Consider the following 217,820-nt stretch of genomic DNA (forward strand, 5'->3'; position numbering starts at 1 on the left):
CGTACGAACTCGCGTACAGCACGGCGACGCTGATCGAGTTCTTCGACGACGACGACCGACTCCAGCCGGTCGTCGAGAGCCTGGACGATCAGGTGTCACGGACGTAGCCGAAGGCCCGGGCTGCGTTCCGGCCGGCCTCGGTCGTCCGCACGCGCCGAGCGGTTCCGGCGGGTTCGACGGCCACGAACCCCCGTTCCTGGAGCGGATCGACGACGTGTCTCCTGAGCCGTGCGTAGGACTGCTTGGTCGGCTTCCCCGACCCGTCGAACGGCCGGTCGCAGTCCCGGATGAAGGGCAGTTCCCGGTCGGCGCCGAAGCGGATCAACGCCTTCTTCGAGTGCGGTCCCTCGTCGGCGAGCCGGCACAGCACGGCGACCTGCTGGTCGTCGGGGCGGTCCATCGGGTAGGTCGGCAGGTCGACGGCGGGTTCCATCCCGTAGCCCACCGGCTCCGTCCCCGAGGCGTACCGCTCCGCGCGGACGTAGTAGGGGTGGGCGGCCTCGGTCACCATACACGCGATCATGCCGCCGATGGCGGTGATCTTGCTCCCCGTCGCGAGGTTCACGTACACCTCGTTGGCGACGTCGTCCTCGCCGTCGGGGGTGGCCTCGGCGGTTGCGATCTCGGCGACCGTCGCGATGGAGTCGTAGAGGTCGAACAGCTCGCAGTCGCGGCGCTCGGTCTCGATGCCGGCCGCCGCCAGCGCCGCGAGCACGTCGTCGTGGTACGACGGGCGTTCGACGTCCGGAGCGAGCCAGTCCAGCAGGATCACGCGGTCGGCGCGGTACTCCCGTGCGGGTTCGACGATCCGGTCGTGTTCGAACCCGAACGGCATCACGTGGACGCGCTCGGCGACGTTCATTCGCCGATGCCGACGCGGCGGCGCCGCTTCTAAGTAACGGTCGTAACGCGAGTAACGGCAAAATATCCAACATCCCCCGACGTGGAGTCGTGAGCGTACACCGGACGACGGTGTACGGGGGGCCCGCCGCGGGACGGCCGGTGAGTGCGTCGGGATCGGCGACGGGGTGCCTCGACCGCTCGCGCGGTACCCACAGGGGGGACGCCGGTCCCGGCGCACACGGTAGCCGTCCCGCGGCGGCCGGATGGGACCGGCTACGGCGCGAGCGCCGCCGCGCCGGCGAAGCCGCCGTCGGACGATCGGTCGATCCCGAGCAGTCGGTTGTACTTCGCGAGGCGTTCCGACCGGGCGAGCGATCCGATCTTGATCTGTCCCGCGTCGCAGGCGACGGCGAGGTCGGCGATGGTCGAATCACAGGTCTCGCCGGATCGGGCGGAGACGACGGGCGCCCACCCGGCCGCCTGCGCGCGTTCGAGGACCCGCCGCGCCCGGGTGATGGTCCCCGCCTGGTTCGGCTTGACGAGGACCGCGTTGGCGACGCCGCCGTCGACCGCCCGCTCCAGACGGTCGGGGTTCGTCGCCAGCAGGTCGTCGCCGAGCAACTGGACGCGGTCGCCGACGCGGTCGGCCAGCCGCGCCCACCCTTCCCAGTCGTCCTCGGCCAGCGGGTCCTCGACCGAGACGAGGGGGTAGTCGCCGACCCACGAAGCCACGCGGTCGATCATCGCCCCGCGATCGACCGCTGTGTCGCCGAGCGCATACCGGTCGCGGTCGGGGTCGTGGAAATGCGTCGCCGCGACGTCCACCGCGAACGCCACGTCGTCGCGGGCGGGCTCGAACCCGGCGTCGCGGACGGCGCCGGCGAGGGTCTCGAAGGCGGCGTCGGCGTCGGCCACGTCGGGGACGAAGCCGCCCTCGTCGGCGACCGACGGCGGGTGCTCGCCGTCGCCGAGCCGTTTCGCGGCCGCCCGGCGGACCGCCCACGCCGTCTCCAGGGCCTCGGGGTACGTCTCGGCGCCCGTTGGCACGATCAGGAAGTCCTGGATCGGCAGGTCGGCCGCGGCGTGGAGGCCGCCGCTGAGCACGTTGATCATGGGAAGCGGGATGGATCCCGGCCCCGGCGACGGGGCCAGCGATTCGTAGAGCGGGCGGTCGGTCGCGGCGGCCGCGGCGCGGGCGACGGCGCCCGAGACGCCGAGGACGGCGTTGGCGCCGAGGCGGGACAGGTCCGCGGTGCCGTCGCGGTCGGCGAGCGCCTCGTCGACGCCCCGCTGGTCGGTCACTGGTCGCCCGACCGCAACCGGTTCGAGTTCGTCGCGGACCGCCGCGACGGCCTCGCGGACGCCCCGCCCGCCGTAGCGGTCGCCGCCGTCGCGTCGCTCGACGGCCTCGTGGGCGCCCGTGCTGGCCCCGGCGGGGACGGTGAACGTCCCCGACCCGTCGGCGGTGTCGACCCGGACGCGGACCGTGGGGTCGCCCCGCGAGTCGAGCACCTCCCACGCGTCGACGCCGACGATGTCGGTCATAGCGCCGCCGCCTCCTCGCGGGCCAACGCCGCGAACTCGTCGAGCGTCGCCGCCTCGCCGCGGAGCGTCGCCTTCGCCACCCGGCGGAGCGCGTCGGCGACCGCCTCGCGTTCGACGTACTCGACGGGCGACTTGCCGTCGACGCGGGCGAGCATCAACACCGCGAGTTCCCGCACCGTCTCGTGTTCGATGTCCCACGCGACGGCGGCGTCGTAGGCGTCCCAGAACCGGGCGGCCGCGTCCGCGTACGCCTCGTGCGCGCCGTGGTTGTAGATCGACTTGATGTAGAGGTGGTTGCACATGAACGCGGTGTCGAAGGCGGGGTCGCCCCAGTGGGCCACCTCGAAGTCGAGAACCCAGGGAACGGCCCCCGAACGGCGGTCGACGAGGACGTTCTTGGGGCTGTAGTCGCCGTGGACGAGGGTGCGGGAGACGTCCATGATGCGGTCGATCTCCGTCCGGATGGCGTCGGCCACGTCGGGATGACGCCGGGCCGTCGCGCGGTGGTAAGGGTCGACGCGCAACTGATCGAAGGGGCGCTTGTCGGCGAACGTCTCGCGGACCGCCGGGTCGTCGGCCACGGCGTCGTGGACGGTGCCGAGGACCTCGCCGACGGCGGCGGCGACGGCGGCGTCGACCCGGCCGTCGAGCAGTTCCGCCTTCCACATCGTCGCGTCCGCGGGCGCACACTCGATGGCGACGACGTGGTCGTCCGTCTCGCTCACGACGCCGGGGACGCGGGCCGCGAGGTCGGCGTCCGCGAGGACCGACGCGTAGGTGCGGATCGCCGCCGCCTCGTTGTGGACGCGGTCGACGTCGGCCGGCCAGTCCTCCTCGACGGCGAGGTTCGGGAGCGGACGCTTCACGACGACACAGCCGTCCTCCCACGTCACCTCGTAGACGTGATTGGAGACGCCGCCGCCGAGCGAGCGCGCCGTGGCCGCCGCCCCCTCGGGGACGACACCGTGGCGTCGACAGTGGTCGACGGCCGCCTCGGGCGTGAACGCGGTGTCCTGATCTGTCATTCGTCCGCGTCGAAACCCCCCGATCACTTCACGTTTGCTCCGCGAGGGTCCGACGCCCGTCCGACGACGCGGGAAACCGTTATATCGGTCAGGGGGCGAGGATCCGACATGCAGCCCGTCAGGCGGTGTCACTGCTGTGGGACGCATTTCCGCCCGTCGACGGCGCGTCGCCACGGGCGGCTTCGGCGGCTCCACCGGGTCGATCCGGACGCGGCGGTGCCCGCGACGGCCTTCGTCTGTGCGGACTGCCGGCCCGAGGTGGTCGAACTCACGCGCCACTGGTCGGTGACCGAACCCCTCGGCGGCGCCTGCGGGTTCTGTGATCGCGCGGCCGCCGAGACGGGGCTGGTCGACCTGGCGAGTCTCGTCGGCGACCGAGTCGTCTCGCGAGGGGCGTACCTCCTCTGCCGGGGGTGCGAAGACGTCTTCGGGACGTTCCTGGCCGACCTCCACGAGGGGGTCGACCTGCCCCCGGCGTGGCGCCACCGGCCCGCGCCGTCGAAGACGGTGTTCGAACGCGGGGACGGCCTCCGCGTCGAGGCGACCGGTCCCGCCGATCCATCGCCGCGGGTCCGCCTGTTCGTCGACTCGGAACCCCTGCTTTCGGCCCGCGCCGACGCGGTGCCGCGGGAGCGCGCCCGCGAGTTCGTCGCCGCCTTCGAGGCGTTCTACCCCGAGACGGAGGACCTCAGACGCCTCGGCGAGGCAGTCGTCGCGGGCAACCCGCGGCTCGGTGATCCCGACTGATTACAGGTCCGCGAGGAAGGTCCGGAGGTCGGCCTCGAACCGGTCGGGGGCCTCGAGGAAGGGGGAGTGCCCGACGCCGTCGTAGGTGATCAGCCGCGCGTTCGGGAACAGGCCGACGTGTTTCCGCGCGGCCGCCGGCCGAACCACGGGGTCCACCTCGCCGTGGAGCAACAGGACCGGCGTCTCCACCGACGGCAGCGTCGCCTCGTGGTCGACGGTGCGCCCTTGGAGGGCGGCCCTGACGTGTGGCGGCACCGCAGCGTTGTACCCGAGCATCCGATACCGGGTCGCGTCGTCGAGGTCACCCTCGACACAGAGGCGGACGAAGGAATCGAGCGCCGCGACGCTCCGCTCGGCGTCGGTCGATTCCAGACCCGGGCCCAGAGCGACGAACTCCTCGCCGGCGAACCGGTCGGCGTCGGGTGTTCCCTTCTCCGTGATGGCGCCGACGAGGACGACGCCGGCGAGGGCGTCGTCCCCGTGGATGGCGAGGTAATCGGAGACGACGAGGCCGCCGTAGGACCACCCGACGAGCACTGGATCGACGAGTTCGAGTCCCTCGATCACCGCGCGGACGTCGTCGGCCCAGAGCCGCGAGTCGGCGTACTCCGCCGGCGTCCCGGACTCGCCGTGTCCACGGAGGTCCATCGCGACGAGGCGGTACTCCTCGGCGAGCGGCGACTCGAACTGGGGGGTCCACGCCAGCCGACACTGGGAGAACCCGTGGATCAGGAGGAGCGGCCGCCCGTCCTCCGGGCCGCGTTCCTCGACGTGGATGTCGACGCCGTCGCCGCCGGTGACCGTCCGTGAGCGCATACCGGGGGCTCGCCGTCCGGACACAAAAGCTCCGACGGTCGTCGCGCCCTACCCCTGCCACGACGTGTAGAGGTCCCGGCCGACGACGCCGAGGCCGAAAAAGCCGAGCAGGGTCGTCGCGAGGTTGCCGACGAGGGGGATCACCGCGACGACGGCGAACACCAGGGCGCCGGCGCCGACGGCCGCGCCGTCGACGTCGCCGCCGGTCAGGAGTCCCCCGATCCAGCAGACTGCGACCGCGTTGCCGACGACGCCGAGGATGGCCACCCCGATCAGTCCCGGGATGGTGATCAGCAGGCCGATGATCGTGAGCGCCAGCAACACGAGGCCGATGGGGAGGGCGATGCCGACGAGCAGTCCCCACAGGAAGGCGCTCCCGGGGTCGTCCCGGATGGCGCCGACGGTCCGTCGGGCGTACGACGGCGCGAGGAGGACGAGCAGTCCGGCGAGCACGAGGTTGACGAGGAAGCCGCCGACGAACCGGGCGGCGAGCCTGGCGCCGATGTCGGCGTCGGCGACGGGAGACTGTGCGGCGGCGAGACCCGCGAGCGAGAGCGCGGCGACGACGGGAACGGCGGCGCTCCCGACGCGGGCGAGCGAACGGGTGGAGGGCATCGTCCCGTGGGTCGGACGGGGGTGACTAACCCTTTGCGCTCCGGCGACCGGAGCGGTGCGAACGACGGCGGCGACGGACCGGGGCGTCCATCTCCCAAACGGTTATTTGCCGTCCGGGATTTCGCTCGCCTATGGATCCCGTCAAACTGATCGGCGACATTATAAGCATACTGACGTTTCTGGCCGTCGTGGGCGTCCTGATCTGGTTCGTGATCAGTCGTGTGCTCCCCTTTTTCGGGTAGTCGTCGGGGTGTCGCTATCGTGGAGGGGTCGACGGCGGATGGGTGGGTGGAACCGCCGACCACGAGCTAATTGGGTTTCCCAACCACACGGCACCAGCCGATGGACGGTTCTCGCGGATCACGGCCTACTCCGTCCCCTCGGGAAGCCGGTGCGACACACCGCGACGAAGTGGCCGAGCAGAAAGTGGGGGTGGGACCGTCGCGGACTCCCGTTGGTCGTCCGCGAGGTCCCCTTCGCTCCACTCCCTGCTTCGAATCCTGCCGTGCGGTTTTTCCCCACGTTTTTGCGAGGGAACGGAGTGACCGAGCAAAAAGTGGGAGTGGGACCGCCCGGGTTGGAACCGAAGCCGTGGCTGTACTCCTCACTCGTCGGTGTCGGTGTCGTCATGGTCGAAATCGAGGTTCTCGAGAAACGGTCGACGTCGCTCCTCGAGCCGCTCCCGAGGCGTCGCGACGTCGTAGTGCTGCTTGATAGTCGATACTGCGGAGTCCACACGCTCGGCGACGACCGCCGGCGGGAGCCCCTGGTCGAGTTGCCAAGTGATGCTACCCGACCGGATTTGGTGGACCGACCGCGAGGACGGGCACTTACTCGCGTGCGAGTAGCGCGTCCACTCGCACGTTTCTCGGTCCTTCCCGTGAGGACAGGGACCGTGGAGACACGGCTCCGTCGCGAGGTACGCCCAGTCCCGCATCGTCGACTCCGCGGGGCGCCCGCGAGTACTCGCGAGCAGCGGCGCGCGTCCGTGATCGTCGAGGACGTCGTATCGGTTCTCGTCGATGAACGTCTCGACGACGTCGACGACACCCTCCGGGATCCCGATCGGCCGCTCGCCGTCGGACTTGTTCTTGAGCGGGGATCCCGTCGACGGTCGGTGACGGACGTCGACGTACTGATGCTCGGGGTAGAAGTCGCGGACGTCGAGCGCCCGTAGGGCACCCTGCCGCGCCCCGGTCCACCACGCCAATTTGAGCAGAGCGTGGTTTCGTGACCCGTACGAGTCCGAGCCGCGGTAGTACCGTAGCAACTCCCGCGCGTCGGCGGCCTCGAGGGAGACGTCGTCCGATATCTCGTCCTTGTCGACGTCGGGAATCCGCACCGAGTCGGCGAGGTCGTCGACGGCGTCGATCTGCTCCAGGTACTCGGTGAACTGCCGAAGCGTCTGCATCTCGTTCTGCAGGGTCGCCGGCGCGACGCGGCCGCTCCGAAGGCCGTAGTAGTCGTCGAAGTCGTACCCGCGCAGCTCGTCGACGCGGTCGATGCCGATTCCCTCGACCCACTCGACCCACAGCTTGAGTCGGTACTTCCACGACTGCACCGACGCGTCGGTCGCGTCCGCGCGCCGGCGTCGGAGGTACCGCTGCACCGCGCCGCGGGGGGAGAGGGCACCGGGATCACGGTCGCGCTCGCCCATCCTCGTACTCCGCGCTCGCGTCGACTTCGACGGCGGACAGACCGGCACCCGTCGCCCACCCCATCGCCCGGGAGATAGCGCGCGTCTCCGCGAGCTCGTTGAGGTTCCCGACTGCACCGGCGAGGTCCTCGGCCTCGATGTGTGCGGTCCCAGTCGCCTCCGCGACGATGTCGTCGCCGTCGAGAACCTGGGCTTCGCACTCGGCGAGCGTCGAGTCCGTTTCGGACTGGAGCGTCACCATGTCCCGGCGGATACGGTACCCCTCCGAGCGCGCAAGACGCTGCCAGCCCTCGCGACGGATGTACGGGTCACCTCCGAGGGTCATCACGAACCGCTCATCGACGCCTTCGATGGCGCTCGCGAACGGATCGTCAAGTTGCGGCGCGGGGCGCTCGGCACGATCGTCCCGATCGGGGACGTCGGCGCTCGCCTCCTGGACGTCGTCGATCACGTCGGCCGTCGTGTTCGCCTCGGCGTCGACCGACTCGGCGTCTACCACGTCGGTCTGTTCGACGTCGGGATGATCCCGGGCGTCGTCGACCTCGAGGACGTCGTCGACGGTCTTGATGAGGCCCTCGTTCAGCGTCGCCTCCATGGCGAGCGCGACCAGGTGGGCACACACGCCGCCGGCGAGGTCGTCCTGATGCATGACGAACCCGTCGCAGTCGCAGTAGCCAATCTCGCCCTCGTCGTCCTCGACGAGGACCACGTCGTGGGGATCCCCGTCGCCCACGATCATGGTGGCGCGGCCCGGGGCGTCGCCGACGTCGACGGTGACGTCCTCGTCCCGGGCGCGCTCGAAGGCGGTCGCGTCCTGGTACCGCGCTTCCATCGGGTCGACCCTGCGCGCTTGGTGGGGGAGCGAGAGGTTCATCCGTCGCCCTCCGCGACACGGTCGACGGCGTCCAGGTCGACGCGCTCCTCGACGTCAAGAGCGGCGTCTTCGACCGCCCCGGCGACGTTTCTACCGCTCCGTCCGTCCCCGGGGTGGTCAGTCATCTCGACCGCGACGAGTTTGTCGAGCGTCCGCGTCAGTTCGACGAGCGCCGCGTTCTGAATCCGCATCTGTTCGGCGACGTCTTCGATGGCCTCGGCCTGCCGTTCCATCGCATTCAGGCGCTCGAAGCCGCCGTCCGTCTCGACGCTGTCTCCTTCGTCGACGTCGTCCTCCTGGTCGTCGCGACGCTCGCGCTCCTGGTCGACGCGCGTCTGGATCGCTTCGGACTCCGACCGGTGGAGGTACATCGAGACGTCGCCCGCGCCGGCCGCTTTGACCCTCTCGGCTCGCTCGACGAGGTCGTAGAGTCGGAGGACGCCGTCGTCCTCGTCCTCTTCGACGTCGACGACGCGGTAGGGGCTCCCGGCGACTTCGACCACGTCGCCGGGGTCGACCGTCGCGAGCACCGTCTCGGCGTCGAGGCCGCCGTCGGTAAGGGGCGATTTACTAAATGATTCCGAACCGTCAGAAATTCCGGGAGTGCCCCCCTTAGAGCCACTCCCGTTCATTCGTTGTCCTCCCGTGTTTTCACACCGTCGGACTTTTCGGCGAGTCGGCCGTCTGCCGAGTCGGGGGCGCTTGGGTCACCAGGCATGGTTCAGGCCGCCCCCTTCGACTCTTCCGGACCGTTGTCGTTCGTGTAGTCGATACCGAGCTTCTCCCGCGCGGCTTCACGGAACCACTCGCTTCGACTCTGTACGTCACCTGTTTCGGCCGCGTCCCGGGCTCGCTGCTGATCTATCTTCGTCAGCAACTCGTCCGGGACCGTGATCGATGGGCTTGCCATCGCGGTTGCTAACTTAGCGCGTTAGCAGAAAAAAGTTGCTACTGAACCAGCTTGCTAATCAACCAAACTCTTCTATCAGCAAGTGCTAAGATGGCATAATGGCACAACCGTCTATCAGTATCGAGGACGAGATGTTGGATATGGTCGACGCCAACCTCTCGTACGGCGATTCCCGGAGTGAGTGGATCCGCCATGCAATCGCGTTGCGACTCGACGTCGATCCGATTCTCGACGAGTTGTATGAGTCCTACCAGCGGGAGGAGCGGCGTGATCTTGTCGTCGCGGCGGTCCGGAAAGAGGTCGACCGGCGGAAGCAGGAAATCGAGAACGGGAATTAATTGTGGAGTGCGACGCTCAACTCCTGTCACGTTCCCAGGATTTTCTTGATGCGTTTAGCAACTTGGATCGGTTAACTGATGCGCAACGTTGGGGCCACGTTGATAGCGTTCGTTATTCGAGTAAGGGGATAATCTTGGATACCCCACTGCCTGGTTTTAATGCCAAAATAAATTATGTGAGCAGCCAACTGGAAAATATACAACATACGATATCGGTTCTTTCAGAGGGTGTGATTGGATATCTCAAAGATGGAGGAGTAGTCGTTGTACTCTGTTCGCATCGAGGGGCGGAGTACGGTGATAAATTCAAAGGTAATCTGGAATGGCTGGCAGAAACGTTTGATTTTGATTATTCAATATTGGAATCGCCAGCACCGGTAATACAACCAACGGAGATTGGTCCGGTGAGGTCATACTTAGAGTACGTTGACACAACACGTGTCTGTCTTGGTGGGTTTGCCCCACCAGTCCAGCCCCTTGCACAGACTGATTCAGAGGAATGTAATCCAGCTGTATTGCTCGAAGCGTACCTTGACCCAAGTTTGACCAAGAGAGATTTTGATGGTAAGATAGTTTTTCTCCCCCGCCCTCGCTCCTTCGCTCCAATCAGTGTGCCAGTCGCGCGTCGGCTGTTAGAGATAATCGACTACTTCTCGCCGAAATCGGTAGGACCGGATCAAGCCTCACTTTTGGAATTCGACACACCGAGTATTGAGCAACAGGTATACGATGAGCAGTTGGACGAGGACTTAGAAGCAAGCTGCGTTTCGAAAGTCCGCAGAGGAGAGCATTCCGACGCCATCGCCGCAGCTGGGAAGATCCTCGGTGAACGAGTCAGAAATGCGGATTCAGAGAAACTTGGCGGTCTCACATCGACAGAACTGATGGAGCAGGCATTTCGCAGAGGTGGGGGGGCGTTCAGGTGGGCCGAGGAGGACAACGAGCAGAAGGGTTTGATGTTTCTTTACGCTGGGGCAATAGCGGCGATGCGAAATCCAATGAGCCATCGGAATCCCGATCCCGAACGAGGAAGATTCCTTGACGATGTCGATGCAACAGTAGCGATGCGTTACATAGTGTTCGTAGATCTGTTGCTGAAAATGCTCGACAGGTACGAGACGCCTGAGGAAGGGGGGGAGGAGTAGCCGATGGTGTCGGCCGTCGCCGTGATCGGGGCGAGCCCGGTAGCGAGGAAATGGATCGACAGCGAGGACGAATAGGATGCAATTCTACCATGTCGACCGCGACTGTTCACTTGAGGAGGGGCAAGAGATCACGCTCAAACCAATATCTGAGGCGTCTATCCTCCGAAAAGACGTTGCTCATGAATTGTATCCTGAAGGGGTGACATCGCACGGGGAAAAGTATCTCTCGCCGCCAGAGAATGACGAGGACCAGCAATCATACTGGATCGAGGCGTGGTGTGAGGTGATTCGGTTACTCGAATTCCCTGAGAAGACGTCTCGGTTTCAATCCGTTTTCGGGTGTGAAACCCCGGACGCGGCTGAAGCGTTCGCTCGGGAGTTTTCTTCTGACCAAGATGAAGCAATCATCTGGAAGGTGGAGGCCGACAACACACGAACTGTCGAGATGGGATACAATCAGCTGGGTGCAGGTGTTGAATTACTGTCGAATATCCACTACCAGCGGAAATATTGGGAAGGTGAGCAGCCCCCCGAAATGACGCAGGGCCTCACAGAGATACTCGCGGAACCGCCTATACGTGTTCTCGGCGAGGAAAGACGGATTTCCTTAGTCTGAGTCGTCGACGCGGCTCCATTCGCTTTCCCGTTCCCATGATGCACCACAGTCGATACACTCCCAGTCCTCACTCGGGAAGTAGGGGGCGGCCATTTCTCCATTACAGTCGGGGCACCGCACTCACAGCCACCCCACCTTTTCGCGCTCGCGGCGCTGCGCCTTCGGCGAGGCCTCGCCCCGGTAGTGGTCGAGGAACGTCTCAAGGTCGGCCCACCCGCCCCACAGGAGCGCCACCTGTTCGTCGACGTCGCTGTTCGCGAGCGATCCGGCCCAGGTGCGACGGAGATCGTGGAACGACAGATACGACCACCGGTCGTCGCCCGTCTCGTCGACGAGGACGTTGGCGGTTGTGGTGACCCATCGACGGAGCGTCCTCGTCGAGCGGTCGATGATCGGGACGTCCGGGTCGGCGTCGCGATGCTCGCCGATCGCACGGATCGTGGCGGCGAGGGTCGGGGGGATGGGCGTCTCGCGCGGCTTGTCACCCTTCCCGGCGACGATGCGGAGCATCGTTCCGACCTGGTCGTCGTCGACGACGTGCGCGGGCGCGACGTCAAGGACCTCGTGGCTTCGGAGCCCACCCCGGGCACCGAGCGCGAAGGCGATGCGCCTGCGCTGCTCGTCGGCGTGCTCGAGGAGGAGGTCGACCTCCTGGTCGGAGAGCCACACGCGCCGGCCATCCTTCTCGTCGAACGGTTCCGTTAGCATGGCCGGGAAGCGCGCTTTGCGGTCACTTCCCCCGGGATCGGCGCCGTGATTACGCCGGTCCGGGTGGGGTTTCCGGCGTGATCGTGGCCGATTCCCCCCCGATTCTCGGTCACAGTTTGTCCTCCGGCCACCCGGGACCACCGGGTCCGATAGTTGGATCGAAGTCGTCGCGACGATCGTCCTCGATCAGATCCGCGAGCGCGCGGAGGACGTCGGGGTTCGTGACCGCGTCCAGGTAGGCGTCGCCGACGTCTTCCAGGAGGACCGGGTCGACGTCGGCGTCGACGATGAGGTCCCCGTCGTCGTCGACGGCTTCGATGGTGACGTAACCGGCCGATGCGTCGCCTTCCGCTTCGTCTTCGATTGTGAGCTTCATGAGTCGTAGTCCTCGAAGATCGCCTCGATTGGTAGCTTGTGCTGCTCGCCCTGGGAGTCGTGGCCCGAGGGTCCCCACCCACCGCGCGCGCCGATGATCCGCCCGACCTTCGCCGGGGGCTTCTGCACCAGGTGGGCGACCGGCTCGCGACCGTCGATGTCGAAGAGGACGAACGCGTAGCGCGCGCTCCCGTCGCGGTCGTGCTCGAGGAGTTGCTCGTGCTGCTCGCGCCACAGTCGGAACCGTCCGTCGGCGCCGTTCGCGAGCGTCGACAGGGCGGACTTGACCTCGAGGACGGCGCCGGAGTCCCGCTTTGCGTCGTACCACTCCGCGTCGACGAAGGGGTTGTATCCGGCGTAGACGTCGGTGGCGATCGTCTCGGCGAGGTCGCCGGTGTCCTCCTGGAGGCGACGGCGCTCGGTCCGGCTGAGTCGATGACGTTGGGTCATGCAAACCGCGCCTCCGCTTTCACGTCCTCGTCGAGAACAGTCCCCGAGTCGTCGTGAAGGACGCCGGTGTAGCGGTCGGGCGTCGCGTCGACGGCGTCCCAGTCGAAGCCCATCTTCCGGAGGACCGACGACTTCCGGTTCTCGTTCGCCATGTCGAAGATGAGCCGGTACTCCGACTGTCGAAGCGCCTGCTTGTCGTAGGCGGTCGGGTCCTGGGTGATCGCGACGAACTTGATGTTCCGCTTCACCCCGCGCTTGCAGAACCGGCGGACCGTCTTCACCGCCTCCATATCCTCGCTCGTTGCGTCCTGGGGCGCGACGTCTTGGACCTCGTCGACGATCACCTGCATCATGAGCTCTCGATCGGCCCGATCGGCGACACCGAACAGGAACTTCTGCAGCTCGAGGATGTCGCGCTGGCGGTCGTGACTCACCCACTCGATCGCAAACTCGTTGTTCGCGAAGGCTTCGCGAAGGCCGTCGATCGACTGGACGGTGTATCCGGGGACGTCGTCGACCCGGTCGATCCCCGCCTCGTTGAGCCACACCGAGACACGCGGACTCGTCGCTTGGAGTTCGCGGCAGATCGACGTCTTTCCGGTTTGCGTTTTCCCGAGGACGGCCATGTTGTATCCGTCGGTCCACGGGATCCCGGTGTCGTAGATGGGTGTCTCAGTCATGCTTCCAAGCCGGGCGGGAGCCCGTCGTCGTCCTGGTCGTCCTGGTCGTCGGGCTCGTCGAGGGAGACGGTTTTGAGCGTCTCGCCGAAGCCGATCACGAGGTCGAGCGCGGCGGGCATCCCGTCGAAGTTGCCCATCTTCATGAACGCGCGGTAGATCCTCGAGGGGCCTCCGAGGTCGGGGTTCCACGGCGAATCGACCTCTGCGAGCGATGGCGACGGGTCTGTTGAGAGCAGCATCTCCCGGAGTTGGGACGTCGATCCCATGCCCGACGTCTCGCTCGCGTCCGCGCCTTCGGCGGCGGCGTGCTGCTCGGTTGCCTCGGCGGCCGCTTCGCTCGCGTCGGTTGGACCGCTCGGATCGACGTCGACGGCGTCGGACGGGAGGATTCCGTCGCCGCTCATCGGACGATTCGCCCCCCGTCAGCCTCGACCACGGCCTGACAGTTCGTGCAGAACTTGTCCCCGGCTTCGGTGGTGATCGTGACTCCGTTGTCGAGGTCGACGTCGGTGCCTTCGGGGATCTCCTCGAGGTCGGGACTGTCGCAACAGTTCATATTCTCACCTCCGTTGTCGTCGGTGGTCGTCTCGGGCGGTCCCTCGAGGCCGAGCCCGGCCCCGTCGGTTCGGGCCGGGTCGTCGTTTGGGGTCGACCCTTCGGGTGTGGGGGTATCCCCGACGCCGTCTTGTGGGGTGGGACCCTTCTCGTCGCCAGGGTCCCCATCCTCGTTTTCGAGGGGGATGATGCGACGGTCGTATTGTTCGAAGTCGCAGTTTCGTTCATGCGATTTGTGGCCTCTCACGTCGAACCACAGTCCGCAGTGTTGACACTGTCTATCGGTCGATTTCTGCTGTTCCCTGTTTCCTTTCATAGCGGGAAAAGCCCCCATACGTCGGCCCCGAAACTTGCCAGCCCCCCCATGCTAATCCCGAAGGCTCGCGCGGCCACCACCCCGAATCCGAATCGGGTGAACCCTCGCGTTCGTTGGTTCCCCAAAATATCGCAGGCGGCGGCGACTATGAACCCAACCAGGAGCGCCCCGAGAGGACCGACAAAGGGCATACCCCCACTTCAACCGCGAGATACATCAACCCGACTAAGGGTGCCCCCCCAAATCGGTCGCTACCCCACCCTAAGAGTCGATTATACGTGTCTGAGCCCTCGGTGAGAGCGTAGCATGGCAGAAATTCCAGTCCCGCTCACGGACCAGGAGGTCGACACCTCCGATCCGACTTCGGCGGGCATGATGATCGGACTGCTCATCGTGGGGTTCGCGATCTTCGCGATGGCACAGGGTATCGGGGGCTATCTCGCTTCCCGTGCGAACAGCGCGCTCGGTGACCTCATCGGCTTCAACCCGGCGACGGGCGAAGACTCCGATAGTGGCCTGGGGGTGATGTAAGATGCCCAAGCAGCTCGTCGTCGACGGCCGCGCGGCCGGACTCGGCAACAAGAAGACGATCCGGGCCGGCGACCTCGACCAGGACGACCTCAAGGCCGGCACCGAGGTAACCGTCTGGCAGAAGCAGGTCAACGACGACCAGCTTCTGTATCACGGCTACGGGCCGGATCGGCGCTCCGCCGCGAGCGGGTTCGTCTACATGGACCTCGTCGCTTCTGGCAACGGTACCGCGACCGCTGGTGACGACATCCGCGGCGACGTCGTCCTGGCGGTCACCGACTCCGAAGGCGACCGCGTGCTCGCGAGCGTCACGTTCGAGTCCCTCGAGGAACTCCGCGACTCGGCGAACGACGAGCGCACCGAGCGCGTGATCGAAGCGGCCATGTCGGCCGAGGGTGACCTCGCCGGCCCTGGCCGCAACCTCGAGGTCCGGATCGAAGCCGACGACACGAGCGACGGCTACGAGATCGACCCCGATGCATCGACCGGCAAGCTGTACTACGGCAAGGTCCAGCGATAGGAGGGGTCTCTCGTGACCCAAGCAGACGAGCGGCGCGATACCATCCATTTTTCGGAGAGTGTCGATCCGGGAGAGACGATCACACTCACGAAAGAGATGGATCGCGACGCGACGATCGAGACGATCGAAGTGCGGATTTACCGCGGTGCCGAGTTCGCTCTCCAGGCGACGCCGTTCAAAGACGTCGAACCGTCGTCCGACACCGAGCGACGCGTCCCGCTACTGACGTACCGCGGTCGCGAGTACATCGCCGGCGACGCAGATCGGTTCAGCTTCCCGGTCGCTCGCGAAGTGCGTGAAGGCCGGACTGTCGGCGTCGAGGTCGAGAACACCGCAGATCAGTATGCGTACAACTTCAACGTGAGCATCGTCGTCGAGTACGCTGGTGGCGCGAGCCGGATCCTGGCGCCGCTTCGGAGGTGGCTCTAATGCCGAGCGAGGAGTTCTCCCAGGCGGTCCGCGGAAGCTCCGCCGAGCCAATCTCGACGAACGCCACCGGGACGATGGAGACGGACAACTACGAGTTCGGCGGCGCGTACTCCTACGACGGTGGCGGGTACCCGTACGAACTCAATCCCGAGGAGGTGATCCAGGAGCTATGGGTGACGCGAACCGCCGACATCGTCGCCCGGATCACCACGACCGGCGGCGACACCTTCGACCTCGAACTTGCCGGGGCGACCATCGTCGCGGACAAGTGGGAGATCGACAAGGTCGAGTTCCGTGACCCGAAGGGCGTGGGCGCGGCTATCGCCGGGGGGTGGGCCGGTGAGTGACGTAAATCAGCTTCTCCCGGAGAAGTTCTATAACTACGTCCAAGCTGGTACTCCTCCCAACGGCGTCGAAGAGGGCGAAACGTGGTACGAGACCGACGAAAACACCAGTTGGGTCTACGATGGCACCGACTGGGTCGAACTCAGCGTTACCGACCACGCTCAACTCACTGGTGTCGGGGCATCGGATCATCACAGTCCCGTCTCGGTCAGCCAACCCCTCGTCAACGGCGGGAGCCAGTCGCTCGATTTATCGCTCGGCGCCGCACTCCATGTCGACGGGAACGGCGACCTCGACATACCGGTGGACGGGATCACCTCGGCGCTGATCGACTCGAACGCGGTAGGCGACGGTCAACTCGACGGGACCTACCCGGATGGGTCGGTTAGTGGTGCGGATTTGTCGTTTGATCCGGCCACCCAAACGGAGTTAAACAATCACGTCGGAAATTCGACGGCACACCACGCCAAGCCCACGTCCACCCAATCGGAGAGCAAAAGCGGCGATTGGTCCATCCCCGAGCTTGGCGACTACAATCTTGAGTACGGGGGAGCGGGTAACGCAATCGACGCGGACATCGGCACGAACACCTCCCTCTCGCCGGACAGTAGTTACTACATCGAATTTAGGGGTGCCGTGGCCTTCAATTCGATCCGATACCGCGAGAGTGCCGGGGCGAACGAAACGATCAACGTCTGGGAAACTACGTCCCGGAACAACAAGATCACGCAATTCACCTCGGCGGCGGGGAGCTACAAGTCCGTTCCCCTCTCGGGGTTCTACGGCTCGGTAACGATCACGGCCCCCAACGGGAGCGACCTATCGGAGTTTCGCGTTATGACTCCGGCCCTTGCGGCACACAGCCATCAAATCTAACCAACCATGTCACGACTTGAGAGAGACAACCACGAGCGAGTCCAAGCACTCATTACGCTCCTCGAACGCGAGGGCGTGATTACATCGGAGTGGGCGGACGCGCTCAAATACGGCGAAGACCCCGACGAATTGAGGCACCGAAAGCGAAACGCAAGGGAAGGCCGGGACCCCCACGACGGGACCCCGCCCGGCCGAAGCGGCGACCGTGGGAACGGGAACGGGGGTGAGGCATAAATGGCGACTCTCGGCCGATGGGAAGGAGGCCTCCGAACCACCTTCTCGGTCGGCGAGCCCGCCCGCGGAACGCTCAAGATCGAAGCGCCGAACGGGGAAACGACACGAATCGGGAGCCACGGCGGCGGTCCCGCAAGTACCCGGATGCGTCCCCCGGACGTCCCAGGGACGTATTACCTGCTTGGCGACGGGGAGCGATTGGCCTCCGTGACGGTGACCCCAGAAATGGCCGCGTCCGATTCCACGGTCGGAACGGGCTGGAACGGGCGGATCGTGGACCTTTCTGGGTTCGCGTCCGGTGGCGGGGCCACGACCGAGCAAGAGGACTATAATCCGAACCCGGACCCCATCGACCCGTCGAACTACGCCGGCATCGTCAACGCCGACAACGAGCAGGGAGTTGCCTTGGCACCCGCACTCCGGCGAGAGGGCGTGGTGCTCGGCGCGGACACGTCAACGGTGACCCTCCCCGACGGCGAGACGGTCGACGTCGGCGCCATCAAGGAGAGTGACGAAGTCGCGCGGTACATCGAAGGCGACAACGCCGGCGACGTCGTCGAGTCTGATCAGCCGGCGACCGACTCCGGCCCGTCGAGCAGCGGCGGCTCCGGCTCGGGGTCCGGCATGATCGGCGCGGTCGGCGCCGGGGTCGTCCTGATCCTCGCGGCGATCGCAGCGCTCCTATTCGGAGGTGACTAACATGGCAACCAACCAGTCCAACGACAACGGTATGATCGCCGTGATCGCATCGCTCGCCGCCGTCGGCGCCGTGATCTACGCGGTCGTCGGCGGTGGCGATACCGTCCAACCCATCGTCGACATCCCGGAGGGCTTCGGGTCCTCCGAGTCGTCCGACAACGACGAACTGACCGACGTGCCCGGGATCTCCGAGCCCGACGCAAGCGATCCGACGTCGGGAGACTGGCAGTACGAGGACCCGGCGGACAACCCCAACAATCCCGGAGGTTGGGACCCCGACGACTACGATTTCGGTGGTCCCAACGGCGGGTCCGGCGGCTCGGACTCCTCGTCCGGCTCGACGGACGACGGGATCAACTGGGGCGGCGATTCCGGCGATACCACGTTTAGTGGGTCCGGCGGGTCGGACTCGGGTGGATCGGGGTCGTCCGATCCGCTCGACTCCGGGTCGTCCGGAATCGTCGACTCGATCGGCCAAACGATCCCTGGCGTCTCGGTCGGGCGTGAGGTCCTTGGGAGGCTCTGACCATGCCCGCGGGAGTCCCCTACTCGACGCACTTCGGGCTCTCGGCGGGTCGTGCCATCGCCGAGGCTATCGGCGACGGGCGGTCGCCCCTGGAGGCGGACATCCCGAGCGAGGTCGGCGGCGTCGGCAACGTCATCTGGGACACGGTCTACGACCAACCCGAGTACGCCGACGACGTCGTCGACGTGCCAGGCCCGACCGTCGGCGACGGCGTCGACGATGTGACGTCCGGAGAGTCCCAGAACCCACTCCGGAACATCTCGGTGAATCTCAGGAACATCGGCCCTGACTGGCTCGACGAGGCGGCGATCGTCGTCGTCGTGCTCGCCGTCGTCGCCGTCGGACTGTGGCTCGTCCGGCCGCTCCTGTCGATCGGCGCGGGGGTGGCCGAGTAGACGATGATCGACGTCGGATGGCTCGGCTCTCCGGTGGACGTCGGGACCTTCGTCATGGTCACCGTCCTGTTCGTCTACCGGATGAAACCGCGCGTGCAGCTCATCGCCGCGGCCGTGGTCGCGCTCGCGGAGGGTCGCGACGACGTCGACGACGATCGTCTCCGTGACGAACTCGACGTCGACGAGCGCGCGGTCGAAGCGCTAGAGCCGCGCATCGTCTATCGGGACGGTGACGAGTCGTGATCCCGTCGGAACCTCCCGCGTGGCTGTTTCACCGTATCCCGCTCTGGGCGTTCCTTCTAGCGCTCATGACGGCGCCGTGGAAATGGAACCAGTACGCGAAGCGGGTCATGAAGCGACTCGATCCCTGGAGTGAAGCCGATGACGAGTGAGCTTCCCGACGAGTGGGAGCGCGTCGCCGAACACGTCCGATGGCCCCAGCCGGACCTTCGACGGCACTACCCTGGCGACGGGAGCGTCGTCCTCGAGGATCCGGAGGGCCGGCCGATCATGCGCTCGGACACGATCGCCGACGACGTCGTCGGCGATCTCGAGAAAGGTGCCCCGGAGTGACTTCGCTCGCGTAGATCACGCCGACCACCTCGAAAAGCGGCGGTTCCTGCCGGCACGTACTGAGAGACTTCACAGCCGATCCGAGAGTACTGAGGGACGCTGAAACATCGAAAACGCACCGCTACGCACCGCTACAGCCGATTTACCTCACTCTAACGAACACATACTTACGAAACTACACTTGGAGTAGGCTACAGCCTACTTTCGTGGTGGGGGCTTGGAGTGGTAGGTCGCGGGCACCGTTCTACGTCCTCCCTCTGTGAAGCTCCTCAGCGAGTTGCGTATCGCTGAGGTCGTCGTCGACGAGACGCACGAGTTCGTCCTCGAGGTCGTCACGGTCCACGACGAGACGGTTCGCGGCGTCGTCGCGCTCCTGGACGCGGATCGAACCCCACCGGCTGACGAGCTTGTCCCAGGCGTCGTGAACGGTCCGATGATGGAGGTTCGTCTCCGGTCGGGCCATGTCGACGACGTCGCCGGCCGTCACGGCGCCGCCCTTCCCCGCGGTCTTGATCGCTTGCCTGACGAGTTCGTTGCGGGAAAGGAGCTCCGCGCGCTTGACCTTCGTCGGACCGCCGTCGGCGCGGGCCCGGTCGCTCGTCTCGCCGGCCACAGCGACCGCGAGTTCCGCGTCGTTCTTCGCCTCCTGGAGCTCTTCGCGAAGGCGTTCGTTCTCGTCCTCGAGCTCGTCGACGCGGTCGGCGAGGTCGCTGACCTTCGCGAAGAGTCCGTTCACGTTGTCGTCGATCCGCTCGACGTCGTCAGCGAGGGACTTCCCGGTACTCATGGTGGAGAGCACCCCCGCCGGAACCGGCCCGCCTCACCGGCGAGCGGGTCACGGATATGCTGGCGGACCGCCTCGCGGACGGCCTGCTCGCCGACGACGACGTGGTCGCTCCACCGATCGTCGTGGCGATTGTTCACGCGGTAGTAGAGGGTGACCTCGTCGATCTCCTCGCGGACGTAGCCGGTCCATCCGAGGTCGTCCTCCCACAGCCGGAGTTCGCCGTCGACGAACAGGTCGTCGATCTCGAGTTCGCGACGCTTCGTCACGACCGCACGGACCGAGTTGTCGTCTGCGTCCAGGTCGACGCGGACGTCGACCGGGTCCTCGACGCTCATGCGGACCACCTCGCGGAGCGGCCGCTACCTATCAGGGATCCCGGGAAAACGTACTTGTACGTAGTGGGACCGCCCGGATTCGAACCGGGGTCACGGGCACCCAAGGCCCGAAGTATACCAAGCTAACCCACGGTCCCGCACGTCCAACTGCTCCGCGCGGGCGCTAAAGGATTTCGTTCGGCTCATCCGGGCGACGGGACGGCCGGAATCAGTCCGCGCCGGCGCCGATGCCACAGCCGTCGACGTACTCCACGTCCTCGATGGAGTCGATGGGGTCCTCGCCACAGACCGGACAGTCCGGATCCTCGGCGTAGGGGACGGTGTCGAAGGTCATGTCCATGGCGTCGTAGAAGAGCATCCGGCCGACCAGCGGGTCCCCGGCGTCGAGCAGGAGCTTCACGGCCTCGGTGGCCTGGATACAGCCGATGGTGCCGGGGAGGACGCCGAGGACGCCCGTGGTCGCACAGTCGGGGACCGTCCCCGGTTCGGGCGCCTCGCGGAAGAGACACCGATAGCAGGGGCCGTCGGGATGCAGGGTCGTGACCTGTCCCTCGAACTTGTAGATGGCGCCGTGGGAGACGGGAACCCCGGCGAGTCGGGCGCGGTCGTTGACGAGATAGCGCGTCGGGAAGTTGTCGGAGGCGTCGACGACCACGTCGTGACCTTCGATCAGGTCGGCGTTCGAGCGGTCGAGGCGAGTCTCGTGGGTGTCGACGTCGACGTCGGGGTTGAGCGTCGCGACGAAGTCCCGCGCGCTCTCGACTTTCGGCCGGCCGACGTCGGCGTCGCCGTGGATCACCTGACGCTGGAGGTTCGAGCGCTCGACCACGTCGTCGTCGACGACGCCGATGTGGCCGACGCCCGCGGCCGCGAGGTACTGGATGACCGGCGCGCCGAGCCCGCCGGCGCCGACGACGAGCGCGCTCGAATCCAGCAGTCGCTTCTGTCCCTCGGGGCCGACCTCGTCCATAATGATGTGTCTGGAGTACCGGTCGAGCTGCGTGGCGTCGAGCGAGAGCCCACTCATACTGCCCCCTCGGTGGTCGAGGTGGATAAATCCGTGCCGTCCGTGTGCGACGGGCGAAGTGCGACCGACACGTCGCGATAGCGACCGTATCGGCGCGTTCACGCGGCGTCGGGCGCGGCCGAGTCCGACGGCTCGTCGGCGCGGTTCACGACGTAGACGCCGGCGGCGAGGAGGGTCCCGCCGACGAAGAAGCCGGGACCGATCGACTCGCCGAGGAGGACGACCCCGAGGAGGATGCCGACGACGGGTTGGGCGAAAAAGAAGACGCCGACGCTGCTTGCGTCCGCGTACTCCATGCCTTTGTACCAGCAGTACCACGCGGCCGCGGTGCTGAGGAGCCCGAGGTAGAGGACGGCCCCGACGACGGGGAGGGTGATCGGCACGGACGCGAGGGGGGCCGGCCGCCACACGACGTCGAGGGGGACCAGCAGCCCGAACAGGGGAACGGAGAGGACGGTCGCGTAGGTCACGGTTTCGAGCGCCGAGTACCGCCGGACGAGCGGCTTGCCGAAGGCGGTGAAGGCGGCGAAACAGAACGACGAGACGAGCAACAGCGCAACCCCGAAGACGACCCCGTCGGTGAACGAGGGGACGACGCCCCCGCCCTCACCCCCGCCGGAGAGGACGACGAGGGTCCCGGCGACCGCGAGGAGGGTGCCGCCGGCCTTGTGCCGTGTGAGCCGTTCGTCGAGGGCGGTCACGCCGAGCGCGAGGATGAACACGGGCGTCGAGACGGTCAACAGCGACCCGTAACTCGCGTTCGTCAACTCGGTGCCGACGAACTGCGTGGACAGGGCGGCCGTCAGCCAGACGGCGAGGCCGGCCAGCCGCCACCACTCCCGGCGGGAAAAGGAGCGCGTGGGCGTCGTCAGCCGAACGATCGGATACAGCGCCGCCGCGCCGAGGGCGACCCGCAGGAAGACGAGCGTCAACGGCGGGATGGCGTCGAACCCCCACTTGCTGACGACGTACATTCCGCCCCACAACGTCGCCGCGAGGAGAGGGGTGGCCGCGAGGAGTCGATCCCGGTTCATCGGAGGGCTCCGGTCGGGCCAACGACCCGGGTTGGCAAGAAAACCGTGTCCGGCGGCGAGATCCGCCGGTGGCCTCTTTGCCTCCGCGGGCGAGTCGGGCCCATGGCCCTCCGCGACCGACTCCGTCCCTGGCACGCCCTGATGGTCGTCGTCCTCCTCGCCGGCATCGGCGTCTCGCTGTCGCGCGCCGACGAGGTCACCGGCGTGGCGGCGGTGCGCGCCCTCGTCTCGGGGCTGTTCGGGCTCGTCATCTTCCAGTTCACCGTCGGCAACGTCTGGGGATACGCCGTCGAGTACCGCAACGCCGGCGGCTCCTGGACCGACTTTCCCTTCCTGGCGCCGTTCGTGCTCGCCGGCCTAGCCGGGGTCGCCGCCGGGGTGTGGACCGGCAGTCCCGGCGCGGGGGCCTGGGTCGCCTTCTGGGTCTTCGTGCTCGTCGCGGCCGCCGTCGCCGTCGGGACGTGGGTGCTGGTCGGCTACCGCGGCGCGAACGGATGAGCGGAGCGCCTCAGTCCGCGTACTCGCCGATACCGAGGCTGTCGAGTCGCGCGGCCGTGGGGACGCCGTCGTCGTCCCAGCCGCGGAAGTCGTAATACTCGTCCAACATCCGGTCGAGTTCCTCGGGCGGGCAGTACATCCCCTCGCTCGGCCCCTCGGGGATGGGTTCGTGCATCACCCGGTGGGAGAGGGTGTCCGTCTCGCGGCGAGCGACGCCGCGTTCGACGTTGACGAGGCGTTCGAGGTTGTAGATGCGCTCGCCGATCCCCTCGACGTCGTCGGTCGAGAGGTCCCACCCGGTCGCGGCGTTGATCGCGTCCCGGTAGCGGTCGGTGACGCGTTTCCCCCAGCCGCCCTCGCTCACGAACCGGCACTGGGTGAGCGAGTCGCCGAGGGCGGTGAAATGCTGGATGCGGGCGGCGAACTCGGGGGTCCCCTCGGTGGTCTCGGCGTGTTCGCCGTCGTACTGGAGCGTGGGGCGGGTGTCGTGGTGCGAGCCGCCGCGGGTGGCCGTGGCGTAGCCGATGCTCATCCCCTTCAGGCCGCGGGGCGAGTGCGCGGCGAACTCCAAGCCCTTGACGCCGTGGAGGTAGTGTTCCGCCTCGTCGTCCAGTTCGGCCGCGAGGCGGAACGACCCCTCGGCGAGGCGGTCGCCGAACCCCTCGCGGTGGGCCGTCCGCCGCGCGAGCTCGACCAGCCCGTCCGCGTCGCCGAAGTCGAGATACGGGGAGTCGTCGTCGGTCAGGAGTCCCTCGTCGTAACACTCGCGGGCGAAGGCGACCGAGACTCCCCAGGAGATGGTGTCCATCCCCAGGCGGTCACAGAGGTCGTTTGCCTTCATGACGCGCTCGACGTCGAAGACGTCGGTCATCGTCGCCGTGCCGAAGAGGCTCTCGAACTCGGGGATCTTCCCGTCGGTGACGCCCTCGCTCTCGACGGTGACGTGTTTGCCGCAGGCGACCGCGCAGTTCGCACACGTAGTGTCCTCGGTGACGTACTCCTCGCGGATGCGCTCGCCGCTGATCGCCTCGGCCTCCTCACGGGAAGCCTGTTCGACCCGGTTGTTCCGCCGGCCGAGCTTCCCCATCTCGTTGATCGGGTTGACGAGGCCGCTGGTGCCGTAGTTCTGGAGCATCTCCGTCTCGGCCATCAGGGGCCCCATCCGACCGCCCACGAGGTCGCGGAGCTCGCCGTCGGCGGCGGGGTCGGGGCGGAAGTCGCCCTCCTCGATGGCGACGGCCTTGACGTTCTTCGAGCCGAGGACGGCGCCGGCGCCGCCGCGGCCGGCGACGCCTTCACGCATCTCGGAGTCGTGGAGCAGACAGGCGAAACGCACGAGGTTCTCGCCGGCCGGCCCGGCGGCGATGACGTGGACGTCCTCGGCGTCGACGCCGTCGTCGGCGGCGATCCGGTCGCCCACTTCGGCACACGTCTCGTAGGTGTCCAGCCCCGCGAGGTCCGGCGCCGGCACCACCTCGGCGCCGTCCTCGCCGATCCGGACATAGGAGAGGTCCGCGGCGGCGTCGTGGAGGACGACGGACTCGAAGCCGGTCGTCTTCTGGGCGCGGGGGAACGTACCGCCGAAGGTGCTGTCGAAGAAGCCGTCGGTCTGTGGGCTGACGAAGCCGACGACGCCCCGACTCGTCGACTGGAACGGCGTCCCGTTCATCGGACCGACGGTGAACGCGAGGATGTTCTCGGGGTCGAGGGGGTCGGCGTCGCTCGGCACGTGGTCGTGGACAGCCTTCACCGCGAAGCCGTTCCCCCCGAGGAAACGGCGGGCGTCCCCGGGGTCGATCGGTTCGGTCTCGGACTCGCCCGTATCGAGGTGGACGTGGAGGGTCTCGCCACCGTAGACGGACGGGAGGTCGGTCTCGGACACGTTACACTCCGACCGACGTGTCGGCCCGCCGGACGGCCGTGGCAGTGGTCTGTGACATGGATTCACCGTCGGCGCTCCGCATACTAATCGTTTGTCGCTCACGGGGGGCTACTGCCGGGGCGACGCCGCCCGGGACCGACACCCCGAAGGGACCTATCGTAGCGTTCGAGAGTCCCGCACACCCGACCGCACCCACTCCGTCGGGTTGTGCGAACGGTATCGAAGGCTGCGATACATAGCCGTATAGTCGTCTATTAGCAACCGCTTAACTCCGCCAGTTCTTGGTGTCGGCCACGACCGGGTGGGGTGTGAGCGGACACCCACCCCTAGAGACTCCGCCAATGCACGCGATACCCCAGTTCGACGACGCGGTCGAACCGCACCACGAACGGATCGACGCGGACCGCTATCACGATATCTACGTCGTCGGCGACGTCCACGGGAGCCGGCTGGCGCTGGAGTCGCTCCTCGCGACACTGGAACTGGGCGACGACGACCTCGTCGTCTTCGTCGGCGACCTCGTCCGGAAGGGCCCGGACAGCCCCGGCGTCGTCGACCTCGTCCGCGCCGACGACCGGTTGCTCAGTGTCCGCGGGAACAACGAGGGGAAGATCGTCCGCGGCGAGAAGTCCCCCGACTGGCTCCGCGAGGGGGACCGGGCGTACTTCGCGTCGCTGCCCGTCGCCGCCTCCTTCGCCGACGCGCTGGTCGTCCACGGGGGCGTCGACCCCGAGCGACCGCTCGCCGCGCACACCGCCGAGGAGCTGTTGACGATGCGCTCCCCGCACGGTGACGGCTACGAGGGGCCGTTCTGGTACGAGAGCTACGACGGCCCGTTCCGCGTGTTCTTCGGCCACACCGTGCACGACCGACCGGTCGACCGGCCACACGCCGTCGGCCTCGATACCGGGTGTGTCTACGGCGGGCCGCTGACCGCGTACGACTACCGCCGCGACGCCTTCGTGACCGTCGACGGGACGACGACCCACCGGGAGCGGGACGACGCGAAGATCGTCACCCCGGTCTGAGAGCGTCGGATCCGGCCGTCGGGCGGGCGACAGGCGGGGGACGGACTACGGCCGACGGTGACTCGCTCGTACTCCGACCGGAGCCGCTCCCGTGCCCCGTCGCGCGTCTCGAAGTATCGACGTGATCCCTCCGCCGTTCGAACCGCCCAGTCGTACGTCTCGCTGTCGGGGCGGTACCAGCGGTCGGCGTGGGCCTCGAACACGGAGCCGTTCCCGCCACCCGACTGGCCCTCGCCGGCGTCGTCAGCTTCCGACTGGAACTCCTCGGCGTCGGTGGGGTCGTCGCCCGTGTCCGTGGCTCCGGACGCGGCGTCGTTCGAATCGACGTCCGTGACGAGGAGGTCGCCCGCGATCGGTTCGGTGTCGGTCTCCAGGCCCGCTCCGTGGCCGCGTTCGAGGGCGGCCTCCGTGACTGCCATCAGGAGCTCCTGAACGTCCCGCACCGGCTCGTCGCCCGGCGTAACCTGCTCGTAGCTGCCGTCGCTTCGCATCACCCACCGGCGGCGGTTGTCCGCCAGCGACGCCTCCAAGACGAACCGAAGCTGTTCCCGCAGCGAGACGGCCTCGACGGGCGTGACGGCCTCGACCCGATGGTCGAGGTTCCGCGTCATCCAGTCGGCCGATCCGATATACCACTCGGGGGAGCCCGCGTTCTCGAAGTAGAAGACGCGGGCGTGTTCCAGGAACCGCCCGACGATGGAGTGGACGGTGACGTTCTCGCTCACCCCCTCGATACCGGGGCGAAGCCGACAGATGTCCCGTACGATCAGGTCGATTTCGACCCCGGCCATCGAGGCGCGATAGAGCTCTTCGACCATCGCCGGATCCTCGAGCCCGTTTACCTTCACGACCATCCGGGCCCGGCGCCCCTGGCGAGCGTGCTCGGCCTCCCGCCTGACCATCTCCGTGAACCGCTCGCGCATCGTCACCGGGGCGATGAGGAGCTTCCGGAACCGGTCGTCGAGGGTGGGGCCAGTGAAGAAGTTGAACACCTTCGTGAGGTCGTGGCCGACGTCCCGATCGGCGGTCAACAGCCCCAGATCCGAGTAGCCCTTGGCCGTCTCCGAGTGGTAGTTCCCCGTGCCGACGTGGGAGTAGAGTCGGACGCCATCGGCCTCCTGTCGAACCACGAGCGCCGTCTTGGTGTGTGTCTTCAGTCCGACGGTGCCGTAGGCGACGTGGATGCCCTCCTCTTCGAGCTGCCGAACCCATTCGAGGTTGTTCTTCTCGTCGAACCGGGCCTTGAGCTCGACCATCACCGCCACCTGCTTGCCGTTGTCTGCGGCGTCGATGAGGCTCTGGATCACCTTCGAATCGCTCGCGGTCCGGTAGATGGCCGCCTTCACCGCGAGCACGTCGGGGTCGGTCGCCGCCGCGTCGAGGAACCGCTGTACCGTCCCCTCGAAGGAGTGATAGGGGTGATGGACCAGAACGTCCCCCGCCCGTACCTCGTCGAAGATGTCCGTCGGCTCGTCCCGGACGTCCCCGGTCACCGGCCCCAGGCGTGGATGTGCCTGCGGCGTCCACGGGGGAAGCTTGAGCTCGGGACGGTCCAGTTCGACGAGTTCGAAGAAGTCCTCGAAGTCGATCGGCCCCTCGCGGTGGAACACTTCCCGGTCGTCCACGTCGAGGTGTTCCTTGAGGATCGAGACCGACTCCTCGGGCATGTCGGCGTCGACCTCCAGCCGGACGACCGTCGCGAAGCGGCGCTGTTCGAGGACCTCCTCGACCATGTCGATGAGGTCCTCGGCGACCTCCTCGTTGCGCCGTACCTCGGCGTTGCGGGTCACCTTGAACTTGGACACGTCGCGGATGTCGAGGTCGGGAAGCAGGAGGTCGAGGTTGCTCTCGATGAGGTCCTCGATGAGGACGTACCGATCGCTCCCGTCGGGGACTTCGATCAGTCGGGGCTGGTTCGACGGGATCTTGATACGGGTGAACGTCGGCTCGTCGGAATCGTCCGACGAAAGCACGGCGAGGGAAAGGGAGAGGTTCGAGATGAAGGGGAAGGGATGCGCCGGATCGAACGCGAGCGGCGTCAGGGTCGGCAGGATGGACTCCTCGAAATACGTCCGTAGGTGATCGCGCTCGTCCGCCGGGAGGGTGTCGGGGTCGCGGATCTCGATCCCCGCGTCCGCGAGCGCCGGTTCGAGGGTCGTCCGCCAGTATTCGGACTGCTGCCGAAAGAGCGGTCGTGCGGTGTCGAGCACCTCGCGCCACTGCTCTTCCGGCGTTCGGCCGTCGGGCGTCGTCTCGGTCACGCCCGCGTCGATCTGCTGTTTGAGTCCGCCGACGCGTTTCATGAAGAACTCGTCGGTGTTCTTCGTGAAGAAGGCGAGAAACCGGAGCCGTTCGAGCGGCGGATTGCGCTCGTCGGTTCCCTCGTGGAGGACGCGTGCCTGAAAGGCGAGTTCCGAGAGCTCCCGGTTCAGGTAGTAGTCGGGCGCCGAGAGGTGGGGGTCGCTCATCGGCCCACCTCACGAGGATCGTCCGCCGCGGGTCCGGGAGCGTTCGAGCGTCCGAACGGGTTGGTCGGCGATATCGGGGACGATCCTGGCACGATCGGTGGACGCCGGTGGACTCACAAGTAATCCGCTAAGAGCCCTATTGTGTGCTATGTAGGACGGGGTCCCGGCGTCCCGGGACGGTACGAACCCTCCCGACGGGCGAACGGGTCGGCCGGCGGAACGCGCGCCGCTCCGTCTATCGGGACGCTCCGCTCACCCATTCGAGGACGTCGCTCGCGTGTTCGTCCGGCGGGAAGATCGGATAGAAGACGCGTTCGACGCGTCCGTCGGTGACGACCAGCGTCAGCCGCTTCAGGTACTCGTCCCCCTCGATGGTGAACGTCGGGAGTTCGAGTGCGCTCGCCAGCGCCCGGTCGGCATCGCTGAGCATCTCGAAGGGGAGGTCCAAACGGTCGCGGGCCTCACGCTGGTACGCAGTCGACTGCGTCGACAGCCCGAAGACTTCTCCGATGCCCTCGTCCCGGAGTTCGTCGTACCGAGCGCGAAACCCGCGTGATTCGGGCGTACAGCCGCGGGCCCCCGGAACGTCGTCCCACCCTTCCGGGATCACGTCCCGATCCGGCCGTCCCGTCAGCGGATAGACGTAGACGACGGTGCGGGGCGGGAGCGCTCTGAGATCGACCACCGTTCCGTCGGTCGATTCCAACGAGACGACGGGCATCTCCATCCCCTGGAGGTGGTCGGCCGCCCCGTCGTCTTCCGGTACTGGGAGGTCGTCCGGCAGGGGGAAGTCCTTGGACATCGTTCCATGCGACTTGCGTCACGTAAGTAAACGTTTGCGAGGACGCGGGTTTCCGAACCTCGTTCGGTTTCCGTTCCGAGATCCGTATTTCATTCAACGGCGTATCGGCGTCGACGGTTTCCGGGCGAAACGGGACGCCCACGATAGCGCCGACGGTTGGGGTCGGCGTCCGCGACGGTTATTGAATATCGCGACATGTGATTTATCGGCTGTGGACGGCCCCTGGGGTGGGCGGCGCGATAAACGGAGAACGGAGAACGGCGTTACTTGCCGCGGCGTCGGTCGCCGCCGATGCTCGGCCGGGTGTGTTCGGTCCCCTTGCCGCGCTTGCGCTGGCCGCGGCCCTTGCTGCCGGCGCTGGTCTTGCCGCGGAACGCACGGCCCTTGTGGGAGTCGTCGCAGATCCAGTTAAGATCGTCGTCGGCCTGGATCGCGGGATGCTCCGGGTCCACGAGGATCACTTCGTGCCACTTCTGGGAGCCGTCCTCCCCGACCCAGTAGGAGTTGAGCACGCGGAGGTTGGGGTACTTCCGCGAGGTGCGCTCCTCGGCGATGCGCTGGATGCTCTTGCGGCGGCCGATCCGGTTGACGCCCTGGCGCTTCGAGCGTCGGCCGGCCTTGAACCGCCGCTTGCGGGCCCCGCCCTTGCGGACCGAGGTCCGAACCACGACGATGCCCTGTTTGGCCTTGTAGCCCAGGTTCCGCGCCTTGTCGAGGCGGGTCGGGCGCTCGATGCGCTCGATGGCGCCCTGGTCGCGCCACTCCTGCTTTCGTTGCCACTGCAGTTCGGCGAGGGCCCCTTCGTCGGGGTCCTGCCACGCGTCCCGGATGTGGGAGTAGAAGCTTCGTGCCATGATTTCACCACGGGCGCTTGCGATTCAGCGTCGCCGGCTGGCGAGCCACATGTCGTCCCGACGAGTCGGGTGCCCGCTGGAGGCCCGTCTACCAGCGAGTTGCCGGTGCTACCGCTCGGTCGCGCTTAAGAACTTCGACTCGTCGCGAACTCGCGAACCGACTCGAACGCGTCGGCGGCGACGGCCTCGGCGACGGCCGCGGCGTCGACGTCGGGGACGACGGCGGGATACTTCCGCGCGAAGAAGCCGATCAGGTTGGAGACGTCGCGTTCGAGGAGTTCGGCGGCGTTGGCGTGGTCGGTCGACACCGACTGCGGCCAGTCGAAGATCGTGATCCCCGAGGACGCGACGGCGACGTTGTGCTCGGAGAGGTCCCCGTGGATCAGCCCCGCCCCGTGGGCGGTCGTCACCTCCCCCAGGATCAGATCGAGGACCCCCACGACCTGCTCGTCGTCGAGTTTCGCCCGCGAGAGTTCGATGCCGTCGAACTTCGCCATCACGATGGCGTGACGGTTGTGGTCGATCGGACGCGGAACCGACACGTCCGGATAGAGCGTCTCCAGGGCCTCGTACTCCCGTTCGGCCGCCTTGCGGGCGGTGTAGAGCCACGAGACGTGGTCCCGGTCGGCGGTGTACTCGCGTTCGCGATTCACCTCCCGGAAGTTGGTGTATCCCTCGCGGTGGAACTTCAGGGCCAACGGCCGATAGGACTGCACCTCGTACACGTCGCTTTCCTTGCCCACGCCGAGCGGCGCTCCCACCCCCTCGACGGTGTCGCGCTCCGCGAAGGTGTGCAAGGCGAGCACGTCGTACCCCTCGAAGGTGAGCTGGTACCCCTCGTACTGGATGGTCCGGCGCTCGATCAGGTCGCGTTTCATGCACCGATCCAGCCGGTAGTCCACCTCCTCGGCCGTCAGATCCGCGTAGTCGGGGAGCTTCCCGCGGTTGACCCACTCGCTGAACCGCATCCCCTGCTCGACGCCCGAGAGGAGATAGATGTCCTCGGGGTCGAGTTCGGCCACGACGCGGGCCACGTTTTCGACCATACCCCGACTGCGCGCGCGAGGGACAAAAGCCCCCCGCGTCGGCGTTCTAAATCGTATATCGCGATAGGAAACGGAGGGGTTCTGATCCTCCGAATATGGCTCTATGATGCACAGTTTTCAGGTTAATTGGAATGTAATTATCTCCGCAGAGTATCCAAGAGTATGTTTCTGAGAAAATTATCGAGTATCCATCACAAAGTACCGTCAGAAGTCGGGCTCAGGACAGCGCTGCCGCTCACGAATTAACAAGCCTGTGAGGAACGGTAGGGTTAGTCGGGTGGGTCGAGTCCGTAGCTTTTCTTCGCCAGCGTTAAGAACGAGTTCGCCGTGATCGCAGGTTCATCGGAAATCTCACCGTCCATCTCCAACTGGACCAGGATGTCCACAAGCCGCCAACAGTTGTACAGTACGCAGGCGAACGCGAAGTTGAAGTACCGATAGCGGTGGTCTGGTGACTTCGTCTCCGCGAGGAACGTCTTCAGTTTCTTGAAGCCGTTCTCGATCCCCCACCGACGCTTGTACTTCGCCATCAGACGGCCGATCTGATGTTTCATCTCTGCGTCGTCTTGTGGGTCGGTCTCCACGAACTCCAGATTCGTCTCAAACGGCACTGTCGGTGCATCAACCCGCTCCGGTTCGTCGATAGCCTCTTCTTCCCGTATGTCATCAAGTAGGTTGCTCAGTGGTGAGCCACCGTCGCTAGTTTCCGAGAAGGGTTCAGTGTCGCCAATGTAGTCGTGTCAAGTTAAGCGTGAAGAGTGAGGCGTGCTGATTTCTGAGTGTCTATGCCCGAAATCACACGCCTCAGCGACGGTAGCGACTGGATCGAATTAGATTTTGTGGAGCGTCAGCGGACACCCGAGTTCGCGATGCGGCTCGGTATTCAGATGCACGTGGCTAGACTATCACTTTCGAATACCATCTCGATTCTTGAAAGGTTGGGTGTCGAACGCTCTCGAACGGCCGTCCACAACTGGGTGCAGAAGGCCGATCTACAGCCCGAAGGCGGTGCGAGCCCGAATCACGTTGCGCTCGACGAAACCGTGATTCGAATCAACGATCAGCAATACTGGCTGTACGCCGCCATCGATCCTGAAACAAACATATTCCTTCACATACGGCTTTTTAGCACGTATACGACTGGTTTAACCGAAATCCTCCTGAGCGAATTACGCGAGAAACACGACGTCGAAACCGCCGTGTTTCTCGTCGACGATGCTCAATGGCTCCAAACTGCCCTCGATCGACACGACCTCGATTGCAGATACGAACGCCATGGCAATCGGAATGTCGTCGAACGTCTCTTTCGTGAGATAAAACGACGAACCTCTTCGTTTTCAAATACGTTCAACCACGTGGAGCCGACGACAGCAGAATCGTGGCTCCAAGCCCTCGCTGTCTGGTGGAATCGATGCCAAAGTTAACGCGACCTCACATACCATGCGAGCGTTGACATCTATGAAACCCATCAGGAGACCGGTGAAACATGCAGAGGATCAAAAGCACTTTTGCCGGAACAGCCCACTCAGAATCCATTCAGAGAGGCCACAACGCAATGATTCCGTGGTCTTCGGAACTGCCGTAGTAGCCGGTTAATAAGAATTACTCATCGGGCACTCCAGTAGTATCGAACTCGAATCGAGCACCGCCGTATCGTCCGTCGGTAATCGCTACCTCCCAGCCGTGGGCCTCTGCAATGCGCTTGACAATCGTGAGACCGAAGCCCATTCCATCAGTTGCAGACGTGTGACCTGGTTCAAAGACCGCGTCGTGGTCATCCGCTGGTATTCCCGGTCCATCATCTTCGACGTAGATACAGTCCTCAGCAGCGCGTCCAACCCAGACTGTCACATCTTCACCACCGTGTTCTACTGCATTACGGAACAGGTTCTCGAACACGTGTCGGAGCCGGTCACGGTCACCACGTATCGCAAACTCCTCCTCAATTTCGAGCGTCGCCTCGGCTGTCTCTACCCCTGCCCAACATTTGCCGACCAAGTCGACGAGCGATATCGTGTCGATGTCACCGACGGTCTCACCCTGCCGAGCAAGCGTCAGCGTATCTTCGATGATACTCTCCATTCGGTCCAGCGAATTTACGAGCGGAGTGAGGTGCTCCTGTAACTCGTCGTCAGCTCGTTGTTGCAGAATAGTCGCCCGCGCTTGGGCGACGTTGAGTGGGTTGCGGAGGTCATGCGAGACCACGCTTGCAAACTCGTTGAGTCGGCTGTTCTGTCGCCGGAGTTCTTGTTCACGTTCTTTTCGCTCGGTGATGTCTTGGAACGTCCCGTGAACGGCGACGATTTCGTCATTCTCGTAGCGTGGCTCTCCGCGCGTGCGGACCCAGCGGACCTCGTCGTCTGCGGTGACAATCCGCAGCTCCAGGTCGTACGGTTCGCCTTCAGTAGTGAGTCTGTCGAAGGCTTCTCTGATAGTGTCTCTATCCTCCGGATGATAGAACTCGATCCCCTCTTCAGGTGTCGGGTTCGCATCCAGTGGCAGTCCGTGGATGCGATACAATTCGTCGGACCATCGCATCCGCTCGGATTGCAAGCTAACCTCCCATCCACCAACCTTTGCGACTGCCTGTGTCTCTTGCAGGAACTTGCTGGTCCGTTCAAGTTCCTCTTCACGTTGCTGGCGATTGAGTTCCGTCCCCATCCACTGTGCCATAATCCGGACGAAGGACTCCTCAGCGTCTGTGATTGCTTCCTCACGAGACTCAGGTCGGGAGAAATTCAGGGTACCATACCGTTGGTCCTCGACGAAGACTGGAACCCCGATGTAGGACTCGATCCCTTGTTTTTCATACGCCGGATGGTCTTTGACACCACGATCAGTTGCGCTGTGAAATGAGACGGGGCTGTCAGCATCATAGACCAACGAACAATACGTATCGGTGAGGTCGAACGAATCTCCGGGGCTGATGCCTTTCGAAGGGTCAACGACGTTCCGGACCGTGTACTCAGAACCGTCGATCTCCGAGAGGATTCCGACATCGAGATCAAGATACGTCGTTCCCAGATCGAGCAGGTCAGTTATCTGCTGGTCGACTGTTCGCTCTGTATCGGTTATAATCTGAGCCAACGATTCCAGTGCGGTATTCTGTTCTGTGACCCGTTCTTTGCTCTCTTCGAGTTGCTGTTTGGCCTGTTTGCGTTCGGTGATGTCAGTCGAGACGCCACAGAGAGCCACAATCTCACCATCTTCGTCGTACACAGGTGATTTCCGCGTCAACCGAACAGTGTTCCCGGCAGTTGTTGGGACTGTCTCCTCTACCTCGATCACCTCGCCGTTCTCGAAGACCCGTTGGTCGTCGGTTCTGGCTTGCTCAGCGGTATCTGGCGGAACGAGGTCGTCGTCGGTCAAGCCGACGATGTCTTGGTCTCCTGCGTTGAACAGTTCACGGCACGCCTGATTCATCATGAGATACTGGCCGTCGGCATCTTTCAGGAAGACCGCAGCGGACATGGTTTCCATGACAGTCTCAAACCGCCGATGGATGCGCTTTAGCTGCCGTTCTTGCTCTTTTTTTCCTGTTATGTCCCGAGCGACGCCGACGATTTGGGTGACTTGGCCGGAGTCGGTGATCGGGGTGAGTTTTGTCTGCCAGTCACTCGTCCCACCAGGTAACTCTAATTTCTCTTCGTACTCGATGGTTTCTCCCTTTTCAACGCACTCTTGATAGTTCTCTGCGACAACAGTGCCCTGTTCGTCGGCAAGAAGTTCCTGTGGGGTCTGTCCGCGTAGTTCGTCTTCAGAAAGGCCAGATTGCTCCCGATGTGAGGCGTTATTTCGCCGGTAAGTAAACGTGTAGTCTTCATCTGATTGCTCAACGTCGATCAAAAAGACTGCGTCACTCATCTCACGGAAGATCGCTTCGTAAACGTTTCTCGACTCGCCAGCAATTGCTCTATCTCTCTCGATGTCCGAATCATCTGGCATGTGGCTCAGTTATCACACGGAGGAATGTTAAACACCGAACCTACCGACTCTCTCTCAGTTCAGACAGTATAGCCCGTCAGCTACACAAGAAGTGGTGAATACGCGTCTTATATTTTATACCAGTGCGGATATCACTCTAACCTGGAAGTTTATTCGTCGGTCATTCCGCAAGTTTACTGAGCAGATATTTCATCGGATGCGTTTTGCACAAATAGCCTGGTGACTGTTTTCAGATACCTCCTTGGCGAGATCGACTCTTCTGTATCCCAGTAACTTATCCAGACTTCCGGCACATCTCAGGAACTCGTCTGGCATGGCTGACGAGCATATAGTGTATTTAAACTATTAAATACATTTAATTCAGTCGTGAATCGGAGTGCCAGACCTATTTCAGATTGATGAACAGTCGGCGCTCAACCTGTGCATTGTTCCTTACCTTCGGAACTCCTCGAGGGGTTAGATGCCGAGCCACTCGTCGGCGCTGACCGAGTAGTCGTTCGCCCGGGCGTACTTCGCCGCCCGCCTGCGGACGGCCCGGGACCCGGGAAGGTCGTCCGTCGCCTCGATCCGGTCGACGATCCAGTCGGTGATCGCCACGACCCCCTCGTCGTCGTCGAGGGTGTCGACCGCCTGGAGCGCCCGGAACGTCTTCTCGTAGGCGGCGCGCTGCGAGGCGCCGAACTCCAGTCCGGAGACGTCCCGGCTCGCCTCGATGATCCGCGTCATCGCCGCGGCGACCGTCGGTCGCTCGACCCGGACGCTGACGGCGGCGGGCGAGTCGAACGTCTCCGCTTCCGTGTCGGGAATCAGATCCGCGAGGGCGTAGGTCCCGTCGCTCGTCGGCACCTCGTACTCACCGACCGCCGCCACGAGGTCGGTCCCCGTCGCCGGGTACTCGAGGTCGTCGAGGCCGGCTTCGAGGTCCGCGAGTGTCCCCGGATCGACCGGTTCGGGTTCGTTTCCGCGGTCCAGTGCCTCGGCGAGTTCGCGCTCCCGTTGGCGCTGCTCCTCGTCGTCTGCCTGTTCGTCTCGGCCACTCTTGGTGTCCCCCATACGATATTTCAGTTCTCTAAGGCGATAACCCTGTGGTCGAAAAGCGTGGCCCGTGGGCGACGGTCAGACGTCGTCGCGGTCGACGAGGACGGCTTCCTCGGTGTTGCTCGTGTCCAGTTGCTCGACGGTCGACTCGAGTCGCTCGATGGCGACCGTGATGTCGGAGACGAACGCCGCCTGTTCCGCGTTCGCGTCGGAGATGGTGACGATCTCCTCGGAGACGCGCTGGGACCGATCGGCCGCGGTGTCGACCATGCTCGCGACCTCCTCGGTGCGAACCGCCTGGTCGTCGGTCGCCTCGGCGATGTCCTCCATCCCCGTCGAGGTGGCGTCGACCACCTCGACGATGGCCTCCTGGTTGTCCACCAGATCGCGGATGGTGTCGGTCCCCTCGTGAATCTCCTCGGTGACGGCGTCGATGCTGTCGATGGTCCCCTCGGCCTCCTCGCGCGTCCGGTGGATGATGTCCTCGATGCGCTCGGCCTCGGACTGCACCTCGGTCGCGAGGGACTTCACCTCGTTCGCGACCACGGAGAAGCCGTCGCCCGCCTCGCCGGCGCGGGCGGCCTCGATGTTCGCGTTGAGCGCGAGGATGTTGGTCTGTTCGGCGATGTCGTTGATCACGTCGATGATCTCCTCGATGGCCGCGACCTGTTCGGCGAGGTTGTGGGTGCGATCGGCGACCTCGTCGCTCCGCTCGGCCACGCCCTCCATGCGCTCGATGGCCGCGGTACCGGCTTCGGTGCTCTCCACCGCGAGTTGCTCCGCCTCCTTGGCGCGCTCGTTGATGTCCTCGGCGGACGCGGCGACCTCCTCGACGGTCGCCGACAGGGCGCCGACCTCCTCGGCCACCTCCGACATGTTGTCGGCCTGCTCTTCGGCCAGCGACCGGGCGTTCTCGATGGCCTCGTCGACGCGTTCGGTCGTCTCGGTGGCCTGCTCGGCCTTCGTGGCCACCTCCTCGGAGACCTGCGACTGTATCTCGGTGATCGTCCGCTGTTGCTCGACGAGTTCGGTGACGTCCGTCGTCGTCTCCAGCGCGCCGACGAGTTCGCCCGCGGGGTCCCGGAGCGGCACCCCGCTGGACCGGACCCACCGCTCCCCGTCGGCGGTCGGGATGCGGCGGTACCCCGTTTCGGTCCGCGCCTCACCCTCACGGGCGACCGTCTGGGCGAACGTCTCGTCGTCCTCGGAGATCGGATAGGCGTCGTAGACGCGCTCGCCGAGGACGTCGGCCTGGTCGAACCCGGTCATCGCCTCGGCCTCCGGGTTGTGATACGCCAGTCTGTCCTCGGTGTCGAGGACGAACCCCATCTTCGGGTACTCCCCGATCACCTGTTCGAAGAGACCGCGCCAGTAGTCGCGTTCGTAGCGGAGCCGCTCCACCTCGTCGTCCACGGCTGGCTCGGGTTCGAGCCCCGTCGCGGGTCGCTCCCCCGACGTGGTTTTGTTGACCGACATCGGCGAACACCAACCGCCGGAGGATCATAAACCACCGCTCGGCAGAATCACGATTGATACCGACCGACGGTTCGGGTTACCGGCCGTCGCCGCTCCCGACTCCAGCGCGGGGAACCAAGCCACGAATCCCCCCGACGAGGCCGTGGCGCTCCGCCCGGGCGAGCACCCACCGATAGAGGATCAGTCCGAAGACGACGAGGGTGTTCGTGACGAGGAAAAACGCCATCTCCTCGACCGGGAGGCCGGCGACGTGGACGCCGGTGGAGTAGGTCGACGAGATGGTCCAGAGGCCGGCTCCGATGGCGACCCGGTCGACGACCCAGAGGTAGGCCGTGGGGACGAGTATCGCCGCCGCGACCGTCCGGCGACACCGCCAGAGGACGGGGCCGCCGAGCACCCAGAGGAACCCGAGGATCGGACAGGCCCACAGGAGGATGTATCCGAGATAGTAGCCCTGCGTGGTGTAAAACAGCGCCAGGCCGACCGCCTCGGCGACGGCGAGGACGAGGAGGCCGACCGGCCGCGACCGGACGGCCGCCGGTCGCGAGGGATCGGGCGAGGGATCGAGCGCGTAGAGCCAGAGCCCGGTGAGCGCCGTCTGCAGGAGGAAAAAGGAGAGTTCGCCCAGCGGCACGCCGCGAACCCGGTCGGTGACGACCCCGTCACCGTACCACCAGACGCCGCGTTCGATGAGGTAGGCGTCCCACGCGAACGTGTAGGCGAAGGCGATGCCCATGAGGATCACGACCCCGAGCGCGTCGGTCGGGGTCCGAAGCCCGCCGCGGACGCGCGCGAGCACCGCGACGACGAGGAGGGGGACGCCGACGGTGACGGCCAGGTAGGCGAGATACGAGGAGGTGACGGGCGGTAGCACGGCGATCACCCCCTGTGGGGCCGGTCCGAGCGCGACGGCCCGGGGACGGCGTTCCTGCCGACCGCGCCGGCGTCGACGTCCGCCGGCGGGTCGAGGTCGGTCACGCGGTAGAACACCCGGAGGGGGTCGCTCTCGAACTGCCAGCGGACCCACGCCCGCGCGACGAGCGAGAGCCGCCGCCGCAGCGTCAACGTCGGCCGGGCCGAGAGCACGTCGCACCCCCGCTCGCGGACGAGGCGGTGTTGGTCCGCGTACATCACCGCGGCCGCCAGCACCGGGAACTGACAGTCCGGGGGGAGATACCGAATGCCGTCGACGCCGCGGTGGTAGCGCCGTTCGGTCCGGCGAAGCTCCGCACGGATCGCCGCGCGGACGCCGTCGGTCGGGTCGAGCGCCTCGACGTCCGCGTGGGACGCCCCGTGGGCGCGGAGCGTCGCCTCGGGGAGGTAGATCCGGTCGTACTCGCGGACGTCCTCGCGGACGTCACGGAGGAAGTTCGTGAGCTGGAAGGCCTCGCCGAGGGCGGCGGCGTGTGGGCGCGCCCGCTCGGCCTCGGCGGGATCCATCACGTCGAGCATCATGTGCCCGACCGCGACCGACGACCCACGGAGATACGTCTCGAGTTCCGCGAAGGTCCCGTAGCGGGCCTTCTCGACGTCCATCAGCATCGAGTCGACGAACGTGTCGATCTCTTCGCGAGCGATACCGTGACGCGCCCGGAGGTCCGCGACGGCCGCCAACACCGGGTCGTCCGTCTCGCGCTCGCCGAGGGCGGCCGCCCGCATGCGTTCGAGTTCGTGGCGCTGTTCGGCCGGCGGGCCCGGATCGGGCGCGTCGACCACCTCGTCGGCGGTCCGGAAGAACGCGTACAGGACGTACGTCGGGTGACGGACGCGCTCCGGCAACAGCCGCGTCGCGAGGTGGAAGGTCAGCCCCGTGTGGCGCTGGACGGCCTTGCTCCGGCGGATGGATTCCAGGTCGGTCATCTGTATCGGGCCGGGTGGGCCCCTTGGTTCGGACTACACACTCCCCCTGCCTCAAAAGTGTACCAACACAGTTTGGTTGCCGCCCGCACCGACCGCGGGTCCGCCCGGGGCCGGCGAGTCCCGGGAGTGGCGTCAGTACTCGTGGAACGACTTCCCGCACCGCCGACACTCGATGGTCGTCGGCCCGAACCAGCGACGGACCTTCTCGACCGGGCCGTGACACTCGGGGCAGACGCCCATCCCCCGGTCGTCGGCGGCACGCACCGACAGATCGAGCAGGAGGTCCTCCAGTTCCTCGATGCGTTCCTGCTGGTCCTCGACGGTCTCCTGTAACTGGTCGACGCGTTCCTCGTGGGCGGTCGCGGAGTCGAGGTCGACCACGACCTCCTCGTCCGTCCGGTCGACGACCTGTTCGGTCCCCTCGGCGTCGGCCTCCGTCTCGACCTCGGTCTCGGTGTCGTCGGTCATACCTCGTCGTACGTGCCACGCGGCTTCAATTACGAGCCAAGCTAGTTCGCCCCGTCACCGCCGATCAGGCCGGATCCAGCCGGTCCCGACCCTCCCTCGGGACGGCGGCCGGGCCGCAGGTATCCGCGGGTTCGGGCGCGTCCGCGCGCTCACACACCCATGAGTTTGGGGTGGCCACTAACCCGTCCGACGGCAACTAGGTGAACGGATGTTCGACACGCCGGTGTCGCCCGTCGCGGGCGCGGGCTGGTTCGCCGTCGGCACGGCCGTGATGGGGCTCGCGGCGCTGTACGTCGCGGTCCGTGGACGCGGGGTCGAGGACCCGCGCGCAAGAGGCGTCCACGTCGTCGCGGCGCTCGTGCCGGCCGTCGCCTGTGGGGCGTACCTGGCCATGGCGCTCGGCGTCGGCGTGGCCGAGGTGGCGGTCCGGGGCGGCACCCTGCGCCTCCACTGGGCGCGGTACGCCGACTGGCTGTTCACCACGCCCTTGCTGTTGATCGGCCTCGGTCTGTTCGTCGGGGCGGACGGCGAGACGCTGTTCGGCGCCGTCGCGGCCGACGTGTTCATGATCGTGACGGGGGTGGCGGCCACGCTGTCCGGCGTCCCGACCTACCGGTACGTCTGGTGGGGAGTCAGCACCGTCGCCTTCCTCTGTGTGCTTTACTTCGTCGTCGTCGCCCTCGGGCGGGAGGCCCGCGACCGGGACGAGGCGACCCGGTCGACGTTCGCCGCGCTCCGGGTCCTGATCGGGGCGTCGTGGACGGTCTACCCCGTCTGGTGGCTCGTCGGCACCGGCCTCGGCCTGGTGTCGCCGACGGCCGAGGCGGCCGGGTTCCTCCTCCTCGACACCGTCGCGAAGGTCGGGTTCGGACTGCTCGTGCTCCGCAGTCCGGCGCTCGCGGGCGCAGACGCTGACGCGCCGGAGGGCGAGGCCGCGCCCGGCACGCCGGCGGAGTGACCGGCGTCAGGCGAGGTCGGCGACGTACTGACCCACGGCCACCACGACGGCCGCCATGACCACGTTGAGCACGCCGGGGACGACCGCCCCGCGCGAGACGCGGTACGCCCCGAAGGCAACCAGTCCGAGCGCGATGACGCCGTGGACGCCGACGACGAGGGTCCGTTGCTCCATACAGGGGGGTTGGACCGCCGCCCCTTGAACGCCGTCCCAAACCGGTCAGTCGGGGTCGACCGAGGGCTCCGTGGCCGCGAGCGCCCGTTCGAGGTGTGTCCCCTCGACGACGACGTCGTCGACGGCGTCGTCGGGCCGGTCGTCCGCCCGGAGGTGGTCCTCCATGGCGAGCAGGGCCGCCTCGCGGACGAGGGCCGCCAGGTCGCTCCCCGTGTATCCGGTCGCGCGCCGGGCGACGGCCGCGACGTCGACGTCACGGGTGGGCACGTCGGTGAGGTGGATGGCGAGGATGTCGGCGCGGGCATCGGCGTCCGGCCGGGGGACCGCGACCCGCTTCTCGATGCGACCGGGTCGGAGGAGGGCCGGATCGACCGCGTCCGGGCGGTTCGTCGCCGCGAGCACCGCAACCGACCCCCGCGGCGAGAGGCCGTCGAGTTCCGTCAGCAACTGCGACACGACCCGTTCGGCCGCCCCGGTGTCGGCGTCGGCGCGGGCCGGCGCGAGGGAGTCGACCTCGTCGAGGAAGACGACCGTGGGCGCGACCCGGCGGGCCCGCTCGAACACCTCCCGGACGCCGCGTTCGCTCTCGCCGACGTAGCGGTCCATCAGCTCAGGCCCGTCGACCGCGAGGAAGTTCGCGTCCGTCGAGTTCGCGACGGCCTTGGCCAGCATCGTCTTCCCGGTGCCCGGCGGCCCGTAGAGCAGGACGCCAGTGGGGGCGTCGACGGCGAGGCGCTCGAACAGGTCCGGGTAGCGAAGCGGCCATTCGACGGTGCGGATCACCTCCCGTTTCGCCGCCGCTAGCCCCCCGACGTCGCGGTAGGTGAGCGACGGGCGCTCGACGGTCACCTCGCGGAGCGTCGTCGGATCGACGGCGTCGAGGGCGGCGGCGACGTGGGCGGCCGTCACCGTCGGGCGCGGGTCCGCGGTCCCGTCGTCGGCCCCGGCGGCGGCCCGGGTCGCGGCGTCGACGAGGACCGCCTCCAAGTCGGCCCCCGTGTAGCCGTGCGTGCGGGCCGCGACCGCCGCCAGGTCGACGTCGGGGGCGAGGTCGAGGGTCGCGGCGTGGATCGCTAGGATCTCCCGGCGCGCGTCCGGATCGGGCACCGGCACCCGGAGTTCGGCGTCGAATCGCCCCCCGCGCCTGAGCGCGGGGTCGACCGCGTCGGCGTGGGTGGCCTCCCCGACCACCACCAGATCGTCCTGCAGTTCGCGGACGCGGTCGAGGAGCCACCCGAGACGCGAGCGGCGGCGGTCGCGGCCCGCCCGGTCCGGGTTCGGCGCGGCGGCCGCGAGGTCGGGGACGTGGAGGATCGCCGGCGCATCGTCGGCGGCGGCACGCAGCGCCGCCGCGAGCGGATCGCGGCGCTCGCAGTCCGCAGGGTCGATCCCGTGGATCGACAGGTCGGCCGCGGCGGCGACCCGCCGGATCAGCCGCGTCTTCCCCACGCCCGAGGGGCCGTGGACGAGGACGCCCGCGGGCGAGCGGATCCCCGTCGACGCCGAACGCGGCGCGGCGACGAGACGCCGGAGGGTCGCCTGTTCGTCGTCGAGGCCGCCGACGGCCGCGGGGTCGGGATCGACCGCGTCGCCCGGGAACTGCCGGTCGTCGGGGTCGCGCACGGCGACGGTCGTCCCGTCGGTCACCACGGCCGGCCCCGCGGGATCGAGGTCGACGACGGTCAGCGAGACGGTGACGCTCCCGCCGAACAGGTCGGCCTCGATCCGGTCCCCGGTCGTCAGGACGCGGCCGGCGAGTGCCCGCGACAGCGCGTCGGCGTCGCCTTCGAGCGAGAACGCGTTCGGAGCGACGGCGACGCGGCGTGCCCGGACGGGATCGACGGGCGCGACGGTGACCGGCGTCCCGGCGTCGGCGTCGGCGTTCCGGCGGACCGCCGCGCCGGCGAGGACCGACCCGGTCGACAGGTCGGGGGCGTCCTCGCCGACGGTCGCCGCCGTCGCCGCGGCGCCCTCGACGCGAACCGTCTCGCCGACGTCGACGCCGACGCGCCGGCGCGTGGCCGGCGCGAACCGGACGGCGCCGGCCGCGGGGCCGTCCGCCGCGCCCTCCGGATCGACGAGCGTGAGGCGGGTCGTCATGGCGCGAACACAGGGGGTCGAGCCCCAAAGGACCGATCCCAACTCGTGTGGGTATCCGCGGGGACGCCCAACTGTTTGGGGGACATGGTTACGCCGTGGGAAGCCGTTGGGGTAATCGAACGGACTGGACCATGTTCACGGTGGAGAAACGGATCAGGATCGACGCCCCGCCCGCAGCGGTGTTCTCGTTTCTCGATGACCCGCGGAACCACGTGAAGGTCACGCCCAGCCTCGTCGACATCGAGGACATCGAGGCACTCCCCGGTGGCGGCAAGCGGGCGGGGTACCGCTACACGCTCGCCGGCATCGAACTCGTGGGGCAGGTCGAGGACGTGGAGCGGTCGCCGAACGGACGACTCGTCCAGCGCCTCTCGGGGGCCATCGACGGGACGATCAGGTACGAACTCGACGACGAGGACGGGACGACCGACCTCAGGTACGAGGCCGAGTACGAACTCCCCGACACGGTCGTCGATTCGCTGCTCGCGCCCATCGCCAAGGCGTACAACGAGCGGGAGGCGAAGGCGACGCTGGAGAACCTGAAGACGTTCCTCGAAGCCTGACCGCGGGAACGGGGCGGCTCACTCCTCGAAGAACGTCTCGACCAGCTTCCGTTTCGCCGCCTGGAGGTGCTGGTGGTACGTCGAGGGGACGATGTCCATCGACTCGGCGAGCTGGGTGCCCTCGACGCGGCGGGGCCACTCGAAGTAGCCGCTGACGTAGGCTTTCTTCAGCGCCGTCAGCTGGCGGTCGGTGAGTTCGCTCCGGAGCTTCTCCCGGAAGCGGTGGGGGGTCGCGTCGGGTTCGTCCTCGTGGTAGGCGGTGAGTTCGACGTGGTCGTACCGCTCCCGGAGCGTATCGAGGACGCGACTCGCGGCCCGCTCGGTGCCCACGCGGAACTCCAGTTCCAGCCCCGTCGAGTCGGCGCTCATCGCGGTCACGCGGCTCCCCACCTCCGAGAGGACGTCGACGAGCGGCGAGTTCGAGAGGCGGAACTGCACCACGCTGCGCTCGTCGCTCGTCGCGAGCGTCTCCATGTCGAGGACGTCGGGGTGGTCGGCGGCCGTCTCGAACAACTCGTCGAGGTCGTCGTGCTCGGTGCTGACGATGGTGAGGACGCCCTGATCGTCGTCGATGACGGTCGCCTCGTGTTCGAACCGCGCGTCGAGCGTACGGGCGAGGTCGACGAGGAAGATGTCGTAGTCGGCGAGATCCACCCCGATCTTGAGGACGGTGTCGGTGGTGATCGTCCGCTTGGTCAACACGTCGTTGATCGAGGTGCCGACGCTCCGCCCGAGCGATTCGAGGACGACCCGCTCGCGCCCGTCGCCCAACTCCCCGTCGTGGAGGACACCCAGAACGCCGTAGGTCGTCCCGCGGTAGGTCAAGGGGACGAGCACGCACGTCCCCTCGATCCCTTCTAGGGAGCCGGTCGGCTCCTCGACGGTCCGGGACTCCTGTTCCTCGACGACCGCCCGGAGGGTGCGGGCGTCGGGCGTGTCGGCGGTCACGTCGAGCGACTCCGCGAGGACGCCCTCGTCGATCCCCGCCCGCTGGACGACGGTCACCCGGTCGTCGGTCGCGTCGTAGCGGCCGAGCCACGCGCCCGCGTACTCGTCGTCCGTCCCCATCCGCTCGGTGACGAGGCGTTCGATCTCCTCCCGGCAGTCGGCGCGCACGAGCGCCTCCGTCACGTCGTTGATGAGGCCGTTCACCCGTTCGAGCAGTCGGTCGAGCGCCTCGCGTTCGGTCTCCAGTTGCTGTTGGGCGGCCTTCCGCTCGGTGACGTCCATCTGGAAGCCGACGTAGTGGGTCACCTCGCCGTCCTCGTCGAAGATGGGGCTGACGTCGACCTGGTTCCAGAACAGCGCCCCCTCGCGGGTGTAGTTCCGGAGGACGACCCGCGTGTCCTGGTCGTTGGCGATGCCCTCCGCGAGTTCCGCCACCCGATCGGGGTCGGTCTCCGGTCCCTGGAGGAACCGGTGGTTGGCGCCGAGGATCTCCTCGGGCGGGTAGCCGGTCATCCCCTCGAAGGAGTCGTTCACGTAGATCAGCGGATCGTCGGGGTGGGTCGCGTCGGAGATGGTGATCCCGATGGGTGCCTCGTCGAGCGCACGTTCCTTCAACCGGTGCTGTGCCTCGACGGTGAGATCGGAGATTGGCATCCGGACGGGGTTGTCCGCCGAGACGTTGGCGTTCGTCTCGACGGCCTCGGCGACCGCATCGAGCGTGTCCGCCTCCGCCGCGGGCACGAGTTCGGTCACGTTCGCCGCGACCGCCCGGCGCGCCGTCTCGGCGTCGACGGCGACGGGCACGAGCACCACGGGGAGTTCGGCGTGTTCCCGGCGCACGGCCTCGAGGAAGGCGAGGCCGTCGAAGCCGTCGGGGTGGTGGGTCACGACGACGCAGTCGACGTCCGTCCCGTCGACCCGCTCGCGCGCGTCGACGAAATCCGCGATGTGAGTCACCTCGAAGCGCTCGGCGGCCGCGTCGAGGGCGTCGGCCGACGGCGCTTCGGACGGTTCGTCGCCGACGAACAGGACATCGATCGTCGGCAAGTCCGGTTCCATGGCGGTGTTCTGGGCCGTGTCACTCATGAGAGGTTCGGTAATATGTCCCGCGACCGGCTGGCGTCGCGGGCGGCGGCGTCGGCGGCGTGTTCGCCGCTGACGACGGCCATCGGGAGGCCGACGCCCGGCGACGTGAACGCGCCGGCGTAGTAGAGGCCGTCGACCCCCGGCGCGTGATGCGAGGGTCGGAGCGGCCCGGTCTGGTCGAGCGTGTGGGCGAGGCCGAGGGCGGTGCCACCCGGCGTGTGGTAGCGGCCGGCGAACTCGGAGACACAGGCCGAGCGCTCGACCACGATACGGTCCCGGAGGTCGACGCCCGTCACGGCCGCGAGGTCGGCGAGAACGGCGTCGCGGAAGGCCGACACGCGGTCGGGGTCGTCGTCGAGGCCGGGCGCGAGGGGAACGAGGACGACGACGGCGTGGTGGCCCTCGGGCGCCACGTCCGGGTCGGTCCGCGACGCCACCGACAGGTAGTAGGCGGGGTCCTCGGGCCAGGCGGGGTCGTCGAAGATGCGCTCGAAGTGGTCGTCCCAGTCGGTCGGGAGGACGAGCGTGTGGTGTTCGAGCGGGTCGACGTCGCCCTCGACGCCGAGATAGAGCATGAGCGCCGACGGGCCGTAGGTCCGCGAGTCCCAGTAGTCGGGGTCCCGTCCCCGGTCGGCCGGCGAGAGCAGGTCGCGCTCGACGTGGGCCGGGTTGGCGTTCGCGACCACGCGGTCCGCGCGGTGGGTCGTCGGGCCGGCGACGCGGATCCCGTCGTCGGTCGGGGCGAGGGCGGTCACCTCGGCGTCGGTCCGGTAGTCGACGCCGAGGTCCCGCCCGAGCGAGACGAGCGCCTCGACGAGGGCGTACATCCCACCCTCGGGGTAGTAGACGCCGCCCTCGAAGTCGACGTAGGCCATCAGGTTGTACAGCGACGGCGCGTCGTGGGGCGAACTGCCGAGGAAGACGAGCGTATACTCGAGGAGGCGCTGGAGCTTCGGCTCGTCGAAGTGGGCCGCGACGTGGTCGTGCATCGACCCGAGGTGGGAAAGCGCCGGCGCCGCCCGGACGATGCCGGGGTCGACCAGATCGCGGAGGCGCGAGCGGTCGGTGTAGACGAACTCGTCCATCCCGATCTCGTAGGTCCGCCGGGCGCCCGCGAGATACTCGTCGAGGACGTCGCCCGCGCCGGCCTCGTAGGACTCGAAGACGCGCCGGATTCGGTCCCGACCGGCTGGCACGTCGATCCGGTCGCCGTCCTTGAAGAACACCCGGTACTGGGGGTCGAGCCGTTCGAGGTCGTAGTAGTCGGCGGCCTCGCGGCCGAAGTGGCCGAAAAAGCGGTCGAACGTCTCGGGCATCAGATACCAGGACGGCCCGGTGTCGAAGGTGAAGCCGTCGACGGCGAGGCGGTTGGTGACGCCGCCGAGGCGGTCGTTCTTCTCCAGGACCGTCACGTCGGCCCCGGCGTCGGCGAGATAGCAGGCGGCGGAGAGGCCAGCGACGCCGCCGCCGACGACGGTGACCGTCTCGTCGGCGAGGGGGGTGTCGTCGATCATGGCACGTACCAGATGCCGCGCTCTCGGTCCAGCCACGCGCCGACGACGACGTGTGGCAGGGCGACGATGCTGATGAAGATACTCCAGAACGCGACGAGGCCGACGAGGAGGCCGGCGCCGCCGAGCGGTTGTGGCGACGCCGTCCACAGCGCGGCCGCGAGGCCAAAGGTCGCGAGGCTGCCGGCGACGAGGACGCCCCAAGAGGCCAGCGCGACGCGCTCGGGGTCGTCGGCGTCGAGGGCGCCGAGGGGACCGGTCGTCGGAGCCGGCTCGAGCGCGTCGTCGACGGCGGCGCTCCGGGCGACCTGCCGGGCGGAGTACCAGAGGGGGAAGTAGAGGCCGACGGCGACGACGACCGGGACGACCGCGAAGTACGCCACGAGCAGGAGCGTCTCGGCCGCGTCGGCGAGGAAGGCCCCGTCGCCGGTCGACCGGCGGTAGCCGAGCGCGAGGTGGGCCAGGAGCGCCGCGCCGTAGCCGCCACCGAGGAGGAGCCGGCGGGTCCCGAAGTCGCCGGCCATGGCCGACAGGGCGCCGGGATCGAAGATGTTCACCATGACCGTGCTGAACGCGTAGAACGTCCCCGGCCAGAACACCATGGGGACGGCCATCACCGCGCCGCCGCGGACGGCGGCGGCGAGCCAGCGCTGTGGTCGCGAGCGGACGTGCGAAGTGCCGTACAGCGCCCGCATCGCCTGCACGTCGCCGAACCCGCCTTTCGCCACGGCGACGCTCACCGCGACGGCCAGCCCCGCGACCGGTGCGAGGAAAAACAGGCCGGCGAAGAGGCCGATCAGCGCCAGGTAGACGGCGACGTATCGGCCCTGGAACGAGAGCGCCCGCCGACGGAGGTTCGAGACGTGTTCGTACCCGCCGTGTGGGAGGTTCATCGCCACCATCCCCAGCAGGTAGACGCCAGCCTGCACCCGCAGGGGAATCCGGACGTCGACCACCCGCAGGGCGGCGAAGGCGACGGTCAACACGGCCAGCGCCGCCCACGAGACGGTCAGCGGCGTCCCTCCCGTCGAGGCCGGGGCCGTCCACCCGAACCGGGATTCGGTGTTCATGGATCGAGGTACGGTCGACCGATCAATCAAAAGTGAACCAAACTGTGTGGGTATCGTATCGTCGGAACCGGAGGAATCCTTAACCCGCACCCCGTTGTGTCTCCGACCGGTGCCAATCACCGAGTTCCAGTGCCCGCGTTGCGGGTCGGCGGTGAAGATGGGGCTTCCGCGAGGGTCGACCGTGAAGTCCGTCACCGCGGCGGAGCGGCCGGCAGCCGAGGACGAGCGCTGGAAGGCGCGGTCGCTCGTCTGTCGGAACGACCACGAGTTCTACGTCCTGTTCGAGTGGTGACGGGCGGGGACCGCCCTCGACACGCATCAGTTGGGCACGGTCCCGCGTTCGGGCCCGACCGACGTGTCGGGGCGCGAGACGCCGGCGCGGGATACCGTACTGTTTGGGACCCAGAGTTACCCTCGAAGGGTCACACCATCAACGTGTATGTCGGGAGCAATACCAACGATGTCGAACGTGGCACTACAGATGGGACAGATCACGTCCCGGCCGGAGTGGATCTGGCTCGCGCTCGGGACCGCACTGATGGGCCTCGGTACCCTGTACTTCATGATGCGGGGGATGGGCGTGGAGGATCCGGGTGCCAAGAAGTTCTACGCGATCACGACGCTGATCCCCGCCATCGCGTTCACGATGTACCTCTCGATGCTGCTGGGGTACGGACTCACGATGGTGCCGTTCGGCGGTGAGGAACACCCGATCTACTGGGCGCGGTACGCCGACTGGCTGTTCACTACGCCGTTGCTGTTGCTCGACCTCGCCCTGCTAGTCGACGCCGACCAGGGCACCATCCTCGCGTTGGTCGGGGCCGACGGCATCATGATCGGCACCGGTCTCATCGGCGCGCTGACCCAGGTCTACCAGTACCGGTTCATCTGGTGGGCGATCAGCACGGCCGCGATGCTGTACATCCTGTACGTGCTGTTCTTCGGGTTCACCGCGAAGGCAAACGAGATGCGCGAGGACGTCGCCTCGACGTTCATGATACTCCGGAACCTGACCATCATCCTCTGGTCGGCCTATCCGGTGGTGTGGCTCGTCGGGAGCGAGGGCGTCGGCGTCGTCCCCCTGAGCGTCGAGACGCTGCTGTTCATGATCCTCGACGTGAGCGCGAAGGTCGGGTTCGGCCTCCTGCTGCTCCGGAGTCGCGCCATCTTCGGCGACGTCGAGGCCCCCGAACCGTCCGCCGGCGAGGGGACGGCAGCCACGGGCGACTGAGTCAGCCGTGACCGGTTCGAGATACCCGTCCCGACGTGGCGGTATCTCGGACGACGTACAGTCGGCAGAATGACCGCACGCGAACCACAGCGGTTTTTTCCGACGGTACCGCACCGCCGAGAAGCCGGACTGTCGAACGGATGCTAGCCAACACCACCGGGAACGACTACCCCGCCTCGTTGAACCGTCTGGCCGTCGTCGGCCTCGTCGTCGGCGTGGCGGTAGCCGTGATCGGACTGTTCGCGTTGCCGACGCTCGAATCCATGGGACTCACCTTCCGCGAGGCGTTCCTCGTCGTCGGCGTCACCGAGTTCTCCGCCGCGGTGGTCGTCGGCACGGCGGCCTACCACCTCTACTCCATCCCGGAGGAGTGAGACCGCCGGCTGTCCGCCGAGCACGGGAATCGACACCCCGGGCGACGCGCCCGAAACCGATCCCGTCGGCGACCGGGCCCCGGCCCGCCCGCTGGCCACGGCACCCTTATCGTACGTCACCGCGTACCACGACTGATGGAAGACGTGTTCGTCGGAAGCCTCATGTCGGCGCCGGTTCACACCGTCGACGGTGGCACCGCACTACGGGCCGCGGCGGGACTGTTGATCGAACACGACGTCGGCTCGGTCGTCGTCGTCGAGCAGGGCCGTCTCGACGGGATCCTGACCGTGACCGACGTCGTGCGGATCGTCGCGGGTGAGGCGTCGTACGGGCCCGAGACGCCCGTTTCGGACGTCATGAGCACGGACGTCGTCACGGTCGCTGCGGCCGACAGCGTCGAGGCGGCCGCCGATCGGATGGTCGAGACGGGCCACTACCACCTGCCGGTCGTCGACGGCGGGGCGCCCATCGGTATCGTCACGGCGACCGACCTCGCGGCGTACGTCTCGACGGTCCGGGCGCCGAACCCACCCCGCCGGGGGTAGGGTCGCACACCCGACCGCCGGGCGTCGCTCAGCCGTGCGACGAGCGACGTCGGCGACCGTCGGGCCGGACGCTCGTCCGGAGCGCCACGCGAGCGACGTTGCCTCCACAGGCCGCGGTGCGGACGAGGGCGGCGAGGATCCGCGAGACGGCGTAGGCACCGGGCGGCGACCGCTCGAAGAGCGCCCGGTCGAGGGCACGGACGTCGTCGACGAGGGCGTCCTTGCGGTCGAGCACCGCGTACGCGCGCTCGCTCGACGATTCGACGACTGCGGTCGTGGCCGCCTCGACCACGTCCCGGGACCGCGCGGCGAGGTCCGCGAGGTCGTCGCGGACCGCCGCGGGCGGGAGTTCGTCGGCGCGGTCCACGACGGCGGCGACGTCGACCGCGTGGTCCGCCACCCGCTCCAGTTGGCGGGCGACGAGGTAGTAATCGAACAGCGCCGCGCGGCCGACGCCGAGGTGGTCGACCTCCGCGAAGTCGACGAGCGAGCGGTTGAGGTGACGGGTGAGCATGCGAAACAGGCGGTCGACCCCGTCGTCGCGGTCGGCGAGTCGCTCCACCTCGTCGGGAGCCGTGAGTGACTCCGCGGCGGTCCGGTGCATCGAGAGGGCGGTGAACTGGAGCTGGATCACCGACTGCTGGATGGACACCTCGCCGGTGTCGAGGAGAGTCTCGACGACGAGCCGCTCCCCGGTCGCCTCGGCGACCGACAACCCCACCAGTCGGTCGGCGATCCCGCGGAGGGCACGGTGCTCGTCGGCGCCGAAGGACGCCCCGTCGGGCGCGTGGATGGTGACGGCGTCGTAGCCGACGGCGTAGGCCGCCGCCAGCGTCCGCCGCAGGGTCGCGGCGTCGGCGTCCGGGGGCGTCAGTTCCACGGCGGCGAGCGGACCGCCGTCCCGCGCCGCGCTCCGGACGACGAGCGAGCCGTCGGTGTGGGGGTAGAGGTGGATCGGCATCCCCGCCTCCAGGTGGTGTTCGGTCGCCCACTCCTTGGGGAGCGACACCGAGTACGTCGAGCCGCCGATCTTCTGGAGTTTGCGCGTCTCCATCGTCGCCTCCGCCGCCGTCTCAGACGAGTTCCGGGTCACTCTCGATCATGTAGAGGGTGCGTGCGGCGACGTTGACCGCGTGGTCGCCGACCCGTTCCAGGTCGCGGACGATCAACAGGAGCCGCGAGACGTCGTCGAGCAGCCGTTCGACCGCCCAGCCGTCGCCGTCCGACACCTCGCGTTCGATGAGGTCCCGGACCACCCGCTCGCTCGCGCGTTGGCACAGCGAGTCGAGTTCGTCGTCCCGGGCGGCCACCTCGCGACACAGGGCCGCGTCGTCGGTCCGGTAGGCGGTCATGGCGTCGTCGAGCATCCCGCTGGCGAGGTCGCCGATGGCCGAGAGGTCGACCTCCGCGAACCGCTTCCGGTCCGCTTCGAGGGTGTACTGTGCGAGGTTGACCGCGAGGTCGGCGACGCGTTCGAGGTCGGTGAGGATCTTGAACGAGGCGGCGACGAAGCGGAGATCACCCGCGACCGGCTGTTGCCGGGCGAACAGCTGGATGCACGTCGACTCCAGTTCCAGATACCGTCGGTCGACGGCGTCGTCGCCCTCGATTACCTCCCGGGCGGTCGCCTCGTCGACGGTCTCCAGGGCGGCCAGCGCGCGGTCGAGTCGGTCGCCGACGAGGTCGCTCATCGACAGCACCTCGGCGCGCAGGTCCGCGAGCGACTGCTGGAACTCGTCTCGGGGCACGGTTCACCCGAACTTGCCGGAGATGTAGTCCTCGACGCGCTGACTCTGCGGGTCCTCGAAGATCCGGTCGGTGTCGTCGTACTCGACGAGCTTGCCGCCGGTGAGGAAGACGGCGGTCTGATCCGAGATGCGGGCCGCCTGCTGCATGTTGTGGGTGACGATGATGACGGTGTACTCCTCCGCGAGGTCGTGGATGAGATCCTCGATCTTCGCGGTCGCGATCGGATCGAGCGCCGACGCCGGCTCGTCCATCAGGATGACCTCGGGGTCGACGGAGAGACACCGGGCGATACAGAGCCGCTGTTGCTGGCCACCCGAGAGGCCGAGGGCGTTGTCGTCCAGCCGGTCGTGCACCTCGTCCCAGAGGGCGGCCTGTTTGAGCGCCCGCTCGACGAGTTCGCGCTCCTCCTCGCCGTCGTCGCGGCCGAGCACGCGGGCCAGCAGTCCGGTGTTGATGTCGCCGTGTTTCCGCGGACCGTAGGCGATGTTGTCCCGGATCGACTTCGGGAACGGGTTCGGCGACTGGAACACCATGCCGACCCGTTTGCGGAGTTCGACCAGGTTGACGCCGTCCTGGTAGATCTCCTTCCCGTCGAGCCGGACCGACCCGTCGACGTTGGCGGCGTTGATCCGGTCGTTCATCCGGTTGAGACAGCGGAGATACGTCGATTTCCCACACCCCGAGGGGCCGATGAGCGCGGTGACGCTCTCCGCGGGGATCTCCATCGAGACGCCCTTGAGGGCGTGGTCGTCGCCGTAGTAGACGTCGAGGTCCTCGGCGACCATCTTCGCCTCCCCTTGGAAGTCGTACTCCACCCACTCCGCTCTGGTCTCCTCGACCGTCTCGCCGCTGGTGGTTTCGAGGGGTTGATCGCTGCCCGTCGTCCTGGTTCGCGTCTTGCTCTGTTGGGTCTGTTGTGAATCGCTCATCGTTATTCGTGGCTGAGTCGCTGTCGGAAGTAGTAGCGCGCGCCGATGCCGATCGCGTAGAAGGAGAGGACGACGACGAGCAGGACGAGCGCCGTCGCCCAGCGGAAGCCGCCGGGATCGGAGACGTTACTCCCCAGGCCGACGCCCGCGGTGATGAGGGCGTACAGCTGGTAGGGGAGCGCCGAGGTCGCCTGCAGGAGTTCGGGATTGGCGACGAAGGGCGGCGAGCCGGTGAACTCGAAGCCGCCGATGACGTCGACCGTCTGTCCCCCGGGGACGAACGTCCCGCCTGCCATCGTCAGCAGGATCGGCGCCGTCTCGCCCGCGATCCGGCCGACGCCGAGGATGACCCCCGTGACGACGCCCGGTAACGCGGCCGGGAGGACGACGCTACGGATCGTCTGCCACTTCGGGACGCCGAGCGCCGCGCTCGCGTCGCGGTACTCGTCGGGGACCGAGAGCATCGCCTCCCGGCTCGTGATGAGCACCAGCGGGAGGAGCATGAACCCGAGCGTGAGCATCCCGGCCAGCAGCGACTTCCGGTTGCCGAAGCGCGGCACGAGAAAGGCGAACCCGAACAGCCCGAAGACGATGCTCGGCGTGCTCCAGAGGCCGTTGGTCGACACCTCGACGGCCTGAGTGAACCGGCCGCGTTCGGCGTACTCGGTGAGAAAGACCGCCGCGCCGACGCCCAGCGGCACCGCAAACAGCACCGCGCCGACGACCAGCCAGACCGTCCCCACGATCGCCGGGAGGACGCCCTGGAAGTCGTTCAGGAGCGCGACGCCGTTCATCACGAACGGGACGTACACCGGCAGCTCGAACGACCCGAACACCTGCGGGCCGACGCCGGCACCGACCCGGACGCCGGTGAGCAGGCCGGGGAGTCCCTGGACGACGACGAAGGCGATGAGGATAAAGAGGAAGGCGACGATGGACAGCGCGTTGAGGTAGACGAGGACGTACGCGCCCATGTGTCGGCCGCGTGCACCGAACCGGCCGTAGGCCTTGGCCGCGGCCCAGCCGCCGTAGAGGGCGCAAAACAGCGTCGCAACCGGGACGAGGAACTCGGCCGTGATCGAGGCCTGCTGCTCCCAGCCGAGGTCCCACAGCCACGCCGGCCCGATCGTCCCGGTGAGGAAGACGGCGCCGACGAACGCGAGCAGGGCGCCGAGGGGCACCGTCGAGCCCACGTCCTCACGGGGGACGGCGGTTCCGACGAAGCCCAGGCCGCCGGCGATGACGGCTCCGACGACGCCGCCGACGGTACCGAACCCGAGGGTCTGGGAGACGACGCCGCCCCCGACGACGAACCACGGCACCGCCGCGCCGACGCTCGCGATCAGGCCGGCGCTCGCGTCCGGTTCGGTCTCGACGTAGCCGAACCACGAGCCGAGGCCGAAGGTGGACACGGCGACGCCGAGACCGACCAACAGCCCGCCGAGTAGCGTCACCGTCGACACGCCGGCGACCGTCCCGGTGAGACTCACCCACTCGAACATCGCCGCCACCGCGAGCGCGAACAGGACCGCCGAGAGGCCGACCGTCGCGCCGGCGACCGCGTCGGTCGCCGACGTGTCGCCCTCGACCAGCCGCGACCGGGTCGCACCCGCCATCAGGCTTCACCTCCCAGCTTGCTGCGCATCCGCCACTCGATGTACTGTGCGCCGATGGAGATGACGAGCACCGTGACGAAGAGGATCACGCCGGCGACGAACAGGGCGTCCATCTGGAGCCCGTCCGCCTCGCCGTAGTTGCGGGCGATGAGCGACGTGAGCGTCTCCTGGCCGTAGAAGACGTTCACGAGCGGTTCGGTGAGCCGCGGGACGCCACGGAGCATGACCGTCGCGGCCATCGTCTCGCCGATGGCACGTCCGACGCCGAGGAGGACCGCGGCGGAGACGCCCGAGAACGCCGCGGGGAGGGTGATCGAGGTCATGGTCTGCCAGTCGGTCGTTCCGACGGCGAGCGATCCGCTCTTCATCGACTCGGGGACGCTACTGAGGGCGTCCTCGGCGACGGAGACGACCGTCGGGAGCGCCATCAGCCCGACGACGATGCCGACGAAGAGGTAACTCCCCTGTCCGGTGGTTCGGAACTGATCCGACGCCCACGGGCTGAGGATCGTGAAGCCGATGAAGCCGTAGACGATGGAGGGGATGCCAGCGAGGATTTCGACGCCCGGCTTGACGAACTCCCGGACGACGTCGGGTGCGATCTCCGAGAGAAAGAGCGCGGCGGCGACGCCCAGCGGCCCGGCGACCGCCGTCGCGACGACGGTCACCATCACCGTCCCGTGGATCATCGGCACCATCGAGTACCGGATCGGCGGCGACACCGCGTCCCAGTTGGGCTGGATGAACATCCGAAGTCCCGGCACGCTCACGCCGAACACGGTCGCGCTCTCGTACTGGAGGACCGGAAGCGACTCCCGGAAGATGAACACGATGATCAGCCCGAGGATCAACAGCGTCGAGACGGTCATCGTCAGCGTCAACACCAGCGCCGTCTCCTCTTGGTGTCGCATCCAGCCGTACCCCGCCGCCACGACGAACACGACGAACGGCAGGATCGTCAGGTCCGAAACCGCGAGGAACCCGACGAACGCCGTCAGCAGGGAGAGGGCGATGATCGTGACGACGACCAGCGCCGCGGGTTCGGTGTCGTCGGCGAAATCACGAACCCGCTGGACCTGCCGTCCGGCGGCCGCGTTCAGTCGCTCGCTACGTGTTGCCGATGCCATGGTTCGTGCGTGGGAGTGTTTCCGAAGGTGTCATAGAAACGGACGTTCGGTGGTCGCCGACGGCGAGCCGCTCCGGACGGTCCGCCGGATTAGGGCATGATGAGGTCTTCGGTGGCGAGGGGCGAAACCTGCTCTTTCATGGCTCGCAGGTCGCTCGTCGGCAGCGGGATGTAGTTGTTCCCCTCGACGAAGACGGTCTGCCCGAACTCGTTGAGGAACATGTTGATGAAGGCGGCCTCGCGGGCGTCGTACCCGCCACCGTCCGGGTTGGAGTCCTCGATCAGCGTGTACATGTGCAGGTCGCGGTTGAGCGGGTACTCGCTGTCGAAGATGGTGTTCTCGGCGTCGCGGTCCGGCTCGTAGAGCGTGCCGTCGAAATTGATGGCGATGGGGGTAACCGTCTCGCTGGTGAACGCCAGCGCCATGTACGCGATGGCGCCCTCGTTCTGGGAGACGGCCTGCGCGACCTGCTGGTTCTGCCCGAAGCGCGTGTCGACGCCCGACATCGAGGCGTCGGCGCTGCCGAGCATGTTCAGGCGGAACGAGGTGTCCGTCCCGGAGCCCTCGGCGCGGCCGATGGCGTAGATCTCCTGGTCGTAGTCGATCCCTTCGATCTCGCTCCAGTTGGTGATCTCGTCCTGGTAGATGCCGCGGACCTGCTCGCCGGTCAGTTGGGTGACGCCGGCGTCGACGACGTCCGAACTGACGACGACCGGCTGGCCGTCGCGACCGACGACGTTGTCGACGACCGTGTTCTGGGCCTGCTCCTCGCTCCAGTCGAGTTCCGCCGTGATCGGCCCCGAGGAGTTGCCGATGTCGACCAGACCCTCCGTGACGGCCTCACAGCCGGTCCCCGAGTGGCTCAGACCGATCGTCGTCTGGAACGGCGGGCTGGAGCGCTGCTCAGTCGGCTCGAAGCCGAACTTCGAGGCGAAGTAGTCCGCGAGGAGCATGTCCGGCTCGCCGAGCTGGCTCCAGCCGGGCACGGTACTCTCCGAGTTCGACCCCCAGTACTCGCCGTCGCTCGGCGGCGCGTTGGAGTTCCAGTAGGAACTACCCGTGTTCGAAATCGGGTAGACGGTCGACGATCCCTCGGCGTTGAGCAACGAGGTGTTCGGGCCCTCGCCGCTCGACTCCGTCCCCGCACTCTCGCCGGACATGCCCGACTCGGTTTCGGTAGCGGTGGGAGCGGGGTCGGACTCGCCGCCGTCGTCGCCGTCGCCGCCCTCGCCGCCACCGGACTGCCCGCCACAGCCGGCCAGCCCAGCCATGCCGACGACGCCAGTCGTCGCGATGAACGTCCGTCGCGAAAAGCGATCACGCTGATCTCCGCTGTTGTCAGACATCACCTGAATTTCCCGGAGTTCCGGTAAAGATCGTTTATATGAGGGGTAGATGCCACCCCCATGATACAGTATACCAATCACTCGGCTATATATGCAAAAATAGTCCTCTGAGGTGCTAATACTGAAGATTATAACGACGCCTCGGCGAAAACGTGACCTGTGACCGATCACGACGACTCGCTCGACGGGCTGTCGCTGGACGCGGCCGTGGACGACGTCGTCGCCAGGACCGGCGACGACCCCGACGCGGTTCGGACGGCGCTGAAACGGGTGACCGAGGAGGGAACGGTTCGTCGCGAAGCGGTCGACGACGCGCTCGCTCACGTCTCGAAGGTGGTATCCACCCCCGAAACCCGCGTGGAGAACGCCGGAATGCTGATCGACGACGCCCGCGAGGCCGCCGCCGCGGTCGATCACCTCGACAGCGTGGCCGAGCGTCTCGACGACTTCGAGCGGCGGCACGCGGCGGTCACGTCCCGCGTCGACGACCTCGGCGACCGACTGCAGTCGGTCGTCGACCTCGCGAACGAATCCGGCGCCATCTACGAGACGGCCGTCGAGACCCGTCGGCTCCACGCAGCGGCCAATTCCGCCCAGCACACCGCCGACGAACTCGGCGTCGACGCCGAGGAGTTCGAGGCGTGGGTCCGGAACCCCGACCGTCGGCTGGACGCCCTCGACGACGACGTCGACGCGGTGGCGGACGTCGTCGACGCCGTGGCGAGGACCCTCGACGCGCTCACGGCCGGGGACGTGGATGCGGACGTCGAACCCGCGACCGTCCGGTTCGACGCCGCCCTCAGACACCGGGTGTCCCGACTCCTGCTCGACGACCTCCGTGCGGAAGTCGACGACCTCCGGGACTGGCCCGACCCCGGTCCGGACGACGCCCACGGCGCCGTCGACGCCGAGGGCCTCGCCGCCCTCGACGGTCGTCTCACGAACCTCGAGGACCGATGGCGGTCGATCGACGACCGCTCCGACGAGGGATCGGCCGGGTGGCGGGACCGCTACGGCGACCGGATGACCGACTTCGAGGCCGCGCTCGACGACCACGCTCCGCCGGTCGACTGGCGGGCGGTCGAGTCGCTCCTCGGCGAGTACCGCCCGGAGACGGCGGACGCGGCGTCGGCCTGATCCGGTTCGACGACGACACCGACCACGGAACCTTTGGGCCCCGCCACGAACGGCGGGGTATGGACGCGAGCGACGCCCTCGCCGACCGCGAGTGGCGCCTGATCCGCGAGGAGGCGTGGTCGGGCCCGATGAACATGGCACTCGACGAGGTGGCAGCCGAGACGGCCGCAGCGGGCGGTCCCCGGACTCTCCGGGTCTACCGGTGGGAGCCGGGGACGCTCTCGCTCGGCTACCACCAGGACCCCGACACCGTCGACTGGGCCCACTGCGAGCGCGAGGGGATCGGCGTCACCCGCCGTCCCACGGGCGGCGGCGGCATCTACCACGACGCCCACGGCGACATCTCCTACACCATCGTCGCGCCCGACGGGGAACTCCCCGGGGACCTGGTCGAATCCTACCGTCGCCTCTGTACGCCGATCCTCGACGCCTTCGACCGCCTCGGCGTCCCCGCGCGGTTCGCGGAGACCGGACGGCCGGCGGTCCACGAGCCCGCCTGCTACCTGCGGGAACTCCACCCCGCTCACGACGTGGTCGTGCCGGGGGCGGACGGCCCCCGGAAGGTGAGCGGCAACGCCCAGCACCGCCGGGCCGATGCCGTCGTCCAGCACGGATCGCTCACCTACGCGGTGTCCCCGGAGCGACACCTCTCGGTCTTCGCGGACCCGGGCGCCGACGCCGAGACGTTCCGCGAGCGCGTGACCGGCATCGCGGACCACGCCGACGTCGACCGGGCGACGGCGGTGGCGGCCGTCGAGTCGTCGCTCCGGGAGTGGGCGGACGCCGAGACGGGCGCATGGACGGACGCGGAACTGTCGCGGGGCCGCGAACTGGCGGCGGAGAAATACGGCGCCGAGACGTGGACGAGGCGGCGGCCGGGTCAGCGGTAGGGACCCGCAGAACCCGAACGTCTCGGGGCCGGAGGCGCCGAGACGTGGACGAGGCGGCGGCCGGGTCAGCGGTAGGGACCCGCAGAACCCGAACGTCTCGGGGCCGGAGGCGCCGAGACGTGGACGAGGCGGCGGCCGGGTCAGCGGTAGGGACCCGCAGAACCCGAACGTCTCGGGGCCGGAGGCGCCGAGACGTGGACGAGGCGGCGGCCGGGTCAGCGGTAGGGACCCGCAGAACCCGAACGTCTCGGGGCCGGAGGCGCCGAGACGTGGACGAGGCGGCGGCCGGGTCAGCGGTAGGGATCCTCAGAACCCGAACGTCTCGGGGCCGGAGACGTCGAGTTCCTCGGTGACGGCGTCGTGGATCGCGTCGACGGGCGGTTTGTCGCGGGTCGGATCGAGCCAGTGATCGCTCAGCCACCGATACCGCACCCGCAGGTCGGAATCGAGGAGGAAACAGGAGCGTCGCGACCGACGGGTGATCCCGAGGGCGCGGTAGGTGACCCCGAAGGCGTCGGACAGTTCGAGGTCGGTGTCGGCAAAGAGCGGGAAGTTCAGCCCGAGGTAGTCGATGAAGCGCCGGTGGAGGCCGGCGCTCGACTTGCTGGCGCCGACCACCTGGACGTGTTCGCCGCTGGAGAACCAGTCGAAATCGCGGAACGAACACCACTCGTCGATGCAGTCGGGGCTGAAGTCGACGGTGTAGAAGCTGAGCAACACCGGACGGTCGTCGGTGAGCGCCCCCAGCGTCGTCTCCTCGACGGTCCCGTCCGGACGGACGAGCATCGCGCCGACGTCCGGGGCCGTCTCCCCCACTGCGACCGGCTCTTCCCGTGCCATAGGGCCGCGTTCGGGCGGGGGTGACAAAACCGTTCGCCTACCGATTCGAAGCGCCTTTGCGCGCCGGTGTCCTCGCTCCGGTATGCGAGTCGGAGCACACGTATCCATCGCCGGCGGTGTCGACAACGCGGTCGACAACCAGCGCGAAGTCGACGGCAACTGCGGACAGATCTTCACCCACTCGCCGCAGGTCTGGCAGGACCCGAACGTCGGCGACGACGAGGCGGCGGCCTTCCGCGAGGGGACCGCCCAGCACCTCGACGGCCCCTGGGTGATCCACTCCTCGTACCTCGTCAACCTCTGTACCCCCAAAGCGGACCTGCGCGAGAAGTCCATCGACAGTATGCAGGCCGAGGTCGACGCCGCGTCGAAACTGGGCATCGAGTACGTGAACGTCCACCTGGGCGCTCACACGGGTGCGGGCGTCGACGGCGGCCTCGACAACGCCGTGAGCGCCCTCGACGAACTCGACGTGCCCGGGGACGTGACCGTCCTCGTGGAGAGCGACGCGGGCAGCGGGACGAAACTCGGCGGCGAGTTCGAACACCTCGCGACGGTGCTGGCGGAGAGCCGCCACGACCTAGGGGTCTGTCTGGACACGGCTCACGCCTTCGCCGCGGGGTACGACCTCTCGACGCCCGCGGGCGTCGACGACGTCGTCGACGAGTTCGACGACGTGGTCGGCCTCGAACACCTCCACTGTCTCCACCTCAACGACTCCAAACACGCCTGCGGGACGAACAAGGACGAACACGCCCACGTCGGCGAGGGGCTGATCGGCGTCGACGGCATGCGCCGGATCGTCACCCACCCCGATCTGACCGACCTGCCGTTCGTGCTGGAGACGCCCACCGAGGACGGCAAAGGCTTCGCGTGGAACATCGAGCGGGTGCGCGACCTCCGGAACGGGGCGTAGGCCGGACCGCTTTTGGGCGGACCGTCCCTACGACGCGACGAATGGACGACGTTTCTCGACGGACGGCGCTCCGGGCCGGCGTCGGCGCCGCCGGCGTCGCGGTCGGACTCGGAACGGGCGCCGGAACGGGGCGGGCCGCCACCACGGACGGCGTGACCGTCGCCACGCGCAACTGCTATCTGGGCGCCGACCTCTTTCGACTCCTCGGGGCCGCCGCGGAAGGGCCGGACGCGGTCCGCGAGACGGCGGGCGAACTCCTCGCGGCGGTCGACCGCAGCCAGGTCGCGGCGCGACTGGACGCGGTCGCCGCGGAACTCGCCCGGGCCGAACCGGCGCTGGTCGGGATACAGGAGGCGGCGCTGGTCCGGACGGGACCGCCGGGCGGCGACGCGACCGACGTACGCTACGACTTCCGGGAGACGCTCCTCTCGCGGCTCGCGGCCCGCGGGCAACCCTACCGGGTCGTCGCGGCGACGGCCGGGGCCGACCTCACGGTGCCGGCGACGGTGGACGGCGAAGAGCGGACGGTGCGGCTGACCGACCGCGACCTGTTGCTCGCGCGGGAGTCGGTCGAGACGAACGGCGCGACGGCGGACACCTTCGACGCCGCGCTCTCGCTGTCGCGCTCGGACCGGGAGGTGACGATCGAACGCGGCTACGCCGTCGCCGACGCGACGGTCGACGGCCACCGGCTGACGGTCTGTACCACGCACCTCGAATCGGCGTCGGCCGAGACGCGGGCGGCACAGGCGACGGAGACGCTCGACACCCTCGCCGACCGATCGGATCCCGCGGTCCTCGTCGGCGACATCAACAGCGGCCCCGGGGCGTCGACGACGGCGTACGACCGCCTCGTGGAATCGTTCGACGACGTCGGCGACGCGGGCGCGACCTGCTGTCACGCGGCCGACCTCCGGAACGCCGAGCCGTCGCTCGACTCGCGGATCGATCACGTGCTCGTCCGGGGCGGACTGCGGGCGAGCGACGTGCGCCGCGTGGGCGCCGATCCGACCGCCCGCGTCTCCGCCGACGGCGACCGGCTCTGGCCGTCCGACCACGCTGGGGTGGTGGCGACGCTGGTCCCGGGTAGCGAGGCGACCACGACGACCACCGGAACGGCGACGGCCACACCCACCCCAACCGAAACGCCGACGGCGACGGCCACGCCGACGGCGGGCACCGCGCCGGGGTTCGGCGTGCCGGCGGCGCTCGCCGCCCTCCTCGGCGGGGCGCTCGCCGCCCGCGATGACGACTGACTTTTGGGGACCGAGGAGGTAGGGCCGGCGTGCGCAGATTCTCGGCCGACTACCTCCGGCGGACGCGGGCGGGGCTGTGGTCCTCGCGGGAGGCGCTGGACGCACTCGCCCTGTCCGACCGGGAACGGATCCTCGATGTCGGCTGCGGGACGGGCGAACTCACGCGGGTGCTCGCCGAGGAGTCCGGCGGCGAGGTGGTTGGCCTCGACGCCGACCCCGAACTCCTGGCCGTCGCCCGCGCGGAGACCGAGTGCCCGGTCGTCGCCGGCGACGCCGAACGCCTGCCGGTCGCCGACGGGGCGTTCGACCTCGTGACGTGTCAGGCGCTGCTCGTGAACCTACCCGATCCGGCCGCGACGCTCCGGGAGTTCCGCCGCGTCGCGACCGACCACGTGGCCGCCGTCGAACCCGACAACGCCGACGTGGCGGTCGAGTCGACGGTGGACCGCGAGGTCGAACTCGAACGCCGGGTCCGGGAGGCGTACCTCGCGGGGGTCGGCACGGACGTCGCGCTCGGCGAGCGGGCGGTCGACGCCTTCGAGGCCGCGGGCCTCGTCGACGTGACCACCCGGAGACATTACCACCGGAAGGTGATCGAACCGCCGTACGACGAGGGCGACCTGCGGGACGCGACGCGGAAGGCGACGGGGGCGGGGCTGGCCGACCACGAGACGGAACTCCGGCGGGCGGTCGGCGACGAGTACGACGACCTCCGGTCGGCGTGGCGGACGATGGGACGGGAGGTAGTCGAGGCGATGCAGGCGGGTACCTACCGTCGAGCCGAGGTGGTACCCTTCGACGTGACCGTCGGACGGGCGCCGGCGGCGCGAGAGTTCAAATAGGAGGGGGTGGCCAGCACCCCCGTGCCCTGACCGTCGCCGCGGGGCGGGTCGCGGTCGCGTGACGCCGCCGTCCCGCGTGGAGCCGCCGGCGTCACCCGTTCGCTCACACCACGTCGCCGCGGACGGTCCGTCCCGTCCGCTCGGCGCGGCGGGCGCGCATCGCGTCGGCGGCCTCGGTGGCGGTGGACTCGTCCAGCCCGAGCATCTCCAGGGCCCCCGGGAGCGTCGGGAAGGCGAGTTCCCCGCCGCGGAGTTTCGCCATCGCGTCGTCGTCGCGGCGGCCGTCGGCCCACAGACAGACCCCCCGCGGATCGAGGATCTCGCCGTAGGCCTCCCGGGCCATCGCCCCCTTCAGCCGCTGGGTGACGTTGTCGGTGAAGGAGGCGTTGCACACCTCCAGGTGGATGGGTTCGTCGTCGTCGACGAGCTGGGCGGCGAGACAGCGCTCGGGTGCCGCGTGCCCGCCGTCGTTCGCCCGGAGGTGCTCCGGATACGCCGCGGCCCAATCGGCGTCGACGGTCTTGCCGACGCCGGCGACGCCGAACCGTTCCTCGAAGTCGGCCGCGCGGTCGGCGTCGCCGCGCATGAGGAGGTCCTTGGTGACGTACACGTCGAGGCGGTCGAGGGGGTCGAGGCCGAGGGCGACGTCGCCGTACACCCACACCTCGCGGACGGGCACCGGGAGGAGCGCGGGATCGTCGCCGTCGGTCGGTCCGTCGGCCGCAGCCTGGTCCACGCAGTCGACGATTTCGGCCACCCGATCGAGCGCCGCGTCTCGGTCCATCGTCCCCGTTTGCGGCCGCCCGGCCAAAACCGTTCTGGCGGAGACGAAACCGTGATACGGGCCGGCCGGCAACGTGGCGGCGATGGACTGTGACAGGTGCGGCCGCGAGGCGGTGATGCACGCGGCCTACTCGGGGGCCCACCTCTGTGACGACCACTTTCGCGCCTCGGTCGAGAAGCGGGTGCGCCGTCGGGTCCGTGAGGACGGCCTCCTCCCGGCGGACGCCTCGCCCGAGGATCCGGAGACGTGGGTGATCGGCCTCTCCGGCGGCAAGGACAGCGTCGTCCTGACGCACCTCCTGGCCGAGACGTTCGGCCGCGACCCTCGCGTCGAACTCGTCGCCCTCTCGATCCACGAGGGGATCGAGGGGTATCGCGACGAGAGCCTCGACGCCTCCCGGGCGCTGACGGCGGAGCTCGACCTCAGTCACGAGGTGGTGTCGTACGCCGACGAACTCGGCGTCCGCATGGACGACGTGGTCGAGAAGGACCCCGAGGACATGGCCGCCTGCGCGTACTGCGGCGTGTTCCGCCGCGACCTCCTGGAGTCGTACGCCGACGAACTCGATGCCGACAAACTGCTGACGGGCCACAATCTCGACGACGAGGCCCAGACGGCGCTGATGAACTTCTTCGAGGGGGATCTGAAACAGATGGCCAAACATTTCGACGCGAGCCTCGGGCCGTTCGACCGGCGGGCCGAGACGGCACACTTCGTCCCCCGGGCCAAGCCCCTGCGCGACGTGCCCGAGAAGGAGGTGGCGCTGTACGCCCACCTGGCGGACCTCCCCGCCCACATCACGGAGTGTCCGCACGCGAGCGAGGCCTATCGGGGCGAGATCCAGGAGCTGTTGCTCGGTATGGAGGAGGACCACCCCGGGACGCGACACTCGATCATGGCGGGCTACGAGGAACTCGCCGAGTTGGCCGCCGAACGGTACCGCGAGGACGACGGGGCCGACCTCGGCGAGTGCGACCGCTGTGGATCGAGTACGGGCGGCAGAATCTGTCGGAAGTGCCGGCTGGTCGAATCGATCGAAGCGGTTTGACCTCCTCCCACGGCTGAAGCCGTGGGATTCCCCGAAGGGGAGTTCAAGGTTGCGCGTTTCCTCGGCCCTCAAGTACGCTTTCGCGTGGGGCGTTCGACGGTGGCCGTTCGGTTACGACCCCGAACGTGCTTTCCAGCGCGTACAGCCCGGCCAAACGGGCCTTCCCACCCGGACGCGCCGGGCGCTTCGACGGCCCGAATACCGGTTCGGGCCTCCACGGTCGGGTATTCAGCCAACTGGGTACCACGGGTCGCGTCACCTCGCGTGTTACGCCGTGGACTGGGTTCGGCTTTCTTACCCGGCGGGCTGTGGACGCGAAGCGTCCGTTGGGGTCGAAGACCCCGTGCCACAACCGGGGAACGCCGTCACAACACAGTACGGGAGGGCCAAACTTAACGATTCGGGACACAACTCCCGGCTGGCTGGTGGGCCGTGGATTGTCCCCCCACCGTGTCGGCTTCATCCCACGGCTAAAGCCGTGGGCTTTCGCCTCGAACAACTGTAAGACGCGGTCGCTGGTCGCGTCGAAGACGAACGGAGCTTCGCGGTCGCTACCGGATCACGTCGACGCCGTTACGCTGGTCGACCTGATCGCGACCGCCGTCCGACCAGGATCCTTGCTCCTGGCCGACGTTCTCGCTCGCGTCGAATTCCGAAACGTCCTCGCCGTTGAGACTCCGGCGGGACTTCTCCGCCTGCCGCTGGGTCGACGGACCGAGCACCTGGGCGCTCTGGACGCCGGTCATGATGGCCATGACCCGTACCTTGCCCTTGTACTCCTCCTGGATGCGCGCGCCCCAGATGACGTTGGCGCTCGCCTCCAGTCGCTCGGTGATATTGTTCGCGATACCTTCGGCCTCCTTCAGCGTGAGGTCCGGTCCACCGGTGATGTGGACGAGCCCGCCGGACGCGCCGCGGTAGTCCACGTCCAACAGCGGGTGGTTCATCGCGTCGCTGACGACCTCCTGGGTCTTGTTCTTGTCCTGGGTCTCGCCGACGAGCATCACCGCGACGCCGCCCTGGTTCATGATCGTGGACATGTCCGCGTAGTCCAGGTTGATGAGCGAGGGCTGGGTGATGGTCTCGCTGATACCCTTGACCGTCTCGGCGATGATCTGGTCCATCACCGAGAACGCTTTGCCGATGGGCAGGTTCGGGACGTAATCGAGCAGGCGGTTGTTGTCGAGGACGATGATCGAGTCGGCCTCGCCGCGGAGTTTCTCGAGTCCCTCCTCGGCTTTGACCGTGCGGGCGCGCTCGACGTTGAACGGCGTCGACACCATGCCGACGACGATGGCACCCTGTTCCTTGGCGATCTTGGAGACGACGGGCGCGGCACCGGTCCCGGTCCCGCCGCCCATCCCGGCGGTGACGAACACGAGGTCCGCCTCGTCGAGGACCTCCTTGATCGTCCCTTGGGCCATCTCGGTCGCACGCTCGCCCATCGAGGGGTCGCCACCGGCACCCAGCCCCTGCGTGAGCGACTTGCCGACGAGGATCTTCGTGTCGGCCTCGATCATCTTCAGGTGCTGTTTGTCGGTGTTGATCGCGACCGTCTCGGCGCCGTCGACGCCGATGTTGTACAGTCGGTTGACCGTGTTGTTACCGGCACCGCCGGCGCCGACGATGACGATCCGCGGGTTGCCGAACTCGTCGTCGTCGTCGGCGCCGCGGTCCTCGGCTTCCTCGTGTTCGATGGCGTCTTGGACGAAGCTCTGCATCGTCACACCTTCGCCCAGCTGCGGTTGCGGTTGCGTTTGTCGTCGCGGGACTCGCTCTGTTCGTTGAGCATCTCGCGGACCGCCGAGCGGATGGCCTCGCTTCGGTTCGGGAACTCTCCCGTCTCGACCATCTGTTCGACCTCCTCGATCTGCTGCTTCGGAATTCGTAGTGTCACACGCTCCATGTTTGCATTCCCCCGGTAAGACGGAAGGGGCATCACCCCGCGCACTGTCTTACAGGCTCGAACCGCCCGACGGAGGCCCGCTACCTCCGGAGCGGCCGGCCTGTAAGACGACCGTCTTACGCGAACGTACCAACAGACCAATACCTTATAAAACTAACGGCCGTTGTAAGACAGAGTGGTCCGACGGTCGTAAACGGGAGGGAGAATCGGATTACGCACGGTCCAACACGTCCGCTGCCGGCGTTCGGCGGCCACAGCTCGGACAGAACGCCCAGTCCGAACGGATCTCGTCACCGCAGTCACAGAAGACGCGGTGCGCACCCTTCTCGCCGCAGTTCGGGCAGTAGACGTGCCCAGCGGACATATCCTCGCCACACTGGGAACACGTTTTACGCGATCCCGTCGACGGCGCCGACGGGTCGGGGTCGTCGGCCGCGCGCTCCCGTTGCGTCTTACGCGCCGTCGTCTCGGACTCGCGTTCGACCGACACGTCCGACGGATCGGCGGACACGCCGTCGACGGTGACGTTTACGTTGATCGACGGCGGGTCACGCGGTGCGAACGCACCGTCGGCGAGCAGCGTCTCCAGCAACGCCATCGTGGGATCGCTCGCAGCGTCGTCGTCCCCACCCGCTCCGTGGCCACGCTCCGCCTCGTCGAGGTAGGTGCGCAGGGCGTCGCGCATCACCTCGCTCTTGGAGGCGTCGAACTCCTCCAGACGCTCGACGAGGTCGTCGTCGGCGCGGAACGTGATCTTGCTCATCGTTCCCAGACACGGCGGCGGGTTATTTGAAACCTTGGACGTGTCTGACGTCTGTCTGTCAGTCGTCGGTCGCGACGGCGAGCCGGTCCCGTTCGGCGTCCAGCCACCGCGCCCAGCGGCCGAACACCCAACTGTCGAGCCCGTAGGCGTCGTCGACCGCCCGCACCCAGTCCCCGTCGGTGAACAGGAGCCGCTGGAAGCGCCGAACCCGGGGCGAGAGCGGTCCGCGCGACCCGGCGTAGTGGTCGAGCGTCTCCCGCCGCGCCCGGGCGAGGAAGTCCCGCGGCACCGCGACCCCGTCGGCGGCCGCGGCGTGGGCGAACCACTCGAGGTGGGTCACCGCGGCCGCGAGGGCGAACCGCTCCCGGAGGCCCGTGACGCCCGCGAGCGGCGACCGGCCCGCGACGAGGGCGTCCCGCGGCCGCGGAAACCGGGGCAGGGCGACGGTCAGCCCCGCGGTCGCGGCGACCTCGCGGGCGACCCCTCGAAGCCGACGTTCGAGGAGTCTGGCGGCCGGCCACAGGCCGAGTTCGTACCACGTCGGCATCCACTCGCAGAACGGCTCGGCGAAGACGGCGTCGCCGACCAGGACGCCGACGACGGACTCGGCCTCGCGGTTCGACAGCGTCGCCGGGTCGGTACGGAGCGCCGCGGTCACCCCGTCGCCGTCGACGGCGTCGGCGTCGTCGAAATCCATCCCCGCCGCGACCCGGTGGGTGTAGGCGCGACCGGCCGCGTACCAGTCGGCGGCGTCGGCGGGCGTCTCGATGCCGAGCAGTCGGGCGACGGTCACGGTCCCACTCGTAGCGCCGGCGACCTAACCCTTCCGTGCGACCGCGGGGGTCAAGTGCCTCCGCGCCGACCGTTCGGGAGACCACGCCGTGACAGTCTCCTTCGACCTCTTCGGGACGCTCGTGACGGCGTCGACGCCGGCCGATCCGGCCGCCGCCGTCGCCGCCGAACTCCGGGACCGCGGCGTCATCGTGCCCGAGGACTGGGGCGACGCCTACCGCACGCCCCACCTGGACGCGCCCGACGCCGCGGAGGTTCCCCTCCCCGCCCACGTCGCCGCCGCGCTCCGGAGTCGGGGCGTCGCCCCGTCGGACGGCGTCGTCAGACGCGCCGTCGTCGCCGCCTTCGACCCCGCAGTGACCCGACGCGACGGGGTCGCGGCCGCCCTCGCGGCCGCCGAGACGCGCGGCCCCGTGGGCCTCTGTTCGAACTGTAGCGTCCCGGAACTCGTCCCCCGGACGCTCGTGCGCGCCGACCTCCGGGGGCGGTTCGACGCAGTCGTCACCAGCGCCGCCTGTGGTTTCCGCAAGCCCCACCCGACCCCCTTCGAGACGCTCGCGGGCGAACTCGGCGGCGTCGACCCCGCCTCGCTCGTCCACGTCGGCGACGACCCGGCGACCGACGGCGGAGTCGAGACCCTCGGTGGCACCTTCGTCGACGTCGGCGAGACGCCGCTCGCGGCCCTCGGCGACCGACTGGAGGCCGGACCGTGACCCTCGTCGCCGCGGGGAGCGTCGCCCTCGCCGCGGGGCTCGACCGCCTGATCGCGGAGCCGCCGGCCGCCGTCCACCCCGTCGCCTGGCTGGGACGGGGCCTCGCTCCCCTCGACCGGAACTGGACCCATCCCCGACTCGTCGGCCTCGGCGTCGCGCTCGCCGTCCCCCTCGCCGCCGCCGCGGCCGTCGCCGCCGGCGTCGCCCTCGCCGCCCGCGTCGACCCGCTCGCCGGCGGGGTCGCCGCCGGCCTCGTCTGTTTCGTCTGCACCAGCCGTCGGATGTTGCTCGACGAAGCGCGGGCCGTCGTCGCCGCGAGCGGGGGCGACCTCCCCGCCGCCAGGGAGCGCCTGGGGGCGCTCGCGGGACGGGACGCGACCCACCTCTCGGCCGGCGAGGTGCGCAGCGCCGCCGTCGAGAGCGCGGCCGAGAACCTCGCGGACGGCCTCGTCGCGCCGCTCGCCGGGTTCGCCCTCCTCGCCCCCCTCTCGCTGCCGCTCGCGGCCGCGGCCGCCGCGTGGGTCAAGGCCGTCAACACGCTCGACTCGACGTTCGGCTACCGATCTCACCCCATGGGCTGGGCGCCGGCCCGCCTCGACGACCTGGTGATGTGGGCGCCCGCACGCGCGAGCGCCGCCCTCCTCGCCGTCGCCGGGGGTCGTCCCGGGGCGCTCCGGGCGGCCCGGCCGCTGGCACGGCGACCCGCGTCGCCGAACGCCGGGTGGCCGATGGCGACGCTCGCGGTCCTGCTGGGGGTGCGCCTGGAGAAACCCGGGACGTACCGACTCGACGGCGGCGGATCCGGGGGCGACGACCCGCTCCCGACGCGGGCCGACGCCGACCGGGGCGTCGCCGTCGTCGCCCGCGCGGGGTGGCTGGCCTTCGGGGTCGGGGTAGCGGTATCGGCGGCGTGGGCGACGACGGGACCGGGAGCGTGGCCGGTTCCGGGGGTGCTCCCGCCGTGCTGACGGCGATCCGGGGGGCGCTCGCCTTCCTGACGCGCCTGCCCGTCGGCGGCGACGAGGCCGCCTGGGACGCCTTCCGCGCCACCCCCGCGGCCTTCGTCGTCGCCGGCTACGTGGTCGGCGGCCTCGCCGCCCTCCCCTTCCTCGCGCCGATACCGATCCCCACCGCCGTCGCCGGGTACCTCGTCGCGCTCTACTTGCTCACCGGGGTGACCCACGCCGATGGGCTCGCCGACTGCGGCGACGCCGCCGCGGCTCACGGCCCGGCGACCGACCGCGGGGCGGCCCTGAAGGACGCCGAAACCGGCGTCGGCGGCGCGCTCGCGCTGGGGGTGACGCTCGTCGCCCTCGGACTCGGCGGCCTCGGCGTCGCGGGCGCCGGCCCACGGGCCGCCCTTCGTCTCGCCCTCGCCGCGGAGGTGAGCGCCAAGGCGGGCATGGCGACGCTCGCGGCGCTGGGAGAGCCCGGCCACGAAGGCCTCGGGTCGGCGGTCGTCGGCGACGTCTCGGCGGCCGCACTCCTGCCGACGGTCGCCGTCGCCGTCCCCGCGGCCCTCGCTGCGCCGCCCGGGAGCACGCCGGCGCTCGTCGCGGCACTGCTCGCCGGGCCGGCCGCCGCGCTCCTCGTCGGCCGGTGGGCGACGGCGACCCTCGGCGGCGTCACCGGCGACGCCCTCGGCGCGGCGAACGAACTCGGGCGGGTCGCGGCGCTCCACGCGGGGGTGGTGGCGTGGACGCTCTGGTGATGTGCGGCGGCGAGGGGACCCGTCTCGGCGGCGACGCGGAGAAGCCACTCGTCGCGGTGGCCGGGACGCCCATGGTCGACCGCGTGCGCGGGGCGCTCGCGACCAGCCGGGTCGAGCGGGTCCATCTGGCCGTCTCGCCGCTGGCGTCCGCGACCCGCGACCACCTGCGGGCGGCCGACGCCCGCGTCGTCGAGACGCCGGGCGAGGGCTACGTCGCGGACCTCGACACCGCGCTCGACCGGGTGGGGCGGCCGGTGCTGACCGTCGCCGCCGACCTCCCGCTTCTGACCGGATCGGCGGTGAACCGCGTCCTCGCCGTCGCGGAGGGCGGTGACAGGGTCCGCTCGCTGACGGTCGCCGTGCCGGTCGCCCTGAAACGGCGGCTGGGGGTGAGCGTCGACACGGCCTTCGACCACGGCGACCGGCGGCTGGCACCCGCCGGCGTCAACGTCGTCGCGGGAACCGACGACGACATATACGCCGCTGCCGATCCACGACTCGCCGTGAACGTGAACCGCCGCGCCGACCTGCAGGTCGCGGAGGCGCTGTCGTGACCCGCCTCGTCCTCGTCGCGGGCACGACCGGAACCGCCCGGATCGATGGGATCAGCGCCGCCGGCGCCGACGCCGACCTGCGGGCCCACACGCCGAGCGCCGACGCGGAACTGATCGAGTACGGCCACTTGGTCCGCGCGCCGGTCGTCCCCGTGAGTCCGACGGGGTGTCCGACGCCGGCGGCCGTCACCCGCGCGGTCCGCGAGCGCGTGGGCTTCGAGACGCTCGTCGTCGACGCGGGCCTCGCGAAACCGACCGGGGCGCCGACGGTCGGCGTCGGCGCGAAACCCGGTCGCGACGTGCGGGAGGCCGATCCCGTCCCGACCGCGCCGGGGGCGTGGGTGGCCGCCCGAAAGCTGGGTCGGAACCTCCCCGACGACGAACTCGTCGTCGGCGAGACCATCCCCGGCGGGACCACGACCGCACTCGGCGTCCTTCGGGCGCTCGGCGTCGACGCCGCGTCGGAGGGCGGCGCCGTCGTCTCCTCGTCGCTGCCCGAGAACCCGCTGGCGCTGAAAAGGGAGGTGATCGAGGCGGCGTTCGAGGCGAGCGACCTGGAACCCGGCGAGGCGGCCTACCGGCCGGAACTCGCCGTCCGCTTCGTGGGCGATCCGGTGCTCGCCGTCGTCGCCGGGCTGACCGCCGGCGCCCTGGAGTCGGGGACGGACGTGATCCTCGGGGGCGGGACGCAGCTGCTCGCGGCGGCGGCGCTGGTGCGACACGCGGGCGTCGCCGACCCGCTGACGCTCGCGTCGACGAGCTACGTCGCCGCCGACGCCGACCTTTCCCTGGCCGCCGACCTGGACTGCGAGACGGTCGTCACCGATCCCGGGTTCGGGGGGCGGGACGACGCGCTCGCCCGGTACGCCGACGGCGAGGCCAAGGAGGGTGCGGGGATGGGCGGGGCGCTCCTCCTGGCCGAGCGGACGGGCGCGCTCGATACCGTCGCGGACGGAACGCTTGAGGTAGTGGAGCGTATTAGCCCTCGCCATGGACCCTGACGCCGTCGCCGACGTGGAGCGTGTCCCCCACGGCGGAGCGTCGGATCCGACGCTGCTGGATTTCAGCGCCAACACCAACCCCGAGCGGCCACGCGGCGTCGCCGGCGTCTACGAGTCGGCCTACGGGGCGGCGACCCGCTATCCGAGCGACGACTACTGTGCCTTCCGGACCGCCGCCGGCGAGTATCTGGGATGCGAGCCGCTGTCGGTCGTGCCCACGGCCGGGGGGAGCGAAGCCCTGCGACTCGCCGTCGAAGTGACGCTCGACCCGGACGACGCCGCCCTCCTCCCGAAGCCGAGTTTCGGCGAGTACGAACGCGAGGTCCGCCTGCAGGGTGCGGAGCCGGCGTTCGTCGACCACGACCGCCTCCTCCGGACCGACCCCGAACCCTACCGGATGGTCGTCGTCTGCAACCCGAACAACCCGACCGGCGACGCCTACCCCCGGGCCGACCTCCGGGCGTACGCCCAGGAGTGTCGCGCCGCCGACACCGTCCTGCTCGTCGACGAGGCGTTCCTGGATTTCACCGACCACCGGACGCTCGCGGGCGAACCCGGCGTCGTCGTCGCACGGTCGCTGACCAAGATGTTCGGCCTGCCCGGCCTCCGGGCCGGCATGGCCGTCGCGACCGGCGACCTGCGGGAGCGCCTCGACGCCGCCCGCCCCGCCTGGGGACTCTCCACCCCCGCGGCCGACGTCGGGACCTACTGCCTCCACCGGACGAAGTTCGTCGCCGAGACGCGCGACCGGGTACGCAACGAACGGGCGCGCATGATCGACGCCCTCGAACCCGCATACGAGGTGTGGCCCTCCGACTCCCCCTTCCTCCTCTTGGACGTCGGCGACCGATCCGTGGAGAGCGTGATGGCGGCCGCTCGCGAGGACGGCATCGTCCTTCGCGACGCCACCACCTTCCGCGGCCTCGACTCCCACGTCCGCGTCGCAGTCCGGCGCCCGGACGAGAACGACCGCCTCCTCGACGCCCTGTGAGCCGACCCGCGAAACCGCGAGAATCCGGTTCGTAGCGGCCGCCCCGGTGAACCGGCGGATCCGCCGACGGCACCGATCGGCATGCATAAACCATATATGGCGATATCAAATCGCGGTTCGGGGAGCAAGCGGTCCCGCCGGAGCGCTTTTCCGGGTCACGGAGGTAGCCGAACCGTGTTCGAGACTACCGTCCGCGACGGCGTCGCTCGCCTCGCCCGGCCGGGAACCCGGTGGCTCTCGACCGGCCACGACGGCGGCGAGCGGACCGCGCCCGCGGCGTACAACGTGACCGTCCCAGAGGGCTGGGAGCGGACAGACCTCGCTACCTACGTCGCGGAGCGCCTCGACGCCGCGGGGTTCGACGGTGCGGGCGGGCCGGCGTTGCTGACGGGCGTCGCCCAGCGGCACGCCCGCCGGGCGCGACTGGGATCCGTGGAGGCCGTCGCCACGGCCGGCGTGTCGAACCCCGCGGCGCTCCCGGTCGGGGGCGACACGGGGTCGACGATCCCCGAGGGCGGCGACGACACCGCCGGCCCGGACGGCCCCGGAACGGTGAACGTCGTCGTCGGGACGGCCCGCTCGCTCGCACCGGGGGCGCTCGCGAACCTGCTGACCGTCGCCGCGGAGGCGAAGGCGGCGACGCTGCTCGAACGGGTGGGCGTCCCGGGGACGACGACCGACGCCGTCGTCGCCGCCTGCGACCCGACGGGCGAGGCCGCCGCCTTCTCCGGGAGCGCGACGCCGGTTGGTTCGGCGGCCCGCGCCTGCGTCCGGGACGCGGTGGACGCCAGCCTCGCGTCCCGGTATCCCGACGGGGAGTACGGGCCGCCCGAGTCCGGCGTCCGCACCGACGAGCGGGCGGCGGTGTCGACCCTCACCATTGAAGGCCGACGGCCGCCGAGGGGCGAGGAATGACCGACGACAGCCACCGCGGGGTCGAACCCCGTGCGCCGGCGGAGTTCGGCCTCGTCCAAGCGTGGTGGGGCGACGGCAAGGGCAAGACGACGGCCGCCATCGGCATGGGCGCGCGCGCTGCGGGCCACGGCTACCGCGTCCACCTGCTCCAGTTCATGAAAGGCGGCGCGGCGAGCGTCGAGGACGTCCGCGGCGAGTACGGGGCCATCGAGCAGATCGACGGCTTCTCGTACGAGCACACGGGCCACTACGGCTGGCACGGCTTCGCCGACGGGAGCGACGACGACGACCACGCCGCGAAGGCCCGGGGCGGCCTCGAGCGCGCTCGCGACCTGCTGGCGTCGGCCGCCGACGCCGACCTCACCGAACCCCTGGCGCTCGACGGCGACCCCGAAGCCGGGATCCACATGCTGATCCTGGACGAAGTGCTGTACGCGGCCAACCGGGGGCTGATCGACCCCGCGGAGGTGGTCGGCCTGCTCGACTCGAAGCCGGCGAACCTGGAACTGGTCTGTACCGGCGGCCACGAGCGCCCCGCATATCTCGACGACCACGTCGACCTGGTGAGCGAGGTCCGCAAGGAGCGCCACCCCATCGACGCCGGCCAGCGCGCGCGAAAGGGGACGGAGTTCTAGCCGAACGGTTTTGGGGATCTGTACCTAGCGAACGGTATGATCCCGCTCGCGGCCTTCCGTGACCTGCTCGACGGTCTCGACACCGCGGAGCGCGCCGCCTTCGTCGCGGCGGTGTACGAGGCCCGCGGATGGACCGCCAAGCGCGAGGGCGACGAGCACGTCCTAGTGACGCCACCGAACGCGTCCGAGCGGCGGCGGGTTCCGACGACCCTCGACGCCGACCGCCTCCACGAGCAGGTGAGGTACGCCCTCGACGAGGACGCGCGGACCCGGCTGTGCCGGCGCTTCTTCGGCCGGACGCCGACGGAGATAGCCGCGTCCGCGGGCGATCCCGGTGACGACGACACCGCCGACCCGGAGCCCGATCGATCCCCGACAGCCGACCGACCGGAGACCGAGACGGGGTCGTCGTCCCCACGGGAAGGCGGGCGAAGCGGGGTCACCGCACGGGAACCGGGCACGGGAAGCGAGGGGTCGCCCGCCGACGGAAACCCGACGGGGAACGCGAGGGCGGACGACGACGGCGAGCGATCGGCCGTCCCGCGGTGGGTCGTCGTGGGGCTGGCCGTCGTCGTCGTCGGCGGGATCGTGGCCGTCGCGGGCGTGGGGGTCACCGACCCCGGCGGCGGGAACCCGACGGCGCCGACGACCCCGGCCGCGGAAGCGACCCTGGGCGCCGACGACCGGAACGACTCCTCGAGCCCGACCGTCGGCCGGCAGCCGGAGACGAGTGGCTCGACGCCGCCGGGCGTCGACGACGACGACGGCATCCAGAACGCGTCGGCGCTGGCGGACGCCCACGCCGCCGCGCTGACCGATCGGTCGTACCGACTCCGGATCGTCCACCGGGAGTACGTGGACGGCGAGTTGCGGGGCGTCGCGGTCGAGCGGGTCGCCGTCGCCGAACCGGACCACTACCGGTCGCGGGTGCGGACGCTCGGGACGCTCGAACACGCGACGATCCACGTCGCGGACGTGTCGGCGTACGCCAACGGGACGGCGCGGCACGTGCGCCCGATCGACGGTCGTGACACACCCGAGAGCGCCGAGTTCCGGTTGCTGATGGTGTCCGACACGGGGACGCCGAACCGGTACGTCGACCGGACGCGACGGTACGTGCAGTGGTTCCTCGACGTCGGCAGCTCCCGCGTCGTCGCCACCGGCGAGCGCGGCGGGACCGACGTCGTCACCGTCGTCATCGCGGGCGAGCCGTGGCGGGGTGCGACCGAGATGACGGGGCGAGCCGTCGTCGACGAGGAGGGGCTGGTTCGCGTGATCCACCGGGAGTACACACCGACGAACGACCCGTCGGTCCGGGTGGAGTCGACGATACGCATCACGCCCGGCCCGGTGACGGTGACGCGGCCGGCGTGGGCGGAGTCGACCAACGCCACCACGGTGACGCCCAGGGGTGCCGAGGCGCTGGACGACCACGGTTCGAGCGACCGCCGGGAGCGGGGGTCGGCGTGAGCGACCGCGCCCGGACGCTCCTCGTGGCGGGCACGGCGAGTCACGTCGGCAAGTCGACGGTGGCGGCGGGCCTCTGTCGGCGCCTGGCCGACGCCGGCTACGACGTGGCGCCGTTCAAGGCCCAGAACATGTCCAACAACGCCCGCGCGGTGCCACGGGCCGACGGCGAGGGGTTCGGCGAGGTGGGTGTCTCGCAGTACGTCCAGGCCCGCGCCGCGCGGGTACGGCCGACGACCGACCACAACCCGGTCCTGTTGAAGCCCCGCGGCGACGGCGAGTCACAGCTGGTGATCGACGGCGAGGCCGTCGCCGACGTGCCGGCGACCGACTACTACGACGAGTGGTGGGACCGGGCCCGCGAGGCGGTCGTCGCGGCCCACGACCGGCTGGCGACCGACGCCGACGTGGTGATCGCGGAGGGTGCGGGATCGATCGCCGAGATCAACCTCCACCACCGCGACCTGGCGAACGTCGAGACGGCGCGGATCGCCGACGCCGACGTGATACTCGTCGCGGACGTCGAGCGCGGCGGCGTCTTCGCCGCCATCGTCGGCACCCTCGACCTCCTGCCCGAGGACCTCCGGGAACGGGTGGCGGGGGTCGTGATCACGAAGTTCCGGGGCGACCGCTCGCTGCTCGCCGACGGAGTCGAGACGGTCGAGGAACGGACCGGCGTGCCCGTCCTCGCGGTCCTCCCGTACGACGACCCCGGACTTCCCGAAGAGGACAGCCTCGCCCTGCCGGCGCGGGACGAACGGGGGGTCGTCGGCGACGACGACGGCGTCGAGACCGGCCGGACGGCGACCGTCGCCGTGCCGCGCCTCCCGCATCTCTCGAACGCGACGGACCTCGAACCGCTCGCCGCGGTGCCGGGCGTCCGGGTCGTCTACACGCCGCTCGACGCCGACCTCTCGGCGGTCGGGGCCGGGGGACGCCCGGCCGACGCCGCGGTGTTGCCGGGGACGAAGAACACGGTCGACGACCTGCTGGCGGCCCGGGAGGCGAACCTGGCCGAGCGCTTGCGGGCGGTCACGGGGCCGGTGGTCGGCCTCTGTGGCGGCTACCAGTTCCTCGGCGAGCGGATGGAGGGGGCCGCGATCGAGGGGACGGGCGAGCGCGAGACGGTGCCGGGACTCGGGCTCCTGCCCGTCGTCACGCGGTTCTCCGCGGACAAGCGGGTGGAGCCGGCGACGTGGCAAATCGACGGGACGGGGCCGCTCGCCGGCGCCGCGGGGCGGATCGAGGGGTACGAGATCCACGCGGGCGAGACGCGAGCGACGGGGGCGGTCGGGACCCCCTTCGACGCGCCCGACGGCCGGACGGGCGCCGAGCTCGGCGCGACGGCGGGGCGGGTCCTCGGCACCTACCTCCACGGCCTGTTCGCGAACCGGGCGGTCCGGGAGGCGTTCGTCGACGGCCTCTACGCCGGGCGGGACCGGGAGCGCCCCGAGCGGATCGACGCCGGCGACGCACCGTCGCCGTACGACCGGGCGGCGGCGCTGGTCGACCCCGTCGACCTCGGGGTCGTCGGCCTCGACGACCGCTGACGGCGACCGAACGTTTAACCGGGGAGGTGCGCAACTCGTCGCCGATGGTCGAGGCGTTCGCCGTGGCGAGCGGCAAGGGCGGGACGGGGAAGACGACGAGCACGCTCGCGCTCGGCATGGCGCTCGCCGCGGACCACGACGTGACCGTCGTCGACGCGGACACGGGGATGGCGAACCTGCTCTTTCACGCCGGCCTCGACGACGCGCCGACGACCCTGCACGACCTGTTGATCGAGGGAAAGGAGGTCTCCGTCGACGACGCGGTGTACGAGCGATTCGGGATGAAGGTCGTCCCCTGCGGGACGGAGCTGGCGGCGTTCCGAGCGGCCGACCCCGAACGCCTCCGGGACGTGGTGGCGGAGCTGGCCGCGGACACCGACGTCCTTCTGCTGGACTCGCCTGCGGCGCTCGGCTCGAAGAGCGCCGTCCTCCCCGTGGTGCTCGCGGATCGGACGGTGATCGTCCTCCAGCCGACGATCCCCGCGCTCTCGGACGGCCTGAAGGTCCAGGAGTACGCCCGGTCCTACGGCACGGAGACGGCGGGGACGCTGTTCAACCGCGTCCGCGACGAGGCGGGGATCGAACGGGTGGCCGAGCGGGCCGAGCGCTACTTCGGCGGCGAGACGCTCGGGGTGATCCCGGAGAGCGACGCCGCCCGCGCGGCCCGAACGGCGGGGGAGCCGCTGTTGGCCCACGCGCCGGACACGCCCGCGTCGCGGGCCTTCCGCGAGGCGGCGAAGCGACTCGACGTGCGCGACGGGGCGAGCGGGAGCGGCGACGTGGCGGATCGTTTCAGGAGCGCGGTCGTCCCGGAGGAAGTGTGACCGTCGGCCGATGAGGATCCCACGCGGCGACCTGCTCCGGTCACGCGTCGTCGACGACCCCGGGACGACGCTTTCGACCGCCCTCGACCGACGCCTCACGGGCTACGCCGTCTTCGAGCCACAGGACGCGGTCCTGCTCGACGACGAGACCCGCGGCGTGCTCACCTTCGAGGCGGGGATTCCCACCCTCGCGTACTGCACCGACACCGACCGCGGCGGGGCGGACGCCCTGAACGACCTCGCGGGGCCGGGACCCTACAGCGTCGACCTCTACGAACTCGACCGGACGGACCTGGCCGAGGCCCACGGGGCCGACGACCTCCGGGTCCCGCCGGGACTCCCCGCCGAGCGACTGACCGCCGACCGCGACCTCGTGACCCGCACGCGGGAGGCGGCGCCGGACGAACGCCTCGGCGACGACGCCGACGCCGTCGCGACGTTCCTCGAGGACGAGGCCGGGATCGAGGCCATCCGCGAGCAGGCCCGGGCGGAGGCCCGCGCCCGCGCCGAGGAGTGGGGACTGACCGACGCCCTCGACGACTGAGTGCCGTACCGCCGGTCCGCGGAACGGAATGCCGGGATCACCCACAGCTATACCGTCGGGCGACATAGGGAACGGCAGCGACGGACGGACCACCATGCAAGGCAACTCTCCCCCCGACACGACCGGAACGTACGATCCCGAGACGGGAGCCTACGTCGTCGACTACCACGAGACGAGCGACGTCGAACTGAGCGTCACCGTCGTCCACGCGGTGCTCGAAGTGACCGAGAAGGATCCGACGGAGGTCGACCTCAACGCGGTCGTCCAGCCGGACGCGCTGAACCGCATCTTCGGCCGCCTCCCCGACGGGACGTCCCGTGTGGGCGGGACGCTCACGTTCGAACTCGCCGGCTGCCGGGTGACGGTGACCGGCGACGGCGAGGTGTGCGTCGACCCGACCGCGTAGTCAACCGTCGAACGACCCGTTCAGGTGTTCTTCGAGTCGCTCGGTGCCGCGCGCGACGTCGGAGAGCGTCACCCGTTTCTCGGAGCGGTCGAACACCACCAGCCCGGCTTCGGCCAGCCGCGGCACGTGGACCGAGGCCAGCGCCGTGAACGCCCGGGTTCGCTCCGCGTCGGTGGGGTCGTCGGTTCCGTTCTCCCAGGTCGCCAGCCGCGAGGCCAGCCGGTCGAGGGTCGCCTCGTCGTCCTCGAACAGCGAGCGGAGCACGAACCGCCGCCGGGGGTTGCGGAGCAGTTCGTGGAGCGTGTGGGTATCGAGGGCCGGTGGCGCCACGTCGTCGTCGAGCACCCTGTCGAACAGCGGCCGGAGCGTGTCGACCGTCCGCTCGTCGGTCGTCGACGCGTCGGCGCGGACGACCAGCGTGGCGTCGATGCCCGTGACCGTCTGGCTCAGCAGGTGGAGGAACTGAAACGTCGGTTCGAGGTCGCCCGCCTCGACGAACGGGCCGAGGTCGTCGACGTAGACGACCGTCTCGCGGTCGGTGTCGGCCCAGTCGTCGAGATAGAGCGTGACCGCCGTCCCGAGTCGCTGGAGGTTCCCGGGATCGGACATCGTGGTCACCGTGACGTCGTGTCCGGGGAGCGACCGGCGCGACGGCGCGTCGTCGTCCTCCGCCGTGGCGGCCGAGCGGGCGAACTCCCCGAAAGAGATCAGCCCGAACGCCGCCGGGAGCGTTCGGTGAGCCGTCCGCCACTCGTCGACGACGGCCGTCGCCGAGCGCTCGGCGGACACCACCAGTACCTCCGCCGCGTCGGGTGTCACGTCCAGCCGATCGAGCGCGCCGCTCCCGCCCGAACCGGACAACAGTAACGTCGTGGCCGACCGATCGACGGATCGTTCGTCGCTCGGCTGGCCGCTGTGCGTACCCCCCATGACCCTGTCATCACCCCATTGAACCGAGAGGTGCATAAAGATGCGGTCGCCCCGTCGATCAGCCGTCGTCCGCCCGGGGTTCGAGGCGCGTCCCGTCCCGGGGACAGTAGTCGACGGCCGGGTCGCGGGTGACGAACCCACAGGCCGGGCACTCGTCGGCGGGCGGGTCGTCCGAGCCGCGAAGGAGCACGGGAACGAACGGCAGGAGGAGGAACACGAGGAGCGTCTCGAAGTAGTACCACGCGGCGACGCTCAGGGCGAGGCTGGCGACCAGGCCGACGGCGGCCGTCGCGGTTCGCGAGCCGACCATGTCGACCTCATAGGGGTTATCGTAACTGTCCATGAATTCTCGCCGGACCGCCCCGGCGAGAATCCATGATGACTGCCGATACTCCCTATCAGCCGTCGGCCGGCACGCGGTCCCGGGCGGTGTCGGCCTCGCCCGGCGGGTCGGTCAACACGTCGATCCGGGTGACCCACTTCACCCGCTCCCAGCAGTCGGCGTCGGGCACCAGGAGGCGGACGGGGCCGCCCCGCTCCGCCGGGATCGGCTCGCCGTCCAGCCGGACCGCGAGCAGCGCCGACCGGAGGCGGTCGAGGGCGAAGCCACAGGCGTACTCGGGATCCACGGAGTGCACCAGCGCGTGGGCCGCCGCCGCGTCGGGGGCCGCCCGGTCGACGAGCGTCCCGACCCTGACCCCCTGCCACGCCCGCTCCGTCGCCGTCTCCCCCGCGCAGGCCGTCGACGACCGCATCGCGTCGTCGGCCGCGAGGGCCGCCGCGGACACCGACAGCGGGTCGGCGACGGCGCCGTCGACGGTCAGCGTCCAGCGATCCGGATCGGCGTCGGCCGGTGGCTCCGAGTGCGACATCGGACCGAAGCAGGCGGCCCACGACCTTAGCCCTTCGGCCCACGACCGACCGCCACGAACCGGTTCGGGGCCCGAGCGCCGCCGATCCGAAAGATACACACACGTCTAATTAGATGTAATTACCAAGATGAGCGATCGAATCGTGCGGTCGGCCCTGGCGACGCCCCGGGACGTCGACTACCTGCTCGCGGCGATGGGCCTCGCGCTCTTCGGGGGCATCGCAGTCGGTATCGTCTCCGCGTTCCCGCTACGGGTGGCCGCTGGCGGTGGCTCGCTGCTTGCGGCCTGTCTCTTCGTGGTCTGTCTGCTCCGGTTCCCCCGCTGATCACCGGCGTCGGGCGACGGCGCCGACGCCGGCGAGCAGGGCCAGGACGCCGACCGGCGCGAGGGGGAGGTCGAACGGGCCGAGGAACGGCACCGGGACGCTGACGCTGGCGCCGAGCGGTCCTAGGGGAACGACGACGCCCAAGAGCGGGATGCGGAACCCGTCGGCTCCGTCGTCGTCGGCCGCGGCGGGCGTTCCCGTCCGGGCGGCCTCGCTGTCGCCGTCATCGCCGTCGTTCGTGTCGGGTGGCGGCGCCGGCTCGTCGGCCGGGGCGGTCACCGTCGTCGAGTTGAGGTACTCCACGCCGCTGGCGTCGCGGACGCGAACCCGGACGCGCGTCTCCTCCTCGAGGCCGTCCAGTCGGGTGGCGAACCGCCCGTCGGGACCGATCTCGACCGGCCGAACGTCGACCAGCCGCTCGGTGTCGGGGTCGAGCGTCTCGACGCTCGCGTCGGCGGGCTGGCCGCCCGTGATCCGGCCGCCGACCGAGACGGTCCGTCCCTCCACGTATCCAGTCCGGCGGTCGCTGATGGTGACGTTCGGGGCGAGATACGTCGACAGCGCGTCGCTCCGGAGTCGCTCGTTGAGCGCGGTGTCGTTCGCGCCGATCGTGACGTTGTCGGCGCCGGGCGGGTGATACACCGTCGTATCGAAGTCGATACGCTTCCGGTCGGCGTCCGGAACCGTCGGCCGCCGGAACACCATCCGGTGACGGACGACGAGTGAGTCGTCGTCTTTCACGTGGACGGTCCCGCCGGGATAGACCGTACAGAGTTCGTCGTCGCCCTCGAAATCCAGCACGTCCGCGGCCGCACAGACGTCCATCCCGTCGAGTTCGTCGGCGTCGACGTCCGCTTCGATCTCGTCGAGCGTCAGGATGGTGTCCTCGATCCAGACGTCGTGGACCTGCACGGCGTCGCTGACCGTCCCCTCGACGTGGAGACGCGTGGGCGACCGGTAGCGGACGCGGGTCACGTTCACCGTCGGCGCCGTCCCGTCGTCGACGGCGACGACGACGTGGTAGACGGCCACGTTGCCGAGGACGTCCTCGACGGTGATCCGGAGGTAGTTCTCACCGAGCGCGAGCGTCAGCGTCTCGTTGAACGAATCGCCCGGCGAGGGGAGGAAGTGCCTGTCGAGTCGGTCCGGGAACCCGTCGCCGTCGACGTCGCCGGTCGGCACCTCGACGCTGGGGTGGATCGGCGCGTGGTCGACCGGGTCGAATGTGAAGTCCTCGCCGCCGTCCTCCCGCCCGCCGACGGGGGCGTACTCGTAGGCGTGGTCGATCCGAACCGCCCGGATATCGGAGTGGTCGTCGATGGTCCCCGCCACCGTCAGCGTGGAGTTGGAGACGGTCCGGTCCGGTACCTCCGTGAGCGTGCTGACTGCGTCGCCGTCGACGACGAACACCGGTGTCGTCGTGCCGAGACGATCCAGGGTCTTGGTCTCGTAGCCGGTCGGCGCGCCCTGAAGGGGCGACGCGAACGTCACCGAGGGGGCGCGGTCGTCGCGGACCACCGTCGCCGAGTGGGTCGTGACGCCCCCGCCCCTGACGACGACCGAGATCCGGTGGTCGCCGTTTCGCAGGTCGAGGACCACGTTCTCCTCGACCTCCCGGGTCGACGGCTCGAAGGCGTGCCTCGTCTCGCCGTCGACCCTGATCTCCATTAGGCTGACCGTCTCCCCGGCCGGGGCCGTCGCGCTCACCGTCAGCCACGGGTCGCTCGACGTGTGGTGGACCTCGCCGAGGTCGAGCGGCGATCCGTCGGCGGTGACGTGCACCGCCGGGGATCCGTCGGTCTGGGCCGCGACGGGCCCCCCGAGGGCCGCGACGCCGGCGCTCGTGAGGAGCGCGAGGGCGACGGCGACGACGACTGTGCGTTGCATCGGGGACCGTCCTCGTTCGGAGCCGTGGGCGGGGCGACTTATGAGTGGTACGGCCCAATTATCAACCGATGGAGCCGGGGCGGAGTCCGGACGTCGATCACGAGTGGCGCTCCCCGCGAACCGGGAACGGTCGCCCGTCTCAGGAGGGGCTGTTGGGACGGGTGCCGAGTTCCACCTCGACGGTCCGCTCGCTCCCGTCCCGCAGGATCGTCAGCGAGACGGCGTCGCCGGGGTCGGTCTCCAGGGCGAGGTAGCTTCCCAACGCCTCCGGCGTGTCCGTGGTCGTCCCCTCGATGGACAGCAACACGTCGCCGCCGACGGGGACGCGCTCGCCGTCGACCACCTCGGGGTCGCTCGGCCGGAGGATCCCCTCGGCGGGCCCGTCGGGCATCACCTGCACCACGAGCAGTCCGCGCGGCTCCGCGAGGTCGTTGGCCTCGGCGAGCGTCGGCGTGACCGGCGCCAGCGCCGCCCCGAGGAAGGAGTGTTCGAACGAGCCGGTCTCGATCAGTTCCGGAAGCACCCGCCGGGCGAGGGCCGCCGAGATGCCGAACGCGATGTTGTCGCCGCCGCCGGAGTTGATGACGGCGACCACCGAGCCGTCCAGCGCGACCAGCGGCCCGCCGCTGTTGCCCGGGTTGACCGCCGCGTCGGTCTGGATGGCGTCGGGGATGTTGAAGCCCGTCGGCGCGGGGATCGAGCGGTCGGTGCCGCTGACGACGCCGGTCGTGACCGAGCCGTCGAGGTCGAACGGGTTGCCGATGGCGACTACCTCCTGACCGATGACCGCCGGCTCCGACGCGAACGCGAGCGGTACCGTCGACTCGGGCAGGCCCTCGACGGCGACGGCCGCCAGGTCGCTGTTCGGGTCGGTACCGACGACCTCGCCCTCGTACCAGTCGCCCCCGCTCGTCCGGAGGTCGACCGCCGTCGCGTCGCCGACGACGTGGGCGTTCGTGACGACGTGGGTGCCGTCGTAGACGAAGCCCGTCCCGCTCCCCGATCCGGTCTCGACCAGGAGGACCGAGTCGATAGTGTCGCGGTAGACCCGGGTGTAGGGACTGGTGTCCGTCGATGCCGCACCGTCGTCACCCGTCGGCGCCGACGCGCCACAGCCGGCGAGCCCCGCGGCCAGCGCGAGACCGCCCGCACGGAGGAAGCGGCGTCGGCTCGTCTCTCCCTCGACCATCGTCGACACTCGGGGATGCGGCGGGGAATAGGTTGGGGGTCAGTTACCCTCGACCAGCCGCCGGAGCTGTTCGGGCGGGACCGCACCGCGCGCCGCGTGCCCGTCGTACGCGAACGTCGGCACGCCGGTGATCCCGCGTTTCTGGGCGGCCTCGAACTGTTCGTCGACCCGGGCGAAGAGGTCGTCGTCGGCCAGCGCCGACCGGACGACGGCCGGATCGAGGTCGGCGGCCTCGGCGCAGTCGACCAGGACGTCCGCCTCCCCGATGTCCCGACCGTCGGTCCACAGCGCCTCGAAGACCGCCCGGTCGAAGGCCAGCCACGTCTCGTAGTCCTCCGTCTCCTTCACGCGGTAGGAGACGGCTTGGGCGGGGCGGGAGTCGACGTCGGTCGCGATCTCCTGTGCCAGGTCGACGTCGTACTCCTCGCCGAGGCGCCGGACGTTCTCCCGCGCCTGGGCGTAGTAGTCGTCGCCTTTCCCGTCGTCGACGGAGTGATCGATCGTGCCGTCGGCGTCGCGTTTCCCCGCGCGGAGGTCGAAGGGGTGCCAGTCGACGGCCAGCGGCTCCGCCCGCTCGGTCTGATACCGATCGAGGGACTGTCGACCCAGATAACAGAAGGGACAGACGTAATCCGAGTAGACCGTGATGCGCTCGCGGGCCTGGGTGTCGCTCATGTGTCCCCTCGGAGGGCCGTCGGGTAAAAGAGTGCGATTCGGCTGTGAGCCACGCGCACACGACCCCCGGCGTGACCCGCTCACTCGACGACGACGGCGCCTTTCATCCCCAGCGACCGGTGGGGCGTACAGGCGTAGCGGTAGGTTCCGGCCTCCTCGAAGGTGTGTTCGAAGGTGAACCCCTCCTCGGCGGTGAGGTCGCTCTCGAAGGCGCCGCCCTCGTCGGCGACGTTGTGCTGGGCGCCCTGCCCGGTCCACTCCCAGAGGACCGTCGTCCCGGCCGAGACCCGGATCGCCGTCGGATCGAACGCGAAGGCGCCACCGTTGCCCTGCGCGCCGACGCTCACGGTGACCTGATCGCTCCCCGTCTCGTCGACGACCGACTCGTAGTTGTCGACGTTGGAGAACCACTCCTGGAGTTCGGCGCCCGCGCCGCCGTCGCCGGCGTCGCCACCGCCGCCGGAATCGGTCGCGGTGTCCTCGCCACCGCCGCCGGAATCGGTCGCGGTGTCCTCGCCACCGCCGCCGTCGCCACCACCGCCGCCGCTACACCCCGCCAGCGCGGTGAGACCACCGAGGGCGAGTGCGCTCGTCGACAGTACGACCGACCGTCGCGTAGGCGAATCGGAATCGAACATCGTCCACGTGGACGATGGCACCGGGTCGCCCCGAGCGTTCCCCCGAACCTGTTCGGGGACGTGGCCGGCGTCCCGATCGGGTTCGGCCGACGACCGTTCACTCGGTGTCGTCGAGCAGGCCCATGTCCTCGGCGACGAGGTCGGCGAGGCGGTCGACGACCGCGGGGTCGACCGCCGCCACCTCCTCGCCGTCGTGGACGTTCTCGTTGTGACTCGCGACCGCGTCGGCAACCGCCGTGAGCGGCACCCGCGTCGTCGTCTCGCAGTCCGGGCAGACGATGGGTACCGTCGGGTCGTCGTCGCTGGTCATCGGTGCCGAACGCTCGCGCGCCAGGACAAAAAGGGCGGGGGAGGACGACGGGTCGGCGTCGCGGCGGCGACCGTCAGTCCTCGTGTTCGCCGCGGGCCCGCTCGAACATCGCGAGCGCTCGCTCCCGGCGTTCGCTGTGGTCGACGACGGGGGCCGGATACTCCGGTGCCGTCCGGCGGCGCTGTGTCGGCGACAGTTCGTGCCAGTCGTGGATCAGGTCGGGGTCGACCCCGCGGAGTTCGGGGACGTACTTCCGGATGTATTCGGCGTCGGGGTCGTGGCGCTCGCCCTGGGTCATGGGGTTGAAGATGCGGAAGTAGGGCTGGGCGTCGGTGCCGGTCGAGGCCGCCCACTGCCAGCCGCCGTTGTCGTTCGCGGGGTTGTGATCGACGAGTTTCCGCCGGAACCAGTCGTACCCCTCGCGCCAGTCGATCAGGAGGTCCTTCGTGAGGAAGGAGGCGACGATCATGCGGACGCGGTTGTGCATGTACGCCTCCTCGCGGAGCTGGCGCATCCCCGCGTCGACGATGGGGTACCCCGTCTCGCCGTCCTTCCAGGCCCGGAGCTCCGCGGGGTCGGTCCGCCACTCGATGTCGTTCTCGTAGTCGCGGTAGTTCTCGGTCACTACCTGGGGATCGAAATAGAGGACGTGATGGTAGAACTCCCGCCAGGCGAGTTCGCCGCGGAACGTCTCGACGGCCTCGCGGGCGTCCTCGTCCGGGGCCTCCTCGCGAGCGCGGACGACCCGGTCGTGGACCGTCCGGACGCCGACGGTGCCGTGGGTCAGATGCGGCGAGAGGCGGGAGGTGGCGTCGGCCGCCGGGCGGTCCCGCGCCGACCCGTAGTCGTAGATCGGTCCCGAGCAGAACTCGTTGAGGCGGTGCCGCGCCGTCTCGTAGCCGCCGGGGGGGATCGTCGCCTCCGGGTCGTCGAAACCGAGGTCGTCGAGGGTCGGGATCGGCGTCTCGACACCCGGGTCGACGAGCCGATCCGCGCCCGGGGCCGCCACCGACGACGCCTTCTCGCGGTCGCGCCACTTCTTCCAGAAGTAACTGTAGACGGCGTAGGGATCCCCGTCGTTGGTGGTGATCGACCCCGGTTCGTGGAGGAGGTGATCGTCGACGATCCGGTGGTCGACGCCGTCGGCGGCGAGGCGGTCGGCGACCCGGTCGTCGCGCCGGCGGCCCAGCCCGGAGTAGGCCTGCGCCCACGACACCGTCCCGGCGTCGTACTCGTCGGCGAGACGGGGGAGTTCGGCGGGCGCCTCGCCGCGGACGATCAGAAGGTCGCTCTCGCGGGCGCGATACCACTCGCGAAGGGTTGCGAGACTCTCACGAACGAACGCCACCCGAGGCGGCGCGGCGTGGGTCAGCACTCGCGGATCGAAGACGTAAATCGGCAGTATCGGGTCGTCTCCCGTCACCAAGGCCAGGTTGTCGGACGGCCGGAGGTCCGTCCGGTGCCAGTGGAGCCGCATGGGGACACGTAGGAACGGGCCCGCATAAACGCTCGATTCGTTGCCGCCGGAAAAAATCGGGGCTTTGATACGGGTCGAATGTCAATTCCTGACAACGGAGCCCCGCTAGTGAGTCCACAGTCGCAGAATTCTATCGATCGACGGGAGGTCGCGGAGTACGAACGCGACGACGACGAGCCCCTCGAGATGGCGATCGCCAGGGCCTTCGATCGTGTCGGGATCGACGTGATGGAGCGGGACACCCCCTTTCACGAGATCGTAAACGTCGACGCCCTCCGCAACCTCCACCACGAATCGCAGGCGACCCCCATCCGGACGACGTTCGTCCTCTACGACCACCCGATGATGATCACCACCGACCGCGTCTGTATCTACGAGCCGTCGGACGACGACTGACCGTGCCGCCGCGGAACGGGGCCGACGGTCCACCGCCCGGAGGGACGAGTCCGCTCCACGTACGGTCGGCAGTCTTACGCGTCGCGAGTCCCGTGTGACCGTATGACAGGAGAGACCGTGACCGCCCGCGGTGTCGAGGTGCCGACGGTCGGTCTCGGCACGTGGCGCCTGCGCGGCGACGACTGTCGGCGGGCCGTCGAGACGGCGCTCGAACTGGGGTATCGACACGTCGACACGGCACAGGCCTACGGCAACGAACGACGGGTAGGGGCTGCGATCCGGGGGAGTGCGGTCGACCGCGAGGACGTCTTCCTGACGACGAAACTCGACGGCGGGAACCGGGATCGGGAGTCGGTCCGTCGGTCGGTCACCGAGAGCTGTCGGCGTCTCGATACCGACTACCTCGACTGTCTCCTGATCCACTGGCCGAACGCCAAGCCGCCGTTCTCGCCCGTTCGACTCCCGGGGGCGACGCCGCTCGGGGAGACGCTCGACGCGATGGCCGACCTGGTGGCCGAGGGGCGCGTCCGCCACGTCGGCGTCTCGAACTTCGACGTCCGCCTGCTCGACCGGGCGCGGTCGCGTTCCGAGGTGCCCATCTTCGCGAACCAGGTCCAGTTCAACCCCTACTGGGACCAGCGCAGCCTGCTGTCGTACTGCCGCCGGCACGACGTGTTGGTGACGGCGTACAGCCCGCTCTGTCACGGCGGGGTCCTCCACGACGACGTCCTCGCGGCCGTGGGCCGACGGTACGACAAGACCGCGGCCCAGGTGGCGATCCGGTGGGTCATCCAACACGAGGGCGTCCGCACGGTCCCCAAGGCGACGACGCGCGAGCACCTCCGGGCGAACCGCGAGGTGTTCGACTTCGAGTTGACCGAGGCGGAGATGGAGCGGATCCGGCGCCCCTCGAAGCTCCGGGCGTTCGCGGGGTTCGCCCGGTCGCGGCTGTCGGGGTGAGGACGAGCGGAAACCGCGTGACTGAAGTCGGCGCCGCGTCGAGCGCCCGGGGATGGAATCCCGTTCGGCTCGCTCCGACCGCGACCCCGGACCGCCGGCCCTCGATCGGTACGCCGGATACGAGGACGGCGACGAGTTCGTCGTCTGTGACCGCCGGGACGCCCGGGCGTGGCTCCGCTCCGATACGGTCGTGTCGCTCGATCCCGATAGTCGCGATTGAAACCGGTTACACGGCCGATCGCGGAACGACGTGCGATCGGCTGTGCGATGACTTTCAATCGCGACTACGGTCGTCGGCCGCACCCGCCCGGATCGTGACGTGGCGGGCCTCCACGGCCGTGACCGTGCCGTCGAGGGTGGCGTGGTGAGCGTTGCTGATGGCCTCGCCCGGCGTGGCGATCATCTCGCCGCGCTCGACCCGGTCGCCCGGCGCGACGATGGGGTCGGCCGCGGCGACGGGACCGAGCGACGGGTTGGCGACCAGCGGTACCCGGACTGCGTCGGGGTCGAGCGCCGAGGGCGTCGCCTCGTGGTCGCCGTCCCAGTCGCGGGCGTCGAGGAGGTCGATGCGTCCCTCGCCCAGCGTGTGTGCGGCGACCGTCTCCCGGTCCACGAGCAGGACGCCGTTCGTCCGCTTCGAGACGGCGAACGTCTCGGGCGGGCCGTCGGTCCGGAAACACCACCCGGGGCCGCCCTCCAACAACACCCGGTCGTCCGGGACGGCGTCGATGGGGATGCCCGCGGCGTCGAGCAGGTGGGCCGCCGGCGTCCCCACGGGGACGTCGAGAAAGCGGTGACGGGGGACGTCGCCGGCGACGTGGACGTACTTCCGGGTGACCGGCGTGCCCGAATCGAGGGCGCGCCGGAGGTTCGCCAGCGTCTCGACGTTCTGGACGATCCAGCCGTGGTCCATCGGCAGGTCGTCACCCACGAGGACCGTCCCGTCGACGGTCCGGAGGAGGACCTGCTCCATGCCGTACTGGTACCGGTCCTCGGTGTACGCGAACACGACGCCGGACGCCGCCTCGGGGTCGAGGGGCAGGTCGTCGGGCAGGTAAACGGTGGCGTCCGTGGCGGTTTCGAGCGGGCGGAGTCGGTCGCGGTCGGTCAGCTTCGGGGCGACGACGACCGTCTCCAGGGCCGTCCCCAGCAGCGCGTCGAACAGGGCCGCGAGCCCGGACGCACGCTCGCGGCCCAACCAGGTGTCCATGTGGTAGACGGGTTCGCTCTCCTGGGCGTTGACCAAGAGGTGATCGACGTCGTCCAGCCGCCGCCACTTCGCGTACGTGGGGAACCCGCTCCCGCCCGCCCCCGCGACGCCGGCGTTGCGAATGGTGGTGGCAATCTCCGGAACCGTCACCCCGTCGAGGCGCGAGAGGCTCATGAGTGCCGAATCGTGTATACTGTTAACAAATAACTATATTAAACCATCGTCTTATTCTAGTTCGACAGTCGTGGAAATATAGGTGAGCCGTCAGCAGACCGGCTTCGGGTCGACACCCATCTCGGTCAGTCGGTCCTCGTACTCGGCGTAGGCGACGGCGACGGTGCGGTCGGCGGCCTCGCGGGCCCGGTCCCAGTCGTCGTCGTCCGCACAGCAGGTATCGAGGAGCGCGGCCCCGTCGTCGACCAGGTCCCGCGTCTCGGAGCGCAGGTCCCGGACGGTGTCGGCGGCCCGCTCGTCGGCCTCGTTGACGAAGAAGTTCACCACCTGCAGCAGCGATCGCTCGCTCACCAGCGGACGGGCGACGAGCCCCGCGGCGACCCGTTCGGCGGTCGAATCGAGGTCACGGAGGTGGGCGTGGAGCGGGTCGGGTTCCGGGTCCGCGTCGGAGATCTGACCGGCGTCGTCCGACAGGTCGCGGACGCGCTCGGCGTGGTCACGCTCCCGGCTCGCGACCCGTTCGAACGCCGCGCGAGCCGCGTCGTCCCCCTCGTCTGCCGCCCACGCCTCGAAGGTCGCGGCGGCGCGACGCTCGGCGTCCAGCGTCGCCGCGAGCACCGACGCCCGGTCGAGTCGGGCCGCCGTCGACGCCACCAGCGCCTTCTCTGAGCCGAGTCGATCCAGTTCGGTCGCGCGGTTCTCCCGCACCGTCTCGACCAGCGTGTTCCCGTCCATGGTGGCCCGTAGGGCGGCGACGCTCATGAACCCCGACCCCACGTTTAACGCCGTCGGGGACGTAACGACGCCGATGACGACCGACACCGCGGAGTCGCTCTCGGCGGCGGCGCTCCGGGAACGCCTCGCCGCCGGCGACCCCGTGACGCTGCTCGACGTGCGGGACCGCGCGGAGGTCGAACGCTGGCGTATCGAGGCGCCGTCGCTCACCCGTGTCCACGTTCCGTACGTGAAGTTCGTCGCCGCGGGCGTCGCCGGCGACGCGACCGACCTCCTGCCCGCCGACGTGCGGGAGCCGGTGGTCGTCGTCTGTCCGCACGGCGCGGCGAGCGCCGAGGTGGCCGACGGGCTCGCGGCCGCCGGCGTCGACGCCCGGAACCTCGCCGACGGTATGGAGGGGTGGGCGCGGTTGTACGACCGCACGGTCGTCGCCGAGGGCGCGGCGACCCTCCACCAGTACAGCCGGCCCGCGAGCGGCTGCCTCGGATACGCCGTCGTCGCGGACGGCGAGATGGCTGTCGTCGACCCGTTGCGCGCGTTCGTCGACCGCTACCGGGCCGACGCGGCCGACCTGGGGGTCGACCTGACCTACGCCGTCGACACGCACGTCCACGCCGACCACGTGAGCGGGGTGCGGGCCCTCGCGGCGGCGACGGGCGCGACGCCCGTGGTGCCCCGAGGAGCGGTCGACCGCGGCGTCGCCGACGCCGCCGACGTCGAGACGGTGCGGGACGGCGACCGCCTCCCCGTCGGCGAGACGGGGATGACGGCGGTGGCCCTGCCGGGACACACGACGGGGATGACCGGCTTCGCCGTCGGTTCGGCGGGCGACACGGACGCGCTCCTGACCGGTGACAGCCTCTTTCTCGACGGCGTCGCCCGCCCCGACCTGCAGGAGGGCGCCGACCCCCAGACGCAGGCCCGGACGCTGTACGCGACGCTCACCGATCGTCTCGCGCGCTTCCCCGACGACGTTCTCGTCGCGCCCGGGCACGCCGACGCCGGCGTGGCGTCGGACCCGGCCGTCGCTCGCCTCGGCGACCTGCGGACCCGGCTGGACGCCTTCGCGGAGGACGAGGCGACGTTCGTCGAGCGGACGACGCGGGGCGGGGCCGAACCCGCGAACGCCGCGCGGATCGTCGGGATCAACCTGGGGACCGAAACCGTCGACGACGGGACCGCCTTCGAACTCGAACTCGGGCCGAACAACTGCGCCGCCGGCGGGTAGCGGGCGATTTATGCCCGTGCCCGGTGACGCACGCCCATGTCCTACGACATCGCGGTCATTCCCGGTGACGGCATCGGGAACGAGGTAGTGGAGGCGGTCGAGCCGTTGCTGGTCGACGTCGCCGCGGCCCACGGGGTCGACGTGTCGACGACGTGGTTCGACTGGGGGAGTCAGCGCTACCTCGACGAGGGGGCGCTCATGCCCGACGACGGCCTGGACCGGCTGGAGTCCTTCGACGCCATCCTCCTCGGGGCCGTCGGCCACCCCGACGTCCCGGATCACGTCACGCTCCGGGGGCTCCGCCTCCCGATCACCAAGGGGTTCAACCAGCACGTCTGTAAGCGCCCCTCGTACCTGTTCGAGGGCGTCGACAGTCCCCTGAAGGGCTACACGGACGGCGACATCGACCTCGTGGTCTACCGGCAGAACACCGAGGGGGAGTACGCGGACGTGGGCGGGCGCGAACACCGGGGCTTCGAGAACGAGGTGGCGGTGCAGGCGTCGGTGTTCACCCGCGAGGCGACCGAGGCGGTCGTCCGGCCGGCGTTCGAGGCCGCGAGCGAACGGGACGGCAAGCTGACGAACGTCACGAAGTCGAACGCCCAGGCCCACAGCATGGTGTTCTGGGACGACATCGTCGAGGAGGTGAGCGAGGAGTACCCCGACGTCGAAGTCGAGCGTCTGCTGGTCGACGCCGCGAGCATGGACTTCGTGCGCCGCCCCGACGAGTTCGACGTGGTGGTGGCCTCGAACCTCTTCGGCGACATCCTCACCGACATCGGCGGGATCATCAGCGGAAGCCTCGGGCTGGCGCCGTCGACGAACATCAACCCCGACCGCACCTACCCGTCGATGTTCGAACCCGTCCACGGCAGCGCCTTCGACATCATGGGTGAGGGGGTCGCCAACCCGCTGGCGACGGTGCTCTCGGGAGCGCTCATGTTCGACCACCTCGGCGAGGACGCCGTCGCCGACGCGCTCCACGACGCCGTCGCCGCCCAGCTGGCCGACAACGACGCCCCGCGCACCGCCGACATCGGCGGGAGCGCGGCGACCGTCGACGTCACGGACGAGCTGACAGAGCGACTGATCTAGCGTCGGACGGGTCGTCGTCCCCGGGTGCCGGCGGTCGTCGCCACGGGAGTTGGCGACCACCGGCGCCGATTCGATCCGTGTTAGTCGCCGGCCGCGTCGACGTGCTGTCCCCAGAATCCCTCGTGTTTGGTCACGTCGAGGTCACCCCGAACGCGGGTCTGACAGGCGAGTCGCAGCCCGTCGTCGGGCTCGTGGGGCGGGAAGGCGAGCCGGCGGCGCTCCCGGGTGGTCGGCTCGTTCGTCGGCCCCTCGACGGCGACGGCACAGGTGCCACAGGTGCCGATCCCGCCGCAGTTCAGCCGGTCGGCGAGCCCGTTGTGTGGGGTGAGTCCGGCATCCCGGAGGACGGTCCTGAGAAGCGTGCCCGTCTCGCAGTCGATCGGACGGCCGCGGAATCGGACGGTCGGCATGTCGACGCCTACGGTCCGGAGCGGCGTATGCGTTGCCACGGCTCGCGTCGCCGCTCCCCGGGTCGAGGGTGCCGGCCCGGGGACCGGACGTGAATTTGACACATGGAAATAAATCGTGATGTATTCCTCCCGAAACGACCGCGATCCGCGTTATCAATCTATATAATTGAAGGAACGAATTGAAACCTCCACCGAAACTGAACCCGATTCATGAGCCGAACGGCCGGGACGGAACACGGGGAAGAGCAGCATCGTGCGGACGACCTGTGGGAGGCGTACGTCGACGCGTCGGGAGCCACCGCGACCGACGAGACGGAGCGTCTCCGGCGGGAGCGGAACTTCTGGCGATCGCTGTTCTGCCAACTCGTCGGCAGGTTCCCCGAGGGGGTGCTGGTCACGACGCCGGATGGAACGCTCACCCACTGGAACGAGACGCTCGAACGCGAACTCGACATCCCGCGGTCGGAGGCGGTCGGGGAGAACGCGTACGACGTCATCGGGACCGAGAACGCGGAGGAGACGCTCGCGGAGACGGTCGCCCGGACCGGTGAGACGATCCAGGAGGACGGGATCAGGGAGGTCCCGACGACCGACGCCATCTTCCAGACGTACGGCGTGCCGCTGTGTGGGCCGGACGGCGCGGTCGCCGGTGCGTTCGAAGTCGCCGCGGACGTGTCCGAACACGTCGAACAGCAACGCGAACTCGAACGGCTACAGCGGCAGGTCAGCGGGGACGTACAGGCGGCACTGGCCGACGTGGCCGACGGAATCGACGACACGGTCGAGATCACGGACGACGTGGAGGCGTTCGCCGAGGAACAGACCGAGCGCATGGAACAGGTCGCCGACGAGGTGTCCGAACAGTCGGCGACGGTCGAGGAGATCGCGGCCAGCACCGAGCAGGTCAGCCAGGCAGCCCAACGTGCCCGCTCCCGCGCCGAGGAGGGCGCCGACACGGCCGAACGGGCCATCGACAGCATGGACGCGGTCAGGGAGTCGGCCGACGGCGCCAGGGCGACGATCGACGATCTCACCGCGCAGGCCGACGAGATGCGGGAGATCATCGACGTGATCAACGACATCGCCGACCAGACGAACCTACTGGCGCTGAACGCCAGTATCGAGGCGGCGCGGGCGGGTGAAGCCGGCGAGGGCTTCGCCGTCGTCGCCGACGAGGTCAAGACCCTCGCCGGGGAGTCCCAGACCCGGGCGAGCGAGATCGAGGAGATGATAACCGAGGTCGTCGGTGCGACCGAGCGCACCGCCCGGGAACTCGACGAAACGACCGAGGAAATCGCCGGCGCCATCGACGCGGTCGGGGCGACCGTCGACGCACTCTCCGAGATCCGACGAGCGATCGACGAGACCGCGACCGGGGCGGCGGAAGTCGCCGACGCGACGGACGACCACGCATCGAGCACCGAGGAGGTCGCGGCGACCGTCGACCAAGCCGTCGACGAACTGGCGACACTCGAAGAGCGACTCGTCGAAGTGAGCGATATCACGGCCCAGCAGTACCGGCAAGTCGAGACGACGGAGGAGACGGTGACGCGGTTAGTCGGGGACGGCGAGGGATCGGCATAACCGGATCCCGGCTCCGACGCCGCGTATCGACCGCCGGACGGGAGCCGACCGTCCGGATCCCGTGGACGGTAGATTAAACACCGGACGCGTCATTCTCGAGGTATGTCGGATCCGGGGCACGTGCTGTACGTCGAGGGGGAGACACGGGCGGGAATGGCCGACGTCCTCTCGAACGCAACCGATCGCGTCGAAGTGCGCGCGGCGTCGAGGGTCGAGGAGGCGCTCGATCTGCTCTCGGCGTGGCCGGCCGACTGTGTCGTCTCGGCCGCCCGTCTCCCGGACGCCCGCTGGCTCGACCTCCTCGAGCGGGTTCGGACGGCCGACGGCGACCGGGCGTTCGTCCTCCATCCAGCCGAGGGGTCTGAGACGCTCGCGAGCGAGGCGATCGGTGCCGGCGTCACCGACTACGTCGCGGATGGCACGTCGATCGACGCCCTCGCGGAGCGCGTACACGCCGCGATAGACGGGACGAACGCGACGTCGCGGGACCGAGGACCGGAGCGTGTCGTCGACCTGGTCCGGTCGATCCAGTCGAAACTCGTTCGGGCACGGACGACCGAGGCGGTCGATCGGGGGGTCTGTGAGGCCCTCGTCGACGCGGACCCGTACGTGTTCGCCTGGATCGGCGACCACGACGGGACGGCCGACGAGGTGGTGCCCCGGGCCTCGGCGGGCGTCGAGATGGGGTATCTCGACGCGATAGAGATCACGGCCGACGGCAGCGAACTCGCCGAGGGGCCAACGGGACGAGCGGTCCGGACGCGGGAACTCCAGGTCGCCCAGAACATCCCGGAAGAGCCGGGATACGAACCGTGGCGGGCGGACGCGACGGAGCGGCGGTACCGCTCCAGCGCCGCGATCCCCCTGGTCCACGAGGGAACGCTGTACGGCGTGTTGAACGTCTACGCCGACCGGACCCGCGCGTTCGACGACGCGGAGACTGCGCTGTTGGGTGATCTGGGCGAAACCATCGCCCAGGCCTTCCACCGCATCCGGCTCCGTGAGCGGTACGAGGCCCAGTACCGGGACCTGTTCGAGGACGCACCGGTGATGATCGCCCTGACGGAGGACACCGCGACCGGACCGGTCGTCGAGGACTGCAACCGGCGGTTCGCCGACAAGGTCGAACGGTCGCGCGACGAACTCCGTGGCCGGCCGCTGGCCGACGTGTACACCGACGAGGCGACGAAACGCCTCGAACAGGGCGGCTACGAGCGTGCGCTCGCCGGCGAGTTCGTCACCGCCGAGCGGACGCTTTGCACGCGGTCCGGCGAGCGACTGGAGACGCTGTTGCAGGCGACGCCGCGGCGGAACACCGAGGGCGACATCGTCGGCACGCACGCGCTCTACGTCGACATGACGGAGCGAAAGCGGGCGCGGGAGGTGATCGACCAGGCCGAGGCGATGGAGGCGTCGATGGACGGCATGGCGATCCTCGACGGCGACGAGTACGTCTACGCCAACCGGGCCCACGCGGATGTCTACGGGTACGACGACCCCGCGGCGATCGTCGGAAATTCTTGGCGAACCCACTACGACGAGGCGGAGATCGACCGGTTCGAGTCGACGATCCTCCCGTCGCTGGCGGAGGGCGAGGAGTGGCGCGGCGAGGCCACGGGCGTGCGCGCCGACGGCAGTCGCTTTCCGCAGGAACTCTCCCTGAGTCCGCTGTCGGACGGGCGGTATATCTGCGTGGTCCGCGACGTCACCGAGCGCCGCCGGTACGAGGAACGACTGGAGCGACAGCGGGACAACCTCGAGATCCTGAACCAGGTGGTTCGACACGACATCCGCAACGACCTGCAGGTGGTGCTCGGCTACGCGGAGTCGCTGCGGCGGTTCGTCGACGGTGACCGCTCGGATCACGTCGAGCGGGTCGTCAGGAGCGCACGCGACGCCGTCGAGATTACGGAGACGGCCGGCGACGTGGCCGAGGTGATGCTCACGGCCGACACGGAGACGGCGTCGATGGGCGTCAGGCGTCCGCTCATCGATCAGATCGAGGAGGTCAGGTCCGCCTACACGGACGCCGTGGTCACGACCGAGGGGTCGATTCCCGACGCGACCGTCAGCGGCGACGAAATGCTCGGCTCGGTGTTCCGGAACCTGCTCACGAACGCCATCGAACACAACGACGCCGCGGTCCGCGAGGTGACGGTCGACGCGCGTCGATCCGACGGCCGGATCGTCGTTCGGATCGCCGACAACGGCCCGGGCATCCCGGACGACCGGAAAGAGGCCATCTTCGAGGAGGGCGAGACGGGGCTCGACAGCGAGGGTACCGGTCTCGGCCTGTACCTAGTCGAGACGCTCGTCGAGCGCTACGGCGGCGCCATCCGGGTCGCGGACAACGAGCCGACGGGCGCCGTCTTCGCCGTCGAGTTACCGATCGTCGAGTGATACCGGCTGCAGGGGTTTTTTCGGCGTCCGGACCGCAGCGACGCGGGTGCGACGCCGTCGACTGCTCGTCGGACTGCTCGGAGCCCTCGCGGGAGCGGGCTGTACCGGCGGGCGGGGCGACCGGATCACCGCGCTGGCGGTCAACCGCGACGACGTCGCCCACCGAGTGACCGTCCGCGTCGTCCGCGGGGACCGGACGGTCGTGGAGAACGCGGTGACGGTGGCGGCCGGCGCGGCGTCCGAGGTGGGCGAAACGCCGTGGCGGCGCGGCCGCTATCGGGTGACCGCCGACGTCGACGGCGAGGCCCGGATCGACCGGTCGTTTCGGGCCACCGAGCCGTTCAACCAACTGGATGTCGTGATCGACGCCGACGGGTCGGCGACGCTGAACCGCGGGCTGGCCGCCTAGCGGTCCGGCGCCCGCTCGCCGGCCGGAATCGTCGTCTCCAGCCAGTTCTCCTCGGGCGGGAGCGGACAGGAGAACGCGTCGCTGAACGCACAGAACGGGGTGTACGCCAGGTTGAAATCGAGGGGAACCCGGTCGCCGTCGCTCACCGTCCCCTCGGGGCTGAGCTCCATGTACCGGCCGCCGTGGTAGGTCTGCTGACCGGTCGTCTTGTCGCGGAAGGGGACGAACAGATCGTCGCGGTCGGCTCCCTCCTGTCGGTAGGCGTGCAGCGATCGGGTGTCGCCGGCGAGGTCGAAGGTCAGGGTGGCGACCCGGAGGTAGCGCACGGTACGGTCGTCGCTCGTCTCCATCTCGACCGGTTCGGGGTCGTCGTGGACGGTCACGGTCGCCTCCACGCGGTAGTCGGGGTCGGGGTCGAAGTAGTCGAGACCGTCGAAATCGTCGCGGCGCTCCGGGGGGAGCGGCGACGCGCGGGCCTCGGCGAAGGCGCGGTCCTTCTCGGCGCGGTTCTCGCGCAGGCGCTCGGCGTAGTCGTCGTCGGTCATACCGTCCGTTCCGGGCCGACGGGTTTCATCCTGTTTATCGTAAGTCGTTACCGGTGGTTCGCCGGAGTCTTGGCGAACCACCGGTACACAGTTACAATAGCCCGGCGGCCCACGTCCGGTGACGCCGACACAACCCGGTATCACGCGGGTCAGGGAACGCATATATCCGTGGCGGGCCTACCCTCGGGCCATGCGAAGCCACCGACGCGACCGAGCGGACGGGCGGGGGGACGCGACGTGAGCGAACCGCACGGAAGCCAGCCGCTCGTGACGGGGGGGACGCCGCTCTCGGAGGCGTCCGCGGCGGCCGTCCTCGTCCACGGCCGAGGGGCGACCGCCAGGAGCATCCTCCGGATGGGCGAGGAGTTCGGCGTCGAGGGCGTGGCCTACCTCGCCCCGCAGGCCGCCGGCAACACCTGGTATCCGAACCCCTTCACCGCCCCCGTCGAGTCGAACGAACCCGGGCGGTCGTCCGGGCTGGACGCCGTCGGCGACGCCGTGAGCGAGGCGAACGACGCCGGCATCCCGACCGAGCGCGTCCTCCTTCTGGGCTTCTCGCAGGGGGCCTGTCTCGCCAGCGAGTTCGTCGCCCGAAACCCGCGACGGTACGGCGGGGTGGCGGCGCTCAGCGGCGGCCTCATCGGCGAGCGGATCGACCCCGCGGACTACGAGGGCGACCTGGCCGGCACGCCGGTCTTTGTCGGCTGTAGCGACGTCGACCCGCACATCCCCGCTGAGCGGGTCCGCGAGTCGGCGACGACCTTCGAGCGCCTGAACGGCGACGTGACCACGCGGCTCTACGAGGGGATGGGTCACACGGTCAACGCCGACGAGCGCGACCACGTGGTGTCGATGCTCTCGGCGCTCGTGGCCTGATCGGCGGTCAGGTCGCCGACTCGTTCGTCCGCAGGTTCTCGTCGAGGAACGTCAGGGTCTTCGCCCAGGCGTCGCGGGTGTCGTTCGGGCGGAAGCTCTCGCCGCTCGGGTTGGCGAAGGCGTGGCCCGCACCCTCGTAGACGTAGATTTCGCGCTCGACGCCGACTTCGCCGAGCGTCCGGTCGAACTCGCGGACGTTCTCGATGCCGACCACCTGGTCCTCGGAGCCGAAGACCCCGAGGACGGGGCCGTCGACGCGTTGGAGGGTGGACTCGTTCGTCGCCAGCGTCCCGTAGTAGATCACCGTCGCGTTCAGGTCGGCGTCGCTCAGGCTCAACTGGAGGCTCTGGCCGCCGCCGAAACACCAGCCGAGGCTGGCGACCCGGTCGGTGGTGTCGGACCGCTCGCGCAGCCCCGACACCGCACGGCTCATCTTCGAGACGGCGACGTCGGGGTTCTCGCGCACCTGGCCGGACAGCCGCGCCGCCTCGGAGGAGTTGGCCGCCACCTCGCCGTCGTAGAGGTCGACCGCGAAGACGACGTAGCCGTGGCCGGCGAGGATGTCGGCCATGTGTTCGATGTTCTCGTTGAGTCCCCACCACTCGTGGATCATGACGACGGCGGGGTACTCGCCGTCGTCGGCCGGCCGGGCGAGGTAGCCGGGCGTGCCGTCGACCGTCGTCCGCTCGGAGGTGATCGCCGAGAGGTTCTCGGCGTCGAAGATGTCGGCGTTGCCGCCGGACGTGACGGCCTGACAGGTGCCGTTCTTCTCGATGGCTCCGGGCTGACAGCCCGTATGCGGGGTCTGGGTGTAGGCCGCTTCGGCCTCGGTTTCGGTCGGCGCCGCCGTCGGCGTCGACGACGGGCGGTCGGTCGGGGTCGACGTTTCGGTCGGTGTCCCGTCGCCGGGGAGCACTCCCGAACAGCCGCTCAGGAGCACCAGCGCGGCGACGAGGATCGGGGCGGTCCGGGGAGTTGACATTTCGTCCGGGGAACGGAACGGATCGGCAAAACCGTGTCGCCGACGTGGAGTCACTGCCAGGTCGTGTAGAACAGGACGGCGATGCCGACGGATTCCAACACCTGAAGGACCATCATGACCTCGACCGCCAGGGGCGGCATCGCCGGGGCATTGAAGTAGAAGTACAGCGCCACGACGTTCTCGGCGAGGAGGAGGGATCCGAACAGGATGAGCCCCCGGAGGATCGACCCCGGAACCTCGCGGTAGTTGCGGATCCAGACGGTCAGCAGGCCGAGCAACAGGACGATATTGACCCCGGCGGCGACCCGCGCCACGTCGACCATCAGGCTCATCGCTCTCCCCCGTCGGTCGACGCTCCCGCTCGTGTGGTGGCTCGGTCACGGATCATTCTCGGAGTTTGGTGAGTATTTCCTCGACGGTGTCCCAGTGGGTTCGGGTGCGGTCGCTCGGCAGATAGACCGTCCCGTAGCTCTCGTCGCCGCTGGTGACGATGTCGTGTTCCTCCAGGACGTCGAGGTGGTGTCTGACGGTGTTGTACGCGAGGTCGAGGTCCTCGGCGAGGCGGTTGGCGTTCCGGGGACGCTCGTCGAGGGCACGGAGGATGCGCGCGCGGTTGGGACCGCCCCGCGTCGCGGCGAGAACCTGCCAGAGCACCACCTCCATACACACGGGCGTTCAAAGGGGAGTCACAAATAACACGCCGGTCCGGGACGGCACCGCGGGGCGGATCGAACGTCGCGAGTGCGGGACCGAGGCCGAGACCGGAACGGGAAGATCCGACGCGGGCCCGCCCGCGGCCGGGGCTCGCGACGGGAAACGTGGTCGGTTCGGCCTGGGGGCGTGGCATACGACGACTAACTCTGACGACCGGGCTTAGTGATTGTGCAAACTCGGACGCAAATCCGACCGGATTCGGGATCGATCCGATTTCGCCGACCGGCGACGACATCCGGCGATTGGAGCCGGATTTTGGCGAGATTCTAGTCCCAGTCACGAAAGTAGTTATTCATCTGTCAGACCACCCCACGACCGGACGATGACGAACCCTTCGGACACGACACGACGACACGTACTCCTCGGACTCGGGACCGTCGCGACGACCGCCCTCGCCGGCTGTGGCGGGAACGGCGGGGACGCGACCGCGACACCGACCGAAACCGAGACCGAAACCGAAACCGCGACACCGACCGAAACCGCGACGCCGACGGAGACCGAGACCGAAACCGAGACCGAAACCGAGACGGCGAACCTCCGGGTCGCTCACCTCTCGCCCGACGCGCCCGACGTGGACGTCTACGCCGACGGGAGCGCCGTCCTCGAGGGTGTGAGCTTCGGCACGGTCAGCGACTACCTCGAAGTTCCGGCCGGCGACAGGCAGTTGCGGATCACCCCCGCCGGCGACGGGGGAACGACCGTCTTCGAGGGCGCCGTCCTGGTCGAGGCTGACGCCGACTACACGGTCGCGGCGGCCGGCGAGGTCGGCGACATGGCCGACCAGCCCTTCGAGCCGCTCGTCCTGGAGGACGACAACAGCACGCCCGCCGACGACACGGCGCGGGTGCGGCTGGTCCACGCCTCGCCCGACGCCCCCGCCGTCGACGTGACCCTGGCGTCGAACGGCGACGCGCTCTTCGACGGCGTCGCCTACGGCGAATCCGGCTACGTCGAGGTCCCCGCCGGCGAGTACACCCTCCAGATCCGGGGCGATACGGAGGCCAACGACGGCGACGTCGTCGCCGAGTTCACGATCGAAGTCGACGGCGGCGAGGTGTACACCGGCTTCGCGGCCGGCTACCTCTCGCCCGACGACGAGTCCGCCGACACGCCCTTCGACCTGTTGGTCGCCCGCGACACGCAGGGCGGGATGCTGGAAGTGACCCAGCCGTCGGACGGGACCGCGAACCTCCGGGTCGCTCACCTCTCGCCCAACGCCCCCAGGGTCGACGTCTACGCCGACGGGAGCGCCGTCCTCGAGGGCGTGAGCTTCGGCACGGTCAGCGACTACCTCGAAGTTCCGGCCGGCGACAGGCAGTTGCGGATCACCCCCGCCGGTGCCGACGGAACGACCGTCTTCGAGGGCGCGGTCACCGTCGAGGCCGACACCGACTACACGGTCGCGGCGGCCGGCGAGGTCGGTGGGACGGTCGATCGCCCCTTCGAACCGCTCGTCCTGACGGACGACAACGCCACACCGGCGGACGACATGGCTCGGATACGACTGGTCCACGCCTCGCCCGACGCCCCCGCCGTCGACGTGACCCTGGCGTCGAACGGCGACGCGCTCTTCGACGGCGTCGCCTACGGCGAGTCCGGCTACGTCGAGGTCCCCGCCGGCGAGTACACCCTCCAGGTGCGGGGCGACACCGAGAGCAACGACGGCGACGTCGTCGCCGAGTTCGACGTGAACCTCGGCGGCGGGACGGTCTCGACCGGCTTCGCGGCCGGCTACCTCTCGCCGGAGGACGACCCCGCCGAAACGCCGTTCGATCCGATCCTCGCCACCGACGCCGGCGGCTCGATGGGCGGGAGCATGCGACGCGAGGCGCCGGCGGGGGCGGCCATCCGGCGCTAGCGGGGCCGTGCGGTCACTCGCCGGCGAGTGCCGCGACGACCGCGTAGGTTCCGAAGGTGGCGACGAGAAGGCCCGATAGCTGCGTGCCGGCGGTGGACAGGAAGCCGACGTCGTACAGCAGCGGCGCGAGCATGAACCAGCCGCCGAACAGGGTCGTGAGCACCGCGGGCGGGAGGCTCACGCGGCCCCGTGCCCGCAGGAGTTGGACGTTCCGAGCGGCGAAGACGACGCCGAGGACGCCGCTCGTGACCACGCTACCGGTGAAGGCCGGCGACGCGCCCGCGACGAGGGGCGTCGCCGCCGCCGCGACACAGCCGAGGACGCCGATCACCGTCGCCGCCGAGAGGAACCGCGAATCCACACCAGGCACGGGCGGACGTTCGACTCGACGGATATGAATGGTCGGTCTACCGCGTCGCCCGGAATTCGCCGTGTTTGACGCCGATTCCGAACGCGAGCAGTCCGAACACGAGCATCGAGGGGGCTACCATCATCAGCGTCGTCCGCAGGGCCATCATCCCGCCGGCGACGAGGCCGGCGACGCCGAGGACGACGATGGCGATGACGGTACCGAGCGCGACCGGGAGGCTGAACTCCATACGTCGAGGGAGTGGCCGGAGTCACATAATAGAGTCGGCGCGCCGGTCGTCCGGGGGGCGTTCCCGGCCGCCGTCCGACTCGATGGACAGCGGGTCGTCCCGCCACTCGATGGAGAGGTGATGGCGCGGCAGATAGGGCGACAGATCGGTGACCGACAGCACGCCCCGGTACCCCTCGTCGTCGACGACGGGCAGGTGTTTGACCCCGGCGGTCCGCATCCGTTCGGCGGCCTCACTCACGGTCGTCTCCGGGGGGACCGTCGTCACCGGCGACGACATGATCGTCCGAACGGACGGGCGACCGTCCGTCTCGGCGACCATCGCCACCAGGTCGGAGGCGGTGACGACGCCGACGACGGATCCGTCGTCCAGGACGGGCAACACCGACACCTCGGGACGGCGGAGGTACTCGGCCGCCTCGGTGACTGGCATCGCGGGCGGGACGGTGGGCGGCGATCGAAGGTCGGCGGCGGAGAGTGTCGTCTCTATCATATCTATTATTGACAATATACCACAGAAACAAAAATATTTCGCACGTTCGTTTTTCTAATGAGATTCAAAATATTCGTATGTAGACTATTATCGCGAATATATTCAATTTTTCTTTCATCGACTGCTCGCGCGGACGTCCCGTCACGGCTCGGTCCGGCCGACGGACACGGCACCACGGACCCCACGGACCACGAACGTCGCGCGAGCGGTTCCGTCCGGGCCGCGGACGGACACGTCGACGGCGACGGCGACGAGGGCGGTGGTGTCCGCTCTGGTCTGTGTGATCACGCCGCCGTTGGCGACGCAGGCGCCGAAGGCGCGGTCCGGGCCGCGGGGACAGCGCACCCTCGCCCACCGTCGTGCCGCGCTCGCGTTGCGGGCTACGTCGACGGTTACCCCCTGGGCCGTCCCCGTGGACTCGACGGCCGCAGCCGTCGCGTCGACCCAGGTGACTGCGAGGTCGGCCGCCTTCCGGTGCTGGTCCGCCGCGGTGCCGTTCGACACCGCACCGGTGGCCTCGGCGACCGTCCGTTCGAGGGCACGCTTGCCGTCGACCAGCGTCGTCCCGACGCGGTCGTCGGACGGGGCGGCCGCGTCGCCGACGTAGCCCAGCTGGGCGTACGCGAGCAGCATCGGCACGAGGGCGGTGACGACGACGGCGGCTGCGAGCAAGACGAGTTGACCGCGGCGGCGACTCATCCGTACCACACCCTGACGGTGACCGGGCCGTGACGCGTCGGCACCGTCGTCGACCCGACAGTCGTTCGCGGCGGGCGCGGGTAGCCGACCGTCCCGTGTGGCGTGCTGATCCGGAAGGCCACGTCCGCGGGGAGCGCGCGGGCGGCCCGCTCCCGGGCGTCGGGACGGAGGCGGTCGAACGACGCCGAGGAGCGGGCGAGCGCGACGAGCCACGCGTCGCCGGTCCCGGGGGCAGGTTCCGAGCCCAAGAGGGTCGCCGTGTCGCGGGCCAGGGCGTCGAGTTGCGGTTCCGCCGAGGGCGCGGGAGCGACGCCGGCGGTGAACCCCGCGGCGACGCCGACGACGAGGACGACGCCGACGGCGGCCTCGACCACCGACAGCGAGAGCTGTCCCCTACGCATCGACGGTCACCGTGAGGACGCGGTCGTCGACGATTCGCGGGCGGTAGGTCACCGCGACCCGGCCGGTCGCGTTCGCCCCGGCGTCGACCCGGAGTGTCGTCGGTTCGTACCGGTCGAGGTGGACCGTCGCCGTGGTGTTCAGCCCGCCGCCGTCGTGGAGGACGACGCGGTCGTTCGCCCGGACGGACCGGAGAGTGGTGTTCGGCCCGGGGTCGAGGGTGACGGTGGCCCGGCCGACGCCGCCGGGGACGGTGACCGTCGACCGCCGGGAGAGATTGGCCCGGATCAGCCGCGGTTCTGCCCGCGAACGGACGACGACCGACCGGCGGACCGTCCACCCGCCGCCCGGCGCACCCCACTCGACGACGGTGCGGTCGTCTAGCGCGACCCGAACGTCACCCGCCCCGGCGGTGGGCGCCAGTTCGCGGAGCCGGCTCGCGTTCAGGGCTGCGACCCGCGAGGCGTTGAGCACGTTCGCCCGGGTCGTGACCGGCGAGTCGGCGGCGGTCAGTCGGTCGGCGGTGGCGGCCGCCGCGTGTCGCTCGATGGGTTCGCGGTCGGCGCCCGCGAGCGCGGCGTCGGCGAGGCTCACGCCGACGACGGTCGCCCCCGTCAGCAGGACGAGGGCGACGACGAGCGCGAAGAGGTTGGTCTGTCCCCTCACGCGAGGATCACCCGGAGGCGACTGCCGTCGCCGCGAATCCTGAGCGTCGCCCGCTCGTCGCTCGACCACGACCCCTCGACCGTGGCGACCCGCCGCGGCAGCGACAGCCGGAGACGCCCCGAGAGGGTCGGATCGGGATGGTCGAGGACGAGCGTGCGGTTCTCGACCCGCAGCCGGTAGACGGCGCCGTCGATGGCGGCCGGGAGGTCGACACGCCGGGACACCGCGGCGCCGCTACTCGGCGGTGGGACCGACGCCTCGATGCGCGCGGCGGTCGTCGCGAGGGTGCGGTCGCTCACCTCCGCGGCGGCCGCGGTCCGGTAGTCGGGGACGACCCCGCCGTGGAGGGTAGCCACCAGCGAGGCGACGTAGAGCAGGACCAACAGCGCCTCCAGCGTCTTGCCGACGACGGGGACGAGCCCGCGGTCGGTCACCGGCCCACCTCCAGGTTCAGGTCGTGGACGAACACGTACGCGTCACGGACGTCGGGGAAGCGCGCGACGACGCTTGGCACGCCGTCGTCGTCGAAGGATCGGCGCGTCGTGGTCGCCCCCAGTTCGGCGAAGTGACGCTCCCAGACCGCCGGAGTCCGGGTTTCGACGGCGATACCGATACCGCCGCCCGACAGCCGTCGTCGGTCGTGAGTGACGTTCGTCCGCAGCGTCACCGTCGTCGGGCCGTCGACCGCCACGGCGTCGGCGCCGAGACGGGAGAGGCCGACGAAGAGCGTCCGATCGCGGATCGACACCGGCGGCGCCGTCCGGGCGCGGGCCCCGGTGCCGGTGTCGGAGACGGTCGTGCCGGCGACGTGACGGACCCGCCGCTCCCCGGCGGCGTAGACGAGGCCGCCGACGGCGTACTCGGCCGCGGGGTCCGTGCCGTCGAGGAGTCGGACCGACCGCTCGACGGTCCGGAGGCGACCCTCGTGCAGCGTGAGTCGGCGCTCGTGGGGACCGCTCCGCTCGGCGTCGAGGGCCTCCCCCATCGCCGTCGAGACGCTGCGGGCCTCCGCGGCGGAGGCACTCTCCTCGACGACCGAGCCGGCCGCGACCGTCAGCGCCGCGACGCTGACGACGGTGACCGCCAGCAGGACGGCCACCCCGACGGGCGTCGACTGGGCGCGCCGGCTCATATCATCCCCACCCCCGCGAACACGGCGTGACAGACGGCGACGAGGGCGCCGGAGTGGAGCAGCGCCTCGTAGCGCCCGCGGCTGGCGGTGCCGGCGAACCACCCCGACGCCAGCATCGTCGCCTGGGTGACGACGTAGAGCCGGTAGCGCTCCCGTGCCAGGTCGATGGCCGAGCCCTCGATGACGTGGCCGCCGGGGCCACGCACCGAGGCGAGTTGTTCGAAGCCGTCGAAGACGTGGATGCCGACGGCGACGGCGATGCCGACGACGAGCAGCGCGGTCGTCCAGCCGACGGCGACGTAGGCGAGCAGGTTCGCCCGGAGGGCGCGTTTCTCGTGGTAGAGCCGGCCGATCTCGGTCTGGAGCGTATCGAAGACGGTACCGGCGTCGCTACCGGCGTCGAGGGCCCCGGTGACGAGGCCGACGGTCTGCTCGGCGAGCGGCGTCCCCACGCGGTCGACGAACCGCTCCAGCGCCGCGGTACGGACGTTCTCGTCGAGGCCCGTCTCGGGGGAGGTGAAGCTCAGGTTGAGCGCGAGGTCGGCCACGTCGGGGTCGAGCGGCCCGAAGTCGACGTCGCGGGCGACGAGTTCCACCGCGCGGGGGAAGGGTCGGCCGAGGTTGACGTGCCCGGAGACGGCGTGGACGAAGTCCTTGATCTCCCGATCCTTGGCGTCGTCGAGGCGGGCACGGCGGACCCCGACGGCGCCGACCGGCAGGGCGTAGGCGGCGTAGCCGAGAAGGGCGACGTCGGCGGGCGGATACGCGGCGGCGACGAGGGCGCCGACGGCGACGAAGGCCGGCAGGATGGCGACGACGGCGGCACTCGCCGGGTTCCGGGTCGCGGAGGCGAGCGTCGGGAGGAGCCCCGGCGGTCGGCGGTAATGGACGGTCTGTCCGGGGGGGCGGAGGCCCCCCACGACGATGCTCGCGCCGACGCCGAGGACGAGCACGAACGCGGCGCTGGCGTAGACGACGACGGCGCGGGGCGTGGTCGTGCCGAGCGGCGTCGCGAACGGTCGCGAGAGACCGGGTGAGATGATGGCGAGGACCGTCAGGACGATCACTAGAAGCGTCGGGAGGACGAGCAACACCATGAACACCTCCGAGAGGAGCTCCAGCAGGCCGGCAGCCCGGTCCCTGGCGCGGTCCTGCCGGTGGGCCAGCATCCGACTCTCCATCCGGAGGTAGTTCGCGAGTTCGGTCTCGCCCTGCTGGGCGTGTTCACTGAACTTCAGGAGGAAGGGTGCGAGCAGCTCCCGGGAGGGCGTATCGCGGGCGATCCGTCGCAGTCCCTCGTGGAGGCTCCCCGTGAGGGCGGCGGTGTTCAGCACCTTCCGGATCGAGACCGCCGTCTCGCCGTACGGGTCGGTGGCGGCCACCTTCCGAAGCATCGTCCGGTGGCCGTCGCTCCCCGAGGAGAGGACGTGCAGGTACCGGACCGCACCGGGCAGGGTCCGCTCGATGTCGTTCCGGCGCGCGTTGGCCAGCCACCGGAGGTAGCCGCCGCCGAGGCGGACGGTCGCGGTCTTGGCGAGGCCCCCGAGTGCGAGGCCGGCGGCGGCCACGAGCGCGGTCGTCGACGGGACGGGGAGGTCGAATCGCGAGACAGGGAGGGCGTCGACGACGCCCGACGCCACCGCCGGCGAGGCGTCGGCGACGACGACGCCGAGGACGACGGTCGGAACCGTCACCGCGAACGCGACCGCCCAGGAGAGGCCGTACACCCGGGCGAGATAGACGTCGAAGCTGAGTCGGAGGTCGGTCCCCCGGTAGCGCTTGCGGTCCCGGACGTGGCGAGCGTCGTCGGCGTGGCGGGCGAAGAGGGCATACAGGACGCGGTCGAGGGTGGCGTCGTGACCGGTCGGTCGCGCGGACGTCCGGGACGTGGCCGCGACCGAACCGCCGTCGGGTTCCGGATCGTCCCCGGCCGGCCGCTCCCCGGTCACGGCCACCCTCCGCGGTGGGGGCGACCCCCCGACCGAGCGTGTCTCGGCCCTCTCGACATGGGGCGAACTGCCCCGTGATCATATATAAACGTTGGACGGCCGTTCTCAGATTTGATTCGCGTCGCGTGCGAGCGGTCAGCCGGCGAACGCGATGGGCATGGGGGCGAAACAGAGGACGCCGAGGAGGAGCGTCACGGCCCCGACCACCTGCCGGGGGCGCCCGACTGGAGACTCGTCGATGGGCGTCGCGGTCCCGGCACGGAGGAAAAGCAGGGAGAGCAGCCCCCAGAAGAGCCAGAGCTGTGCGCCGCGGCCACCCTCGGCGACGAGGAGGTAGGCGCCGAGGCCGAACAGGCCGACGGGGACGAGCCGCTGGACCGACCGGATCCGGTCGCCGATCAGGGAGCGGGTCACGTGGGCGCCGTCGAGTTGGCCGACCGGGAGCAGGTTGAGGAAGGTGACGAAGGCGCCGATCCAGCCGCCGACGACGACCGGGTTGACGGTCCGGCCGGCGCCGTAGCGCAGGGGCTCGCCGAGGAGCGCGGCGATCCCCCTGACGAGGAGGGGGTAGCCCAGTTCGATCCGGGCGACGAGCGTCGACTCCGGCATCGCGACCGGCGGGAGCGTGACGCCGACGGCGGTGACGACGACGGTGGCGACGAGGCCGGCCAGCGGGCCGGCGACGCCGATGTCGAACAGCGCCCGTCGGCTGGGGATGGTGTCTTTCATGCGGATCACCGCGCCGAGCGTGCCGAGGACGTTCGGCATCGGGATGAAGTAGGGGAGCGTCGCCTCCACCTCGTGATACCGGCTGAGGGCGTAGTGCCCGAGTTCGTGGACCGCGAGGACCCCGAGGACGGACAGCGCGAAGGGCCAGGCACGGACGAGGGCGCGGGGATCCGCGAGCGCGTCGATGCCGTACCACTGCGAGCCGGCGAACAGCGTCGTCAGCACCGTGATCACGAACAGCGCGACGTTGGTCCACGGCACGCCGTCGATCCCCGTCGACCGCTCCGTCGCGACGAGGACGTGTTCGCCCATCTCGTAACGGATGTCGACGCGGTAGCCCCGTCGACGGAACAGGGGGGCGATCCGCCGGATCACCGACTCCCGCTCGTCCATCGGCTCGCCGTAGTACCGGACCTGCTCGTCGGCGACGTCGACATCGTAGACGAGAAACGCCTCGGTGAACGACCCCGGATCGGGGAGGTCGCCCGGAACCGTGGGTTCGGCCATCGCACGCGGTAAGGACCCCAGCCACTAGTATTCCTCGCCCGGACCGGCAGCGATGGGGCGTGAGGGGCCACTCACCACCGGTTCCGGTGGGATCGGTCCCGTGCCGAATTCCTCGGTTGGCGGACATATAAGACCGAGGGGGTCGAAGCGCCGGTATGACGCTACTGGTTCCGTTCGACGACTCGGCGCTCGCGGCGGCGGCGCTGAAGCGAGCGTGCGAGTTCAGCGCGTGCCGGGACGAGGCGGTCGTGGCACTGACTGTCGTCCCCGACGACCGGTCGTTCGCGGAGGAACGCGGCTGGATCGGCGCCGACGAGGCCTACCGGCCGGACGACCTCTGTCGGCAGTTCGAGCGCCGTGTGAAGGCTGTCGACGACGCGGTGACGTTTCGGTGTGAACGGCCCGGCGAGAGCGAGGACGCGACGGCGACGACGACCGACGACGTGACCCGGACGGTCCGGGAGGTGGCGGCGGAACTCGACGTCTCCGTCCTCTTCGTGGGCAGCGAGAACGCGGGCCGGGTGTCGTCGCCGCTGACCAGCGTCGGCGACCCCCTCTCGTCGGACGCGCGGTACGACGTCCACATCGTCAGGCACGCCGAGTGATACCGTTTATCCTAAGTCATTACCGGTGGTCCGCCGGACCGTCTCGGCGAACCACCGGTAACCAGTTACAATAATCCGTATGAGTCAGGCGGTTTCCCGGACGCCCAGATACCGCCGTACCTCCTCGGCGTTCGCGTCGACCTCGTCGTCGCTGCCCTCGAAGACGATGCGTCCGCCGTCCCCGATGTCGGTGTACGCAGCGACGGCGTTCCGAATGGATCCGCCATAGACGCCCGACACAGGATGTAGATTTCTTCTCTTATAGTCGTTTTCGATCCGCTATATTTTGTTCTTATCCGCATCTATATGCAATTCGTCGTATTATTTGGACTATTATGAGACAATCTTGGTCGCGGAGTCACGACGGAGCACACAGGGACGTCCGGCGAGTGCCGACACGACGCCGGTACCGACCACACGGTCGTGTCGACCGGTCTCGGCGGACCGACGGATGACGTCCGACCCCGACTACGACGTCGTGGTCCGTCACGACGCGACGGTGGAGACACGCGACGGAACGGAGCTCGCGACCGACATCTACCGGCCGGCCGAACCGGAAAGCGGGGAGCCGATAGCCGAGCCGAAGCCGGCGCTGCTCGTCCGAACCCCGTACGACAAACGCGAGCGTGAGCGCGTCGAACGGCAGGGGAACTGGTACGCCGAGCGGGGGTACGTGGTCGCCATCCAGGACGTCCGCGGTCGGTTCGCGAGCGAGGGCGAGTTCTACCTCCTGAAAAACGAGGCCGAGGACGGCGCCGACACGGTGGAGTGGCTGGCCGAGCGGCCGTACTGTGACGGACGGGTCGGGACGATGGGCACGTCCTACATGGCGTGGGTGCAGAACGCGCTGGCGACGCGGGACCCGGCGCCGCTTTCGGCGATGTTCGTCAACCAGGGCGCCGCGAACGCCTGGACGGCGACGCTTCGTCACCACGGCGCGTTCGAACTTCGGTGGCTCACGTGGGCGCTCACCATCGGCGGCGGCTTCGCGAAGCGGGCGCTCGACGACCCCGACGTGCAGCGTCGACTCGCTGCGACCGACACGCGGGACGTCCTCGCGAGCGAGCCGGTGGTGCGTGGCCAGTCGCCGCTCCGGTGGATTCCGAACTACGAGTCGTACGTCTTCGACTACATGACGACGCCCGGCTCCGACGACTTCTGGACGGACCCGAGCATCAACTTCGAGGCCCACTACGACGAGAGCGCCGACGTCCCCACGGTGTATGCCGGTTCGTGGTACGACTCCTACGCGAAGGCGACCTGCGACAACTTCACCGCGCTCGCCGACCGCAAGGAGAGCGATCACTTCCTGCTCATGGGGGCCTGGACCCACGGGGGGCAGTCGACGTGGACGAAGCCGTACGCCGGCGAGACGGCGTTCGGCGCGGCGATGACGCGGGACTACCTGGAGACGAAACTCCGATTTTTCGATCACTACCTCAAAGGGCGTGAAACGTGGGACGAACCGCGGGTGCAGTACTTCCGGATGGGGACCGGCGACGGCACGTCGACGACGGCGGGACGGCTCCGCCACGGTGGCGAGTGGGCGACCGGGACGGACTGGCCGCTCCCGGACACCGAGTTCGTCAGTTACTACGCACACGGCGACGGCCGCCTCGCCCCCGAACGGCCGGCCGAGACGGACTCGGCCACGACCTACGAGTTCGATCCCCGAGACCCCGTCCCGACCATCGGCGGAAACTGCTCCTCGTACTACACGTTCGAACCGCGGCCGGAGTCGATCGAGGAGTTGCCGGTCGCGGATCGACCCACGAAGAGCCTCACCGGTCGCGGCGGCTACGACCAGCGGACCCGACCGGAGACGTTCGGGGCGGAGCCACCGTACGGCCCCCTAGAGGAACGTAACGACGTCGTCGTGTTCCGGACGCCGCCACTGACCGACCCCGTGGAGGTCGCGGGGCCGATCCGCGTCCGTATCTACGCCTCGACCGACGCGCCCGACACGGATTTCACCGCGAAACTCGTCGACGAGTACCCCTCGAGCGCCGACTTCCCGTCCGGGTTCGCGCTCAACCTCACCGACTCGATCTGCCGGGCGCGCTACCGGGGGTACCGGCGCGAGCCCGACTTCGTCGAACCCGGCGAGATCTACGCGTTCGAACTGGAGCTCTATCCGACGGCGAACGTCTTCGAACCGGGCCACCGCATCCGGCTCGACGTCTCGTCGTCGAACTACCCCCGATACGACGTCAACCACAACACCGGCGACGAACTCTACGGGGGGCGCGAGTACCATCGCGCGACCAACACCGTCTACCACGAGGCGGACCACCCGACTCACGTCGAGTTGCCGATCCAACCGTCGTAGCCGTCGACGGAGGCGGCGATCCGTATTGGAGATACGGACGAATTATCCCGATATCCGTGAGTCATCGCAGATTTGACGCCCACAGTCGTAACGTACTGTCCGATACACAACGTATTTCCGTACGTGCGAACAGTCGGATACGATGGGTGTCGCGATCCGACGGTTGTCGCGGCGGCCGGCACCCGTGTGTCATGACCGCAAACGTCCGGATACCCGAAACGACGGTGGGAGCGCTTCACGAGGCGATGCGAACCGGCGAGCTGACGAGCCGGGAACTGGTCGAGCGGTACACCGCACGGATCGACCGCTACGACCGGAACGGGCCGGAACTGAACGGCGTCGTCACGGTGAATCCGGCGGCGACAGCCCGGGCCGAAGAGTTGGACAAGCGGCTGGCACGGGAGGGCCGGGTCGGACCGTTACACGGGATTCCCGTCCTGGTCAAGGACCAGGCACTGACCGCCGGTCTCAGGACGACCTTCGGTTCGGAGGCGTTCGAGGACTACGTTCCCGGGACCGACGCGACGGTCGTCTCGAAACTCAGGGACGCCGGCGCGGTCATCCTCGGGAAGACCAACCTCCCGGACTGGGCGGCTGGCGACGCCGGCGTCTCGTCGGTGCTGGGGCGGACGAAGAACCCGTACGCGCTCGACCGCGATCCGGGCGGATCGAGCGCGGGGACGGGCGCTGCCGTGGCGGCGAACCTCTGTGCGGTCGGGATCGGCGAGGACACGGGCGGGTCGATCCGCGTCCCCGCGTCGTGTTGTAACCTCTTCGGAATCCGGGTGACGACGGGGCTGATCAGCCGGGCCGGATTCTCGCCGCTCGTTCCCAGACAGGACACGCCGGGGCCGATGGCTCGGACGGTCGAAGACCTCGCTCGGGTCCTCGACGTCCTCGTCGGCTACGACCCCCGGGATCGGGCGACGGGCGTGACCCGGATCTCCAGCGGAGATTCGTACCTCGACGCGGTGGGGGCAGCGGACCTCGAGGATATCCGGATCGGCGTGTTACGGCAGGCCTTCGGGAGCGACGACGAGCGGGCCGAGCCGGTCACCGCGGTCGCCGAGGACGCGATGGCGTCGCTGTCGGCGGCGGGGGCCGAGCTGGTCGACCCGGTGTCGATCCCCGATCTGGACGCCAAACTCGACGAGACGTGGCTCTACGGCGTCCGATCACGGGCCGCACTCGACGACTTCCTCGACGGACTGGCGGGTGCGCCGGTCGACAGCTACGGCGACCTGTACGAGCGGGGATCGTACAACCACGGGCAGGAGTTGCTGGACGTGATCGCGGAGGGACCGGCGACGCCGACGACGCGACTCGACTACTGGCGAAAAGTCGCCGCACAGACCGACCTCCGGCGGGACGTGCTGGCGGTCCACGCCGAACACGACCTCGACGCACTGGCGTTCCCCGACGTGAAGGTCGTCCCGCGGCCCGCGGAACGGATCGGCACGGGGGACCGGGCGTCGTCGGCCGAGACGTACATGACGAACACCTACATCGCCGCGCAGTCGTCCTGTCCGGCCGTGTCGATGCCCGGCGGGTTCACCGACGACGGGCTTCCGGTCGGCGTCGAACTCGTGGGACCCCCACACCGGGAGCGGCGCCTCCTCTCCATCGCGGCGGCGTACGAATCGGTCACCGAGACACGAGTGCCGCCGTCGGCGGCGCCGGAACTGTGATACGGATATTGTAAGTCGTTACCGGTGCTTCGCCGGACTGTCTTGGCGAACCACCGGTAAACAGTATGAGTCAGTCGTCGCTCGGCGCCGCGCCGGACGAGACGACGGCGGTGTCCTGCCAGGCGTACCGTCCGACGACCAGGCCGAGGACGGCCATGCCGACGCCCACGAACGCCGCTGGCGCACCGAACGGTTCGCCGAGCGCGTTCCAACCGGGACCACAGACCGCCCCGAGGACGATGGAGGCCAGCACCGCCTTGCCGGAGGTGTTCCGGTAGTAGAGTGCCACGTACACGGGGATGAGGAGCGCACTCGTCAGCAGGATCGCCCGCCAGTTGTAGAGGCTGATGATCGTCCCCGGCGGGTTGACCGCGGCGGCGGTGGCGACGACCCCGAAGCCGACAGTCGAGACGCGGGAGACCAACAGGAGACGGTCGTCGTCGGCCTCGCCGTCGACGAAGTAGTCGTAGAGGTCGTGGGCGGCGGTGACGCCGCAGGCGTGGAGCCGCGTGTCGGTCGTCGAGAGGATGCCGCTCATGATGGCGACGATGATGATCGTCCCGATAGTCGTCGGGACGTAGTCCATGATGAGCACCGGGAACGCGCGGTCGACGTTCTCGACGGCCAGCCCGGCGCCGTTGAGCGCGACGGTCGTCCCGGCGCCGAGCATGACTAGCATGACGTAGAACACCGAGAGGATGAACCCGGCCGCCGCGAGGTGGAACTTCGCCGTCCTGATGCTGTCGGTCGCGTTGATCCGGACGACGGTTGACTGGGAGGTGAAGATGGTGCCGAAGAAGGCCACGATGGAGGCGGCGACGCCGAGAAGGGTGTAGGCCCCGTCGCCGAGCGGCGCGACGTTGGCGGGATCGAGCGCCATGAACTGCTGGTTCAGGCTCGTGAGGCCGCCGAGATCGAACACCATGTACGCGAGGGCGACCGCGACGGTCGCCACCATCAGCGTTCCCTGGGCGAGGTCGGTCCACGCCACGCTGACGAGCCCACCCATCACGGTGTAGAGGATGAACACGCCGCCGATCACCCAGATCATGTACTGATACGGGACGCCGGTGATGGTCGTCACGAGCAGTCCCGCACCGACGAGTTGCATGATGAGATAGATCCACGCGTTGGCGAGGAGGACACAGCCCGTGATCGGCCGTGCGACCTCCCGACCGGTGAGTTCGGCGATGATGTCCGGGAACGTGATGTGGTTGAGTTCCCGGACCTTGTGAACGACGAAGTAGAGGCCGCTGATACCGAGCATCAGTCCGAAGACGATACCAGTGACGATGGAGTATCCACCGCCGTAGACCGAACCGACGAACCCGATCACGCTCACCGCGCTCACGAAGTTGGCGACGTACGACCACGTCGCCAGCGTCGGGCCGAGTTCCTTGCCGTACACCCAGTAGTCGCTCACGTCGTCGGTTCGGAGGTACGCCCACGCGCCGATGGCGAGGACGCCAAGCAGGTAGACGACGAAGACCCCGAGATACGCCGGGTTGACGTCGCCGGCGCCCGTCTGGAGCGTGACGCCGAGGCTAGACATTCTCGTCCACCTCGGAGGGCGGTTCTTCGCGGATGTATTCGTCGACTGGCTGTCCCATGATGACGTGAACGATCACGTAGTGGGCCGTTCCGAGGCTCCCGGCGACGAGCGTCGCCACGAACACGAGGAACATCCCGGTCGGCATACCGAGCACTGGCATGGTACACCGGGAGCGTATCTACCCCCGATAATAAATTCTTTGTACATATGTCCTAATATTCGTTCAAAGAAGCCAAGAATACCGTATTTATACTGAGATAGCACGAAATACAATACCGAATTTGGGTAGTTAGTTATCGTATCTGAATACGGGAGTTCGGCGATCCGGGATCAGTCGGCCCGGGAGGCCGGGAGGCCGCCCTCGATCAGCAGGTCGGCAGTCGAAGCCGCCATCACCTTCGTGGCGGTCACCAGCGCGTCGATCGGAACGTATTCGTCGTCGACGTGGGCCTGTTCCAAGAGACCCGGACCGTAGACGATACACTCCTCGATGCCCGCGTCGTTGATCACGAACCGCTGGTCGTCGGACCCGGGGGAGACGACGAACTCGGGGTCGTCGTAGAACGCACCGATCTCCCGCGCGTACGTTCGGGCGACCGTACAGTCCCGTGACGCGCTGGTCGGCTCGGCGACCATGATCTCGTCGTACCCGAACGTGACGCCGGTCGCTGCCCCGGCGTCCGCGAGTAGCCCCTCGATCTCCGCCCGCGCCTCCTCGACGGTCTCGTCCGGCACGAGCACGCGGTAGAACGTCGCCCGACACCGGTCGGGGACGACGTTCTCGGAGTAGCCGGCGTCGATCATCGTCGCCGAGACGTCCGCACACCTCGACTGCGGCGGCGTGACCGGGAGCTCCGTCGTCCGGTCGTGGAGTTCGCTCTCGTACTCGTCGACACGGGCGAGAAGCGCCTGCATCGCCGTGATCGCGTTGGTCCCGTCGTGTGACATACAGCCGTGGGCCTTCTCGCCGTGTGCCGTGACGTGAAACTTCAGGACGCCACGGTGACCGAGACAGACACGTGAGGCGTCGAAACACTCCGTGTAGACACAGTAGTCGGTGTTCGTCTCGTGGACGTAGCCCTCGTCGACGAGGTACGCGAGGCCGGTGAACCCGCCCGTTTCCTCGTCGACGGTCATGCTCTGGGTGATCGACCCGCGGGGGACGACGCCGGCCGCTTCGAGGGCGTCGACGGCGAAGAGGCTGGCCACGATACCCGACTTCATGTCGCTCGCCCCCCGGCCGTAGACGCGGCCGTCCTCGACGATCGGATCGTAGGGGTCGTAACCCCAGTCCTCGCCCGCGGGCACCACGTCGAAGTGGCCGGTGAAGTGGACGTCCGGCCCCGGCCGCTCGGCCGTCTTCCGTCCGAGGACGTTGACCCGGTCGTGGTCGGTTCGCTCCGGGTAGTGGTCGGCGACGACCGCCTCCGGGACCGTCACCGTCTCGACGTCGTATCCGCGTTCGTCCATCGCCTCGACGAGAAAGGCGGCACCCGCCCGATACCCCCGACCCGGCGGGTTCTCGGTCTCGATGGCGAGGAAGTCACACAGGAACTCGACCATCTCGTCGACGCGCTCGTCGACCGCGTCGTAGATCTCCCGCCTGTCGACCGTCCCGGTCACCTCGGGTCCCCGTGTCGGATCGGCCGTCTCCGCCGGGCGAGGAGCAGTGACGTGAGCGGTGTCACTCCAGAAGCTCCCGGACCGACGCCTTCAGCGTTCGGAGGCCGACCGCGGCCTCGGCCGGATCGACGCTCTCGTCGTAGGTGTGGGCCTGACCGAGCTCCCCCGGCCCCCACGTGATCGCCTCGATGTCGGCGTCGTTGACGAAGTTCCGGACGTCAGTCGAGCCCTTCACACCCCAGGGATCGGGGGAGATGTCGGCGTGTTCGGCCGACTGCTCCCGGAACACGTCCGCGAGATCGCTGTCGACGTCGATCGCCGCCGACTCGTAGGTCCGGGTGCGTTCCCACGACGTCTCGATCCCGTGGTCGGCCTCGACGTCCGCGAGCAGCGCGTCGACCTCGTCGTCGATAGCGTCGGCCGACTCCGAGGGGAGGAACCGACGGTCGATGGTGATAACGGCGTCCTCCGGCACGACGTTCTCTTTCGTCCCGGCTTCGATCTTCGTGACCGTCGCGTGGGCCTGCCCGACGAGTTCGTCCTCGCGGTCGGCAATCTCGGCGTCGTAGGACTCCAGCGCGTCGAGCACCGGCCGAGCGTTCGTGATCGCGTTGTCGCCCTGCTCGGGTCGACTGGCGTGTGAGGGGTCGCCCGCGACCGTGATCTCGTACCACGCGAGTCCCTTCTCGCTGGTCGCGGTCCGCATCCCCGTCGGTTCGAGCACGACGCCGTAGTCGCCACCGTACCCCCGTTCGAGGAGCGTCTTCGTGCCGGGTTCACCCGTCTCCTCCCCGATCGCCGCGTGGAAGACGATCGATCCGGAGAGGTCATCGGTGCCGATCTCCGCCCCGAGATCGGCGAGGGCCATCATGCCGACCGCGACGCCGGTTTTCATGTCGGCGCTACCGCGCCCGTAGAGCCGTCCGTCGTCGATCTCGGCGGCGTAGGGCGGGTGGGTCCACTCGTCACGATCACCGGCCGGAACGACGTCGATGTGGCCATTGAGGACGACGGTCGGCTCACCGTCGCCGACCCGGGCGGCGACCTGCGGGCGGTCCGCGTACGGTTCGTGAACGAACGTGGCGTCGATACCACGATCGGTCAGCCACTCGTGAACGAACTCAGCGACTCGCTTCTCGTGTCCGGGTGGGTTCTCCGTCTCCAGCGAGACCAGTTCGCCGATGAGGGCGGTCAGTTCGTCGTCGGTCCGCGAGTGTTGGTGTGACATCGTTGGTCGTCGAGGACGGCCGGGCGGTCGTCCGGCGAAGCGGTCCGCGGCTATCCGCGAGCGGGAGCGACCCCAGCCACGGGCCGAACCGATGACCGGAACGCCACACCGTGGGCCGGCCGCCAACTCACCCCCTGTTTTACAATATTGCGTGATATAATTACTGGTGTATGAAATTTTGTGCCAATCTATTTCGATTGTTTGGCGAATATAGGGATCTAGTTACACGAGACGACGGATCCCCCGAAGCGTGGTATCGGGAGCCGGCCAAACGGTCACGGACGAACGGTCAGGTTTTTGTCGTGGGACGGCGTGGCGACTGGTATGGCAACACGTGGTTCCCGTGGATCGGGGGGTGCGGGCGCACAGCTCCCCGAGGTCGTCCCCTTCGACCTCGCTCATCTGACGCGGCTGAGCTGGGAACTCGGTTCCCGAGTGATCGACGACGACGGCGTCTCGTGTCACGGCGAGTGGGAGCACCGCGACGCGCTCTGGGCGGTGTCGGTCTTCGACGTGACGGGCGAGACGGTGGTCGTACGGGTCCGGACGCCGACGGGCCGAGAGCACTTCTACGGCGCCGCCCGCATGGACTTCGAGGCGGCCCGACCGGCGCTCGACGCCGCACCTGCCTGGCGATCACGGGGCTGACGCGTTCCCACCGCCGTCGTTCTCGGAGCTGATTCTCCCAGGCCGTAGTTATTTCAAGGGACGGGAGGCACTACGAACGATGGAGAGGCTGTCGACACGGCAGGGTGGGTCGCTCCTCGTGAGTGGCGGCCTCCTGCTGGTGGTCGTACACCTGACGGCGGTGGTGCGAGCGTGGCCCCGACCGGAGGCGATGGCGGTGCGAGGCCTCCTACCGCTGCTCGTCGCGCTGAGTGTGGTTTGGGTCGGGGTGTCGATGTTCCGGGGTGGCTACGTCCCCGAGGGATCGGGGGGACGGATACTGGCGTGGGTCGGCGGTGGGGCGGCGGTGTTCGCCGTGGCCACCGCGTGGCTGTTTCTCACCGTCACGGCTCGCGGGCCGACTGCTACGCCCGTCGAGTACGTCCTCTTCGGCGGGGTGACACTCGGCGCCGCCGTGGGACTCGCCGTCGGCGTCTACGACGCGCGGGTGCGGCGGCAGCGACGACGGACGGAACAGTTGACCCGGATCAACGACACGCTCCGCATCGCGACCCGGGAGGTCGTGAACGCGACCGATCGCGAAGAACTCGAGACCACGGTCTGTAAGCAACTCACCCGGTCGAACGTCTACGACAGCGCGTGGATCGGACGGTACGTACCGGAGACGGAGAGCGTCAGGCCGGTGGCGTGGGCGGGTCACGAGGAGGAGTACATCGAATCGCTGGATGTGAGCGTCGACCCGTCCGATCCGGTCGGCCGAGGACCGGGCGGGAAGGCGATCAGGACGAAGGAGATACAGCCGGTTCAGGACGTGTTCGCGGAGCCGAGTCTGGAGCCCTGGTGGGATATGCTGGCCGAGAAGGGCGTCGAGTCGATGGCGGTCGTCCCGCTGGTGGGCGAGGACGCCGTCTACGGGTTCCTCAGTATCTACGCCAACCGCGGGAACGTGTTCGACGCGACGGAGCAGGAGGCGCTCTCCGATCTGGGCGAGAGCATCGGACACGCCCTCGATTCGATGACTGCGAGGGACCGACTCGCGCGACGTGAAGGGGAACTCGCCCGGCAGAACGAGCGCCTCGACGAGTTCGCGAGCGTCGTGAGTCACGACCTCCGAAACCCGCTGAACGTCGCACAGGGTAACCTCGAACTCGCCGTCGAAGCGGCGGAGGGGGACGACGCGTACTTGGAGCAGGTGTCGTCGGCCTTGGACCGCATGGACGAGTTGATCGACGACGTGCTCACGCTTGCGCGGAACGGCCGGACGGTGAGCGAGTTCCACCGCGTCGACCTCGAGTCGGTCGTCGAGAGGGCGTGGAACACGACCGACACCGAGGGCGCGACGCTCGTCGTCGAGAGCGACCTCGGGACGGTGCAGGGCGACGAGCAACGCCTCGCACAGGTGTTCGAGAACCTGTTTCGGAACTGCGTGGAACATGGTTCCACCGATAACCGGCCGGAGACCGAGAGCTTCACGCGCGGAACGGCCGACGGAGCGGACCGGGGCGGCGACGCCACAGAGGGGGTGACGACGGTCACCGTCGGGCGCACGGACGGCGGCTTCTACGTCGCCGACGACGGGCCGGGGATCCCCGAAGACGAACGCGAACGGGTGTTCGAGACGGGCTACTCGACCGATCCGGACGGGACGGGGTTCGGACTCAACATCGTGCGGAACATCACGGAGGCTCACGGCTGGTCGGTCGGCGTGACCGAGAGCGCGGATGGGGGCGCCCGATTCGAGTTCGACGACGTCGTCGCCGGCGGGGACGAGCGGGTGGAACCCCCGCGGTTCGAGAACGAGTGATCACGGGACGAGGACCGCCCGCCCCTCGATCTCGCCGTGTTCGAGGCGCTCGGCGACGGTGTTGATCTCGTCGAGGTCGTAGCGGGAGGTCCGCAGGGCCACGTCGCCGCGTTCGACCAGCGCGACCAGTTCCTGCAGTTCGGCGTAGCGGCCGACGAGCGTGCCCCTGTACGCGAACTCGCCGTTGACGAGCGCCTGCGACGGCTCGTGGATGTGACCGCCGTAGCCGACGACGTGGTGGTCGCCACCCGCGGCGACGATGTCGGGCGCGTAGCCCGTCGTCACGTCCGCGCCGACGAAGTCGATGACCTGCTGAGCGCCGACGCCGTCGGTGATGGCGTCGATCTCCGCGGCGACGTCGACCGTCGACGGGTCGAGGGTGTGGTGCGCCCCGAGGTCGGCCGCGAGTTCGCGGGCCTCGGCCTTGAGATCGAGGGCGGTGATCTCGGCGGCGCTCATCGCGTCGAGACATTGGAGACCGATGTGTCCGAGGCCGCCGACGCCGACGACGACCGCGTGGTCGCCGGGAGCGAGTTCGGCGACCGCCTTCTTGACGGCGTGGTAGGCGGTGATCCCGGCGTCGGCGTGGGGCGCGATGTCGGCCGGATCGACGCCGTCCGGGAGGGGAATCACCGCCCGCTCGTTCGTGTGGAGGAACTCGGCGAAGCCGCCGTCGGTCGTCAACCCGGGGAACCGGGCGTTCTCGCAGTACATGTCCTCGCCACGCCGGCAGGGTCGACAGGTGCCACAGGTCATGTGGGGGTGACAGATCACCCGGTCCCCAGCGTCGACGATGTCGACGTTCTCGCCCACCTCGACGACGGTCCCTGCGTTCTCGTGGCCGAGCGTCATCGGGAGCTCCTGGGGGGCGTACTCCGTCCACATCCCCTCGATGATGTGATTGTCCGTCTGACACCAGCCGGCACCCTCCACCTCGACGATCACGTCGTCGGGACCCTCGGCGTTCGGCCGGCCGACCTCGTCGATGGAGAGGGCGTCGCTCATCTCCTCCGTGTACTCGTGGAGTCGTGCGGCGAGCATGTTCGAGGCGTCCGCACCCGACGGCAAAAATGTTGCTCCGTCGATAATCATGGACGACCATAATAGTTATTGGCTGTCATTACTCAGGGACGGTCGTACCATGTACGAGTACGAGGGCGAGGACGTGTTCGTCATCGACTCGCACCTGCACCTGTGGGACGCGAGCGAGGAGAACATCATCCACGAGGGCGGCGAGCAGTTCATCCAGTGTTTCTACGACTACCACACGGCGTTCACCCCGGAGGAACACCAGTGGTCGCTGGAGGAGTACCGCGAGTACGGCGCCGACCGGATGGCGAAGGACCTGTTCGGGTCGGCCGCAGTCGATATGGGCATCTTCCAGCCCACCTACCTCACCGACTTCTACCAGGACGGGTTCAACACGGCGGAGGACAACGCCGAACTCGCGGAGGAGTACCCCGAGCGGTTCGTCGTCAACGGGACCTTCGACCCGCGGGACGGCGAGGAGGGCCTCGAATACTTGGAGGAACTGAACGAGAAGTACGACCTCCAGGGCGTGAAACTCTACACGGCGGAGTGGCGCGGCGAGTCGAAGGGGTGGCGACTCGACAGCGAGGAGTCGTTTCGCTTCCTGGAGAAGTGCGCGGAACTCGGCATCCGGAACATCCACCCGCACAAGGGGCCGACGATCCGGCCGCTCAACCGCGACGCCTTCGACGTGGCCGACGTCGACGACGCCGCCACCTCCTTCCCCGAACTCAACTTCGTCGTCGAACACGTCGGCCTCCCGCGGCTGGACGACTTCTGCTGGATCGCCGCTCAGGAGCCGAACGTCTACGGCGGCCTCGCCGTCGCGGCGCCGATGGCCGTCCATCGCCCCCGGAAGTTCGGCGAGATCATGGGCGAACTCCTCTTCTGGCTGGGCGAGGACCGCCTCCTCTTCGGGTCGGACTACGCGCTCTGGAACCCCGACTGGCTGGTCGACGTGGTGATGAACGCCGAGTTGACCGAGGAACAGCGCGACGAGTACGGCGTCGAACTCGACCTGGAGACCAAACGGAAGATCATGGGCGAGAACGCCGCCCAGCTGTACGACATCGACATCGAGGAGAAGAAACGGGAGTTCCGGTCCGACGAGGCGACCGAGGAGTTCGGCCTCGGCGATCACTACGCCGGGACGGACGCGACGCCGGCCGACGACTGATCCATGTCCACGGACTCACGCGACGACGACGTCACGACCGCCCGCGTCCGCGAGCGCCTCGACCGGGTGACCGATCCCGAACTCGACACCTCCATCGTCGAACTCGACTACGTCGACGAGATCAGGATCGACGGGGGGGAGGTGCGCGTCGCCGTGACGCTCCCGACGGCGTGGTGTTCGCCGGCGTTCGCCTGGATGATGGCGACCGACGCCCGCGACGCGGTGGAGACCCTCCCGGGGGTCACCCGGGCGGCGGTCGAACTGCAGGAACACATGCACGAGACGGAGATCAACCGCGGCGTCAACGAGGGGCTGTCCTTCGCCGAGGCCTTCCCCGACGCCGACGGGGGCGTCGAACCCGTCCGGGCCGAACTCGACGAGAAGGCGCGGCTCGCCCGCCAGCACGACGCCACGGGGGCGCTCCTCGCGGCCGGGGTCTCGGAGGAACAGATCGCCGAACTGACGCGGTCCGACGTCGAACTCGACGACGGCGCGGACCGCGCCCACGTGTGGCTCCGCGACGGGGCGTTCGCGGTCGGGGTCGACGCCGACCCCCTGGCCCGCTACCTGGAGAAGGCGGCGGCGACGGGGCTACTCGACGACGACCACGCGGAGCTGTTCCGGACGCCGGACGGCGAGCCGATCGATCCCGACGCCTTCGAGACGGTCCACCACCGGACGCGGGCCGCCGGCGTCAACATGAGCGGTCAGGGGTCGGTGTGCGACGCGCTCCACGAGTCACGCACCGCGGCCGACCGGCCGCCACTGTCGTCCCGCTAGAGCAGTCCCCCGGGTCCCGGCGGCGGGCCGCGCGCTCCGCCGTCGCCGTCGTCGTCGGGTTCCCCGTGTCCGGGTTTCGCCAGCCCGTAGCGACCGCGCGCGGCGAAGTCCTCGGGATCCCACCCACACGCCGGGCAGGCACCCTCGTCGTAGTCGAAGTCGACGCCACAGCCGAGACACTCGTTTTCGGCCCCCATCAGTCACGTCCCCCGACTCCGGGGCGTCCCAGCCCGTATCGGCCGCCGTCGGTCCAGTCGTCGCGGCGCCAGCCACAGTGCGGACAGGTCGCCTCGCGGTAGTCGAACGACTCGCTACACCGCTGGCAGTCGGCGGACAGCGCCATGTGTCGTGGTACCAAGTGTCTGCAGGTAAGGGTTTCGCCGGCGTCGGTCGACGGTCGGGACGCGGTCGTCCCGGCAGGTGCCGTCGGCGACGGCGGCCACGTCGAGGGCGGCGACGCGTTCGAGGGCGTGACGGGGACGGGGCGGATCAACCCCCCGAGTATCACGGGTGAAGGCTTAGCCGGCCGCCGGACGTGTCACCGTGTGTCGAGGCACCACGGCCCACGGCTCGCCGTCGGGCGGTGGCAGTCTCGTCGACGATCCGACGCGAGGTGAACCCATGACAGAGACAGTGGAACTCGATCGACGGACGTTCGTTCGACTGGCCGGCGCGGGCGCCGTAGCGAGCACCGCCGGGTGTGGCTCGGGCGGAACGGGCGACTCGACCGCGACGCCGACGCCGACGGAAACGGGGGCCGAGACCGCGGCGGGGACCGAAACCGCCGAGTCGCCGTACGACTTCTTCGACGCCGAACAGGCGGCGGTCGTCTCGACCCTCGTGGACCGGCTGTTGCCCGGGAGCGAGGACCGCCCCTCGGGGACCGACCTCGCGGTCGTCCGATACATCGACCGCGCGCTCCGGCGGGAGCCGTTCTACGAGACGGCACACGACGACCGGCGGTTCCAGGCGGCCTACGAGGACGGCATCGACCGGCTACAGGAGACCGCACGGGCGCTGTTCGACCGGCCGATCACGGACCTCGACGACGCGGCGGTCGACGACCTCCTCTCGCAGGTCACCGAACGGTCAGCACCGGGGTGGGAGGACGTGCCCACGCCCAACCCGGTGTCGATGACGGTTCCCTCGACGGCCTTCGTCGCCCTGCTCCGGGATCACGCCGTCGAGGGATACTACGCCCAGCCCAAGTACGGCGGGAACGTCGACCTGGGGGGCTGGCGACAGGCGGGGTACGTCGGTCCGTTCGTCGAGGGGTACACCCCCGAGGAGCTCAAGCCGCCGTGGAAGTCCATGGCGGAACACGAGGCGACGAAGACGCGGCCGCCGGACCTCTACGGCGAGTTCGAGGAGGGGGGTGGCTCGTAATGGCCGACGCCGAGGTGATCGTGGTCGGGTTGGGCGCTGCCGGCGGCGTCGTCGCGAGCGAACTGGTCGACGAGGGACTGGACGTGGTCGGCATCGAGGCGGGACCGATGCCCGGGACCCACGACCAGGACGAACTCCGGAACGTGATCGACGCGCGGCTGAGCAACACGGTCCACGACACGCCGGAGCGGTACCGCGGATACGACGACACGGGCGCGGACGCCGGCACCACCGGGAAGTTCAACCTCTACGGTCGGTGTGTGGGCGGGAGCAGCGTCCACTACTGCGGCGTGATGTGGCGGCTCCTTCCCGAGCATTTCAACATGCGCTCGGAGTTCGGCGACCTGGACGGCGCGAACCTCGCGGACTGGCCGGTCGACTACGACGACCTCGTCCCGTACTACGAGCGCGCGGAGCGGGAGATCGGCATCTCCGGGCCCGACGGTGGCCAGCCGACACACCCCGACTCGTGGTCGTATCCGATGGAGCCGGTGCCGGAGACCCGGAGCGGCGAGCTCCTGGCCGACGGCGCCGACGAACTCGGGTACGAGGCCTTCCCCTCGCCGCAGGCCGTGTTGACCGAGGAGTACGACGGCCGGCCGTCGTGTACGTACTGTGGCCACTGCTGTTTCTACGGCTGTTACGTCCGGGGGGCGAAGTCCAACTCGCTGGTCGCGAAGCTGTCGTCGACGCTGACGGCGGAGAACTTCGACCTCCGGGACGAGTGTGTCGCAAAGCGGGTCCTCGTCGACGGCCAGGGACGGGTCACCGGCGTCCGCTACGTCGACAAGGCCGACGGGACCGAGCGCGACCTGACGGCGGACGCGGTCGTCGTCAGCGGCAACGCGGTCGAGACGCCGCGGCTCCTGCTCAACTCGGCGTCCGAACACCACCCCGACGGGCTGGCCAACGGGAGCGGGCAGGTCGGCCGGAACCTCATGTTCCACATGGACAACACCCAGATCTTCGCCAAGTTCGACGAGCCGACCAAGCAGAACCGCGGCACGTGGAGCAACAAGGCCGTCGACGACTTCATCCTCGCGAACCGGATCGACGAGGACGTCGACTTCGTCACGGGGAGCAATCTCCAGTTGGCCTCGATCAACGCCCCGATGCTGTACGGCGGGAACTGGAAACAGCTGTACGCGGGCGGCAAGACCCCGCCCGGGACGCCCCGCTGGGGCGACGAGTTCATGGCGGAGATGGGTGACTTCGAGAACGTCGTCTGGGTGTGGGCGCCGGTCGAGGACGTCCCCCGGGAGCGCAACCGGATCCGTCCCGACCCGAACAACCGGGACGAGTGGGGGATTCCCGGCGTCGACATCACGTTCGAGAACCACCCCCAGGACTTCCGGGCCCAGTCGTACGTCGTCGACCGCTGTCGGGAGATCTTCGAGGCCGCGGGAGCGTCGGAGGTCTGGACCGCCGGCACCGACATCCACCACCGCGGGAGCTCCCACCTGATGGGGACGTGCCGGATGGGGACCGACCCCGAGACCTCCGTCGTCGACAGTTACGGCCGCGCCCACGACGTCGACAACCTGTTTATCGTCGACGGGAGCCCCTTCGTCACGTCGGCGGGGTACAACCCCACGGAGACGATCTACGCGCTCGCCTTCCGGACCGCCGAGGAGATCGCCACGGAGTGGGTCTGACACGACCGTCACGAAGGTTAATGAACGTCGCGCGGTGATCCCCCACGACATGACCACGGGCCTTCGAGTGGAGTTACGGATCGACGCCAGCGAGGCGTGTACCGTGGCCGCGCTCTCGGAGCGGACGGGGACCGAGTTCCGGGACGTCACCTGGACCGAGGGCGGGGAGACGGTCGTCGAGGAGTGTCGGGGCGACGTGCCCACGGACACCGACCTGCCGGGCGTCGACCGGGTGTTCGAGTACGAGAACGAGGCGGTCTACCAGTTCGAACGGGACGGCGACCGCCGGTGTCCCTGCGAGGTCGTCGAGTCGCTCGACGTGCCGGCCGGCGACGTCCGCGCCGCCGACGGGGTGTTGTACGTGACGGTCCACCTCCAGTCGGCCGATCTGGCACACGCGGTGATCGACCGACTCCACGACTACGGCGTCGACGCCTCGATCCGGGAGCTCTGTCGGACCGTCGACGCCGACGCCGGGAGCGACGCCACGTTCATCGACCGGGGCCGTCTGACCGACCGGCAGGTGGAGGTGGTCGAGACCGCCCACGAGATGGGCTACTTCGAGTACCCCCGGGGAGCGAACGCCGAGGAGGTGGCGGCGGAACTGGACGTCCACCCGTCGACGCTCGCCGAACACCTCGCGGCCGCCCAGGCGAAACTCCTGGACCAGCTCCTCGCCGAGTAGCCGGCTGGGTCAGGACCCGTCGAGCAGCCCCGTCAGCCGCCGACGCCGCTCCGGAACCCGCGCTGGATCGTCATGGCGTGGGCGTAGTCGGCCTCCGAGAGGACACCCGCCAGCGTCCCGTCGCGTTCGACGATGGCGTCGATACCGCCCATCCCCTGGAGTTGGACCAGGGTATCGAAGGCGTCGGCGGTCGCGTCGATCCGGGGCACGTCGCGCATGATCTCCCGGACGGTCATCGAGGAGTGATCCCCACGGGGGGCATCCTTCAGGTCGTCGAGCGTGACGATACCGACGGGGGTGCCGTCGTCGTCCGTCACGAGGTGGACCGGCCGGCGGTCACGGAGCAGGCGGGTGCCGAAGTCCTCGACGGTCGTCGACGCGGCGACGGTCGCGGGGTCGCCGGTCATGATGTCGCCGACGATGATGCCGTCGAGGAGCTCGTCGAGGAGGACCGTCTTCGACTCCGTCGTCGCGGCCCCGTAGATGAAGAAGGCGAGGAGCAGGAGGATGATCTGGAAGTTGAGGACGCCCACGATGGCAAAGAGAAAGGCGAAGCCGACGCCGATCCGCGCGGCGATCCGGGTCGCGGTGCCGTAGGGATACGACCGGGCGAGCAGCGCACGCAGGACCCGGCCGCCGTCCATGGGGAAGGCCGGAAGGAGGTTGAACCCCGCCAGGACGACGTTCGTGATGGCGAGCCAGCCGACGACGAACCGCGACACCTGGAACGAGCCGGGGAGAAGGAGGACGCCGGCATAACAGACCGCGGCGACGAGGAGGCTGGAGACGGGGCCGGCGATGGCGATCCAGAACTCGCGGTCCCACTCCTTGGGGAACGTCGTCAGGGCGGCGATACCGCCGAGGATCCAGAGGGTGATCGATTCGATCTCCAGCCCGTAGCGCAGCGCAACCCACGAGTGACCGAGTTCGTGGACGGTCACGCTCACGAACAGCCCGACCGCCGCAGCGATGCCGATCAGCCACGGGGTCGATCCCGCGCGGAGGCGGGCGAGGTCGAACCCGACGCCGGTGAATCCCTCGATGAACCCGGCGTAGAGTTCGATCTGTTGGCCGCTCCCGACCAGCCACGCGAGGATGGGAAGAAAGAGCAACAACGACGTGTTGATGCGGATCGGGATGTCCCAGATCTCGGTGATCGTGTAGCTTCGCATACGGACAGTGGCGCGGCGGGACAATTAACAGGTGGTTCGTGGATCGGAATCGTCGCCGGTTGGCAAACGCTTATGCGAACCGATCCGGTACGGTCGACGGACCAATGACCGTTCGACTGCTCGATTTCTACGCCGACTGGTGTGGCCCGTGTGACGCACAGGACCCGATTCTGGAGGAACTAGCCGAGGACTACGGGGACGTCGAGTTCGAGAAAGTCGACGTCGAACAGAACCAGGACACCGCCAACGAGTATCAGGTACAGTCCCTCCCGACGGTGGTCGTCGAGAACGACGACGGCATCGTCGACCGCTTCGTCGGCGTCACCCAGCGACCCGACATCGAGGACGCCCTCCAGCGCGCCGGCGCGTAACCCGCTTTCTCCCCCGCTCTCCGCACCCGCCAGCCGTGAGGCTACCGACCGGCGCGGCGGCCGCCCGAATCACGGCGTTCGGAGCCGTGGCTGCCGACCACAGTAAACGGTGCTTAGCTCCCATTTTGTACCCGCTACTTCCCAAAATTATTTGTTCCCTTGGACGTATGTTGGAGTATGAGCCGCAACAGTGAAACGTCCCGGATCGCATCGCACACGGAGTACGCCCGGACCCGGGTCCGGTGTGTCGGCTGTGGGCAGATCGCTCCCGCCGACGGCGACGGTATCGACCGGAAACTGTGCGTACGGTGTCGTGGCTGACCGATGGCGGCCACGAACCCGCCGGCGACGACGGAGCTGCGCTCGACGCCCGAGTTCGAACTGGAGTGTCTCTTCGACGACCCCGCTGACCCGTCGGAACTGACCATCTTCTCCCCCGAGAGCGGGAACATCGCCACGGAGTGGGTCACCGCCGATCGGTCGACCGCCCGGTCGCTCGACCGGATGCGCTGAGGGACCCGGAACGCTTTGTCCGTCGCACCCGTAAGGTAGGTCGTGACTCGCCCGTCGGCGGCCACGGTCGACGACCCGGACGTCCGGAGCGGCGACGGCGCCGATCCGGCCGTCGACCTCGACCCCGCGGTCGCCGCGGACCTCCGGCGCCTCCGCGACCTGAGTCGCCTCCTCGACGACTCGATCCGCGTGCCCGGCACCCACTGGCGGATCGGCCTCGACCCGGTGATCGGCCTCGTGCCGGTAGTCGGCGACGCGGTCGGCGCCGCCCTCGCGGCGTACGTCCTCTCGGTGGCGGTCCGCACGGGCGTCCCGCGGGCGACGCTGGCGCGGGTGGCGTTCGTCCTCTGGATCGACGCCGTCGTCGGGGCCGTCCCCGTCGCCGGCGATCTGTTCGACGCGTACTGGAAGGCCAACCGCCGGACCGTGGGGCTGCTCGACGCCCGGCTCGCCGATCCGGCGTCGGCGGCCGCCGACAGGCGGTACCTGTGGTCGGTCGGCCTCGGGGCCGTGGGCCTCGGCGTGGCGACCATCGTCGCCCTAGCCGCGCTCGGCTGGTGGCTCGCCGGCGCCCTGGGAATGGTAACTTAATTACGCGCGCCGCCCCGTTCGGCGGTATGACCCTCCTGGACGACGCGCGCCGACTCGCCGCGACGGGGCCGGTGTGTGACGCGTGTCTGGGGCGCGTGTTCGCCGACCGGAGTTTCGGACTGACCAACGCCGAGCGGGGCCGGTCCCTGCGGATCGCCGCCGCCCTCGACGACGACGACGACTTCGACCCCGTCGACACGGCCGACTGCTGGGTGTGCGAGGGCCGGTGTACCGAGTTCGACGACTGGGCGGCCCGGGCCGCCGACGCCGTCGAGGGCGTCGAGTTCGACACCTACCAGGTCGGCACCCGGACGCCGCCGCTGATCGAGGAGAACGAGCGCCTGCTCCGCGAGGAGGTCGACGCCGAGCCGGACGCGGGCGAACCCTTCAAGATGGAGTTCAACCGCGAAGTGGGCAAGCGGATCGGCCGCCGCGTCGACGCGGAGGTCGACTTCGAGCGCCCGCACGTACAGTTCGTCCTCGACGTCGCCGACGACCGGGTCGAGACCACGATCAACTCCGCGTTCGTCTACGGCCGGTACCGCAAACTCGAACGCGGGATCCCACAGACCGAGTGGCCCTGCCGGGAGTGTAACGGCAGCGGTCGCCGGGGCCGGGAGCCGTGTGACCACTGCGACGGGAGCGGCTACCTCTACGACCGGAGCGTCGAGGAGCTGATCGCGCCCGTCGTCGAGGACGTGATGGACGGCGTCGACGCCCTGTTCCACGGCGCGGGCCGAGAGGACGTCGACGCCCGGATGCTCGACACCGGCCGGCCCTTCGTGGTCGAGGTGAAGGAGCCGCGGCGACGCCGGATCGACGTCGGACGACTGGAGTCGGACGTCAACGCCTTCGCCGACGGCGCCGTCGAGGTGACCGGGCTCCGGCTCGCCACTTACGGGATGGTCGAGCGGGTGAAGGAACTCGATGCGAGCAAGACCTACCGGGCCGACGTCGAGTTCGATGCCCCGGTCGAGGCCGACACCCTCGCCGCAGCCCTCGACGACCTCGACGGGGCGACGGTCGAACAGTACACGCCCCAGCGGGTCGACCACCGGCGGGCGAACCTGACCCGCACCCGCGAGGTGTACGAGGCGACGGGCGAACTCGTGGATCCCCGTCACGCCACGGTCGAGATACACGGCGCCGGGGGCCTCTACATCAAGGAACTCGTCTCCGGGGACGAGGGACGGACCGAACCGAGTCTGGCCGGCCTGCTCGGGGTCGACGCCCGCGTCACGGCGCTCGACGTCCTCGCCGTGACGGGTGAGGACGAACCGTTCGAGGACGAGACGTACTTCCTGTAGGCGCTGCGTACATACCGCTCCGGTGCCTACGGGACCACATGACCGACGACCACGAGGTCGCGACGCTCGCGGGTGGCTGTTTCTGGTGTCTGGAAGCGCCGTTTCAGGAACTCGCCGGGGTCCACGGCGTCACCTCCGGCTACTGCGGCGGCGACGTCCCCGACCCCTCCTACGAGGCGGTCTGTTCGGGGTCGACCGGCCACGCCGAGGCGATCCAGGTCGAGTACGATCCCGCGGTGGTGAGCTACGAGGCGTTACTGGAGGTCTTTTTCGCCCTCCACGACCCGACGACGAAGGACCGACAGGGACCCGACGTCGGCTCGCAGTACCGCTCGGCCGTCTTCTACCACGACGAGGCACAGCGGGAGACCGTCGAGGCGACCATCGAGCGCCTGGCCGACGCGTACGACGACCCTATCGTCACCGAGGTCGAACCCGTAGAGACGTTCTACCCGGCCGCGGAGTACCACCAGGACTACTACGCGAACAACCCCGAACGGGCGTACTGTCAGGTGCAGATACGGCCGAAGATGCAGAAGGTCCGCGAGACGTTCGCCGACCGCGTGGCCGGGGCCGAGGAGTGAGTGTCGGCGCGGACGAACGTCGACACGGGCGAACGGGGAGACGTCAGCCGCCGAGCGTGGCGAACGCGAACACGAGCACGAGATACGACAGGACGACGACGACCGAGACCACCGGAACCAGCGAGAGGTACGCGTAGCTCCCGTCGTCGACGTCGGCGTCGCGGGCGGGTTCGTCCGCGTCGATGGCCTCGGCGGGGGGCATCACCTCGGGGAGTCCCTTGCGCCTCGCGTCGAACTTGTTGAGCGCGAGCACGGCGATGACCGTCAGGACGAACGCGAGCGGGAGCGCGATGAAAGGGGTCCGGAGCCCGAAACCGTAGAGCAACAGGACGACCACGGTGACCCCGGCGGCCGTCGCGGCGAGCGGGATCTGCGTGTTGACGTGGTCGATGTGGTCCGAACCGGCGAAGATGGACGACATGACCGTGGTGTCGCTGATGGGCGAGCTGTGATCGCCCCAGATAGCGCCGCCGAACAGCACGCCGAGCAACACCGGGAGGATCGACGGCCCGACGAGTTCGTAGCCGAGCGGGATCGCGATTGGGGTCAGGATACCCATCGTTCCCCACGACGTGCCCGTCGTGAACGCGATGAACATGGCGGCGACGAAGATGATCAGCGGGAGGAAGCTCCCGGGAACGCCGCTACCCACCATCGTGTCGACGATGAACTGGGCGGTACCCACGTTCTCGGCGGCGAGGCCGATGGCCCACGCGAGGACGATGATCGCGATGGCGATGTTCATCGTCTTGAAGCCGGAGATGATCGTCTCGCTCGCGGCTTCGAGATCCATCGTCCGGAGGCCGAGCGCGCCGGCGAAGCCCGCCAGCATGAACGCGAAGGCGCCGTACAGCAGTCCGAGCGCCACGTCGGTCTCCTGGAACGCGGTGGCGACGTCGACGTCGGGCTGGTAGCCGCCGCCGAGCCACCACATCGAGACCAGCCCGACGACCAGCAACACCAGGATCGGAACGAAGAAGTTCACGAGCGAGGGGTTCCGCTCGCTCGGTTCGCCGACGTCCTGGGAGACGTTCGAGAGGGCAGTCGCGTCGTCACGGATCGTCTTTCCCGTCGACCGGGCACGCCACTCGGCGTCGAGCATCGGCCCGAAGAACCGCTGGGTGAGCGAGATGAACCCGACCATGAAGAAGGCCATGAAACAGTAGATGTTCCAGGGAATGCTCTGGAGGAACAGGCCGAAGGCGCTGACCCCGAGTTCCGAGAGCGTCACGTCGACCGCCTCGAACCCGACGATGACCATCGACACCTGAAACCCGATCCAGTTCGAGACGGGACCGAACGTCGTCACCGGCGACGTCGTCGAGTCGAGGACGTACGCGTGCATCTCCCGCGAGGACTGGTTCTCTTGGGAGAGTTCCCGGGTCGCGTTCCCGGTGACGACGGTGCTGGTGTACGAGTCGAAGAAGATGAACACGCCGATGAGCCAGGTGAGGATCTGGGAGTCGCGGGCGCTGTCGACCCGGTCCCCGATCCACCGCTCCAGCGCCAGAATCCCCCCGGAGCGATAGATGAAGGCGGCCCCGGCCCCCATGAACATGATGAGGAGGATGAACTTCGTGTCGAACGGCGAGCGGACCACCTCCACGAGCCAGTCCATGGTGAGCGCGGTGGCCGCGATGGGATTCCAGCCGGCCACGATCAGCGCCCCGATCCACACGCCCGCGAACAGCGACACCAGCACCTGCCGGGTCGTCATCGCGAGGACGATGGCCAGCAGTGGCGGCGCTAACGCGAGTGCTCCGTACGAAGTCGCCATACGGCAGGGATAGTTGTCATTCTGAAATAATAGTTGGGGTGCGATCCCGCGTCGATCACAGCCCAACGCTTATGTCTCGTCGCTAACGTAACTACGGAGGGTTCACCATGTGTCACCACCGCAAACCGATCGAACTGATCGCCCGGCGCGAGGCGGACGGGGAGGAGGCCGACGACGAGGAGGCCGCCGAGACGCCGACGCTGACGCCACCGGCCGACGACTGATTCGCGGATCCGAACGGCTTTGACGCGCCCTCGCCACCTGCGGGTATGATCGGCGCCGACGAGGCGGGGAAGGGACCGGTGTTGGGTCCGATGGTCGCGGCCGCGGTCCGGGCGCCGGGGGACGCGCTCCCCGACGGCGTCGACGACTCGAAGCGTCTGCCTCCGGACCGCCGCCACGAGTTGGCCGACCGCCTCCGGAGCGACGGCGCCGTCGACGTGGGCGTGGCGGTCGTGACGCCGGCCCGGATCGACGACCCCGGGACGGACATGAACGGCCTGACCGTCGCGGCTCAGGCGGACGCCATCGCGTCGGTCGCGGCCGACGACGACCGCGTCGTCGTGGACGCCGGTGACGTGGACGCCGACCGGTTCGGTCGGCGGGTCCGCGAGGCCGTCGACGCCGCCGTGGAGATGCGGGCGGAACACCGCGCGGACGAACGCAACGCTCACGTCGCGGCCGCGAGCGTCGTGGCCAAGGTGGAGCGGGACGCCCGGGTCGAGGCGCTGACCGAGGCGTACGGCGACGTCGGGAGCGGCTACCCGAGCGACGAGCGGACTCGGACCTTCCTCGCCGAGTACGTCGAGGAACACGGGCACCTGCCGGCGTGTGCCCGGGCGTCGTGGGCGACCTGTGACGACGTGCTCGCGGCGGCCGAGCAGTCGTCGCTGGCCGACTTCTGATACTGTTTGTCGTAAGTCAGTGCCGGTGGTTCACCGGACCGTTCTGGCGAACCACCGGTACAGTATTCGTCCGAAAGGCGCGGCGGCCTACCGCGTCAGCAGCGTCCGCAGGATGTCGCCGTAGGCGGGCCGCGTGAGCAGGACGCCCACGATGACACCGAGGATGGTGAAGATGGCGAAGCCCTGGAGGTCGCCGAGCGAGAGGACGGCGAGCGGGCTCATGGCGATGATGGTCGTCGCGGCGGCGGCGCCGATGACCCAGAAGGCCTTGCGGAAGCGCGACTGGAAGACGCGGCGACTGTTCACGTCGCCCTCCGCCATCACCTCGTCGGCGATGATGATGAGGTCGTCCACCCCCGTCCCGATGACGGCGATGAACCCGGCGATCACCGAGAGGTCGAGCGGGTAGCCGATGCCGGCCGCGAAGCCGAGCAGGATCACCACCTCCGAGAGTGCGGTGACGATCATCGGCAGGGCGACCTCCACCTCGCCGTAGCGCAGGAAGACGACGCCCGCGACGGCGAAGACGGCGATGATCCCCGTCAGCAGGGAGTCGGTGCGGAACTGCTGGCCCTGACTCGGAGCGATGAACGAGGAGGTCCCCTCGCCGTCCGGCCCGATGTCGAGCGCGGCGGGCAGGGCGCCGGCACGCAGGTTGATCGCGACGCCCTGGGCGCCGCTGAAGTTCCGGGTCTGGAGGACGAAGCGGGGGTCCTGGGCCCAGTCACCGGACTGCATCCCGCTCGCCAGCCCCGGACTCATGCCGAAGGAGTTGACGACCTCTCCGTCGACGATCAGGAGCAGGCACGGATCGGTGCTGTTGGGGGACGCCCCGTAGCGACACTGGGAGCCGCCGGGCTGGGCGACGCCGGTCTGGATCATCCGCTCCTGGAACGTCGGCGCCACGTCCTCGCGCACGACGACCGGAACGCGCGGTTGCTGGCCCTCGCCGCCCTGTTCGGCGGTCCCGATGCTCTGGAAGTCGTCGCGTTCGAGCACCGTCGTCTGCTCGTAGGAGCCGTCGTCGGTGGCGTGGTAGGCGTCGACGCGGACGCTCCCGCGGTCGTTCACCAGATCGACGACCTCCTGGCGGTTCTCGTCGGGCACCTCGACGAGGACGAAGTTCTCGCCGGTGGGCGTGGTGATCTGCTGGACCGTCCCGCCGGAGAGCCCCGCCTCGTTGATCTTGTTCGAGAGGACGTCGACCGTCTGGGTGCGGGTGTCCTCGGTGACGCCGTCGCGGGTCGTCTCGTAGGAGTAGCCCGCGCCGTCGAGGGCGGTCCCGAGTTGGGCCGGCGTGACGCCGTCGGCGGTCACCTCGACGGTGCCGCTCGTCCGGGATTCCTCCCGGACGATGACGTCGGCGACGGTAGCGTTCTCCAGTTCGGACGCGACGTCGCGTTCGACCTGTGGCGGCTCCGTGTCGCCGAACTCGACCCCCTCGGCGGTGACGCCGACCAGCGGTGCGCGGATCCGGGTCCCGCCCGACAGCTGGAGGCCGTACTGGAGGTTGGTGACGCCGGTGCTGGCGGTTCCCGGGGCGGCGGCGTCGTCGCCGCCGACGGTCGGCGAGAAGAGGGCGAAGACGCTCGCGACGAGCACGAGCACCAGCAGGATGATCCGCCAGTTGTCACGGATCGTCCCCATCAGTTCGCCACCCCCTCGAACTTGTACCAGCGCAGGAGACTGAGGTTGAGCATGTAGGTGTTCATGAGGTCGGTGGCGAGGCCGAGCACGAGCACCGTCCCGATGGCCGCGAGCAGTTGGATGCCGAACAGCGTCGCCACGACGGTCATGACGATCATCGCCGACAGCGAGGTGAGCGTCATGGTCACGCCGGTCCGCATCGCGCGGTGGGTCGACTCGTAGAAGTCGCCCGAGCGTCTGAGGATGTGGTTGTTGAGCAGGATGTCGGAGTCGACGCTGTACCCGATGATCATCAGGAGGGCGGCGACGGTCCCGAGCGTGAGTTCGATCCCGAGGAGGTTCATCAGCGCCACGGGGATGACGATGTCCGAGAACGCGGAGACCACGACGGCGATGGAGGGGACGAACGTTCGGAACATCAGAAAGACGAGGGCGCTCATCCCGAGGAAGGCGAAGGCGACGCCCCCGAGAGCGAGCCCCTGGGTGCGCGACCCGAAGCTCGCGGAGACGGAGTAACTCGACTCCACCTCGAACCCGGCGGCCCTGGCTTGCTCCTCGAGCGCCGAGATGCCGACGTCCTCGGTCTGGAACGTCAGGATGTACGTATCCGAGCTGCCCACCTGCCGGATCGTCGCCGGGGTCGGATCGAACGTCTGCTGGATCTGTTCGCGTGCCTGACCGTCCGGCGCATCGACGGTGACTCGAAGCTCGGCGCCACCGGTGAAGTCGAGTCCGGGGTCGACCGGCGCGCCGGTCGCGACGTACCAGCCGCCGACGATCAGGAGCGCGACGGCGAGGACGGCGAGCGGCACGGCCGCAAGCTGGCGATTCGTGTACCGGGTGTAGTCGATTTCCGGTACTTCGAACGCTACCATGCTCGCCGGTCCACCCCGACGCCTACTAAGCCTTCTTATGTCGACCCGGATTCGGCCGGCACGGCGGTCAGGACTCCCCGCCGATGCGGACCCGTCCGACCGGCGCCGTCAACTCGACACCGGCGTCGGCGAAGGCCGCCTGGATGTCGCGGTTCACGCGGTCCCGCACCGCCTTCCACCGGTCGAGCGCCTCGATGTGGTATTCGAGCCTGATCCGTAGTGCGGCGTCGCCGTAGTCCCAGAACCACGCGCCGGTCCGCTCCGCGTCGACGCCGTCGACGGCCGCGGCCGTCTCCGCGGCCAGGTCGAGCGCCGCCGCCATCTCCGCCGGCGTCGTCGTGTAGGGGAGGCCGACGAACGTCTTGATCCGTCTGGTCGGCTCCGAGGTGAGGTTCGTAATCTCGGCGCCGGCGATGGCGGCGTTCGGGAGGGTCACGACCCGGCCGTCGAAATCGCGCAGCCGGGTCGTCCGGAGGCCGACCTCCTCGACCGTCCCCGCCGTGCCGTCGATGTCGACCGTGTCGCCGACGACGAAGGGCTTCGTCGCGAGGATGTGTGCGCCGCCGAAGACGTCGGCCATGGTCTTGCGGGAGGCGAAGGCGACGGCCACGCCCCCGATGCCCAGCGAGGCGATGACCGCGGTCACGTCGTAGCCCACGGAGTCGAGGACGACGATGCCGGCGGTGGTGACGATGGCGATGTTGGTGATCCGGCCGGCGATGGGGACGAGTTCGTCGTCGAGTTTCGACTCGGTCCGGTCCGTGTACGCCTCCACGTAGGTCCCGATGAAGCCGTCGGTCAGGCGGACGGCGATCCAGGCGAGGGCGACGACGACCGGAATCCGGATGGAGGCGTTCAGGACCGATCGCAGGGGCTCGACGGGCGTGAGTACCTCCCGGCCGAGGGCGACGCCGCCGATCACCCCGAGCAACACCACCGGCCGGCCCACCGAGCGGAGGAGGAGGTCGTCGATCTTCGTCCGGGTCGCCGCGGCCCGCTTTTTCAGCCGGCGCCGGTACAGGTAACTCAGCGCCCGCCCGACCACGGCGCCGAGGCCGACGACGGTGAAAAAGAGGAGATACTGCGGGAGGGAGCTCCCGAAGTAGGTCTCGGAGAACACCGACGCGACTGACATTTACTGTCCGGACAGTCCGTGATCGTATAACTCTGGTGTCGCCACCGGCCGGGCGCTACGGCAGGTAGCGGACGCTCACCACGCCGGGTTCCGAACGGACGACCACGCGCGCGACGCCGAGGCGGGCCGCCCGCGCCCGGACGCCCTCCTCGTCGTCCAGCACGTCGGCGACGGCGGCGGCCGTCTCCGCCTCCGGCACCGTGAGGACGTGGAGTTCGCCGGTCCCCGCGCGCTCGCGCCGGGTGAGTTCGCCGACCGCCTGCTCGGCTGCGACCTCGCGGGCGAGGGTCGTCGGCGCCTCCGAACTCTCCTCGACGCTGATCGTCCACCGGTCGTCGACGGCCGCGAGGCGCCACGCGACGTCGAGGGGTGGCTCCGGCGCGAGGCGACCCTCGATCGCCTCCCCGACCGTCACGTCGGGGTTCGTCGCGAGCGTGTGCACCTGGCCGTCGTCGACGTCGGTGAGGACCGCGCTCCCCTCGTCGGCGGCCGTCACGAGGAACGTGCCCGTCTTCTCGTCGGTCATGCGGGACCGTAAGTGGTCGACGGGTTTCGGCGTTTCGTCACGGGGCGAGGGGACGGCGAGCGGCGTCACCGAAACAGTCGGTGACAGAGGCCGACGAGCGCCGCGGCGACGAGCGGCGGGACGACGCCGGCGTACTGCGGGAGGGCGTACAGCGCGGCGACGACGGGCGCCAGCGGACCGGCGGGCGTCGTCTGCTGGCTCGGGGGCACCGAGATCACGAGCCCCACGTACAGCGACAGGAGGAACAGGTAGCCGGTCGTCGCCAGCGCGGCGTCGTAGCGGTCCGTGCTCCCCGTCCGCCGGTGTCGTCGCGCCACCAGCAGGACGGGGGCGACGAGCGGGACGACCACGAACAGCCCCACGACGGCGAAAAACGAGCGCGAGAGCGTCAGGCTCCCGCCCCGGCCGCCGGAGGTGGCCGCGATGACGCCGACGAGCGCGGTGACGAAAAGCAGGCTCACGGCCGCCGTCGCCACCGTCCCGACCACGACGTACGACCGGAACAGCCGCGAGTCGCTCGCCCGGAAGGCGTAGGGGAAGGCACCGACGAGGCCGCCGTAGTCCTCGGTCATCGGCGGCGGTAGTCGTCGCGGCGAGTTAACGGGCCCGGATTTCGGTCAGCGACGCACGTACCGTGGCGGGTCGTCGTCGACACGGCCGGCGGCCGAAAGCAGCGTCAGCCACCCCAGCAGGTCCGCGGTCCGGTCGCGCCAGACCGACTCCCACCGCGAGGCGTGCTTGTGTCGCTCCCAGCCGGGCACCGTCTCGCGGACGGCCGCGAAGACGTCGTCGGCCGTCCGCGGCTCCGCGGGGTCGAGTGCGTCCCGGACGGCCGCGGCGGCGAACACCCGGTCGAGCAGCGCCGCTCGACAGCCGTCGACCGTCGGCTCGACGTCCGTTCGCCGGAACCCCGACGGCGTCTCCTCGGCGAGTTCCAGAGCGCGGAGGAAGGTGAGCCAGGTCCGTGCCACGTCGCGGCTCGGGAGGTCGAGCCGACGCAGCAGGCGGGCACAGCAGTCGTCCTCGTCGCCCGGAACCAGGGGGACCGCCCGCTGGGCGCGCTCGACGAACGCGAACTCGGCGGGAGGTTCGGGGACGGGTTTGAGCTTCACAGTCCGAACGACTCGGCCAGTAGGTCGTGGTTCGTCCCGCCCAGCGCGTAGGTGGGGCCGTCGACGACGTCGACGGTCACCTGCGCGGGGGCGAAGACGGATTCGGGCACCTCGTAGAAGTCCCAGCCGGCGTCCTCGAACACCTGTTCGAAGGGGGTGTCGTACTCCGCGGCGGCCGTCGAGGGCACCTCGTCGAACCGGTCGAAGTCCTCGCGCACCTGCAGGTACACCTGCCCGCCGTAGGCCAGCGCGTCGTTCGTCCGTCCCATCGCGACGCCCTCGTCGTGGCTGACGGGGGCGACGGGCGCGCTGCCGGCCGCCGACACCACGTCGACCGGGTCGTAGCCGAGTTCGAACAGGCGAAAGAGCGCGAGTTCGGGGGCACGGGCCGCGGCGCTGACGCTCCCGACCATCGACCCCGTCGGGTAGGCGGGCAGGAAGACGCTGCTCGGCGAGACGCCGGTGCGCTCGGCCACCTGTTCGGCCACGTCGTCGCCCGGCAGCGTCGCCGCCTCGACGGTCAGGACCGTGAGGTCGAACTCGTCGTAGTAGCCAACGACCTCGAACTCGGCCTCCTCGCCGACGAGCGCCCGGGCCGGCCCCGAGCCGAGCCCGTCGAACGCCTCGGTGACGAGCTCCCACCCCGCCTTCTGCGAACAGAGCAGGGCGAGCGCCGGCTTGTCGGTCGTCACCTCGACGTGTGGGAACGGCGTCCCCGCCACCCCGTCCATGCGGGTCTGGATGGTCGCCAGCCCCGCGGTCTGAATCTCCGCGAGCAACAGCCCGGCCTCGAGGCCGCCCGCGGCCTCCACGCCGAAATCGAGGACGGTCGCCCCCGAGTCGAGTTCGATCACGTCGACGTTGAGCTCGCCGGCGAAGTCGATAGCTTCGTCGACGAGTTCGACGGCCATCCGATTGAGACTCTCCATGCGAGCGGCTTGGGCGCTTTCGGTTAAATGGGTTGTCGGTGCCGGTCGGCGCGGCGGCATCGTCTACCCGCTCGTCTACGGCTACGTCGCCAACGTCCACATGGGCGATGCGGTCGTCGCGCTCGTCTGCTTCGTCCCCCTCGTGCTCTTTTACGTCTGGGCGGTGCGATACGAGGCCGACCCGCGCGAACACGGTCTCTGCTCCGCCCGACGGTGGCTGGGCGGCGACGCCACGACATCCGCGGGAGGTGACGACCGATGAGCGAGGCGACCCCGAACGCGACGGCTGATACCGGTGGGGGACGGTGATCCTCTACGCGGAGATGGTGATCGCCGTCCCCGTGACGATCCTCTCGCTGTATCTCGCCTTCGGCGGGCAGGCCGGCTTCCTCGCTCACTGATCGGCGTCCCCCCGGGCCGGCCGCCCCAGCGCCGCCTCGACGGCCTCGACTTTCGCCGCGGCCGACGCGTCGCTCGCCCGCTTGTCGTCGATCTTCAGGACCGTACTCACCCGGTCGCTCTCGACCGCGCGGTGGGCGGCCTCGCAGGCGTCGAACAGTTCCGCGACGGAGTCCGCTTCGATCACCGTCCCCATCGGGTTCGTCTCGTAGTCCACGTCGAAGTCGTCCAGTGCGGCCACCGCGTCGGCGACGTCAGCGGCCATGCTCCCCTCCGTCACCGGTGCGACGCTCAGGAGTGCGACGACGGTCATGGGGGTCGGTACGGCGGCCAGGAGAATGGGCGTTCCGCCCGCACGTCCGAACCGTTAGGTACGTGCCGCCCCACACCACGCCCGTGACCGCCTGCACCTACTGTGGCTGCGACGTGACCGCCCACGACCCGGTGTACGTCGAGACGGTCGAGGACGGGGACCGCGTCCCGGCCGGCCAGTTCTGCAACTACGGCTGTCTCGCGGCTCACGTCGACACCGAGGGGTTGGCCGAGGGGGCGACCTGCCGGATCGACTAGTCAACGCGCGTCGCCTCGACGACGGAGGGCCCCTCGTCGATGCGGAGACGGAGCGTATCGCCCGCACACCCCACCCGCACCGTCGCGCGCCACGGATCGGTCCCCGTGACCGTCGTCCGCTCGTCGGAGGCCGCGAAGGGGAGCGACCAGACGTGGCGTCGCGTCACGTCGATAGCGTGATCGTAGAAGAAGGAGACGACGGCGGGGTGGGTGACCACCAACCCTCCGAGCCGCGTATAGAGGGCGCCGTCGCAGGTGTCGCAGGTGTGGAGGACCCGATGCTCGATGGCCGGGTTCTCCCGCTGGGGCATCTCCGCGTCCGGGGGCAGGACGCGAGACGCCATGCGCCCGCAACACCAGGGACAGACCCCGTTCGCCATCGATGCGATTTCGCGCTGGATGCGCTCGTTGACCGCCCGGAGGACGCCCTCGCGTTCCCGTTCGGTCAGGCTACTCGGCGGACAGAAGTACTTGTAGAACACCGCCCCACAGTCGTCGTCGCGACACCGGATCCGGAACATGCTGTCCCGGTAGTCGGCCACCTGCGTCGCGCCACAGACGTGACAGGCCGCGTCGAGTTCGAAGGGGTCGATCCGCACCCGCTCGGTGAAGGTGCCGGCCTTCATCGCCTGATACACCCGTACGCCGGGATAGCTGAGCCGGTAGCCGTCCGCCGTCTCCTCGACGAACTGGCCGAGGAGCTGCTTCAGGTGGTAGTTGAACCGGCCGCTCCCGGAGATGTCGGCCCGGCGTCGCAGCTCCGAGAACGGCAGCGTCTCCGGCACGCCGGGGGTCGAGGCGTCGCCGAGCGCTCTGATGATCTTGATCCGCGTCCGGTCGGCCAGCAACGTGAACGCGTCGTCCGGGCGCAGACTCTCGGTGTCCTCCGTCACCGTCCCCACGTGGGGGGTACGCGTACATATACGCTTGGCCGACGGGGGTCCTCGGCCGCGGCCTTGGTGAGTCACGCCGGGGGTTTTAGGCACCCGGCGAAACAGACGGTAGCGACGGATGTCGGATACGGCCCTCGAATACCTTCTCGGATCCGAGACGCGACCGGCGACGCTGACCGCGCTCCGCGACGCCGGCCGTCTCTCCGCGCGGCGCCTCGAGGAACACGTGTCGGCGTCCCGGCGGACCCTGAAGCGGACGCTGCGGACGATGGATTCCCGCGGGTGGGTCGAGCCGGTCGACGGGGGGTACGAACTCACCGCCCTGGGGGCGGCGGCGCTCGCGACGTACGAGCGGTGCCGAAAGCGAGAGCGGATCGCCCGCCGCGTCCGGCCGGTCCTCGAACACGCGCCCGCCGCGGCGTTCGACCTGGACGTCGGGGCGCTGGCCGACGCCACCGTGATCCGGCCCGACGAGGACCCTACCGCCCCCGTGGACCGGCTCCTCGAACTCCGCGCCGGGGCGAGCACCCTCCGGGAGGCCGCGCCCTTCCTCCTCCGCGACACGGTCGAGCAACTGGCCGACCGGGTGACGGCCGAGTCGCCGCCACCCGAGGTGACGCTCGTCCTCGAGGACGCCGAGCCGTCGCCCGAAGCGTACTCCGGGGCGTACTGCGATCGGTTCCGGGAACTGGTCGACGCCCCCACCGTCGACGTCCACGTCGCCGACGAGGTGCCCGTCGCGGTCGGCGTCGCCGACGGCCACGCCTTCGTCGGCGTGGCCGACCGCGACGGCGTGCGGGGGCTCCTGCTGGAGAGCGACGACGACGCCGTCGTCGACTGGGCCGAGCGGTCGATCGACCGATATCTCGACTGATGCGACCCGCCGTGACGCCGACGGGTTCTTTACCGGACACGCACGACCGACGCCCATGTACGCGGTGGTCGGTTGCTCGGAGTGTCGCGCCCTGTGGCTGCTCGCTGACCCCCGATCCGCCGAGACGGCGACCTGTCCCCGCTGTCGGCGGCGCCACCGGACCGCGGATCTGAAGCGCCTGTACACCGCCGAGGACCGGGACGCGGCCCGCGAGGCCCGGGCGTCGCTCCTCGCCGAGCGTGCGGACGCGGCCGACGCCTTCGAGGCGACGCCCGCCGCGGGCGAGGACCCGGGGAGCGTCGTCGACGACCGGGAGTACCTGGACGCCGCGGGGGTCGACCCCGAGGCCGTCGAGGCGGCGGGCGAGCGGGCCGGCGCTGGCGACACCGGAAGTCGGAGTCGCCCGGAAATCGTCCGCGAGGCCGTCCGCACCCTCGATACCCCCGACGAGGGCGACGTGGTGGCGTACGCGGCCGACCGCGGCGTGCCCGCCGACGCTGCGTCCGATCTGCTGGACCGGCTGGTACGCCGGGGCGAGGCCAGCGAGTCGGGCGGCACCTACCGGCTGTTGTAGGCCTACCGGCCGAGGGACTCGTGGGCCGAGGAGAGGTGCCGGGAGCCGAGGGCGGCGAGCAGGGAGAGTTCGCCGGCCAGCGCGCCGACGGCGATGGACTCCGCGAGGGCGTCGGCGTTCGATCCCGCGGGGTCGCCGCCGCCGGCGACGCCGAGCAGTTCCAGCGCCTCGCGCTGGGTCGGGAGGGTCGTCCCGCCGCCGACGGTTCCCACCTCCAGGCTCGCCAGCGAGACGCTGACGTAGAGGCCGTCCTCGCGGACCTCGGCGGTCGTGATGGCGTTGGCCCCCTCGACCACCTGGGCGGCGTCCTGTCCGGTGGCGAGGAAGACGGCGGCGACGACGTTGGCGACGTGGGCGTTGAAGCCCAGACCGCCGGCCTTCGCGCTCCCGACGAGGTTCTTCCGGGTGTTCACCTCGGCGACCGCCTCGGGCGTGGTGTGGAGACGCTCCTCGACCACGTCGCGGGGGAGCGTCACGTCGGCGGTGACGCTGCGACCCCGCCCCTCGACGGCGTTGATCGCCGCGGGCTTCTTGTCGGTACAGAGGTTGCCCGAGAGCGCGACCAGCGACGCCGCCGTCCCGTCTTCGATCACCTCGGCGGCCGCCCGGGTGGCGATGGTGGCCATGTTCATTCCCATCGCGTCCTTGGTGTCGTAACGGAAGCGCAGGAACACCGAGTCGCCGACGACGTAGGGGGTCACGTCCCGGAGTTCGCCGTGGTTCGTCGTCGCCTCGGCGGCCTCGCGGAGGCGACCCTCGTTGTCCCGTACCCACTCCACGAGCGCTTCGGCCTCGGCGACGTCCCGCACCCGGAAGACGGGCGCGCGGGTCATCCCCGACTTGGTGACGCGGGCGGTGGCGCCGCCCGCGGCGTCGAGGACCGAACAGCCGCGGTTGACGCTGGCGATCAGGGCCCCCTCCGTCGTCGCCATCGGGAGGTAGCGCTCGCCCTCGGTGGCGCCGCCGTCGACGGCGACGGGCCCGGCGACGCCCAGCGGGATCCGCGCCGCGCCGATCATGTTCTCGACGTTGGCGTCGGCGCGCTCGGCCGGGAAGCCGTACGCGCCGACGGCGTCGAGGTCGACGCCCGCCTCGGCTTCGACGAGACGGCGTCGCGCGGTCGCCGCGACGTCGGCGTCGGCGTGCGCTTCGAGTTCGTGAACCCGCAGGTCGCCGTCACGGACCCGGCGGACGAGGGTGTCCGCGTCCGCGTCGGGCGCGTTCGAGTCGTCGGTCATGCCCCAGTCGTGACGCCGCGCGCGCCTAAGCGTTACCGGTCGCCCACAGAGATAACTCCCCGCGGCACCCAGGGGTCCGTATGGACCTGTCGAGCCCCGCCTTCCGGGACGGCGGACCGATCCCCCCGGAGTACGGCTACACCGAGGCGAACGTCAACCCGCCGCTGGAGATCGCCGACACGCCCGCGGCGGCCGAATCGCTCGTCCTCGTCGTCGACGACCCGGACGCCCTCGAACCCGCGGGCAAGGTGTGGCGCCACTGGCTGGTGTGGAACGTCAACCCGACGCGCAAGCGGATCCCCGAGGACTGGGCGACCGGGACGGCCACCGCCGTCGAGGGCGAGAACGACTACGGCGAGGTGGGCTACGGCGGCCCGAACCCGCCGGACGGCGAGCACACCTACCGGTTCCGGCTGTTCGCGCTCGACACGACGCTCGATCTGGACGCCGGGGCGACCCTCGACGACCTAGAGCGAGTGATGGAGGGACACGTCCTCGAGGAGGCGAGTTACGAGGGGACGTACGCGCCCTAGAACAGCGTCCGGTCGCAGGAGCCACAGAGGTTCTGCTCTTTCTTGTCCACCTCGCGGACGGTGGGGGAGAAGCTCATCACGCAGCGCTCGTTGTCGCAGTGTTCCAGGCCGACGGTGTGACCGATCTCGTGGACGATCTCCTTGCGGACGCGGTCGGCGAACACCTCCGACTGGGGTTTGGAGGTGATGCCGCCGTCCGAGGAGGTCTGGAGGCGGTAGGTGGAGACGACCGACCCGTTGCCGTTCAGGTAGGCGAGGCCGAAGACGTAGTTCCGGCGGCGGTAGTAGAGGTCCTCCGACGTGATGCCGATGTTTTTCTCGCCGTCGCCGACGCGGCTGGCGAGTTCGATGAACTCCTCGGCCCGGTACTGGTTCCGGCTTCGATCGAACGCGCCGTCGGGGATCGACTGAACGTCGTGAACGGACACCTCGCAGTCGTAGACAGCCCGCAGACCGGCAGAGGCCTCGCGTTTCACCTGTGCCGGGACGTCCCCGATCGGCACGATGTCGACGAGCATGGAAGGCGTTAAGCGCGGCCCCGCTATAAACATCCCGACGTGACGACCGCGCGCGCCGAACTCGCCGCCCGCCTCGCCGACTACGACCGCCTCGTCGAGGTAGGGATCGGTCGGCGCCCCGCGGTGGCGGCCGCCCTCGTCGACGCCGGGTGTGCGGTGACCGCGACGGACGTGTTCGACGCCCCCGTCCCCGACGGCGTCGACTTCGTCCGCGACGACGTGGTCGCCCGCCGGGACGCCCTCGACGGCGAGGGTCCGGGCGACCCCTACCGCGTCGACGCCGTCTACGGCCTCAACCTCCCGGCGGAACTCCAGACCCCCGTCCGCGACGTGGCCCACGCCGCCGGCGCCGACTGCCTCTTTACCACCCTCGGCTTCGAGGAGCCGACGGTCCCCGTCGAGCGCGAGCGGGTCGGCCGCGAGACGCTGTACGTCGCGACGCCGCGTCGTAGATAGCGGGCATCGTTGCCGACGGCTCGACGGTGAAGCCGCTGGCGCCCGTGTGGACGGATATGTCCGGCGACGAACACGACCACGACCACGACCACGAATCGGGGCACCACCACGAGTACGTCGACGCCGCCGTCGACGCCCACGACGACTGGGCGCGGCGGCGACGGAAGGGGATTCCGACGGACAAGCAGTTGCTCGTCGTCGCCTGCATGGACGAGCGCATCCCCGTCGAGGGGGCGCTCGGCATCGAGCTCGGCGACGCCCAGATCTACCGCAACGCGGGGGGCAAGGTGACCGACGACGTGATCCGGTCGGCGGCGCTGACGACGCAGTTTTTCGACACCGAGGAGATCATCGTCGTCAACCACACCGACTGCGGGATGATGAGCGCGCCGGACGACGCCGTCGTCGAGGGGCTGGAGGCCGCCGCCGGCGGCGACCTCGACGACGTCGACCTCGACCCCGCACTCCCGGAACTCTCCATCGGCGACGCGGGCGTCGCCGACTGGGTTCGCATGACCGACGATATCGATAAGGCCTGCGCCGCCCAGGTGCGCTATCTCGACGAACACCCGCTGGTCGACGCGACGGTCCACGGCTACGTCTACGAGGTGGAGAGCGGCCAGCTTCGCTACCCCGGCGGCCGGATCGCCGAGGAGATCAGCACCCGCGTCGAGTAGGCGCCGTATCCCTCGGCCCGACACGTCGGACCGCCAGGATGTCGCGGACCGGCGCCCCCGACGACGCGGTCCCCCCGATCGGGGAGGGATGGAAAGGCACTTGCCCCGACGCGACGGCCACGACACATGAACGCGGACGCGGTCGTCCTCGACATCGACGGCGTGCTCGTCGACGTGGCGGACTCCTACCGCCGGGCCATCGTCGAGTCCGTCGACCGGGTGTACGGACGGACGGTCGACGACGCCGGAGTACAGCGGTTCAAGGACGCCGGCGGCTTCAACAACGACTGGGAGCTCACGTACGCGGCGGCGCTCTACGTCCTCGCCAGCGAGGCGGGATACGAGGGCGACGTCGCGACGTTTACCGACGCCGTCGCCGCCGCAGGGGGCGGACTCGACGCCGCCGAGTCGGTCGTTCGGGCCGCCCCGGTCGACGACGCGGTCTTCGACCGCTGGGATCCCGAGCGGCTGCGCGAGACCTTCCAGGCGCTCTACCTCGGGGCGGATCTGTACCGCGACCTGGAGGGTGGGGACCCGCCCTTCGAGGCCCGCGGCTACATCAACGACGAACCCGTGCTGGTCGAGGCGTCGACCCTCGACGCGCTCGGGGAGCGGTTCGCGGTCGGGGTCCTGACGGGGCGGCCGGCCGCCGAGGCCGACATCGCCCTCTCGCGGGTCGGCCTCTCGGTGCCCGACGCTCACCGGTTCACGATGGACGACTGGGCCGAAGGAAAACCGCATCCCCGGGCGCTGACGACGCTCGCGGACCGCCTGGACGCGGAGCGGGTGGCCTTCGCGGGCGACACCCTCGACGACGTGCGGACCGCGACGAACGCGGCCGCGGCCGACGCCGAACGGACGTTCCACGGGATCGGCGTCCTCACCGGCGGGTTGACGGGCGAGGCCGGCCGGCGGGCCTTCGAGGACGCGGGCGCCGCCGCGGTGGTGGAGACGGTGAACGACCTGCCCGAACTGCTGGAGCGACCGTGAAACCCGATCCCGTGGTGTTCGGCGTCGTCGCCGGCGCCCTCGTGGCCGTCGTGGTGGCCGTCGTCGCGGCGGCCGGGCCGCCCGACCCGTACACGCAGCTGCGCGGGGTCGTCCCCGGGGTCGTCGTCGCCTTGCTCGTCGCTTACCTCGTCAGCGTCGGCGGAAAGTAGGGTCACTCCCGACAGTCTTACCCCGCATCCGTCCGCAGTCCGACCATGCGAATCGCGATACTCGGCGGGACGGGCGAAATCGGGGAGGGCCTCGCGCTCCGGTGGGCCTACCACACCGATCACGAAGTCGTCATCGGGTCGCGCGACCCCGAGCGGGCCCGGACCAAGGCCGAGGAGTACGAGACGGAGCTGTCGAGCCGTGGCGTCGACCGGAAGGTGAACGGCTTCGAGAACGCGATGGCGGCCGACCGGGCGCGGATCGTCGTCCTCGCGGTCCCCGCGTACCACGTCAGCGACACGGTCGAGGCGGTCGCCGACGGCCTCGACGAGGGCGACGTGCTCGTCACGCCCGCGACGGGCATGCAACGCGACGAGGACGGCTTCCACTACCACCGCCCCGGCGCCGGGAGCGTGACGCAGTTGGCCGTCGACGCCGCCCCCGAGGGCGTGTCGGTGGTCGGCGCCTTCCACAACCTCGCGGCCGGCCGCCTCGCGGACCTGGACGCCGACCTCGGGATCGACACGCTGCTCGTGGCCGACGACGACGACGCCAAGGAGACGGTCCGCCTGCTCGCGGACGGCATCGACGGCCTCCGCCCGCTCGACGCCGGGGGGCTCGCCAACGCACCCGAAATCGAGGCGCTGACGCCGCTGCTCATCAACGTCGCCATGCACAACGAGGGTCTGCACGACCTCGGGGTCCGCTTCGACTAGAACCGGTCTTCGAGTTCGTCCCGCAGGTCGTCGACGGTCAACCCCTTCATCGCCAGCAGGACGAGGAGGTGATAGACCAGATCGGCGGACTCGGCGAGCAGTTCCGGGTCGTCGCCGTCCTTCGCCGCGAGGACGACCTCGGTGGTCTCCTCGCCGATCTTCTCCAGCGTGGCGTTCTCGCCTTTCTCGTGGGTGAACAGCGAGGCCGTGTAGGAGTCCTCGGGGAGGCGGTCGCGGCGGTCCTCGATGGTGGCGAAGAGCGCGTCGAGGACGGCCTCGGGCTCGTCGGCCTCGGTCACGCGCCGATCACCCGACGGTGGTCGTAGGTCATGTGCGCCCGGACGGCCGGCGGGGCCAAGGACCTGTCGTTACGCCGACGCGGAGGCCCGGAGCGGGTCGAAGAGTGCGAGCCGGTGGATGCGGTTGTCGTCGGTGAGTTCGGGGTGAAACGAAGTGGCGACGACGGGGCCGTCCCGGATCGCCACCGGACGGTCATCCCACGTCGCCAACACGTCCACGTCGGGGCCCACCTCGCTCACGACGGGGGCACGGATGAAGACGGCGTGGAACGGGTCGTCGAGGCCGGCGACGTCGAGGCCGGCCTCGAAGCTGTCGACCTGTCGGCCGAAGGCGTTGCGGTCGACGGCGGCGTCGACGACATCGAGGGTGTCGACGCGGTCGTCGCGGGCGTCCCGCGAGGCGACGATCAACCCCGCACACGTCGCGAGGACAGGCTTGCCGGCGGCGACGTGGTCGACGATTTCGGCGTCGATGCCCTCCCGACGGAGCAGGCGGGAGATGGTCGTCGACTCGCCGCCGGGGAGCGCGAGGGCGTCACAGTCGGGGACGTGGCCGGCTTCGCGGATCTCCACGACTGAGACGGCGGTCCCGACGGCGTCCGCGGCCCGTTCGATCGCCGCCACGTGTTCGCTCACGTTTCCCTGGACGGCGACGACGCCGATCCTGCGTTCCATTACAGCGAGACGACGTTCAGCACCTGCACCAGCACGCCGAAGAGGACGCCGAACGCGACGATGGTCTTGGGATCGATCCGGATGGCGTTGCGGTCCTCCGCGTCGAAGTAGCGGACGAGCCCCGCACTCGACATCAGTCCGCCGCCGCCCTGACTTCCACTCATACCCGACTCTCGGCACGTCGAGTGCCTAAACGTTTCGCTCTCCGCGACAGTCCCCACAACGTATGGGCGCCGAGACCGTGACAACCGACGAACATGACTGGCGTCATCCCGGAGCGCGTGACCGCCCGCGTCGACGGCACGTTCGTCGTCTTTCGGATCGGCATGCGGATCAACTCGCTGTGGAAGGTCCACCGGTGGTTGCCGGTGTTTCTGTCCATGCCCCGGATGTTGCGGGAGCTCGAAGCGGACCCGGAGAGCGGCCTGCTCGAAACGCAGGCGAGCCTCGGGCTCCGCGAGCAGACACTGACACAGTACTGGGAGTCCTTCGAGCATCTCGAATCCTACGCCCGTGATCCGGACGCCGAACACCTGCCGGCGTGGAAGGCGTTCAACCGGCGGGTCGGCGAGGGCGGCGACGTGGGCATCTGGCACGAGACGTTCCTCGTCCGCGAGGGGGAGTACGAGGCGGTTTACAACAACATGCCCCCCACCGGCCTCGGGGCAGTCGGGGAGTTGGTCCCCGCGTCGGGACGACACGAGACGGCCTCCGGGCGGCTCGGCCGCACCGACGGGGACGGGACGCCGGTCGATACCGGCGGGGATCGGCGCGATTCGACGTGATGGCCGGATCGACGGCGGACATCACCGCCGTATTCGACCGACTGCGACCACCTGTGTGTGACGGTCGCACGAGCAAGTAGCGGTTAACTCACCGATACCACAACGTAACGTATGCCAACCCGTTCACGACGACGGTTCCTCGCGCTCGTCGGTGTGTCCGCGGTAGCGGGCTGTACCGGGAGCGCCTCGGACGCCGATCCGACGGCGACGGCGGGATCGGGGGTGACCGAGACGGCGACGGCCGGACGCACTGCCGGGACGGACGGGTCCCACACGGTGCCGACGGCTGCCGAACGGCTCGTCCTCCCGATGTCGAGGACGGCGCTCCGGGAGAACGCGATGTCTGGCGGGCCGCCGAAGGACGGCATCCCGTCGATCGACCGGCCGACGTTCGTCGGGCCGGCCGAGGCCGACTTTCTCGACCCGGGCGATCCGGTGTTCGGCGTCGTTCGCGACGGGGCGACGAAGGCGTACCCACAGAAGATCCTCGTTCAACACGAAATCATCAACGACGAACTCGGCGGGACGCCCGTCAGCGTCACCTACTGTCCTCTCACCGGAACCGTACAGGGCTTCGAACGCGGCGAGACGACCTTCGGCGTCTCGGGACGACTCATCAACGACAACCTCGTGATGTACGACCGGGCGACCGAGGCGTGGTGGCCACAGATGCTCGCGACCGCGATCCCCGGCCCGTGGAACGAGGACCCCGCGGCCGCGTCGCTCCGGGAGTTCCGCCTCGTCTGGACGACGTGGGAACGCTGGCGGCGCCACAACCCGGAGACGCGGGTCCTCTCGACGGACAACGAACACGCCAAAAACTACGCACGCGACCCGTACGGCGCCTACAATCCCCGGCGGGGCTACTACGAGAACGATCGGTTGCTGTTTCCACCCCTCCGCGTCGACGACAGGTTCGACAAGAAGACCGTCGTGATGGGGACCCGAACCGCGACGGGGGCGGCCGCGTTCCTGAAAGAGACGATCCGGAGCGAGAAACTCGTCCCGGGGTCGGTCGGCGACGCGTCCGTGCTCGCGGTGTACGATCCCCGCTACGACACGGCGTACGTCTACCGAACCCCCGAGGGGACGACCTACGAGTACGACGACGGGGCGGTGGTCGCGCCGGACGGGACGGGGCACGCACCGGACGCACTCCCGCTCGAACGCGTCCACACGTTCGACGCGATGTGGTTCGCGTGGGCCGGCTACTACCCCGACACGAACGTCTATGCCTGATCGTCGACGCGGGGTCGGGGGCGGTGCTACCGCCACGGCGACACGAACGGCGACGGCGCGGGCGCTCCGCAGGCGCGACGGTCGACTCGTCTTTCTCGCCGTCACGGCCGTGTATCTGGTGGGGTATCTCTGGGCAATCGGCCACCTCGCCCCCGGGCTCGGCGGCTACGACGTGTCGGTCGTCGAACGACCGCTCGAGCGGCTCTTTCAGCCGGAACTGGGACCGTTCGCCTACACGCCGATCGCACGGGTCGCGCTCGGCCCGGTGACGTATCTGTTCTCGCTCAACACCGTCATCGGCTTCGGGCTGGCGGGACTGGTCGGGTTGAACCTCTCGATGACGTACGTCGCCTGGCGGCGACCACGGTCCTGTGGAGTGGGTAGGTCGTCGACGGGCGTCGTCGCCAGCGTGCCGGCGTTGCTCTCGGGGACGGCCTGCTGTGGCCCGCTCCTCCTCGTCGTCCTCGGCCTCCAGGTGTCCGGAGTGCTGTTGACCGCGTTCCAGTTCCTGCTGCCGGTCGCGGGGCTGTTGCTCGTCGGCAGTCTCGTCCTCACGGCCCGTCGGTTCGACGGCTGAACGCCGGCTACGTCCGCGTCGACTCCGGTCAGCGGCGCTCGACCGGCGCCGAACACCGTAGACAGAGGACGTGGCCGGCGAACCAGTTCACGTCCGTCGCGTCGCAGTCCGGACAGCGGAAAGTGTCGTTGTCGTACTCGGTGGTGCCGCGGGGGGCGGCGAGGCGGCCGGCGTCGACGGTACGTGCCAGCAACGACGGGAACCGCCGTCGCTTGTACGACACACGTCGAGCGAGGAACTCGCCGGGACTCGACGGATCGGGGCCGTGGAGGTCCTCCCACTCGACCGCGATTTCGCCGTTCGCGGGACCCCGAGCAACCTGTTTGATCGGCGCGGCGGCGGCACGGAAAAGCGGGCTCGTCGCCACCCGGTGTGGATCGTCGACGGCCGAACCGGCCTCGCGGTAAGCGTCCTCGGCCTCGCGGTAGGCGTCCTCGACGCCGTCCATCCCGGCAACGACCCGGAAGTCGGCGGCGAACTCGTCGAGGCAGGCCCGCTGTGCCGGCGCGTCGAGCGCGGTCCGGAGGTCGCGCGCGACGGCGATGCCCTCGGCACCGCGACGGGAAGCGCGGGCGTCGCGACCGGCGACGCGGTACGCGGCCGCCGAGACGGCGAGCCACCGGAGCCCCTCGCCGACCCATCCCCGTTCGTCCGCGGCGAAGGGGTTCAGTCCGGATTCGGGCCGCGGATCGGCGAGGGACAGCCAGGCTGTCCGCGTGAACTCGTCGCCAGCCCGTTCTTCGGCCCGTTCCGACAGTGCGGCGACACCCGCGGCGATACGGTCGTCGGCGTCCGTCTCCATGCTGGGCGTACGGACCGGACGGGCACAAGGGCGTCGCCGGGGGACCCGGCCACGGCCGTGACGGTCACGGACGCGGCCGGGGCGGACGAGGGGCCGGACCGGTCACCGGACCCGCCGTCGTACGATACATATGCATCGGGCCGATATTGGGTGTATGGCCTCGAAACACGTCATCAACGGGCTCATCTCGACGCTCATCAGCGTCGGTGCCACGGTCGTGATCGCCGACGACGACGACGCCCCGTGGGGACTGCGCGACGTTGCGCTCGCCGTCGGCATCTCGGCGTTTCTCTCCGGGTACGTTACGAGCTACTTCGCCGAGCGGTGAGTGCGCCGAGTGATCGCGTGACGGGGAAGGAGCCGTCCGTTCCCGCCGTGTCCGTCGACGGCCTCCGCAAACGGTTCGGGAGCGGCCCGGACGCGGTGACCGCCGTCGACGGGGTCTCCTTCGACGTCGAACGGGGGTCGGTCGTCGGCCTCCTCGGGCCGAACGGGGCGGGAAAGACGACGCTCATCAAGTCCATCCTCGGTACGGTCCTGCCGGACACGGGCGCGGTACGCATCATGGGCGTCGACGTCCACGAGGCGCCGCGGGCGGCGTACGCCCACGTCGACGCGATGCTGGAGGGCGCGCGAAACGACTACTGGCGGCTCACCGTGCGGGAGAACCTCCGCTATTTCGCGACCGTCGGCGGCGTGGATCCGGACTCGGTCGCGGACCGTCACGACCGCCTGCTCGATCGCCTGGATCTGACCGACAAAGCTGACGAACCGGTGCGAAACCTCTCGCGGGGCATGAAACAGAAGGTGTCGCTGGCGAGCGTCCTCGCGGGCGGCGCGGACGTGGTCTTTCTCGACGAGCCGACGCTCGGACTGGACGTGGCGAGCGCCCGGACGTTCCGGGCCGAAGTCCGCCGGCTGGCCGCCGAGACGGGGCTGACGGTGCTGCTCAGCAGCCACGACATGGACGTCGTCGAGGCCGTCTGCGACCGGGTGATCGTCGTCGCCGACGGGCGGATCGTCGCCGACGACGCCCCCGGCGCGTTGCTCCGCGACGACGACCACCGCCTCCGGCTGGCGAGTCCGGCGTTCGACGACGACACCGTGAGGGCCCTCGGCGACCGAGTCGCCGTGACGCGGGTCGAACGTCTCGACGACGGCCGGATCGAGGTGACGGTGGACACCGAGGGACTGTACGCGCTCATGGACGCCCTCCGGCGACGCGACGTGCCGTTGACCGAGGTTCGAAGCGTCGACCCCGGACTCGACGACGTGTTGCTCGACCTCGTCGACGAAGCGGAGCGGGGGTCGGGAGCATGACCACGGCGCCGTCGGACGAACGGGCGGCGACCCGGGCGGGCTACGCCGCCCTCGCGCGGGCCGTGCTGTACCGGGAACTGCTCGTGTTCGTCCGCTATCCGGCCAACGCCGTCGGCGGCATCGTCGTCGCCGTCTTCTTTTTCGGCGTCCTGTTCTACGGCGGGCGGATGGTCGCCGGCCGCGCGCTCACGAACTCCATCGAGGGTATCGTCGTCGGCTACTTCCTCTGGACGCTCTCGGTCGGCGCTTACTCGTCCATCGCGAACGACATCGGGAGCGAGGTGCAGTGGGGGACGCTCGAACGTCACGTCACGACCCCGTTCGGCTTCACGCCCGTGGCGCTGCTGAAGGGGGTGGCGAAGCTCGTCCGGACCTTCCTCACCTCGGCGGTCGTCCTGGCGGTGATGCTCCTCCTGACCGGGACGACGCTCCACGTCGACGTCCCGACGGTGGTCGTCGTCGCCATGCTCGGTGTCGTCTCGGTGCTGGGGTGTGGCCTCGCCGCCGGGGGCGTCACCGTCCTGTACAAGCGGGTCGGCAACTGGCTGAACCTGCTGCAGTTCGGCCTGATCGTCCTCGTCTCGGCGCCGGCGTTCGACTTGGCGTGGACGCGAGCGCTCCCGCTGGTCCACGGGAGCGCCCTCCTCCAGCGGGCGATGGTCGATGGGGTCCGGCTTCTGGAGTTTCCGGCGGCCGACCTCGCGATCCTCGTCGGCGTCGCCGTCGCGTACCTCGGCCTCGGCTACCTCGTGTTCCGGTATACGACCCGGCGGGCGCGGCGCCTCGGCGTCCTCGGCGACTACTGAGCGGGCGTCGACGGCGTTCGCGACGCAGCTCCGGGAGACCTACGACTGCCCGCTCGATGCCGACACCCCTCCGGCGTTCGATCCGTACGGGCTCCGATAAACGGCTGGACTGGCGCGCGAGGCCTACTCGTCGCCGCCGTCGGTCAGGATCTCGACGTCGACGTCGCGTTCCGCCTCGAACTCCTCGGGCATCCAGTCGTCCTCGGCCTCGGCCTCGGCGTCCGCGCGTTCCTCCTCGGGTTCGGTCCACCAAGACGTTCGTTCGTGATGATGACACATGGTCACGTCACCCACGCGACCGTCGGGGTTCGACGCACAAAACGATTCCGCGGTGACACGTGGGGTCAGTCGTCGCCGGTCGCCTCGCTCGTGGCGCGTTCGACCGTCGCCGCCTCGTCGGTCCGGAGGTCCGAGACGAAGCCGAACAGGGCCTCGAAGTCGGCGACGCCCTCGCGGACGAGATACTGCACGTACCGGTGTTTCCGGTGGAACTCCGTCTCCACGTCCTCGACCTCGCGGTCGCTCGCGTCGGCCAGTCGGTGAAAGAGGCGGAACCCGAGCGACCGGTGGCCGTCGTCGAGGTGCGGGTGGGCGTAGTCGACGCGGAAGCGCCCGTCGGTGTCGCGGCGCGCGACGACGTTCCAGTAGAGGGTGCGGCCACCCTTCTCGACGGCGCCCGAGGGGAGCGTGCCGGCGTCGAGGGCCTCGTACTCGCGTTCGCTCAGGAGTTCGACCGCCTCGGCGACGTAGCGGTCGCCGTCGACGTGGTGGGGGAAGACGACGAGGTCGATCTCCCGCAGAAGATACGGGGCGAGTCCCTGTTCGATGACGCGGTTGATGAGCGTCTCGACGTCCTCGGCGTGGGTGGTGCCGATGACGCCGTGGCCCGTGTTGAGCGTCTCGCCGAACGTCTCGAAGGAGGCGGGTGTGTTGATCTCCGCGATCACCTCGACGTCGGGGTTGAGGTAGTTGGTCTCGGTCATCAGCCGGGCCATCGACACCCGCTTGTACTCGTTTTCGTGGTCCCGCGTCGTGAGGGAGATGCCCGTCTCGTGGGGGAGTCGCACCTCGCGGCTCCCCTCGTCGATGGAGACCGGTCGGTCGTCGTAGGGGACGAAGGGCATGTGGGCGTTCATGAGCGTCGTCTTGCCGACGCCGGTCGGCCCGGAGAAGAGGACGACGCCGTGGCTCTCGTAGAGCATCCAGAGGAGGGTGACCAGTTCCGTGGAGATGGCGTCGCGCTCGATCAGGTCGACGGGCGTCATGGGGTCGCCGGCCTGCTTGCGGATGGAGACGTGCGGGCCGTCCTCCGAGATGACCGGCAGGGCGACCGCACACCGGATCGTCTCCTCGACGCCCGGCGGTTCGAGGTTCACCTTCGCGCTCGGGCGACTCGCACTGAGTTCCGTCCCGTCGCTCGCCGCCAACTGGGTGACGACGTTGACGAAGGCCGTCTCGTCGTCGAAAGCGAGGTTCGTGGGGACGCGGCCGACGGGGAGTTCGTCGGCCCGGGGGATCACCTTCACCCGTTCGTCGACGCGGTTGGCCTCCACGTCCTCCAGCGACGGGTCGCGGATGGGGACGGTGAGCACGCCGTGGCCGACGTAGTCCCGGAGGACGTAGTAGACCAGGTCGTCGAGGCGGTCGGTGGCGTAGCGACTGTCGACCGGCGGGACGGCGAGGCCGTACTCCGCGAGGGCGGTCGTCAGCCGGTATTTCGTCGCCGCGACCCAAGCGCGGGTGTTCCGGGCGGTGAGCCGCCGGGAGAGGAACTCGCGGGCACGCTCCCGGACGAAGGCGTGGCGGTCCTCGACCACGTCCTCGACGTTCGCCTCCCAGATCCGTTCCTTGCACTCCTCGATGAGTTGTTCGTCGCCGGGGAGCAGGTCGGGTTCGAGGACGGCGTACTTCGTCGAGAACTGGTCGCTCCCGAGCAGGTGTTCGCGGTAGATCACCACGTCGACGTCGAAGCCGGCGAAGTCGACGGTGTACCGCCGGAGGCGCTCGCCGGCGACCCGGTCGACGAAGCGCGCGTCGGCATCGAAGTCGGTGTGAGCGGGGGCGTAGTCCTCGGTGTGGACCACCACCCGGTCGTCCGCCCGCCCGACGTCGACCACCTCGATCCGGTCGTCGAGCGCGAGCGGTGTCGACGCCCCGAGCAGGCGGAGTTCACAGAGCGCGTGGTAGGTGAGCCGGCGCCACGCGGCGGGCGAGGCGTCGATCAGGCGGTCGAGCGCCCGGCGGTACTTCGGCTCGAACCCCGCAGCGGCCCGCTCGGCGGCCCCCTCGCGGGTCAACGGCCGGCGACGGTTGACGACCGTGAAGTGCTCGCGGATGCGCTCCATCGCGGCCCGATCCTCGGGGCCGAGGCCGGGTTCGCGGACCGCGTAGGCGAACTCGTCGTCGGTTTCCCGGACCGTCGCCACGACGCCCGGGGAGACCTCGTACTGGTCGACCACGTCCGACGCGTACCACGCCTCGGCGTCGTCGGGGGGTCGCGGCGCGGGGACCGCGCCGTCGTCCGCGCCTCCGGTCGAGAGCGTCGGTCCGTCACTCATCACGCCACACCTCCGACGGGAGCGACATAGCCGTTGGTGCCTCGGTATCACGTATAATACTCGGGGCGCCCGTCGGAGGGAGGCGCCGACACGGCGACCGGGTTCAGGCGTCGTCCGTCGTCGGCCGACCGTCCCGGTGCCAGAGCGTCTCCAGCGGGGGGATCGACCGGATCTCGGCCTCGGTGAGCAACGGCCAGCGGATGCCCGACGGTTTCTGTCGTTCACCCTCGACCCGGTGGGTACGGGTCGGCGTGACCACGTGATCGACGACGGTGTCGTGGTCGGCGACCATCCCCGACGGGGCGTCCGCCTCGGGGAGCAACTGGACGTCGTGGACGGCGGCGACGACGAGGGTGTCCGCCGTCGCGAGACCCACCCGTCGCAGCATCGCCCACTCCAGGTCGAAGAAGCCGTGGCCCTTGCCCATCCGGAGTCCGTCCGGGGTCACGAAACTCCCCCCGGTGACCATGATGTCGAGCGACGGGTGGTCGGCTTCGAGCGTTTCGAGCGGGACCCGATCGGCGAAGCGGGTCATCCCGTCGAGCGTGGCCGCGAAGGCGGCCTGCCCGTCCGGGACGTCGGCCGGATCGAGCGAGAGGAAGCCACGCCGGATGCCGTAGGTGGGCATGAGGAAGGGTATCGACCGCTCGATCAGGCGTTCCCGGAGCGGGTCGAGGTTGTTGTCCGGCGTCACGAGCCACGTCCCGCAGTCGTGGTCGTCGGCGAGTTCGAGGAGCCGGTCGGCGCCCGTCTCGCTCCCCACGTAGTCGGCGATAAACTCGCCGAAGTCCCAGGCGAACCGCGAGTCGGGGCGTGCCACCTCGCGGAGCTGCGACCAGACCCGTTCGCGGACTTCGTTCCGGATCGACGGCTCGTCGATCATGTGCGGGACGCTCCGAACTCGCGGATCGTGACGCCGACGAGGTAGAGCCAGGCGAGCGTCGAGACGACGACGCAGGCCCCGAACAGGAGCGTGAACGTCGTCGGCGTCATCGGCGTCCCCCCGTCGCGTCGGCGGTCGGTCGAGCGGTACTCGTGTGACGTCGCGGCGGGCACGTACGGATCATGCTGTGGTTCGTGTCGGGGTCTGTGTGGGTCGGTCTCATTCGAGGCTCTCCAGGTCCGTCAGTTCGTCGAACGAGAAGTCCGCGGGGCGTGCGAGCATCCAGCCGACGGCGACGGCGTTGCTCACGAGCAGGGCGCCCGCGAACGAGTAGAGGTAGTTGGTGGCGAGGAACCACGGGACGCCGGCGACGATACCGAGGACGGCCGCGGTAAAGGCCGCCGTCCCGCCGAGCCGGGAGGTGTACAGGCCGATGAGGATCGGGCCGACCGTCGCGGACGCGAGCAGGTCCGCACGGAGCAACAGGAAGAGGACGCTCGGCCCCGTGGCGGCGATGGCGACGCCGACGACGGCGATGACGACCGTGAGGATCCGCGCGACCCGCAGGAGTTCGGGGCCGCTCCGGTCGGCGTCGAACAGCGGCACGACGTCCACGGCGAGGATGCTCACGATGGCCGACAGGGCGTTGTCGAGCGTGCTGGCGATCACCAGCAGGACGAGCACGACGAACACCAACTGCAGGCCCGTCCCGAAGGTGGCCTGCACGACCGTCGGCAGCGCGGCGGACGGCGACGCGAAATCCATCCCGAGACCGCTGGCGATGACGCCGTACAGGCCGGCGAGGATCGTCATGGGCACGACGGCGACGGTCGCACCGATCAACGAGAGGCGCAACGACCGGGCGTCGCGGGCCGCGTGGGCACGCTGCCAGAGCGACTGGTTGAGCATCTCCGCGCCGACGAGCGCGATGACGATGTAGACGGCAAACCGGACGCCGGCGGGGTTCGTCAGGCTGACGGCCGTCGGGTTCGTCGCCTGCATCCGCGTGAGGAGTTCCGCCGGCCCCCCCAGTTGGAACACGGCGACGACCGCCGTCCCGACGAGCAGCGGGACGAGCAGGAGGGTCTGGACGAGGTCGGTGAAGATGCTGGACAGGAGGCCACCCTGCACCGTATAGAGCATCACGACGCCGCCGACGAGGGTGAGCGTCACGAGCAACGGGACGCCGGCGATGGCCTGGATGGCCAGCGCGACGCCCGTGAGGTTCGCCGTCATCAGGATGAACATGTAAAACAGCGCGACGAACAGCGTGAGGAAGTACATCGGCCGCCCGTAGCGCGCCCGGGCGTACTCGACGACGGTGTGTCCCTGCGGCATCCGTTCGCGGATCTTCGGCGCGACGGTCAGATAGAGGACGAACGGCGTCGCGATGGCGACGCCGTAGCCGATCACCGCCGCGATACCGAGCCGGGCGCCGGATTCGGGGGGACTGAACAGCAGCCCCGATCCGGCGGCGTAGGCGATGAACGTCGCGAGACCCAGCGAGACGCCCGTCGACCCGCGGGCCGCGAGGAAGTCCTCGACGCCGTCGAGGTTCCGCCGTCCGTAGTAGACCCCGACCACCAGAAAAGACGCGAGCGTGAGTACCATGACGCCGACCGTGAGCGTGAATGTCGCCATTTACGTCGGTGGGTTCCGGCCGACGTACAAGAAAGCGACCACATATGCAAAATATGCTTGTATATCCGCCGAGATGTGGGATTTATACCGAACGTTCGTGTGTCTATCGGGAGAGGGGGGGCGCGACGCCGACCGAGGGGCGTTCCATCAGCGATCCGACGTGAGGCCGCCGTCGGCTTCGACCTCGGGGGGTGTGGCGCCGTCGCCGTCGCCGGCGTCGAGCGCCGCGTCAGTCGTGTCGTCGGCCCCGTCGACCGCCTCACCGTCCGCCCGCGCGTCCGCCTCGCCGTCCGTCCGTATGCCCGCTTCGTCGGGGTCGTCGAGTGCGACGTCGTCCGTCGCTACCACCACGTCGTCCATCGCGTCGGCCGTCTCGGTCGCTCCGTCGACTGTCTCCGTCGACAGTTCGAACGTCTCCAGCAGTTCCCGGAGGGCGTCGGCCTGGTCGGCCAGGTCGTCGACGCGGCCGGAGACGTCGTCGAGGGAGGCGGACTGCTCCCGGGCGGCCCCGGCGACGTCGGTGGCGCCGGTGGCGGTCTCCTGGCTCGTGGTCTCGATCTGTTCGACCATGGCGACGGTCTCCTCGGTCGAGGCGGCCTGCTGGTCGGTGGCGTCCGATATCTCCCGCATACCCTCGTCGGTCTCGTGGGCGAGTTCGGCGATGCGGTCGAGCGAGTCGATGGCGTCCTCGACGGTTTCGACGGCGTCGGCGACCTCCTCGGTGGTTTCGCGCATTCCCTCGACGGTGGCAGTGGTCTGTGTCTGGACGCCGTCGATGATCTCCTGGACGTCCGTCGCCTCGGCCTGGGCCTCCTCGGCCAGCGACTTCACCTCGTCGGCGACGACGGCGAAGCCCTCGGCGCCGTCGCCCGAGTGGGCGGCCTCGATGGACGCGTTGAGCGCGAGGAGGTTCGTGCGCTCGGCGATGTCGGAGATGGTGGCGACGATGTCGCCCATCCGCGCCATGCGGTCGTCGAGTTCGCGGAGTTGGTCCATCGTGTCGGTCGCCCGGGCCTCGATGGCGTCCATCCGGTCGAGGGCCTCGACGGCCGCCTCCTGTCCGTCGTCGCCCATCTCCGCGGTGCGGGTAGCCACCTCGGCGACGCTGTCGGCGGAGGCCGCGATCTCCTCGACCGTCGCGGAGAGGTCGCTCATCTCCGAGACGATCCGCTGGAGCTGATCCCGCTGTTCCTCGGCGTCGTCGGAGATCTCGTCGGTGGCGTCGCTGATCCGCTCGCTCGCCCGCGCCACTTCGTCGAGTTCGGTCGAGGTGTCGACGGTCCGCTTGGAGACGGTGTCGGCGAACGCGGACACCTCTCCGACGGTCCCCTCGATGTCGTCGAGCATCCGGTTGAACGAGCGCGCGATGGCGGCCATGGCCTCGCTTTCCTCGTCGGGATCGATCCGAACCGAGAGGTCCTTGTCGGCGGCCTCCGCCATCACGTCTCCGTACCGGTCGGCCGTCCGTTCGAGGTGGTCCGTCAGGGCCTCCAGCTCGCGGGTGTTCCGCCGGAGGTTGTCCGCCATCCGGTCGAGGGAGTCGCCGAACGACCCGGGGACCGACTCCGCGAGGACCGGCGCGTCGAACTCCTGCTCGGCGAGGGCGTCGGCCTGCGCGGAGATCGTCACGAGCGACGCGCGCATGTCGTCGAACGCGTCGACGAGGCTCCCGATCTCGTCGTCCTGATCGTGGCTCTCGATAGTGGCGTCGTCGATCTCGCCGGCGGCGATCGTCGTCGCCGCGTCCTCGAGCATCCGCACCGGGGCGACGAAGTCCCGACGAGCGATGAGCAGCGTGTTCACGAACGCGACGGCGGCGCCAGTGAGGAGGGCGACCGTCAGCGCCGTCCGAACGACGCCCGACAGGACGAAGGGGAGGACGGCGAGAACGATCGCGACACCGAACTGGATCGTCACCGCGGCGACGATCTTGCGCTCGATGGACTCGGTGATCCCGAGGACGTCCATCGTCCCCCACAGCGCTCGTCGATACTGGTCCATGAGCATATTCGGGGACTACATGCCTGATACATGAATCCACGGCGCCAATTATCAATTCGTAAGAATTGGAAGCCCAGCCGCGTCGGTCAAACGGGATTCGGGGTCTCACAGCTGGAAATTTGCCGGCCGTCGTCGAGCCCGTGGACAGGCTTTTGTCGGTCGAGTCGAAGGGCCGACGATGCGAGACGACGACAAACGCGCACGGAAGGGTGCATCAATGGGCGCGGCCGTCGGCGCGGTGATGGGCAGCCCGCTCGGCCCGGTCGGGGCCGGTATCGGCGCGGGCTTCGGCGGGGCGGGTGGCTACCTCGCCGGGACGGTCCGGGACCGCGTGGAATCGTGTTGTCCCTGCTCGAAGTAGGCGGGAACGGTCACGCGCCCCCGAGGTAGAGGTCCGCCACCTCGTCGCTTTCGAGAAGCTCCTCGCCGGATCCCTCGAACCGGTTTTCGCCCATGTCGAGGACGTACCCCCGGTCCGAGACGGCCAGCGCCTGGCGGGCGTTCTGTTCGACCATCAGGATGGCCGTGTCGGTCTCGTCGCGGATCTGCACCAGGCGCTCGAACATGTCGTCGACGAGGTCCGGCGCGAGGCCGGCGGAGGGTTCGTCCACGAGCAGGAGGTCGGGATCGATCATCAGCGCCGAGGAGAGCGCGAGCATCTGCTGTTGGCCGCCGGACATGGCGCTCGCCCGCATGTTCTCCCGCTCCTCGAGGAACGGGAACCGCTCCCAGACTTCCTCGAAGTCCGCGGGGTCGGGGTCGTCGATGTACGCGCCCATCTCGAGGTTCTCGCGCACCGTCAGCGTCGGGAAGATGTTCTCCCGCTGCGGGACGTAACACATGCCGCGCTCGGTGACCTGATCGGCCCGGAGGTCGGTGATGTCCTCGCCGTCGAAGGTGACCGTCCCCGCCCAGCAGTCGATGAGGCCGTAGGTGGCTTTCATCATCGTCGACTTGCCCGCGCCGTTCGGCCCGATGATGGTGACGATCTCGCGGTCCTCGACGTCGAGGTCGACGCCGTGGAGGATCTCCGCGTCGCCGTACCCCGACACCACGCCGCGGGCTTCGAGCAGCGCCATCGTCATCCCACCCCGAGGTAGGCGTCGATGACTGCCTCGTCGTTTCGGATCGCCTCGGGCTCCCCCTCGACGAGTTTCTTCCCCTCGTTCATCACGATGATCGTATCGGAGAGTTCCATGATCACTTCCATGTCGTGTTCGACGATACAGAACGTGTAGCCGTCCTCGCGGAGCGACTCGATGCGGGCCATCAGCTTCTCGGTGAGTGCAGGGTTGACGCCCGCGACGGGTTCGTCGAGCAGGATCACCCGCGGTTCGAGCATCAACACCCGCCCGAGCTCCAGCAGTTTGCGCTGGCCGCCCGAGAGGTTGCCCGCCGGTTCGTCCCGGAGGTGGTCGATCTCCAGCAGTTCGAGCGTCTCCTCGGCCCGTTCCCGGACCGCCGCCTCCTCCTCGGCGACGGCCCCGCGCCGGAACCAGGCGTTGGCGAGGTTCTCGCCGGCCTGCCCCTGGGGCGCCAGCATCAGGTTCTCCAGTGCGGTCATCTCGCCGAGTTCGCGGGTGAGCTGGAAGGTGCGGACCAACCCCTCGCGGGCCAGCATGTACGGGCGGCTGTTGGTGTGGCCGGGGCGGCGCTGGGTGACCCGCTGTTTGGCGAGGTAACCACCCGCGCCGAGCGCCGCGCCGGCGACGGTCGCCCCGGCGGCGGGGACGGCGCTCAGCCCGAGGGGGCCGAGGCCGACGACGCCGCCGAGGGCGCCGATCGTGAGCCCGCTGGCACCGCCCCAGATGACCGTCTCGTCCCGGTGGGGGCGCATGATCGTCTGCAGGTCGCGGCCGTCGTACCGGACCGTGCCGCCGTCGGGCTCGTAGAACCCGCTGACGAGGTTGAACGTGGTCGTCTTGCCCGCGCCGTTCGGCCCGATGAGTCCCGTGATCGACCCCTCGGCGATGTCGAAGGTGGCGCCGTCGACGGCGACGATGCCGCCGAAGGTCTTGCGCAGGTCCTCGACCTCGACGATGGCGTCGCTCATCCGTCCACCTCCGAGGTGGTCCCCTCCTCGCGCCCGAGCAGACCCTCCGGAACGTAGTAGAGGACGAGCAGGAAGAGGACGCCGACGACCACCAGCCGGAACGCCTGGATGTTGACGCGGACGGCGGGCGGGAAGAAGGAGGCGAGCTGTGTCGTCGCCTGCTGGAACGCCCAGAAGATGGCCGCCCCGAGGATCATCCCCTTGTTGTTGCCGGCGCCGCCCAGGAACATGATCAGCAGGGTGATGAACGTGATCCGGGGCGCGAAGGTGGTGAAGGTCAGCCCCTGGGCGTACATGGCCCAGAGGGCGCCCGCGAACCCGCCGAGCGCCGACCCCAGGACCATCGTCTGGACCTTGTAGACGAACGGGTCCTTGCCGAGGGACTTCACGACCGTCTCGTCGTTGCGGACCGCCCGCAGGACGCGGCCGAACGGCGACCTGACGGCGAGTTCCAGGACGTAGTACAGACCGGCGAGAAAGAGGACGAACGCGGCGAGTTGGAAGCGCGCGTAGTCGACGTTGACGGTCAGCTCGCCGACGAAGACCACCGCGTAGCCGATGCCCGTGTCGCCGCCGAAGCCGAGGAGCCAGACGACGTTTTGGACCAGCGTGTTGAGGGCGCCGCCGACGTCGCCGTCGCCGAGCGGGCCCAGGATCGGCAGCAGGAAGTACCACAGCGAGACGAACCAGAGCGACCCGACGCCGACGACGGTCAGTTTCACGTCGGCGAGCCAGTCGACCCGGGTCACGCCGAGGTAGTACGCGGCCACGAGCGCGCCGAGTAAGGCGAGCGTCAGGGCACTCTTGAGCCCGACGGCGTCGACGATGGGGAGCGGGAGGAGCGCGACCAGCAGGCCGGTCCCGAGCGCGATACCGACCGTCCACTCGCGGCGGGCCAGGTCGCCGTAGTAGTGGGAAACGGCCACCAGCGCCACGAACCACGTGTACAGCGAGACGACCGCCCCGAGGCTCAAGAGCGGGTCGACCGCCACCAGCAGGGCGAACGTGAGCAGGCCCGCGACGGCACCGGCCGTGGCGCTGACCGTCGTGGCCGAGCCGAGCGCGTCGGTCCGGCGGCGGAGCCGCGTCAGTCCGAACGTCGTCACGGCGTAGACGCCGTCGAGGGGGAGCCGCGAGTCCGTCTCGCGGAGGCGCCCGAGCGCGCCCGTGGCGACTCCCCAGACGATGGCGACGACGAGGCCGAACATCGCGGGGCCGATCAGCGTCTCCATCGCCAGCGGGAAGAGGTCCTGGAGCGGCGGGCTGTAGCCGCGGAGGGCGTCGGGGCCGTTCGCCAGCCACGTCTCGGACTGGATGATCCGCTGGAAGATGACCGAGACGCCGAGCACCGTGATGGCGAGGTAGTCCTCGCGTAGCCGGATCGTCGGCAGGGCGACCAGGCCGCCGATCACCCCGGCCAGGAGCGTCGCCGCGGCGATGGCGACCGGCCAGGTGCCGACCACGGGCACCTCGCCGAGGCCGATGACGTACGCGGTGAAGTCGGTGGGGTCGTCCGGTCCGAGGACGAACAGCGCCGCGGTGTACGCGCCGACGAGGTAGAAGCCGACGTGGCCGAAATCGAGCAGGCCGGTGTGGCCGTACTTGACGTTCAGGCCGAGCGAGAGGATGCCGTAGATGGACACCAGGAGCATAAAGGAGATGACGACGTCGGAGGCCGCCATCTCAGCTCCCCCCCACGATGCCTTCGGGTTTGACGAGCAACACGAGCAACAGGACGACGAACGCGACGGGGATGCGGTAGGTGGCGCTGAGCCCCGGGATGGCGAAGATGCCCACCTCCATCGCGAGGCCGACGACGTAGCTCCCGAGGATGGCGCCGTAGACGCTGATGCCGCCGAGGATCACGCCGGCGAACATCGCGAGCAGGAGGTTGAACCCGAGGTTGATCGTGATGGAGCTGAACAGGAAGCCGAGCATGACCCCGCCGATGGCCGCGAACAGTCCCGAGATGATCCAGACGGACATCATCACCTGTCGGGTGTTGATCCCGCGGACCATCGCGAGCGTGCGGTTGTCGCTCGTCGCCCGCATGGCCTTGCCGAGCGTCGTCGCCTGCAGGAGGTAGTGGAGGGCGGACATCATGAGCAAGGCGAGGACGACGATGCCGAGCCGCAGGGGCGAGGTACGGACGCGGGTGGCGGCGATGGACGTCTCCGGGATCGCGGTCCCGCCGCCCCAGAAGACCGCGCCGCCGAGGGCGAGGACGGCGAGCCCCGAGAGCGCGGCGGCGAGACGCGGCCCGACGACGCCGGCGGTGCCCCGGCGCCGGCGGTGGGCGGCGTAGGCGACTCCCGCCGTCGCGAGGCCGACGACCGCCAGTTCGAGCCACGAGTAGCTCAACACGAGCAGGGGTTCGACGGCGTCGCCGCGGCTCTCCATGATCGCGAGGGTGAGCCCGCCGTCCACCAGGAAGAAGTCGAAGAACTTCGCGAGGGTGAAATCGAGCGGGCCGCCGAGGAAGGGGACGGTCGTCTCGACGGTGTAAAACCGGATCTCGCCGCCGAAGATCGTCTGGATGCCGAACCGGACGACGAAGGCGACGGCGAGCGAGACGATGAGCATCAAGGCGAGTTCGACGTCCTTCTCGCGGAACTTACGGAAGATCAGCGATTCGAGCAGCGGAACGACGGCACCGAGCAGGACGAACGAGAAGAGCAGTGCGGCCTCGAAGGCGGGGGCGCCGAGCACCACGGCCGCGCCGACGGCGGCCGCGATACCCCCGTGGACCGCGAGCGCGACGCCGTCGGGGACGTCGACGCCCCACCAACTCCCCTTCAGCGCCCGGACGCCGCCGAGGTGATAGACGGTGCCGAGGACGCCGGCGGCCGACAGGACGAACAGGACCGCGGCGCCGGCGACGCCGACCTGCTGGGAACCGGTCGCCAGCAGGTCGAACAGCGGAACCGTATCCGGTTTGTTGACCAACAGTGCAGCGTACGCACCGAGCGTCAACAGGTCCCCGTGTGCGAAGTTGGGGACCTCGGCGATGTCGTACACGAGCGCGAGTCCGGTCGCGCCGAGGGCGACGATGCTGCCGGTGACGACGCCCGTTACGATGGCGTTCAGCAGTCCCGTCTCGGCGGCCATACGTCGGAATGACATAGCACGGTTAATATCGTTTGGGTGTCACTGGCGCGGCGGCCTGGGGCCGCCGGCTCCGGATCGGCCGCCCGCCCCGACACCGCGCTCCCGAGGCGTTCGATCCTGTTACGGATTCCCACAATCTTTTGTCGGGGACATGACGATACGTCTAACATATCGGATCACCGGTGGGATAGACGGACACGGTGGACGGAATAGACGGCCGTACGTACATATTTTTCGCCCACTGTCCCATACATTTGTGTACAAACGAGCAATAGATTAATTTATGTAAAGTAATAACACGGCGCACGCAATGTCAGACCACAGTCGACGTGACGTCCTCAGGGGGCTCGGTGCGACCGGGACGGTCGGCATCGTCTCGCTCGCTGGGTGTTCACAGCAGGACGGCGACGGCGGGAGCACGGCGACGCCGACGGAGACCGAGGGGGGCATGGACGGCGACGACGGCGGGATGGAGGAGACGGAGACCGAGTCGGAGTCCGGCGGTGGCGGCGGCGAACCCATCGCCCTCGGCTCCATCTTCCCGATCACGGGGACGAACAGCGCCTACGGCGGCGGCCACCAGCAGGCGTTCAACCTCGCGGTCGAGGAGATCAACGGCTCCGGCGGCGTCCTCGGTGGCCGGGAGATCACGCCGGTCAACCGCGACACCGAGGGGAGCCCGTCGCGCGCGGCCCAGAAGTTCCGGACGATGATCAACCAGGAGGGCATCGTCGGTCTCGTGGGACCGTACTCCAGCGGGATCGGGACGACGCTGGCTCCCATCGCCCGTGACAACCAAGTGATGGAGGTCTCCAACGGCAACACCTCGCCCGCCCTGGCGACCGCGGGCGTCAACGAGAGCAACGGCGTCAAATACTACGGCCGGACCTCGCCAAACGACGTCCAGCAGGCGCTCGTGATGGCGCGGGTGCTGAACCAGTCCATCGAAGCCGAGACGGCCTCCTTCCTCTACGTCGACAACCCCTACGGACAGGGGTTGGCGGAGGCCGCGAGCGAGAACTTCGAGGGCGAGACGCTGAACATGGTCGGCTACTCCCAGCAGACCAGCGACTACACGTCCACCCTGGACTCGGTGTTCGACGGCGATCCCGACGCGATCGGCGCGGTCATGTACCCCGGCGGCGGGCGGACGATCCTCCAGCAGTGGAACCAAGGCGGCTACGGCGGCGAGTGGGTCGGTGCCGAGGCGATCCTGTCGCCCGAACTCCTCTCGGACCTCTCGGAGATCGTCGAGGGGATGTACATCACCTCGCCCCAGACCGCGAACAGCGAGACGTTCCAGGAGAACATGGGTGGCGAGGGGAACATCACGCAGTTCGCCCCCCACGCCTACGACGCGACGTACCTCATGGGCTTCGCGCTGGAGGCCGCGGGGGAGGCCAGCGGCACGGGCATCGCCGAGAACATCCGGGCCGTCTCCCGCCCCAACGACGGCGACACCACCGTCTCGGTCGCGGAGTTCGGGGCCGGGAAGGACGCGCTGGGGAACGACGAGGCCATCGACTACAACGGCGCCTCCGGCTCGGTCGACCTGAACGAGAACCTCGAACCGGTCGTCCCCTACCGCATCCTGCAGGTCCAGAGCGGCGAGGCCGAGGTGGTCGAGGAGGTGCCGCTGTCGTACTTCGAGGGTCGGATCTGAGCCGACCGGACGTAGGCCCCGGCCGCCCGGCGCACTTAACGGGCCGACGCCACTACCCCGGGACGTGAACGTGGAGATCGAGACGCGATGGCACCCCTCGACGAAGCTGAACGCCATCGGCGCGGCGCTGGATTTCACGAGCGTCGATCCGCTCCCCGAGAACGTCACCCGCGACCAGGTCGAGGAGTACTGCTACACGCTCGAACAGCTGTACGGCTCCTACGTGGACGAACTGGTCGCGGAGACGACGCTCTCCCGCCGGGAAGCCCAGACGTGGGTGTTGCGGAACCTCGTCTACGAGGGCGCCGACCGCCTCTCGTTCGAGGCCATCGGCCTCTACGTCTGGGCGATCGGTCGCTCGGCCGAGGGCGACCCGCTCTCGCGGACCATCGTCGACGGCTACCACGAGCGGGCCGTCGAGAAGGTCGAGGCCGCCGAGGCGACGATCAAGCGGGCCGAACCGCCGCCGTACCCCGACGACCTCTACGCGGAGCCGACGATGCTGTGGGTCGAAGGCGAGGTAGCCGAGCGCCTCGCGCGCCGGCTCGGCCCGGCGGAGGGGTACAGCGACGCGCTCGAACGGCTCCTCGACGAGACGGTCGACGCCGTCCCACTGGAGTCCCTGCTCGAACGGCTCCGGGCGGCCGGCGCGACCCACGTCGGCGTCCGGACCGTCAATCCGGGGTGGGACCGCGAGCTGCCGATATCGGTCCACGGCCCGGAGTCGATGGACCTCGACGTCGAGGCGACGGCGGTCCGCGTCGACGACACGCCGTACCCGTTCGGGATCGAACGTCGCCCGGCCGACGCCGGGACCGACTCGTTGCTTACCCTGTTCGCGGCCGACGACGGGTCGGTCACGCCCGCGACGGGCGTCGACCGACTCCGGCGGGCACTGGAGCGGGTCGAGGCGACGCTACCGGACCTCGTCGAGCGGGCGCGGACGGCGGGCGTGACGGCCCTCGCCGTCGCGGACGAACCGGTGGGAGCCGGCGCGGGGCTGCTTGCCGTCGGGACGGCCGAGGACCCCTTCCCGGATCTGGACCGGTTGGTCCTCGACGACCGCACGCTCGCCGTCGGGGCGGTGACGACGCTGACGGCCGCGGAGTACGCGGACCGCGAGGGGACGACGCTCCTGTGGACGGCCCCCGACGCCGCCCTCGACGAACGGCGGGAGCTCCCCGACGATCCGGCCGCGCGCCGCGAACGGTTCCCGACGGCGGTGTTGCACACCGACTGAGACGGAGTATCGTTCCCGTTTCCCGGGGTTCGCTGGACCGTCCCGGCGAACCACCGGTAACGACCCAAACGCTATGAACCGGTGGCTTATTCGGCTCGACATCCCTTGGGCGAGTATGGACGACGAGATCAGGCCCGAGGACGTCGAGTCGCTGCTCGAGAGCGACGAGCGGCCGCGAGTGATCGACATCCGTTCGCCGGGGCAGTTCGCGCGCGGGCACATCCCGGACAGCGAGAACGTCCCGTTCGGGGAACTGCCGGACCGAATCGAGGAGTTCGCCGACGCCGACCGCATCGTCACCGTCTGTCCCCACGGGAAGGCGAGCGTCCAAGCCGCACGCCTCATCGCGTCCTACGAGGGAACGGCGGACGCACGCGTCGAGAGCATGGCCGGCGGCCTCGAGGCGTGGGAGGGACCGCTGGAGACGGACGACCGGGAGACCGACGGCGAGACGCCGGACTCGCCGTTCTGATCGGGGCGGAAAAGGAGTGCGCTCGACGAGCGGACTAGCCGCCGATCACGCGACGTTGAACCCTTTGTCGCGGAGGAAGTCCTCCACGCGGCCGAGATGGTTCCCCTGGAGTTCGATGGACCCGTCCTCGACGGTGCCGCCACAGGCGAACTTGGACTTCAGGTCCGACGACAGGCTGTCCATGTCGACGTCTTTCGGATCGAACCCCTCGATGATCGTTACCTCCTTTCCGTAGCGGCGCTCGTCGATGCGGATGTTGATCTCCTGAGACTCCTTGGCCACGTCCTCGCAGACGCAGAGTTCCTCAGGGAGCCCGCACGTCGAGCAGACTTCCGACATTACAGGGTAAAGCTACTGGGTGGGACTATTAAACAGTGTCGGGACCGGTCACGACGGCCGGTCGAGCGGTCGATCAGCGGGCGAACGGCCGGGTCGGGAGCGTCCGCTCGCGGACCAGTTCGCCGACGGCGTCGGTCGCCGCGTCGGCCGCCTCGCGATCCACCCCGTCGCCGTACCGAGCGCGCTCGTAGGTCCGCAGGACCAGCCGAGCGCGGTCGTCGGTCGTCACGCGCTCGACGTACGTCCGGGGCGTCTCGCCCGGACGGCGGGGGCGTTCCTGTCGTTCGAGCAGGTACTGGAGTCGCTCGAACGCCCGTCTCGCGTCGGTATCGGGGTCGCGGCGCGGGCCGCGGCGCCGGAGCCACACCGCGCGGACCGCCCGAGCGCCCGCGCCCGTGCGCCTGGCCGCCGCCCCGATGCCGACGAGCACCACGCCCCACAGCGCGAGCGTCTCCCGCGAGGGCAGAGTCGGGCCGCGGTCGGCGTCGCTGGCCGCGACCGGGTCGGCGTCGCCGACCGCGTCGGGTTGGGTGTCCGGCATGTCGCCGCCGGCGGGAGCCACCGTCGACGTAGTGTTCGGCACCGAGGCGGGGTCCGCGGCCGTCGAGACGGGGGTCGTGTTGCGGGTCTCCGCCGTGTCGACGCCCGCCTCGTCGGAGCGGCGGGCGTCGTTCAGCCGGGCCTGCTCGGCGGACTCGCGGGGGGCGGCCGGCGTCGGATCGAACCGTACCCAGCCCTCGTCGGGGACGTACACCTGCACCCACGCGTGGGAGTCGAGGCCGCGGACGACCCACTCGTCCTCCCCGACGCGCTCGCCCGGCGTGTAGCCCGTGACGAACCGCGCGGGCACCCCCTCCGCCCGCAGCATCGTCACCATCGTCGTCGCGTAGTAGGTGCAGTAGCCCGCGTCCATCTCGAACAGGAAGGCGTCGGCGACGCTCCCCTCGGGACGTTCGACCGTCAGCGAGTAGCGCTTGTTCGCCTCCAGATACGATTCGATGGCGACCGCCGTCCCGTACGGCGTCTCGGCGCCGGCCTCGTCGGCCACCGTCGCGGCGCGCTCCCGCACCCGATCCGGCGTCGACGCCGGGAGTTGCGTGTAGCGCTCGCGGATCCCGTCGGGGTAGTCGGTGCCGGCCGCCCGAAGTTCGTCGGAAGAGGGTCGGTTCAGTCGGCTGGTGACGGTGTAGCGCTCGCCGGGATCGAGCGTCGTCGCCGGGCGAAGGGTCCCCTGTGGCGTCACCCGGACCCGGGAGGCGGGGATGTCCGTGACCGCGGTCGGCCGCCACGCCGCCGGCATCGCCCCCAGTTCCGTCTCGGCGGTGACCGTCTGTCTCACCTCGGGCCCGTCGCCGGGCGGCCCGTCCAGTCGCCCCCCGTAGGGGCTCGTGTCGCCGGACCGAACCCACCCCGTGCCGGTGTAGCGGTCGTACGTGGCCGTCGTCCAGTAGGATTCGGCCCGGCTCTCGACGGAGAACTGCACCTGCGGCGAGAGCCTGATCGTCCCCACCACCTCCACGCGGTCCTGCGTGTCGACGAGGCTGGTCACGCCCGCGGGCGAACCGCGGTCGGGGAGGACGGGGGCCGTCCGCGTCGCCGGCACCACCGACAGCGACGCCGCGGCGACCACCATGACCGCGAGCAGGATCACCAGCGTGTCGACCTGCGTGCCCGTCCCGCCGTAGCGATCCAGCGTCCCGAAGCCGACGACGGCCGCCGCGCCGACGACGCCCGCGAGGGTCGTGAGCGTCCCCGCGTCGCCCGTCAATACGAGCATGGCGAGCACCGTCCCGCCCACGACGACGCTCGAGACGTACCGGCGGCGGACGGCCAGGTACCACGAGAGGAAGACGGGCGTCGGCGCGACCGACAGCGCCCAGACGTTCGCCTGCGTCAGTCGCAGGACCGACAGCCCGGTGAGCAGGGCGACGGTGTCGGAGAGCAGGCGCTCGGGGGAGATGAGCGCCCGCTGGCTCGCGGGCACGGAGAGGAAGTACACGGCGAAGCCGGCGACGAGGGAGAGCGCCGCAAGGAGGAGCGCGGTCCGGACCCGGAGGACGCGGCCCGTCGCCACGGCCAGCGTCGCCGCCCCAACGAGCGTGGCGAGCATGAGTCGCGAGCCGCCGACCACGTCCGTCACGCGATAGAGGACGCTCCCGTAGGCGGCGGTGAGCACGACCAGCGAGCAGAGGGCGGCGAGCCGAAAGTCGGGACCGATCGACCACGGGAGGAGCCCGGACCGGTCGGCGGCCTCGACGCTCACGCTCGCACCTCCGGTGCGGACGGGGAGCCGTCCTCCGTGGGTCGGTCCCCCCGGTCGTCGAGCCGGCGTCGGGGGCCGGGATCGAAGGGGTGTGACGCGCCGTCGACGCGGACGGTCACCCCGTCCTCGGACGCACGAACCGCGACGTCGGCGTCGGCGTCGGCGTCGCCAGGGTCGCCGGCACCGGCGCGGGCGAGGTGGGTGAGCACCCGGTCGGCGTCGTCCGGCGCCGTCCGAACCCGGCCGTCGGGCGTCGCGAGCGACACCGACACGCCCTCGTCGAGGAGGGAAACGGCGACGGTGGCGGCCGCCTCCGCCATCGCGTCCGCCCGCCCGGGCGCGGCGCTCGCCGCCACCGTCACCGTCCGGCGGTCGCCGTCGTCGGCGAACTCCTGGACGACGAGGTCCTCGCGCTTGGCACTCGACTTCCAGTGGACGTCACGCAGGGAGTCGCCGTTGACGTACTCCCGGAGGTGATCGAACGCGCCGCGCTCGGCGCCCGCGTCGAGGGCTGCGAGGCCCCGGAGCCGCTCGGCGACGGCCGGCGACGGGTGGAACACCCGCGGATACACCAGCACCGAAGCCCGTCCCTCGGGGACGAAGGTGCGCCGCGCGAGGCCGAGCACGTCCCGGGCGTCGACGGTGGCGGGGCCGAGGGCGTGTTCGCCGCGCTCGCGGTAGGTCACTTCGTAGACGAGGGGGTCGCCCCCGACCAGGGTCGTCGCCTCGGCGTCGCCGTCGACGCCCGGGGGGAGACGGTCGCGCACGACGGCGGTGACGGGCGTGTCGGTGTCGAACGCCAGCCGGACGGTCGCCGTCGTCCCCGGATCGGCGGGCGGCGGCGGCGTCCGCTCGACGGTCGGTGGATCGAGGCGGTGGAGTTGGACGCCCGCGGCGAGGAGCGCGACGCCCGCGGGGACGACGACGGCGTCGAGCGACCGCGGGCCGAACGTCGCGCCCGCGGCGACGGCGGCGACGGCGGCGGCGGCGACGGCGACCCCACGGCGGGTCGGGAGGAGGCGTCGGGACATCTCACTCGACCGAAACGGCGGTCAGCGCGGCGTCGACGACGTCGCGCCCCGGTCGGTCGGCGTCGATGCGGTGGCTCCAGACGGTCGGCGCCTCGGTCTGGACGTCGTCGGGGACGACGTACTCGCGGCCGTTCAGGACGGCCCGCGCCTGCGCGGCGCGGGTGAGGGCGATGGCGCCCCGGGGACTCACACCCAGGGACGCCTCGTCGCGGGTGTAGGACGCCAGCCGCGAGACGTACCGCCGAACGGGTTCGCTGAGCGTGACGTTCGCGACGGTCCGACGGGCACCCCGCAGGTCGTCGAGGGTCGCGACGGGTGTGAGCGACTCGATGGGGTGATCGCCCGCGACCCGCTCCAGCAGTCGCGTCTCGGCGTCCTCGTCGGGATAGCCGAGGCGGAGTTTCTTCATGAAGCGGTCGACTTCGGCCATCGGCAGGTCGTACGTCCGGCCGGGCTCGACGTCGTTCTGCGTCGCGATGACGGTGAAGGGATCGGGGAGCCGGCGGGTCTCGCCGTCGACGGTCACCTGTCCCTCGGCCATCGCCTCCAGCAGGGCGGCCTGGGTCTTCGGCGGCGCGCGGTTGATCTCGTCGCCCAGGACGACGTTCGCGAACACGGGGCCGGGGCGAAACTCGAACTCTCGAGTCTTCTGGTTGAACACGTTGACGCCGGTCACGTCCGAGGGGAGGAGGTCGGGCGTGAACTGGACGCGATTGAACGAGCAGTCGACGGAGGTGGCGACGGCCCGCCCGAGGACCGTCTTGCCGACCCCCGGGACGTCCTCGAGGAGGAGGTGGCCGCGGGCGAGGGTCGCGACCAGGATGTGTTCGATGGCGTCGTGTTGCCCGACGATGACCTCCTCGACGTTGTCGACGATGCGGTCGGTGAGCGTCGTGGCGTCGGCCACCGACAGCGGCGGAACCTGTTCCGGGTGATCCGATTCCGGGAGACTTGCGTCCGTCATGGGTGATAGAGCGAGTCGACGGCCGTACCCACGTCCGGGGTCGGCAACCGACCGGCGGCGGGTGTGAACGTGTAACACCCAGACCCACCTATACCTTCGGCCGCCCGCGCCAGTCGTGTCAAGTTAAGCGTGAAGAGTGAGGCGTGCTGATTTCTGAGTGTCTATGCCCGAAATCACACGCCTCAGCGACTGTAGCGACTGGATCGAATTAGATTTTGTGGAGCGTCAGCGGACACCCGAGTTCGCGATGCGGCTCGGTATTCAGATGCACGTGGCTGGACTATCACTTTCGAATACCATCTCGATTCTTGAAAGGTTGGGTGTCGAACGCTCTCGAACGGCCGTCCACAACTGGGTGCAGAAGGCCGATCTACAGCCCGAAGGCGGTGCGAGCCCGAATCAGGTTGCGCTTGACGAAACCGTGATTCGAATCAACGATCAGCAATACTGGCTGTACGCCGCCATCGATCCTGAAACAAACACATTCCTTCACATACGGCTTTTTAGCACGTATACGACTGGTTTAACCGAAATCTTCCTGAGCGAATTACGCGAGAAACACGATGTCGAAACCGCCGTGTTTCTCGTCGACGATGCTCAATGGCTCCAAACTGCCCTCGATCGACACGGCCTCGATTGCAGATACGAACGCCATGGCAATCGGAATGCCGTCGAACGTCTATTTCGTGAGATAAAACGACGAACCTCTTCGTTTTCAAATACGTTTAGCCACGTGGAGCCGACGACAGCAGAATCGTGGCTCCAAGCCCTCGCTGTCTGGTGGAATCGATGCCAAAGTTAACACGACCCCCGCGCCGAGGAAAGGGTTTTGCCCGTCGCCCGCGGTACCGAGCCACATGGTTCCGATCACCGACGGTCCGGCGGAGGTGCCCCGATGAAGCCAGTCGCCTTCGACGAGGCGGAAACCTACGAACCCGAGGAGGGGTGGCGGCGTGTCGCGCTCGCCGGCAGCGACCGCTTCTCCTTCGAGTGGTTCGAGAAGCCGCCGGGGCACAGCTCGCCGATGCACGACCACGAGAACGAACAGGTGTGTCTCTGTCTGTCGGGCGAGCTCACCGTGACCACCGCGGACGACGCGGTCACCCTCGGCCCGAACGACTCGGTGTGGCTCGAATCGAACGAGGCCCACCGCGTCGAGAACACGGGCGAGGAGCGTGCCGTCGGCCTCGACGTGTTCGCCCCGGGCCGCTCGTTCGACTTCTGGACCGACCGCGACTGAGCCGGGGGCTCGCCCCCCGGCCCCGCCGGTTTTTATGTGCCGGCTCGCGTACGGTTCCCCAGTGGCACGGGATACCGAGGAGACGGACGAGGGTGAAGCGACGGCCGAGGACGAGTCGACCAGCGGGGACCTCTCGTCCGATGTGCTCGAGTCGCGGGGCCGGGCGACGCCGCTCGCGTCGAGCCGGTTCGCGGCGGTCACCAACCGGTTCGTCCACATGGTCGAACTCGTCGCGGCCGCCGTCTTCGCGCTGCTCTTTGCCATCGGCGTCGTCGACCTCATGATCCAGATCGTGCAGGCGACACAGGCCGGCCGGATCACCGATCCGCTGGTCGTCATCGGCTTCATCGACACCGGCCTCCTCCTCCTCATCATCGTCGAGGTGTACGAGACGGTCATCGCCTACACCGAGGAGAGCGAGACCCGTCGAATCGTCCGGTTGGTCATCTACACCGGGGTCATCGCGATGGTTCGAAAGACGATCATCTTCCGCACGGGCGAGTACGCGACGTCGACCGACGCCCTCCTCGCCGCCACCGCCTACGCCGTGCTCATCCTCGGCCTGGTCGGACTCCTCCTCGTCGAGCGAGGGGAGAGCCGGCAGCTCATGGACTGAGACGGACCGTCGGGGACGGCGTCCGACGCCCCGGGGGGCGCCCTTTTATCGCTGTAGCGGTATCCACCGGACGTGACCGACCCAGTCCGTCCCCGGCCGTCGGAGGGCGAGTCGACCGTCGTCGAGGCGAACGGCGTCCGCCTCCACGTCGTGCGTGCCGGCCCCGCCGACGGGCCGCCGGTGCTCCTGTTGCACGGCTTCCCCGAGTGCTGGTACGGCTGGGAGCCGGTGGCGCGCCGCCTCGCCGAGGCGGGCCATCGGGTCCTCGTCCCCGATCAGCGCGGCTACAACGCGAGCGAGAAGCCGTCGGGGGTCGGCGCCTACCGCCTGCCGACGCTCGCGGCCGACGCCGCGGGGGTGCTGGACGCCGTCGGCGCCACGTCGGCCCACGTCGTCGGCCACGACTGGGGGGCCGCCGTGGCCTGGTGGCTGGGGCTCGACCACCCCGACCGGGTCCGGACGCTCGCGGCGCTGAACGTCCCCCACCCGACGGTGATGCGACGGACCCTCGCCCGGTCGTGGGACCAGCGCCGCCGGAGCTGGTATTTCGCCGCCTTCCAGCTTCCCCGCCTCCCGGAACTCGTCTCGCGGGCGGGAAACTACCGCCTCTTCGAGCGGTCGATGCGCGAGTCCAGTCGCCCGGGGACGTTCGACGACGCCGACTTCGAGCGCTACCGGGCGGCGTGGCGCCAGCCCGATGCCCTCACCGCGATGGTGAACTGGTACCGCGCGGTGGCGCGGTATCCGCCGCCCGAGCGGACCGACCCGGTCGAGCCGCCGACGCGCGTGATCTGGGGGGTCCGCGACCGCTTCCTCCGGGCGTCGATGGCCAAGGAGAGCGTCGCCTACTGCCGGGACGGCGAGGCCGTCCTACTCGACGACGCGACCCACTGGCTCCACCGCGAGTTCCCCGACCGGGTGGCCGACCACCTGCGGGCGGGCTTCGACGCGGCCGAGTGAAACCGGAACCGACGGCCGAAACGGGAAGGCTCAAACCCGACGGCACACAGCCATCGGCGTGGGACTCGCAACGCGGTTCGCCGGCGACGAGGCGGACGTGGTGGCCGATCCGCGGTTCAGGGTGATCCTCCTCGGGAGCGTCGTCTCCCCGATGGGCGCCTCGCTCGTCTCGCCGCTGCTCGACTCGCTGACCGGCGTCTACGGCATCCCCGGCGCACGGATCGGCCTGCTCATGGCGGCGTTCACCGCCCCGGGGGTCCTCGCCATCCCGCTGGTCGGTATGGTGTCGGATCGGGTGGGACGAAAGCCGGTGCTCACGGCCGGGCTGGCCCTGTTCGGCGCCGCCGGACTTGGGCTGGCGTTCACGACCGACTTCCGGGTCTCCGTCGCCCTGCGTCTCGTCCAGGGCGTCGGCTTCACCGGCATCGCGCCCGTCCTCATCGCGGCCACGGGCGACCTCTTCACCGGCGAGCGCGAGGCGACCGCCCAGGGCCTCCGCTTTACCACCGTCGGGGGCTCCCTCGCCGTCTTCCCGTTTCTCGCGGGGCTGCTCGTCGCCGTCGCGTGGCAGTATCCCTTCTATCTGTTCGCGCTCGGCCTGCCGGCGGCGGCCGTCGTCCACCGGCGGTTCGAGGAGCCGGCCGCCGACCCCGACGCCGAGGGGCTCGACGTGACGCGACTGCTCGCGCTCGTCCGGACGCCGCGGATCGCGCTGGTGTTGCTCGGCCGGGCCGTCCCCTCCTTCCTCTGGTTCGGCTTCCTGACCTACAACTCCATCGTGGTGGTCCGCCTGCTCGACGGGACGCCCGGCGTGGCGGGGGCGCTGGTCGCCGTCGCCAGCGTCGCGAGTTCGGTCGGCGGCTCCCAGGTGGGGCGGCTCACCGCCGCCTTCGACACCCGGCGCGCCCCCTTGCTCGTCGGGACGGCGGCCGCCGGACTGGGCCTCGCGGCCGTCGCGCTCGCCCCCTCGCTGCCCGTCGCCGGCGCCGGATCGCTCGTCGTCGGCGCGGGCTTCGGCGTCGTGCTCACGCTCTATCGCAGCACCGTCTCGACGGTTGCGCCCGCGGCGCTCCGGGGGTCGCTCGTCAGCCTCGGCGAGTCCGCCGGCCGGATCGGGAGCACCGTCGCGCCGGTCGTGATGGGCGGGGCCGTCGCGTTCGCCACGCCTCGCTACGGCCTCGCCGTCGCCGTCCGCGGGACGCTCCTCGCCGTCGTCGTCGGGAGCCTCGTCGTCGGGACGGCGTGCGTGCTGTTCGCCGACCGGGCGATGGCGTGATCGACCGCGAGCGGCACGCCTTTACTCCCGGCGCGGCGAGCGACGGTATGCCGGACCTCGGAAAGATCGACCGCGAGTTCTTCGAGACCCACGTCCGCCCCCGCCTCGGCGCCGAGCGCGACGACGTGTGCCTCGGCCCGACGCCCGGCGTCGACTTCGGCCTCCTGTCGATCGGCGACCGGACCGTCGCCATCGCCACCGATCCCGTCTCCGTCCTCCCCGCGCTCGGCTACGAGCGGGCCGGCCGCTTCGCGCTCGACGTCGTCCTCGCGGACGTGGCGGTCAGCGGCCTCCCGCCCTCGCATCTCGCCGTCTCCTTCTCCCTGCCGCCGGGGATGAGCGACGAGGCGTTCGCGGCCGTGTGGGAGGGCCTCCACGCCGAGGCGACGGACCTGGGCGTGAGCGTCGTCACCGGTCACACCGCCCGGTACGAGGGGTGTTCGTTCCCCTGGGTCGGTGGGGCGACGGCGCTGGCCGTCGGCGACGCCGCGGACGTGGTTCGCCCGGACGGGGCGCGGCCGGGCGACGACCTCCTGGTGACCGGCGGACCGGCCGTCGAGACGACGGGGCTGTTGACGACGCTGTTCCCCGAGCGGGTCGACCTCCCGCCGGCGACGCTGGCGACGGCCCAGGACCGGCTCGAGGAGGCGAGTTGCGTCCGCGACGCCCTGACCGCCGCGGCCGCAGGGCCGGTGACCGCGATGCACGACGCCACCGAGGGCGGCCTCCACGGCGCGTTCGCCGAGATGGCGACGGGCGCCGGCGTCCGGTTCGAAATCGAGCGCGACCGGATTCCCGTCCGGCCGGGCGTCGCCGAGACGTGTGCCGCCCTCGATATCGACCCCTGGACCGCCACGACGTCGGGGACGCTGGTCGTCGCCGTCGACCCCGAGGGCACGGACGCGGTGCTGTCGGCGCTCGCCGATCGGGGGACGACCGCCGCCCGGATCGGTCGGGTCGTCGAGGGCGAGGGAGCCTACGTCGACGGCGACCGGATCGCGGCGCCGTCGGTCGACGCCTCGTGGGCCGCCTACGCGCGGCTCTCGACCTGATCGGGGCGCCGTCGGCGACGCTCGCGGTCGGCGGCCGCGGGGCGGGACGAGCACCTCGTGCTGTTTATCGCAGGTCGGTCCCGGTGGGTCGCCGGACCGTCCCGGCGACCACCCGGTGAACGGTTACGATACTCCGAATCAGTCGAAGTCGCGGCGCATCGCGATCTCGAACCACGGGCAGAGTCGGAGCTGACGGTACCACTCGGGATGTTCGTGGAGGTGGTCGTAGTCGACCCACAGGCGGCCGGCGACCTCCGTCTCGTCGGGGTCCAGGGCGACGTCGTCGAGGGTACACTGCAGGACTGAACAGACCTCCCACTCCAGGCCCGCGTTCTCGTAGTAGCGTTTGTACTCGAACTTGTCGGTCACCCGGAGGTCGTCGTACTGATCCGGCGTGACGCCGAGTTCGTCGACGAGTCGCTGGCGGGTAGCCTCCTTCTGGGTCTGGCCCGGTCGCGGGTGGGAGGCGACGGTGCCGTCCCAGTGGGTGTCCCAGAGGCGCTTGCCCGGCGCGCGCTGTGCGAGCAACACCCGGCCCTCGCCGTCGAAGACGAGGGCGGTGAAGGCGCGGTGACGGACGCCGTCGCCGGTGTGTGCATCGAGGCGGTTGACCGTCCCTTGCTCCTGATCGTCCCCGTCGACGGCGATGACCGCCTGTTCGGCGTTGGGGTGTCGCTCCGACGCCCCGGCGTCGCCGCCCTCGTTCGCGCTCATGGTCTACGTTCCGGGAGCGAGGATAATGGCGTCTTCGATGCATCCCGACCGCGTCGCCGCGGGACGCCTCGAATCACCTAAATGCGAACCCCTCGAAGGGCCGTCGATGACCGACGACCGAGAGCGTGACCTCGACGTGGCGACCGTTCGCGAGCGCGTCGACGAGGCGGACGTCGACGCGTCCGACGACGTACTCGACCGCCTCGCGACGCGTGTCGACGAGGCCGACGGCGCGGACGCGACCGAGGCGTTCGCGTCGTGGTACCGGGAGTGCCGACGGGAGCGACGCTCGACGGCCGAGGACGTCGAGGCCGCGGCGACGCGCTTTCGCGACCTGCTGGCGGGGGTCGACCCCGCGGACCGCGAACACAACCAGGTCCGGGCGCGGATCGACGAGTACGAGTCGCAGTTCGAGGCGTTTCGGGCGGAGCTATCGACGGCGGCGGACCGACTCGACGCGACGTCGCGGGAGCCGGGATCGGCCGTCAACCTCTATACGGGTGCCGAACGGCTGGTCGCGTGCGAGCGGGCCGTCCACGAAGTCGCACACGGCCTCCATCACGTCGAGGGGGGGCTCGACGAGTTCGAGTCGTGGCTCCACGACCCCGAGGCGCGGTTCGACGCGTTCCGGGAGGAACTCGGCGGGTTCGAACGGTATCTCGACAACACCGCCGGGCTCCTCGACCGGATCGAGGCGGGCGACGGCGACGACGACCGGGCGTTCGACCGGTGGCTGGCCGCCTACCACCTCCAGCGGGTCATGGGCGTCATCCTCGACGAACTCCGGGCGGACGTCGACGAACTCGAGGCGTGGCTCGGCCGGCGGGAGGGGGCGTACGACGACGAACTGTCGTCGCTCCGCGACCGCGTCACGGGGCTTTCCGAGCGCCACGCGACGTGTTCGAGGCGTCTCGACGCGACGGCCGAGGCCATCGACGGGTTCGAGGAGTCCTGGAACGAGGTGACCGCGTCCGTCGAGTCGTTCGAGTCGACCCTCGAATCGCTCGATCCGCCCGTCGACTGGGCCGCGGTGGAGTCGCTGGTGGACGAGCAGTTCGACGAGCTGTCGATCGAGGTGCGGTAGCTACCCCATCCCCGTCGCGGAGAGGTACTGCGCGCCGAACAGCACCGTGTTGTAGAGGCCGTGAACGACCGCCGGGACGACGAGGTTGCGGGTCCGCTCGTAGAGGTAGCCGAGGACGAGACCGAGGACGGCGGCGACGGTGACGTAGGGTACCCGGGAGCCGCCACCGCCGGTGAGGGCGACCCAGTGGACGACCCCGAAGAGGACACTGGAGAGGGCGATGGCGACCGAGGGACCCCAGGTCCGCCGCAGGATGCCCTGGACGCCGCCCCGGAAGACGAGTTCCTCGAACGGGCCGACGAGCAGGATGGCGACGGGGATCATATAGAGGAAATAGCGGGGGTCGCGCTGGCCGGTGACGACGACCTGGTTCTGGGCCACCTCGACGCTGAACGCCGTCAGCAGGCGCGCGATGACGAGTTGGGCGCCGACGAGGACGAGGACGCCGACGGCGATCAGACCGATCCCCCGGAGGGAGGGGCGTTTCACCTGCAGGAGGTCCCACTCGCCGGTGATGGCGAGGTAGCCGGCGACGGCGAGGCCGAAGCCGACGAACTGGAAGACGGAGGCGACGACGCGGTATTCGAGGGTCTCGCGGGCGAGGATACCGGCCCCGATCAGGGCACTCATCCCGAGCCCGACGACGGCCGTGGCCGCGAGGAAGGCGGCGACGATCAGGAGGAGGCTCCGGAGGAGGTCCCACCCGCGGTCGGCGAACTGGGCGCGGTGCCGTTCGGCGTCGGGCGGCAGGTCCCCGACCCGCTCGCGGCGGAGGTAGTAGCCGACGGCGAAGACCAGTCCGAGGGCGAGGGTCGCGGCCCCGAGTTCGGTCGCGCGGTCGCTCCCCCGGAGCGACGCGTCCTGGTGGACGAGCGTCCCGAGCACCAGCCCGCCGAGCAGGTGCAACATCGCCCCGACCACGAGGAGTTCGTTGACCATACCGGCCCCTGTCGGCCCGGGAGTAAGTATCAGTCGATGACGAGACGGCGCTTCTCGGGCACCGCGTCCTCGGCGTCGACGTCGCCGCCGCCGAGGAGGCCGCGGGCGGCGCGCTTGCCCCACTCGACCGCGGGCTGGGTGAACGTCTCGACGCCCGCGAGCTCGCCGTACATGATACAGGCCGCCTCCATGCCGTAGAGGAGTTCGCCGACGCCCCGTTCGTCGACGCGGTCGACCTCGATCCGGACGTTCGGGCAGTTCGAGGCCGCGAGGCTCGCCTCGGTCGCCCGGAACTCGGCGTCGAGCAGGTCGGCGAGGCTCCCGCCGCCGAGGTAGGCGAGGCCGTCGAGGTCCGTCTCGGGGATGGCGACGTCGGGACGCTCCCGGGGCCGGACGAGCGTCACGAGTTTGTCCCGCGGGCCGGCGCGGTAGAGCTGGAGCTGGGAGTGCTGGTCCGTCGCTCCGAGCGCCCGGGCGGGCGTCTGGCCGACGGCGTCCTTGCCGAGGCTCTCGGCCCACAACTGGGCGAACCACTCCGCGAATGACTCCAGCGACTCGGCGTAGGGCATCATCGCGTTGACGCCCGCGCCGCGGCGTTCGAGGGCATGACAGGTCGCGCCGTAGGCGTAGGCGGGCGATTCGAACAGCGACCCCGCGAGCCGGTCGGCCTCGGCCCGCGCCCCGTCGACGATGGCCTCGACGTCGTGGCCGGCGAGGGCGGCGACGGGGAGCGCGACCGTCGAGAGCACCGAGAAGCGCCCGGGGACGCCCGCGGGGACGTCGAGAACGGGCAGGTCGTGGCGGTCGGCCAGATTCCGGAGGTTCCCCGACGGACCCGTGGTGACCAGGGTGCGCTCGGTCCAGTCGACGCCGGCGTCGGCCATCGCCTCGCGGACGATCAGGAAGTTCGAGAGGGTCTCGGCGGTGGTGCCCGACCGGGAGACCACGTGGACGACGGTGTCGGAAAGCGGGAGGGTCTCGAGGAGACCGGCGACACGTGCGGGGTCGACGTTGTCGAGGACGTACGCGTCGAGGTCGGTTCCGAGGGCCTCGGCGAGCGTCGCGGCGCCGAGGGCGCTCCCGCCGATGCCGACGGAGAGGACGGCCGCGGGGTCGTCGAAGCGATCCACCGCCCGGCGGACGGCCGCCGGGTCGACCGTCTCGGGGAGGTTCAGCGACGCGTAGCCGTGGGCCGCCTCGGCCCGGCCGCGCTCGATGCGGTCGTGGGCGTCGGCGACGCGCTCGTCGAGCCGCTCCAAGGCCTCGCGCGTGAGTCGCGGTTCGGCGTCGAGTGCGTTGCCGAGGTCGACGTACATGGCCCAAGCGGGGACCCGCTCCGGCAAAACCGTTTCCAGTTCGGCGAGCCGAGCGTACCTTTTACCATCCCCTCGGTTCTGGGAACCGATATGCGAATCAGCGGGCCCTCCGGGCGAGTCGGTATCGCCCTCACGCTGGTGATCGGTCTCGCGTCGATCGGATTCGGCGCGTACAGTTACAGCACGCAGTCGTCGGCGCTCGGCTCCGCCGAGACGGTCCAGGGGACGATCACGTCGACGTCCGTCGAGGAGCGCTCGACCAAGGGCACCTCGTACGTCCCGCGGGCGACCTTCGAGTACACCTACGAGGGGGAGAACTACACCGCCTCGAACGTCTACCCCGGAACGCTCGTCCGGGATTTCGACACCGAGAGCGCGGCCAGAGCCGAACTCGACGGGGACGAACCGGGAGAGACGGCGACGGTGTACGTCCCGACCGACGCGCCGGGGGAGGGGTACCTCGAGCCGGAGCGAAGCAACAAGCCGCTTCTCCTGGTCGGCGTCGGCGCGCTGTTCCTCCTGGGGGCGGGGCGGTCGGCGATGGGTTAGGCCGCCGGCCACCGCAGGTAGACCATCACGACGACGATGGCGAGTTGAAACAGGCCCTGGACGCCGCTCAGGCGGGCGTTTCGCATCCCGATCCGGCTGACGACTTCGGGGTCGGGGTCGCCCGACGCCAACTGGCGGTAGATACGCATCTCGCCGGGGAGGAGGACGCCGAACCCGAGGACCGAGAGGACGGTGACGATGGCGAGCGTGAGCAGGATGATCGGGGAGGTCAGCCCGAAGGCGTCGGCGGTGACGGCGAGGTAGGCGCCGCCGCCGAGGAGCGCGACGGCGAAGGCGACCAGCCACCGGGGGTCGTCGAGGGCGTCGAACTGCCAGCCGACGAGGAGGAGCGCGGGGACGGTGGTCGCGAGCGTCAGGAGGGCGATCCACGGCTGGGCGTGGGGGAAGACGCCCAGCCGCTCGGCGAGGGTGACCCCGCCGACGATGGTGACCAGGGCGAGCGACGGCATGAGGAAGGCCATCTTCGGCGTGAACCGCCGGAAGACGCTGGCACGCTCCTCGACGGACAGGCCACCGAGAACGGGACCGAGGACGAGCGCCATGAAGAGGTCGATGCCCGTCCACAGCACGCCGGCCATCACGTGGACGTAGATGTGGTGGACGACGGGGGCGGCGAGGAGGGCGTAGGCGAGGGCGCCGACGGGGACGGCGACGGCGCCGGCGGCGAAGACGGGATTGGCTCGCTGACCCATGCCCCTGATCGCACCGCGGACGGTCGCTCGCGACGTTGACATCGTCCGTGGCAAGCGCCCGGGCGGGCAAAAGCGTTCAGGCGGTCACAGCACGACGCCGTCCTGCAGGAGCGTGATCAGCACGGTCAACACCGGGACGCTGGCGACGGTCGTGACGAAGATGGTCATGGTGAGATACTCGGAGGCCGAGAGGCCGTCGCGGTCGTCCACGTCGCTGTACGAGAGGGTGAGCGCGAGGGGGATGAGCGCGACGGGCGTCGCACAGAGCAGGACGAACACCCGGGCGACGGCGACGTCGCCGAACTTCCCGAGGGCGAGCGCGACGGCGAGGCCCGTCAGCGGGGCGACGACGAGTTTGACGATCGAGGGGCGGATCACCCGGCGGACGTTGCCGTACTTCAGGCCGTAGAGTTGAACCCCGACGATGACGAGCATCAGGGGGATGGAGGCGTCGCCGACGAGGCTGACGGTGGACATGAACGTCCCGTCGGTCGGCGGGGCGATCCCGAGGAGGCGGACGGTGCCGGCGACGGCGATGGCGTAGACGAGCGGCAGGCGGAATATCTCCTTGACCGCGCCGATGCCGGCCTCGCCGCCGCCCCGGGAGGCGACGTAGACGCCGAGGGTGTACATCAGGAACGCCTGGGCGGTGATGTAGATGACGGCCGTGGTCCGGCCCACGTCGCCGAAGGCGAACTCCGCGAGCGGGATGCCGTAGAAGCCGGCGTTGGGGAGCGCCCCCGCGAGGACGTCCGCGCTCCGGTAGGGTTCGGGGACGCCGAGCAGGCGGTCGAGGAGTTCGACCAGCCCCATCGTGACGATCACGAAGAGGCCGACCCCGGCGAAGATGAGCGCGACGGTGTCGCCGGAGAGCGTCGTCGTGACGATGCTGTGGAAGATGAGCGCGGGGAGAAAGAGATAGAGGGCGACGTCGTTGAGCGAGTCGACCTCGACGTCGAGGGCGGTCGCGAGCGTATACCCCAGGGCCATGACCGCCACGATGGGGAGGACGGCCGAGGTGAACGCGGAGACGAGCGACATAGGCCGGGCGTCGCCGGCGGGGGGCCTTAGCCTCCGTGTGGGAGCAAGGGCTTCCGCTTCCCAAAGGGCAGGTTTCAAGCGCGGCGGGCGACGACGACGCGGTATGTACGACCGACTGAAGGGGTTCCGTGACTTCTACCCCGAGGAGATGGCCGCCAGGCGGGCGGTGGCGGACACGCTGGAGGAGACCGCCCGGCGGTACGGGTTCCGGGAGATCGGCACCCCGGCGCTGGAGGCCGTCGATCTCTACACCGACAAGAGCGGCGAGGAGATCGTCGAGGAACTGTACGCCTTCGAGGACAAGGGCGGCCGCCACGTCGCCATGACGCCGGAGTTGACGCCGACGGTGGCGCGGATGGTCGTCGCGAAGGGCCAGGAGCTCCAGAAGCCGATCAAGTGGATGTCGACGCGGCCCTTCTGGCGGTACGAGCAGGTCCAGCAGGGGCGGTTCCGCGAGTTCTACCAGACGAACGTCGACGTCTTCGGGTCGGCGGAGCCGACGGCCGACGCGGAGATTCTGGCGTACGCGGCCGACGCCCTGACCGCGCTCGGCCTCTCCGGCGACGACTTCGAGTTCCGGGTCTCCCACCGCGACATCCTCGGCGGCCTCCTCCGGGCGTTCGACGCCGACGTACGGGTTCGAGAGGCGGTTCGTGCGGTCGACAAATCCGAGAAGATCGAGCCGGCTCAGTATTACGACCTGCTCCACGAGGCCGGCCTCTCCTACGACCAGGCCGAGCGGTTCGACGAACTGCTGGCGACCGACGACCTCGACGACCTCACGGCCTTCGCCGGCACCGACGACGTCGCGGCGGCGGTGGGGAACCTGCGGAACGTCCTCGACGCCGCCGCGGACTTCGGCGTCCGGGAGTACTGCAGCGTCTCCCTGGAGACGGCCCGGGGACTGGATTACTACACCGGCACCGTCTTCGAGTGTTTCGACACGCAGGGCGAGGTGTCCCGGGCGGTGTTCGGCGGCGGGCGGTACGACGACCTGATCGAGAGCTACGGCGGGCAGCCGACGCCGGCCGTTGGCGTCGCACCCGGCCACGCCACGCTCTCCTTGCTCCTCCAGCGGGCGGGCGTCTGGCCCGACGAGGCGCTCGCGACGGACTACTACGTCCTCTCGGTGGGTGACACCCGGGAGACGGCCGCGCGGGTGGCCCGTGACCTCCGGGAGCGGGGCCACGTCGTCGAGTCGGACCTCGCGGACCGGAGCTTCGGCGCGCAGATGTCCTACGCCGACGGCGTCAACGCCGAGACGGTCGTCATCGTCGGCGAGCGCGACCTGGAGAACGGCGAGGTGACGGTCAAGGAGATGGAGAGCGGCGACCAGACGACCGCACCCGTCGACGCCTTCCCGGGCGACCACGACCGGCCGACCTACGACGACTTCGCGTAGGGGTTAACTGCCGGGGCGCCCGACCCCCGTCGATGCCGCGACGCGCCTTCCGGATCGCCTACGACGGCCGGCCGTACTCGGGGTTCCAGCGACAGCCCGACCGGCCGACCGTCGAGGACGCGCTGTTCGACGCCCTACGCGACCTCGACCTGGCGGCGCCGCCGGCGGGCTACGCCGCCGCAGGGCGGACCGACGCGGGCGTCTCGGCGCTCGCCCAGACCGTCGCCTTCGAGGCGCCCGACTGGCTCTCGCCCGCCGCGCTGAACGGGACGCTCCCCGCGACGGTCCGGGCGTGGGCGAGCGCGGACGTCAGCCCGGACTTTCACGCCACCCACGATGCCCGCCGCCGGAGCTACCGATACCACCTGTACGCGCCGACGCTCGACGACGACCGGGCCGGCGAGGCGCTGGACCGCCTGACCGGCGAGCACGACTTTCACAACCTCACGACCGACGACGCGGGGACCGTCCGCCGCCTCGACGCGAGCGGGGAGCGGGACGGCGACTTCCTCGTGTTGACGCTCGCGGCCGGCGGGTTCGCCCGGCACATGGTCCGTCGGATCGCGTCGCTGGTGCGGGCGGTCGGTGCCGGCGAGAGCGACCCCGAGCGGGTGGGCCGCGTCCTCGGGCCCGACTCCCTCGACGGTCCCGCGGGGGTTCCCACCGCACCGGCGACGCCGCTCGTCCTCGCGGACGTGACGTATCCGGGCGTCACCTTCGCGCCGGACCCCGACGCCGTCGAGAGCGCACTCGGCGTCTTCGCGGAGCGACGCGTCGAGGCGCGGACGGCCGCGCGGGTCGTCGGCGACCTGTGTGACGGCATCGAGTGAGGGTGTGGATGGCGGTGCGAGGCAGGGCGGAGCGGGGCGTGGCGGGGCGGTGCGAGGCAGGGCGGAGCGGGGCGTGGCGGGGCGGTGCTGAGCGGGGCGGTGCTGGGCGGGGCGGTGCTGAGCGGGGCGGGGCGGTCCAGCACGAGTGACCGCGACGAGCGAGGGATCTCCGATCCCGCGGCGAGTCGCGGCCGTTTTTGGTCCAGCTTTTTGCGAGGAGCGGTCGCGCGGAGCGCGACCCGACGACGTAAAAAGGTGGGCGTCACCCGACGACGTAAAAAGGTGGGCCCGCGTAGCCACCGACATGTCCGAGCGCACTGCCGTCGTACTCGCCGGCGGTCGGTCGACGCGGTTCGGCGACGAGGACAAGGCGGTCGCCGACCTCGCGGGGACGCCCATGATCCGGCGGGTGGTCGACCGGGTCGCCCCCGTCGTCGACGCGGTCGTGATCAACTGCCGCGCCGAACAGACGCCGGCGATCCGTGAGGCGCTCGACGGGGTGGGCCGCCCCGTCACGTTCGCGGAGGACGAATCCCCCGACGAGGGGCCGATGGCGGGGATGGCGACGGGCCTTCGCGCCGTCGCGGGTGAGTACGCCTTCGTCGTCGCCTGCGACATGCCCTTCGTCGACCCCGAGTTCGTCGACTACCTGTTCGAGCGGGCCCCGGGCCACGAGGCCGTGGTCCCCAGGCCGGAGCAGTGGTTCGAGACGACCCACGCGGTCTACCGGGCGGCGGCGATGGCCGAGGCCTGCGAGGCGGCCCTGGACGCCGGGGAAGAGCGGATCGTCGCGCCGCTGTTCGAACTGGATTTCGTCGTCGTCGACGCCGAGGCGGTGCGGGAACACGGCCACCGGCGTACCTTCGAGAACTGCAACACGCGGGAGGACTTCGCCGACGCCGAACGGCGCCTGCGCGATTAGATCACGTCGACGACCGAGGGGTCGGCCATCCGTGCGAGGACGACCCGGGGGACGTCGGCCCGGTCGTGGACGGCCGCGGCGACCTTCCGACCGGTCGCCGCGAGGTCGTCGTCGTCGACCATATTCACGAGCGGGACGACCGTCGCCGTCGGTGGGACGCGTTTCCGCCCGCCCGCTCGACTGGCGAGGACGGTCGCCACGTCCTCGGGACCGATCGGATCGCCGAGGGCGAGGCCCGTGAGTTCGGCCACCCGCTCGGGTCGGTGGACGTGGTCGTCGGTGAGTGGCTTCCCGACGACGCGGGCGCTCGCGACGGGGATCACCGTGTCGGCGGTCGCCGGCACCTGGGGTTCGCGGTCGTCGGGTGCCTTCAGCAGCCGCGTGCGCGCCCCGTCGGCCTTCGCGAGGACCGTCCCGTCGTGTGCCGCGCGGATCGCCGTGACCGTCTCGCGGTCGTAGCCGAGGTAGCGGTCGTCACGCTCGCGTTCGGGGACGAGTCCGAGCGGCCAAGTCGTCGCGTCGGCGTCGCGGAGTGTCCCGATCGGGTCGCGGGTGACACGCACCGCCGCGACGTTGTCGTCGAAGATGGGGATGCGAACCGTCGCGGTCACGACGGCCCGCTCCAGCCGGGCGGCCAGGGCGTACAGGGTCGTCTTCTTGCCGCCGGCGCCGACGACACAGACGAGGTCCGCGTCGGCCGACAGCGCCTCGATGAGATCCATGGCCACGCTTTCGCGTCCAGTCACTTCGGCGTATCGCCGTCCGTGGCGGGATGTCGCCCGCGGACGACCGTCTGTTCGTGGGCGGGGAACACCGACGCGACGGCGTCGGGACCGGCGCGGTCGGCGAGGTGGGCGCGGAGTTCGGCCTCGTAGTCGGCCCGGGGCAGTGCCTCGCTCGGCCCGGCCCGCACCGTCAGGTGGGCATCGACGAGTCGGTCGACGGCGCCCCGGCCGACCCCGGCGAGCGGCGCGAGGTAGTCGACCCCGCGGCGGTCCTCGAGGCTCCGTGCCGTCGACCGATCGACCGTCGGGACGCGGTCGTCGCGGCGAGTGCCGTCGGCGACGGCAGTCACGTCGAGGCCGGCGACGCGTTCGAGGGCGTGTTCGTGGACGCGCTGGATGCCGTTTCGGGGGTAGCCGTCCGCACGCATCCGGTCGACGGCGTCGTCGGCGACGGCAGGGTCCAGGTCGACGGTGCGGAAGGGGTAGTCGAGGCGGTCGGCCGCCCGGCGGGCGTGCCGCCAGTCGTCGGTGATCCCGAAGGTGCCGGTGACCAGCGTCACGTCGTAGAACCGGTCGAGCGAGAGCGCCGCGAGCGCCGAGTCCTTTCCGCCGCTGAACAGGACGGCGGCGTCCATCGCCTTATCGGCGGCGGATGTCGAAGCTCTTGTCCGGGGTGAGCTCCTTCAGCAGTTTCCGCATCTGGTCCTCGTCGATGCGGTCCTGGATGCGCCCGCTCTGGGCGAGGGCGACGACCTGCTGTTCGACCTTGTCGGCGACCTCCGGTTTCGACATCTGGACGGCGTTGAGCCGCTGGCGCGCGCCGTCGGTGAGGTGCTGTTTCAGGAGCGCCTGTTTCTGGGCTTCGGCCTCCTGCTGGGCGGCCTGCTGGGATTCGGCCCGCTCGCCGTCGGCACCGCCCTGCTGGGCCTGCTCTTTGAGTTCCTGCATCTTCTGCTGGCGGAGTTCCTCGATTCGTTCGTCGTCGGGGTTGCCACTCATGGGTACGAATTCCGGCGAAACAGTGAAAACGATTTCGGAGGGTTAGGCGTACTTCTCGAGTTCCGGCCGGTCGAGGTCATCGAGGACGTCGGCGGCCACCTCGTCGAGGAGGCTCTGTCCCTCGGACGTGGCGACGCGGCCCTCGCCCTGGGCGGTCGAGACCAGGTCCTCGTCCTCGAGTTGCTGGAGGATGGTCCGGATGATCTTCTTGCTGCCGGCCTCGGTGTGCTTGGCGGCGACGCGGTAGCGGGTCGAGCCCTGCTTGCGGTCGCCGTAGGCGGTCGACAGCCGGTCGACGCCGACGGGCCCGTCGACGGCCACCTTCCGCAGGAGGCTCGCGGCGCGGACGGCCCAGAAGTCGTCCTGCTGGGGCGGGAGTTCCTTGCTCGAGCCGGTCTTGGCGTAGTTCACCCACGCGGGCTCCTCGATACGGTCGGCGAGCCGGTCGGCGAGCTCGTCGATGAGCGCGTCCGCCGGCACGTCGTAGAGGGTTACCATTGGCGCAGGCTTCCGGCGGACGGCGTTTAAACCCATCGTATTAGGCCCGCGAACGGAGGCCCACGGCGCCGGTCGCGACCCCGCCGAGCACCGTCGGGGTCCAGTAGACCATCCCCCGGAAGACGACGACGGCCGCCAGCGCGACGGCTTCGGTGACCCCCGCGAGCGGGGCGGCGACCAACAGGACGACGAGGACGCTCTCGATGCCGCCGGCGCCGCCGGGGAGCGGCGTCACGCCCGCGATGGCGCCGATGGGGACGACGAACAGCGCGACCGAGAGGGGGATAGGCGTGCCGACGGCCCGGAAGGCGAGCCAGAGGCCGAGCATCTGACAGAGCCAGCCGAGCGAGGACAGCGCGAGCGCGAGCGCGAGTCCGCGGGGGTTGGCTGCCACGCGCTCGATGGCCCGAAAGAACCCGTTGATCCGACGTTCGACGCCCTCGACCGTCGGCTCGGGGACGCGCGGGACGTGGCTCGCCACCCGGCGGACGAGCGGCGTGAGGACGCCGACGATCCGCGCTTCGAGCCGGTAGCGGCGCTGCCAGCCGAGGTAGACGAGGGTCGGAACGCCGACGGCGAGGACGACTACCGCGACGAGGGCGAGTTCGAGCCGCCGGCTGGTGCCGAGGGTCGCCTCGGTGACGAAGTAGCCGACGCCGATGAGCGCGATGGTGATGGAAGGGACGAAGTTGAGCGTGTCGACGCTCGCGATGGCGGCCAGCCCCGTCTCGTACTCGGTGTCGGCCACCCGCGAGATCAGGAGGGCGGTGATCGGTTCGCCGCCCGCCTGGCCGAAGGGCGTGACGTTGTTGGCGAACATGGCTCCGGTGAACACGAAGAGGGCCCGCGGCACCGACAGCTGGATGCCGAGGACGGAGAGGACGACCCGGAGCGCGAGCCCCCACGCCGCGAGCCAGCCGAGGGTCGCCAGGAGGACCAGGCCGACGAGACGGCGGTCGGCACCCGCGAGTTGCACGAGCAGGTCGTCGACGCCGGCGAGCCAGAAGAGGACGGCGAAGACGGCGATGGCGCCGGCGAACCCGAGGACGGTCGCCCGAGTGCGTCCGCCGGCCATGTCCGTTCGGAGGGGGAGCCGACGCATTAACCCACCGGATCGACGCCGGCGGGCGTCGGGGGTTTTTGACCCGGCACCCCCAACGCCGGCCATGGACGAACGGAGCGCGCTGGCGGCCCTCGCCGACCGCGTCGGCGAGGCGGGCGACGACGCGGCGGTGATCGACGGGCTGGTGTTGACGACGGACATGCTCCACGAGCGGACGGACTTCCCGGCGGGGGTGACCCGATATACGGCCGGCTGGCGGACCATCGGGGCGTCGCTCTCCGACGTGGCCGCGATGGGCGGGGCGGCGACGGCGGCGGTCGCGGCCTACGGCGCCCCCGAGTTCGATCCCGAGGAGGTGGCCGCGTTCGTCGACGGCGCGGCCGACGTCTGCGGGACGGTCGACGCCCGGTACGTCGGCGGCGACCTCGACGACCACGACGAGTTCACCGTCGCCGGGGCGGTCGTGGGGCGGGTCGAGGAGCCGGTCTACCGGAGCGGGGCGGCCCCCGACGATGGCGTCTTCGTGACGGGGACGCTCGGCCGGAGCGCCGCGGCCATCCGCGAGTTCGAGGCCGGAAACGCGGACCGCGGAAACGAGCTCTTCCGGTTCGATCCGCGGGTCGAGGCGGGACGGGCGCTCGCGCCGGTCGCCACCGCCATGATGGACTCTTCGGACGGGCTGGCGCGCTCGCTCCACCAGCTCGCCGCCGCCAGCGGCTGTGGAGTGCACATCACGTGGGACCGGCTCCCGGTCGATCCGAGCGTCGACGCCGTCGCCGCGGACGACGCCGACCGGCGGGAGCTTTCGGCCTTCTTCGGGGAGGATTTCGAACTCGTGTTCACCGCGCCGGCGGCGCGGCTGGACGACGTGCGAGCGGAGCTTCCGGTGCCGGTGACCCGGATCGGACGCGTGACCGACGGGGGCGTCGTCGCCGACGGCGAACCGCTTCCGGATCGGGGGTACACCCACTAACCGAGCAGCTGGATCGGGACCAGGAGGAAACAGAGCGCACCGAGGGCGAAGGTGACGAGTCCGAGGACCTGCCGCTTCCAGCCGAGCGGCGTCTCGTCGGCCGGCTCGGCGGGGCCGTTGTACGCGATGAACGTCGCGAACAGCCCCCAGACGGCCCACAGGCCGACTGATTCGTTGAACCCGAGGCCGCGGACGTAGTAGAGGTACGCGGCCAGCGAGAAGAGGGCGAGGGGCACGAGCGAAGCGACCGTCTCCTGTCGGTGACCGAGCATCGCCCGGACCATGTGTCCGCCGTCGAGTTGACCGACCGGGAGCAGGTTGAGCACGGTGAAGAACATCCCGACCCAGCCGCCGATGATGACGGGATGGACCGTGCGGGTCGGATCGGCGTAACTCGTCGGCTGCCCGAGTACCGCCGCGATCAGGTCGAGCAGGGGCGGGTTGTTGAACACGATGATCCGTCCGGGGGCGTCGATCACCCGCTGGGGGACGGTCATCGGATCGAGCGAGAGCCCGACTGCCGTCACGACGACGGTGGCGACGAGGCCGGCCAGCGGGCCGCCGACGCCGATGTCGAACAGCGTCTTCCGGTCGGGCATCCGCCCACGCATCCGGATGATCGCTCCGAGCGTCCCGAAGGGGACGACGAAGGGGATGAGGTAGGGCAAGGAGACGTCGACGCCGTGGTACCGACCGACGAGGTAGTGACCGAGTTCGTGGGTCGTCAGGACGCCGAGGACCGCGGCGGTGAAGGGCCACGCCCGCAGGGCGAGCAGGGGGTTGGCCGCGAGGTCGGAGGGGGGAACGTAGTACCAGGCCACGGCGCCGACGAGGAGCGTCGAGACGACCGTGGCGACGAAGAGCACGAGGTTGGTCCACGGGACCCCGTCGATCCGGCCGTCCGCGGGCGTGGCGACGACGACCGTCTCCCAGGGCTCGCGCCCGGCCTCGAGGTCCAGGCGGTAGCCGGCCCGACGGAACGGCTCCTGGAGTTCGTCGGCCAGCGACCGCTTCGGCACCAGGGGCTCGCCGTAGTAACGAACGCTGTCGCCGTCGCGGTCGGTTTCGCGGACGTAAAACACCGCTTCGAGGGGCTCTGACGGCGGCCCGTCGGCTCCGTCCATCGGTGCAAGGTAGTGCGTTCAGCGGTATAAAACCCGTGACAGCGGTCGAACCGGCGGCGAACGGCGGGGTGGCGATGGCGCAGCGGGGACGGGGGAACGACCGATCAGGCGGCCTCGATTCGCCACGTGGTGGCGCTCGTGTACGACCACTTCTCGACGGTGAGGTCGGAGGCGGAGTCACGAAGCTTGACCATCAGGGCGCCGATCTCCTTGGGCGAGAGGTCGACTTCGTCGGCGATGAACTTGCTCTTGAAGTAGTGCTCGCCGTCCTGCGCCTTCGAGAGCAGGTACTGCTTGAGCCGCTCCTCTTTGGAGGCACTGTCGTCGGAGTCGGTGGAGGGGTCTGCGGTTGCGCTCATTTGATTTCGCCTCGACCGTTCGTACAGCCCGGAGGGTGTTATAAAGGGAGGAACGTTCGGAGCAGTTCGGGCGGTTTTACCGATTTATCGGAGTCGGAAAATCATTCAGGACGTTTTACCAGGCCTCGAGACATTTTACCGCCTCATCTAATGATTTCTTTCGTTTAATATTGGTGCAAAATTATATCGCCGTTTCGATCGGGTATCTGACGGGTCAGGCCTTCTCGTGGATCCAGAACTCCTCCTCGGCTGTCGACTCCTTCTTGAAGATGGGAACTTCGTCCTTGAGGCGGTTGATACCGTCCTCGACGGTGTCGAAGGCCTCCTCGCGGTGTCCAGCGAGCACGACGACGAACACGATGTCCTCGCCCTCGCCGATGACGCCGGTCCGGTGGTGCATCAGCACCTCGAACACGCCGTCGCGGGCCTCGAGTTCCGCGCGGATGGTCCGCATCCGGTCTGCGGCGACGCCCTCGTACTTCTCGAACTCCAGGTGCGTGGTCGGGGTGTCGTCCTCGGCATCCTTGACCCGGACGCGTCCGGTGAAGGTGGCGATGGCGCCGGCGCGCTCGGCCTTGGGGGACGCTTTCGCCCGGTCGACGAGGGATTCGAGCGTGATCCGCGGTTCGAGGTCGGCGACGACGTCGAGGACCGGATCGAGGTCGGCGTCGGCGGCCTCGGGGACGGTGTGTCGGACCTCGCCGGCCGCCTCGGCGTCGGCGACGGCGACCGTCGGGAGGCGAGCGTCCGCGAAGCCGACGGTCAGGGCGGCGTCGTAGTCGGGAACCAGCGAGTCGAGGAGGTCCGACAGGGTCTCGCCGTCACCGGCACCGATCCACGAACCGTCGGTCGAGAGGCCGTAGGCCGCGCCGGCGTCGGTGTCGCGGGCGGCGGTCTCGGGGAGGGTCTCCACGGTGGCGACGCGGCCGTCGAGTCGGGGGACGAGTCGGTCGGCCAGGTCCACGGCGCCCGGGCCGACGATGTTGAGCGTCTTCATACGTCGAGAAGCGGACGCGGACCCTTAACTGTGACTCGACGGTGCGAGTCGGGGTCACGCGGACGGTTCACGCACGCTCGGCGGCTTGACAACCCTTAAGCCGGCCTCGTGGTTACCGGACGGATAATGCGAGTCGTGATCTCTATCGGCGGGAGCGTCCTCGCGCCGGACCTCGACGCCGACCGCGTCGCGGGCCACGGGGCGGCGGTCGAGGCGCTCGTCGAGGCGGGCTGCGAAGTCGGCGCGGTCGTCGGGGGTGGCGGCGTCGCCCGCGAGTACATCGGGACGGCGCGCCGACTCGGCGCCAACGAGGTACAGTTGGATCAGTTCGGCATCGACGTGACGCGGATCAACGCCCGCCTGCTGATCGCGGCGCTCGACGGGCTCTCGGCGCCCTCGCCGGCCCACGACTACGAGGAAGCCGGGGAGGCGCTGCGCCGGGGCGACGTGCCCGTCATGGGTGGGGTCATGCCCGGGCAGACCACCGACGCGGTGGCCGCGGCGCTCGCGGAGTACGTCGACGCCGACCTGCTCGTCTACGCCACGAGCGTCGACGGCGTGTTCAACGCCGACCCCGACACCGATCCCGAGGCCGAGCGCCACGGGCGGCTCACGGGGGCGGAACTCGTCGACCTGATCGCCCCCATGAGCCGCGGTGCCGGCGCCTCGGCGCCCGTCGACCTGCTGGCGGCGAAACTCATCGAGCGCTCGAAGATGCGGACGATCGTCCTCGACGGGACCGACCCCGAACGGATCGAGGCGGCCGTCCTCCGGGGGGAACACACCGGGACGGACGTGGTCCCCGAGGGCTGTACCGAGAACCCCGACGGCTGGAGCCGATGAGCGACCACAACGCTTTCTGGGCCGACGACGTCGCCGACGAAATCGAGGCCCGCGATCCCGACGATCCCGTCGTCGTCAAGGGCGGCGTCTCGCCCTCGGGTGTCCCCCACCTCGGCCACTTCAACGAGATCATGCGCGGCTACTTCGTCGCCGCTGTCCTCCGGGAGCGGGGTCACGAGGTACGACAGGTGTTCACCAGCGACGACCGCGACGCCCTGCGGGGCGTCCCCCGACGGCTCGCGGACGCGGACTGGAACCTCGTCGGCCTGGGCGAGGTGGACGCCGGGGCGCTGGGCCGCAACCTCGGCAAACCGTACACGGACATCCCGGACCCCTTCGGCGAGAGCGACTCGTACGGCGCTCACTTCACCGACCTCCTGGCCCGGAGCGCGGAGGCCGTCGGCGTCCCCGTCGAGATGGTGTCGAACACCGCCCTCTACGAGTCCGGCGAGTTCGAGGCCGTCACCCGCGAAGTGCTCGCGAAGGCCGACCGCGCCCGCGAAGTGCTCGCCGCGTACCAGGACGGCGTCGACGAGGACTACGTCCCCTTCATGCCGCAGTGTTCGGAGTGCGGTCGACTCACGCAGGACGTACGCGGCGTCGATCTCGACGCCGGCGAGGTGTCGTACGTCTGTTCGGGGCTGGACGCCGGCGGCGACCACATCGAGGGCTGTGGCCACGAGGGGACGGGCACGCTCCGGGAGGGCAAACTCCCCTGGCGCTTCGAGTGGCCCGCGCAGTGGAAGGTCCTCGACGTCGACTTCGAGCCGTTCGGGAAGGACCACGCCGAGGGCTCGTGGCCGAGCGGCCAGGAGATCGCCCGAAAAATCCTGGAGACCGAGCCGCCGGTCCCCATGACCTACGAGTGGTTCACGCTCGACGGCGAACCGCTCTCCTCCTCGGCTGGCAACGTCGTCACGGTCGAGGAGGTGCTCGCGCTCCTCGAACCCGAGGTCCTCCGCTATTTCTTCGTCCGCAACCCCAAGCGGGCGAAGGACTTCGACACCGAGCGGATCGACCTGCTAGTCGACGAGTTCGACCGGTTCGAACGGGTCTACTTCGACGAGGAGACCGACGAGGACTTGAAGCCGCTCGCGGATCGCGCCTACCCGCTCGTCGTCGACGAGGTCCGCCCGGAGCGGGTGCGCCTGCCGTACACCTTCGCCGCCGTCCTCGGGATGACCGACGACCGCGACCTCCGGGTGCGGATGGCCCGCAACCAAGGCTTCTTCGACGACGATACGCCGGAGTGGGCGATCGAGGAGGCTCTGGACCGGGTCGAGCGGGCACGGACGTGGGCCGAGCGGATGGACAACGCGTACAACTACCGCCTGCAGGCGGACCTGCCGGAGACGGACTTCGACGCCGACGTCGTCGCCGCGCTGGCGGACCTCGCGGACTTCGTGGCCGAGGGTCACGACGGCGAGGCCATCCAGGGGCAGATGTACGAGACGGCCCGCGAACACGGGGTCGAGGTGGGCGACTTCTTCGCCGCGGGCTATCGGCTCTTCTTCGACGACACCGAGGGTCCGCGCCTCGGGGAGTTCCTCGGCGAACTCGACGAGTCGTTCGTGGTGAAACGACTCCGGCGCGAGGCCTAGTCCTGCCAGTCGGGGTCGGTCCGCGGCGGGCTGAAGACGTCGACGCCCTCGAACGGTTCGTCGCCCCGGTTCTCGACGGCGTGAGGTTCGCCGCCGGGGATGACGTAGGTGTCGCCGGCGCCGACGACCCGTTCCTCGCCGTCGACGATGAACACGACCTCCCCGCGGGTGGCGAGGCCGGCCTGTTCGTGTGGGTGGCTGTGCTCGGGCACCGTCGCGCCGACGTCGATGGTGTACCCCTGGAGGCTCATCTCCTCGCCCGACGCCAACTGGGAGAGGTGGACGTCCGCGACCGCTTCGGTCGTCTCCGCGTCGTCGCTGGATCGGATCTCCATACACATCCGGGGAACCCCGGCGGGCTTAAATCTCCGCCCCGGCGTCAGTGACCCTCGATCAGCACCTCGTCGCCCGCGCTCACCCCGTCGGCGACGCCCGCGGGGAGTTCGATCACGGCGTCGGCGGGGGCCCGGCCGAGGCCCGTCCAGGCCGAGAGGCGGGCGACGCGTTCGACCCGTCCGTCGCGGAGCCAGACGGCGTCGATGTCGAAAGGGACGGCGACCATGTGGAGCGTGCGGTCCCCGACGCCGTCGAAGGGAAAGACGAGGGCGTCGCCGGGGAACGAGCGGCGGAACATGAGACCGCGGGCCTTCGCGAGGAGGGAGTCGGCGACGGCGGCGTCGGCGGCGAGAACCCGGTCGTCGCCGTCGGCGGGACGGTGGACGACCCGGGCCACTAGAGCCGTCCGGAGGCGGTGGGGTTCACCCGGTCGGTCCGGGCCGAGCCGGTCGCGGACCCGTCGATCGAGTCGGCGATTCCGGTGAAGGCGGCGACGCCCGCCGCGGCCGCGACGCCGGTGACGAGGACGCCGAGGGCGAGTTCCACGAGCGGCGGGAGCATGGCGGTGAGGGTGGCGACGACGGCCAGCGCGAGTGGGACGGCGACGACGGCGAGGCCGACGGCCGCGATCCGGGCGCGGTTGCCGCCAGCGCGCGTCCAGGTGCGGTCGACCGCGCGCCCGATGGGTTCGCCGTCGGCGGCGACGGCGACGAACACCAGCGGCAGGTGGACGAGTACGACCAGTCCGGGGACGACGAGGGCGGCGAGGCCGATGCCGGCGGCGACGACGCCGACGACGGTCACGACGACGGCCCGGGCGTACGCCGCGAGCGTCTCGGCGGGCGTCTCGCCGGCCCCGAGGGCATCCGTGTCGGCGGCGAACACCCGCGCCAGCGTCGCCAGCAGGACGATGCCCGCGACGGAGGAGAGGACGAGCCCACCGACCGCACCCAGCGTGGTGAGCGGGACGGTGACCGGGAACGTGGTTCCGAGCGTCTCGGCCGCCCCGGAGCGGACGAGCAGCGTATTGAGCGAGAGGTTCCACCCGGCGTCGACGGCGAGGAGCGCGACGACGACGGCAGCGGCCCGGGCACCCACGCCGTCGCGTCCCGTGGACGAGTCCTGGAGGGTCATCGTTCGTTGCTGTGCGGCGACGTCGACCTATATGTTTTTATCCAAATCTGATACGTGTCTGACGCACGTCGCACAGGACGGTTCGTACGCTCGAAATCGCTCCGTTCACGTCTCACACGCGTCTGACAGCATCGATACGTTTTACTGATGTGAAACCCCAGAAGCGGGTATGGATCGACGTGCCTTCCTCGTCGCCCTGACCCCCCTCGCGGCCGGTTGCTTCGGCGGAGAGCCGAGCGGATCGGACGCTACGGCGACCCCGACGGAGACAGCCGAACCGACGGCCACCGAGACGCCCGAACCGACCGCGACGCCGACGGCCACGGCCACGCCGGAGCCGGAGGCGTCCGAGGCGGCGGCGGAGCTGATAAGCACCGCACAGGGACAGCTCGCCGAGGCCATCTACGTCTACACCGACGGCGTCACCGGGGACCTCCTGTCGGTGACCGCCGAGACGGAGTCGTTCAGGGCCCGCGAGGTGCTCCTCCAGCTCGACGGCATCCAGCGGACGCTCGTCGAGGCGGAGGCAGAGGCGACGACCGAGGACCAGCGGGAGACCATCGAGGCTATCGACGCCATGCAGCAGTTCCTCACGCACGCCACCGACGCCCAGTCGTGGCTCATCGAGGGACACGACGCGCTCACCGAGGCGTACTCCCACATGGACGACAGCGACCTGGGCGACGCGGAGGACGACGTCGAGCGGGTGAAGACCGCCGCCGATCAGGTCTCGGAGCCGATCGAGGCCATCGGCACGGGGAGCGAAGGATCGCCGGCGTCGGCCGTCGACGCCATCGACGCGGACGAACACGACGCGAAGGTGGCCCAGTTGACCGACGAATCGGAGGTGCTCACCACCCTCGCCGACGACGCCGAGGACATCCGGAACGGCGTCACCCTGCTGTCCCGGGCACGCGACGAGATCGACGACGACCGGACCGACCGGGCCGCCGACACGGCCGAGCGCGCCTACGACACGTTGAACGACGCCGAGGACCGCCTCGACGACCTCCTCGACGACTTCCCGGAGCGCGCCGGCGCCTTCGAGACCGTCGCCGAGGACCTGCGGTATCTCGCCTCGCGGAACGCGGACGACGCCGACAGCATCTACGAGCAGTACAGCTGAGGCGGCGGTGTCTCAAACGCGTCTTTGAGTCAACGGAGGTTCTTTGTCCCGACGAGCGCAAGCCGAAGGCATGGAGACGGACGACCGCGGCTGTCCGAAATGTGGCCACACCGAGACCGACGTGGGAAAGATCTCCACCACGGGCGGGGGTCTCAGTAAGATGTTCGACATCCAGACCAACTCATTCCGGGTGGTCTCCTGTGCCAACTGCGGCTACTCGGAGCTGTACCGCGACACCGGCTCGGCGGGGAGCGACATCGTCGACGTGTTCCTGGGCTGAATGCCCGGCGGAACCGTCGTCCTCGCCGTCGTCCTCCTCTTCGGCCTGGCGGCGCCGCTGGTCCTGTACTGGCTCGTCCGGGCCGAACACGACGACCGGGAGGTGATGGACCGTGAGGCCGCCGAGCGGGCCGCCCGCCGCGACGTGAACGAGCGCGACCGGCGGTGAGCCACACCACACTCCCCGCTTCGAAGCCGAACATATTCGGGAATCTCCGACGGGATTGCCGCCGGACGGGAACCGGCGAGCCCGACTTGTAGCTATCCCGGTAACGTGTACTCGTATGACGGACAACGTCGGAGCACCCGGAACGAACCTCTCGCGTCGGCAGTTCATGAAGGCGACCGGCACGGCCGGTGTCCTCGGCCTCGCCGGCTGTACGGCACCGATGAACCGCGAGGGAGAGCCCCGGGGAGCGACGGGGACGGCGGCACAGCAAAGCGGCGGGAGCCTGCCGGGCGCGGGCAAGCCACAGGTCGTCGACGTGACCGAGCAGAACAACCAGGTGACGCTCCGGTCGGTCACCTCGCGGCTCCCGGTCCATCCCGGCGACGCGATGGGTGGCCCCGTCGAACTGCCGCGGGTCTGGGCCTGGCAGGCCGACGACCGCGAGCCGAGCGTTCCGGGTCCCATCATCCGGACGACGGAGGGCGAGGACATGGAGGTGACCCTCGACAACACGGACGCGGACATGCCCCACACCGTCCACTTCCACGGCGTCCGCAAGACGTGGGAGAACGACGGCGTCCCGACGACGACGGGGATCACGGTCCAGCCGGGCGAGAAACACACCTACCGGATCCCGGCGAACGTCCCGGGGACCCACCTCTATCACTGCCACTACCAGACCCACCGGCACATCGACATGGGGATGTACGGCATCTTCCGCGTCGATCCGGAGGGGTACGAGCCGGCCGATCAGGAGCTGTTCATGACGGTCAAAGACTGGGACTCCCGGCTCAACCGGCAGATGGCCGGCGAGGACGTGAGCTACAGCCCGCGGAACCGCCAGCCGGACGTGTTCACGATCAACGGGCGGTCGGCACCGCGGACGCTCCACCCCGAGGACGGCTCGCCGGTGCTGGTGAGCGAGGGCGACACCGTCCGCATCCACTACGCCAACAACGGCTACATGAACCACCCGATCCACACGCACAACCACCGGTTCCGGGTGGTCGAGAAGGACGGGTCACGGATTCCGGAGGCCGCCCAGTACGAGGAGGACATCCTCGACCTGGCGCCCGCGGAGCGCAAGACCATCGAGTTCGAGGCCGACGCCGACCCCGGCATCTACCTCATGCACTGCCACAAGGTGAGCCACGCGATGAACGGCAACGCCTACCCCGGCGGGATGGTCGGCGGCATCGTCTACGAGTCGGCGATGGACTCCGACATCTTCGCCCAGTTGATGGAGTACGCGGGCTACGAGGGGTAGACAGGTTCTTGCCCGTGGGCGCCCGACCGGCGCCCATGGAGCGGACGCCGACGGGCACGTCGGTCGGGGTGGACGACCCCTACGCCCACGCCGGACGGTGCGATCACCTGACCTCCGACGGGCGCTGTCGGTTCGCGCTGGAACACGCCGGGCAGGATCCCGCGTTCGCGGCCGAACGACGCGCCGACGGCCACGCCTGCGTCGTCGCCGGCGACGACGGCTGGCGCGACTGTCCCCACTACCGCTCGACGACCGACGGCCGGGAGTGTCGTCGCTGCGGCCTCGGGGAGGTACGGATGGCCCACGACGACGTCCGGCCGCTGCTGGAGGAACACCACCTCTCCTACGGGTCGGCCGAGGCGTCCGGGGACGATCCCGCCCACGAGATCACGGTGGCGCTGTGTCGCTGGTGTCACGCGAAGGTCCACGCCGGGTGGGCGCGGATCGACGACGACGTGAATCCGGACGCCGAGGCACTCGCCGCCCGCGAGGAACGACGGAGCGAGGAGCGAGCCGAGTTCGGCTTCCGGACGGCCGCAGAGCGGGACGACCGGCGGTGAACGACGGGCAGTGAGCCGGTTCCGGTCATCTTTTAGGCGTTACCGGCCTATCCGGTCGTAATGACTCGGATTCTCGTCGTCGACAACCACGGGCAGTTCATGCACCTGGAACGTCGGGCGCTCCGCGACGCGGGCGTGGACACCGAAATCGTCGACAACGACACCCCGCCGGAGGACCTCGACGCGGACGGCCTCGTGCTCTCGGGGGGGCCCGACATGGATCGCATCGGCCGCTGTGCGGAGTATCTCGACATGGACATCCCGGTCCTCGGGATCTGCCTGGGGATGCAGATCATGGCCACGGAGCTCGACGGCGAGGTCGGTGCCGGCGACTACGGCGGCTACGCGGACGTGGACGTCCGGATCGTCGACGACGACGATCCGCTGGTCGGGTCGCTCGCCCCCGAGACGCGCGTGTGGGCGAGCCACGCCGACGAGGTGACCGCCCTCCCGACGGGCTTTACCCACACCGCGACGAGCGACGTCTGCGAAATCGAGGCGATGAGCGATCCGGACCGGGAGCTGTACGGCGTCCAGTGGCATCCCGAAGTCGCCCACACCGCCGAGGGCGACGAGGTGTTCGCGAACTTCATCGCCCGCTGCGACTGAAGGTGGGGATTTACCACGTCCCGCGTCCACCGAGCGACCGATGACGGCGACCCAGTCCGACCTCGCGGACCTGTCGCGGTATATCTTCACCGCGCCCAGCTGGTACGCCAGCCTCGGGTTCGCGCTCGTGCTCGCCGCGATGGCCGGCATCGCGGCCTTCGACTCGGGGACCACGTCGCCGACGTGGCGGAACCTGCTCATCCTCGGCCGCGACGCCTGGCAGGGCATCTTCTTCATCGGACTGCCGACGGTCATCGCGTCGGTGGGGACGACCGGGGTCGACCGCTTCGTCGGCGGCAAACTCACCCCGAACCGGTCGTCGCTGCTGGCGCTGATCTGCGAGGTCATCCTCGTGGCCATCGTCACCGTCGCGGGCATCGTCTCGCAGGTGACGCCGCTGGGCCAGACGTTCGTCTACGACGCCCTGGTGATCGCGCTGGCCTCCATCTTCGCCTTCCGCCTGCTGGTCGTCATGGCCGTCTCGCAGTCCTCGCTCCTGATCGCCGCGGTGCCCGCGAGCCTCCAGACGGTCGTCTCGGCGGTGTTCCTGTTCGTCTACAGCGGCACCGTCCGGTTTCTGGAACTCGGCGGCCCGCTCGTCGACGCCTACCTGATGCCCTACCTCTCGCGGGCCTCGGAGGCGCCACCGGAGCTGTGGATCATCGACGCCGCTCACTTCCAACTGCTCGCGGTCACCTGCGTGATCTACGCCGGGGCGGTCTACACCTTCATCCGGGTGATCGACCGCCCGTGGCAGCGGAGCCTCGGCGTGTCGGTCCTCGATTTCATCCGCGGGTTCGTCGGCCACGTCGCCGAGGGATCCCGCGAGCTGGAGGACTTCTTCGAGAAACTGGGCGAGGAGGCGGTCGTCCCCGTGACGGTGCTGTCCTTCCAGCGGCCCGACGGCACCCAGAAGGCGCGGTTCGTCCTGCCGATGATCCACCCCGGGCCGATGGGTGAGATCGGCGGCGGCAACTTCCCCGTCCGGGTCGCCGAACACACGGAGGGGCTGGTCTTTCCGCCCCACGCCACCGCCGGCCACGACTTCAACCTCGTGACCGAGCGCGAGGTGGACGCCATCCTCGACGCTATCGACGCCGCGGGCGACCGGATCGCGTACGCCGAGGAGGCGACACGGAGCGTCCGCACGGGGTCGGGCGAGGCGTCGATGCTCGGCCAGGCCTTCGGCGACGACGCCCTCCTGGTGGCCACCTTCGCCCCGGGCTTCGCCGATGACGTGGAGTACGGCGTCGGCCTCGCGACGGCCGCCGAGGCCCGCACCGTCGGCCTCGACGACGTCCTCCTGGTCGACGCGCACAACTCCAACAACGGCCTCCAGGGCGAGGACCTGGGCCACGTCACGCCCGGCAGCGAGCGCGCCTTCGACATGATCACGGCGGCCAGGCAAGCCGGACGGCAACTGAGCGAGGCGCCACGCGGGGCGCTCCACCTCGGCGTCGCCTGGGACCGGACGCCGTGGACCCCGCTCGACGGCATCGGTCCGCTCGGGATCCGGGTGGCGGTCGCCGAAGTCGAGGGGCAACACACGGCCTACGTCCTCGTCGACGGCAACAACATGGTGCCCGGACTGCGGGGACGGGTCGTCGACGCGGTGACCGCCCGCGAACCGATCGACGCCGTGGAGGTGATGACGACCGACACGCACATCGTCAACAGCGTCGAGGCGGACAACCAGGTTGGGTCGGCCATCGATCACGGCGAGTTCGTCGCGCTGATCGAACGGCTGCTCGACGAGGCCGTCGCCGACCTCGAACCGGTGTCGGCGGGGATGGCGACCGAACGGGCTTCGGTGACGGTGTTCGGCAACGACCGCACGGAGACCCTCGCCAGTCACGCCAACGCCCTCGTCTCGATGGGCGGAGCGCTCGCCGCCATCATCATCATCGTCGCGATGGCGGTCAGCGTCCTGATCTTCTTCCTTACAGGCTGAACTCGTGTTCCTCGACGGCGTCGCAGCTCGGACAGCGGTGCCGGTACGCGACGCGGCAACCCGTGGTGGTCACCCGCCACTCGACCTCGGGGTCCTCGTACCCACAGGCCGGGCACGCCGCCCGTGACGCCTCGAAGTGCGCCCGGAGCCGCCCGAACGGGGTCGACCCGGACCGGTTCGTCATTGACATACGTTACCAGTTATCTCAGTGACGTGTTAACTCTTTGGATCGTCCCGAAGAGGCAAATATCCGGATGGCCTACGGGGGGGCGTGCTCCTGGTGCTCTGTGTGGACCTCGACGACGACCTCGGTCGCAAGACCGGCGTCGAGACGCCGGTGGTCGGCCGTGACGCCGTCAGGGACGCCGCCGTCGACCTCGCCACGACGGACCCCGAGGACTCCGACGTGAACGTCATGTTCCAGGGGCTACACGTCCTCGACGACCTCCGTCGGGAGGAGAGCGAGGAGGTGGAGGTGGCGGCCGTCACCGGCGTCCAAGGGAGCGAGGTGCGGGCCACCCGCGCGGTCGGCGAGGAGGTCGACCGCGTGCTGGCGGGGCTGTCGACCGGCGAGTCCGTCCGCGCGGTCGTCATCACCGACGGCGCACAGGACGAGTCCGTGCTGCCGGTCATCCGCTCGCGGGTCCCCATCGACAGCGTCCGTCGGGTCGTGGTTCGGCAGGCCCAGAACCTGGAGTCGATGTACTACACGATGAAGCAGGTGCTCGCTGACCCCGAGACGCGGGGGACCCTGCTGGTTCCGCTCGGCATCCTCCTCCTGATCTACCCCTTCGTCACCATCGCCACCTTCTTCGACGTACCGGGCGCGGCCGTCCTCGGCCTCATCTCCGCGCTGCTCGGCCTCTACACGCTGTTCCGTGGCCTCGGCCTCGAATCGACAGTCGACGAGGTCGCCGACCGCGTGCGGAACGTCCTCTACGCCGGCCGGGTGACGATCATCACCTACGTCGTGGCCGCGGCGCTCCTGGTCGTGGGCGGCGCCGAGGGCGTCTCGACGTTGCGGACCGTCGAGACCGGCATCGCCGGGCCGCCCTCGGCGATGACGGTGCTCGCGGCCCTCGTCAACGGCGCGATCCAGTGGTTCGCCGCGGCGGGGATCACCAGCAGCCTCGGGCAGGTCACCGACGAGTACCTCGCCGACCGGTTCAAGTGGCGCTACCTGAACGCGCCCTTCTACGTCGCCGCCATCGCGGTCGTCCTCTATGCGGTCTCGGGGTTCCTGTTGCCCCCAATCGAGGGGATGACGACGCTGACCCTGACCGACCTCGCCATCGCGCTCGTCGTGGGGACGCTGCTCGGCGTCCTCAGCACGCTCACCTTCGCCGTCGCGGAGTCGCGGTATCCGACGGGTGCCGACCCCGCCTAGCGCTCCCGGACGACGACGAACTCCGCGAGGTCCTGGAGGTAGTCGACCGCGTCGACGTCCTCGGTGTCGGCCGCCGACAGCGCCGACAGCGCCCGGTCGGACTGCCGGCGGGCCCGCTCGTTCGCCACCTCCGGCGAGAGGTCGGTCACCTGGACCAGCGACGGCCGGTCCATCTCGGCGTCCTGTCCGGTCGGCTTGCCGAGCGCGTCCGCGTCGGCGGTGGCGTCGAGCACGTCGTCGCGGATCTGGAACGCGACGCCGACCCGCTCGGCGTAGTCGCCCAGCGACTCGACGGTGAAGGCGTCGGCCCCGCCGGCCACGGCCCCGAGTTCCGCCGCCGCCCGGAAGAGGACCCCCGTCTTGCGCCGGGCGAGCGCCATGTACTCCGCTTCGGTCTCCGGGCGGGCGACCAGTTCCGTCGCCTCGCCCTCGCCGAGTTCGACCATCGCTTCGGCGACGATGCGCATGGCCCGCTCGTTCTCCGAAAAGAGCGCGAAGGCCTCGCCGAGCAGGCCGTCGCTGGCGACGATGGCGGGACCGTAGCCGAACGCCTCCCACGCGCTCGGGGTGCCGCGGCGCACCGCCGACCGGTCGATGATGTCGTCGATCACCAGCGAGGCGTTGTGGACGAGTTCGATCCCGACCGCGAACTCGACGGCGTCGGTCGGCGACCCGCCGACCGCCTCACAGGTCAACACCGTCACCGCCGGCCGGACGCGCTTGCCGCCCGCGAGGGCGACGTGTTCGAGTTCCGCGGCGAGTTCCGTCGGTTCGACCGCTTCGATGAGCGACTCCAAACGGTCGTTCACCAGGCGGACTCGCCGATCCAGATACTCCATCGCCCGGTCGAAGGGGCGGACGCGGCAAGTACGTGACGCTATCGCAGCGTTCGGAACACCCGACGCGGTCCCGTGGCCGGCGTGACGTTCCGACGCTACGATTCGAACCGCTCGATAAGCTCCGGAACGACCTCGAACAGGTCGCCGACGACGCCGTAGTCCGCGATGTCGAAGATGGGGGCGTCGGGGTCGGTGTTGACCGCGATGATCGTCTCCGCGCCCTTCATGCCCGCGACGTGCTGGACCGCCCCGGAGATGCCGAACGCGAGGTACACCGTCGGCGTGACGACCTTCCCGGACTGGCCGACCTGCCGGTTTTTCGGCAGCCAGCCGTTGTCGACGATGGGCCGCGATGCCGCCACCGTCGCGTCGAGCGCGTCGGCCAGCTCCTCGATCAGTTCGAGGTTCTCCTCCTCCTCGATGCCGCGGCCGACCGAGACGATGAACTCGGCCTCGCCGATGTCGACGTCGCCGGCGCCGACCTCCTCGAACCCGCGGACCGTCGAGCGGACCGACGCCTCGTCGACGTCGACGTCGAAGGGTTCGACCGCGGCGTCGCCCGGGTCTTCGGCGGGCGGCCACTCGCCGCCCCGGATCGTCACGGCGACCGGCGTGGTCGTCTCGACGTCCGTCTCCACCTTCGAGCCGTAGGTCTCCCGGGTGACGACGAGGCCGTCGTCGACCGACAGGTCGACCGCGTCGCTGACCAGCGGGACCGACAGCCGCGTCGCCACCGCGGGCGCGTAGTCGAGGCCGTTCACGCTGTTCGGCATGAGGAGGACGCTCGGCTCGACGGCCTCGAACAGCGCCGTCGTCGTCGCCGCGTAGACGTCGTGGTTGAACTCCTCACCCTCGTCGACGACGTGGATGGTGTCGACGCCCGCGCGGTTCACCCGCTCGGCGAAGCCCTCGACGTCGCCGCCGATCACGGCCACGTGCAGGTCGCCGCCCAGGTCGGCCGCCAGGTCGCTCCCGGCCGCGATCAGTTCGTAGCTCACCGGGCGGAGTGAGCCGCGCCGGTGTTCGACGACGGCGAGCACGTCGCCGTCGCTCATTCCGCGCCCACCCCCGCGTCCCGCAGGACCGTCTCGAGGTCGGCCGCCGTCTCCGCCGCGCTCCCCTCGAACAGCGTGACGTCCGACTCGCTCTCGGGTTTCGCCATCCCGGCGAGCGTCAGGTCGCCGTCGAGGACCGACGGATCGAGGCCGAGGTCGGCGAGCGTCCGGACGTCGAGTTCCTTCCGCTGGGCCTGTCTGATCCCCCGCAGACTCGCGTACCGCGGGTCGTTGATCCCCGTCTGGATCGTGAGGACCGCGGGCAGGGGGACGGTGGTGAGTTCCTCGACACCACCCTCGAGTTCCCGTCGCACCGACGCCGTCCCGTCGTCGAGTTCCAACGCGTTGACGACCGCGGCCCACGCGTAGTCGAGGTGTTCCGCGAGGGCGACGCCCGTCGCGCCGAAGCCGTCGTCGGCGGCCTGCACGCCCGACAGGACGAGGTCCGGGTCCTCGTCCTCGGCGACCGCCGCGAGGACGCGGGCGGTGGCGGTCGGACCGACCAGCCCCACCTCGGCCAGCGAATCGTCCCAGATCCGGACCGCGCGGTCGACCCCCTTCGCCAGGGCCATGCGGATCGTCTCCTCGCTGCGCTCGGGGCCGACCGTGACGGCGACGACTTCCACGTCCTCGTCGCGATCCTCCGCGATCCGGACCGCGGCCTCGACGGCGTAGTCGTCCCACTCGTTGAGGTCGTACTCGAGGAACTTCTCCGGGATGGTCAGCCCCTCGATCTCGAAGTCGTCGGCGACTTCGGCGACCTCCTTGACGGTCACGAGAACCTTCATGATCGATCCGTTCCGGGGCGGAGTGTAAACGTTTTCCGAAGTTACGTCTCCGTGTCATCGTCCGGCAGCGAGATGAGGTTCTCGCGGCCGAGTCTGAGCTTCTCGATCCGGCCGTCGTCTGCCATCGTCGAGAGCAGTTGGGAGACCTTGGCGTCCGACCACCCCGTCTCGCGGACGATCCGGGCCTGTTTCATCCGCCCCCCGTTCTCGGTCAGGAGGCGTTCGACGCGCTCCTCGTCGGAGAGCAGGGAGGGATCGACGGCCGTTTCGTCGCCCGCCGACGCCTCCGTGTCGTCGTCCGCGGTGTCGGCGTCGGTATCGGCCTCCGCGGCCACGTCCTCGGCCGGCGCCTCGGTGTCGGCGGCGCTGACCTCGGCGTCGTCGCCGGCCGCGGCCCCGTCGGTCCCGCGGTCGGCCGTCGGGGGCGACGTCCCGTCACGCCGACGGCGGACGTAGACGGCGACGGCGAGACCCAGGCCGACCAGGAGCGCGCCACCGATCAGCGACCACGGCGGCGACTGACCGTTCGGTTCCTCGGGAGCGGTCCGCTGGTAGGAGATGGTCAGCGGTTCCTCGAAGGTGTGGGGCCCCTCGACGACGACCGAGCCGTTGTCGAGGCCGAACCGCGTGTCAGTGACCTGATACTCCGTGGGTGTCTCGACGACCAGTCGCTGCGAGGGTTCGATGGAGGCGAGCCAGGTCCGGTCGCCGGGCATCAACACCGCGTCCTCGATGACGAAGCCGTCCTCGGTGTCGGTGACGAAGTTCGTCCAAGTGAACGAGAGGCTGAGCACGCCGGTGCCGTTGTCGACGGTGGCGTTCCGGGTGGGGTTCCGGATCGACATCTCCCGGTCGGTGGCTCGACTCGCCTCGTCCGCGAGCGTCCGGAAGAAGTCGACGTCGAGGCCGACGCCGGCGTCGCCGGCCTCGAAGGCCCGACCGTAGCGGTCGAACGCCGCCCGATCGGCCTCCGAGGAGAGGTTGTACCGGAGCGAGACGGTCCAGCGGGCGTCGCCCCCGGGGTCGGGGGCGAGGTAGATTTCGGTGACGGTCGGGTTGTCGATGCGGGCATGGGCGGGGCCGGCGAGCGCCGGACGGTCGGCGGGCGACGGCGTGGCGGCACCCGCCTGTCCCGGTGCGGCGGGGGCGTCGGTCCCGTCGACTGCGACCGCGGGGAACGCCCCGGACAGGAGGATCAGGAGGGCGAGGAGGGACGCGGCGATCCGCATTACTTCGTGCGTCTCGATGAGACGGGAAAACGCTTTCCATCGTCAGAGAGGCCCTGTCGGCGAGATAGCGGGCGTCAGACGTGAGACGGAAGGCGGGGTTTTAGTAGCAGGCGACTGTACCGACGGCCGATGAGAGCCCTCCCCGTTCTCGTGGTTGCCCTCCTCCTCTCCGCCGCGGTCGGGGCCGCGGGCGGTCTCGGGGAGACCGCCGCCGTCGAGCGGTCACCCGACCGGACCGGAACCGCACCGCCGGCGCTCGACGATCCGACCGTCGCCCAGACCGACGACAACGGATCGTCCCCCGGGCAGATCAACGTTCTCGACGTCCCGGCCGGATCGGTCGAGCGATCGGGGGTCGACGAACACTACGTCGACCTCGGGCCCTCGGTCGGCCTCTCGGCCAACGCGACGACCGAGCGCTTCCGGACGCTCGCGATGGTCGAGCGCGTCCAGCGCGCCGAGACGACGGAACTGCGGCGCGAGCGCCTGCGGACGGCGCTTCGCGACCTCGAGACGGCGGTCGACGACCTCGACGACAGACAGACCGCCGCGGTCGAGGCGTACGGGCAAGGCGAGTTGACCGCCCGGGAACTGCTGGTCGTCCTGGTCCGGATCAGCATCGTCGGCGAGGAACTCGGCGAACGACGGGCGCGACTGGAGGCGTTGGTCGCGGACACCCGCGGGTTCGACGTCGACCGCGGTCGACTCGCCTCGATCGGCAATCGCCTCTCGGCGTTCGACGGGCCGGTCCGGGCACACGCTCGGGCGGTCCTCGACGGGGAAGCCGCCCCGCACCGGTTCTACGTCGCGACCGGGTCCGCGAGCGTCGTCGTCTCGACCGTCGTCGACGACGCGTACGTCCGGGAGGCGTACCGCGGCGACCTCCGGAACGGCGCCGGCGACGCCATCGAACTCGAAGTCGCCCTCGACATCGTCGCCGACGGCTATCCCGTGATCTGGAACACGACACGCGAGCAGACGCAGGTGTTCGGCGGCGGCGAGACCTACCCCGTCAGGATCGGCCACAGCCGTGGCGACCTGACGGCCTTCGTCGACAGCGACGCCCGGCTCGTCTACGCCGAACACCAGCGACACCCGCTGGAGGCGGTCGTCGCGGACCGGCGCCTCGAAGCGACCGGCGACGGCGTCAGGCTCGTCGTCAACCACACCTACCCCGGCGGGCCGGTGCAGGTGCAGGCCAGCGATCCGACGACCGGCGACCCCGTGGACGCGACCGTCCGGGTCAAGGCGGGACCGACCCCGCCCGAGCGGATCGGCACGACCGGCAGCGACGGCACGCTCTGGACGCTCTCGCCCAACCGGCAGTACACCGTCACCGTCGAGGCCCGCGGGGAGAACGTCAGCACCGTCGTGGCGCCGGGCGAGCCCCCGCGAGTGGTGCCGCGCGATCGGTCCGGGGACGGCGTCAACGGGACGCCGACGAGTACCGCGACGACGTCCGTCGCGGACCTTCATATCCGATGACGGGGGCAGTCGGCCCATGGCCGTCCGGACCACGGTGGGGCTTCCCGTCGCCGTCGTCCTCGCCCTCGCCGTCGTCGGCGTCTCGCTCGGGACGCTCCCCGCCGACTCGACGACCGTCGCCCCGACCCTCGCGGTCGAGGGGGATCGGATCACCCTCACCAACCGTGGCGCCGCGGTCGACGTGCGTCGCCTGACGGTTCGCGTCCGCGTCGACGGGACGCCACTCGCCCACCAGCCGCCGATACCCTTCTTTTCGGCACGGGGGTTCCGCCCCGGCCCGACCGGGCCGTTCAACGCCGGCGCCGATCCGACCTGGGGGTCCGGCGAGCGGGCGTCGTTCCGCGTCGCGTCGACGAACCGGCCGTCGGTGGACGCCGGGGACCGCGTGACCGTCGAACTGCGACGCGAGGGACGGCGACTCGTCGTCCTGTCCGCGACCGCCTGATTACTCGGGGGCGCGCGCGAGCGTCGTGATCGCGATTTCGGGGTTGTACGTCGGTCCCATCGTCACGTGTTCGACGTCGGGGAAGCCGGCCTCGGCGAACATCCGGTCGGCCTCCGCCTCGTCGTAGAAGAGCATGATGGCGTCGGCGAGACGCTGGAAGACCGTGCTACTGGGGTAGTTGGGGCCGACGACCAGCACCGGCCCGCCGGGCCTGACGACCCGCCGAAACTCCGCGAGGGCGTCCACCGGGTTGGGCCAGTACTCGATCGAGCCCGAGGACCAGACGGCGTCGAAGCTGTCGTCCGCGAAGGGGAGCCGTTCGGCGTCGCCGCGGTAGAAGTTCACCTCGTCGGTGCGCCCGAACTTCTCGAAGGCCTTCTCCATCTGGTGGATGCTCTGGTCCAGCCCGTGGACGTCGTCGGTGTACTGGAGCAGTCCCTCGGTGCCGAAGCCCGTGCCACAGCCCACGTCCAGCACCCGGTCGTCGGGGTCGAGATCGAGGAGTTCGAGCGCCTCGGCGCGCATCTCCTCGTTCCAGATGAACGGGTTGACGCGGTCGTACACCGTCGAGAGGTACTTGTAGAACAGCCGCGCCCGGGACTTGTCTTCGAGGAGGCCCATTTAAACCCGGGTTGGGATTCGATCGACATAACGGTGGGGATTCGACGGCGTCCGAGCGGCTTCGAAAAGGTTCTTGCCCGCGGCGCGCGCCACTCCCGCCATGACGAGCGTCAAGGAGTTCCGCGTCGAGCGCGAACCGACGGCGACGGCGACGGGCCGGGGACGCTTCGCCTTCACCGACGACTACTCCGTGTTCGACTGGGGGCCGATGCCCGACGCGATCCCGGAGAAGGGCCGGAGCCTCTGTACGATGGGGGCGTTCAACTTCGAGTTGCTGGAGTCGGCGGGCGTCGCCACCCACTACCGCGGCGTCGGCCCGGACGCCGTCCCGCTGGCCGACCTCGACGACCCGCCGCGCGAACTCGCCATCGAACTCGTGCGGGTGCCGGACCTGCCCTTCCGGGACGGGCGCTACGACTACGACGCCTTCCACGGGGCGGCGGGCGAGAACTACCTGATCCCCCTGGAGATCGTCTTCCGGAACACGGTGCCCGTGGGATCGAGCCTGCGGACGCGAGGGGAGCCACGCGACTACGGGCTGGAGATGGACACGTGGCCGGGGGAACCGGTCGACCTCCCGAAGCCGGTCGTCGAGTTCTCGACGAAGTACGAGGAGCAGGACCGCTACCTCGACCGCACGGAGGCGGACCGGATCGCCGGCGCCGCCGACGTGGACGCCCTGGCGGACCTGGCCCGGGAGGTGAACCGGATCGTCACCGAACGGGCCGAAGCGGCGGGCTTCGTCCACGAGGACGGCAAGATCGAGTGTTGCTACGTCGACGGGACGGTGAAGGTGGCCGACGTGGTCGGGACGTTCGACGAGAACCGCTTCGCGTACGGCGGACAGGAGGTGTCCAAGGAGGTGGTGCGCCAGTATTACAAGCGCTACCACCCGGAGTGGGTCGACGCGGTGAGCGCGGCGAAGGCCGCGGCCGACGAGCGGGGCGTGGCCGACTGGCGGCCGCTCTGTGACGTCGATCCGGAGCCGCTCCCCGACGGCGTCGTCGAGACG

250 protein-coding genes, 1 tRNA gene and 2 pseudogenes (2 of these 253 running past the window's edge) are annotated in these 217,820 nt (G+C 69.5%); 116 read left to right on the plus strand and 137 right to left on the minus strand.

All coding sequences use genetic code 11. The annotated features are described in order from the left end of the window. A protein-coding gene (locus tag EI982_RS09305) for a hypothetical protein (RefSeq protein WP_157689438.1) crosses the window boundary here: on the plus strand, positions 1-107 show its 3' portion. Its footprint begins 262 nt before the window's first position; only the last 107 of its 369 coding nucleotides appear in the window; its start codon lies off the left edge, out of view; it ends in the stop codon at positions 105-107. Here EI982_RS09305 and EI982_RS09310 read toward each other — a convergent pair. From EI982_RS09310 to EI982_RS09320, 3 genes are all read right to left on the minus strand, one after another. After that, positions 89-862 carry an HFX_2341 family transcriptional regulator domain-containing protein gene (locus EI982_RS09310; RefSeq protein WP_157689439.1) on the minus strand — a complete coding sequence of 258 codons (774 nt, stop codon included), beginning with the start codon at positions 860-862 and terminating at the stop codon, positions 89-91. The genes EI982_RS09305 and EI982_RS09310 overlap by 19 nt on opposite strands. Before the next feature lie 254 nt (positions 863-1,116). Continuing rightward, positions 1,117-2,388, minus strand: coding sequence for a phosphopyruvate hydratase (gene eno / locus EI982_RS09315; protein WP_157689440.1), 1,272 nt, complete (start codon positions 2,386-2,388; stop codon positions 1,117-1,119). Continuing rightward, the gene (locus tag EI982_RS09320; RefSeq protein WP_157689441.1) at positions 2,385-3,413 is read right to left on the minus strand and encodes a phosphotransferase family protein; all 1,029 of its coding nucleotides are present in this window, start codon (positions 3,411-3,413) and stop codon (positions 2,385-2,387) included. Before EI982_RS09320 ends, eno begins: the two co-directional genes overlap by 4 nt. A gap of 108 nt (positions 3,414-3,521) precedes the next feature. Between EI982_RS09320 and EI982_RS09325 the strand changes: the two genes are divergently transcribed. Further along, positions 3,522-4,160 carry a hypothetical protein gene (locus EI982_RS09325; protein WP_157689442.1) on the plus strand — a complete coding sequence of 213 codons (639 nt, stop codon included), beginning with the start codon at positions 3,522-3,524 and terminating at the stop codon, positions 4,158-4,160. On the opposite strand, the gene EI982_RS09330 is transcribed toward EI982_RS09325, so the two are convergent. The 6 genes from EI982_RS09330 to EI982_RS09355 form a co-directional block, all read right to left on the minus strand. Then, positions 4,161-4,976, minus strand: coding sequence for an alpha/beta fold hydrolase (locus tag EI982_RS09330; RefSeq protein WP_157689443.1), 816 nt, complete (start codon positions 4,974-4,976; stop codon positions 4,161-4,163). Positions 4,977-5,024: 48 nt separating this feature from the next. Continuing rightward, on the minus strand, positions 5,025-5,591 hold the full coding sequence (locus EI982_RS09335; protein ID WP_157689444.1) for a DUF8173 domain-containing protein: 567 nt from the start codon (positions 5,589-5,591) through the stop codon (positions 5,025-5,027). Between the two features lie 604 nt (positions 5,592-6,195). Then, positions 6,196-7,248 (minus strand): tyrosine-type recombinase/integrase, encoded by a 1,053-nt coding sequence (locus EI982_RS09340; protein WP_157689445.1) that lies wholly within the window; start codon positions 7,246-7,248, stop codon positions 6,196-6,198. Beyond that, positions 7,229-8,122 (minus strand): hypothetical protein, encoded by an 894-nt coding sequence (locus EI982_RS09345; RefSeq protein ID WP_157689446.1) that lies wholly within the window; start codon positions 8,120-8,122, stop codon positions 7,229-7,231. The genes EI982_RS09340 and EI982_RS09345 overlap by 20 nt, the downstream gene beginning before the upstream one ends. Beyond that, the gene (locus EI982_RS09350; protein WP_157689447.1) at positions 8,119-8,652 is read right to left on the minus strand and encodes a hypothetical protein; all 534 of its coding nucleotides are present in this window, start codon (positions 8,650-8,652) and stop codon (positions 8,119-8,121) included. Before EI982_RS09350 ends, EI982_RS09345 begins: the two co-directional genes overlap by 4 nt. Before the next feature lie 191 nt (positions 8,653-8,843). Continuing rightward, a complete protein-coding gene (locus tag EI982_RS09355; RefSeq protein ID WP_157689448.1) occupies positions 8,844-9,032 on the minus strand; it encodes a ribbon-helix-helix domain-containing protein in 189 nt (62 codons plus the stop codon). A gap of 98 nt (positions 9,033-9,130) precedes the next feature. Here EI982_RS09355 and EI982_RS09360 point away from each other — a divergent pair, with 98 nt between their 5' ends. The 3 genes from EI982_RS09360 to EI982_RS09370 all read left to right on the plus strand — a co-directional run bounded on the left by EI982_RS09360 (position 9,131) and on the right by EI982_RS09370 (position 11,131). Then, positions 9,131-9,370 (plus strand): hypothetical protein, encoded by a 240-nt coding sequence (locus EI982_RS09360; protein WP_199243777.1) that lies wholly within the window; start codon positions 9,131-9,133, stop codon positions 9,368-9,370. A gap of 134 nt (positions 9,371-9,504) precedes the next feature. Then, positions 9,505-10,515 (plus strand): TIGR02391 family protein, encoded by a 1,011-nt coding sequence (locus tag EI982_RS09365; RefSeq protein ID WP_157689449.1) that lies wholly within the window; start codon positions 9,505-9,507, stop codon positions 10,513-10,515. A gap of 76 nt (positions 10,516-10,591) precedes the next feature. Next, complete coding sequence (locus EI982_RS09370) at positions 10,592-11,131, plus strand: DUF2441 domain-containing protein (RefSeq protein ID WP_157689450.1); 540 nt, start codon at positions 10,592-10,594, stop codon at positions 11,129-11,131. Between the two features lie 120 nt (positions 11,132-11,251). Here EI982_RS09370 and EI982_RS09375 read toward each other — a convergent pair whose 3' ends face one another. The 6 genes from EI982_RS09375 to EI982_RS09400 form a co-directional block, all read right to left on the minus strand. Beyond that, the gene (locus tag EI982_RS09375; protein ID WP_157689451.1) at positions 11,252-11,839 is read right to left on the minus strand and encodes a tyrosine-type recombinase/integrase; all 588 of its coding nucleotides are present in this window, start codon (positions 11,837-11,839) and stop codon (positions 11,252-11,254) included. A gap of 109 nt (positions 11,840-11,948) precedes the next feature. Then, positions 11,949-12,215 carry a hypothetical protein gene (locus tag EI982_RS09380; RefSeq protein WP_157689452.1) on the minus strand — a complete coding sequence of 89 codons (267 nt, stop codon included), beginning with the start codon at positions 12,213-12,215 and terminating at the stop codon, positions 11,949-11,951. Further along, positions 12,212-12,664: a PD-(D/E)XK family putative nuclease gene (locus EI982_RS09385; protein ID WP_157689453.1), complete on the minus strand. Its 453-nt coding sequence runs from the start codon at positions 12,662-12,664 to the stop codon at positions 12,212-12,214. The genes EI982_RS09380 and EI982_RS09385 overlap by 4 nt, the downstream gene beginning before the upstream one ends. Then, positions 12,661-13,344, minus strand: coding sequence for a hypothetical protein (locus EI982_RS09390; RefSeq protein WP_157689454.1), 684 nt, complete (start codon positions 13,342-13,344; stop codon positions 12,661-12,663). The genes EI982_RS09385 and EI982_RS09390 overlap by 4 nt, the downstream gene beginning before the upstream one ends. Next, entirely contained in the window at positions 13,341-13,748 is a 408-nt protein-coding gene (locus EI982_RS09395) for a hypothetical protein (RefSeq protein WP_157689455.1), read from the minus strand. Before EI982_RS09395 ends, EI982_RS09390 begins: the two co-directional genes overlap by 4 nt. Beyond that, positions 13,745-14,233, minus strand: coding sequence for a hypothetical protein (locus EI982_RS09400; RefSeq protein ID WP_157689456.1), 489 nt, complete (start codon positions 14,231-14,233; stop codon positions 13,745-13,747). The genes EI982_RS09395 and EI982_RS09400 overlap by 4 nt, the downstream gene beginning before the upstream one ends. 288 nt (positions 14,234-14,521) lie before the next feature. On the opposite strand from EI982_RS09400, the gene EI982_RS09405 reads away from it, so the two are divergent. From EI982_RS09405 to EI982_RS09450, 10 genes are all read left to right on the plus strand, one after another. Beyond that, the gene (locus EI982_RS09405; protein ID WP_157689457.1) at positions 14,522-14,746 is read left to right on the plus strand and encodes a hypothetical protein; all 225 of its coding nucleotides are present in this window, start codon (positions 14,522-14,524) and stop codon (positions 14,744-14,746) included. Between the two features lies 1 nt (position 14,747). Beyond that, positions 14,748-15,266, plus strand: coding sequence for a hypothetical protein (locus EI982_RS09410; RefSeq protein ID WP_157689458.1), 519 nt, complete (start codon positions 14,748-14,750; stop codon positions 15,264-15,266). A 12-nt stretch (positions 15,267-15,278) separates the two neighbouring features. Then, positions 15,279-15,695, plus strand: coding sequence for a hypothetical protein (locus EI982_RS09415; RefSeq protein ID WP_157689459.1), 417 nt, complete (start codon positions 15,279-15,281; stop codon positions 15,693-15,695). Further along, positions 15,695-16,042: a hypothetical protein gene (locus EI982_RS09420; protein ID WP_157689460.1), complete on the plus strand. Its 348-nt coding sequence runs from the start codon at positions 15,695-15,697 to the stop codon at positions 16,040-16,042. Before EI982_RS09415 ends, EI982_RS09420 begins: the two co-directional genes overlap by 1 nt. Next, positions 16,035-16,916 carry a hypothetical protein gene (locus EI982_RS09425; protein ID WP_157689461.1) on the plus strand — a complete coding sequence of 294 codons (882 nt, stop codon included), beginning with the start codon at positions 16,035-16,037 and terminating at the stop codon, positions 16,914-16,916. The genes EI982_RS09420 and EI982_RS09425 overlap by 8 nt, the downstream gene beginning before the upstream one ends. 234 nt (positions 16,917-17,150) lie before the next feature. Continuing rightward, the gene (locus EI982_RS09430) at positions 17,151-17,849 is read left to right on the plus strand and encodes a hypothetical protein (protein ID WP_157689462.1); all 699 of its coding nucleotides are present in this window, start codon (positions 17,151-17,153) and stop codon (positions 17,847-17,849) included. Between the two features lies 1 nt (position 17,850). Then, a complete protein-coding gene (locus tag EI982_RS09435; protein WP_157689463.1) occupies positions 17,851-18,375 on the plus strand; it encodes a hypothetical protein in 525 nt (174 codons plus the stop codon). Between the two features lie 2 nt (positions 18,376-18,377). After that, positions 18,378-18,770, plus strand: a complete 393-nt coding sequence (locus tag EI982_RS09440; RefSeq protein ID WP_157689464.1) for a hypothetical protein — start codon at positions 18,378-18,380, stop codon at positions 18,768-18,770. 3 nt (positions 18,771-18,773) lie between these two features. After that, entirely contained in the window at positions 18,774-19,013 is a 240-nt protein-coding gene (locus EI982_RS09445; protein ID WP_157689465.1) for a hypothetical protein, read from the plus strand. 138 nt (positions 19,014-19,151) lie between these two features. Continuing rightward, the gene (locus EI982_RS09450; RefSeq protein ID WP_157689466.1) at positions 19,152-19,343 is read left to right on the plus strand and encodes a hypothetical protein; all 192 of its coding nucleotides are present in this window, start codon (positions 19,152-19,154) and stop codon (positions 19,341-19,343) included. 244 nt (positions 19,344-19,587) lie between these two features. Here the strand turns inward: EI982_RS09450 and EI982_RS09455 are convergent, their stop codons facing one another. From EI982_RS09455 to EI982_RS09475, 5 genes are all read right to left on the minus strand, one after another. Next, positions 19,588-20,130 (minus strand): hypothetical protein, encoded by a 543-nt coding sequence (locus tag EI982_RS09455; RefSeq protein ID WP_157689467.1) that lies wholly within the window; start codon positions 20,128-20,130, stop codon positions 19,588-19,590. Then, positions 20,127-20,465, minus strand: coding sequence for a hypothetical protein (locus EI982_RS09460; RefSeq protein ID WP_157689468.1), 339 nt, complete (start codon positions 20,463-20,465; stop codon positions 20,127-20,129). The genes EI982_RS09455 and EI982_RS09460 overlap by 4 nt, the downstream gene beginning before the upstream one ends. Positions 20,466-20,529: 64 nt before the next feature. Beyond that, positions 20,530-20,602: transfer RNA gene (locus tag EI982_RS09465), tRNA-Pro, on the minus strand. Positions 20,603-20,673: 71 nt separating this feature from the next. Beyond that, positions 20,674-21,492: an SAMP-activating enzyme E1 gene (gene ubaA, locus EI982_RS09470; protein ID WP_157689469.1), complete on the minus strand. Its 819-nt coding sequence runs from the start codon at positions 21,490-21,492 to the stop codon at positions 20,674-20,676. Between the two features lie 98 nt (positions 21,493-21,590). Beyond that, positions 21,591-22,526, minus strand: a complete 936-nt coding sequence (locus tag EI982_RS09475; protein ID WP_157689470.1) for a DMT family transporter — start codon at positions 22,524-22,526, stop codon at positions 21,591-21,593. Between the two features lie 102 nt (positions 22,527-22,628). Between EI982_RS09475 and EI982_RS09480 the strand changes: the two genes are divergently transcribed. Continuing rightward, positions 22,629-23,024: a hypothetical protein gene (locus EI982_RS09480; protein ID WP_233255321.1), complete on the plus strand. Its 396-nt coding sequence runs from the start codon at positions 22,629-22,631 to the stop codon at positions 23,022-23,024. A 10-nt stretch (positions 23,025-23,034) separates the two neighbouring features. Here the strand turns inward: EI982_RS09480 and EI982_RS09485 are convergent, their stop codons facing one another. Beyond that, positions 23,035-24,906 (minus strand): aldehyde ferredoxin oxidoreductase family protein, encoded by a 1,872-nt coding sequence (locus EI982_RS09485; RefSeq protein WP_199243778.1) that lies wholly within the window; start codon positions 24,904-24,906, stop codon positions 23,035-23,037. A gap of 341 nt (positions 24,907-25,247) precedes the next feature. Here EI982_RS09485 and EI982_RS09490 point away from each other — a divergent pair, with 341 nt between their 5' ends. Continuing rightward, a complete protein-coding gene (locus tag EI982_RS09490) occupies positions 25,248-25,934 on the plus strand; it encodes a metallophosphoesterase family protein (RefSeq protein WP_157689472.1) in 687 nt (228 codons plus the stop codon). Here EI982_RS09490 and ppk1 read toward each other — a convergent pair. The 5 genes and pseudogenes from ppk1 to EI982_RS09515 form a co-directional block, all read right to left on the minus strand. After that, positions 25,850-28,402, minus strand: a complete 2,553-nt coding sequence (gene ppk1, locus EI982_RS09495) for a polyphosphate kinase 1 (protein WP_157689473.1) — start codon at positions 28,400-28,402, stop codon at positions 25,850-25,852. The genes EI982_RS09490 and ppk1 overlap by 85 nt on opposite strands. 235 nt (positions 28,403-28,637) lie before the next feature. After that, positions 28,638-29,204: a peroxiredoxin gene (locus tag EI982_RS09500; RefSeq protein WP_157689474.1), complete on the minus strand. Its 567-nt coding sequence runs from the start codon at positions 29,202-29,204 to the stop codon at positions 28,638-28,640. A gap of 263 nt (positions 29,205-29,467) precedes the next feature. Next, positions 29,468-30,058, minus strand: coding sequence for a 50S ribosomal protein L15e (locus EI982_RS09505; RefSeq protein WP_157689475.1), 591 nt, complete (start codon positions 30,056-30,058; stop codon positions 29,468-29,470). Between the two features lie 125 nt (positions 30,059-30,183). After that, the gene (locus EI982_RS09510; RefSeq protein ID WP_157689476.1) at positions 30,184-31,104 is read right to left on the minus strand and encodes a serine/threonine-protein kinase RIO2; all 921 of its coding nucleotides are present in this window, start codon (positions 31,102-31,104) and stop codon (positions 30,184-30,186) included. Positions 31,105-31,373: 269 nt separating this feature from the next. Then, a pseudogene (locus tag EI982_RS09515) lies at positions 31,374-31,835 on the minus strand (ISNCY family transposase); the annotation flags it as partial. A 54-nt stretch (positions 31,836-31,889) separates the two neighbouring features. Between EI982_RS09515 and EI982_RS09520 the strand changes: the two are divergent. Further along, entirely contained in the window at positions 31,890-32,528 is a 639-nt protein-coding gene (locus tag EI982_RS09520; RefSeq protein ID WP_157689477.1) for an IS6 family transposase, read from the plus strand. Positions 32,529-32,706: 178 nt separating this feature from the next. Here EI982_RS09520 and EI982_RS09525 read toward each other — a convergent pair whose 3' ends face one another. From EI982_RS09525 to EI982_RS09550, 6 genes are all read right to left on the minus strand, one after another. Beyond that, the gene (locus EI982_RS09525; protein ID WP_157689478.1) at positions 32,707-35,049 is read right to left on the minus strand and encodes a sensor histidine kinase; all 2,343 of its coding nucleotides are present in this window, start codon (positions 35,047-35,049) and stop codon (positions 32,707-32,709) included. Between the two features lie 456 nt (positions 35,050-35,505). Continuing rightward, positions 35,506-36,102, minus strand: a complete 597-nt coding sequence (locus EI982_RS09530; RefSeq protein ID WP_157689479.1) for a DUF5789 family protein — start codon at positions 36,100-36,102, stop codon at positions 35,506-35,508. 63 nt (positions 36,103-36,165) lie between these two features. Beyond that, the gene (locus tag EI982_RS09535; protein WP_157689480.1) at positions 36,166-37,563 is read right to left on the minus strand and encodes a methyl-accepting chemotaxis protein; all 1,398 of its coding nucleotides are present in this window, start codon (positions 37,561-37,563) and stop codon (positions 36,166-36,168) included. Between the two features lie 76 nt (positions 37,564-37,639). Continuing rightward, positions 37,640-38,437, minus strand: a complete 798-nt coding sequence (locus tag EI982_RS09540) for a lycopene cyclase domain-containing protein (RefSeq protein WP_199243779.1) — start codon at positions 38,435-38,437, stop codon at positions 37,640-37,642. 5 nt (positions 38,438-38,442) lie between these two features. Then, positions 38,443-39,423: a phytoene/squalene synthase family protein gene (locus EI982_RS09545; RefSeq protein ID WP_157689482.1), complete on the minus strand. Its 981-nt coding sequence runs from the start codon at positions 39,421-39,423 to the stop codon at positions 38,443-38,445. Between the two features lie 132 nt (positions 39,424-39,555). Next, entirely contained in the window at positions 39,556-39,891 is a 336-nt protein-coding gene (locus EI982_RS09550) for a hypothetical protein (protein ID WP_157689483.1), read from the minus strand. Between the two features lie 208 nt (positions 39,892-40,099). Between EI982_RS09550 and EI982_RS09555 the strand changes: the two genes are divergently transcribed. After that, complete coding sequence (locus EI982_RS09555; RefSeq protein ID WP_157689484.1) at positions 40,100-40,849, plus strand: bacteriorhodopsin; 750 nt, start codon at positions 40,100-40,102, stop codon at positions 40,847-40,849. Between the two features lie 6 nt (positions 40,850-40,855). Here the strand turns inward: EI982_RS09555 and EI982_RS18370 are convergent, their stop codons facing one another. Next, positions 40,856-41,023, minus strand: a complete 168-nt coding sequence (locus EI982_RS18370; protein ID WP_199243780.1) for a hypothetical protein — start codon at positions 41,021-41,023, stop codon at positions 40,856-40,858. Positions 41,024-41,068: 45 nt separating this feature from the next. Continuing rightward, positions 41,069-43,123, minus strand: coding sequence for an AAA family ATPase (locus EI982_RS09560; RefSeq protein WP_157689485.1), 2,055 nt, complete (start codon positions 43,121-43,123; stop codon positions 41,069-41,071). 131 nt (positions 43,124-43,254) lie between these two features. On the opposite strand from EI982_RS09560, the gene EI982_RS09565 reads away from it, so the two are divergent. After that, positions 43,255-43,686 (plus strand): SRPBCC family protein, encoded by a 432-nt coding sequence (locus EI982_RS09565; RefSeq protein WP_157689486.1) that lies wholly within the window; start codon positions 43,255-43,257, stop codon positions 43,684-43,686. 18 nt (positions 43,687-43,704) lie between these two features. Here EI982_RS09565 and EI982_RS09570 read toward each other — a convergent pair whose 3' ends face one another. The 3 genes from EI982_RS09570 to EI982_RS09580 are packed head-to-tail and all read right to left on the minus strand — an operon-like array spanning position 43,705 to position 48,301. Further along, positions 43,705-45,693, minus strand: coding sequence for a bacterio-opsin activator domain-containing protein (locus EI982_RS09570; RefSeq protein ID WP_199243781.1), 1,989 nt, complete (start codon positions 45,691-45,693; stop codon positions 43,705-43,707). Positions 45,694-45,716: 23 nt separating this feature from the next. After that, positions 45,717-47,234, minus strand: coding sequence for a bifunctional phytoene desaturase/3,4-desaturase (locus EI982_RS09575; protein ID WP_157689488.1), 1,518 nt, complete (start codon positions 47,232-47,234; stop codon positions 45,717-45,719). After that, on the minus strand, positions 47,231-48,301 hold the full coding sequence (locus tag EI982_RS09580) for a Brp/Blh family beta-carotene 15,15'-dioxygenase (protein WP_157689489.1): 1,071 nt from the start codon (positions 48,299-48,301) through the stop codon (positions 47,231-47,233). The genes EI982_RS09575 and EI982_RS09580 overlap by 4 nt, the downstream gene beginning before the upstream one ends. A 109-nt stretch (positions 48,302-48,410) precedes the next feature. Here EI982_RS09580 and brz point away from each other — a divergent pair, with 109 nt between their 5' ends. The 4 genes from brz (at position 48,411) to EI982_RS09600 (ending at position 50,452) form a co-directional block, all read left to right on the plus strand. Continuing rightward, complete coding sequence (brz, locus tag EI982_RS09585; RefSeq protein ID WP_157689490.1) at positions 48,411-48,593, plus strand: transcriptional regulator Brz; 183 nt, start codon at positions 48,411-48,413, stop codon at positions 48,591-48,593. Positions 48,594-48,761: 168 nt separating this feature from the next. Beyond that, the gene (locus tag EI982_RS09590) at positions 48,762-49,532 is read left to right on the plus strand and encodes a bacteriorhodopsin (RefSeq protein ID WP_157689491.1); all 771 of its coding nucleotides are present in this window, start codon (positions 48,762-48,764) and stop codon (positions 49,530-49,532) included. A 140-nt stretch (positions 49,533-49,672) separates the two neighbouring features. Continuing rightward, complete coding sequence (locus EI982_RS09595) at positions 49,673-49,906, plus strand: hypothetical protein (protein ID WP_157689492.1); 234 nt, start codon at positions 49,673-49,675, stop codon at positions 49,904-49,906. Positions 49,907-50,041: 135 nt separating this feature from the next. After that, positions 50,042-50,452, plus strand: a complete 411-nt coding sequence (locus tag EI982_RS09600) for a CBS domain-containing protein (protein WP_157689493.1) — start codon at positions 50,042-50,044, stop codon at positions 50,450-50,452. Between the two features lie 28 nt (positions 50,453-50,480). Here EI982_RS09600 and EI982_RS09605 read toward each other — a convergent pair whose 3' ends face one another. The 6 genes from EI982_RS09605 to EI982_RS09630 form a co-directional block, all read right to left on the minus strand. Then, positions 50,481-51,545 carry a phosphate uptake regulator PhoU gene (locus EI982_RS09605; protein WP_157689494.1) on the minus strand — a complete coding sequence of 355 codons (1,065 nt, stop codon included), beginning with the start codon at positions 51,543-51,545 and terminating at the stop codon, positions 50,481-50,483. After that, entirely contained in the window at positions 51,526-52,200 is a 675-nt protein-coding gene (phoU, locus tag EI982_RS09610; RefSeq protein WP_157689495.1) for a phosphate signaling complex protein PhoU, read from the minus strand. The genes EI982_RS09605 and phoU overlap by 20 nt, the downstream gene beginning before the upstream one ends. 3 nt (positions 52,201-52,203) lie before the next feature. Further along, entirely contained in the window at positions 52,204-53,130 is a 927-nt protein-coding gene (gene pstB / locus EI982_RS09615; RefSeq protein ID WP_157689496.1) for a phosphate ABC transporter ATP-binding protein PstB, read from the minus strand. Positions 53,131-53,132: 2 nt separating this feature from the next. Then, positions 53,133-54,746, minus strand: a complete 1,614-nt coding sequence (pstA, locus tag EI982_RS09620; protein ID WP_157689497.1) for a phosphate ABC transporter permease PstA — start codon at positions 54,744-54,746, stop codon at positions 53,133-53,135. Further along, positions 54,746-55,873: a phosphate ABC transporter permease subunit PstC gene (gene pstC, locus EI982_RS09625; RefSeq protein ID WP_157689498.1), complete on the minus strand. Its 1,128-nt coding sequence runs from the start codon at positions 55,871-55,873 to the stop codon at positions 54,746-54,748. The genes pstA and pstC overlap by 1 nt, the downstream gene beginning before the upstream one ends. An 89-nt stretch (positions 55,874-55,962) precedes the next feature. Continuing rightward, on the minus strand, positions 55,963-57,219 hold the full coding sequence (locus EI982_RS09630) for a PstS family phosphate ABC transporter substrate-binding protein (RefSeq protein ID WP_157689499.1): 1,257 nt from the start codon (positions 57,217-57,219) through the stop codon (positions 55,963-55,965). Positions 57,220-57,378: 159 nt separating this feature from the next. On the opposite strand from EI982_RS09630, the gene EI982_RS09635 reads away from it, so the two are divergent. After that, a complete protein-coding gene (locus tag EI982_RS09635) occupies positions 57,379-58,356 on the plus strand; it encodes a halo transducer protein (protein WP_157689500.1) in 978 nt (325 codons plus the stop codon). A gap of 59 nt (positions 58,357-58,415) precedes the next feature. Next, positions 58,416-59,246, plus strand: coding sequence for a lipoate--protein ligase family protein (locus tag EI982_RS09640; RefSeq protein ID WP_157689501.1), 831 nt, complete (start codon positions 58,416-58,418; stop codon positions 59,244-59,246). A gap of 306 nt (positions 59,247-59,552) precedes the next feature. On the opposite strand, the gene EI982_RS09645 is transcribed toward EI982_RS09640, so the two are convergent. Then, a complete protein-coding gene (locus EI982_RS09645; protein ID WP_157689502.1) occupies positions 59,553-60,086 on the minus strand; it encodes a redoxin domain-containing protein in 534 nt (177 codons plus the stop codon). Between the two features lie 82 nt (positions 60,087-60,168). Here EI982_RS09645 and EI982_RS09650 point away from each other — a divergent pair, with 82 nt between their 5' ends. The 3 genes from EI982_RS09650 to EI982_RS09660 are packed head-to-tail and all read left to right on the plus strand — an operon-like array spanning position 60,169 to position 63,100. Further along, a complete protein-coding gene (locus tag EI982_RS09650; protein ID WP_157689503.1) occupies positions 60,169-61,002 on the plus strand; it encodes a deoxyribonuclease IV in 834 nt (277 codons plus the stop codon). 41 nt (positions 61,003-61,043) lie between these two features. Next, positions 61,044-62,258, plus strand: coding sequence for an endonuclease/exonuclease/phosphatase family protein (locus tag EI982_RS09655; protein ID WP_157689504.1), 1,215 nt, complete (start codon positions 61,044-61,046; stop codon positions 62,256-62,258). A 29-nt stretch (positions 62,259-62,287) separates the two neighbouring features. Continuing rightward, on the plus strand, positions 62,288-63,100 hold the full coding sequence (locus tag EI982_RS09660; protein ID WP_157689505.1) for a class I SAM-dependent methyltransferase: 813 nt from the start codon (positions 62,288-62,290) through the stop codon (positions 63,098-63,100). A gap of 103 nt (positions 63,101-63,203) precedes the next feature. Here the strand turns inward: EI982_RS09660 and EI982_RS09665 are convergent, their stop codons facing one another. Next, complete coding sequence (locus EI982_RS09665; protein WP_157689506.1) at positions 63,204-63,884, minus strand: DUF7095 family protein; 681 nt, start codon at positions 63,882-63,884, stop codon at positions 63,204-63,206. An 82-nt stretch (positions 63,885-63,966) separates the two neighbouring features. Between EI982_RS09665 and ncsA the strand changes: the two genes are divergently transcribed. Beyond that, positions 63,967-64,932: a tRNA 2-thiolation protein NcsA gene (gene ncsA, locus EI982_RS09670; RefSeq protein WP_157689507.1), complete on the plus strand. Its 966-nt coding sequence runs from the start codon at positions 63,967-63,969 to the stop codon at positions 64,930-64,932. Positions 64,933-65,483: 551 nt separating this feature from the next. Here ncsA and ftsZ read toward each other — a convergent pair. The 4 genes from ftsZ to EI982_RS09690 form a co-directional block, all read right to left on the minus strand. Beyond that, positions 65,484-66,653, minus strand: a complete 1,170-nt coding sequence (ftsZ, locus tag EI982_RS09675; protein ID WP_157691124.1) for a cell division protein FtsZ — start codon at positions 66,651-66,653, stop codon at positions 65,484-65,486. 2 nt (positions 66,654-66,655) lie between these two features. Next, positions 66,656-66,838 (minus strand): transcriptional regulator CdrS, encoded by a 183-nt coding sequence (locus EI982_RS09680; RefSeq protein WP_157689508.1) that lies wholly within the window; start codon positions 66,836-66,838, stop codon positions 66,656-66,658. Positions 66,839-67,049: 211 nt separating this feature from the next. Beyond that, positions 67,050-67,601 (minus strand): double zinc ribbon domain-containing protein, encoded by a 552-nt coding sequence (locus tag EI982_RS09685; protein ID WP_157689509.1) that lies wholly within the window; start codon positions 67,599-67,601, stop codon positions 67,050-67,052. Between the two features lie 58 nt (positions 67,602-67,659). Continuing rightward, complete coding sequence (locus tag EI982_RS09690; RefSeq protein ID WP_199243783.1) at positions 67,660-68,394, minus strand: DUF8116 family protein; 735 nt, start codon at positions 68,392-68,394, stop codon at positions 67,660-67,662. Positions 68,395-68,482: 88 nt separating this feature from the next. Here EI982_RS09690 and EI982_RS09695 point away from each other — a divergent pair, with 88 nt between their 5' ends. The 13 genes from EI982_RS09695 (at position 68,483) to EI982_RS09755 (ending at position 79,704) form a co-directional block, all read left to right on the plus strand. After that, entirely contained in the window at positions 68,483-69,106 is a 624-nt protein-coding gene (locus tag EI982_RS09695; RefSeq protein ID WP_157689510.1) for an HAD family hydrolase, read from the plus strand. Beyond that, positions 69,103-70,074: a CobD/CbiB family cobalamin biosynthesis protein gene (locus EI982_RS09700; protein ID WP_157689511.1), complete on the plus strand. Its 972-nt coding sequence runs from the start codon at positions 69,103-69,105 to the stop codon at positions 70,072-70,074. Before EI982_RS09695 ends, EI982_RS09700 begins: the two co-directional genes overlap by 4 nt. Next, positions 70,068-70,817, plus strand: a complete 750-nt coding sequence (cobS, locus tag EI982_RS09705) for an adenosylcobinamide-GDP ribazoletransferase (RefSeq protein ID WP_199243784.1) — start codon at positions 70,068-70,070, stop codon at positions 70,815-70,817. Before EI982_RS09700 ends, cobS begins: the two co-directional genes overlap by 7 nt. Then, complete coding sequence (locus tag EI982_RS09710; protein ID WP_157691130.1) at positions 70,817-71,371, plus strand: NTP transferase domain-containing protein; 555 nt, start codon at positions 70,817-70,819, stop codon at positions 71,369-71,371. Before cobS ends, EI982_RS09710 begins: the two co-directional genes overlap by 1 nt. Then, complete coding sequence (locus EI982_RS09715) at positions 71,368-72,372, plus strand: nicotinate-nucleotide--dimethylbenzimidazole phosphoribosyltransferase (RefSeq protein ID WP_157689512.1); 1,005 nt, start codon at positions 71,368-71,370, stop codon at positions 72,370-72,372. Before EI982_RS09710 ends, EI982_RS09715 begins: the two co-directional genes overlap by 4 nt. Continuing rightward, entirely contained in the window at positions 72,362-73,363 is a 1,002-nt protein-coding gene (locus EI982_RS09720) for a threonine-phosphate decarboxylase (protein ID WP_157689513.1), read from the plus strand. Before EI982_RS09715 ends, EI982_RS09720 begins: the two co-directional genes overlap by 11 nt. A gap of 174 nt (positions 73,364-73,537) precedes the next feature. Beyond that, complete coding sequence (locus EI982_RS09725) at positions 73,538-74,278, plus strand: adenosylcobinamide amidohydrolase (protein WP_199243785.1); 741 nt, start codon at positions 73,538-73,540, stop codon at positions 74,276-74,278. Further along, positions 74,275-74,913, plus strand: a complete 639-nt coding sequence (locus tag EI982_RS09730; protein WP_157689515.1) for a cob(I)yrinic acid a,c-diamide adenosyltransferase — start codon at positions 74,275-74,277, stop codon at positions 74,911-74,913. The genes EI982_RS09725 and EI982_RS09730 overlap by 4 nt, the downstream gene beginning before the upstream one ends. A gap of 36 nt (positions 74,914-74,949) precedes the next feature. Continuing rightward, the gene (locus EI982_RS09735) at positions 74,950-76,383 is read left to right on the plus strand and encodes a hypothetical protein (RefSeq protein WP_157689516.1); all 1,434 of its coding nucleotides are present in this window, start codon (positions 74,950-74,952) and stop codon (positions 76,381-76,383) included. After that, a complete protein-coding gene (locus tag EI982_RS09740) occupies positions 76,380-77,930 on the plus strand; it encodes a cobyric acid synthase (RefSeq protein WP_157689517.1) in 1,551 nt (516 codons plus the stop codon). Before EI982_RS09735 ends, EI982_RS09740 begins: the two co-directional genes overlap by 4 nt. Before the next feature lie 44 nt (positions 77,931-77,974). Continuing rightward, the gene (locus EI982_RS09745) at positions 77,975-78,754 is read left to right on the plus strand and encodes a nucleotide-binding protein (protein WP_157689518.1); all 780 of its coding nucleotides are present in this window, start codon (positions 77,975-77,977) and stop codon (positions 78,752-78,754) included. Positions 78,755-78,764: 10 nt separating this feature from the next. Next, complete coding sequence (locus tag EI982_RS09750) at positions 78,765-79,298, plus strand: DUF8054 family protein (protein ID WP_157689519.1); 534 nt, start codon at positions 78,765-78,767, stop codon at positions 79,296-79,298. A 94-nt stretch (positions 79,299-79,392) separates the two neighbouring features. Beyond that, positions 79,393-79,704 (plus strand): HalOD1 output domain-containing protein, encoded by a 312-nt coding sequence (locus EI982_RS09755; protein WP_157689520.1) that lies wholly within the window; start codon positions 79,393-79,395, stop codon positions 79,702-79,704. Here the strand turns inward: EI982_RS09755 and EI982_RS09760 are convergent, their stop codons facing one another. Genes EI982_RS09760 through EI982_RS09770 form a run of 3 tightly spaced genes read right to left on the minus strand, consistent with a single transcriptional unit; the run spans position 79,705 to position 81,506 of the window. After that, positions 79,705-80,634 (minus strand): DUF7504 family protein, encoded by a 930-nt coding sequence (locus EI982_RS09760; protein WP_157689521.1) that lies wholly within the window; start codon positions 80,632-80,634, stop codon positions 79,705-79,707. It abuts the gene before it with no gap. 58 nt (positions 80,635-80,692) lie between these two features. Beyond that, positions 80,693-80,977, minus strand: a complete 285-nt coding sequence (locus tag EI982_RS09765) for a hypothetical protein (protein WP_199243583.1) — start codon at positions 80,975-80,977, stop codon at positions 80,693-80,695. Positions 80,978-81,032: 55 nt separating this feature from the next. After that, entirely contained in the window at positions 81,033-81,506 is a 474-nt protein-coding gene (locus tag EI982_RS09770) for a molybdopterin-dependent oxidoreductase (RefSeq protein ID WP_157689522.1), read from the minus strand. 127 nt (positions 81,507-81,633) lie between these two features. Here EI982_RS09770 and EI982_RS09775 point away from each other — a divergent pair, with 127 nt between their 5' ends. Next, positions 81,634-81,831, plus strand: a complete 198-nt coding sequence (locus EI982_RS09775; protein ID WP_157689523.1) for a DUF8015 family protein — start codon at positions 81,634-81,636, stop codon at positions 81,829-81,831. Here EI982_RS09775 and EI982_RS09780 read toward each other — a convergent pair whose 3' ends face one another. The 6 genes from EI982_RS09780 to EI982_RS09805 all read right to left on the minus strand — a co-directional run bounded on the left by EI982_RS09780 (position 81,832) and on the right by EI982_RS09805 (position 88,007). Continuing rightward, positions 81,832-83,718 (minus strand): hypothetical protein, encoded by a 1,887-nt coding sequence (locus tag EI982_RS09780; protein WP_157689524.1) that lies wholly within the window; start codon positions 83,716-83,718, stop codon positions 81,832-81,834. Positions 83,719-83,857: 139 nt separating this feature from the next. Further along, positions 83,858-84,907, minus strand: a complete 1,050-nt coding sequence (locus tag EI982_RS09785) for a S1C family serine protease (protein WP_157689525.1) — start codon at positions 84,905-84,907, stop codon at positions 83,858-83,860. A 39-nt stretch (positions 84,908-84,946) separates the two neighbouring features. Continuing rightward, a complete protein-coding gene (locus tag EI982_RS09790; protein WP_157689526.1) occupies positions 84,947-85,582 on the minus strand; it encodes a DsbA family oxidoreductase in 636 nt (211 codons plus the stop codon). A gap of 80 nt (positions 85,583-85,662) precedes the next feature. Further along, a complete protein-coding gene (locus tag EI982_RS09795) occupies positions 85,663-86,220 on the minus strand; it encodes a halocyanin domain-containing protein (protein ID WP_157689527.1) in 558 nt (185 codons plus the stop codon). Positions 86,221-86,317: 97 nt separating this feature from the next. Then, positions 86,318-86,530: a DUF8149 family protein gene (locus EI982_RS09800; protein WP_157689528.1), complete on the minus strand. Its 213-nt coding sequence runs from the start codon at positions 86,528-86,530 to the stop codon at positions 86,318-86,320. 73 nt (positions 86,531-86,603) lie between these two features. Further along, positions 86,604-88,007 carry a cryptochrome/photolyase family protein gene (locus EI982_RS09805; protein ID WP_157689529.1) on the minus strand — a complete coding sequence of 468 codons (1,404 nt, stop codon included), beginning with the start codon at positions 88,005-88,007 and terminating at the stop codon, positions 86,604-86,606. A gap of 108 nt (positions 88,008-88,115) precedes the next feature. Between EI982_RS09805 and EI982_RS09810 the strand changes: the two genes are divergently transcribed. The 3 genes from EI982_RS09810 to EI982_RS18375 all read left to right on the plus strand — a co-directional run bounded on the left by EI982_RS09810 (position 88,116) and on the right by EI982_RS18375 (position 89,583). After that, positions 88,116-88,403: a hypothetical protein gene (locus tag EI982_RS09810; RefSeq protein ID WP_157689530.1), complete on the plus strand. Its 288-nt coding sequence runs from the start codon at positions 88,116-88,118 to the stop codon at positions 88,401-88,403. A gap of 102 nt (positions 88,404-88,505) precedes the next feature. Continuing rightward, a complete protein-coding gene (locus EI982_RS09815) occupies positions 88,506-89,363 on the plus strand; it encodes an aldo/keto reductase (RefSeq protein ID WP_157689531.1) in 858 nt (285 codons plus the stop codon). Between the two features lie 52 nt (positions 89,364-89,415). Further along, positions 89,416-89,583, plus strand: coding sequence for a DUF7331 family protein (locus EI982_RS18375; protein ID WP_199243584.1), 168 nt, complete (start codon positions 89,416-89,418; stop codon positions 89,581-89,583). 54 nt (positions 89,584-89,637) lie between these two features. Here EI982_RS18375 and EI982_RS09820 read toward each other — a convergent pair whose 3' ends face one another. Then, entirely contained in the window at positions 89,638-90,747 is a 1,110-nt protein-coding gene (locus EI982_RS09820) for an NADH dehydrogenase subunit (protein ID WP_157689532.1), read from the minus strand. Positions 90,748-90,837: 90 nt separating this feature from the next. After that, entirely contained in the window at positions 90,838-91,482 is a 645-nt protein-coding gene (locus tag EI982_RS09825; RefSeq protein ID WP_157689533.1) for a rubrerythrin family protein, read from the minus strand. A gap of 73 nt (positions 91,483-91,555) precedes the next feature. Between EI982_RS09825 and EI982_RS09830 the strand changes: the two genes are divergently transcribed. Next, on the plus strand, positions 91,556-92,710 hold the full coding sequence (locus EI982_RS09830; protein ID WP_157689534.1) for an MBL fold metallo-hydrolase: 1,155 nt from the start codon (positions 91,556-91,558) through the stop codon (positions 92,708-92,710). Positions 92,711-92,746: 36 nt separating this feature from the next. Next, entirely contained in the window at positions 92,747-93,805 is a 1,059-nt protein-coding gene (locus tag EI982_RS09835) for an isocitrate/isopropylmalate dehydrogenase family protein (protein ID WP_157689535.1), read from the plus strand. 80 nt (positions 93,806-93,885) lie between these two features. Here EI982_RS09835 and EI982_RS09840 read toward each other — a convergent pair whose 3' ends face one another. Then, a complete protein-coding gene (locus EI982_RS09840; protein WP_157689536.1) occupies positions 93,886-94,215 on the minus strand; it encodes a 2Fe-2S iron-sulfur cluster-binding protein in 330 nt (109 codons plus the stop codon). 210 nt (positions 94,216-94,425) lie between these two features. Here EI982_RS09840 and EI982_RS09845 point away from each other — a divergent pair, with 210 nt between their 5' ends. The 3 genes from EI982_RS09845 (at position 94,426) to EI982_RS09855 (ending at position 98,608) form a co-directional block, all read left to right on the plus strand. After that, positions 94,426-95,799, plus strand: coding sequence for a methyl-accepting chemotaxis protein (locus EI982_RS09845; protein WP_157689537.1), 1,374 nt, complete (start codon positions 94,426-94,428; stop codon positions 95,797-95,799). Positions 95,800-95,901: 102 nt separating this feature from the next. Then, positions 95,902-98,199, plus strand: a complete 2,298-nt coding sequence (locus EI982_RS09850; RefSeq protein WP_157689538.1) for a PAS domain S-box protein — start codon at positions 95,902-95,904, stop codon at positions 98,197-98,199. Between the two features lie 46 nt (positions 98,200-98,245). Further along, entirely contained in the window at positions 98,246-98,608 is a 363-nt protein-coding gene (locus EI982_RS09855; RefSeq protein ID WP_157689539.1) for an Ig-like domain-containing protein, read from the plus strand. On the opposite strand, the gene EI982_RS09860 is transcribed toward EI982_RS09855, so the two are convergent. Then, positions 98,605-99,153 carry a DUF1684 domain-containing protein gene (locus EI982_RS09860; protein WP_157689540.1) on the minus strand — a complete coding sequence of 183 codons (549 nt, stop codon included), beginning with the start codon at positions 99,151-99,153 and terminating at the stop codon, positions 98,605-98,607. The genes EI982_RS09855 and EI982_RS09860 overlap by 4 nt on opposite strands. Positions 99,154-99,390: 237 nt before the next feature. On the opposite strand from EI982_RS09860, the gene EI982_RS09865 reads away from it, so the two are divergent. Beyond that, the gene (locus tag EI982_RS09865; protein WP_157689541.1) at positions 99,391-100,029 is read left to right on the plus strand and encodes an alpha/beta hydrolase; all 639 of its coding nucleotides are present in this window, start codon (positions 99,391-99,393) and stop codon (positions 100,027-100,029) included. A 7-nt stretch (positions 100,030-100,036) separates the two neighbouring features. On the opposite strand, the gene EI982_RS09870 is transcribed toward EI982_RS09865, so the two are convergent. The 3 genes from EI982_RS09870 to EI982_RS09880 are packed head-to-tail and all read right to left on the minus strand — an operon-like array spanning position 100,037 to position 101,674. Continuing rightward, complete coding sequence (locus tag EI982_RS09870; RefSeq protein WP_157689542.1) at positions 100,037-101,011, minus strand: dienelactone hydrolase family protein; 975 nt, start codon at positions 101,009-101,011, stop codon at positions 100,037-100,039. Positions 101,012-101,061: 50 nt separating this feature from the next. Continuing rightward, complete coding sequence (locus EI982_RS09875) at positions 101,062-101,343, minus strand: DUF8036 family membrane protein (RefSeq protein WP_157689543.1); 282 nt, start codon at positions 101,341-101,343, stop codon at positions 101,062-101,064. A 52-nt stretch (positions 101,344-101,395) separates the two neighbouring features. Then, positions 101,396-101,674: an ArsR/SmtB family transcription factor gene (locus EI982_RS09880; RefSeq protein WP_157689544.1), complete on the minus strand. Its 279-nt coding sequence runs from the start codon at positions 101,672-101,674 to the stop codon at positions 101,396-101,398. A gap of 373 nt (positions 101,675-102,047) precedes the next feature. Between EI982_RS09880 and EI982_RS09885 the strand changes: the two genes are divergently transcribed. Then, positions 102,048-103,583, plus strand: coding sequence for a DUF4397 domain-containing protein (locus EI982_RS09885; RefSeq protein WP_157689545.1), 1,536 nt, complete (start codon positions 102,048-102,050; stop codon positions 103,581-103,583). A 13-nt stretch (positions 103,584-103,596) separates the two neighbouring features. On the opposite strand, the gene EI982_RS09890 is transcribed toward EI982_RS09885, so the two are convergent. From EI982_RS09890 to EI982_RS09935, 10 genes are all read right to left on the minus strand, one after another. Then, a complete protein-coding gene (locus tag EI982_RS09890; protein WP_233255216.1) occupies positions 103,597-103,953 on the minus strand; it encodes a hypothetical protein in 357 nt (118 codons plus the stop codon). A gap of 37 nt (positions 103,954-103,990) precedes the next feature. Next, on the minus strand, positions 103,991-104,182 hold the full coding sequence (locus tag EI982_RS09895) for a DUF7333 family protein (RefSeq protein WP_157689546.1): 192 nt from the start codon (positions 104,180-104,182) through the stop codon (positions 103,991-103,993). A 21-nt stretch (positions 104,183-104,203) separates the two neighbouring features. Continuing rightward, on the minus strand, positions 104,204-104,674 hold the full coding sequence (locus EI982_RS09900; protein WP_157689547.1) for a CBS domain-containing protein: 471 nt from the start codon (positions 104,672-104,674) through the stop codon (positions 104,204-104,206). A gap of 141 nt (positions 104,675-104,815) precedes the next feature. Then, positions 104,816-105,373 (minus strand): DUF7261 family protein, encoded by a 558-nt coding sequence (locus EI982_RS09905; protein ID WP_157689548.1) that lies wholly within the window; start codon positions 105,371-105,373, stop codon positions 104,816-104,818. Then, positions 105,370-105,774 (minus strand): DUF7262 family protein, encoded by a 405-nt coding sequence (locus EI982_RS09910; RefSeq protein ID WP_157689549.1) that lies wholly within the window; start codon positions 105,772-105,774, stop codon positions 105,370-105,372. Before EI982_RS09910 ends, EI982_RS09905 begins: the two co-directional genes overlap by 4 nt. Beyond that, complete coding sequence (locus EI982_RS09915; protein ID WP_157689550.1) at positions 105,767-106,438, minus strand: DUF7263 family protein; 672 nt, start codon at positions 106,436-106,438, stop codon at positions 105,767-105,769. The genes EI982_RS09910 and EI982_RS09915 overlap by 8 nt, the downstream gene beginning before the upstream one ends. After that, positions 106,435-106,872: a DUF7266 family protein gene (locus EI982_RS09920; RefSeq protein ID WP_157689551.1), complete on the minus strand. Its 438-nt coding sequence runs from the start codon at positions 106,870-106,872 to the stop codon at positions 106,435-106,437. Before EI982_RS09920 ends, EI982_RS09915 begins: the two co-directional genes overlap by 4 nt. Then, positions 106,869-107,570 carry a DUF7289 family protein gene (locus tag EI982_RS09925; protein ID WP_157689552.1) on the minus strand — a complete coding sequence of 234 codons (702 nt, stop codon included), beginning with the start codon at positions 107,568-107,570 and terminating at the stop codon, positions 106,869-106,871. The genes EI982_RS09920 and EI982_RS09925 overlap by 4 nt, the downstream gene beginning before the upstream one ends. Then, a complete protein-coding gene (locus tag EI982_RS09930; protein ID WP_233255349.1) occupies positions 107,567-109,405 on the minus strand; it encodes a type II secretion system F family protein in 1,839 nt (612 codons plus the stop codon). Before EI982_RS09930 ends, EI982_RS09925 begins: the two co-directional genes overlap by 4 nt. Before the next feature lie 249 nt (positions 109,406-109,654). Further along, on the minus strand, positions 109,655-110,755 hold the full coding sequence (locus EI982_RS09935) for a site-2 protease family protein (RefSeq protein WP_157689553.1): 1,101 nt from the start codon (positions 110,753-110,755) through the stop codon (positions 109,655-109,657). Between the two features lie 155 nt (positions 110,756-110,910). Here EI982_RS09935 and EI982_RS09940 point away from each other — a divergent pair, with 155 nt between their 5' ends. Then, positions 110,911-111,360 (plus strand): universal stress protein, encoded by a 450-nt coding sequence (locus tag EI982_RS09940; RefSeq protein ID WP_157689554.1) that lies wholly within the window; start codon positions 110,911-110,913, stop codon positions 111,358-111,360. A gap of 84 nt (positions 111,361-111,444) precedes the next feature. Here the strand turns inward: EI982_RS09940 and EI982_RS09945 are convergent, their stop codons facing one another. Beyond that, positions 111,445-111,600 carry a hypothetical protein gene (locus EI982_RS09945; RefSeq protein ID WP_157689555.1) on the minus strand — a complete coding sequence of 52 codons (156 nt, stop codon included), beginning with the start codon at positions 111,598-111,600 and terminating at the stop codon, positions 111,445-111,447. 211 nt (positions 111,601-111,811) lie between these two features. Here EI982_RS09945 and EI982_RS09950 point away from each other — a divergent pair, with 211 nt between their 5' ends. Continuing rightward, the gene (locus tag EI982_RS09950) at positions 111,812-113,689 is read left to right on the plus strand and encodes a CocE/NonD family hydrolase (protein ID WP_157689556.1); all 1,878 of its coding nucleotides are present in this window, start codon (positions 111,812-111,814) and stop codon (positions 113,687-113,689) included. 191 nt (positions 113,690-113,880) lie between these two features. Further along, positions 113,881-115,377, plus strand: a complete 1,497-nt coding sequence (locus EI982_RS09955; protein ID WP_157689557.1) for an amidase — start codon at positions 113,881-113,883, stop codon at positions 115,375-115,377. A gap of 70 nt (positions 115,378-115,447) precedes the next feature. Here EI982_RS09955 and EI982_RS09960 read toward each other — a convergent pair whose 3' ends face one another. The 4 genes from EI982_RS09960 to EI982_RS09970 form a co-directional block, all read right to left on the minus strand. Next, complete coding sequence (locus tag EI982_RS09960) at positions 115,448-116,929, minus strand: sodium:solute symporter family protein (protein ID WP_157689558.1); 1,482 nt, start codon at positions 116,927-116,929, stop codon at positions 115,448-115,450. Then, positions 116,922-117,089 carry a hypothetical protein gene (locus EI982_RS18380; protein WP_199243585.1) on the minus strand — a complete coding sequence of 56 codons (168 nt, stop codon included), beginning with the start codon at positions 117,087-117,089 and terminating at the stop codon, positions 116,922-116,924. Before EI982_RS18380 ends, EI982_RS09960 begins: the two co-directional genes overlap by 8 nt. A 170-nt stretch (positions 117,090-117,259) precedes the next feature. Continuing rightward, positions 117,260-118,552 carry an ArgE/DapE family deacylase gene (locus EI982_RS09965; protein ID WP_157689559.1) on the minus strand — a complete coding sequence of 431 codons (1,293 nt, stop codon included), beginning with the start codon at positions 118,550-118,552 and terminating at the stop codon, positions 117,260-117,262. A 61-nt stretch (positions 118,553-118,613) separates the two neighbouring features. Then, positions 118,614-119,780 (minus strand): M20 family metallopeptidase, encoded by a 1,167-nt coding sequence (locus EI982_RS09970; protein ID WP_157689560.1) that lies wholly within the window; start codon positions 119,778-119,780, stop codon positions 118,614-118,616. A gap of 324 nt (positions 119,781-120,104) precedes the next feature. On the opposite strand from EI982_RS09970, the gene EI982_RS09975 reads away from it, so the two are divergent. Together EI982_RS09975 and EI982_RS09980 are read left to right on the plus strand one after the other, a co-directional pair. After that, positions 120,105-120,428, plus strand: coding sequence for a hypothetical protein (locus EI982_RS09975; protein WP_157689561.1), 324 nt, complete (start codon positions 120,105-120,107; stop codon positions 120,426-120,428). Between the two features lie 79 nt (positions 120,429-120,507). After that, complete coding sequence (locus EI982_RS09980; protein ID WP_157689562.1) at positions 120,508-122,211, plus strand: GAF domain-containing sensor histidine kinase; 1,704 nt, start codon at positions 120,508-120,510, stop codon at positions 122,209-122,211. On the opposite strand, the gene EI982_RS09985 is transcribed toward EI982_RS09980, so the two are convergent. Continuing rightward, a complete protein-coding gene (locus EI982_RS09985) occupies positions 122,212-123,252 on the minus strand; it encodes an NAD(P)-dependent alcohol dehydrogenase (protein ID WP_157689563.1) in 1,041 nt (346 codons plus the stop codon). A 100-nt stretch (positions 123,253-123,352) separates the two neighbouring features. Here EI982_RS09985 and EI982_RS09990 point away from each other — a divergent pair, with 100 nt between their 5' ends. Then, positions 123,353-124,417, plus strand: coding sequence for an amidohydrolase family protein (locus tag EI982_RS09990; RefSeq protein ID WP_157689564.1), 1,065 nt, complete (start codon positions 123,353-123,355; stop codon positions 124,415-124,417). A 3-nt stretch (positions 124,418-124,420) separates the two neighbouring features. Continuing rightward, positions 124,421-125,197 (plus strand): metal-sulfur cluster assembly factor, encoded by a 777-nt coding sequence (locus EI982_RS09995; RefSeq protein ID WP_157689565.1) that lies wholly within the window; start codon positions 124,421-124,423, stop codon positions 125,195-125,197. Here EI982_RS09995 and EI982_RS10000 read toward each other — a convergent pair. From EI982_RS10000 to EI982_RS18745, 3 genes and pseudogenes are all read right to left on the minus strand, one after another. Further along, the gene (locus tag EI982_RS10000; RefSeq protein ID WP_157689566.1) at positions 125,194-125,394 is read right to left on the minus strand and encodes a hypothetical protein; all 201 of its coding nucleotides are present in this window, start codon (positions 125,392-125,394) and stop codon (positions 125,194-125,196) included. The two genes, EI982_RS09995 and EI982_RS10000, sit on opposite strands and share 4 nt — an antisense overlap. Continuing rightward, positions 125,394-125,540: a hypothetical protein gene (locus tag EI982_RS18385; protein ID WP_199243586.1), complete on the minus strand. Its 147-nt coding sequence runs from the start codon at positions 125,538-125,540 to the stop codon at positions 125,394-125,396. Before EI982_RS18385 ends, EI982_RS10000 begins: the two co-directional genes overlap by 1 nt. A 43-nt stretch (positions 125,541-125,583) precedes the next feature. Beyond that, a pseudogene (locus EI982_RS18745) lies at positions 125,584-125,673 on the minus strand (DUF7411 family protein); the annotation flags it as partial. Positions 125,674-125,818: 145 nt separating this feature from the next. On the opposite strand from EI982_RS18745, the gene EI982_RS10010 reads away from it, so the two are divergent. From EI982_RS10010 to EI982_RS10020, 3 genes are read left to right on the plus strand one after another with little or no spacing between them, the layout of a single operon-like run. Next, positions 125,819-126,583: a gluconate 2-dehydrogenase subunit 3 family protein gene (locus EI982_RS10010; protein ID WP_157689567.1), complete on the plus strand. Its 765-nt coding sequence runs from the start codon at positions 125,819-125,821 to the stop codon at positions 126,581-126,583. Then, positions 126,583-128,238 (plus strand): GMC family oxidoreductase, encoded by a 1,656-nt coding sequence (locus EI982_RS10015; RefSeq protein WP_157689568.1) that lies wholly within the window; start codon positions 126,583-126,585, stop codon positions 128,236-128,238. Before EI982_RS10010 ends, EI982_RS10015 begins: the two co-directional genes overlap by 1 nt. Before the next feature lie 49 nt (positions 128,239-128,287). Continuing rightward, on the plus strand, positions 128,288-128,923 hold the full coding sequence (locus tag EI982_RS10020) for a helix-turn-helix domain-containing protein (protein WP_157689569.1): 636 nt from the start codon (positions 128,288-128,290) through the stop codon (positions 128,921-128,923). Positions 128,924-128,955: 32 nt separating this feature from the next. Here EI982_RS10020 and EI982_RS10025 read toward each other — a convergent pair whose 3' ends face one another. Beyond that, entirely contained in the window at positions 128,956-130,095 is a 1,140-nt protein-coding gene (locus EI982_RS10025; RefSeq protein WP_157689570.1) for a site-2 protease family protein, read from the minus strand. Positions 130,096-130,199: 104 nt separating this feature from the next. On the opposite strand from EI982_RS10025, the gene EI982_RS10030 reads away from it, so the two are divergent. The 6 genes from EI982_RS10030 to msrA all read left to right on the plus strand — a co-directional run bounded on the left by EI982_RS10030 (position 130,200) and on the right by msrA (position 133,461). After that, positions 130,200-130,466: a thioredoxin family protein gene (locus EI982_RS10030; protein ID WP_157689571.1), complete on the plus strand. Its 267-nt coding sequence runs from the start codon at positions 130,200-130,202 to the stop codon at positions 130,464-130,466. A gap of 177 nt (positions 130,467-130,643) precedes the next feature. Further along, on the plus strand, positions 130,644-130,787 hold the full coding sequence (locus tag EI982_RS18390; protein ID WP_199243587.1) for a hypothetical protein: 144 nt from the start codon (positions 130,644-130,646) through the stop codon (positions 130,785-130,787). 3 nt (positions 130,788-130,790) lie between these two features. Then, positions 130,791-130,979, plus strand: a complete 189-nt coding sequence (locus EI982_RS10035) for a hypothetical protein (RefSeq protein WP_157689572.1) — start codon at positions 130,791-130,793, stop codon at positions 130,977-130,979. A gap of 42 nt (positions 130,980-131,021) precedes the next feature. Then, on the plus strand, positions 131,022-131,570 hold the full coding sequence (locus tag EI982_RS10040) for a DUF4112 domain-containing protein (RefSeq protein WP_157689573.1): 549 nt from the start codon (positions 131,022-131,024) through the stop codon (positions 131,568-131,570). 26 nt (positions 131,571-131,596) lie between these two features. Beyond that, positions 131,597-132,877 (plus strand): tRNA pseudouridine(54/55) synthase Pus10, encoded by a 1,281-nt coding sequence (locus tag EI982_RS10045; protein WP_157689574.1) that lies wholly within the window; start codon positions 131,597-131,599, stop codon positions 132,875-132,877. Between the two features lie 38 nt (positions 132,878-132,915). After that, complete coding sequence (gene msrA, locus EI982_RS10050; protein ID WP_157689575.1) at positions 132,916-133,461, plus strand: peptide-methionine (S)-S-oxide reductase MsrA; 546 nt, start codon at positions 132,916-132,918, stop codon at positions 133,459-133,461. 43 nt (positions 133,462-133,504) lie between these two features. Here msrA and EI982_RS10055 read toward each other — a convergent pair whose 3' ends face one another. Then, the gene (locus EI982_RS10055; RefSeq protein WP_157691138.1) at positions 133,505-135,178 is read right to left on the minus strand and encodes a Na+/H+ antiporter NhaC family protein; all 1,674 of its coding nucleotides are present in this window, start codon (positions 135,176-135,178) and stop codon (positions 133,505-133,507) included. Between the two features lie 329 nt (positions 135,179-135,507). Between EI982_RS10055 and rnhB the strand changes: the two genes are divergently transcribed. After that, positions 135,508-136,143, plus strand: a complete 636-nt coding sequence (gene rnhB / locus EI982_RS10060; RefSeq protein ID WP_157689576.1) for a ribonuclease HII — start codon at positions 135,508-135,510, stop codon at positions 136,141-136,143. A gap of 87 nt (positions 136,144-136,230) precedes the next feature. On the opposite strand, the gene EI982_RS10065 is transcribed toward rnhB, so the two are convergent. From EI982_RS10065 to mch, 7 genes are all read right to left on the minus strand, one after another. After that, entirely contained in the window at positions 136,231-137,790 is a 1,560-nt protein-coding gene (locus EI982_RS10065) for a preprotein translocase subunit SecD (protein ID WP_157689577.1), read from the minus strand. Beyond that, complete coding sequence (gene secF, locus EI982_RS10070) at positions 137,790-138,665, minus strand: protein translocase subunit SecF (RefSeq protein ID WP_157689578.1); 876 nt, start codon at positions 138,663-138,665, stop codon at positions 137,790-137,792. The genes EI982_RS10065 and secF overlap by 1 nt, the downstream gene beginning before the upstream one ends. Before the next feature lie 67 nt (positions 138,666-138,732). After that, entirely contained in the window at positions 138,733-139,800 is a 1,068-nt protein-coding gene (locus EI982_RS10075) for a mechanosensitive ion channel family protein (protein ID WP_157689579.1), read from the minus strand. A 55-nt stretch (positions 139,801-139,855) separates the two neighbouring features. Beyond that, a complete protein-coding gene (locus tag EI982_RS10080; protein ID WP_157689580.1) occupies positions 139,856-140,326 on the minus strand; it encodes a DUF5812 family protein in 471 nt (156 codons plus the stop codon). 65 nt (positions 140,327-140,391) lie between these two features. Continuing rightward, complete coding sequence (locus EI982_RS10085) at positions 140,392-140,898, minus strand: DUF8056 family protein (RefSeq protein ID WP_157689581.1); 507 nt, start codon at positions 140,896-140,898, stop codon at positions 140,392-140,394. A gap of 45 nt (positions 140,899-140,943) precedes the next feature. Continuing rightward, positions 140,944-141,438, minus strand: a complete 495-nt coding sequence (locus EI982_RS10090) for a double winged helix-containing putative transcriptional regulator (RefSeq protein ID WP_157689582.1) — start codon at positions 141,436-141,438, stop codon at positions 140,944-140,946. Further along, the gene (gene mch, locus EI982_RS10095) at positions 141,435-142,367 is read right to left on the minus strand and encodes a methenyltetrahydromethanopterin cyclohydrolase (protein ID WP_157689583.1); all 933 of its coding nucleotides are present in this window, start codon (positions 142,365-142,367) and stop codon (positions 141,435-141,437) included. The genes EI982_RS10090 and mch overlap by 4 nt, the downstream gene beginning before the upstream one ends. Between mch and EI982_RS10100 the strand changes: the two genes are divergently transcribed. Continuing rightward, complete coding sequence (locus tag EI982_RS10100) at positions 142,366-142,629, plus strand: hypothetical protein (protein ID WP_157689584.1); 264 nt, start codon at positions 142,366-142,368, stop codon at positions 142,627-142,629. The two genes, mch and EI982_RS10100, sit on opposite strands and share 2 nt — an antisense overlap. 132 nt (positions 142,630-142,761) lie before the next feature. Here EI982_RS10100 and EI982_RS10105 read toward each other — a convergent pair whose 3' ends face one another. Beyond that, positions 142,762-143,079 (minus strand): thiamine-binding protein, encoded by a 318-nt coding sequence (locus EI982_RS10105; protein WP_157689585.1) that lies wholly within the window; start codon positions 143,077-143,079, stop codon positions 142,762-142,764. 83 nt (positions 143,080-143,162) lie between these two features. On the opposite strand from EI982_RS10105, the gene EI982_RS18395 reads away from it, so the two are divergent. After that, positions 143,163-143,336 (plus strand): hypothetical protein, encoded by a 174-nt coding sequence (locus EI982_RS18395; protein WP_199243588.1) that lies wholly within the window; start codon positions 143,163-143,165, stop codon positions 143,334-143,336. Here the strand turns inward: EI982_RS18395 and EI982_RS10110 are convergent. Next, positions 143,333-144,229 carry an ArsR/SmtB family transcription factor gene (locus EI982_RS10110; RefSeq protein ID WP_157689586.1) on the minus strand — a complete coding sequence of 299 codons (897 nt, stop codon included), beginning with the start codon at positions 144,227-144,229 and terminating at the stop codon, positions 143,333-143,335. The two genes, EI982_RS18395 and EI982_RS10110, sit on opposite strands and share 4 nt — an antisense overlap. Before the next feature lie 118 nt (positions 144,230-144,347). Between EI982_RS10110 and EI982_RS10115 the strand changes: the two genes are divergently transcribed. Together EI982_RS10115 and EI982_RS10120 are read left to right on the plus strand one after the other, a co-directional pair. Further along, positions 144,348-145,103 carry a helix-turn-helix transcriptional regulator gene (locus EI982_RS10115; protein ID WP_157689587.1) on the plus strand — a complete coding sequence of 252 codons (756 nt, stop codon included), beginning with the start codon at positions 144,348-144,350 and terminating at the stop codon, positions 145,101-145,103. Positions 145,104-145,158: 55 nt separating this feature from the next. Beyond that, positions 145,159-145,677: a DUF5817 domain-containing protein gene (locus EI982_RS10120; protein WP_157689588.1), complete on the plus strand. Its 519-nt coding sequence runs from the start codon at positions 145,159-145,161 to the stop codon at positions 145,675-145,677. 2 nt (positions 145,678-145,679) lie between these two features. Here the strand turns inward: EI982_RS10120 and hmgA are convergent, their stop codons facing one another. After that, positions 145,680-146,915: a hydroxymethylglutaryl-CoA reductase (NADPH) gene (gene hmgA, locus EI982_RS10125; protein WP_157689589.1), complete on the minus strand. Its 1,236-nt coding sequence runs from the start codon at positions 146,913-146,915 to the stop codon at positions 145,680-145,682. A gap of 80 nt (positions 146,916-146,995) precedes the next feature. Between hmgA and EI982_RS10130 the strand changes: the two genes are divergently transcribed. Next, entirely contained in the window at positions 146,996-147,448 is a 453-nt protein-coding gene (locus EI982_RS10130) for a YbhB/YbcL family Raf kinase inhibitor-like protein (RefSeq protein WP_157689590.1), read from the plus strand. Here EI982_RS10130 and EI982_RS10135 read toward each other — a convergent pair. Next, positions 147,445-147,966 carry an archaemetzincin family Zn-dependent metalloprotease gene (locus EI982_RS10135; protein WP_157689591.1) on the minus strand — a complete coding sequence of 174 codons (522 nt, stop codon included), beginning with the start codon at positions 147,964-147,966 and terminating at the stop codon, positions 147,445-147,447. The genes EI982_RS10130 and EI982_RS10135 overlap by 4 nt on opposite strands. Before the next feature lie 39 nt (positions 147,967-148,005). On the opposite strand from EI982_RS10135, the gene EI982_RS10140 reads away from it, so the two are divergent. The 5 genes from EI982_RS10140 to npdG all read left to right on the plus strand — a co-directional run bounded on the left by EI982_RS10140 (position 148,006) and on the right by npdG (position 150,973). Further along, complete coding sequence (locus tag EI982_RS10140) at positions 148,006-148,422, plus strand: UPF0146 family protein (protein ID WP_157689592.1); 417 nt, start codon at positions 148,006-148,008, stop codon at positions 148,420-148,422. A gap of 56 nt (positions 148,423-148,478) precedes the next feature. After that, complete coding sequence (locus tag EI982_RS10145; RefSeq protein WP_157689593.1) at positions 148,479-149,099, plus strand: beta-class carbonic anhydrase; 621 nt, start codon at positions 148,479-148,481, stop codon at positions 149,097-149,099. Positions 149,100-149,225: 126 nt separating this feature from the next. Next, entirely contained in the window at positions 149,226-150,089 is an 864-nt protein-coding gene (locus tag EI982_RS10150) for a TIGR01548 family HAD-type hydrolase (protein ID WP_157689594.1), read from the plus strand. Beyond that, a complete protein-coding gene (locus tag EI982_RS10155; protein WP_157689595.1) occupies positions 150,086-150,259 on the plus strand; it encodes a hypothetical protein in 174 nt (57 codons plus the stop codon). Before EI982_RS10150 ends, EI982_RS10155 begins: the two co-directional genes overlap by 4 nt. A 45-nt stretch (positions 150,260-150,304) precedes the next feature. After that, positions 150,305-150,973 carry an NADPH-dependent F420 reductase gene (gene npdG / locus EI982_RS10160; protein ID WP_157689596.1) on the plus strand — a complete coding sequence of 223 codons (669 nt, stop codon included), beginning with the start codon at positions 150,305-150,307 and terminating at the stop codon, positions 150,971-150,973. Here npdG and hisE read toward each other — a convergent pair. From hisE to EI982_RS10175, 3 genes are all read right to left on the minus strand, one after another. Further along, the gene (gene hisE, locus EI982_RS10165) at positions 150,970-151,272 is read right to left on the minus strand and encodes a phosphoribosyl-ATP diphosphatase (RefSeq protein WP_157689597.1); all 303 of its coding nucleotides are present in this window, start codon (positions 151,270-151,272) and stop codon (positions 150,970-150,972) included. The two genes, npdG and hisE, sit on opposite strands and share 4 nt — an antisense overlap. A gap of 69 nt (positions 151,273-151,341) precedes the next feature. Then, the gene (gene pdxT, locus EI982_RS10170) at positions 151,342-151,947 is read right to left on the minus strand and encodes a pyridoxal 5'-phosphate synthase glutaminase subunit PdxT (RefSeq protein WP_157689598.1); all 606 of its coding nucleotides are present in this window, start codon (positions 151,945-151,947) and stop codon (positions 151,342-151,344) included. Continuing rightward, positions 151,947-152,111, minus strand: coding sequence for a preprotein translocase subunit Sec61beta (locus EI982_RS10175; RefSeq protein WP_157689599.1), 165 nt, complete (start codon positions 152,109-152,111; stop codon positions 151,947-151,949). The genes pdxT and EI982_RS10175 overlap by 1 nt, the downstream gene beginning before the upstream one ends. Positions 152,112-152,204: 93 nt before the next feature. Here EI982_RS10175 and EI982_RS10180 point away from each other — a divergent pair, with 93 nt between their 5' ends. The 3 genes from EI982_RS10180 to EI982_RS10190 all read left to right on the plus strand — a co-directional run bounded on the left by EI982_RS10180 (position 152,205) and on the right by EI982_RS10190 (position 154,548). Continuing rightward, a complete protein-coding gene (locus EI982_RS10180; protein ID WP_157689600.1) occupies positions 152,205-152,732 on the plus strand; it encodes a DUF4188 domain-containing protein in 528 nt (175 codons plus the stop codon). A gap of 111 nt (positions 152,733-152,843) precedes the next feature. Continuing rightward, on the plus strand, positions 152,844-153,971 hold the full coding sequence (locus EI982_RS10185) for a DUF3179 domain-containing protein (RefSeq protein WP_157689601.1): 1,128 nt from the start codon (positions 152,844-152,846) through the stop codon (positions 153,969-153,971). Continuing rightward, positions 153,964-154,548 carry a hypothetical protein gene (locus EI982_RS10190; RefSeq protein ID WP_199243589.1) on the plus strand — a complete coding sequence of 195 codons (585 nt, stop codon included), beginning with the start codon at positions 153,964-153,966 and terminating at the stop codon, positions 154,546-154,548. Before EI982_RS10185 ends, EI982_RS10190 begins: the two co-directional genes overlap by 8 nt. A gap of 28 nt (positions 154,549-154,576) precedes the next feature. Here the strand turns inward: EI982_RS10190 and EI982_RS10195 are convergent, their stop codons facing one another. After that, complete coding sequence (locus EI982_RS10195; RefSeq protein ID WP_157689602.1) at positions 154,577-155,350, minus strand: hypothetical protein; 774 nt, start codon at positions 155,348-155,350, stop codon at positions 154,577-154,579. A gap of 154 nt (positions 155,351-155,504) precedes the next feature. Here EI982_RS10195 and EI982_RS18400 point away from each other — a divergent pair, with 154 nt between their 5' ends. Genes EI982_RS18400 through EI982_RS10205 form a run of 3 tightly spaced genes read left to right on the plus strand, consistent with a single transcriptional unit; the run spans position 155,505 to position 157,476 of the window. Next, complete coding sequence (locus EI982_RS18400) at positions 155,505-155,678, plus strand: hypothetical protein (RefSeq protein ID WP_199243590.1); 174 nt, start codon at positions 155,505-155,507, stop codon at positions 155,676-155,678. Continuing rightward, entirely contained in the window at positions 155,675-156,670 is a 996-nt protein-coding gene (locus tag EI982_RS10200; RefSeq protein WP_199243591.1) for an ABC transporter ATP-binding protein, read from the plus strand. Before EI982_RS18400 ends, EI982_RS10200 begins: the two co-directional genes overlap by 4 nt. Next, on the plus strand, positions 156,667-157,476 hold the full coding sequence (locus tag EI982_RS10205) for an ABC transporter permease (RefSeq protein ID WP_157689604.1): 810 nt from the start codon (positions 156,667-156,669) through the stop codon (positions 157,474-157,476). The genes EI982_RS10200 and EI982_RS10205 overlap by 4 nt, the downstream gene beginning before the upstream one ends. 123 nt (positions 157,477-157,599) lie before the next feature. Here the strand turns inward: EI982_RS10205 and EI982_RS10210 are convergent, their stop codons facing one another. From EI982_RS10210 to EI982_RS10235, 6 genes are all read right to left on the minus strand, one after another. Next, on the minus strand, positions 157,600-157,755 hold the full coding sequence (locus EI982_RS10210) for a hypothetical protein (protein WP_157689605.1): 156 nt from the start codon (positions 157,753-157,755) through the stop codon (positions 157,600-157,602). A 65-nt stretch (positions 157,756-157,820) separates the two neighbouring features. Continuing rightward, positions 157,821-160,034: a type II/IV secretion system ATPase subunit gene (locus EI982_RS10215; RefSeq protein WP_157689606.1), complete on the minus strand. Its 2,214-nt coding sequence runs from the start codon at positions 160,032-160,034 to the stop codon at positions 157,821-157,823. Between the two features lie 103 nt (positions 160,035-160,137). Then, positions 160,138-160,917 carry a 5-formyltetrahydrofolate cyclo-ligase gene (locus tag EI982_RS10220; protein ID WP_157689607.1) on the minus strand — a complete coding sequence of 260 codons (780 nt, stop codon included), beginning with the start codon at positions 160,915-160,917 and terminating at the stop codon, positions 160,138-160,140. After that, positions 160,914-161,090 carry a hypothetical protein gene (locus EI982_RS10225; RefSeq protein WP_157689608.1) on the minus strand — a complete coding sequence of 59 codons (177 nt, stop codon included), beginning with the start codon at positions 161,088-161,090 and terminating at the stop codon, positions 160,914-160,916. The genes EI982_RS10220 and EI982_RS10225 overlap by 4 nt, the downstream gene beginning before the upstream one ends. Before the next feature lie 46 nt (positions 161,091-161,136). Continuing rightward, a complete protein-coding gene (locus tag EI982_RS10230) occupies positions 161,137-162,558 on the minus strand; it encodes a sodium:solute symporter family transporter (protein WP_157689609.1) in 1,422 nt (473 codons plus the stop codon). A gap of 147 nt (positions 162,559-162,705) precedes the next feature. Then, entirely contained in the window at positions 162,706-164,565 is a 1,860-nt protein-coding gene (locus tag EI982_RS10235) for a methyl-accepting chemotaxis protein (RefSeq protein WP_157689610.1), read from the minus strand. Positions 164,566-164,737: 172 nt separating this feature from the next. Between EI982_RS10235 and EI982_RS10240 the strand changes: the two genes are divergently transcribed. Further along, positions 164,738-164,920, plus strand: coding sequence for a YMGG-like glycine zipper-containing protein (locus tag EI982_RS10240; protein WP_157689611.1), 183 nt, complete (start codon positions 164,738-164,740; stop codon positions 164,918-164,920). 10 nt (positions 164,921-164,930) lie between these two features. Here EI982_RS10240 and EI982_RS10245 read toward each other — a convergent pair whose 3' ends face one another. Genes EI982_RS10245 through EI982_RS19170 form a run of 4 tightly spaced genes read right to left on the minus strand, consistent with a single transcriptional unit; the run spans position 164,931 to position 169,720 of the window. Beyond that, the gene (locus EI982_RS10245; RefSeq protein WP_157689612.1) at positions 164,931-165,638 is read right to left on the minus strand and encodes an ABC transporter ATP-binding protein; all 708 of its coding nucleotides are present in this window, start codon (positions 165,636-165,638) and stop codon (positions 164,931-164,933) included. Between the two features lie 2 nt (positions 165,639-165,640). Then, positions 165,641-166,612, minus strand: a complete 972-nt coding sequence (locus EI982_RS10250; protein WP_157689613.1) for an ABC transporter ATP-binding protein — start codon at positions 166,610-166,612, stop codon at positions 165,641-165,643. Then, a complete protein-coding gene (locus tag EI982_RS10255; protein ID WP_157689614.1) occupies positions 166,609-168,294 on the minus strand; it encodes a branched-chain amino acid ABC transporter permease in 1,686 nt (561 codons plus the stop codon). Before EI982_RS10255 ends, EI982_RS10250 begins: the two co-directional genes overlap by 4 nt. A 1-nt stretch (position 168,295) precedes the next feature. Continuing rightward, positions 168,296-169,720, minus strand: a complete 1,425-nt coding sequence (locus EI982_RS19170) for a branched-chain amino acid ABC transporter permease (RefSeq protein ID WP_157689615.1) — start codon at positions 169,718-169,720, stop codon at positions 168,296-168,298. A gap of 310 nt (positions 169,721-170,030) precedes the next feature. On the opposite strand from EI982_RS19170, the gene EI982_RS10265 reads away from it, so the two are divergent. From EI982_RS10265 to EI982_RS10275, 3 genes are all read left to right on the plus strand, one after another. Continuing rightward, complete coding sequence (locus EI982_RS10265; protein WP_157689616.1) at positions 170,031-171,383, plus strand: ABC transporter substrate-binding protein; 1,353 nt, start codon at positions 170,031-170,033, stop codon at positions 171,381-171,383. A gap of 64 nt (positions 171,384-171,447) precedes the next feature. Further along, positions 171,448-172,623, plus strand: a complete 1,176-nt coding sequence (locus EI982_RS10270; RefSeq protein WP_157689617.1) for a serine/threonine-protein kinase — start codon at positions 171,448-171,450, stop codon at positions 172,621-172,623. A gap of 115 nt (positions 172,624-172,738) precedes the next feature. Then, a complete protein-coding gene (locus tag EI982_RS10275) occupies positions 172,739-173,095 on the plus strand; it encodes a rhodanese-like domain-containing protein (RefSeq protein WP_157689618.1) in 357 nt (118 codons plus the stop codon). A 45-nt stretch (positions 173,096-173,140) separates the two neighbouring features. Here EI982_RS10275 and yciH read toward each other — a convergent pair whose 3' ends face one another. From yciH to EI982_RS10295, 4 genes are all read right to left on the minus strand, one after another. After that, complete coding sequence (yciH, locus tag EI982_RS10280) at positions 173,141-173,434, minus strand: stress response translation initiation inhibitor YciH (protein WP_049935096.1); 294 nt, start codon at positions 173,432-173,434, stop codon at positions 173,141-173,143. 73 nt (positions 173,435-173,507) lie between these two features. Next, positions 173,508-175,697 (minus strand): transglutaminase TgpA family protein, encoded by a 2,190-nt coding sequence (locus tag EI982_RS10285; RefSeq protein WP_233255218.1) that lies wholly within the window; start codon positions 175,695-175,697, stop codon positions 173,508-173,510. Then, positions 175,694-176,728, minus strand: a complete 1,035-nt coding sequence (locus EI982_RS10290) for a DUF58 domain-containing protein (protein WP_157689619.1) — start codon at positions 176,726-176,728, stop codon at positions 175,694-175,696. The genes EI982_RS10285 and EI982_RS10290 overlap by 4 nt, the downstream gene beginning before the upstream one ends. 1 nt (position 176,729) lies before the next feature. Beyond that, complete coding sequence (locus tag EI982_RS10295) at positions 176,730-177,692, minus strand: AAA family ATPase (RefSeq protein WP_157689620.1); 963 nt, start codon at positions 177,690-177,692, stop codon at positions 176,730-176,732. A 163-nt stretch (positions 177,693-177,855) separates the two neighbouring features. On the opposite strand from EI982_RS10295, the gene EI982_RS10300 reads away from it, so the two are divergent. The 6 genes from EI982_RS10300 to EI982_RS10325 all read left to right on the plus strand — a co-directional run bounded on the left by EI982_RS10300 (position 177,856) and on the right by EI982_RS10325 (position 182,836). Next, a complete protein-coding gene (locus EI982_RS10300) occupies positions 177,856-178,494 on the plus strand; it encodes an IS6 family transposase (protein WP_157688051.1) in 639 nt (212 codons plus the stop codon). Positions 178,495-178,587: 93 nt separating this feature from the next. Further along, positions 178,588-178,932: a cupin domain-containing protein gene (locus tag EI982_RS10305; protein ID WP_157689621.1), complete on the plus strand. Its 345-nt coding sequence runs from the start codon at positions 178,588-178,590 to the stop codon at positions 178,930-178,932. Positions 178,933-179,074: 142 nt separating this feature from the next. After that, the gene (locus EI982_RS10310; RefSeq protein WP_233255350.1) at positions 179,075-179,548 is read left to right on the plus strand and encodes a phosphate-starvation-inducible PsiE family protein; all 474 of its coding nucleotides are present in this window, start codon (positions 179,075-179,077) and stop codon (positions 179,546-179,548) included. A gap of 72 nt (positions 179,549-179,620) precedes the next feature. Continuing rightward, positions 179,621-180,508, plus strand: a complete 888-nt coding sequence (locus tag EI982_RS10315) for an alpha/beta fold hydrolase (protein ID WP_157689623.1) — start codon at positions 179,621-179,623, stop codon at positions 180,506-180,508. Between the two features lie 58 nt (positions 180,509-180,566). Next, positions 180,567-181,784: an MFS transporter gene (locus tag EI982_RS10320; protein ID WP_157689624.1), complete on the plus strand. Its 1,218-nt coding sequence runs from the start codon at positions 180,567-180,569 to the stop codon at positions 181,782-181,784. 47 nt (positions 181,785-181,831) lie between these two features. Beyond that, entirely contained in the window at positions 181,832-182,836 is a 1,005-nt protein-coding gene (locus EI982_RS10325) for an AIR synthase family protein (protein ID WP_157689625.1), read from the plus strand. A 138-nt stretch (positions 182,837-182,974) separates the two neighbouring features. On the opposite strand, the gene EI982_RS10330 is transcribed toward EI982_RS10325, so the two are convergent. After that, positions 182,975-183,550, minus strand: a complete 576-nt coding sequence (locus EI982_RS10330) for an NUDIX hydrolase (protein WP_157689626.1) — start codon at positions 183,548-183,550, stop codon at positions 182,975-182,977. 25 nt (positions 183,551-183,575) lie between these two features. On the opposite strand from EI982_RS10330, the gene EI982_RS10335 reads away from it, so the two are divergent. Beyond that, positions 183,576-184,634, plus strand: coding sequence for a hypothetical protein (locus tag EI982_RS10335; protein WP_233255219.1), 1,059 nt, complete (start codon positions 183,576-183,578; stop codon positions 184,632-184,634). On the opposite strand, the gene EI982_RS10340 is transcribed toward EI982_RS10335, so the two are convergent. Then, a complete protein-coding gene (locus EI982_RS10340) occupies positions 184,635-185,573 on the minus strand; it encodes a CPBP family intramembrane glutamic endopeptidase (RefSeq protein ID WP_157689628.1) in 939 nt (312 codons plus the stop codon). A 29-nt stretch (positions 185,574-185,602) separates the two neighbouring features. Then, positions 185,603-186,889 carry a phosphoglucose isomerase-related protein gene (locus EI982_RS10345; RefSeq protein ID WP_157689629.1) on the minus strand — a complete coding sequence of 429 codons (1,287 nt, stop codon included), beginning with the start codon at positions 186,887-186,889 and terminating at the stop codon, positions 185,603-185,605. A gap of 90 nt (positions 186,890-186,979) precedes the next feature. On the opposite strand from EI982_RS10345, the gene EI982_RS10350 reads away from it, so the two are divergent. Continuing rightward, positions 186,980-187,438 carry a DUF3592 domain-containing protein gene (locus EI982_RS10350; RefSeq protein ID WP_157689630.1) on the plus strand — a complete coding sequence of 153 codons (459 nt, stop codon included), beginning with the start codon at positions 186,980-186,982 and terminating at the stop codon, positions 187,436-187,438. Here EI982_RS10350 and EI982_RS10355 read toward each other — a convergent pair. Beyond that, positions 187,435-188,151: a hypothetical protein gene (locus EI982_RS10355; RefSeq protein WP_199243809.1), complete on the minus strand. Its 717-nt coding sequence runs from the start codon at positions 188,149-188,151 to the stop codon at positions 187,435-187,437. The genes EI982_RS10350 and EI982_RS10355 overlap by 4 nt on opposite strands. Positions 188,152-188,235: 84 nt before the next feature. Next, positions 188,236-189,192, minus strand: a complete 957-nt coding sequence (locus tag EI982_RS10360) for an AEC family transporter (protein ID WP_157689632.1) — start codon at positions 189,190-189,192, stop codon at positions 188,236-188,238. Between the two features lie 103 nt (positions 189,193-189,295). On the opposite strand from EI982_RS10360, the gene hisS reads away from it, so the two are divergent. The 3 genes from hisS (at position 189,296) to mobA (ending at position 192,346) form a co-directional block, all read left to right on the plus strand. Further along, positions 189,296-190,594 carry a histidine--tRNA ligase gene (hisS, locus tag EI982_RS10365; protein ID WP_157689633.1) on the plus strand — a complete coding sequence of 433 codons (1,299 nt, stop codon included), beginning with the start codon at positions 189,296-189,298 and terminating at the stop codon, positions 190,592-190,594. Positions 190,595-190,626: 32 nt separating this feature from the next. Further along, positions 190,627-191,424, plus strand: a complete 798-nt coding sequence (gene truA, locus EI982_RS10370; protein ID WP_157689634.1) for a tRNA pseudouridine(38-40) synthase TruA — start codon at positions 190,627-190,629, stop codon at positions 191,422-191,424. A gap of 304 nt (positions 191,425-191,728) precedes the next feature. Next, the gene (gene mobA / locus EI982_RS10375) at positions 191,729-192,346 is read left to right on the plus strand and encodes a molybdenum cofactor guanylyltransferase (protein ID WP_157689635.1); all 618 of its coding nucleotides are present in this window, start codon (positions 191,729-191,731) and stop codon (positions 192,344-192,346) included. Here the strand turns inward: mobA and yqeC are convergent. Genes yqeC through EI982_RS10400 form a run of 5 tightly spaced genes read right to left on the minus strand, consistent with a single transcriptional unit; the run spans position 192,343 to position 195,643 of the window. Next, entirely contained in the window at positions 192,343-193,068 is a 726-nt protein-coding gene (yqeC, locus tag EI982_RS10380; protein WP_157689636.1) for a selenium cofactor biosynthesis protein YqeC, read from the minus strand. The genes mobA and yqeC overlap by 4 nt on opposite strands. Positions 193,069-193,088: 20 nt before the next feature. Then, positions 193,089-193,706, minus strand: a complete 618-nt coding sequence (locus tag EI982_RS10385; RefSeq protein WP_157689637.1) for a DUF7411 family protein — start codon at positions 193,704-193,706, stop codon at positions 193,089-193,091. Positions 193,707-193,710: 4 nt separating this feature from the next. Beyond that, positions 193,711-194,070, minus strand: a complete 360-nt coding sequence (locus EI982_RS10390) for a DNA-binding protein (protein WP_157689638.1) — start codon at positions 194,068-194,070, stop codon at positions 193,711-193,713. Between the two features lie 42 nt (positions 194,071-194,112). Next, entirely contained in the window at positions 194,113-194,568 is a 456-nt protein-coding gene (locus tag EI982_RS10395) for a 30S ribosomal protein S19e (protein WP_157689639.1), read from the minus strand. A gap of 40 nt (positions 194,569-194,608) precedes the next feature. After that, a complete protein-coding gene (locus EI982_RS10400) occupies positions 194,609-195,643 on the minus strand; it encodes a lysylphosphatidylglycerol synthase transmembrane domain-containing protein (protein ID WP_157691144.1) in 1,035 nt (344 codons plus the stop codon). A gap of 91 nt (positions 195,644-195,734) precedes the next feature. Between EI982_RS10400 and thiL the strand changes: the two genes are divergently transcribed. Further along, a complete protein-coding gene (gene thiL, locus EI982_RS10405) occupies positions 195,735-196,604 on the plus strand; it encodes a thiamine-phosphate kinase (protein WP_157689640.1) in 870 nt (289 codons plus the stop codon). Here the strand turns inward: thiL and EI982_RS10410 are convergent. From EI982_RS10410 to EI982_RS10420, 3 genes are all read right to left on the minus strand, one after another. Next, on the minus strand, positions 196,601-197,728 hold the full coding sequence (locus EI982_RS10410; RefSeq protein WP_157689641.1) for a site-2 protease family protein: 1,128 nt from the start codon (positions 197,726-197,728) through the stop codon (positions 196,601-196,603). The two genes, thiL and EI982_RS10410, sit on opposite strands and share 4 nt — an antisense overlap. Positions 197,729-197,832: 104 nt before the next feature. Then, positions 197,833-198,087 carry a DUF7123 family protein gene (locus EI982_RS10415; protein WP_157689642.1) on the minus strand — a complete coding sequence of 85 codons (255 nt, stop codon included), beginning with the start codon at positions 198,085-198,087 and terminating at the stop codon, positions 197,833-197,835. Between the two features lie 214 nt (positions 198,088-198,301). Then, positions 198,302-199,084: a molybdopterin synthase gene (locus tag EI982_RS10420; protein WP_157689643.1), complete on the minus strand. Its 783-nt coding sequence runs from the start codon at positions 199,082-199,084 to the stop codon at positions 198,302-198,304. Positions 199,085-199,210: 126 nt separating this feature from the next. Between EI982_RS10420 and pyrH the strand changes: the two genes are divergently transcribed. Then, positions 199,211-199,927 carry a UMP kinase gene (pyrH, locus tag EI982_RS10425; protein WP_157689644.1) on the plus strand — a complete coding sequence of 239 codons (717 nt, stop codon included), beginning with the start codon at positions 199,211-199,213 and terminating at the stop codon, positions 199,925-199,927. Further along, positions 199,924-201,528 carry a lysine--tRNA ligase gene (lysS, locus tag EI982_RS10430; protein ID WP_157689645.1) on the plus strand — a complete coding sequence of 535 codons (1,605 nt, stop codon included), beginning with the start codon at positions 199,924-199,926 and terminating at the stop codon, positions 201,526-201,528. Before pyrH ends, lysS begins: the two co-directional genes overlap by 4 nt. Here the strand turns inward: lysS and EI982_RS10435 are convergent. The 3 genes from EI982_RS10435 to EI982_RS10445 are packed head-to-tail and all read right to left on the minus strand — an operon-like array spanning position 201,525 to position 202,998. Continuing rightward, complete coding sequence (locus EI982_RS10435) at positions 201,525-201,863, minus strand: cupin domain-containing protein (RefSeq protein WP_157689646.1); 339 nt, start codon at positions 201,861-201,863, stop codon at positions 201,525-201,527. The two genes, lysS and EI982_RS10435, sit on opposite strands and share 4 nt — an antisense overlap. A gap of 44 nt (positions 201,864-201,907) precedes the next feature. Further along, positions 201,908-202,261, minus strand: a complete 354-nt coding sequence (locus EI982_RS10440; RefSeq protein ID WP_157689647.1) for a DUF192 domain-containing protein — start codon at positions 202,259-202,261, stop codon at positions 201,908-201,910. Further along, positions 202,261-202,998, minus strand: coding sequence for a hypothetical protein (locus EI982_RS10445; protein ID WP_157689648.1), 738 nt, complete (start codon positions 202,996-202,998; stop codon positions 202,261-202,263). The genes EI982_RS10440 and EI982_RS10445 overlap by 1 nt, the downstream gene beginning before the upstream one ends. Before the next feature lie 169 nt (positions 202,999-203,167). Here EI982_RS10445 and EI982_RS18405 point away from each other — a divergent pair, with 169 nt between their 5' ends. The 7 genes from EI982_RS18405 to EI982_RS10475 all read left to right on the plus strand — a co-directional run bounded on the left by EI982_RS18405 (position 203,168) and on the right by EI982_RS10475 (position 208,959). After that, a complete protein-coding gene (locus EI982_RS18405; protein ID WP_199243593.1) occupies positions 203,168-204,124 on the plus strand; it encodes a hypothetical protein in 957 nt (318 codons plus the stop codon). A gap of 70 nt (positions 204,125-204,194) precedes the next feature. Next, positions 204,195-204,404: a zinc ribbon domain-containing protein gene (locus EI982_RS10455; protein ID WP_157689649.1), complete on the plus strand. Its 210-nt coding sequence runs from the start codon at positions 204,195-204,197 to the stop codon at positions 204,402-204,404. After that, entirely contained in the window at positions 204,405-204,572 is a 168-nt protein-coding gene (locus EI982_RS18410; protein ID WP_199243594.1) for a DUF8143 family protein, read from the plus strand. A 115-nt stretch (positions 204,573-204,687) separates the two neighbouring features. Beyond that, on the plus strand, positions 204,688-205,839 hold the full coding sequence (locus tag EI982_RS10460; protein WP_157689650.1) for a multicopper oxidase domain-containing protein: 1,152 nt from the start codon (positions 204,688-204,690) through the stop codon (positions 205,837-205,839). 35 nt (positions 205,840-205,874) lie between these two features. Beyond that, positions 205,875-206,399 carry a DUF7097 family protein gene (locus EI982_RS10465; protein ID WP_157689651.1) on the plus strand — a complete coding sequence of 175 codons (525 nt, stop codon included), beginning with the start codon at positions 205,875-205,877 and terminating at the stop codon, positions 206,397-206,399. A 60-nt stretch (positions 206,400-206,459) separates the two neighbouring features. Further along, positions 206,460-207,008, plus strand: a complete 549-nt coding sequence (locus EI982_RS10470) for a GMP synthase subunit A (protein WP_157689652.1) — start codon at positions 206,460-206,462, stop codon at positions 207,006-207,008. 40 nt (positions 207,009-207,048) lie between these two features. Next, positions 207,049-208,959, plus strand: coding sequence for a DUF2070 family protein (locus tag EI982_RS10475; RefSeq protein WP_157689653.1), 1,911 nt, complete (start codon positions 207,049-207,051; stop codon positions 208,957-208,959). Here EI982_RS10475 and EI982_RS10480 read toward each other — a convergent pair. Next, positions 208,949-209,149 (minus strand): HVO_0649 family zinc finger protein, encoded by a 201-nt coding sequence (locus tag EI982_RS10480; RefSeq protein ID WP_157689654.1) that lies wholly within the window; start codon positions 209,147-209,149, stop codon positions 208,949-208,951. The genes EI982_RS10475 and EI982_RS10480 overlap by 11 nt on opposite strands. Positions 209,150-209,230: 81 nt before the next feature. Here EI982_RS10480 and EI982_RS10485 point away from each other — a divergent pair, with 81 nt between their 5' ends. Then, a complete protein-coding gene (locus tag EI982_RS10485) occupies positions 209,231-210,346 on the plus strand; it encodes a DUF373 family protein (protein ID WP_157689655.1) in 1,116 nt (371 codons plus the stop codon). On the opposite strand, the gene EI982_RS10490 is transcribed toward EI982_RS10485, so the two are convergent. From EI982_RS10490 to EI982_RS10505, 4 genes are all read right to left on the minus strand, one after another. Further along, on the minus strand, positions 210,343-211,185 hold the full coding sequence (locus EI982_RS10490) for a polyprenyl synthetase family protein (protein WP_157689656.1): 843 nt from the start codon (positions 211,183-211,185) through the stop codon (positions 210,343-210,345). The two genes, EI982_RS10485 and EI982_RS10490, sit on opposite strands and share 4 nt — an antisense overlap. A 95-nt stretch (positions 211,186-211,280) precedes the next feature. Next, positions 211,281-212,240 carry an electron transfer flavoprotein subunit alpha/FixB family protein gene (locus EI982_RS10495; protein ID WP_157689657.1) on the minus strand — a complete coding sequence of 320 codons (960 nt, stop codon included), beginning with the start codon at positions 212,238-212,240 and terminating at the stop codon, positions 211,281-211,283. Beyond that, positions 212,237-213,028: an electron transfer flavoprotein subunit beta/FixA family protein gene (locus EI982_RS10500; protein ID WP_157689658.1), complete on the minus strand. Its 792-nt coding sequence runs from the start codon at positions 213,026-213,028 to the stop codon at positions 212,237-212,239. Before EI982_RS10500 ends, EI982_RS10495 begins: the two co-directional genes overlap by 4 nt. A 41-nt stretch (positions 213,029-213,069) precedes the next feature. Further along, the gene (locus EI982_RS10505) at positions 213,070-214,257 is read right to left on the minus strand and encodes a helix-turn-helix transcriptional regulator (RefSeq protein WP_157689659.1); all 1,188 of its coding nucleotides are present in this window, start codon (positions 214,255-214,257) and stop codon (positions 213,070-213,072) included. Positions 214,258-214,386: 129 nt separating this feature from the next. Here EI982_RS10505 and EI982_RS10510 point away from each other — a divergent pair, with 129 nt between their 5' ends. Continuing rightward, positions 214,387-215,742: a DUF7096 domain-containing protein gene (locus EI982_RS10510; RefSeq protein WP_157689660.1), complete on the plus strand. Its 1,356-nt coding sequence runs from the start codon at positions 214,387-214,389 to the stop codon at positions 215,740-215,742. Positions 215,743-215,758: 16 nt separating this feature from the next. After that, entirely contained in the window at positions 215,759-216,187 is a 429-nt protein-coding gene (locus EI982_RS10515) for a type IV pilin (RefSeq protein WP_157689661.1), read from the plus strand. Here the strand turns inward: EI982_RS10515 and EI982_RS10520 are convergent, their stop codons facing one another. Continuing rightward, the gene (locus EI982_RS10520) at positions 216,188-216,808 is read right to left on the minus strand and encodes a methyltransferase domain-containing protein (RefSeq protein ID WP_157689662.1); all 621 of its coding nucleotides are present in this window, start codon (positions 216,806-216,808) and stop codon (positions 216,188-216,190) included. A gap of 100 nt (positions 216,809-216,908) precedes the next feature. On the opposite strand from EI982_RS10520, the gene EI982_RS10525 reads away from it, so the two are divergent. Beyond that, on the plus strand, positions 216,909-217,820 hold the 5' portion of the coding sequence (locus EI982_RS10525; protein WP_157689663.1) for a phosphoribosylaminoimidazolesuccinocarboxamide synthase. The gene runs 102 nt beyond the window's last position; 912 of the gene's 1,014 nt are visible here — the first part of the coding sequence; the start codon lies at positions 216,909-216,911; the stop codon falls past the right edge of the window.

Origin of the sequence: Haloplanus salinarum (assembly GCF_009762275.1) — an archaeon.
GTDB lineage: Archaea > Halobacteriota > Halobacteria > Halobacteriales > Haloferacaceae > Haloplanus > Haloplanus salinarum.

Excerpts from the sequence above, each read along its gene's own strand:
- EI982_RS09310 (WP_157689439.1), bottom strand. The coding sequence starts at position 862 with ATGAACGTCGCCGAGCGCGTCCACGTGATGCCGTTCGGGTTCGAACAC.
- eno (WP_157689440.1), bottom strand. The coding sequence starts at position 2,388 with ATGACCGACATCGTCGGCGTCGACGCGTGGGAGGTGCTCGACTCGCGG.
- EI982_RS09320 (WP_157689441.1), bottom strand. The coding sequence starts at position 3,413 with ATGACAGATCAGGACACCGCGTTCACGCCCGAGGCGGCCGTCGACCAC.
- EI982_RS09325 (WP_157689442.1), top strand. The coding sequence starts at position 3,522 with ATGCAGCCCGTCAGGCGGTGTCACTGCTGTGGGACGCATTTCCGCCCG.
- EI982_RS09330 (WP_157689443.1), bottom strand. The coding sequence starts at position 4,976 with ATGCGCTCACGGACGGTCACCGGCGGCGACGGCGTCGACATCCACGTC.
- EI982_RS09335 (WP_157689444.1), bottom strand. The coding sequence starts at position 5,591 with ATGCCCTCCACCCGTTCGCTCGCCCGCGTCGGGAGCGCCGCCGTTCCC.
- EI982_RS09340 (WP_157689445.1), bottom strand. The coding sequence starts at position 7,248 with ATGGGCGAGCGCGACCGTGATCCCGGTGCCCTCTCCCCCCGCGGCGCG.
- EI982_RS09345 (WP_157689446.1), bottom strand. The coding sequence starts at position 8,122 with ATGAACCTCTCGCTCCCCCACCAAGCGCGCAGGGTCGACCCGATGGAA.
- EI982_RS09355 (WP_157689448.1), bottom strand. The coding sequence starts at position 9,032 with ATGGCAAGCCCATCGATCACGGTCCCGGACGAGTTGCTGACGAAGATA.
- EI982_RS09360 (WP_199243777.1), top strand. The coding sequence starts at position 9,131 with ATGGCACAACCGTCTATCAGTATCGAGGACGAGATGTTGGATATGGTC.
- EI982_RS09370 (WP_157689450.1), top strand. The coding sequence starts at position 10,592 with ATGCAATTCTACCATGTCGACCGCGACTGTTCACTTGAGGAGGGGCAA.
- EI982_RS09375 (WP_157689451.1), bottom strand. The coding sequence starts at position 11,839 with ATGCTAACGGAACCGTTCGACGAGAAGGATGGCCGGCGCGTGTGGCTC.
- EI982_RS09380 (WP_157689452.1), bottom strand. The coding sequence starts at position 12,215 with ATGAAGCTCACAATCGAAGACGAAGCGGAAGGCGACGCATCGGCCGGT.
- EI982_RS09385 (WP_157689453.1), bottom strand. The coding sequence starts at position 12,664 with ATGACCCAACGTCATCGACTCAGCCGGACCGAGCGCCGTCGCCTCCAG.
- EI982_RS09390 (WP_157689454.1), bottom strand. The coding sequence starts at position 13,344 with ATGACTGAGACACCCATCTACGACACCGGGATCCCGTGGACCGACGGA.
- EI982_RS09395 (WP_157689455.1), bottom strand. The coding sequence starts at position 13,748 with ATGAGCGGCGACGGAATCCTCCCGTCCGACGCCGTCGACGTCGATCCG.
- EI982_RS09400 (WP_157689456.1), bottom strand. The coding sequence starts at position 14,233 with ATGGGGGCTTTTCCCGCTATGAAAGGAAACAGGGAACAGCAGAAATCG.
- EI982_RS09405 (WP_157689457.1), top strand. The coding sequence starts at position 14,522 with ATGGCAGAAATTCCAGTCCCGCTCACGGACCAGGAGGTCGACACCTCC.
- EI982_RS09410 (WP_157689458.1), top strand. The coding sequence starts at position 14,748 with ATGCCCAAGCAGCTCGTCGTCGACGGCCGCGCGGCCGGACTCGGCAAC.
- EI982_RS09420 (WP_157689460.1), top strand. The coding sequence starts at position 15,695 with ATGCCGAGCGAGGAGTTCTCCCAGGCGGTCCGCGGAAGCTCCGCCGAG.
- EI982_RS09430 (WP_157689462.1), top strand. The coding sequence starts at position 17,151 with ATGGCGACTCTCGGCCGATGGGAAGGAGGCCTCCGAACCACCTTCTCG.
- EI982_RS09435 (WP_157689463.1), top strand. The coding sequence starts at position 17,851 with ATGGCAACCAACCAGTCCAACGACAACGGTATGATCGCCGTGATCGCA.
- EI982_RS09440 (WP_157689464.1), top strand. The coding sequence starts at position 18,378 with ATGCCCGCGGGAGTCCCCTACTCGACGCACTTCGGGCTCTCGGCGGGT.
- EI982_RS09445 (WP_157689465.1), top strand. The coding sequence starts at position 18,774 with ATGATCGACGTCGGATGGCTCGGCTCTCCGGTGGACGTCGGGACCTTC.
- EI982_RS09450 (WP_157689466.1), top strand. The coding sequence starts at position 19,152 with ATGACGAGTGAGCTTCCCGACGAGTGGGAGCGCGTCGCCGAACACGTC.
- EI982_RS09455 (WP_157689467.1), bottom strand. The coding sequence starts at position 20,130 with ATGAGTACCGGGAAGTCCCTCGCTGACGACGTCGAGCGGATCGACGAC.
- EI982_RS09460 (WP_157689468.1), bottom strand. The coding sequence starts at position 20,465 with ATGAGCGTCGAGGACCCGGTCGACGTCCGCGTCGACCTGGACGCAGAC.
- ubaA (WP_157689469.1), bottom strand. The coding sequence starts at position 21,492 with ATGAGTGGGCTCTCGCTCGACGCCACGCAGCTCGACCGGTACTCCAGA.
- EI982_RS09475 (WP_157689470.1), bottom strand. The coding sequence starts at position 22,526 with ATGAACCGGGATCGACTCCTCGCGGCCACCCCTCTCCTCGCGGCGACG.
- EI982_RS09480 (WP_233255321.1), top strand. The coding sequence starts at position 22,629 with ATGGCCCTCCGCGACCGACTCCGTCCCTGGCACGCCCTGATGGTCGTC.
- EI982_RS09490 (WP_157689472.1), top strand. The coding sequence starts at position 25,248 with ATGCACGCGATACCCCAGTTCGACGACGCGGTCGAACCGCACCACGAA.
- ppk1 (WP_157689473.1), bottom strand. The coding sequence starts at position 28,402 with ATGAGCGACCCCCACCTCTCGGCGCCCGACTACTACCTGAACCGGGAG.
- EI982_RS09500 (WP_157689474.1), bottom strand. The coding sequence starts at position 29,204 with ATGTCCAAGGACTTCCCCCTGCCGGACGACCTCCCAGTACCGGAAGAC.
- EI982_RS09505 (WP_157689475.1), bottom strand. The coding sequence starts at position 30,058 with ATGGCACGAAGCTTCTACTCCCACATCCGGGACGCGTGGCAGGACCCC.
- EI982_RS09510 (WP_157689476.1), bottom strand. The coding sequence starts at position 31,104 with ATGGTCGAAAACGTGGCCCGCGTCGTGGCCGAACTCGACCCCGAGGAC.
- EI982_RS09520 (WP_157689477.1), top strand. The coding sequence starts at position 31,890 with ATGCCCGAAATCACACGCCTCAGCGACGGTAGCGACTGGATCGAATTA.
- EI982_RS09525 (WP_157689478.1), bottom strand. The coding sequence starts at position 35,049 with ATGCCAGATGATTCGGACATCGAGAGAGATAGAGCAATTGCTGGCGAG.
- EI982_RS09530 (WP_157689479.1), bottom strand. The coding sequence starts at position 36,102 with ATGGGGGACACCAAGAGTGGCCGAGACGAACAGGCAGACGACGAGGAG.
- EI982_RS09535 (WP_157689480.1), bottom strand. The coding sequence starts at position 37,563 with ATGTCGGTCAACAAAACCACGTCGGGGGAGCGACCCGCGACGGGGCTC.
- EI982_RS09545 (WP_157689482.1), bottom strand. The coding sequence starts at position 39,423 with ATGACCGACCTGGAATCCATCCGCCGGAGCAAGGCCGTCCAGCGCCAC.
- EI982_RS09550 (WP_157689483.1), bottom strand. The coding sequence starts at position 39,891 with ATGACCGACGACACCGAGACCGAGGTCGAGACGGAGGCCGACGCCGAG.
- EI982_RS09555 (WP_157689484.1), top strand. The coding sequence starts at position 40,100 with ATGTTCGACACGCCGGTGTCGCCCGTCGCGGGCGCGGGCTGGTTCGCC.
- EI982_RS18370 (WP_199243780.1), bottom strand. The coding sequence starts at position 41,023 with ATGGAGCAACGGACCCTCGTCGTCGGCGTCCACGGCGTCATCGCGCTC.
- EI982_RS09560 (WP_157689485.1), bottom strand. The coding sequence starts at position 43,123 with ATGACGACCCGCCTCACGCTCGTCGATCCGGAGGGCGCGGCGGACGGC.
- EI982_RS09565 (WP_157689486.1), top strand. The coding sequence starts at position 43,255 with ATGTTCACGGTGGAGAAACGGATCAGGATCGACGCCCCGCCCGCAGCG.
- EI982_RS09570 (WP_199243781.1), bottom strand. The coding sequence starts at position 45,693 with ATGGAACCGGACTTGCCGACGATCGATGTCCTGTTCGTCGGCGACGAA.
- EI982_RS09575 (WP_157689488.1), bottom strand. The coding sequence starts at position 47,234 with ATGATCGACGACACCCCCCTCGCCGACGAGACGGTCACCGTCGTCGGC.
- EI982_RS09580 (WP_157689489.1), bottom strand. The coding sequence starts at position 48,301 with ATGAACACCGAATCCCGGTTCGGGTGGACGGCCCCGGCCTCGACGGGA.
- EI982_RS09590 (WP_157689491.1), top strand. The coding sequence starts at position 48,762 with ATGTCGAACGTGGCACTACAGATGGGACAGATCACGTCCCGGCCGGAG.
- EI982_RS09595 (WP_157689492.1), top strand. The coding sequence starts at position 49,673 with ATGCTAGCCAACACCACCGGGAACGACTACCCCGCCTCGTTGAACCGT.
- EI982_RS09600 (WP_157689493.1), top strand. The coding sequence starts at position 50,042 with ATGGAAGACGTGTTCGTCGGAAGCCTCATGTCGGCGCCGGTTCACACC.
- pstB (WP_157689496.1), bottom strand. The coding sequence starts at position 53,130 with ATGAGCGATTCACAACAGACCCAACAGAGCAAGACGCGAACCAGGACG.
- pstA (WP_157689497.1), bottom strand. The coding sequence starts at position 54,746 with ATGGCGGGTGCGACCCGGTCGCGGCTGGTCGAGGGCGACACGTCGGCG.
- pstC (WP_157689498.1), bottom strand. The coding sequence starts at position 55,873 with ATGGCATCGGCAACACGTAGCGAGCGACTGAACGCGGCCGCCGGACGG.
- EI982_RS09630 (WP_157689499.1), bottom strand. The coding sequence starts at position 57,219 with ATGTCTGACAACAGCGGAGATCAGCGTGATCGCTTTTCGCGACGGACG.
- EI982_RS09640 (WP_157689501.1), top strand. The coding sequence starts at position 58,416 with ATGGACGCGAGCGACGCCCTCGCCGACCGCGAGTGGCGCCTGATCCGC.
- EI982_RS09645 (WP_157689502.1), bottom strand. The coding sequence starts at position 60,086 with ATGGCACGGGAAGAGCCGGTCGCAGTGGGGGAGACGGCCCCGGACGTC.
- EI982_RS09650 (WP_157689503.1), top strand. The coding sequence starts at position 60,169 with ATGCGAGTCGGAGCACACGTATCCATCGCCGGCGGTGTCGACAACGCG.
- EI982_RS09655 (WP_157689504.1), top strand. The coding sequence starts at position 61,044 with ATGGACGACGTTTCTCGACGGACGGCGCTCCGGGCCGGCGTCGGCGCC.
- EI982_RS09665 (WP_157689506.1), bottom strand. The coding sequence starts at position 63,884 with ATGGACCGAGACGCGGCGCTCGATCGGGTGGCCGAAATCGTCGACTGC.
- ncsA (WP_157689507.1), top strand. The coding sequence starts at position 63,967 with ATGGACTGTGACAGGTGCGGCCGCGAGGCGGTGATGCACGCGGCCTAC.
- ftsZ (WP_157691124.1), bottom strand. The coding sequence starts at position 66,653 with ATGCAGAGCTTCGTCCAAGACGCCATCGAACACGAGGAAGCCGAGGAC.
- EI982_RS09680 (WP_157689508.1), bottom strand. The coding sequence starts at position 66,838 with ATGGAGCGTGTGACACTACGAATTCCGAAGCAGCAGATCGAGGAGGTC.
- EI982_RS09685 (WP_157689509.1), bottom strand. The coding sequence starts at position 67,601 with ATGAGCAAGATCACGTTCCGCGCCGACGACGACCTCGTCGAGCGTCTG.
- EI982_RS09710 (WP_157691130.1), top strand. The coding sequence starts at position 70,817 with ATGTGCGGCGGCGAGGGGACCCGTCTCGGCGGCGACGCGGAGAAGCCA.
- EI982_RS09720 (WP_157689513.1), top strand. The coding sequence starts at position 72,362 with ATGGACCCTGACGCCGTCGCCGACGTGGAGCGTGTCCCCCACGGCGGA.
- EI982_RS09730 (WP_157689515.1), top strand. The coding sequence starts at position 74,275 with ATGACCGACGACAGCCACCGCGGGGTCGAACCCCGTGCGCCGGCGGAG.
- EI982_RS09735 (WP_157689516.1), top strand. The coding sequence starts at position 74,950 with ATGATCCCGCTCGCGGCCTTCCGTGACCTGCTCGACGGTCTCGACACC.
- EI982_RS09745 (WP_157689518.1), top strand. The coding sequence starts at position 77,975 with ATGGTCGAGGCGTTCGCCGTGGCGAGCGGCAAGGGCGGGACGGGGAAG.
- EI982_RS09750 (WP_157689519.1), top strand. The coding sequence starts at position 78,765 with ATGAGGATCCCACGCGGCGACCTGCTCCGGTCACGCGTCGTCGACGAC.
- EI982_RS09755 (WP_157689520.1), top strand. The coding sequence starts at position 79,393 with ATGCAAGGCAACTCTCCCCCCGACACGACCGGAACGTACGATCCCGAG.
- EI982_RS09760 (WP_157689521.1), bottom strand. The coding sequence starts at position 80,634 with ATGGGGGGTACGCACAGCGGCCAGCCGAGCGACGAACGATCCGTCGAT.
- EI982_RS09765 (WP_199243583.1), bottom strand. The coding sequence starts at position 80,977 with ATGGACAGTTACGATAACCCCTATGAGGTCGACATGGTCGGCTCGCGA.
- EI982_RS09770 (WP_157689522.1), bottom strand. The coding sequence starts at position 81,506 with ATGTCGCACTCGGAGCCACCGGCCGACGCCGATCCGGATCGCTGGACG.
- EI982_RS09775 (WP_157689523.1), top strand. The coding sequence starts at position 81,634 with ATGAGCGATCGAATCGTGCGGTCGGCCCTGGCGACGCCCCGGGACGTC.
- EI982_RS09780 (WP_157689524.1), bottom strand. The coding sequence starts at position 83,718 with ATGCAACGCACAGTCGTCGTCGCCGTCGCCCTCGCGCTCCTCACGAGC.
- EI982_RS09785 (WP_157689525.1), bottom strand. The coding sequence starts at position 84,907 with ATGGTCGAGGGAGAGACGAGCCGACGCCGCTTCCTCCGTGCGGGCGGT.
- EI982_RS09790 (WP_157689526.1), bottom strand. The coding sequence starts at position 85,582 with ATGAGCGACACCCAGGCCCGCGAGCGCATCACGGTCTACTCGGATTAC.
- EI982_RS09795 (WP_157689527.1), bottom strand. The coding sequence starts at position 86,220 with ATGTTCGATTCCGATTCGCCTACGCGACGGTCGGTCGTACTGTCGACG.
- EI982_RS09800 (WP_157689528.1), bottom strand. The coding sequence starts at position 86,530 with ATGACCAGCGACGACGACCCGACGGTACCCATCGTCTGCCCGGACTGC.
- EI982_RS09805 (WP_157689529.1), bottom strand. The coding sequence starts at position 88,007 with ATGCGGCTCCACTGGCACCGGACGGACCTCCGGCCGTCCGACAACCTG.
- EI982_RS09815 (WP_157689531.1), top strand. The coding sequence starts at position 88,506 with ATGACAGGAGAGACCGTGACCGCCCGCGGTGTCGAGGTGCCGACGGTC.
- EI982_RS18375 (WP_199243584.1), top strand. The coding sequence starts at position 89,416 with ATGGAATCCCGTTCGGCTCGCTCCGACCGCGACCCCGGACCGCCGGCC.
- EI982_RS09820 (WP_157689532.1), bottom strand. The coding sequence starts at position 90,747 with ATGAGCCTCTCGCGCCTCGACGGGGTGACGGTTCCGGAGATTGCCACC.
- EI982_RS09825 (WP_157689533.1), bottom strand. The coding sequence starts at position 91,482 with ATGGACGGGAACACGCTGGTCGAGACGGTGCGGGAGAACCGCGCGACC.
- EI982_RS09830 (WP_157689534.1), top strand. The coding sequence starts at position 91,556 with ATGACGACCGACACCGCGGAGTCGCTCTCGGCGGCGGCGCTCCGGGAA.
- EI982_RS09835 (WP_157689535.1), top strand. The coding sequence starts at position 92,747 with ATGTCCTACGACATCGCGGTCATTCCCGGTGACGGCATCGGGAACGAG.
- EI982_RS09840 (WP_157689536.1), bottom strand. The coding sequence starts at position 94,215 with ATGCCGACCGTCCGATTCCGCGGCCGTCCGATCGACTGCGAGACGGGC.
- EI982_RS09845 (WP_157689537.1), top strand. The coding sequence starts at position 94,426 with ATGAGCCGAACGGCCGGGACGGAACACGGGGAAGAGCAGCATCGTGCG.
- EI982_RS09850 (WP_157689538.1), top strand. The coding sequence starts at position 95,902 with ATGTCGGATCCGGGGCACGTGCTGTACGTCGAGGGGGAGACACGGGCG.
- EI982_RS09860 (WP_157689540.1), bottom strand. The coding sequence starts at position 99,153 with ATGACCGACGACGACTACGCCGAGCGCCTGCGCGAGAACCGCGCCGAG.
- EI982_RS09870 (WP_157689542.1), bottom strand. The coding sequence starts at position 101,011 with ATGTCAACTCCCCGGACCGCCCCGATCCTCGTCGCCGCGCTGGTGCTC.
- EI982_RS09875 (WP_157689543.1), bottom strand. The coding sequence starts at position 101,343 with ATGAGCCTGATGGTCGACGTGGCGCGGGTCGCCGCCGGGGTCAATATC.
- EI982_RS09880 (WP_157689544.1), bottom strand. The coding sequence starts at position 101,674 with ATGGAGGTGGTGCTCTGGCAGGTTCTCGCCGCGACGCGGGGCGGTCCC.
- EI982_RS09885 (WP_157689545.1), top strand. The coding sequence starts at position 102,048 with ATGACGAACCCTTCGGACACGACACGACGACACGTACTCCTCGGACTC.
- EI982_RS09895 (WP_157689546.1), bottom strand. The coding sequence starts at position 104,182 with ATGGAGTTCAGCCTCCCGGTCGCGCTCGGTACCGTCATCGCCATCGTC.
- EI982_RS09900 (WP_157689547.1), bottom strand. The coding sequence starts at position 104,674 with ATGATAGAGACGACACTCTCCGCCGCCGACCTTCGATCGCCGCCCACC.
- EI982_RS09905 (WP_157689548.1), bottom strand. The coding sequence starts at position 105,373 with ATGAGTCGCCGCCGCGGTCAACTCGTCTTGCTCGCAGCCGCCGTCGTC.
- EI982_RS09910 (WP_157689549.1), bottom strand. The coding sequence starts at position 105,774 with ATGCGTAGGGGACAGCTCTCGCTGTCGGTGGTCGAGGCCGCCGTCGGC.
- EI982_RS09925 (WP_157689552.1), bottom strand. The coding sequence starts at position 107,570 with ATGAGCCGGCGCGCCCAGTCGACGCCCGTCGGGGTGGCCGTCCTGCTG.
- EI982_RS09935 (WP_157689553.1), bottom strand. The coding sequence starts at position 110,755 with ATGGCCGAACCCACGGTTCCGGGCGACCTCCCCGATCCGGGGTCGTTC.
- EI982_RS09940 (WP_157689554.1), top strand. The coding sequence starts at position 110,911 with ATGACGCTACTGGTTCCGTTCGACGACTCGGCGCTCGCGGCGGCGGCG.
- EI982_RS09950 (WP_157689556.1), top strand. The coding sequence starts at position 111,812 with ATGACGTCCGACCCCGACTACGACGTCGTGGTCCGTCACGACGCGACG.
- EI982_RS09955 (WP_157689557.1), top strand. The coding sequence starts at position 113,881 with ATGACCGCAAACGTCCGGATACCCGAAACGACGGTGGGAGCGCTTCAC.
- EI982_RS09960 (WP_157689558.1), bottom strand. The coding sequence starts at position 116,929 with ATGTCTAGCCTCGGCGTCACGCTCCAGACGGGCGCCGGCGACGTCAAC.
- EI982_RS18380 (WP_199243585.1), bottom strand. The coding sequence starts at position 117,089 with ATGCCAGTGCTCGGTATGCCGACCGGGATGTTCCTCGTGTTCGTGGCG.
- EI982_RS09970 (WP_157689560.1), bottom strand. The coding sequence starts at position 119,780 with ATGTCACACCAACACTCGCGGACCGACGACGAACTGACCGCCCTCATC.
- EI982_RS09975 (WP_157689561.1), top strand. The coding sequence starts at position 120,105 with ATGGCAACACGTGGTTCCCGTGGATCGGGGGGTGCGGGCGCACAGCTC.
- EI982_RS09980 (WP_157689562.1), top strand. The coding sequence starts at position 120,508 with ATGGAGAGGCTGTCGACACGGCAGGGTGGGTCGCTCCTCGTGAGTGGC.
- EI982_RS09985 (WP_157689563.1), bottom strand. The coding sequence starts at position 123,252 with ATGCTCGCCGCACGACTCCACGAGTACACGGAGGAGATGAGCGACGCC.
- EI982_RS09990 (WP_157689564.1), top strand. The coding sequence starts at position 123,353 with ATGTACGAGTACGAGGGCGAGGACGTGTTCGTCATCGACTCGCACCTG.
- EI982_RS09995 (WP_157689565.1), top strand. The coding sequence starts at position 124,421 with ATGTCCACGGACTCACGCGACGACGACGTCACGACCGCCCGCGTCCGC.
- EI982_RS10000 (WP_157689566.1), bottom strand. The coding sequence starts at position 125,394 with ATGGGGGCCGAAAACGAGTGTCTCGGCTGTGGCGTCGACTTCGACTAC.
- EI982_RS18385 (WP_199243586.1), bottom strand. The coding sequence starts at position 125,540 with ATGGCGCTGTCCGCCGACTGCCAGCGGTGTAGCGAGTCGTTCGACTAC.
- EI982_RS10010 (WP_157689567.1), top strand. The coding sequence starts at position 125,819 with ATGACAGAGACAGTGGAACTCGATCGACGGACGTTCGTTCGACTGGCC.
- EI982_RS10015 (WP_157689568.1), top strand. The coding sequence starts at position 126,583 with ATGGCCGACGCCGAGGTGATCGTGGTCGGGTTGGGCGCTGCCGGCGGC.
- EI982_RS10020 (WP_157689569.1), top strand. The coding sequence starts at position 128,288 with ATGACCACGGGCCTTCGAGTGGAGTTACGGATCGACGCCAGCGAGGCG.
- EI982_RS10025 (WP_157689570.1), bottom strand. The coding sequence starts at position 130,095 with ATGCGAAGCTACACGATCACCGAGATCTGGGACATCCCGATCCGCATC.
- EI982_RS10030 (WP_157689571.1), top strand. The coding sequence starts at position 130,200 with ATGACCGTTCGACTGCTCGATTTCTACGCCGACTGGTGTGGCCCGTGT.
- EI982_RS18390 (WP_199243587.1), top strand. The coding sequence starts at position 130,644 with ATGAGCCGCAACAGTGAAACGTCCCGGATCGCATCGCACACGGAGTAC.
- EI982_RS10035 (WP_157689572.1), top strand. The coding sequence starts at position 130,791 with ATGGCGGCCACGAACCCGCCGGCGACGACGGAGCTGCGCTCGACGCCC.
- EI982_RS10045 (WP_157689574.1), top strand. The coding sequence starts at position 131,597 with ATGACCCTCCTGGACGACGCGCGCCGACTCGCCGCGACGGGGCCGGTG.
- msrA (WP_157689575.1), top strand. The coding sequence starts at position 132,916 with ATGACCGACGACCACGAGGTCGCGACGCTCGCGGGTGGCTGTTTCTGG.
- EI982_RS10055 (WP_157691138.1), bottom strand. The coding sequence starts at position 135,178 with ATGACGACCCGGCAGGTGCTGGTGTCGCTGTTCGCGGGCGTGTGGATC.
- rnhB (WP_157689576.1), top strand. The coding sequence starts at position 135,508 with ATGATCGGCGCCGACGAGGCGGGGAAGGGACCGGTGTTGGGTCCGATG.
- EI982_RS10065 (WP_157689577.1), bottom strand. The coding sequence starts at position 137,790 with ATGGGGACGATCCGTGACAACTGGCGGATCATCCTGCTGGTGCTCGTG.
- secF (WP_157689578.1), bottom strand. The coding sequence starts at position 138,665 with ATGGTAGCGTTCGAAGTACCGGAAATCGACTACACCCGGTACACGAAT.
- EI982_RS10075 (WP_157689579.1), bottom strand. The coding sequence starts at position 139,800 with ATGTCAGTCGCGTCGGTGTTCTCCGAGACCTACTTCGGGAGCTCCCTC.
- EI982_RS10080 (WP_157689580.1), bottom strand. The coding sequence starts at position 140,326 with ATGACCGACGAGAAGACGGGCACGTTCCTCGTGACGGCCGCCGACGAG.
- EI982_RS10085 (WP_157689581.1), bottom strand. The coding sequence starts at position 140,898 with ATGACCGAGGACTACGGCGGCCTCGTCGGTGCCTTCCCCTACGCCTTC.
- EI982_RS10100 (WP_157689584.1), top strand. The coding sequence starts at position 142,366 with ATGCGAGCGGCTTGGGCGCTTTCGGTTAAATGGGTTGTCGGTGCCGGT.
- mch (WP_157689583.1), bottom strand. The coding sequence starts at position 142,367 with ATGGAGAGTCTCAATCGGATGGCCGTCGAACTCGTCGACGAAGCTATC.
- EI982_RS10105 (WP_157689585.1), bottom strand. The coding sequence starts at position 143,079 with ATGACCGTCGTCGCACTCCTGAGCGTCGCACCGGTGACGGAGGGGAGC.
- EI982_RS10115 (WP_157689587.1), top strand. The coding sequence starts at position 144,348 with ATGTCGGATACGGCCCTCGAATACCTTCTCGGATCCGAGACGCGACCG.
- EI982_RS10120 (WP_157689588.1), top strand. The coding sequence starts at position 145,159 with ATGTACGCGGTGGTCGGTTGCTCGGAGTGTCGCGCCCTGTGGCTGCTC.
- hmgA (WP_157689589.1), bottom strand. The coding sequence starts at position 146,915 with ATGACCGACGACTCGAACGCGCCCGACGCGGACGCGGACACCCTCGTC.
- EI982_RS10130 (WP_157689590.1), top strand. The coding sequence starts at position 146,996 with ATGGACCTGTCGAGCCCCGCCTTCCGGGACGGCGGACCGATCCCCCCG.
- EI982_RS10135 (WP_157689591.1), bottom strand. The coding sequence starts at position 147,966 with ATGCTCGTCGACATCGTGCCGATCGGGGACGTCCCGGCACAGGTGAAA.
- EI982_RS10145 (WP_157689593.1), top strand. The coding sequence starts at position 148,479 with ATGTCCGGCGACGAACACGACCACGACCACGACCACGAATCGGGGCAC.
- EI982_RS10150 (WP_157689594.1), top strand. The coding sequence starts at position 149,226 with ATGAACGCGGACGCGGTCGTCCTCGACATCGACGGCGTGCTCGTCGAC.
- npdG (WP_157689596.1), top strand. The coding sequence starts at position 150,305 with ATGCGAATCGCGATACTCGGCGGGACGGGCGAAATCGGGGAGGGCCTC.
- pdxT (WP_157689598.1), bottom strand. The coding sequence starts at position 151,947 with ATGGAACGCAGGATCGGCGTCGTCGCCGTCCAGGGAAACGTGAGCGAA.
- EI982_RS10175 (WP_157689599.1), bottom strand. The coding sequence starts at position 152,111 with ATGAGTGGAAGTCAGGGCGGCGGCGGACTGATGTCGAGTGCGGGGCTC.
- EI982_RS10180 (WP_157689600.1), top strand. The coding sequence starts at position 152,205 with ATGACTGGCGTCATCCCGGAGCGCGTGACCGCCCGCGTCGACGGCACG.
- EI982_RS10185 (WP_157689601.1), top strand. The coding sequence starts at position 152,844 with ATGCCAACCCGTTCACGACGACGGTTCCTCGCGCTCGTCGGTGTGTCC.
- EI982_RS10190 (WP_199243589.1), top strand. The coding sequence starts at position 153,964 with ATGCCTGATCGTCGACGCGGGGTCGGGGGCGGTGCTACCGCCACGGCG.
- EI982_RS10195 (WP_157689602.1), bottom strand. The coding sequence starts at position 155,350 with ATGGAGACGGACGCCGACGACCGTATCGCCGCGGGTGTCGCCGCACTG.
- EI982_RS18400 (WP_199243590.1), top strand. The coding sequence starts at position 155,505 with ATGGCCTCGAAACACGTCATCAACGGGCTCATCTCGACGCTCATCAGC.
- EI982_RS10205 (WP_157689604.1), top strand. The coding sequence starts at position 156,667 with ATGACCACGGCGCCGTCGGACGAACGGGCGGCGACCCGGGCGGGCTAC.
- EI982_RS10210 (WP_157689605.1), bottom strand. The coding sequence starts at position 157,755 with ATGTGTCATCATCACGAACGAACGTCTTGGTGGACCGAACCCGAGGAG.
- EI982_RS10215 (WP_157689606.1), bottom strand. The coding sequence starts at position 160,034 with ATGAGTGACGGACCGACGCTCTCGACCGGAGGCGCGGACGACGGCGCG.
- EI982_RS10220 (WP_157689607.1), bottom strand. The coding sequence starts at position 160,917 with ATGATCGACGAGCCGTCGATCCGGAACGAAGTCCGCGAACGGGTCTGG.
- EI982_RS10230 (WP_157689609.1), bottom strand. The coding sequence starts at position 162,558 with ATGGCGACATTCACGCTCACGGTCGGCGTCATGGTACTCACGCTCGCG.
- EI982_RS10235 (WP_157689610.1), bottom strand. The coding sequence starts at position 164,565 with ATGCTCATGGACCAGTATCGACGAGCGCTGTGGGGGACGATGGACGTC.
- EI982_RS10240 (WP_157689611.1), top strand. The coding sequence starts at position 164,738 with ATGCGAGACGACGACAAACGCGCACGGAAGGGTGCATCAATGGGCGCG.
- EI982_RS10245 (WP_157689612.1), bottom strand. The coding sequence starts at position 165,638 with ATGGCGCTGCTCGAAGCCCGCGGCGTGGTGTCGGGGTACGGCGACGCG.
- EI982_RS10250 (WP_157689613.1), bottom strand. The coding sequence starts at position 166,612 with ATGAGCGACGCCATCGTCGAGGTCGAGGACCTGCGCAAGACCTTCGGC.
- EI982_RS10255 (WP_157689614.1), bottom strand. The coding sequence starts at position 168,294 with ATGGCGGCCTCCGACGTCGTCATCTCCTTTATGCTCCTGGTGTCCATC.
- EI982_RS19170 (WP_157689615.1), bottom strand. The coding sequence starts at position 169,720 with ATGGCCGCCGAGACGGGACTGCTGAACGCCATCGTAACGGGCGTCGTC.
- EI982_RS10265 (WP_157689616.1), top strand. The coding sequence starts at position 170,031 with ATGTCAGACCACAGTCGACGTGACGTCCTCAGGGGGCTCGGTGCGACC.
- EI982_RS10275 (WP_157689618.1), top strand. The coding sequence starts at position 172,739 with ATGGACGACGAGATCAGGCCCGAGGACGTCGAGTCGCTGCTCGAGAGC.
- yciH (WP_049935096.1), bottom strand. The coding sequence starts at position 173,434 with ATGTCGGAAGTCTGCTCGACGTGCGGGCTCCCTGAGGAACTCTGCGTC.
- EI982_RS10290 (WP_157689619.1), bottom strand. The coding sequence starts at position 176,728 with ATGTCCCGACGCCTCCTCCCGACCCGCCGTGGGGTCGCCGTCGCCGCC.
- EI982_RS10295 (WP_157689620.1), bottom strand. The coding sequence starts at position 177,692 with ATGACGGACGCAAGTCTCCCGGAATCGGATCACCCGGAACAGGTTCCG.
- EI982_RS10300 (WP_157688051.1), top strand. The coding sequence starts at position 177,856 with ATGCCCGAAATCACACGCCTCAGCGACTGTAGCGACTGGATCGAATTA.
- EI982_RS10305 (WP_157689621.1), top strand. The coding sequence starts at position 178,588 with ATGAAGCCAGTCGCCTTCGACGAGGCGGAAACCTACGAACCCGAGGAG.
- EI982_RS10325 (WP_157689625.1), top strand. The coding sequence starts at position 181,832 with ATGCCGGACCTCGGAAAGATCGACCGCGAGTTCTTCGAGACCCACGTC.
- EI982_RS10330 (WP_157689626.1), bottom strand. The coding sequence starts at position 183,550 with ATGAGCGCGAACGAGGGCGGCGACGCCGGGGCGTCGGAGCGACACCCC.
- EI982_RS10335 (WP_233255219.1), top strand. The coding sequence starts at position 183,576 with ATGGCGTCTTCGATGCATCCCGACCGCGTCGCCGCGGGACGCCTCGAA.
- EI982_RS10340 (WP_157689628.1), bottom strand. The coding sequence starts at position 185,573 with ATGGTCAACGAACTCCTCGTGGTCGGGGCGATGTTGCACCTGCTCGGC.
- EI982_RS10345 (WP_157689629.1), bottom strand. The coding sequence starts at position 186,889 with ATGTACGTCGACCTCGGCAACGCACTCGACGCCGAACCGCGACTCACG.
- EI982_RS10350 (WP_157689630.1), top strand. The coding sequence starts at position 186,980 with ATGCGAATCAGCGGGCCCTCCGGGCGAGTCGGTATCGCCCTCACGCTG.
- EI982_RS10355 (WP_199243809.1), bottom strand. The coding sequence starts at position 188,151 with ATGGGTCAGCGAGCCAATCCCGTCTTCGCCGCCGGCGCCGTCGCCGTC.
- EI982_RS10360 (WP_157689632.1), bottom strand. The coding sequence starts at position 189,192 with ATGTCGCTCGTCTCCGCGTTCACCTCGGCCGTCCTCCCCATCGTGGCG.
- hisS (WP_157689633.1), top strand. The coding sequence starts at position 189,296 with ATGTACGACCGACTGAAGGGGTTCCGTGACTTCTACCCCGAGGAGATG.
- truA (WP_157689634.1), top strand. The coding sequence starts at position 190,627 with ATGCCGCGACGCGCCTTCCGGATCGCCTACGACGGCCGGCCGTACTCG.
- mobA (WP_157689635.1), top strand. The coding sequence starts at position 191,729 with ATGTCCGAGCGCACTGCCGTCGTACTCGCCGGCGGTCGGTCGACGCGG.
- yqeC (WP_157689636.1), bottom strand. The coding sequence starts at position 193,068 with ATGGATCTCATCGAGGCGCTGTCGGCCGACGCGGACCTCGTCTGTGTC.
- EI982_RS10385 (WP_157689637.1), bottom strand. The coding sequence starts at position 193,706 with ATGGACGCCGCCGTCCTGTTCAGCGGCGGAAAGGACTCGGCGCTCGCG.
- EI982_RS10390 (WP_157689638.1), bottom strand. The coding sequence starts at position 194,070 with ATGAGTGGCAACCCCGACGACGAACGAATCGAGGAACTCCGCCAGCAG.
- EI982_RS10395 (WP_157689639.1), bottom strand. The coding sequence starts at position 194,568 with ATGGTAACCCTCTACGACGTGCCGGCGGACGCGCTCATCGACGAGCTC.
- EI982_RS10400 (WP_157691144.1), bottom strand. The coding sequence starts at position 195,643 with ATGGCCGGCGGACGCACTCGGGCGACCGTCCTCGGGTTCGCCGGCGCC.
- thiL (WP_157689640.1), top strand. The coding sequence starts at position 195,735 with ATGGACGAACGGAGCGCGCTGGCGGCCCTCGCCGACCGCGTCGGCGAG.
- EI982_RS10410 (WP_157689641.1), bottom strand. The coding sequence starts at position 197,728 with ATGGACGGAGCCGACGGGCCGCCGTCAGAGCCCCTCGAAGCGGTGTTT.
- EI982_RS10415 (WP_157689642.1), bottom strand. The coding sequence starts at position 198,087 with ATGAGCGCAACCGCAGACCCCTCCACCGACTCCGACGACAGTGCCTCC.
- EI982_RS10420 (WP_157689643.1), bottom strand. The coding sequence starts at position 199,084 with ATGAAGACGCTCAACATCGTCGGCCCGGGCGCCGTGGACCTGGCCGAC.
- pyrH (WP_157689644.1), top strand. The coding sequence starts at position 199,211 with ATGCGAGTCGTGATCTCTATCGGCGGGAGCGTCCTCGCGCCGGACCTC.
- lysS (WP_157689645.1), top strand. The coding sequence starts at position 199,924 with ATGAGCGACCACAACGCTTTCTGGGCCGACGACGTCGCCGACGAAATC.
- EI982_RS10435 (WP_157689646.1), bottom strand. The coding sequence starts at position 201,863 with ATGGAGATCCGATCCAGCGACGACGCGGAGACGACCGAAGCGGTCGCG.
- EI982_RS10445 (WP_157689648.1), bottom strand. The coding sequence starts at position 202,998 with ATGACCCTCCAGGACTCGTCCACGGGACGCGACGGCGTGGGTGCCCGG.
- EI982_RS18405 (WP_199243593.1), top strand. The coding sequence starts at position 203,168 with ATGGATCGACGTGCCTTCCTCGTCGCCCTGACCCCCCTCGCGGCCGGT.
- EI982_RS10455 (WP_157689649.1), top strand. The coding sequence starts at position 204,195 with ATGGAGACGGACGACCGCGGCTGTCCGAAATGTGGCCACACCGAGACC.
- EI982_RS18410 (WP_199243594.1), top strand. The coding sequence starts at position 204,405 with ATGCCCGGCGGAACCGTCGTCCTCGCCGTCGTCCTCCTCTTCGGCCTG.
- EI982_RS10460 (WP_157689650.1), top strand. The coding sequence starts at position 204,688 with ATGACGGACAACGTCGGAGCACCCGGAACGAACCTCTCGCGTCGGCAG.
- EI982_RS10465 (WP_157689651.1), top strand. The coding sequence starts at position 205,875 with ATGGAGCGGACGCCGACGGGCACGTCGGTCGGGGTGGACGACCCCTAC.
- EI982_RS10470 (WP_157689652.1), top strand. The coding sequence starts at position 206,460 with ATGACTCGGATTCTCGTCGTCGACAACCACGGGCAGTTCATGCACCTG.
- EI982_RS10475 (WP_157689653.1), top strand. The coding sequence starts at position 207,049 with ATGACGGCGACCCAGTCCGACCTCGCGGACCTGTCGCGGTATATCTTC.
- EI982_RS10480 (WP_157689654.1), bottom strand. The coding sequence starts at position 209,149 with ATGTCAATGACGAACCGGTCCGGGTCGACCCCGTTCGGGCGGCTCCGG.
- EI982_RS10490 (WP_157689656.1), bottom strand. The coding sequence starts at position 211,185 with ATGGAGTATCTGGATCGGCGAGTCCGCCTGGTGAACGACCGTTTGGAG.
- EI982_RS10495 (WP_157689657.1), bottom strand. The coding sequence starts at position 212,240 with ATGAGCGACGGCGACGTGCTCGCCGTCGTCGAACACCGGCGCGGCTCA.
- EI982_RS10500 (WP_157689658.1), bottom strand. The coding sequence starts at position 213,028 with ATGAAGGTTCTCGTGACCGTCAAGGAGGTCGCCGAAGTCGCCGACGAC.
- EI982_RS10505 (WP_157689659.1), bottom strand. The coding sequence starts at position 214,257 with ATGCGGATCGCCGCGTCCCTCCTCGCCCTCCTGATCCTCCTGTCCGGG.
- EI982_RS10510 (WP_157689660.1), top strand. The coding sequence starts at position 214,387 with ATGAGAGCCCTCCCCGTTCTCGTGGTTGCCCTCCTCCTCTCCGCCGCG.
- EI982_RS10515 (WP_157689661.1), top strand. The coding sequence starts at position 215,759 with ATGGCCGTCCGGACCACGGTGGGGCTTCCCGTCGCCGTCGTCCTCGCC.
- EI982_RS10520 (WP_157689662.1), bottom strand. The coding sequence starts at position 216,808 with ATGGGCCTCCTCGAAGACAAGTCCCGGGCGCGGCTGTTCTACAAGTAC.